Source organism: Brevundimonas sp. P2_A6 (genome assembly GCF_056404975.1).
In genome coordinates this window covers 887,354-1,060,347 of the sequence record NZ_JBFUCZ010000001.1, presented here as the reverse complement: position 1 = coordinate 1,060,347, position 172,994 = coordinate 887,354, and the positions used below count along the sequence as shown (strand labels likewise).

The 172,994-nt window shown below is 66.7% G+C and carries 175 protein-coding genes, 2 tRNA genes, 1 other RNA gene and 1 pseudogene (1 of these 179 cut by a window edge); 111 read left to right on the top strand and 68 right to left on the bottom strand.

Annotated features, from left to right (window positions below; translation table 11 throughout):
- From kdsA to AC1DW4_RS05375, 4 genes are all read left to right on the top strand, one after another.
- Positions 1 to 670: 3-deoxy-8-phosphooctulonate synthase (gene kdsA, locus AC1DW4_RS05390; protein WP_477016189.1), on the top strand; the 670-nt coding region annotated here is incomplete at its 5' end.
- 18 nt (positions 671 to 688) lie between these two features.
- The gene (rfaE2, locus tag AC1DW4_RS05385; protein WP_477016188.1) at positions 689 to 2,176 is read left to right on the top strand and encodes a D-glycero-beta-D-manno-heptose 1-phosphate adenylyltransferase; all 1,488 of its coding nucleotides are present in this window, start codon (positions 689 to 691) and stop codon (positions 2,174 to 2,176) included.
- Positions 2,177 to 2,184: 8 nt separating this feature from the next.
- Positions 2,185 to 3,174 (top strand): ADP-glyceromanno-heptose 6-epimerase, encoded by a 990-nt coding sequence (gene rfaD / locus AC1DW4_RS05380; protein WP_477016227.1) that lies wholly within the window; start codon positions 2,185 to 2,187, stop codon positions 3,172 to 3,174.
- A gap of 2 nt (positions 3,175 to 3,176) precedes the next feature.
- A complete protein-coding gene (locus AC1DW4_RS05375; protein ID WP_477016226.1) occupies positions 3,177 to 4,277 on the top strand; it encodes a DUF3089 domain-containing protein in 1,101 nt (366 codons plus the stop codon).
- On the opposite strand, the gene recG is transcribed toward AC1DW4_RS05375, so the two are convergent.
- The gene (gene recG, locus AC1DW4_RS05370; RefSeq protein ID WP_477016225.1) at positions 4,274 to 6,364 is read right to left on the bottom strand and encodes an ATP-dependent DNA helicase RecG; all 2,091 of its coding nucleotides are present in this window, start codon (positions 6,362 to 6,364) and stop codon (positions 4,274 to 4,276) included. The genes AC1DW4_RS05375 and recG overlap by 4 nt on opposite strands.
- Positions 6,365 to 6,461: 97 nt before the next feature.
- Here recG and AC1DW4_RS05365 point away from each other — a divergent pair, with 97 nt between their 5' ends.
- Positions 6,462 to 6,782 (top strand): FAD assembly factor SdhE, encoded by a 321-nt coding sequence (locus AC1DW4_RS05365; RefSeq protein ID WP_477016187.1) that lies wholly within the window; start codon positions 6,462 to 6,464, stop codon positions 6,780 to 6,782.
- Positions 6,782 to 10,234, top strand: coding sequence for a transcription-repair coupling factor (gene mfd / locus AC1DW4_RS05360; RefSeq protein ID WP_477016186.1), 3,453 nt, complete (start codon positions 6,782 to 6,784; stop codon positions 10,232 to 10,234). The genes AC1DW4_RS05365 and mfd overlap by 1 nt, the downstream gene beginning before the upstream one ends.
- A 6-nt stretch (positions 10,235 to 10,240) precedes the next feature.
- Here mfd and AC1DW4_RS05355 read toward each other — a convergent pair whose 3' ends face one another.
- Entirely contained in the window at positions 10,241 to 11,392 is a 1,152-nt protein-coding gene (locus AC1DW4_RS05355) for a Coenzyme F420 hydrogenase/dehydrogenase, beta subunit C-terminal domain (RefSeq protein ID WP_477016185.1), read from the bottom strand.
- A gap of 279 nt (positions 11,393 to 11,671) precedes the next feature.
- Positions 11,672 to 11,748: transfer RNA gene (locus AC1DW4_RS05350), tRNA-Asp, on the bottom strand.
- Between the two features lie 247 nt (positions 11,749 to 11,995).
- On the opposite strand from AC1DW4_RS05350, the gene AC1DW4_RS05345 reads away from it, so the two are divergent.
- The 34 genes from AC1DW4_RS05345 (at position 11,996) to AC1DW4_RS05180 (ending at position 42,813) form a co-directional block, all read left to right on the top strand.
- Positions 11,996 to 12,373: an NADH-quinone oxidoreductase subunit A gene (locus tag AC1DW4_RS05345; protein WP_477016184.1), complete on the top strand. Its 378-nt coding sequence runs from the start codon at positions 11,996 to 11,998 to the stop codon at positions 12,371 to 12,373.
- Positions 12,343 to 12,945 (top strand): NuoB/complex I 20 kDa subunit family protein, encoded by a 603-nt coding sequence (locus AC1DW4_RS05340; protein ID WP_477016183.1) that lies wholly within the window; start codon positions 12,343 to 12,345, stop codon positions 12,943 to 12,945. Before AC1DW4_RS05345 ends, AC1DW4_RS05340 begins: the two co-directional genes overlap by 31 nt.
- An 86-nt stretch (positions 12,946 to 13,031) precedes the next feature.
- Complete coding sequence (locus AC1DW4_RS05335; RefSeq protein WP_477016224.1) at positions 13,032 to 13,637, top strand: NADH-quinone oxidoreductase subunit C; 606 nt, start codon at positions 13,032 to 13,034, stop codon at positions 13,635 to 13,637.
- Positions 13,638 to 13,753: 116 nt separating this feature from the next.
- Positions 13,754 to 14,932, top strand: a complete 1,179-nt coding sequence (locus AC1DW4_RS05330; RefSeq protein WP_477016223.1) for an NADH-quinone oxidoreductase subunit D — start codon at positions 13,754 to 13,756, stop codon at positions 14,930 to 14,932.
- Entirely contained in the window at positions 14,929 to 15,327 is a 399-nt protein-coding gene (locus tag AC1DW4_RS05325; protein ID WP_477016182.1) for a hypothetical protein, read from the top strand. Before AC1DW4_RS05330 ends, AC1DW4_RS05325 begins: the two co-directional genes overlap by 4 nt.
- The gene (gene nuoE, locus AC1DW4_RS05320) at positions 15,324 to 15,986 is read left to right on the top strand and encodes an NADH-quinone oxidoreductase subunit NuoE (protein ID WP_477016181.1); all 663 of its coding nucleotides are present in this window, start codon (positions 15,324 to 15,326) and stop codon (positions 15,984 to 15,986) included. Before AC1DW4_RS05325 ends, nuoE begins: the two co-directional genes overlap by 4 nt.
- A complete protein-coding gene (locus AC1DW4_RS05315; RefSeq protein WP_477016180.1) occupies positions 15,986 to 16,264 on the top strand; it encodes a hypothetical protein in 279 nt (92 codons plus the stop codon). Before nuoE ends, AC1DW4_RS05315 begins: the two co-directional genes overlap by 1 nt.
- On the top strand, positions 16,264 to 17,577 hold the full coding sequence (gene nuoF / locus AC1DW4_RS05310; RefSeq protein WP_477016179.1) for an NADH-quinone oxidoreductase subunit NuoF: 1,314 nt from the start codon (positions 16,264 to 16,266) through the stop codon (positions 17,575 to 17,577). The genes AC1DW4_RS05315 and nuoF overlap by 1 nt, the downstream gene beginning before the upstream one ends.
- A 3-nt stretch (positions 17,578 to 17,580) precedes the next feature.
- Positions 17,581 to 18,075 (top strand): hypothetical protein, encoded by a 495-nt coding sequence (locus AC1DW4_RS05305; protein ID WP_477016178.1) that lies wholly within the window; start codon positions 17,581 to 17,583, stop codon positions 18,073 to 18,075.
- Positions 18,075 to 20,120 carry an NADH-quinone oxidoreductase subunit NuoG gene (gene nuoG, locus AC1DW4_RS05300; protein ID WP_477016177.1) on the top strand — a complete coding sequence of 682 codons (2,046 nt, stop codon included), beginning with the start codon at positions 18,075 to 18,077 and terminating at the stop codon, positions 20,118 to 20,120. Before AC1DW4_RS05305 ends, nuoG begins: the two co-directional genes overlap by 1 nt.
- Positions 20,121 to 20,460: 340 nt before the next feature.
- Entirely contained in the window at positions 20,461 to 21,534 is a 1,074-nt protein-coding gene (nuoH, locus tag AC1DW4_RS05295) for an NADH-quinone oxidoreductase subunit NuoH (RefSeq protein ID WP_477016176.1), read from the top strand.
- Complete coding sequence (locus AC1DW4_RS05290; RefSeq protein WP_477016175.1) at positions 21,531 to 21,749, top strand: hypothetical protein; 219 nt, start codon at positions 21,531 to 21,533, stop codon at positions 21,747 to 21,749. Before nuoH ends, AC1DW4_RS05290 begins: the two co-directional genes overlap by 4 nt.
- Entirely contained in the window at positions 21,746 to 22,237 is a 492-nt protein-coding gene (gene nuoI, locus AC1DW4_RS05285; protein ID WP_013269359.1) for an NADH-quinone oxidoreductase subunit NuoI, read from the top strand. The genes AC1DW4_RS05290 and nuoI overlap by 4 nt, the downstream gene beginning before the upstream one ends.
- Before the next feature lie 123 nt (positions 22,238 to 22,360).
- Positions 22,361 to 22,987 carry an NADH-quinone oxidoreductase subunit J gene (locus AC1DW4_RS05280; protein ID WP_013269360.1) on the top strand — a complete coding sequence of 209 codons (627 nt, stop codon included), beginning with the start codon at positions 22,361 to 22,363 and terminating at the stop codon, positions 22,985 to 22,987.
- The gene (nuoK, locus tag AC1DW4_RS05275; RefSeq protein WP_477016174.1) at positions 22,987 to 23,295 is read left to right on the top strand and encodes an NADH-quinone oxidoreductase subunit NuoK; all 309 of its coding nucleotides are present in this window, start codon (positions 22,987 to 22,989) and stop codon (positions 23,293 to 23,295) included. The genes AC1DW4_RS05280 and nuoK overlap by 1 nt, the downstream gene beginning before the upstream one ends.
- Positions 23,296 to 23,300: 5 nt before the next feature.
- Complete coding sequence (gene nuoL / locus AC1DW4_RS05270; RefSeq protein WP_477016173.1) at positions 23,301 to 25,400, top strand: NADH-quinone oxidoreductase subunit L; 2,100 nt, start codon at positions 23,301 to 23,303, stop codon at positions 25,398 to 25,400.
- A gap of 3 nt (positions 25,401 to 25,403) precedes the next feature.
- Positions 25,404 to 26,891 carry an NADH-quinone oxidoreductase subunit M gene (locus AC1DW4_RS05265; RefSeq protein ID WP_477016172.1) on the top strand — a complete coding sequence of 496 codons (1,488 nt, stop codon included), beginning with the start codon at positions 25,404 to 25,406 and terminating at the stop codon, positions 26,889 to 26,891.
- Between the two features lie 7 nt (positions 26,892 to 26,898).
- Positions 26,899 to 28,344, top strand: a complete 1,446-nt coding sequence (gene nuoN, locus AC1DW4_RS05260) for an NADH-quinone oxidoreductase subunit NuoN (protein WP_477016171.1) — start codon at positions 26,899 to 26,901, stop codon at positions 28,342 to 28,344.
- A 4-nt stretch (positions 28,345 to 28,348) separates the two neighbouring features.
- Positions 28,349 to 29,110 (top strand): biotin--[acetyl-CoA-carboxylase] ligase, encoded by a 762-nt coding sequence (locus AC1DW4_RS05255; RefSeq protein WP_477016170.1) that lies wholly within the window; start codon positions 28,349 to 28,351, stop codon positions 29,108 to 29,110.
- A complete protein-coding gene (locus AC1DW4_RS05250; RefSeq protein ID WP_477016169.1) occupies positions 29,107 to 29,889 on the top strand; it encodes a type III pantothenate kinase in 783 nt (260 codons plus the stop codon). The genes AC1DW4_RS05255 and AC1DW4_RS05250 overlap by 4 nt, the downstream gene beginning before the upstream one ends.
- A complete protein-coding gene (locus AC1DW4_RS05245) occupies positions 29,886 to 31,562 on the top strand; it encodes a ribonuclease J (protein ID WP_477016168.1) in 1,677 nt (558 codons plus the stop codon). The genes AC1DW4_RS05250 and AC1DW4_RS05245 overlap by 4 nt, the downstream gene beginning before the upstream one ends.
- A gap of 4 nt (positions 31,563 to 31,566) precedes the next feature.
- Positions 31,567 to 32,496, top strand: a complete 930-nt coding sequence (locus AC1DW4_RS05240; protein WP_477016167.1) for a hypothetical protein — start codon at positions 31,567 to 31,569, stop codon at positions 32,494 to 32,496.
- 23 nt (positions 32,497 to 32,519) lie between these two features.
- Entirely contained in the window at positions 32,520 to 32,942 is a 423-nt protein-coding gene (gene mce / locus AC1DW4_RS05235; RefSeq protein ID WP_477016166.1) for a methylmalonyl-CoA epimerase, read from the top strand.
- A 1-nt stretch (position 32,943) separates the two neighbouring features.
- On the top strand, positions 32,944 to 33,207 hold the full coding sequence (locus AC1DW4_RS05230) for a DUF1467 family protein (RefSeq protein ID WP_477016165.1): 264 nt from the start codon (positions 32,944 to 32,946) through the stop codon (positions 33,205 to 33,207).
- A gap of 73 nt (positions 33,208 to 33,280) precedes the next feature.
- Positions 33,281 to 34,594 (top strand): proline--tRNA ligase, encoded by a 1,314-nt coding sequence (gene proS / locus AC1DW4_RS05225; protein ID WP_477016164.1) that lies wholly within the window; start codon positions 33,281 to 33,283, stop codon positions 34,592 to 34,594.
- On the top strand, positions 34,591 to 35,892 hold the full coding sequence (locus AC1DW4_RS05220; RefSeq protein ID WP_477016163.1) for a lipoprotein-releasing ABC transporter permease subunit: 1,302 nt from the start codon (positions 34,591 to 34,593) through the stop codon (positions 35,890 to 35,892). Before proS ends, AC1DW4_RS05220 begins: the two co-directional genes overlap by 4 nt.
- On the top strand, positions 35,885 to 36,586 hold the full coding sequence (locus AC1DW4_RS05215) for an ABC transporter ATP-binding protein (protein WP_477016162.1): 702 nt from the start codon (positions 35,885 to 35,887) through the stop codon (positions 36,584 to 36,586). Before AC1DW4_RS05220 ends, AC1DW4_RS05215 begins: the two co-directional genes overlap by 8 nt.
- 255 nt (positions 36,587 to 36,841) lie before the next feature.
- Positions 36,842 to 37,426, top strand: coding sequence for an orotate phosphoribosyltransferase (gene pyrE / locus AC1DW4_RS05210; protein ID WP_477016161.1), 585 nt, complete (start codon positions 36,842 to 36,844; stop codon positions 37,424 to 37,426).
- On the top strand, positions 37,423 to 38,181 hold the full coding sequence (locus AC1DW4_RS05205) for a pyridoxine 5'-phosphate synthase (protein WP_477016160.1): 759 nt from the start codon (positions 37,423 to 37,425) through the stop codon (positions 38,179 to 38,181). The genes pyrE and AC1DW4_RS05205 overlap by 4 nt, the downstream gene beginning before the upstream one ends.
- On the top strand, positions 38,178 to 38,579 hold the full coding sequence (gene acpS, locus AC1DW4_RS05200) for a holo-ACP synthase (RefSeq protein ID WP_477016159.1): 402 nt from the start codon (positions 38,178 to 38,180) through the stop codon (positions 38,577 to 38,579). The genes AC1DW4_RS05205 and acpS overlap by 4 nt, the downstream gene beginning before the upstream one ends.
- A 466-nt stretch (positions 38,580 to 39,045) precedes the next feature.
- Positions 39,046 to 39,840: a signal peptidase I gene (gene lepB, locus AC1DW4_RS05195; RefSeq protein WP_477016222.1), complete on the top strand. Its 795-nt coding sequence runs from the start codon at positions 39,046 to 39,048 to the stop codon at positions 39,838 to 39,840.
- The gene (gene rnc / locus AC1DW4_RS05190; protein WP_477016158.1) at positions 39,840 to 40,553 is read left to right on the top strand and encodes a ribonuclease III; all 714 of its coding nucleotides are present in this window, start codon (positions 39,840 to 39,842) and stop codon (positions 40,551 to 40,553) included. The genes lepB and rnc overlap by 1 nt, the downstream gene beginning before the upstream one ends.
- Complete coding sequence (gene era, locus AC1DW4_RS05185) at positions 40,550 to 41,497, top strand: GTPase Era (protein WP_477016157.1); 948 nt, start codon at positions 40,550 to 40,552, stop codon at positions 41,495 to 41,497. The genes rnc and era overlap by 4 nt, the downstream gene beginning before the upstream one ends.
- A 77-nt stretch (positions 41,498 to 41,574) precedes the next feature.
- A complete protein-coding gene (locus tag AC1DW4_RS05180; RefSeq protein ID WP_477016156.1) occupies positions 41,575 to 42,813 on the top strand; it encodes a serine hydrolase domain-containing protein in 1,239 nt (412 codons plus the stop codon).
- Here the strand turns inward: AC1DW4_RS05180 and AC1DW4_RS05175 are convergent.
- From AC1DW4_RS05175 to AC1DW4_RS05150, 6 genes are read right to left on the bottom strand one after another with little or no spacing between them, the layout of a single operon-like run.
- Positions 42,810 to 43,280 (bottom strand): SRPBCC family protein, encoded by a 471-nt coding sequence (locus tag AC1DW4_RS05175; RefSeq protein ID WP_477016155.1) that lies wholly within the window; start codon positions 43,278 to 43,280, stop codon positions 42,810 to 42,812. The genes AC1DW4_RS05180 and AC1DW4_RS05175 overlap by 4 nt on opposite strands.
- Positions 43,277 to 43,669 carry a DoxX family protein gene (locus AC1DW4_RS05170; protein WP_477016154.1) on the bottom strand — a complete coding sequence of 131 codons (393 nt, stop codon included), beginning with the start codon at positions 43,667 to 43,669 and terminating at the stop codon, positions 43,277 to 43,279. Before AC1DW4_RS05170 ends, AC1DW4_RS05175 begins: the two co-directional genes overlap by 4 nt.
- A complete protein-coding gene (locus AC1DW4_RS05165) occupies positions 43,666 to 44,112 on the bottom strand; it encodes a VOC family protein (protein WP_477016153.1) in 447 nt (148 codons plus the stop codon). The genes AC1DW4_RS05170 and AC1DW4_RS05165 overlap by 4 nt, the downstream gene beginning before the upstream one ends.
- An 11-nt stretch (positions 44,113 to 44,123) precedes the next feature.
- Positions 44,124 to 44,618: an SRPBCC family protein gene (locus tag AC1DW4_RS05160; protein ID WP_477016152.1), complete on the bottom strand. Its 495-nt coding sequence runs from the start codon at positions 44,616 to 44,618 to the stop codon at positions 44,124 to 44,126.
- 7 nt (positions 44,619 to 44,625) lie between these two features.
- The gene (locus AC1DW4_RS05155) at positions 44,626 to 45,138 is read right to left on the bottom strand and encodes an SRPBCC family protein (RefSeq protein ID WP_477016151.1); all 513 of its coding nucleotides are present in this window, start codon (positions 45,136 to 45,138) and stop codon (positions 44,626 to 44,628) included.
- Positions 45,122 to 45,469 (bottom strand): ArsR/SmtB family transcription factor, encoded by a 348-nt coding sequence (locus tag AC1DW4_RS05150; protein WP_477016150.1) that lies wholly within the window; start codon positions 45,467 to 45,469, stop codon positions 45,122 to 45,124. Before AC1DW4_RS05150 ends, AC1DW4_RS05155 begins: the two co-directional genes overlap by 17 nt.
- 130 nt (positions 45,470 to 45,599) lie before the next feature.
- Between AC1DW4_RS05150 and AC1DW4_RS05145 the strand changes: the two genes are divergently transcribed.
- The 15 genes from AC1DW4_RS05145 (at position 45,600) to AC1DW4_RS05075 (ending at position 60,228) form a co-directional block, all read left to right on the top strand.
- Positions 45,600 to 46,211 carry a flavodoxin family protein gene (locus AC1DW4_RS05145; protein WP_477016149.1) on the top strand — a complete coding sequence of 204 codons (612 nt, stop codon included), beginning with the start codon at positions 45,600 to 45,602 and terminating at the stop codon, positions 46,209 to 46,211.
- 36 nt (positions 46,212 to 46,247) lie between these two features.
- Positions 46,248 to 46,733 carry a nuclear transport factor 2 family protein gene (locus AC1DW4_RS05140; RefSeq protein ID WP_477016148.1) on the top strand — a complete coding sequence of 162 codons (486 nt, stop codon included), beginning with the start codon at positions 46,248 to 46,250 and terminating at the stop codon, positions 46,731 to 46,733.
- Positions 46,733 to 47,464, top strand: a complete 732-nt coding sequence (recO, locus tag AC1DW4_RS05135; RefSeq protein ID WP_477016147.1) for a DNA repair protein RecO — start codon at positions 46,733 to 46,735, stop codon at positions 47,462 to 47,464. Before AC1DW4_RS05140 ends, recO begins: the two co-directional genes overlap by 1 nt.
- 94 nt (positions 47,465 to 47,558) lie before the next feature.
- Positions 47,559 to 49,130, top strand: coding sequence for an ATP-binding protein (locus AC1DW4_RS05130; RefSeq protein WP_477016146.1), 1,572 nt, complete (start codon positions 47,559 to 47,561; stop codon positions 49,128 to 49,130).
- A gap of 39 nt (positions 49,131 to 49,169) precedes the next feature.
- Positions 49,170 to 51,371: a DNA topoisomerase IV subunit A gene (gene parC, locus AC1DW4_RS05125; RefSeq protein WP_477016145.1), complete on the top strand. Its 2,202-nt coding sequence runs from the start codon at positions 49,170 to 49,172 to the stop codon at positions 51,369 to 51,371.
- A gap of 77 nt (positions 51,372 to 51,448) precedes the next feature.
- Positions 51,449 to 52,018, top strand: a complete 570-nt coding sequence (locus AC1DW4_RS05120) for a LemA family protein (RefSeq protein WP_477016144.1) — start codon at positions 51,449 to 51,451, stop codon at positions 52,016 to 52,018.
- Positions 52,019 to 52,025: 7 nt separating this feature from the next.
- A complete protein-coding gene (locus AC1DW4_RS05115; RefSeq protein ID WP_477016143.1) occupies positions 52,026 to 53,042 on the top strand; it encodes a M48 family metallopeptidase in 1,017 nt (338 codons plus the stop codon).
- 108 nt (positions 53,043 to 53,150) lie between these two features.
- On the top strand, positions 53,151 to 53,480 hold the full coding sequence (locus AC1DW4_RS05110) for an FtsB family cell division protein (protein WP_477016142.1): 330 nt from the start codon (positions 53,151 to 53,153) through the stop codon (positions 53,478 to 53,480).
- 127 nt (positions 53,481 to 53,607) lie between these two features.
- Entirely contained in the window at positions 53,608 to 54,642 is a 1,035-nt protein-coding gene (gene pdhA, locus AC1DW4_RS05105) for a pyruvate dehydrogenase (acetyl-transferring) E1 component subunit alpha (protein WP_477016141.1), read from the top strand.
- Positions 54,639 to 54,896, top strand: coding sequence for a hypothetical protein (locus AC1DW4_RS05100; RefSeq protein WP_477016140.1), 258 nt, complete (start codon positions 54,639 to 54,641; stop codon positions 54,894 to 54,896). Before pdhA ends, AC1DW4_RS05100 begins: the two co-directional genes overlap by 4 nt.
- Positions 54,896 to 56,278: a pyruvate dehydrogenase complex E1 component subunit beta gene (locus tag AC1DW4_RS05095; RefSeq protein WP_477016139.1), complete on the top strand. Its 1,383-nt coding sequence runs from the start codon at positions 54,896 to 54,898 to the stop codon at positions 56,276 to 56,278. Before AC1DW4_RS05100 ends, AC1DW4_RS05095 begins: the two co-directional genes overlap by 1 nt.
- Positions 56,275 to 57,594, top strand: coding sequence for a pyruvate dehydrogenase complex dihydrolipoamide acetyltransferase (locus tag AC1DW4_RS05090; protein ID WP_477016138.1), 1,320 nt, complete (start codon positions 56,275 to 56,277; stop codon positions 57,592 to 57,594). The genes AC1DW4_RS05095 and AC1DW4_RS05090 overlap by 4 nt, the downstream gene beginning before the upstream one ends.
- Before the next feature lie 5 nt (positions 57,595 to 57,599).
- Positions 57,600 to 58,088: a glutathione peroxidase gene (locus tag AC1DW4_RS05085; RefSeq protein WP_477016137.1), complete on the top strand. Its 489-nt coding sequence runs from the start codon at positions 57,600 to 57,602 to the stop codon at positions 58,086 to 58,088.
- A complete protein-coding gene (lpdA, locus tag AC1DW4_RS05080) occupies positions 58,081 to 59,487 on the top strand; it encodes a dihydrolipoyl dehydrogenase (RefSeq protein WP_477016136.1) in 1,407 nt (468 codons plus the stop codon). The genes AC1DW4_RS05085 and lpdA overlap by 8 nt, the downstream gene beginning before the upstream one ends.
- A gap of 45 nt (positions 59,488 to 59,532) precedes the next feature.
- Positions 59,533 to 60,228: a VIT1/CCC1 transporter family protein gene (locus AC1DW4_RS05075; protein ID WP_477016135.1), complete on the top strand. Its 696-nt coding sequence runs from the start codon at positions 59,533 to 59,535 to the stop codon at positions 60,226 to 60,228.
- Between the two features lies 1 nt (position 60,229).
- On the opposite strand, the gene AC1DW4_RS05070 is transcribed toward AC1DW4_RS05075, so the two are convergent.
- The 6 genes from AC1DW4_RS05070 to AC1DW4_RS05045 are packed head-to-tail and all read right to left on the bottom strand — an operon-like array spanning position 60,230 to position 64,461.
- Complete coding sequence (locus AC1DW4_RS05070) at positions 60,230 to 60,412, bottom strand: DUF3606 domain-containing protein (RefSeq protein ID WP_013269402.1); 183 nt, start codon at positions 60,410 to 60,412, stop codon at positions 60,230 to 60,232.
- Positions 60,413 to 60,463: 51 nt separating this feature from the next.
- Positions 60,464 to 61,264: an MBL fold metallo-hydrolase gene (locus AC1DW4_RS05065; protein ID WP_477016134.1), complete on the bottom strand. Its 801-nt coding sequence runs from the start codon at positions 61,262 to 61,264 to the stop codon at positions 60,464 to 60,466.
- A complete protein-coding gene (locus tag AC1DW4_RS05060; RefSeq protein ID WP_477016133.1) occupies positions 61,261 to 62,043 on the bottom strand; it encodes a TatD family hydrolase in 783 nt (260 codons plus the stop codon). Before AC1DW4_RS05060 ends, AC1DW4_RS05065 begins: the two co-directional genes overlap by 4 nt.
- Before the next feature lie 7 nt (positions 62,044 to 62,050).
- Positions 62,051 to 63,034 (bottom strand): DNA polymerase III subunit delta', encoded by a 984-nt coding sequence (locus AC1DW4_RS05055; protein WP_477016132.1) that lies wholly within the window; start codon positions 63,032 to 63,034, stop codon positions 62,051 to 62,053.
- Complete coding sequence (tmk, locus tag AC1DW4_RS05050) at positions 63,031 to 63,654, bottom strand: dTMP kinase (RefSeq protein ID WP_477016131.1); 624 nt, start codon at positions 63,652 to 63,654, stop codon at positions 63,031 to 63,033. The genes AC1DW4_RS05055 and tmk overlap by 4 nt, the downstream gene beginning before the upstream one ends.
- Before the next feature lie 48 nt (positions 63,655 to 63,702).
- Entirely contained in the window at positions 63,703 to 64,461 is a 759-nt protein-coding gene (locus AC1DW4_RS05045; RefSeq protein WP_477016130.1) for a septal ring lytic transglycosylase RlpA family protein, read from the bottom strand.
- Positions 64,462 to 64,595: 134 nt separating this feature from the next.
- Between AC1DW4_RS05045 and AC1DW4_RS05040 the strand changes: the two genes are divergently transcribed.
- Positions 64,596 to 64,685: transfer RNA gene (locus tag AC1DW4_RS05040), tRNA-Ser, on the top strand.
- A gap of 20 nt (positions 64,686 to 64,705) precedes the next feature.
- On the opposite strand, the gene pobA is transcribed toward AC1DW4_RS05040, so the two are convergent.
- Entirely contained in the window at positions 64,706 to 65,884 is a 1,179-nt protein-coding gene (gene pobA / locus AC1DW4_RS05035) for a 4-hydroxybenzoate 3-monooxygenase (RefSeq protein WP_477016129.1), read from the bottom strand.
- A gap of 179 nt (positions 65,885 to 66,063) precedes the next feature.
- Here pobA and AC1DW4_RS05030 point away from each other — a divergent pair, with 179 nt between their 5' ends.
- Entirely contained in the window at positions 66,064 to 67,440 is a 1,377-nt protein-coding gene (locus tag AC1DW4_RS05030) for a spinster family MFS transporter (protein WP_477016128.1), read from the top strand.
- Here AC1DW4_RS05030 and AC1DW4_RS05025 read toward each other — a convergent pair.
- Positions 67,437 to 67,928: a MarR family winged helix-turn-helix transcriptional regulator gene (locus AC1DW4_RS05025; protein WP_477016127.1), complete on the bottom strand. Its 492-nt coding sequence runs from the start codon at positions 67,926 to 67,928 to the stop codon at positions 67,437 to 67,439. The genes AC1DW4_RS05030 and AC1DW4_RS05025 overlap by 4 nt on opposite strands.
- Positions 67,929 to 68,116: 188 nt before the next feature.
- On the opposite strand from AC1DW4_RS05025, the gene AC1DW4_RS05020 reads away from it, so the two are divergent.
- From AC1DW4_RS05020 to AC1DW4_RS05000, 5 genes are all read left to right on the top strand, one after another.
- Positions 68,117 to 69,370 carry a CaiB/BaiF CoA transferase family protein gene (locus AC1DW4_RS05020; RefSeq protein WP_477016126.1) on the top strand — a complete coding sequence of 418 codons (1,254 nt, stop codon included), beginning with the start codon at positions 68,117 to 68,119 and terminating at the stop codon, positions 69,368 to 69,370.
- Positions 69,370 to 71,805, top strand: coding sequence for a 2-hydroxyacyl-CoA dehydratase (locus AC1DW4_RS05015; protein ID WP_477016125.1), 2,436 nt, complete (start codon positions 69,370 to 69,372; stop codon positions 71,803 to 71,805). The genes AC1DW4_RS05020 and AC1DW4_RS05015 overlap by 1 nt, the downstream gene beginning before the upstream one ends.
- 108 nt (positions 71,806 to 71,913) lie before the next feature.
- Entirely contained in the window at positions 71,914 to 74,634 is a 2,721-nt protein-coding gene (locus AC1DW4_RS05010; RefSeq protein WP_477016124.1) for a TonB-dependent receptor plug domain-containing protein, read from the top strand.
- 82 nt (positions 74,635 to 74,716) lie between these two features.
- Positions 74,717 to 76,462 (top strand): CocE/NonD family hydrolase, encoded by a 1,746-nt coding sequence (locus tag AC1DW4_RS05005; RefSeq protein ID WP_477016123.1) that lies wholly within the window; start codon positions 74,717 to 74,719, stop codon positions 76,460 to 76,462.
- Positions 76,463 to 76,470: 8 nt separating this feature from the next.
- The gene (locus AC1DW4_RS05000) at positions 76,471 to 77,601 is read left to right on the top strand and encodes a CapA family protein (protein ID WP_477016122.1); all 1,131 of its coding nucleotides are present in this window, start codon (positions 76,471 to 76,473) and stop codon (positions 77,599 to 77,601) included.
- Between the two features lie 13 nt (positions 77,602 to 77,614).
- On the opposite strand, the gene AC1DW4_RS04995 is transcribed toward AC1DW4_RS05000, so the two are convergent.
- The 5 genes from AC1DW4_RS04995 to AC1DW4_RS04975 form a co-directional block, all read right to left on the bottom strand.
- On the bottom strand, positions 77,615 to 78,559 hold the full coding sequence (locus AC1DW4_RS04995) for an alpha/beta hydrolase (RefSeq protein WP_477016121.1): 945 nt from the start codon (positions 78,557 to 78,559) through the stop codon (positions 77,615 to 77,617).
- A 93-nt stretch (positions 78,560 to 78,652) separates the two neighbouring features.
- Positions 78,653 to 79,867 (bottom strand): multidrug effflux MFS transporter, encoded by a 1,215-nt coding sequence (locus AC1DW4_RS04990; RefSeq protein WP_477016120.1) that lies wholly within the window; start codon positions 79,865 to 79,867, stop codon positions 78,653 to 78,655.
- On the bottom strand, positions 79,860 to 81,344 hold the full coding sequence (locus tag AC1DW4_RS04985; protein WP_477016119.1) for an AMP-binding protein: 1,485 nt from the start codon (positions 81,342 to 81,344) through the stop codon (positions 79,860 to 79,862). Before AC1DW4_RS04985 ends, AC1DW4_RS04990 begins: the two co-directional genes overlap by 8 nt.
- A 7-nt stretch (positions 81,345 to 81,351) precedes the next feature.
- The gene (locus AC1DW4_RS04980) at positions 81,352 to 82,176 is read right to left on the bottom strand and encodes a p-hydroxycinnamoyl CoA hydratase/lyase (protein ID WP_477016118.1); all 825 of its coding nucleotides are present in this window, start codon (positions 82,174 to 82,176) and stop codon (positions 81,352 to 81,354) included.
- 67 nt (positions 82,177 to 82,243) lie between these two features.
- Positions 82,244 to 83,680: an aldehyde dehydrogenase gene (locus AC1DW4_RS04975; protein WP_477016117.1), complete on the bottom strand. Its 1,437-nt coding sequence runs from the start codon at positions 83,678 to 83,680 to the stop codon at positions 82,244 to 82,246.
- Between the two features lie 88 nt (positions 83,681 to 83,768).
- On the opposite strand from AC1DW4_RS04975, the gene AC1DW4_RS04970 reads away from it, so the two are divergent.
- Both AC1DW4_RS04970 and AC1DW4_RS04965 read left to right on the top strand, forming a co-directional pair.
- The gene (locus tag AC1DW4_RS04970) at positions 83,769 to 84,257 is read left to right on the top strand and encodes a MarR family winged helix-turn-helix transcriptional regulator (protein WP_477016116.1); all 489 of its coding nucleotides are present in this window, start codon (positions 83,769 to 83,771) and stop codon (positions 84,255 to 84,257) included.
- 63 nt (positions 84,258 to 84,320) lie between these two features.
- The gene (locus tag AC1DW4_RS04965) at positions 84,321 to 84,797 is read left to right on the top strand and encodes a MarR family winged helix-turn-helix transcriptional regulator (protein ID WP_477016115.1); all 477 of its coding nucleotides are present in this window, start codon (positions 84,321 to 84,323) and stop codon (positions 84,795 to 84,797) included.
- Between the two features lie 18 nt (positions 84,798 to 84,815).
- On the opposite strand, the gene AC1DW4_RS04960 is transcribed toward AC1DW4_RS04965, so the two are convergent.
- From AC1DW4_RS04960 to tpiA, 3 genes are all read right to left on the bottom strand, one after another.
- A complete protein-coding gene (locus tag AC1DW4_RS04960; RefSeq protein WP_477016114.1) occupies positions 84,816 to 86,465 on the bottom strand; it encodes a CTP synthase in 1,650 nt (549 codons plus the stop codon).
- A gap of 176 nt (positions 86,466 to 86,641) precedes the next feature.
- Positions 86,642 to 87,061, bottom strand: a complete 420-nt coding sequence (gene secG, locus AC1DW4_RS04955) for a preprotein translocase subunit SecG (RefSeq protein WP_477016113.1) — start codon at positions 87,059 to 87,061, stop codon at positions 86,642 to 86,644.
- A gap of 51 nt (positions 87,062 to 87,112) precedes the next feature.
- On the bottom strand, positions 87,113 to 87,895 hold the full coding sequence (gene tpiA / locus AC1DW4_RS04950) for a triose-phosphate isomerase (RefSeq protein ID WP_477016112.1): 783 nt from the start codon (positions 87,893 to 87,895) through the stop codon (positions 87,113 to 87,115).
- A 116-nt stretch (positions 87,896 to 88,011) separates the two neighbouring features.
- Between tpiA and AC1DW4_RS04945 the strand changes: the two genes are divergently transcribed.
- Both AC1DW4_RS04945 and trpE read left to right on the top strand, forming a co-directional pair.
- Complete coding sequence (locus tag AC1DW4_RS04945) at positions 88,012 to 89,919, top strand: peptidylprolyl isomerase (protein ID WP_477016111.1); 1,908 nt, start codon at positions 88,012 to 88,014, stop codon at positions 89,917 to 89,919.
- Positions 89,916 to 91,436, top strand: a complete 1,521-nt coding sequence (trpE, locus tag AC1DW4_RS04940) for an anthranilate synthase component I (RefSeq protein ID WP_477016110.1) — start codon at positions 89,916 to 89,918, stop codon at positions 91,434 to 91,436. Before AC1DW4_RS04945 ends, trpE begins: the two co-directional genes overlap by 4 nt.
- Here trpE and AC1DW4_RS04935 read toward each other — a convergent pair.
- On the bottom strand, positions 91,433 to 91,624 hold the full coding sequence (locus AC1DW4_RS04935; RefSeq protein ID WP_477016109.1) for a peptidoglycan-binding protein: 192 nt from the start codon (positions 91,622 to 91,624) through the stop codon (positions 91,433 to 91,435). The genes trpE and AC1DW4_RS04935 overlap by 4 nt on opposite strands.
- A gap of 107 nt (positions 91,625 to 91,731) precedes the next feature.
- Here AC1DW4_RS04935 and AC1DW4_RS04930 point away from each other — a divergent pair, with 107 nt between their 5' ends.
- The 4 genes from AC1DW4_RS04930 (at position 91,732) to lexA (ending at position 94,941) form a co-directional block, all read left to right on the top strand.
- Complete coding sequence (locus AC1DW4_RS04930; protein WP_477016108.1) at positions 91,732 to 92,322, top strand: anthranilate synthase component II; 591 nt, start codon at positions 91,732 to 91,734, stop codon at positions 92,320 to 92,322.
- A gap of 4 nt (positions 92,323 to 92,326) precedes the next feature.
- Positions 92,327 to 93,379 carry an anthranilate phosphoribosyltransferase gene (gene trpD / locus AC1DW4_RS04925; RefSeq protein ID WP_477016107.1) on the top strand — a complete coding sequence of 351 codons (1,053 nt, stop codon included), beginning with the start codon at positions 92,327 to 92,329 and terminating at the stop codon, positions 93,377 to 93,379.
- Complete coding sequence (gene trpC, locus AC1DW4_RS04920; RefSeq protein ID WP_477016106.1) at positions 93,376 to 94,176, top strand: indole-3-glycerol phosphate synthase TrpC; 801 nt, start codon at positions 93,376 to 93,378, stop codon at positions 94,174 to 94,176. The genes trpD and trpC overlap by 4 nt, the downstream gene beginning before the upstream one ends.
- A gap of 72 nt (positions 94,177 to 94,248) precedes the next feature.
- Positions 94,249 to 94,941, top strand: coding sequence for a transcriptional repressor LexA (lexA, locus tag AC1DW4_RS04915; RefSeq protein WP_477016105.1), 693 nt, complete (start codon positions 94,249 to 94,251; stop codon positions 94,939 to 94,941).
- Here the strand turns inward: lexA and AC1DW4_RS04910 are convergent.
- Complete coding sequence (locus tag AC1DW4_RS04910) at positions 94,938 to 97,121, bottom strand: ComEC/Rec2 family competence protein (RefSeq protein WP_477016104.1); 2,184 nt, start codon at positions 97,119 to 97,121, stop codon at positions 94,938 to 94,940. The genes lexA and AC1DW4_RS04910 overlap by 4 nt on opposite strands.
- On the opposite strand from AC1DW4_RS04910, the gene gltX reads away from it, so the two are divergent.
- Together gltX and gltA are read left to right on the top strand one after the other, a co-directional pair.
- Entirely contained in the window at positions 97,120 to 98,538 is a 1,419-nt protein-coding gene (gltX, locus tag AC1DW4_RS04905) for a glutamate--tRNA ligase (protein WP_477016103.1), read from the top strand. The two genes, AC1DW4_RS04910 and gltX, sit on opposite strands and share 2 nt — an antisense overlap.
- 64 nt (positions 98,539 to 98,602) lie before the next feature.
- The gene (gene gltA, locus AC1DW4_RS04900; RefSeq protein ID WP_477016102.1) at positions 98,603 to 99,904 is read left to right on the top strand and encodes a citrate synthase; all 1,302 of its coding nucleotides are present in this window, start codon (positions 98,603 to 98,605) and stop codon (positions 99,902 to 99,904) included.
- 39 nt (positions 99,905 to 99,943) lie between these two features.
- Here the strand turns inward: gltA and AC1DW4_RS04895 are convergent, their stop codons facing one another.
- Entirely contained in the window at positions 99,944 to 101,638 is a 1,695-nt protein-coding gene (locus tag AC1DW4_RS04895) for a bifunctional protein-serine/threonine kinase/phosphatase (RefSeq protein WP_477016101.1), read from the bottom strand.
- Between the two features lie 36 nt (positions 101,639 to 101,674).
- Between AC1DW4_RS04895 and ssrA the strand changes: the two genes are divergently transcribed.
- The 3 genes from ssrA to AC1DW4_RS04880 all read left to right on the top strand — a co-directional run bounded on the left by ssrA (position 101,675) and on the right by AC1DW4_RS04880 (position 103,398).
- Positions 101,675 to 102,041: a transfer-messenger RNA gene (ssrA, locus tag AC1DW4_RS04890) on the top strand.
- Between the two features lie 70 nt (positions 102,042 to 102,111).
- Entirely contained in the window at positions 102,112 to 102,597 is a 486-nt protein-coding gene (locus AC1DW4_RS04885; protein ID WP_477016100.1) for an SspB family protein, read from the top strand.
- Positions 102,598 to 102,654: 57 nt separating this feature from the next.
- Positions 102,655 to 103,398 (top strand): C13 family peptidase, encoded by a 744-nt coding sequence (locus AC1DW4_RS04880; RefSeq protein ID WP_477016099.1) that lies wholly within the window; start codon positions 102,655 to 102,657, stop codon positions 103,396 to 103,398.
- Here the strand turns inward: AC1DW4_RS04880 and AC1DW4_RS04875 are convergent.
- Entirely contained in the window at positions 103,395 to 103,688 is a 294-nt protein-coding gene (locus AC1DW4_RS04875; RefSeq protein ID WP_477016221.1) for a RusA family crossover junction endodeoxyribonuclease, read from the bottom strand. The two genes, AC1DW4_RS04880 and AC1DW4_RS04875, sit on opposite strands and share 4 nt — an antisense overlap.
- 62 nt (positions 103,689 to 103,750) lie before the next feature.
- Complete coding sequence (locus AC1DW4_RS04870; RefSeq protein ID WP_477016098.1) at positions 103,751 to 104,368, bottom strand: peptidylprolyl isomerase; 618 nt, start codon at positions 104,366 to 104,368, stop codon at positions 103,751 to 103,753.
- A 92-nt stretch (positions 104,369 to 104,460) separates the two neighbouring features.
- Here AC1DW4_RS04870 and fumC point away from each other — a divergent pair, with 92 nt between their 5' ends.
- The 3 genes from fumC to AC1DW4_RS04855 are packed head-to-tail and all read left to right on the top strand — an operon-like array spanning position 104,461 to position 106,459.
- A complete protein-coding gene (fumC, locus tag AC1DW4_RS04865; RefSeq protein WP_477016097.1) occupies positions 104,461 to 105,855 on the top strand; it encodes a class II fumarate hydratase in 1,395 nt (464 codons plus the stop codon).
- 35 nt (positions 105,856 to 105,890) lie between these two features.
- Positions 105,891 to 106,148, top strand: coding sequence for a type II toxin-antitoxin system CcdA family antitoxin (locus tag AC1DW4_RS04860; protein WP_477016096.1), 258 nt, complete (start codon positions 105,891 to 105,893; stop codon positions 106,146 to 106,148).
- Positions 106,148 to 106,459, top strand: coding sequence for a CcdB family protein (locus AC1DW4_RS04855; RefSeq protein ID WP_477016095.1), 312 nt, complete (start codon positions 106,148 to 106,150; stop codon positions 106,457 to 106,459). Before AC1DW4_RS04860 ends, AC1DW4_RS04855 begins: the two co-directional genes overlap by 1 nt.
- Position 106,460: 1 nt before the next feature.
- On the opposite strand, the gene AC1DW4_RS04850 is transcribed toward AC1DW4_RS04855, so the two are convergent.
- Together AC1DW4_RS04850 and AC1DW4_RS04845 are read right to left on the bottom strand one after the other, a co-directional pair.
- Complete coding sequence (locus AC1DW4_RS04850; RefSeq protein WP_477016094.1) at positions 106,461 to 106,853, bottom strand: YccF domain-containing protein; 393 nt, start codon at positions 106,851 to 106,853, stop codon at positions 106,461 to 106,463.
- Positions 106,854 to 106,953: 100 nt separating this feature from the next.
- Complete coding sequence (locus AC1DW4_RS04845; protein WP_477016093.1) at positions 106,954 to 107,202, bottom strand: DUF2171 domain-containing protein; 249 nt, start codon at positions 107,200 to 107,202, stop codon at positions 106,954 to 106,956.
- A 78-nt stretch (positions 107,203 to 107,280) separates the two neighbouring features.
- Here AC1DW4_RS04845 and AC1DW4_RS04840 point away from each other — a divergent pair, with 78 nt between their 5' ends.
- Entirely contained in the window at positions 107,281 to 107,457 is a 177-nt protein-coding gene (locus tag AC1DW4_RS04840) for a DUF4169 family protein (protein ID WP_477016092.1), read from the top strand.
- Here the strand turns inward: AC1DW4_RS04840 and AC1DW4_RS04835 are convergent.
- Together AC1DW4_RS04835 and AC1DW4_RS04830 are read right to left on the bottom strand one after the other, a co-directional pair.
- Positions 107,454 to 108,374, bottom strand: coding sequence for a DMT family transporter (locus tag AC1DW4_RS04835; RefSeq protein WP_477016091.1), 921 nt, complete (start codon positions 108,372 to 108,374; stop codon positions 107,454 to 107,456). The two genes, AC1DW4_RS04840 and AC1DW4_RS04835, sit on opposite strands and share 4 nt — an antisense overlap.
- Before the next feature lie 95 nt (positions 108,375 to 108,469).
- Positions 108,470 to 109,231: a Coq4 family protein gene (locus tag AC1DW4_RS04830; RefSeq protein ID WP_477016090.1), complete on the bottom strand. Its 762-nt coding sequence runs from the start codon at positions 109,229 to 109,231 to the stop codon at positions 108,470 to 108,472.
- A gap of 113 nt (positions 109,232 to 109,344) precedes the next feature.
- On the opposite strand from AC1DW4_RS04830, the gene AC1DW4_RS04825 reads away from it, so the two are divergent.
- The 4 genes from AC1DW4_RS04825 to AC1DW4_RS04810 are packed head-to-tail and all read left to right on the top strand — an operon-like array spanning position 109,345 to position 111,934.
- Positions 109,345 to 110,457 carry a type III polyketide synthase gene (locus AC1DW4_RS04825; RefSeq protein ID WP_477016089.1) on the top strand — a complete coding sequence of 371 codons (1,113 nt, stop codon included), beginning with the start codon at positions 109,345 to 109,347 and terminating at the stop codon, positions 110,455 to 110,457.
- Positions 110,454 to 110,951, top strand: a complete 498-nt coding sequence (locus tag AC1DW4_RS04820; RefSeq protein ID WP_477016088.1) for an isoprenylcysteine carboxyl methyltransferase family protein — start codon at positions 110,454 to 110,456, stop codon at positions 110,949 to 110,951. The genes AC1DW4_RS04825 and AC1DW4_RS04820 overlap by 4 nt, the downstream gene beginning before the upstream one ends.
- Entirely contained in the window at positions 110,951 to 111,175 is a 225-nt protein-coding gene (locus AC1DW4_RS04815) for a ribbon-helix-helix domain-containing protein (protein ID WP_477016087.1), read from the top strand. The genes AC1DW4_RS04820 and AC1DW4_RS04815 overlap by 1 nt, the downstream gene beginning before the upstream one ends.
- A 42-nt stretch (positions 111,176 to 111,217) precedes the next feature.
- The gene (locus tag AC1DW4_RS04810) at positions 111,218 to 111,934 is read left to right on the top strand and encodes an SIMPL domain-containing protein (protein ID WP_477016086.1); all 717 of its coding nucleotides are present in this window, start codon (positions 111,218 to 111,220) and stop codon (positions 111,932 to 111,934) included.
- 39 nt (positions 111,935 to 111,973) lie between these two features.
- Here the strand turns inward: AC1DW4_RS04810 and AC1DW4_RS04805 are convergent, their stop codons facing one another.
- Both AC1DW4_RS04805 and AC1DW4_RS04800 read right to left on the bottom strand, forming a co-directional pair.
- Complete coding sequence (locus AC1DW4_RS04805) at positions 111,974 to 112,276, bottom strand: hypothetical protein (RefSeq protein ID WP_477016085.1); 303 nt, start codon at positions 112,274 to 112,276, stop codon at positions 111,974 to 111,976.
- Positions 112,277 to 112,468, bottom strand: coding sequence for a hypothetical protein (locus tag AC1DW4_RS04800; RefSeq protein WP_477016084.1), 192 nt, complete (start codon positions 112,466 to 112,468; stop codon positions 112,277 to 112,279). It lies immediately after the preceding gene.
- Between the two features lie 105 nt (positions 112,469 to 112,573).
- Between AC1DW4_RS04800 and AC1DW4_RS04795 the strand changes: the two genes are divergently transcribed.
- The 6 genes from AC1DW4_RS04795 to parE are packed head-to-tail and all read left to right on the top strand — an operon-like array spanning position 112,574 to position 119,577.
- Positions 112,574 to 114,946 (top strand): UvrD-helicase domain-containing protein, encoded by a 2,373-nt coding sequence (locus tag AC1DW4_RS04795; RefSeq protein WP_477016083.1) that lies wholly within the window; start codon positions 112,574 to 112,576, stop codon positions 114,944 to 114,946.
- Positions 114,943 to 115,599 (top strand): hypothetical protein, encoded by a 657-nt coding sequence (locus tag AC1DW4_RS04790; protein WP_477016082.1) that lies wholly within the window; start codon positions 114,943 to 114,945, stop codon positions 115,597 to 115,599. Before AC1DW4_RS04795 ends, AC1DW4_RS04790 begins: the two co-directional genes overlap by 4 nt.
- A gap of 15 nt (positions 115,600 to 115,614) precedes the next feature.
- Positions 115,615 to 115,881, top strand: coding sequence for a hypothetical protein (locus AC1DW4_RS04785; protein WP_477016081.1), 267 nt, complete (start codon positions 115,615 to 115,617; stop codon positions 115,879 to 115,881).
- On the top strand, positions 115,878 to 116,162 hold the full coding sequence (locus AC1DW4_RS04780) for a type II toxin-antitoxin system RelE/ParE family toxin (RefSeq protein WP_477016080.1): 285 nt from the start codon (positions 115,878 to 115,880) through the stop codon (positions 116,160 to 116,162). The genes AC1DW4_RS04785 and AC1DW4_RS04780 overlap by 4 nt, the downstream gene beginning before the upstream one ends.
- 42 nt (positions 116,163 to 116,204) lie before the next feature.
- Complete coding sequence (locus AC1DW4_RS04775; RefSeq protein WP_477016079.1) at positions 116,205 to 117,551, top strand: O-antigen ligase family protein; 1,347 nt, start codon at positions 116,205 to 116,207, stop codon at positions 117,549 to 117,551.
- Positions 117,520 to 119,577 carry a DNA topoisomerase IV subunit B gene (parE, locus tag AC1DW4_RS04770; RefSeq protein WP_477016078.1) on the top strand — a complete coding sequence of 686 codons (2,058 nt, stop codon included), beginning with the start codon at positions 117,520 to 117,522 and terminating at the stop codon, positions 119,575 to 119,577. Before AC1DW4_RS04775 ends, parE begins: the two co-directional genes overlap by 32 nt.
- On the opposite strand, the gene AC1DW4_RS04765 is transcribed toward parE, so the two are convergent.
- On the bottom strand, positions 119,574 to 119,933 hold the full coding sequence (locus AC1DW4_RS04765) for a hypothetical protein (RefSeq protein ID WP_477016077.1): 360 nt from the start codon (positions 119,931 to 119,933) through the stop codon (positions 119,574 to 119,576). The genes parE and AC1DW4_RS04765 overlap by 4 nt on opposite strands.
- A 287-nt stretch (positions 119,934 to 120,220) precedes the next feature.
- Here AC1DW4_RS04765 and AC1DW4_RS04760 point away from each other — a divergent pair, with 287 nt between their 5' ends.
- The 3 genes from AC1DW4_RS04760 (at position 120,221) to AC1DW4_RS04750 (ending at position 123,784) form a co-directional block, all read left to right on the top strand.
- Positions 120,221 to 121,789, top strand: coding sequence for a DEAD/DEAH box helicase (locus AC1DW4_RS04760; RefSeq protein ID WP_477016076.1), 1,569 nt, complete (start codon positions 120,221 to 120,223; stop codon positions 121,787 to 121,789).
- A gap of 115 nt (positions 121,790 to 121,904) precedes the next feature.
- Complete coding sequence (locus AC1DW4_RS04755; RefSeq protein WP_477016075.1) at positions 121,905 to 122,960, top strand: GGDEF domain-containing protein; 1,056 nt, start codon at positions 121,905 to 121,907, stop codon at positions 122,958 to 122,960.
- A gap of 38 nt (positions 122,961 to 122,998) precedes the next feature.
- Complete coding sequence (locus AC1DW4_RS04750) at positions 122,999 to 123,784, top strand: lysophospholipid acyltransferase family protein (protein WP_477016074.1); 786 nt, start codon at positions 122,999 to 123,001, stop codon at positions 123,782 to 123,784.
- Here AC1DW4_RS04750 and AC1DW4_RS04745 read toward each other — a convergent pair.
- From AC1DW4_RS04745 to AC1DW4_RS04670, 16 genes and pseudogenes are all read right to left on the bottom strand, one after another.
- Entirely contained in the window at positions 123,781 to 124,143 is a 363-nt protein-coding gene (locus AC1DW4_RS04745) for a TfoX/Sxy family protein (RefSeq protein ID WP_477016073.1), read from the bottom strand. The two genes, AC1DW4_RS04750 and AC1DW4_RS04745, sit on opposite strands and share 4 nt — an antisense overlap.
- Entirely contained in the window at positions 124,143 to 124,946 is an 804-nt protein-coding gene (locus AC1DW4_RS04740) for a MetQ/NlpA family ABC transporter substrate-binding protein (RefSeq protein ID WP_477016072.1), read from the bottom strand. The genes AC1DW4_RS04745 and AC1DW4_RS04740 overlap by 1 nt, the downstream gene beginning before the upstream one ends.
- Positions 124,947 to 124,960: 14 nt before the next feature.
- Entirely contained in the window at positions 124,961 to 125,623 is a 663-nt protein-coding gene (locus AC1DW4_RS04735; RefSeq protein WP_477016071.1) for a methionine ABC transporter permease, read from the bottom strand.
- Entirely contained in the window at positions 125,624 to 126,619 is a 996-nt protein-coding gene (locus AC1DW4_RS04730) for a methionine ABC transporter ATP-binding protein (protein WP_477016070.1), read from the bottom strand.
- Positions 126,620 to 127,018 (bottom strand): HesB/IscA family protein, encoded by a 399-nt coding sequence (locus AC1DW4_RS04725; RefSeq protein WP_477016069.1) that lies wholly within the window; start codon positions 127,016 to 127,018, stop codon positions 126,620 to 126,622.
- On the bottom strand, positions 127,018 to 127,407 hold the full coding sequence (locus AC1DW4_RS04720) for an SUF system Fe-S cluster assembly protein (RefSeq protein ID WP_477016220.1): 390 nt from the start codon (positions 127,405 to 127,407) through the stop codon (positions 127,018 to 127,020). Before AC1DW4_RS04720 ends, AC1DW4_RS04725 begins: the two co-directional genes overlap by 1 nt.
- Before the next feature lie 5 nt (positions 127,408 to 127,412).
- Complete coding sequence (locus AC1DW4_RS04715) at positions 127,413 to 128,651, bottom strand: aminotransferase class V-fold PLP-dependent enzyme (protein ID WP_477016068.1); 1,239 nt, start codon at positions 128,649 to 128,651, stop codon at positions 127,413 to 127,415.
- The gene (gene sufD, locus AC1DW4_RS04710) at positions 128,630 to 129,643 is read right to left on the bottom strand and encodes a Fe-S cluster assembly protein SufD (protein WP_477016067.1); all 1,014 of its coding nucleotides are present in this window, start codon (positions 129,641 to 129,643) and stop codon (positions 128,630 to 128,632) included. The genes AC1DW4_RS04715 and sufD overlap by 22 nt, the downstream gene beginning before the upstream one ends.
- Entirely contained in the window at positions 129,640 to 130,404 is a 765-nt protein-coding gene (gene sufC, locus AC1DW4_RS04705; protein ID WP_477016066.1) for a Fe-S cluster assembly ATPase SufC, read from the bottom strand. Before sufC (AC1DW4_RS04705) ends, sufD begins: the two co-directional genes overlap by 4 nt.
- A 5-nt stretch (positions 130,405 to 130,409) precedes the next feature.
- Complete coding sequence (locus AC1DW4_RS04700; RefSeq protein ID WP_477016065.1) at positions 130,410 to 130,712, bottom strand: type II toxin-antitoxin system RelE/ParE family toxin; 303 nt, start codon at positions 130,710 to 130,712, stop codon at positions 130,410 to 130,412.
- Entirely contained in the window at positions 130,709 to 130,969 is a 261-nt protein-coding gene (locus AC1DW4_RS04695) for a hypothetical protein (protein WP_477016064.1), read from the bottom strand. The genes AC1DW4_RS04700 and AC1DW4_RS04695 overlap by 4 nt, the downstream gene beginning before the upstream one ends.
- A 56-nt stretch (positions 130,970 to 131,025) precedes the next feature.
- A pseudogene (gene sufC, locus AC1DW4_RS04690) lies at positions 131,026 to 131,127 on the bottom strand (Fe-S cluster assembly ATPase SufC); the annotation flags it as partial.
- Positions 131,127 to 131,516 carry a hypothetical protein gene (locus tag AC1DW4_RS04685; RefSeq protein WP_477016063.1) on the bottom strand — a complete coding sequence of 130 codons (390 nt, stop codon included), beginning with the start codon at positions 131,514 to 131,516 and terminating at the stop codon, positions 131,127 to 131,129. The gene AC1DW4_RS04685 and the pseudogene sufC (AC1DW4_RS04690), both read right to left, overlap by 1 nt.
- A complete protein-coding gene (sufB, locus tag AC1DW4_RS04680) occupies positions 131,513 to 132,979 on the bottom strand; it encodes a Fe-S cluster assembly protein SufB (protein ID WP_477016062.1) in 1,467 nt (488 codons plus the stop codon). The genes AC1DW4_RS04685 and sufB overlap by 4 nt, the downstream gene beginning before the upstream one ends.
- A gap of 4 nt (positions 132,980 to 132,983) precedes the next feature.
- On the bottom strand, positions 132,984 to 134,123 hold the full coding sequence (locus AC1DW4_RS04675) for a cysteine desulfurase family protein (protein WP_477016061.1): 1,140 nt from the start codon (positions 134,121 to 134,123) through the stop codon (positions 132,984 to 132,986).
- Positions 134,120 to 134,599, bottom strand: a complete 480-nt coding sequence (locus tag AC1DW4_RS04670) for an Rrf2 family transcriptional regulator (protein ID WP_477016060.1) — start codon at positions 134,597 to 134,599, stop codon at positions 134,120 to 134,122. The genes AC1DW4_RS04675 and AC1DW4_RS04670 overlap by 4 nt, the downstream gene beginning before the upstream one ends.
- 168 nt (positions 134,600 to 134,767) lie before the next feature.
- Between AC1DW4_RS04670 and AC1DW4_RS04665 the strand changes: the two genes are divergently transcribed.
- Entirely contained in the window at positions 134,768 to 135,418 is a 651-nt protein-coding gene (locus AC1DW4_RS04665; RefSeq protein WP_477016059.1) for an alpha/beta hydrolase, read from the top strand.
- On the opposite strand, the gene AC1DW4_RS04660 is transcribed toward AC1DW4_RS04665, so the two are convergent.
- From AC1DW4_RS04660 to AC1DW4_RS04645, 4 genes are all read right to left on the bottom strand, one after another.
- Positions 135,419 to 135,907 carry a MarR family winged helix-turn-helix transcriptional regulator gene (locus tag AC1DW4_RS04660; RefSeq protein ID WP_477016058.1) on the bottom strand — a complete coding sequence of 163 codons (489 nt, stop codon included), beginning with the start codon at positions 135,905 to 135,907 and terminating at the stop codon, positions 135,419 to 135,421.
- The gene (locus AC1DW4_RS04655; RefSeq protein WP_477016057.1) at positions 135,900 to 136,757 is read right to left on the bottom strand and encodes a substrate-binding domain-containing protein; all 858 of its coding nucleotides are present in this window, start codon (positions 136,755 to 136,757) and stop codon (positions 135,900 to 135,902) included. The genes AC1DW4_RS04660 and AC1DW4_RS04655 overlap by 8 nt, the downstream gene beginning before the upstream one ends.
- Before the next feature lie 69 nt (positions 136,758 to 136,826).
- The gene (locus AC1DW4_RS04650; protein ID WP_477016056.1) at positions 136,827 to 138,035 is read right to left on the bottom strand and encodes an exo-beta-N-acetylmuramidase NamZ family protein; all 1,209 of its coding nucleotides are present in this window, start codon (positions 138,033 to 138,035) and stop codon (positions 136,827 to 136,829) included.
- Complete coding sequence (locus AC1DW4_RS04645) at positions 138,032 to 138,568, bottom strand: DOMON-like domain-containing protein (protein ID WP_477016055.1); 537 nt, start codon at positions 138,566 to 138,568, stop codon at positions 138,032 to 138,034. Before AC1DW4_RS04645 ends, AC1DW4_RS04650 begins: the two co-directional genes overlap by 4 nt.
- Before the next feature lie 227 nt (positions 138,569 to 138,795).
- On the opposite strand from AC1DW4_RS04645, the gene tyrS reads away from it, so the two are divergent.
- The 4 genes from tyrS to AC1DW4_RS04625 all read left to right on the top strand — a co-directional run bounded on the left by tyrS (position 138,796) and on the right by AC1DW4_RS04625 (position 142,414).
- The gene (gene tyrS, locus AC1DW4_RS04640; protein ID WP_477016054.1) at positions 138,796 to 140,052 is read left to right on the top strand and encodes a tyrosine--tRNA ligase; all 1,257 of its coding nucleotides are present in this window, start codon (positions 138,796 to 138,798) and stop codon (positions 140,050 to 140,052) included.
- Between the two features lie 13 nt (positions 140,053 to 140,065).
- Positions 140,066 to 140,521 (top strand): peroxiredoxin, encoded by a 456-nt coding sequence (locus tag AC1DW4_RS04635; protein ID WP_477016053.1) that lies wholly within the window; start codon positions 140,066 to 140,068, stop codon positions 140,519 to 140,521.
- Positions 140,522 to 140,706: 185 nt separating this feature from the next.
- Positions 140,707 to 141,852: a M23 family metallopeptidase gene (locus AC1DW4_RS04630; protein WP_477016052.1), complete on the top strand. Its 1,146-nt coding sequence runs from the start codon at positions 140,707 to 140,709 to the stop codon at positions 141,850 to 141,852.
- Entirely contained in the window at positions 141,842 to 142,414 is a 573-nt protein-coding gene (locus AC1DW4_RS04625; RefSeq protein ID WP_477016051.1) for a bactofilin family protein, read from the top strand. The genes AC1DW4_RS04630 and AC1DW4_RS04625 overlap by 11 nt, the downstream gene beginning before the upstream one ends.
- 42 nt (positions 142,415 to 142,456) lie before the next feature.
- Here AC1DW4_RS04625 and prfB read toward each other — a convergent pair.
- The 3 genes from prfB to AC1DW4_RS04610 form a co-directional block, all read right to left on the bottom strand.
- Positions 142,457 to 143,579 (bottom strand): peptide chain release factor 2 gene (prfB, locus tag AC1DW4_RS04620; protein WP_477016050.1). Its coding sequence is split into 2 segments (ribosomal slippage): positions 142,457 to 143,509 and positions 143,511 to 143,579, totalling 1,122 coding nucleotides; the frame shifts between segments, so codons are not numbered across the junction.
- 74 nt (positions 143,580 to 143,653) lie between these two features.
- Positions 143,654 to 146,113, bottom strand: coding sequence for a penicillin-binding protein 1A (locus AC1DW4_RS04615; protein WP_477016049.1), 2,460 nt, complete (start codon positions 146,111 to 146,113; stop codon positions 143,654 to 143,656).
- A 76-nt stretch (positions 146,114 to 146,189) separates the two neighbouring features.
- On the bottom strand, positions 146,190 to 147,404 hold the full coding sequence (locus AC1DW4_RS04610) for an N-acetylmuramoyl-L-alanine amidase family protein (protein ID WP_477016048.1): 1,215 nt from the start codon (positions 147,402 to 147,404) through the stop codon (positions 146,190 to 146,192).
- 510 nt (positions 147,405 to 147,914) lie between these two features.
- Between AC1DW4_RS04610 and AC1DW4_RS04605 the strand changes: the two genes are divergently transcribed.
- From AC1DW4_RS04605 to AC1DW4_RS04595, 3 genes are read left to right on the top strand one after another with little or no spacing between them, the layout of a single operon-like run.
- The gene (locus AC1DW4_RS04605; protein ID WP_477016047.1) at positions 147,915 to 150,605 is read left to right on the top strand and encodes an Rne/Rng family ribonuclease; all 2,691 of its coding nucleotides are present in this window, start codon (positions 147,915 to 147,917) and stop codon (positions 150,603 to 150,605) included.
- Positions 150,606 to 150,659: 54 nt separating this feature from the next.
- Positions 150,660 to 152,090 (top strand): M48 family metalloprotease, encoded by a 1,431-nt coding sequence (locus AC1DW4_RS04600; RefSeq protein WP_477016046.1) that lies wholly within the window; start codon positions 150,660 to 150,662, stop codon positions 152,088 to 152,090.
- A gap of 22 nt (positions 152,091 to 152,112) precedes the next feature.
- The gene (locus AC1DW4_RS04595) at positions 152,113 to 152,910 is read left to right on the top strand and encodes a DsbA family protein (RefSeq protein ID WP_477016045.1); all 798 of its coding nucleotides are present in this window, start codon (positions 152,113 to 152,115) and stop codon (positions 152,908 to 152,910) included.
- Here the strand turns inward: AC1DW4_RS04595 and AC1DW4_RS04590 are convergent.
- The gene (locus tag AC1DW4_RS04590; RefSeq protein ID WP_477016044.1) at positions 152,907 to 154,580 is read right to left on the bottom strand and encodes a hypothetical protein; all 1,674 of its coding nucleotides are present in this window, start codon (positions 154,578 to 154,580) and stop codon (positions 152,907 to 152,909) included. The genes AC1DW4_RS04595 and AC1DW4_RS04590 overlap by 4 nt on opposite strands.
- A gap of 103 nt (positions 154,581 to 154,683) precedes the next feature.
- On the opposite strand from AC1DW4_RS04590, the gene AC1DW4_RS04585 reads away from it, so the two are divergent.
- On the top strand, positions 154,684 to 155,247 hold the full coding sequence (locus AC1DW4_RS04585) for a CDP-alcohol phosphatidyltransferase family protein (RefSeq protein WP_477016043.1): 564 nt from the start codon (positions 154,684 to 154,686) through the stop codon (positions 155,245 to 155,247).
- 31 nt (positions 155,248 to 155,278) lie between these two features.
- On the opposite strand, the gene AC1DW4_RS04580 is transcribed toward AC1DW4_RS04585, so the two are convergent.
- The 3 genes from AC1DW4_RS04580 to thiS form a co-directional block, all read right to left on the bottom strand.
- Entirely contained in the window at positions 155,279 to 155,779 is a 501-nt protein-coding gene (locus tag AC1DW4_RS04580) for a DUF3224 domain-containing protein (RefSeq protein ID WP_477016042.1), read from the bottom strand.
- 72 nt (positions 155,780 to 155,851) lie between these two features.
- On the bottom strand, positions 155,852 to 156,661 hold the full coding sequence (locus AC1DW4_RS04575) for a thiazole synthase (RefSeq protein WP_477016041.1): 810 nt from the start codon (positions 156,659 to 156,661) through the stop codon (positions 155,852 to 155,854).
- A 40-nt stretch (positions 156,662 to 156,701) separates the two neighbouring features.
- The gene (thiS, locus tag AC1DW4_RS04570; protein WP_477016040.1) at positions 156,702 to 156,899 is read right to left on the bottom strand and encodes a sulfur carrier protein ThiS; all 198 of its coding nucleotides are present in this window, start codon (positions 156,897 to 156,899) and stop codon (positions 156,702 to 156,704) included.
- Between the two features lie 116 nt (positions 156,900 to 157,015).
- On the opposite strand from thiS, the gene AC1DW4_RS04565 reads away from it, so the two are divergent.
- The 4 genes from AC1DW4_RS04565 to aat are packed head-to-tail and all read left to right on the top strand — an operon-like array spanning position 157,016 to position 160,084.
- A complete protein-coding gene (locus AC1DW4_RS04565; protein ID WP_477016039.1) occupies positions 157,016 to 157,495 on the top strand; it encodes a type II 3-dehydroquinate dehydratase in 480 nt (159 codons plus the stop codon).
- 5 nt (positions 157,496 to 157,500) lie between these two features.
- Entirely contained in the window at positions 157,501 to 158,010 is a 510-nt protein-coding gene (accB, locus tag AC1DW4_RS04560; RefSeq protein WP_477016038.1) for an acetyl-CoA carboxylase biotin carboxyl carrier protein, read from the top strand.
- Positions 158,011 to 158,013: 3 nt separating this feature from the next.
- The gene (accC, locus tag AC1DW4_RS04555; RefSeq protein WP_477016037.1) at positions 158,014 to 159,366 is read left to right on the top strand and encodes an acetyl-CoA carboxylase biotin carboxylase subunit; all 1,353 of its coding nucleotides are present in this window, start codon (positions 158,014 to 158,016) and stop codon (positions 159,364 to 159,366) included.
- 52 nt (positions 159,367 to 159,418) lie between these two features.
- On the top strand, positions 159,419 to 160,084 hold the full coding sequence (aat, locus tag AC1DW4_RS04550) for a leucyl/phenylalanyl-tRNA--protein transferase (protein ID WP_477016219.1): 666 nt from the start codon (positions 159,419 to 159,421) through the stop codon (positions 160,082 to 160,084).
- Here the strand turns inward: aat and AC1DW4_RS04545 are convergent.
- Both AC1DW4_RS04545 and AC1DW4_RS04540 read right to left on the bottom strand, forming a co-directional pair.
- Entirely contained in the window at positions 160,051 to 160,728 is a 678-nt protein-coding gene (locus AC1DW4_RS04545) for a DUF2155 domain-containing protein (RefSeq protein WP_477016036.1), read from the bottom strand. The genes aat and AC1DW4_RS04545 overlap by 34 nt on opposite strands.
- Positions 160,725 to 161,117 (bottom strand): NADH:ubiquinone oxidoreductase subunit NDUFA12, encoded by a 393-nt coding sequence (locus AC1DW4_RS04540; protein ID WP_477016035.1) that lies wholly within the window; start codon positions 161,115 to 161,117, stop codon positions 160,725 to 160,727. Before AC1DW4_RS04540 ends, AC1DW4_RS04545 begins: the two co-directional genes overlap by 4 nt.
- Before the next feature lie 205 nt (positions 161,118 to 161,322).
- Here AC1DW4_RS04540 and AC1DW4_RS04535 point away from each other — a divergent pair, with 205 nt between their 5' ends.
- The 3 genes from AC1DW4_RS04535 (at position 161,323) to AC1DW4_RS04525 (ending at position 165,611) form a co-directional block, all read left to right on the top strand.
- Positions 161,323 to 164,088: a TSCPD domain-containing protein gene (locus tag AC1DW4_RS04535; RefSeq protein ID WP_477016034.1), complete on the top strand. Its 2,766-nt coding sequence runs from the start codon at positions 161,323 to 161,325 to the stop codon at positions 164,086 to 164,088.
- A 66-nt stretch (positions 164,089 to 164,154) separates the two neighbouring features.
- Positions 164,155 to 164,637, top strand: a complete 483-nt coding sequence (locus AC1DW4_RS04530; protein ID WP_477016033.1) for a pentapeptide repeat-containing protein — start codon at positions 164,155 to 164,157, stop codon at positions 164,635 to 164,637.
- Positions 164,638 to 164,711: 74 nt separating this feature from the next.
- On the top strand, positions 164,712 to 165,611 hold the full coding sequence (locus AC1DW4_RS04525) for a pentapeptide repeat-containing protein (RefSeq protein WP_477016032.1): 900 nt from the start codon (positions 164,712 to 164,714) through the stop codon (positions 165,609 to 165,611).
- A 19-nt stretch (positions 165,612 to 165,630) separates the two neighbouring features.
- Here the strand turns inward: AC1DW4_RS04525 and aspS are convergent, their stop codons facing one another.
- Complete coding sequence (gene aspS / locus AC1DW4_RS04520; RefSeq protein ID WP_477016031.1) at positions 165,631 to 167,421, bottom strand: aspartate--tRNA ligase; 1,791 nt, start codon at positions 167,419 to 167,421, stop codon at positions 165,631 to 165,633.
- Between the two features lie 198 nt (positions 167,422 to 167,619).
- Between aspS and AC1DW4_RS04515 the strand changes: the two genes are divergently transcribed.
- The 3 genes from AC1DW4_RS04515 to AC1DW4_RS04505 are packed head-to-tail and all read left to right on the top strand — an operon-like array spanning position 167,620 to position 172,042.
- A complete protein-coding gene (locus AC1DW4_RS04515; RefSeq protein WP_477016030.1) occupies positions 167,620 to 168,318 on the top strand; it encodes a P-loop NTPase family protein in 699 nt (232 codons plus the stop codon).
- 23 nt (positions 168,319 to 168,341) lie between these two features.
- Entirely contained in the window at positions 168,342 to 170,558 is a 2,217-nt protein-coding gene (locus AC1DW4_RS04510) for an RNA degradosome polyphosphate kinase (protein WP_477016029.1), read from the top strand.
- Positions 170,555 to 172,042 carry a Ppx/GppA phosphatase family protein gene (locus tag AC1DW4_RS04505; RefSeq protein WP_477016028.1) on the top strand — a complete coding sequence of 496 codons (1,488 nt, stop codon included), beginning with the start codon at positions 170,555 to 170,557 and terminating at the stop codon, positions 172,040 to 172,042. Before AC1DW4_RS04510 ends, AC1DW4_RS04505 begins: the two co-directional genes overlap by 4 nt.
- Before the next feature lie 15 nt (positions 172,043 to 172,057).
- On the opposite strand, the gene rnd is transcribed toward AC1DW4_RS04505, so the two are convergent.
- Positions 172,058 to 172,994 carry the 3' portion of a ribonuclease D gene (rnd, locus tag AC1DW4_RS04500; RefSeq protein WP_477016027.1) on the bottom strand. Its footprint extends 212 nt past the window's final position, so only the last 937 of its 1,149 coding nucleotides appear in the window; its start codon lies off the right edge, out of view — the gene reads right to left on this strand; the stop codon is at positions 172,058 to 172,060.

Genomic DNA, 172,994 nt, shown 5'->3' with positions numbered 1-172,994 from the left:
CGACAAGGCGAACCGCACCAGCGCCAACGCCGCGCGCGGCCTGGGACTGGAACAGTCGCTGCCGATCTTCGACGAAATCCGCCAGGTCACGGGTCTGCCGGTCCTGACCGACGTCCATTCCGAAGAGCAGGCCCGTGTGGCCGCGCAGGCCGTCGACGTGCTGCAGATTCCCGCCTTCCTCAGCCGCCAGACCGACCTGCTGCTGGCCGCCGCCGCGACCGGCAAGGCGATCAATATCAAGAAGGGTCAGTTCCTGGCCCCGTGGGACATGAAGAACGTCATCGCCAAGGTCGTCGGCGCCGGCAATCCGAACGTCATGGCCTGCGAGCGGGGGGCCAGCTTCGGCTACAACACCCTGGTCAGCGACATGCGCGCCCTGCCGGTCCTGCGCGACATCGGCTGCCCGGTCGTGTTCGACGCCACCCACAGCGTGCAGCAGCCGGGCGGCCAGGGGACTTCGTCGGGCGGCCAGCGCGAGTTCGTGCCCGTCCTGGCCCGCGCGGCGGTGGCCGTCGGCGTCGACGCGGTCTTCATGGAAACCCACCAGGATCCGGACCACGCCCCGTCCGACGGGCCCAACATGGTGCCTCTGGATCAGTTCGAGGCCCTGGCCGCCGAGCTGCTGGCCTATGACGACCTGTCCAAGGCGCGGATGGCGAAAGCGGCCTGAATCCGTTAGGCCAAGGCGATGGTTGATCGCACCCTGGATCTCGGCGTCCTGCAGACCCTGCTCGACCGCGTGCGCGACCAGACGGTCGCGTGCGTCGGCGACCTGATGCTGGACCGCTATGTCTATGGGGAGGTCAGCCGGATTTCGCCCGAGGCGCCGATCCCTGTCCTGCGCTCGCGTCGCGTCGTGTCCATGCCGGGCGGGGTCGGAAACGTGGCCAGAAATGTTGCGGCGCTTGGCGGCCTCGCGCACCTCGGCGGTGTGACCGGCGCCGATGCGGCCGGAGAAGAGCTGGCCCGGCTCGTCTCCATCGAGGATCGGATCGTCGATTTCATCGATCGCAGCGGCGAGGCAGGCACCATCGTCAAGACCCGCTACGTCTCGGGAGGTCAGCAATTGATGCGTCTCGACGAGGAGGAGATTGCTGTCGGTTCCTTCGCCCGCGAGGACGTGTTTTCAAACGCTTCCGCTATTCTGTTATCGGACTATGCCAAGGGTGTGGTGACCGAACGCCTGATCCGCGCGGCCCTGTGGCAGGCGCAGCAGACGGGTGCCGTGGTCATCGTCGATCCCAAGGGCCGCGACTTCGCCCGCTATGGCGCGGTTGATCTGATCAAGCCCAATGCCTCCGAACTGGCGGGGGCCACCGGCCTTCCTGTCGAATCCGACGCAGAGATCGAGGCCGCGCTGGAGGCCCTGCTGGCCGCCACGACCGCCAAGGCCATCGTCGTCACCCGCGCCGGCAAGGGCATGAGCCTGATGCGGCGCGGCGAAGCCGCCCAGCACTTCCCGGGCCGCGCGCGCGAGGTGTTCGACGTCTCCGGGGCCGGGGACACGGGCCTGGCCGCCCTTGGATTGGCGTTGGGATCCGGCGCGTCGCTGGAACAGGCGGTGCAGCTGGCGATCCTGGCGTCCGGCGTGGTGGTCGGAAAGAGCGGCACGGCCGTGGTCACGCCCTCCGAACTGATCGAAGCGGAGATGAGCCAGCACGCCGGCGCGACTTTGGCCAAGGTCACGGCGTTGGATGATCTGGCGGCCGAGGTCGAGGCGTGGCGGCGTCAGGGAATGAAGGTCGGTTTCACCAACGGCTGTTTCGACATCCTGCACCGCGGCCACGTCGCCTATCTGGCGCAGGCCCGGTCGTGGTGCGACCGTCTGGTGGTGGCTCTGAACACCGACGCCTCGGTTCGACGGCTCAAGGGCGACGGCCGTCCCGTGAACGATCTCGATAGCCGCGCCGTGGTCATCGGCGGCCTGGCCAGCGTGGACCGCGTCACCTCCTTCGACGATCCAACGCCCCTGGCCCTGATCGAACGCCTGCGCCCCGACGTCCTGATCAAGGGCGCCGACTACACCCGCGAAGGCGTGGTCGGCGGCGATCTGGTCGAGAGCTGGGGCGGGGAGGTCAGGCTGGCCGAGTTCGCCGACGGCTATTCTACCACCCGGACCATCGCGAAGATGACGGAGAGCGCCCCCTCGCCAGGCGTTTTGGGAGAGGCCGGCTGATGCGCAAGATGATCGTCGTCACCGGCGGCGCCGGCTTCATCGGCTCAAACATCGTCTCGCGCCTATGCGCCGAGGATCGCTGGGACGTCGTCGTCTGCGACCGGCTGGAGGACGCCAATCTCGGCAAGTGGCGCAACATCGCCAAGTCCGCCATCGCCGACTTCTGGCATCCAGAGGAGCTGTTCGTTCAGCTCGAGCGCCACGCCGAACGGGTCGGTGCGGTCGTCCATATGGGTGCCATCTCCTCGACGACGGAGCAGGACGCCGACCTGATCCTGCGCACCAATTTCAGCCTGTCCCGCGACATCTGGGACTGGTGCGCCCTGAACGACGCCCGGATGATCTACGCCTCCTCGGCGGCCACCTACGGCGACGGCGAGGCCGGATTCGAAGACGCCGACGATCTTGTCGCGATCTCGAAGCTTCAGCCGCTAAACGCCTATGGCTATTCCAAGAAGCTGTTCGACCAGTATGCGGTGCGTGAGGCCTCGCGCGACCACGCCCCCCACCAGTGGGCCGGCCTGAAATTCTTCAACGTCTATGGCCCGAACGAGGGCCACAAGGGCGGGATGAAGTCGGTCATCGCCCAGATCTGGCCCAAAGTGACGGCCGGCGAGACCGTCAGCCTGTTCCGCTCGCACCATCCAGACTACGCCGATGGCGGCCAGCTGCGCGACTTCGTCTTCGTCGACGACGTGGTCGACATCATCGACTGGCTGCTGTGCACGCCCGAGGTCAGCGGCATCTTCAACGCCGGTTCGGGCCAGGCGCGGTCATTCCTCGATCTTGCCCACGCCACCTTCGCGGCGGCCGGCAAGGACCCGGCCGTCGCCTATATCGACATGCCCGAAGTCATCCGGGACCGGTATCAATATTTCACCGAGGCGAAGATGGACCGCGTCCGGGCCCTGGGCTTCGGCGGCCAGTCGACGCCGCTGGAGGAGGGTGTGCGCCGCTACGTTCAGCATTATCTCTCGCAGCCGGACCCTTACAGGTGAAGGTGCGGGGTCTGACGCTGCGCCAGACCGTGGGCTGGCTGGGGATCGGGCTGTTCCTGCTTGTCGCGGCCGCTGTCGGAATATGGCGCGGCGATATCCTGCAGGCCGGGCTGGATCCCCAGATTCCGTTCCAGACCTATCGTCCACCGCCCGCGCCCGACTACCGGTCCCCCAGCGCCTGGGCCATGCGGAACGTGAGTAGGCCCGGGGCTGGTGACGCCGCCGTGTTCTTCCTTCACTCGACGACGTTCGACGGGGGCGAGGACTGGAACGGCCCGATCGGCGACGCCAGGGCCGATGCCTATCTCAAGCGGGTCGTCATCCCAAACTACGCGGGTCCCTTCGCGCGTTCGGGATCGATCAGCGTCCCGCGCTATCGGCAGGCCTCGCTCTATACCCGCCTGACGCTCCGGGACGATGCGCGCGACGCCAGGGCTTTCGCCTACCGGGATGCGCTCGCCGCCTTCGAGGCCTGGCTGTCCGATCACCCGACAGGTCCCATCGTGCTGGCCGGCGTGGAGCAGGGGGGCGACCTGATCGACCGCCTGCTGCAAGACCGTGTCGCGTCGGACGAGGCGCTGCGCCGGCGCCTCGTGGCGGTCTATCTGATCGATGTCATCGTCGCCGCCGATGGTCTGCCCCATGTCACCCCTCCCTGTGCGACCGCGACACAGATCGGGTGTGTCATCGGCTGGTCGCAGGTAGACGAAAACAACGACGGTGCCGCCTGGCGTCGGTTGCGCAGAGCGCTGGTGTGGGATGCGAACGGTCGGCTTGTGGATCTGGATGGACGCGCCGGGCTGTGCGTGAACCCGGTGAGCGGTTCGAACGACACCACCCCCGTACCCGCCCGTCGGCATCGCGGCGCGGCCAATGCCACAGGGCTGGAATGGGGCGTGCGACCCGCGTTCATCGACCGGGCGGTGGCGACCCAGTGTCGAGACGGGCTGCTGCGTCACACGGAGTTGACGACGGAGTCGTTCCGGGAGGTGGGAGACTGGGCCGACCGAAGAAAAGCCCGTCAATATAACCTTTTCTACGCCGATATTGAGGCTGATGTTGAGCGCCGGCTGGCGGTCTGGAATGCCGTCAACGCGCCTTAGTCCAAGGCGGACCGATCCGTTCTCCAGTCAAACAGCGCTTCCAGCACCTGGATCGCCTGTCCGCGTCGCGATGTCAGATCAGGATCGCGGCCGAGCACCAGCCGTGCGTCGTCGGAGGCGGCCAGCATCAGTGATCGATGTCGGATCGGATCGGCAAATCGATAGGCGGGAAATCCGCTCTGCCGCAGGCCCAGAGGATCGCCGCCGCCGCGTAGACGGAAATCCTCTTCCGCGATCTCGAACCCGTCTTCTGTCCGCCGCAGCGTCTCCAGGCGTTCGCGTGCGGTGTCGCCCAGTGCTCCATCCTGTCCGCCATACAGAAGGATGCAGGCACTGGTTTTGGCCCCGCGCCCTACGCGCCCGCGTAGCTGGTGAAGCTGGGCCAGACCGAAACGATCGGCGTGTTCGATCACCATGATGGTGGCGTTTGGAACGTCCACCCCGACCTCGACGACCGTGGTTGCGACCAGAACGGCCAGGCGACCGTCGGCGAAATCCGCCATGACAGCCTCGCGTTCCCCACCGGGCATCTGTCCATGGGCCAGGCCGACCTCGATGTTCAGCAACCGCCGCAGATCACGGGCACGCTCTTCAGCCGCCGCCAGATCGGAAACTTCCGATTCGGCGACCAACGGACAGATCCAGTAGGCCTGGGCGCCGCTTTCGACGGCCGCCTTGAGGCGCTGGGCCACTTCGGCGATACGCGTCAATGGCAGGACGGCCGTGGCCACCGGCGTTCGGCCGGGCGGCTTCTCCATGAGGCGGCTGACTTCCAGTTCGCCGTACTGGGTCAGCTCCAGAGTGCGCGGAATCGGAGTGGCCGACATGGTCAGCAAATGAACGCCACCGACCCGTGGATCGCCCTTGGCCTGAAGCCGGGCACGCTCGTTGACGCCGAACCGATGCTGCTCGTCGATAACCGCCAGCGCGAGCTGGTCAAACCGGACCGCGTCCTGAAACAGGGCATGAGTGCCGATCGCGATCTTAGCCTCGCCCGAAGCGAGCGCCGCCAGCCGATGGCGGCGTTCGGCGGTCGTGTCGCGGCCGGTCAGCAGAACGGTTGCCAGACCGGCGGCTTGCAGCATTGGGGCGAGGCGCTGGAAATGCTGGCGGGCCAGGATTTCGGTCGGGGCCATCAGGGCGGCCTGAAAGCCGGCCCCGGCCGCATCCGCCATGGCCAGTGCGGCGACGGCGGTCTTGCCCGACCCCACGTCACCCTGCAACAGTCGACCCATCTGCTCGCCGGATGCCAGATCGCGCCGGATCTCGGAAATAGCCTGAGCCTGGGCACTTGTCAGGGAGAAGGGCAGGGACGTCAGGAGTGAAGCGGACGCCTTGCCCGGCACGATCACGGGTGCCCGGGTGATCTGACGCGCCCGTCGCCGCCGAGCCAGGGCCAGCTGATGCGCGAACAGTTCGTCGTAGGCCAGTCGCTCGCGGACCGCGCTGTCGGGCGACAGGTCCGCTTCGCTCATGGGCGCATGAAGCGTGTCCACAGCGGCTCTCCACACCGGCCAGCGCCGATTGGCCAGCCATGCGGCGTCCTGCCACTCGTCCAGCTCCGGCGTAATGGCCAGAGCACCCAAGGCCAGCTTACGGACGTTGCGCGACGTCAACCCCGCCGTGGCCGGATAGACGGGCTCGACCGTCGGGATTTCCTCGCCCTTGTCCAGCGGCACGATCCAGTCCGGATGGACGATCTGCACCTCGCCATTGAATCGCTCGACCTTGCCAGACACCAGCCGCCGCTCGCCGCGTGGCAGTTGGCGGTCGATATGCTGGGGGCTGCCACCGAACCAGATCAGATGGATAAAGCCCGTGTCGTCGCTCGCGCGAACCTTGAGCGGGACGCCCGGTCGGCCGGGCGCAATCATGCGATCGACCACGACATCGAACACCCCCACCTCACCCTCGATGGCATCGGCGGCGTTGGTGCGACGACGGGTGATCACACCCACGGGTGCCAGGAACAGGACGTCGCGGACCAGGGGGCCCGCCAGCTTCTGGACCAACGGCAGGGTGCGCGGCCCCACGCCCTTCAGGCTGGAAACCTCGGCGAACAGGGGAAAGAGAATCTGGGGCCGCATCGACCGCGACATTAGACGCCAAGGCTCCGCTGGCGAAACGGGCCTGAGACCTCTATCTGCTGGACCAAACCGACGAATGGACCGGGCAAGGATTCTTGTGGCCGATAACGATGCGCGTGCCGAAACCGAAATCCGCCAGCAGAGACTGGGCCGGATCACCTTCCGCGCATGGCGCCGGGGCTTCCGCGAGGCCGACCTGGTGCTGGGTCCGTTCATGGAGCGCGAGGGCGCAGGCCTGAGCGACTCGGACCTGGAGAGCCTGGAGGCCCTGCTGGCCGAGGACAACGATCACGACCTGTACGCCTGGATCATCGAGACCAAGCCGACGCCGGCCGAACACCAGACGCTGCTGATGACAAAGCTGCGCGCCTTCATGCGCGCCCATGTCGCCGCTGCCGTCGCAGAAGGAGCTGGCTGATGGACGGCGCGAGCATCGACAAACGCGTTGATCACGAACTGGGCGGCGCGCCGGAGGGGCTGGATGCGCTGATCGTGGCCGAACGGCTGAAGGCCAACGGCGGCGTGGGTGTCTTCGTGGCGCGGGACCATTCGCGATCGACTTCCTTCGTTCAGGCGTTCCAGTTCTTCGCCAAGGAGATCGAGGTCGTCGAATTCCCGGCGTGGGACTGCCTGCCCTATGACCGGCTGAGCCCGACCTCGGGCGTATCGGCCGAGCGGATGGCGGCCTTGACGGCGCTGGCGCGGCGCGATGTCGATGAGCGCAAGCCCCTGCTGCTGGTGACCACGGTGGCCGCCGCCATGCAGCGCACACCCCCGCGCGAAGTCACGACCTCAGCGGGCTTCGACGCCGTGGTCGGTCGCGAGCTCGATACCGCGGCGCTGGAGACCTATTTCACCACCAACGGCTACATGCGGGCATCGACCGTCAACGAGCGGGGGGAATACGCCGTTCGGGGCGGGGTGATCGACGTGTTTCCGCCGGGCTTCGACGAGCCGGTCCGGCTGGACATGTTCGGGTCAGAGCTGGAATCGATCCGGACCTTCGATCCCGAGACCCAGCGATCGACGGGCCAGCGCCGCGAGGTCGCTCTATCGCCCGTGTCCGAGGCGCTGCTGAACGCGGAGACCATCAGCCGCTTCCGCACCGGCTACCTGAACCTGTTCGGCGCACCGGGTGACGATCCGTTGTATGCCGCCGTCAGCGAGGGCGCGCGTCGGCAGGGCATGGAGCACTGGCTGCCGCTGCTCTATCCGCACCTTGAGACGCTGTTCGACTATCTGCCGGACCGGGCCGCCATCTTCCTGGATCATCAGGCGGAGGCCGCACGGGCCGAACGCTGGGCCTTGACCCGCGATGCCTACGAAGCGCGGCGCGAGGCCTCGAAAGCCAAGGGCGGGGCGGCGAACCGGGCGCTGGCCCCGGAGCAACTTTATCTGCCGGACGCGGACTGGAATTCGGCCCTGGCCGGCCGTCAGGTGCGTCGCCTGTCGCCGTTCGATGCAGCGGCCGAAGACGCCGGTGGTCGTCTGGGCCGGACCTTCGCGGCCGAGCGGGCGCAGGACAGCGTCAACCTGTTCGAGGCCGTCGCCGACCACGCGGCGCAGCTGAAGACCGACGGGAAGCGGGTCCTGTTCGCCTCGTGGAGCGAAGGCTCGTCCGACCGGCTGGGCGTCATGCTGGCCGATCATGGCCTGGATCACGTCGTCGCCGTGCGCGACTGGGCCGACGTGCAGGCCGCATCGAAGGACCTCTATCTGCGCGCGGTCCTGCCGGTCGAGCACGGCTTCGTCACGTCCGACATCGCGGTCATCTCCGAGACCGACATCCTCGGCGACCGGCTGGTGCGGCCCAAGCGCAAACGTCGGGCAGCGAACTTCCTGGCCGAGGCGTCAGCCCTGACGACGGGCGATCTTGTCGTGCACCTCGATCACGGCATCGGCCGCTACGAGGGTCTGAAGACACTGGAGATCCAGGAGGCGCCCCACGATTGTCTGGAGCTGCTCTACGCGGGTGACAGCAAGCTGTATCTGCCCGTAGAGAACATCGATCTTCTGACCCGGTATGGTTCTGAGTCCGACGGCGTTCAGCTGGACCGTCTGGGCGGCGCGGCCTGGCAGGGGCGCAAGGCCAAGGCCAAGGCCCGCCTGCGCGATATGGCAGAGGGCCTGATCGCCCTGGCCGCCAAGCGCGCGCTGCGGGTCGGCGAGGCGATCACCCCGCCGCATGGCCTGTTCGACGAGTTCTGCGCCCGCTTCCCTTATGAGGAGACGGACGACCAGTTGAACGCGATCGGCGACGTGCTGGAGGACCTGGGCAAGGGCGTGCCGATGGACCGGCTGATCTGCGGCGATGTGGGTTTCGGCAAGACCGAGGTGGCGATCCGCGCGGCCTTCGTGGTGGCCATGACGGGACAACAGGTCGCGATCGTCTGCCCGACGACGCTGCTGGCGCGTCAGCATTTCAAGACTTTCTCCGAGCGGTTTGCCGGTTGGCCGATCAAGGTCCGACACCTGTCGCGCATGGTCACGGCCAAGGACGCGGCGGAGACGCGCAGCGGTCTGAAGGACGGTTCGTTCGAGATCGTCGTCGGCACCCACGCCGTCCTGTCCGACCAGGTCGGGTTCAAGGACCTGGGCCTCGTCATCGTCGACGAGGAGCAGCACTTTGGGGTCAAGCACAAGGAGAAGCTCAAGAGCCTGCGCGCCGACGTGCATCTCCTGACCCTGACCGCGACGCCGATCCCGCGTACGCTGCAGATGGCCCTGTCCGGCATCCGCGAGATGTCGATCATTGCCACGCCTCCGGTCGATCGCCTGGCGGTGCGGACCTATGTCGCGCCGTGGGACCCGGTTATGGTCCGCGAGGCGCTGCTGCGCGAGAAATACCGGGGCGGTCAGGCCTTCTACGTCTGTCCGCGCCTGTCCGACTTGCCAGACATAGAGGAATTCCTTCGCGTCCAGGTCCCCGAGATCAAGTTCGTCGTCGGCCACGGCCAGATGAGCCCGACCCAACTGGAAGACGTAATGAGCGCCTTCTACGACGGCTCCTATGACGTTCTGGTCTCGACGACGATCGTCGAAAGCGGCATCGACATTCCGACCGCCAACACATTGATCGTGCACAGGGCCGACATGTTCGGCCTGGCGCAACTGCACCAGATCCGTGGCCGCATCGGTCGGTCCAAGGCCCGCGCCTTCGCCTATCTGACGGTCGATCCGAAGCGGCCGCTGACCCTGTCGGCCGAGCGGCGGCTGCAGGTGCTGCAGTCGCTCGACAACCTTGGGGCCGGTTTCCAGCTGGCCAGCCACGATCTGGACCAGCGCGGCGGCGGCAATCTCTTGGGCGACGAGCAGTCGGGTCACATCCGCGAGGTCGGCGTCGAACTGTATCAGCAGATGCTGGAGGACGCGGTCGCCGAGCTGCGTCAGAACGGCAGTGAGGGCGTGGTCGATCGCGGCTGGTCGCCGGCCATCAACGTGGGCGCGGCCGTGCTGATTCCCGAGGACTATGTGTCGGACTTGAACGTCCGCCTGAGCCTGTATCGCCGCCTATCCGACGCCGAGAACAACGAGACGCGCGAGGCCCTGGCCGCCGAACTGATCGACCGGTTCGGGCCGCTGCCGGACGAGGCCAAGCAACTGCTGCGGATCGTCGGTATCAAGGCAAACTGCAAGACGGCCTGCATCGAGCGCATCGACATCGGGCCGAAGGGCTGCGTGCTGACGCTGCGCGACAACCGCTTCCCCAATCCGGGCGGGCTGGTCGGGCTGATCCAGAAGAACCACGCGACCTGGAAGATCCGGCCGGATCAGAAGATCGTCGTCAAGGGCGACTGGCCGACGCCGGAGGATCGTCTGAAGGTCGCCGAGCGGATCACCGCCGACCTGGCGCGCGTCGCCGGGGCCTGATCGCGGTCAGGCGGGCGGGGGATCGCCTTGCTCGCCCTCGGCGGGCTTCAGGCCATAGGGCGCGACCAGTTTCCAGACGTGGTCGGGGATCATCGACTTCATCCGGCGCGGCTCCTCGCGGCGCAGATGGATGACGGTCTCGGCCGCTTTCATCTCCACGCGGGTGCGGGCGAACTCCAGGCCACGCGGGCCGGTGCGCGGCTGCAGCCAGCTGACGATCGGACGAACCCAGTCGGGCATGCGGCGCAGAGGCAGGCCGCCCGCCGCGCGTTCCACATTGGTGATGAAGCCGGCCACCGCGACCTTGCGCTTGCCCTTGTCGCCCGGCTCCGACAGCGCGACCTCTTCGCCGAGCAGGTTCAGCAGTTCCTCGCCGCGATCGTTCCGGACCAGCAGCCACTGCTCGCCCTGACCGGCCATGTATCCCACGGTGATATCGGCGAGGGCATTGGTGTAGTCGACGCAGGTCCGGCAGGTGAGGGGGAAGAAGTCCGGGGCCAGCTGCGAGATCGGCAGGGCCAGGAACGGAATGGTCTTCACTCTGCCGTCCGTGAACCGCAGCTCGACATGGTAGTCGGCGCGGAATTCCAGATAGGTGATGGTGTCGGGGTGTTCCGACACCAGGGCCAGGAACTCGTGGAACCGCTCGGTCGTGGTGTTGTCCGAGCAGGGCGTGCCAACGACGTAGAGTTTCTCGAACCCCAGCTCGGCCTCCAGAGCACGCAGGGCATAGACCTGGCAGGGAATGCCGATGACGGCGAGGCGGCGATATCCCTGCGCGCGCGCATTCTCCAGCAGGGCCAGCAACGGCGCATAGCCCATCCTCATGCCGCGCACCTGGGCCATCGCCGACGCCTGGGTCACCAGCACGGGCATGGGCCGCCATTTATCCTTGGGGTCGGGGGCCATGGTCAGGACCGCATCGACCGCGCCGGTCTCAAGCAGGCGTTCGCCGATCCGGGTGGTGATGCCGGTCCACTGGGCACCCGGCGCGGGCTTCCTCAGCGAAGCGCGAACCATGCGTTTGACCGGCCCGAAGAACAGCTCGTCTGGGCTGGTCGCGGCATCGCGCGCCCGGCCATGCACACGCGTCTCCATCGCCGGATAGTCCGGCTTGATGAACTGGCAGGCCTTTCCGCACAGGGCAGGATCCTCCATGCGTGACACGCCGCAGTCGGTGCAGAGATTACGTGGGACGGGTGGTCGGACGGGCGGTGCCCAGACCGGGGCAGTGGGGTCGGCGGAAGCAGGCAAACGGGCGGTCCCCAGACTCGGCGCGTCTTGGCCGGGTCATGAGAAACCCATGCTGCGACCAACGCGTCAAGCGTGGCCCATTCGACCGCGAAGAAATCGCGCTCAAGCAGCGGGCGACCGCGTTGCGAGCGTTAGCGCACTAAAAATGGGGGGAGCGCGCCATCCCTTCTGCTTCAGAAGAGATGGCGCGAGTGACGGGACTCGAACCCGCGACCTCCGGCGTGACAGGCCGGCACTCTAACCAACTGAGCTACACCCGCGTTTCTCGCTGCGTCGTTTCCGGCGCGGCGAGGGGCGTCGTTTAGGCGGGGGGGCGGCCGGGTGTCAAGCGAACTTCCGGGGTTTCATGACAGATTTCGGCGAGGTTGTAAGGTTCAGCGAACGCGCCTGTTTCTGCGAACCATTATCAATCAAAAGGCTTTCATCGCATGGGTTTGAACCGCCGCGATCTTGGGTCTAGAAAGCGCCGAATCCGCCGCCTCCCCCGTCGGCAGGGACCCATTTTCGATGAACGCTTTCCTTCTTCAGTATCTGCCGATCGTGATCTTCCTGGCGATCGCGACCGTGCTCGGTCTCGGCTTCATGATCGCCGCCTGGGTGCTGGCTCCGTCGAACCCCGACAGCGAGAAGCTTTCGGCCTATGAGTGCGGGTTCAACGCCTTCGACGACGCGCGAATGAAGTTCGACGTTCGGTTCTACCTGGTATCGATCCTGTTCATCATCTTCGATCTCGAAGTGGCCTTCCTGTTCCCGTGGGCCGTGTCGATCTTCGATCTGGCGCATGGGTCGATGGTGTTCGCCTTCTGGTCGATGATGGCTTTCCTTGGCGTGCTGACCGTCGGCTTCATCTACGAATGGAAGAAGGGCGCGCTGGAATGGCAATAATCGCACCATCGTCGCCGCTGCCCACGGCCTATGGCCAGGGCGGACGCTCGACCGTCGAGGGTTACGATCCCAAGATCCACGACAAGTTCTTCGAGGCCGTCAACACCGAGATCGCCGAGCAGGGCTTCCTGACAGCGTCGCTGGACGATGTCATCAACTGGGCCCGCACAGGGTCGCTGATGTGGATGACGTTCGGTCTGGCCTGCTGCGCCGTGGAGATGATCCAGGCGTCCATGCCGCGCTATGACCTGGAACGCTTCGGGATGGCACCGCGCGCCAGCCCGCGTCAGTCGGACCTGATGATCGTCGCCGGCACACTGACCAACAAGATGGCTCCGGCGCTGCGCAAGGTCTACGACCAGATGCCGGACCCGCGCTACGTCCTGTCCATGGGCAGCTGCGCCAATGGTGGTGGCTATTACCACTACAGCTACAGCGTCGTTCGCGGCTGCGACCGGATCGTGCCGGTCGATGCCTATGTGCCGGGCTGCCCGCCGACGGCGGAGGCGCTGATCTATGGGCTTCTGCAGCTGCAGAAGAAGATCCGGCGCACCGGGACGATCGAGCGATGAGCGAGTTCGAGCAGCCGAAATATGCGACGGGCCATCTGGCGACCGTCGCGGCCAACACCGCCGTCCTGACGCCCTTGGGCCAGGAGATGGTGGCCGAGCTGCAGGTCGACGCGACCGTGGCCTATGGCGAGCTGACCCTGACCTGCCACCGCGACCGGATCGTGAGCGTGTTGACCGATCTGCGGGACAGGTTTGGGTTCCAGCAGCTGCTCGACGTCTGCGGCGTGGACTATCCCGATCGGGCTGAGCGGTTCGACGTCGTCTATCACCTGCTCAGCCTGACGCGGAACGCGCGCGTGCGGGTCAAGGTCACGACCGACGAGGTCCAGCCCGTGCCAAGCGTCATCAGGGTCTATCCGTCAGCCGAATGGTTCGAGCGCGAGGCGTTCGACATGTACGGGATGCTGTTCTCCGACCACCCGGACCTGCGCCGGCTGCTGACCGACTACGGCTTCCAGGGGCATCCGCTGCGCAAGGACTTCCCCATGACCGGCTATGTCGAGGTCCGTTACGACGAGGAGCAGAAGCGGGTGGTCTATGAGCCCGTCAAGCTGACGCAGGAGTTCCGCAACTTCGACTTCCTGTCACCTTGGGAAGGCGCGGAGTATCCGGCCGACGTCCTGCCGGGCGACGAGAAGGCGGCGCAGGCCCGCGCGGTCGGCGCGACGGCCCCTTCGGGAGGGAAAGCCTGATGGCCGACGGACACCCCATCGCCAACGCCTCGCCCACGCGCGCCGATCTGGACGTCGTGACCGACGACCTGGGTCATATCGCGTTCGGGGACCCTCGCACCGCGCATGCGCGCGAGATGGACGACCGCAAGTTCACCATCAACTTCGGCCCGCAACACCCGGCCGCGCACGGCGTGCTGCGCCTGGTGCTGGAGCTGGACGGGGAGGTGGTCGAGCGCGTCGATCCGCACATCGGCCTGCTGCATCGCGGCACCGAGAAGCTGATGGAGGCGCGCACCTATCTGCAGAACGTGCCCTACCTGGACCGGCTCGATTACGTCGCGCCGATGAACCAGGAGCACGCCTTCTGCCTGGCCATCGAGCGGCTGATGGGGATCGAGGTGCCATATCGTGCCCAGCTGATCCGCGTCCTGTATTCCGAAATCGGCCGCATCCTGTCGCACATGCTGAACGTCACGACCCAGGCGCTGGACGTCGGGGCCCTGACGCCGCCGCTGTGGGGCTTCGAGCAGCGCGAAAAGCTGATGGTGTTCTACGAGCGGGCCTGCGGCGCGCGACTGCACGCCAACTATTTCCGGCCCGGCGGCGTGCATCAGGACCTGCCGATGGCCCTGATCGACGACATCGGCCGCTGGTGCGCCGAGTTTCCGACGGCCCTGGCCGACATCGAGAGCCTTGTCACCGAGAACCGCATCTTCAAGCAGCGCAACGTCGACATCGGCGTGGTGTCGAAGGAGCAGGCCCTGGAGTGGGGCTTCTCCGGCGTGATGCTGCGCGGTTCGGATATCGCCTGGGACCTGCGCAAGTCGCAGCCCTATGAGTGCTATGCCGAGCTCGATTTCGACGTGGTCGTCGGCAAGAACGGTGACTGCTGGGACCGCTATCTGGTCCGCGTCGAGGAGATGAAGCAGTCGGTGCACATCATGGAGCAGTGCATACACAAGCTGCGCAACTGCCCCGGCGAGCCGGTGATGGTCGAGAACAACAAGGTCGTTCCCCCGACGCGCGGCGAGATGAAGCGGTCGATGGAAGCCCTGATCCATCACTTCAAGCTCTACACCGAAGGCTTCCACACCCCGGCCGGCGAGGTCTATGCCGCCGTCGAGGCCCCCAAGGGCGAGTTCGGCATCTATCTGGTCAGCGACGGCACCAACAAGCCGTACCGGGTGAAGATCAGCGCCCCGGGCTTCCGTCACCTGCAGGCCATGGACTGGATGAACCGCGGCCACATGCTGGCCGATGTCTCGGCCATCCTGGGCTCGCTCGACATCGTTTTCGGCGAGGTCGACCGGTGAGCGCCTTCGTCGTCGATCCCGTCTTCACCCAGCTGCAGGTCATCGCCTTCTTGGCCCTGCTGGCCTTCGGCGTGGCGATCCAATTCGCCTTTTCGCCCAAGCGTCGGGCCGTCATGGGCAGCGTGAAGTTCGTGCTGGCTGATGCGCTGCAGTCCGCGCCGTCGGTCGCCGGCGTGACGCTGGTTCGAGGAGCCTACCGCGCCGGATACCTGGCCGAGGGGCGGGGGTTCTGGGAGGCCAATCTGCGCTCGGTCGTGTGGATGAGCGGCTTCATTTTCATCAGCCAGCTGGCGGTGCGCTACCTGCCGCCGCTGTCGTGGCTTTCGCGCGATCTGCGCCAGGCCGGTCGCGCCGTCTGGAGCGCACGCCTGAACCGCTGGATGGGTAAAGCATGAGCGTTCGTCGTCTCGCCAAGGATCAGCCCGCCTCGTTCGCCTTCTCGAAAGAGACGATGAAGAAGGTCGACTGGTGGATCGCCAAATACCCGGCGGACCGCGCGCGTTCGGCCGTGATTCCGATGCTGTGGCTGGTCCAGAAGCAGGAAGGCTGGGTGTCCGAGCCCGCCATCCGCGCGATCGCCGACAAGCTGGACATGGCCTACATCCGGGTGCTGGAGGTCGCGACCTTCTACACCATGTTCATGCTTGAGCCGGTCGGTTCGGCCGCCCTGATCCAGGTCTGCGGCACCACGCCCTGCATGCTGCGCGGGTCGGGCGAGCTGATGAAGGTCTGCAAGAGCCGGATCGGTCCGAAGCAGACGTTGTCGGCCGACGGCAAATTCTACTGGGAAGAGGTCGAGTGCCTGGGGGCGTGCGTGAACGCGCCCATGGCCATGATCAACGACTACTATTTCGAAGACCTGACCGCCGCCGACATGAACCAGATCATCGACGACTTCGCCGCCGGCAAGTCGCCGAAGGCGGGGCCGCGCGTCGATCGCGTCAACTCGGCACCCGAGGGTGGCCCGCTGACGCTGACCGACGCCACGATCTACGACGGCTCGGCCGCCAAGCCGATCAAGACCCTGCCGAACAGCCAGCCGGTGCCCGCGTGATGGCCCCCGATCTGGATACCGAAGAAGGCCGTGCTGCCTATCGCAAGGAACTGCGCCAGGTGGCCTTGCCGCTGCGTTGGGGCGGGCTGGGCCTGATCATTCTGGCGGCTCTGTTCTGCGTCGCGGCGTCGCGCGAGCTGCTGGGTCTGCCGGCCGGGTCGATCGTCGTCGGCTATGGCATGCTGGCCGCCGGCTGGGCGCTGGTGATCGCCACGACATTCCTGCGTACGCGCCACCATCGCCGTCGCATGGCCGAGCTTGAAGGGTTGGCACGCTGATGGTCGGCATTCTGCAAGACAAGGATCGCATCTTTACCAACCTGTACGGGCTCCAGGACTGGGGCCTTGAGGGCGCGAAGAATCGCGGCTGCTGGAACGCGACCAAGGACATGCTGGACATGGGCCGCGACTGGCTCATCACTAACGTCAAGAACTCCGGTCTGCGCGGACGCGGGGGGGCGGGCTTCTCGACCGGCCTGAAGTGGTCCTTCATGCCCAAGGAGGTGAAGGACCGGCCGCACTATCTGGTCGTCAACGCCGACGAGTCCGAGCCGGGCACCTGCAAGGACCGGGAGATCATGCGCCACGATCCCCACCTGCTGATCGAAGGCTGTTTAATCGCGTCCTTCGCGATGCAGGCGCATGCCTGCTACATCTATCTGCGCGGCGAATATGTGCTGGAACGCGAGCGCATGGAGGCGGCGGTCAAGCAGGCGTACGAAGCCAAGCTGATCGGCAAGAACAACGTCCACGGCTGGGACTTCGACGTCTACATCCACCACGGCGCGGGCGCCTACATCTGCGGCGAAGAGACCGCCCTGTTGGAATCGCTTGAAGGCAAGAAGGGCCAGCCGCGCCTGAAGCCCCCGTTCCCGGCGGGTGCGGGCCTGTATGGCTGCCCGACCACGGTGAACAACGTCGAGTCGATCGCCGTCGTCGGCACGATCCTGCGTCGCGGCGCCGAATGGTTCGCGGGCTTTGGCCGTCCGAACAACACCGGCACCAAGCTGATGTCGATCAGCGGACATGTGAACCGTCCGTGCAACGTCGAAGAGGCCATGTCGATCCCGCTGCGCCAGCTGATCGAGGATCACTGCGGCGGCGTGCGTGGCGGCTGGGACAATCTGAAGGCCATTATCCCGGGCGGGGTTTCGGTGCCGCTGATCACGCGCGAGATGTCCGAAGTCGCGCTGATGGACTTCGACAGTCTGCGCGACATGAAGTCGGGTCTGGGCACGGCGGCCGTGGTCGTGATGGACAACTCCACCGACCTGGTGAAGGCGATCGCCCGCATCAGCTATTTCTACAAGCACGAGAGCTGCGGCCAGTGCACGCCGTGCCGCGAGGGCACCGGCTGGATGTGGCGCGTGCTGGAGCGGATGGCCGTGGGCGAGGCCGATCCGTCGGAAATCGACATGCTTCTGGAGGTCTCGACTCAGATCGAGGGCCACACCATCTGCGCGCTCGGTGACGCGGCCGCCTGGCCGGTCCAGGGCCTGATCCGCCACTTCCGCCACGAGATCGAAGACCGCATCTCCCAATACCGCACGCGCCGCGCGAACTTCGCCGGCCATGCCATCGCGGCGGAGTAGGGGATGCGGCGCGCCCTGATCCTGACTGCCGCTGCAATGGCCCTGTCGGCGTGCGGCAGGCCCGCCGAGACGGCTGCGACCCCGGCTGAGAAGGTCGCGGCTACCGCGCCTGTGTCCGATGCGGTGGCGCAGTCGCCGGCCGTGCTGACCGCCGTCGATCTGCGCCGCGTCTGCCGCGCGGGTCTGGCCGCGATCCATGGCCAGCAGGTGGAGGCGATCGAACTGACCGGGCTGGAAGGCCAGGTCGTCAACGCCCAGTGGGCCGCGCCGGTCGATGGCGGGATCATGAAGGCCCAGTGCCGCGCCGGCGACGGCCTGGTGGTCTGGAAGCCGCTGGATCTGCCGGATCCCGAGGCCGTCCGCTGGATAGATCAGGCCACCGACCCCGTCGTGCGCTATGCCATCCGTGGCGAAGAGATCGAGATCACCCAGACCCTGCCGGACGGCACGACCGAGCAGGCCATGATGCCTGTTCGCGCTGAAGAAGAGGTAAGCTGATGCCCGTCGCCAAGGTCAACGGCGTCGAAGTCGAGTTCGAGCCCGGCATGACCGTGCTGCAGGTCGCCGAGCGCGCCGGGCACGAGATCCCGCGTTTCTGCTATCACGAGCGGCTGTCGATCGCCGGCAACTGCCGCATGTGTCTGGTCGAGGTGAAGCCCGGACCGCCGAAACCGCAGGCTTCGTGCGCTCTGCCGGCCGCCGAGAATCAGGAAATCTTCACCGACACGCCGATGGTGAAGAAGGCCCGCGAAGGGGTGATGGAGTTCCTGCTCATCAACCACCCGCTGGACTGCCCGATCTGTGACCAGGGTGGCGAGTGCGACCTGCAGGACCAGGCCATGGGCTATGGCCGCGACGGTTCCCGCTATGCCGAGAACAAGCGCGCGGTCGAAGAAAAATACATGGGTCCGACCATCAAGACCTTCATGACGCGGTGCATCCAGTGCACCCGCTGCGTGCGGTTCGTGTCGGAAGTGGCGGGCGTTCCGGACATCGGCATGATCAGTCGCGGCGAGGACGCCGAGATCACCACCTATCTGGAACAGGCCGTCGGGTCCGAACTGTCGGGCAACGTCAACGACCTGTGCCCCGTCGGTGCCCTGACGCACCGGCCGTGGCAGTTCCACTATCGGCCGTGGGAACTGAAGAAGACCGAGACCATCGACGTCATGGACGCCCTGGGCTCCAACATCTCGGCCCAGTCCAAGGGTGCCGAGATCATGCGCATCCTGCCGCGCGTGCACGAGGGCATCAACGAGGAGTGGCTGTCGGACAAGAGCCGCTATGTCGTCGACGGCCTGCAGGCCCGCCGTCTGGATCGCCCCTATGTGCGCGAGAACGGCAAGCTGCGCGTCGCCTCCTGGGACGAGGCGCTCAACGCTGTCGCGACGAAGATGAAGGCCTCACCGGCCGACCGCATCGGCGTCATCGCTGGCGATCTGCAGGACGCGGAATCGATGAAGGCGGCGCTGGATCTGTTCCGCGCGCTGGGATCGGCGAACACCGACTGCCGCCAGGACGGATCGGCCCTGGGATACGGTCCGCGCGAGGGCTGGCTGTTCAACACCGGCCTGCAAGGGCTGGAAGAGGCGGACTCCATCCTGCTGGTGGGCGTCAATCCGCGCACCGAGGGACCGCTGCTGAACCAGCGAATCCGCAAGGCCTGGCTGGCCGGCAAGACTCGCGTCGGCGTGGTCGGCGATGCGTCGGACCTTACCTATGACTTCGACGTCGTGGGTGCCGGGGCGAAGACCCTGGCAAAGATGCCGAAGGCCGCCATCGAAGCCCTGTCAAATGCGGAACGGCCTGCCGTCGTGATCGGGTCCGGCGCGCTGTCGGGTGCCACCGGTCCTGCCGTTCTGAATGCGCTGGGTGCGCTCGTCAAGAAGGTCGGGATCGTCAAGGACGGCTGGAACGGCTTCAACATTCTGCACCATGCGGCCGCCCGCGTTGGCGGTCTGGACATGGGCTTCGTGCCCGCGTCCGGCGGTCTGACGGCGCACCAGATGGCTCAGCCGGGCGCGCTGGACGTCCTGTTCCTGCTCGGTGCCGACGAGATCGAGACCGCGCCGTCGAAGGCGTTCAAGGTCTATCTGGGCAGTCACGGCGACCGGGGGGCGCACACCGCCGACGTCATCCTTCCGGGCGCCGCCTGGACCGAGAAGTCTGGCCTCTACGTCAACACCGAGGGCCGGGTTCAGATGGCCGAACGCGCGGTGTTCCCGAAGGGCGAGGCGAAAGAAGACTGGGCCATCCTGCGTGCCCTGTCCGAGCGCGTCGGCCACACCCTGCCGTATGACACGCTCGACCAACTGCGCTCCAGGCTAATGGCCGACCACCCGACCTTCGGCCGCATCGACTATCTGGCCCCCGCCGCTTCGTTCGACGTGGCGAGCCTGGGGACCAAGGGCGACCTGGGCGATGTCGCCTTCAGCTCGATCGTCACTGACCCCTATCTGAACAATCCCATCGCGCGCGCCAGCGCGACCATGGCCGAGCTCAGCGCGCAGCGCATGGCTCCGGCCCTGCTGGCGGCGGAGTAGGGGTGATGGCTGCATTCTTTGAACACCCCGTCCTGAAATACCTTCCCTTTGGCGGGCTCCTGCTCGTCGTAGGCGTTGGTCTCTTCTTTCTTGCTAGATTTGATCCAGCGGTGAACAGCCAACCCGGAAATCCCCGCAGTGAGGCACTCACGTCTCGCGAACTAGCCGAGCGGAGACTGCCCTTTCAACAAGATGAGGCGCGTCGCGCTCAATATGCCGAGCAGGTTGTGGCCGGCGAAATGAGTTTCGAGCAAGCAGGTTGCGAATATCGTGGTGGTGAATGGGTGTCTGACACTCAGAGCTGCGCGCGGATCGACCCATCGACGGGCAGGACACTTTAATGGAGTCGAACACCTTCTGGAACGGCCCTGTCGGCTGGACCCTGATCACCACGGGCGGGATCCTGATCGTCACGGTCGGTATCCTGTTGTCGCTTGCCTTCCTGCTGCTGGCGGATCGCAAGATCTGGGCGGCGGTGATGATGCGCAAAGGGCCCAACGTCGTGGGTCCGTTCGGCCTGCTGCAGTCGTTCGCAGACTTCCTGAAGTTCGTGCTGAAGGAGATCGTCGTGCCGGCCGGTGCCGACAAGGCGGTCTTCCTGCTGGCGCCGCTGATCAGCTTCGTCCTGGCCTTCGTGGCCTGGGCCGCCATTCCATTCGCGCCGGGCTGGGTCGTCTCCGACCTGAACGTCGGCATCCTGTACATCTTCGCGATCAGCTCGCTGGGCGTCTACGGCATCATCATGGGCGGCTGGGCTTCGAACTCGAAGTATCCGTTCCTGGGGTCGCTGCGGTCCGCCGCGCAGATGGTGTCGTACGAGGTGTCCATCGGCCTGATCATCATCAACGTCATCCTGCTGGCCGGGACCATGAACCTGTCTTCGATCGTGACGGCGCAGGAAGGCTGGATCTGGAACTGGTTCGCCTTCGGTGGAGGTCTCGATACGTGGCCGCTGATCGTCGTGATGATCCCGGTGACCATGATGTTCTTCATCTCGGCCCTGGCCGAGACCAACCGCCCGCCGTTCGACCTGCCCGAGGCCGAGTCCGAACTGGTGGCCGGGTATCAGGTCGAATATTCCTCGACGCCCTATCTGCTGTTCATGATCGGCGAATACGCCAATATCGTCTTCATGTGCGCCATGATCAGCCTGCTGTTCTTCGGCGGCTGGAACCCGGGCTTCCCGATCGATTTCGCCGCCGACTGGCCGCCGTTCCTCGTGAACCTGCTGCTGTTCCTGGTGCTGGCGACCAAGGTCGTCTTCTGGTTCTTCATGTTCGCCATGGTGAAGACCTTCGTGCCCCGCTACCGCTACGATCAGCTGATGCGTCTGGGTTGGAAGATCTTCCTGCCGACCTCGCTGGTGGCCGTCGTCATCGTTTCGGCCTGGCGCGTTTTCGCGGTGGGGTCATGATCCGGATGCTGGCCCTGTCCGCCATCGCCGCCGGCCTGACCGGCTGCCTACCGCCCGCCTACGAGGCCGACCCGGCGTCCGTCTATCAGTGGCAGCGGCGTCAGGAAGGCATCGAGCGGCAGGAGGCCGAGCGCGTCCGCCTGTGCGCCATCATGAACACCGACACGGATCGCTATCGCCGCGACTGCCGCCGTCCCGGAGACCCCATCCGATGATTACCCGTATCGCCCAGGCCGCGAAGGGCGCGATGCTGATCGACATGGTCGGGGCCTTCGGCCTGACCATGCGCGAGTTCTTCCGCCCCAAGCACACGATCAACTATCCGTTCGAGCGCAATCCGCAGTCGCCGCGGTTCCGGGGCGAGCATGCCCTGCGCCGCTACGCCAACGGTGAGGAACGCTGCATCGCCTGCAAGCTGTGCGAGGCCATCTGCCCGGCCCAGGCCATCACGATCGAGTCGGAGCCTCGCAGTGACGGCAGCCGACGCACGACCCGCTACGACATCGACATGGTCAAATGCATCTACTGCGGCCTGTGCCAGGAGGCGTGCCCGGTGGACGCGATCGTCGAGGGCCCGAACAGCGAGTTCGCGACCGAGACGCGCGAAGAGCTTCTCTATGACAAGGCCCGGCTGCTGGACAACGGCGACCGCTGGGAACGCCAGATCGCCAGGAACCTGGAGCTGGACGCCCCGTATCGGTGACGATTGTCCCTCTCCGTCCGCGAGGGGGCCGGATTTCGAATTGCTCGCTTCATTTTGGGGCGAACGCTGTCTAAGAGGTGCGGCGATTGCGCCGCACCATTTCGGAAAGGGCGAAAGCCTCCCATGCTGCAAGGCATAGCCTTCTATCTGCTCTCGGCGGTAGCCGTGGTGTCCGGCCTTCTGGTCGTGACCGCGCGCAACCCCGTGCACAGCGTTCTATGGCTGATCCTGGCCTTCTTCTCGTCGGCCGGGCTGTTCGTCCTGCTGGGAGCCGAGTTCCTGGCGATGCTTCTGGTCGTCGTGTACGTCGGGGCGGTCGCGGTGCTGTTCCTTTTCGTCGTCATGATGCTGGACGTGGACTTCGTACGGTTGCGTGAGGGCTACGCGACGTATTTGCCGCTGGCGGCGATCGTAGCGGGCGTGCTGCTGGCCGAGATGGTCATGATCTCGATCGTGGTGGTGCAGGGCGGGGCGGCTTCGGATGCGGTCGCGCCTGCTGTCGCCACCGCTGACGCGTCGAACGTCGAGACGATCGGGCGGGTGCTCTACACGGACTACATCTACTTCTTCCAGGCGGCCGGGATCGTCCTGCTGATCGCCATGATCGGGGCCATCGTCCTGACCCTGCGCAAGAAGCCGTCGGTCCGGCGTCAGGATCCGGGTGCCCAGACCAACCGCGACCGCAAGACCTCGGTCGAGATCAAGGGCGTCGTCACCGGCGCGGGCGTAACGGGCGAGGAGCTGCGCTGATGGACGTCGGTCTGCAACACTATCTGGCGGTCGCCGCCATGCTGTTCACCATCGGTGTCTTCGGCATCTTCGTGAACCGGAAGAACGTCATCATCATCCTGATGTCGGTCGAGCTGATCCTACTGGCCGTCAACATCAACTTCGTCGCCTTCTCGGCCTATCTGAACGACGTCCAGGGGCAGATCATGGCCATGTTCGTCCTGACCGTGGCGGCGGCCGAAGCCGCCGTGGGCCTGGCCATCCTGGTGACGTTCTTCCGCAACCGCGGCGATATCGCCGTGGATGATGCAAGCGTGATGAAGGGCTGACCGGAGTGCCTCTCGAACTGCTCGTCACGCTCGGTGTCTTCGCGCCTCTGCTCGGGGCCGCGATCGCCGGATTCTTCGGTCGCCGCATCGGCGATATCCCGTCCCAGGCTGTCACGACCGGCCTGTTGTTCTTCAGTTGTGCCGTGGCCTGGACCGTGTTCAGCCAGTGGACCTGGGGTGGGCTGGAGCCATTCACGGTCCGCGTCGCACCCTTCATCAACGTCGGCGATTTTCAGTCCGCCTGGTCGATCCGCATCGACGCCCTGTCGGCGGTGATGCTGGTCGTGGTCACCAGCGTCTCCTCGCTCGTGCACCTGTATAGCTGGGGCTATATGGCCGAGGACGACAGTCGCCCGCGCTTCTTCGCCTATCTGTCGCTGTTCACCTTCGCCATGCTGGCGCTGGTGACGGCCGCCGACTTCATGCAGCTGTTCTTCGGCTGGGAAGGGGTCGGGCTGGCGTCCTATCTGCTGATCGGCTTCTGGTACAAGAAACCGACCGCGTCCGCCGCCGCCATCAAGGCTTTCGTCGTCAACCGCGTCGGCGACTTCGGCTTCGCCCTGGGCATCATCACCGTGTTCTGGATGTTCGGCACGATCCAGTTCGCCGAGCTGTTCCCGATGATCGCCGCCAAGCAGGGGCAGGGCTGGGAGTTCCTGGGTCACACCTGGTCGGCGCTGGATCTGGCGGGGGTGCTGCTGTTCATCGGCGCGATGGGCAAGTCGGCCCAGTTCTTCCTGCACACTTGGCTGCCCGACGCGATGGAGGGCCCGACGCCGGTGTCGGCCCTGATCCACGCGGCGACCATGGTCACGGCCGGCGTCTACATGGTGTGCCTGCTTTCGCCCATCTACGAATACGCGCCGACGGCCTCGCTGCTCATCGCCATCACCGGCGCGGTCACGGCTCTTTTCGCGGCGACGGTCGGTCTGATGCAGAACGACATCAAGCGGGTCATCGCCTATTCGACCTGTTCGCAGCTGGGCTACATGTTCTTCGCGGCGGGTGTCGGCGTGTACGAATCCGCCATGTTCCACCTGTTCACCCACGCCTTCTTCAAGGCTCTGCTGTTCCTGGGGGCCGGCTCGGTGATCCACGGGATGCACCACGAGCAGGACATGCGGAAAATGGGCGGGCTGTGGCGCCTGCTACCTGTTACGTACACCGTGATGATGATTGGCACGATCGCCATCACCGGCCTGGGAATCCCCGAGATCGGCGGCTTCGCGGGTTTCTACTCCAAGGATTCGATCATCGAGAGCGCCTATGCGGCGGCCTCCAGCGGCCATTCGGCGGCGGGCTATTTCGCCTTCTTCGTCGGCATCTTCGCGGCCGGTCTGACCAGCTACTATTCGTGGCGTCTGATCTTCATGACCTTCCACAACAAGCCGCAGTGGACCGAAGAGGCGATGGCCGCACACGCACACGATCATGACGACCATGCTTCGCATGCTCAGCTCGAGACGCACTCGGAGCCGATCGAAGATGGAGACCATGGCGTGCATGCGCACGACGATCATGGCCATCATGGACCGTTGAAGCCGCACGAGAGCCCATGGGTCATGCTGGTGCCGCTGATCCTGCTGTCGGTCGGCGCGGTCGCGGCGGGCTTTGTCTTCGCCCCCGACTTCATCGGCCATCACGAGACCGAGTTCTGGCGCGGAGCCATCTTCAACGGCCCGGACAACCACGTCCTGCACGAGAGCCACGAGGTCCCGCTGTGGGTGAAGTGGTCGCCTCTGGTCGTCACCCTGCTGGGGGCCGGCATCGCCGCCTTCTACTATGTCCTCAACGAGGGGATGGCGAAGCGGATGGCCGCGAAGGAGGGGCCGCTGTGGACCTTCCTCTACAACAAGTGGTTCTTCGACGAGCTGTACGACCTGGTCTTCGTCAAGGGCGCCAAGGCGCTGGGCGACTTCTTCTGGAAGGTCTGCGATGTGCGGATCATCGACGGGCTGGGGCCGAACGGTGCCGCCTGGGCTTCGCTGAAGTCCGCCGCGCGGCTGGCCCGAATCCAGTCCGGCTATGTCTATCACTATGCGTTCGTGATGCTGCTCGGCGTGGCCGGTCTGCTCGCCTTCGCCATCTACACCTGGGGTGCCTGAGTTATGGGTGCGATCCCCAATATCCTGAGCGTGGTGACGTTCCTGCCGCTGGTCGGGGCGCTGCTGATCCTGATTGGCCGCTTCGCTGCGCCGACGAACCGTGACGGCATCGCCCGTTGGGTGGCGCTGGGCACGACGCTCGTCACCCTGGCGGTGTCGGCGGTGCTAGTGCTGTCGTTCGACAGCGCGAACCCGGCCTATCAGTTCGTCGAGAACTACGCCTGGTTCGCGGGGGCCAGCTATCATCTGGGCGTCGATGGGGTGTCGATCCTGTTCGTTCTGCTGACGGCCTTCCTGCTGCCGATCTGTATCGCGGCCAGCTGGAAGTCGATCGAGACGCGCGTCGTCGATTACATGATCGCTTTCCTGGTGCTGGAGACCCTGGTCATCGGGGTCTTCACCTCGCTGGACCTGTTCCTGTTCTACATCTTCTTCGAAGGCACCCTGGTGCCGATGTTCATCATCATCGGGGTGTGGGGCGGCCAGAACAAAATCTACGCGGCCTACAAGTTCTTTCTCTACACCCTGCTCGGCTCCGTCCTGATGCTGCTGGCCATGCTGTGGATGGCCAACGAGGCGGGAACCACCAGCATCCCGGCGCTGAAGCAGTACGCCTTCGGCCCGCAGGCCCAGGCGATCCTGTGGCTGGCCTTCTTCGCGTCCTTCGCGGTCAAGATGCCGATGTGGCCGGTGCACACCTGGCTGCCCGACGCCCACGTTCAGGCGCCGACGGCGGGCTCTGTCATCCTGGCCGGCATCCTGCTGAAGCTCGGCGGTTACGGCTTCATCCTGTTCAACGTGCCGATGTTCCCGGACGCGTCGGTGATGTACCGGCCGCTGGTCTTCACCCTGTCGGTGATCGCCATCGCCTACACCTCGCTGGTGGCCTTCCGTCAGACGGACATCAAGAAGCTGATCGCCTATTCGTCGGTGGCGCACATGGGCTTCGTGACCATGGGCATCTTCGCCGGCAACGCGCAGGGGATGCAGGGCGCGATCTTCCAGATGCTGAGCCATGGCCTTATCTCGGGCGCGCTCTTCCTGTGCGTCGGCGTCGTCTACGACCGGATGCACACGCGCGAGATCGCCTTCTACGGCGGGCTGACGAACCGGATGCCCTGGTATGCGGCCATCTTCCTGATGTTCACCATGGCCAACGTCGGCCTGCCGGGCACCAGTGGCTTCATCGGCGAGATCCTGACCATGACCGGCGTCTATCAAGCCTCGACCTGGGCCGCGTTCGTGGCCGCGACGGGTGTCATCCTGTCGGCCGTCTATGCCCTGACCCTGTATCGCAACGTCATGTTCGGCGAGATCACCAACCCGGCTCTGGCGGCGATCAAGGACATCGATCTGCGCGAGCTGGCCATCTTCGTCCCTCTGATCGTCGGCACGATCTGGCTGGGCGTGCAGCCGGACCTGGTCCTGAACTATACCGCCGCTTCCGTCGACGCCGTCGTCAACGGCTGGCAGCTCGCGATCGGCGGGTGAGAGAATAATGCCTGATCTGTCCCAAGCCATCCATCTCGCCGCCTCGGAACTGACACTCGCCATCGGCGCGCTCGTCCTGCTGATGGTCGGTGCCTTCATCGGCGAGAAGTCGGCGCGTCTGGTGTCCATCCTGTCGGTGGCGCTGCTGATCGCGGCCGCTGCCGTCGCCGCGACCGGCCCGCTGGGCACCGCCTTCAACGGGGCCTATGTCGCCGATCCGCTGGCCGTCTATGCCAAGGTCGCCATCTATCTGGCCTCGGCTGTGGCCGTCGTGCTGGGTGGAGGCTGGATGCATCGCACCGGCATCGCCCGGTTCGAGTTCCCGATCCTGATCGTCCTGGCCGCCGTCGGCATGGGCATGATGGTGTCGTCGGGCGACCTGATCAGCCTCTACGTCGGGGTCGAGCTGCACTCCCTGGCCCTGTACATCCTGGCCGCCTATCACCGCGACGACCTGAAGGCATCCGAAGCGGGCCTGAAGTATTTCGTGCTCGGGGCCTTGTCGTCGGGCCTGCTGCTCTACGGCTCCAGCCTGATCTACGGTTTCTCGGGCACGATGCATTTCGACGGCATCGCAGCCTACGCGACCGCCAACCCCGGCCCCGGCCTGATCTTCGGCCTGGTGTTCCTGATCTGCGGCCTGGCGTTCAAGGTGTCCGCCGCGCCGTTCCACATGTGGACGCCCGACGTCTATGAGGGGGCACCGACGCCGGTCGTGGCCTTCTTCACGACCGCGCCCAAGATGGCCGCCATGGTCCTGTTCGCCCGCGCGCTCAGCGAAGGCTTCCTGCAGGCGCACGACCAGTGGGCGCAGGTGCTGATCCTGATCGCGCTGGCCAGCTTCGTCGTGGGGGCGTGGGGTGGTCTGGCGCAGAAGGATATCCAGCGTCTGCTGGCCTATTCGTCGATCGCCAACATCGGCTACGCCATCCTGGGCATCGCCGCGGGCACGCAGCAGGGCCTGCAGGCCATGGTCATGTTCATGACGCTGTACATGATCGACACCATGGGCTTCTTCGCCATCCTGCTTTCGCTGAGCCGGAACGGCCGCCCGATCCGCAAGATCGCCGATCTGGCGGGGCTCAAGACCGACCGGCCGGTCACGGCCATCGCCATCACCGTGCTGTCGCTGTCCGTGCTAGGCATGCCGCCGTTTTCCGGCTTCTGGGGCAAGTACTACGTGTTCGGCGCTGCGGCCTCTGCCGGCTACTGGATGGTGGCGGCGGCGGGTCTGGTGGCCTCGGTCGTGGCGGCCTTCTACTACCTGCGGATCATCAAGCTGATGTGGTTCGACGCGGCCCCCGAAGGCACGATCGCCACCGACAAGGCCCCGGTCGAAGCGCAGTGGATCGGCTGGGCCTGCGCGGCCTTTTCGTTCCCGCTGGTGATCATCGGCCTGACCTGGCTGGAGCCCCTGACCCGCATCGCCGCCACCGGGTTCGGAGCGAAGTAGGGCGGTGACGCCGCCCATCCACCTGCTCGACGAGATCGATTCCACCAACGCCGAGGCGCGACGTCGCGCCGAGGCCGGCGAGACGACCAGACAGTGGATCGTCGCTCGCCGTCAGTCCGCCGGGCGCGGGCGTCGCGGGCGCGAGTGGAACAGCGACAGCGGCAACCTGTTCGCCACCCTGCTGACCCTTACGACCAAGGCCCCGGCCGAGGCGGCCCAGGTGACCTTCGTCGCCGCACTCGCGGTCGCCGACCTGCTGGACGCCTTCGCCGTTCCGGGCGTGGTCAGCATCAAATGGCCCAACGATGTGATGCTGGCGGGCGAGAAGGCGGCAGGGATTCTGATCGAGTCGGGCACCCATGCGTCGGGCACCCTGTGGCTGGCCGTCGGCATCGGCGTGAACCTGGCCCATGCGCCGGAGGGAACCGAGCGTCCAGCGACCAGCCTGGCCGCTCACCTGAGATCCGATGTCGCCTATCCACCCTCCATCGACGCCGCCGCGACCGTGCTGGCCGAGGCCTTCGCCGTCTGGCACGCGCGCTGGGAGAGCCTGGGCTTCCAACCCATTCTCGACGCCTGGACCAGGCGCACCAACGGCCTTGATGGCCCCTGCGTCGCTCGGCTCGGTCACGAGACGGTCGAGGGCATCGCCGATGGGGTGGAACCGGACGGCGCGCTCCGGCTTCGGACGGCCAGTGGCGACCTTCGCCTGATCTCGGCCGGTGACGTCTTCTTCGGCACCGACGCGCATGAGAGAGCCGCATGATGCTGCTCGCCATCGAACAGGGCAACACCAATACGCTGTTCGCGGTCCATGACGGCGAGAGCTGGATCGCCCAATGGCGCACCGCGACCGAGGCCAGCCGCACCGCCGACGAATACGCCGTCTGGCTGACGCAGCTGCTGGCGATGCGCCGGATCGAACTGGCCAGCCTGACCGGCTGCATTATCTCCAGCGTCGTCCCGCAGTCGATCTTCAACTTGCGAAATCTGGCCCGGCGCTATCTGTCGGTGGAACCGCTGGTCATCGGCGACAACGTCGAGTTGGGCATCCCCGTGCGCATCAAGAAGCCGAGCGAGGCCGGCGCCGACCGGCTGGTCAACGCCATCGGCGCGCACCTGGTCTATCCCGGCGACCTGATCGTCATCGACAGCGGCACGGCCACGACGTTCGACGTCATTGCGGCGGACGGCGCATTCGAGGGCGGGGCCATCGCGCCCGGCATCAACCTGAGCCTTCAGGCCCTCCATGAGGCCGCCGCCATGCTGCCGCGCATCGCGATCCAGAAGCCCGACACCGTGATCGGCAAGGACACCGTGTCCAATATGCAGTCCGGGGTCTTCTGGGGTTATGTCAGCCTGATCGAGGGCATGGTCGCCCGCATCAAGGCCGAGTGGGGGGCACCCATGACCGTCGTCGGGACCGGGGGCGTGGCCAGCCTGTTCGAAGGCGCAACACAATCCATCGACCGGTTCGATCCGGACCTGACCATCCGCGGCCTGCTCGAAATCTGGCGCCGCAATACCCATCTGACGGACACATGACAAAAATCAAAGCGAACGACGAACTCGTCTACTTGCCGCTCGGCGGCTCGGGCGAGGTCGGTATGAACCTCAACTGCTACGGCTATGGCTCCGAAGAGGACCGCCAGTGGATCATCGTCGATGTGGGCGTGACCTTCGGCGACCAGTCCACGCCCGGCGTCGACATCATCGTGCCCGACCCCGCCTTCCTGGAAGGCGAGACGATAAAGGGCATCCTGCTGACCCATGCGCACGAGGACCACATCGGGGCCCTGCCGTGGCTGTGGGAGCGGATGAAGGCACCGCTGTACGCCACGCCCTTCACCGCCTTCCTGATCCGCGAGAAGCTGCGCGACCGGGGCCTGCGGGACGTCAAGATCATCGAGGTGCCGATGGGCGGCCACGTCGATCTGGGGCCGTTCAGCGTCGACTTCGTGACGATGACCCACTCGATCGCGGAGCCCAGCGGGCTGAAGATCACGACGCCGCTGGGGACCGTGTTCCACACCGGCGACTGGAAGCTGGATCCCAACCCCATCATCGGCAAGCCGACCGACATCGCCACCATCCAGAAGATGGGCGACGAGGGCCTGCTGGCCATGGTCTGCGATTCGACCAACGTCTTCGTCGAGGGCGAGGCCGGGTCGGAGCTGGAGGCACAGGAGGGTCTGATCGAACTGATCGGCAGCCTGAAGAAGGGCCGCATCGCGGTCGGCTGTTTCGCCTCCAACGTCGCGCGGATGGTCAGCGTGATCAAGGCGGCGGACAAGGCCGGCCGTCGCGTTGCCCTCGCCGGGCGGTCGATGCACCGGATCACGGCGGCTGCGAAACACGTCGGCCTGTTCAATGACTCCAAGGCCATCCTGTCCGAGGACGAGGCCCGTCACTGGCCCGCCGACGAGATCCTGTATCTGTGCACCGGCAGCCAGGGCGAGGACCGCGCCGCCCTGTCGCGCGTCGCCGACGGATCGCATCCCTTCATCAAGCTGGGGCTGGGCGACCACTGCATCTTCTCGTCGCGGGTCATCCCGGGCAACGAACTGCCGATCGCCGAGCTGCAGGACCGGCTCGCCGACCGGGGCGTGCGCCTCTACACCGAGAAGGACCATCCCGGTATCCACGTCTCCGGCCACCCGTGCCGGGACGAGATGCGCCAGATGTACGCCTGGGCCCGCCCGCGCATCTCGGTCCCGACCCACGGCATGCGCCGCCACCTGATGGAGCACGCGGCGCTGGCCCGCGATCTGGGCGTGCCGGAGACGGTGACACCCCGCAACGGCGACCTGGTCCGCCTGGCCCCCGGCGTCGCCGCCATCATCGACGAGGTGCCGAACGGCCGCCTCTATGTCGACGGCGGCATGGTGGTGACCGAGAAGGGCGAGGCCCTGCGCGAGCGTCGTCACGCCTCGACCAACGGCGTGCTGGTCGTCAGCTTCGCCATGGACAAGCGCGGCAAGATCGTCAGCGACATCGACGTGCGCGGCATCGGCCTGCCGGGCGACGAGGTGACCACGCTGGGCGACTCGCTGGACGATCTGGCGGAACGCGTCGAACAGGCCGTCAACAGCCTGAAGGGCGAGGCGCGCGACGACGACATGGTGGTCGAACAGGCCGTGGCGCGGGTGCTTAAGAAGGCGTCGCAGCAGATCTGGGACCGCCGCCCCATCGTCGAGACGGTGATCCTGAGGCTTTAGGATCGTGGCACGCCCGGTCTTCGAAAGGGTTCGGGACCGGGCGCGCCGCCTTCGCCGACGCATCGCCAAGGCCCGCTATCCGCTCAACGGCTGGCGCAAGTGGGCGGTGATCGCGGGGCAGGGTCTGGCGGGGTTCGTCGTGCTGTTCGCCGTCGTCAACCTGGGCCTCAGCCTGTCCACCTTCAGGGGGGAGAACCCGGCTTCGCGCACCGCGCATGAGCTGGGCGTGCTGTGGTTCAGCACGACAGGCGAGCGACCGACGTCGGATGAGGCCTTCCGCGTCGTGCACGGCGGCGAGGTCGGCGACAAGCCGAGCGCCGCCGACATCCGCGCCCATTTCGAGCGGGCATCGGAGGGCGGCACCTTCCTGCTGGATCAGGTGATCATCGACCGGATGCAGGCGCTGAACGGGCGGATCGACAGCCGGGTCATGCCGCCGGGCATCTATGTCGGGGCGCATGCGCTGGGGCCGGACGACGCGCCGATGGTCTGGGTCACCAAATGGATGGCGCAGTATCTGCTGTTCCCGCGCCATGCTTACATTCTGGTCGTGCCGGAGCAGGGCGAAGCGCTGGTGTTCTCGGCCAGCCAGGAGGCGAAGTTTCCGATCCACACCGGCGATCCGCAGCGCCTGTCGGCCCGGATCGCGCCCTATGACGACGACGCCTACGACTTCCCCAGTTCGGGCGAGGCCCTGCACGAGATGACCATCGTCAGCCGCGACCCGGCCGTGGTGGCCGCCGCCCCCGCCGCGCTGGAGGCGGCGCGTAAGCGGCTGAACGCGCTGGACCGACCTTATGGGTTACTGGCACCCAACTCCAACACCGTGGTCGGCTGCATCCTGGAGAACGCGGGCCTGATGTCGGCGCAGGTGCGACGATCCACCTTGCTGGCTTTGCGGGCTCCCGGCATGGGCGCGGCTTGCCCGGCGTGAGGCGAGGGGCCATAGCGTCGGCCATGATCGGCAGACTGAACCATATCGGCGTTGCGACCCCCTCCATCGAGGCCAGCGTCGCCCTGTATCGCGACATGCTGGGGGCCACGCAGGCGGACGAACCGTTCGACCTGCCGGCGCAGGGCGTGCGCGTCTGTTTCATCGACCTGCCCAACAGCCAGATCGAGCTGATCGAGCCGCTGGGCGACGACAGCCCGATCCACGGCTTCCTGGCCAAGAACCCCAAGGGCGGTCAGCACCACGTCTGTTTCGAGGTCGAGGACATCATCGCCGCCCGCGATACCCTGCGCGCCAAGGGGGCCTCGATCCTGGGCACGGGCGAGCCGCGGATCGGGGCGCACGGCACGCCCATCCTGTTTCTGCACCCCAAGGACATGGGCGGCGTCCTGATCGAGCTCATGGAAGCGCCGAAGGAGGCGCACTGACATGCCCATCGGCCCCGTGACCATGTTCGCCATCTACGTCGTCGTCTGGTGGGTGGTCCTGTTCGGCATCCTGCCGCTGGGCACCTCGGCCGAGACGCACGAGCCGCCGACCGACGGCAGTCAGTGGGGCGCGCCCAAGACGCCGAACCTGAAGCGCAAGTTCATCACCACGACCTGGGTCGCCCTGATCGTCTGGGCTCTGGTGATGTTCCTGGTGTTTATCGGCTGGATGCCTCTGCCGGACCTGGCCCCGCCCGCGGTCTAGACCGCCTAGCTTTTGCCCCGCTCTAACGGCTAAAGCAGGGGCTTTCCCTGACGCCTTCGCATTCGAGACGCCCATGCGCCTGTCGCGCTATTTCCTGCCCACGCTGAAAGAGGCGCCCAGCGACGCCCAGATCGTCTCGCATCAGCTGATGCTGCGGGCCGGGATGATCAAGCAGGAAGCCGCCGGCATCTATGCCTGGCTGCCGCTGGGCCTGCGGGTTCTGAACCGCATCGAGCAGATCGTGCGCAAGGAACAGGAGCGAGCAGGGGCCGTCGAAGTTCTGATGCCCACCCTGCAACTGGCCGACCTGTGGCGCGAGAGCGGCCGCTACGACGCCTATGGCCCCGAGATGCTGCGCATCACCGACCGGCACGAGCGCGAGCTGCTGTACGGGCCGACCAACGAGGAGATGATCACCGACATCTTCCGCAGCTTCGTGAAGAGCTACAAGGCCCTGCCGCTGAACCTGTTTCACATCCAGTGGAAGTTCCGGGACGAGCGTCGGCCACGCTTTGGCGTCATGCGCGGGCGCGAGTTCCTGATGAAGGACGCCTATTCGTTCGATCTGGACGAGGCGTCGGCGCGCACAGCCTACAACCGCATGTTCGTGGCCTATCTGAACACCTTCGCCCGCATGGGTCTGAAGGCTGTGCCGATGCGTGCCGACACCGGCCCGATCGGCGGTGACCTTAGCCACGAGTTCATCGTCCTGGCCGAGACCGGCGAGAGCGAAGTCTTCTGCGATCGCAAGCTGGTCGAGATGGCCCCTCCTGGATATGACTTCGACGCCGCGAGCGTCCAGGCCGTGTTCGACGAGCGCACCGCCCTCTACGCCGCCACCGAAGAGATGCACGACGCGGCCCAGTTCGAGGCCCAGACCGCCGAGGGCGACCGCCTTTCGGCGCGCGGCATCGAGGTTGGCCACATCTTCTATTTCGGCACCAAATACTCGGCCCCGATGAAGGCCAGGGTCGCCGGGCCGGACGGCGTGGATACCGAGGTCCACATGGGCTCCTACGGCGTGGGGGTCTCTCGCCTGCTGGGCGCGATTATCGAGGCCAGCCATGACGACGCGGGTATCATCTGGCCCGACGCCGTGGCCCCGTTCGACGTGGTGGTCATCAACCTGCGCGCCAACGACCCTTCGGTCTGCGAGGCCTGCGAGGCGGCTGTCGATGCGCTCGAAGCGGCCGGCAAGTCGGTCCTCTATGACGACACCGACGAACGGCCGGGTGGCAAGTTCGCGACCGCCGACCTGATCGGGATCCCGTGGCAGCTGGTCATCGGTCCCAAGGGCGTGGCCGAGGGCGTGGTCGAGCTGAAGCGCCGCGCGACGGGCGAGAAATCGATCCTGCCGCTGGATCAGGCGATGGAGCGGATCGGTTGACCGCGACGCCGCTGGGCGCGCCGCCCAAACCCGCCGGGGCTTTTTCCGCCTGGGAGATCGGCCTGGCGCTTCGCTATCTGCGCGCCAAGCGCAAGGAGGGCGGGGTGGCGACCATCGCCATTATCAGCTTCATCGGCATCATGCTGGCCGTCGCGGTCCTGATCAGCGTCATGAGCATCATGGCCGGGTTCCGCACCGAGCTGCTGGGTCGGATGCTGAGCTTCAACGGGCACATGTATGTGCAGGGTCAGGTGCTGAACGCGCCCAACCGTGACGCCATCGTCGATCGTCTGCGGGGTGTCGAGGGCGTCGTCAGCGTCAGCCCGCTGACAGAATCGCAGGCCCTGATCATCGCGGGCGGCCAGACGACGGGTGGGGTCGTTCGAGGCCTGCGTCCAGAAGACCTCGACACGATGCAGTATGTGTCCTCCAGCCTGTCGCCCCAGGCCAAGGCCAGCTTCGGCCAGGGGGCCTATGGCGGCGACAACGTCCTGATCGGACAGGCGCTGGCGGATCAGCTGGGCGTTCGGGTCGGCGATCCGATCCAGATCTATTCGCCGACCGGGGCGGACTCGGCCTTCGGCAACCTGGGCGGGCTGTCCAAGACCTATCGCGTCGGCGGCATGTATTCGTCGGGCACGGCCGATTACGACCGCATCTTCATTTTCATGCCGCTGGAGCAGGCCCAGCTGTTCTTCGGCAAGGAGGGCGTCTGGGACGTGATCGAGATGAAGGTCGCCCAGCCGGATCGGGTCGGTGACTATATCGCGCCGGTCCGCGCCGCCGCCGGGCCGGGGGCCTTCGTTCAGGACTGGCGCGATCGCCTCGCCGCCTTCTGGGGCGCGCTGAAGGTCGAGCGGGTGGCCATGTCGATCATCCTGGGTCTGGTCGTCGCCATCGCCGCCATGAACATCATCTCCGGCATCGTCATGCTGGTGAAGAACAAGGGGCGCGACATCGCCATCCTGCGCACCATCGGGGCCAGCCCTTCGTCGATCCTGCGCATCTTCTTCATGGCGGGCGCGACCATCGGCGTGGCGGGGACACTGGCGGGCCTGACCCTGGGCCTGCTGTTCTGCCTGAACATCGGGCCGATCCAGCATTTCCTGGAGGCGATCACAGGCGTCCAGTTGTTCAACGCCGACGTCTATATGCTGGACGCCATCCCGGCCGAGGTCGATCCGGTCGACGTGTTCTGGGTGGCCCTGTGGTCGTTGATCATGAGCTGCGTGGCCAGCCTGCCGCCGTCGTGGAACGCGTCGCGCATCGATCCGGTCGAGGCCCTGCGTTATGAGTAGTCCTGTGCTGAGCCTGCGCGGGATCACCCGCACCTATGCGACCGGGCAGGGCGGTCTGACCGTGCTGAAGGGCGTCGACCTCGATATCTTCCCCGGCGAACTGGTCGGGCTGATCGGTCCATCAGGATCGGGCAAGTCGTCATTGTTGCATGCCGCCGGCCTGCTGGAACGACCTACCTCGGGCGAGGTGCGGATCGACGGTGAGGATGTGGGCAGCCTCGACGAGCGGGCGCGGACGCGGTTGCGCCTGTCGCGGATCGGCTTCGTCTATCAGTTTCACCATCTGCTGCCGGAGTTCGACGCGAGGGACAACGTGGCCCTGCCCATGCGTATCGCCGGCTATTCCGAGACGGACGCCCGCGCCCGCGCCGCGACGGCGCTGGGGTCCCTGGGTCTGGCCGAGCGGACCCTGCACCAGCCGGCCCAGATGTCGGGCGGGGAGCAGCAGCGCGTGGCGCTGGCGCGCGCTTTGGCGAACAGCCCGCGCCTGCTGCTGGCCGACGAGCCGACCGGCAACCTGGATCCCGCCACCAGCCAAACGGTGTTCGAGGCCCTGCAGAAGCTGGTCAAGGAAACCGGCGTCGCGGCCCTGATCGCCACCCACAACATGGAGCTGGCCGGTCACATGGACCGGGTCTTCGCCCTGAAGGAGGGACTGCTGGAAGAGCGTCAGGCCGAGAGCCGCGAATACTAGCCTGTGCAAGGCTTTCGCCAAGGGCTCGGGTGGACTCGATCGACACCGAGTCCAACGAGTCCAAAACTTGATGTCGCGTTTCAGGATATCAGCATAAACCACTGTTTTATTATTCTAGATTTCGTAGTTCCCGGTTTTGGATCGCCGCCATCGCGTCCGCTGGCGGCGACGGGGGGCGGGATGCGACCGAATGCGCCCTCGTCCGAGCCGATGGAGAGGGTTCACGAGCTTTCGGGGAGGCACTAAGACCGCACCATGACCTCCGAAGACGTCCTGAACGAATTCCGCTCTGCCGGTGCCCTGCGCGAGGGGCATTTCGTGCTGTCCTCGGGCCTGCACAGCCCGGTGTTCCTGCAGAAGAACCTGGTCTTCATGGACGCCCGCCGCTGCGAGCGGCTGTGCAGGGCGCTGGCGGAGAAGGTCGTCGCTGCGGTCGGGTCGGTCGATGTCGCCATATCGCCGGCCGTCGGCGGCATCATCCCCGGCTACGAGACCGCGCGGCACCTGGGCGTCCCGTCGATGTATGTCGAGCGCGAAGGCGGGGCCTTCAAACTTCGCCGGGGCTTTCACGTCGAGCCGGGCCAGAAGGTGGTGATGGTCGAGGACATCGTGACCACAGGCCTGTCGAGCCGTGAGTGCATCGCCGCGATCCGGGAGGCGGGCGGCGATGTCGTGGCCGCCGCCTGCATCGTCGATCGTTCGGGCGGCCGGGCCGATGTCGGCGTGCCCCTGATCGCCCTGGCCACGTTGGATGTGCCCGCCTATCCCGCCGATGCCCTGCCAGCCGAGCTGGCGGCCCTGCCGATCGAGGATCCGGGCAGTCGCAGGCTGGCGAAATGACCCTTCGCCTCGGCGTGAACATCGACCACGTCGCCACGGTGCGGAATGCGCGCGGCGGACTGTATCCCGATCCGGTCCGGGCGGCTCGAGAGGCTTTGGAGGCCGGGGCCGATGGCATCACGGCGCACCTGCGCGAGGACCGTCGCCACATCTCGGACGCCGATATCGACCACCTCTCGGCCGTGCTGCGCGATCAGGACCGGCCGTTGAACCTGGAGATGGCGGTGACGCAGGAGATGCTGGCCATCGCCCTGCATCACCGGCCCCGCGCCGTCTGTCTGGTGCCTGAAAAGCGCGAGGAGCGGACGACCGAGGGCGGACTCGACGTCGTCGGTGGTCACAACTGGATCACGCCCGTCGTGGGGCGGCTGAACGAGGCTGGTTCGCGAGTCTCCCTGTTCATCGGGGCCGATCCCGCCCAGATCGAGGCCGCGCACCGGACGGGCGCAGCCGTCGTTGAGCTTCATACCGGAGCCTATTGCGACGCCGTGCGCGACGGGCGGCTGGACGATGCGGAGCGCGAAATGACCGCCTTGAGGACTGCAGCCGGCCTTGCGCACAGCCTGGGGCTGGAGGTCCATGCGGGCCACGGCATCGACTATGAGACCGTCACCGCCGTCGCCGCGATCCCCGAGATCATGGAACTGAACATCGGCCATTTCCTGATCGGAGAGGCGATCTTCGTCGGTCTGGGTCCCGCGATCGCCCGGATGCGGACCTTGATGGATCAGGCGCGCGAGCCCGTCGTGTCGTGATTATCGGGGTCGGCGCGGACCTGTCGGACATTCGGCGCATCCAGTCGTCGATCGACCGCTTCGGCGATCGCTTCAAGAACAGGTGCTTCACCGAGATCGAGCGGACCCGCTCGGAGCGCAAGCCCGATGCGGCCTGGAGCTATGCCAAGCGCTTCGCGGCCAAGGAGGCCTGTGCCAAAGCCCTGGGCACCGGCATGCGCCGCGACGTCTACTGGAAGGACATGGGAGTGGTGAACCTGCGGTCCGGCCAGCCCACCCTGGCCCTGACCGGTCCGGCGGCCGACCATCTGGCGCGACTGACGCCGCCGGGACACACCGCGCGCATTCATCTGACGCTGTCTGACGAACACCCGTATGCACTCGCCTTCGTGGTGATCGAAGCCTTGCCGATGGCGTAATCGGTATATAGGCGTGCGTTGACGAGGCCGCATCGCGCGGCCGGGGACAGGCTGTCAGACGATGAGCGAAGAGATCAAGCGCGGCCCGCACGCGGACGAAACCCACGACAGCCCCGCGCCGCCGCCGGAACCGTCCGGGCATGGGGCCGCCGCGCACGATCATCACGCCCCGGAACCCGATGCCCCGGCGCACGACGCCGAAGATCACCACGCGCCGGAGACGACCGAAGAGGCCTTCGCAGCCTCTGAAAGCGATGCGCCGGAGGCGCTACTGACGCCTCAGGAACACGTCGAGGACAGCGCGCCGCATGCCGCGTCCGAAACCCACGACCAGCCTGACGTCTCGCCGACGCCCGAGCCGGTGGCCGCCCCGGCGCCGGTCGCGGCACCCGTGACGTCCGCATCCGCGCCCCGCCCGATCTGGAGCGATCAGGGCGACGCGCCCTTCGACGATCGCAAGGAAAAGATCCCCGCCGGCGCTCGCGTCGCGGCGCGCGACGACGACCACGACGGGGGCGGATCGGCCGCGTCCGAGACCTTCGAGATCGTCAAGACCATCGTCGTGGCCCTGGCCATCGCCTTTGTCCTGCGGGTCCTGCTGTTCCAGCCCTTCACCATCCCGTCGGCCTCGATGGAGCCGAACCTGTATGAGGGCGACTACATCGTCGTGTCGAAGTGGGCCTATGGCTATTCGAAGTTCTCGTCGGGACTGCCGGTCAATCTGCCGCTGGGTGATGACCGGGTCTTCGGCCGGGCCCCGAACCGGGGCGACATCGTGGTGTTCAAGCTGCCGCGCGACGACAAGACTGATTACATCAAGCGCGTGATCGGCTTGCCGGGCGACAAGATCCAGATGATCGCCAACAAGCTCTACATCAACGGCACACCGGTTCAGGACGTGACCGTGGGCGCGTCCGAGGTCGCCGACGTGTTCGGGCCTCGTCCGGTGACCGAGGTCCGCGAGACCCTGCCCAACGGCAAGACCTTCATGACGCAGGACTTTGGTCCCGGCGGCGATCTGGACGACACCGGGGTCTATGAAGTGCCGATCGGCCACTACTTCATGATGGGCGACAACCGCGACAACTCGATCGACAGCCGTGTTCAGGAATCGGCCGGTGTCGGCCTGGTGCCGGACGAGAATCTGGTCGGCAAGGCCGAGATCATCATGTTCTCCTGGTCGCCGGGGGCCTCGCTGTGGAACCCGGTCAGCTGGTTCCGGAACATCCGGTTGAGCCGCTTCTTCAAGATCCTCGACTGATGACGAATGCCCGGGCCGAAGCGGTGGCCGCGCTGGTCGACCGCATCGGCCATGTCTTCCGCGACCCCGCCCTGCTGGAGCGGGCCCTGACCCATTCCAGCGTGGGGGAGGGGGCCGACAAGGCCGCCGGCAAGCCCGCGCGCCACAATGAGCGGCTGGAGTTCCTGGGCGACCGGGTGCTCGGCCTGCTGGTCGCCCAGCGGCTGCATCAGGATTTTCCAGCGGCGGACGAGGGCGAACTGTCCTCGCGCCTGCACGCCCTGGTCGACAAGCACGCCTGCGGGCGGGTGGGCGAGGCGCTGAAGATCGGTGCGGCGCTACGCCTTTCGCCTGGCGAGACCAAGACGGGCGGTCGTCGCAAAGAAGGTGTCGTGGCCGATGCGGTCGAGGCCTTGCTGGCAGCGGTGTTCCTGGACGGCGGGCTGGATGCGGCCCGCGCCGTCTTCGACCGCGCCTGGGCTCATGAACTGTCGTCGCCCGCGCCACGCGCGCTCAACAATCCGAAATCCGCGCTACAGGAATGGGCGCAAGGCCAGGGGCGGCCTCTGCCCGCCTATCGCGTCATGGGCCAGACTGGCTCCGACCACGCTCCGACCTTCACGGTCGAGGTGACCATCGAGGGCGTCGAACCCTTGACCGCGACCGGGCGTTCGCGTCAGGACGCGGAAAAGGCGGCCGCGACCGCCATGTTGCAACGAGAAGGCGTGATTTGACCGAGACCTCGAATACCCGCGCGGGCTTCGCCGCCATCATCGGCGCGCCCAACGCCGGCAAATCCACGCTGGTGAACCGCCTGACGGGATCAAAGGTCTCCATCGTCACCCAGAAGGTCCAGACGACGCGGTTTCCCGTGCGGGGCATCGCCATGGAGGGCAGCGCCCAGATCGTCCTGGTCGACACGCCCGGCATCTTCACCCCGCGCCGCCGTCTGGACCGCGCCATGGTCGCCTCGGCCTGGGGCGGGGCGCAGGATGCGGATGTGGTCGTTCACCTGATCGACGCGGCCTCTCACATCGCCTCGGACGGCAAGGAGGGCACGCCCGCCGATCGCAAGTCCGCCGAGGACACCGAGACCATTATCGCCAATCTGAAGGCGACCGACACCCGGGTCATCCTGGCGCTGAACAAGATCGACGGCATGCGCCGCGACACCCTGCTGGCCCTGTCACACGCCCTGTTCGAAACCGGCGTCTATTCCGAGGTCTATATGATCTCGGCCCTGTCAGGCGACGGGGTCGACGACCTGAAGCAGCGTCTGGCGATGTCGATGCCCGAGGGTCCCTGGCTGTATCCAGAGGATCAGTCCGCCGACGTGCCGATCCGCGTGCTGGCGGCCGAGATCACGCGCGAGAAGGTCTATTTGCGCGTCCACGAAGAGCTGCCCTATTCGGCGGCGGTGGAGACCACGGCCTTCGACGAAAAGGCCGACGGCTCGGCCCGGATCGAACAGACCATCTATGTCGAGCGGGAGAGCCAGCGTCCGATCGTGTTGGGCAAGGGCGGCCAGACCCTGAAGTGGATCGGCCAGAAGTCGCGCGAGGAGCTGACCGAGTTGCTGGACCGGCCGGTGCATCTGTTCCTGACCGTCAAGGTCGATCCCAAATGGCAGGACAGCCGGGCCCTCTATGCCCAGTTCGGCCTGGACTTCGACGTCTAGGACATCCGCTCGCGCAGAGTTGAGCGCGGGAACGCCGGTCGGGCGTGACGAATCGCGCGGAGCCGTTACCAAGCCCCATGTTCCACGTTCCGCGTACCTCCGGGGCCCATCCCCGGCTTGTCCTCAGCCTGATCGCCATCGCGGCCCTGATCGGCGGGGCCGGTCTTGCCGCCGCCCTGACGGCGCGGCCCGTGCCGACGGCCCCGTCATATCGCGCGGCCCTGCCGGAACGGCCGCCGGTCGAAGTGGTGCAGGACCTGCCCCAACTCGGCGCGCGCCTTCAGCGCGAGGCGGACGTGGGCCGGTTCATGGGGGCTGTGCTGGTCGCGCGCGGCGACCAGATTCTGTTCCGCCAGGCCTATGGAACAGCGGACGTCGCCACGGGCGCGCCCAACCGGATCAACTCGCGTTTCCGACTCGCCTCGGTGTCAAAGCAGTTCACGGCCGCCGCCATTCTGAAGCTGCAGGATCAGGGGAGGCTGTCGGTCGACGACCCCGTTTGCAAGTGGATCCAGCCGTGTCCGGCCGCATGGGCACCGATCCGGCTCAGCCATCTGCTGTCGCACACCTCGGGCATCCCGGACCTGATGGCGCGGCCAGGATGGGGCAATCGGCGCGTGACGCCCGCAACGTTGAACGAACTCACAGAAGACTCAAAGGCATTCAGCCTGTCCTTCATGCCAGGTTCGAAGCTGACCTATGACAATGCGGGGTTCAACCTCGCAGCGGCCGTGGTGGAAAAAGCCAGCGGGATGGCCTTTCCCGACTATCTGCGGACCACCTTCTTCGAGCCGCTGGGCATGACGGACACCGGCTTCGACGACGATAGTGATCTCGGCATCGTCACCGGACACGCGACATTCCCGGCTGGCCTGACCGCCCAGCGCCAACCCAATGTCTCCATCGTGTCGGGGGCGGGCGCGCTCTATTCGACGCTGGACGACATGCTGGTCTGGGAACGGGCGCTGCACGGCGGCCACGTGCTGGCGCCGTCCACCTATGCCCAGATGATCGCCGATCACGCCCCGGCCGATCAGCCCAAGGAGCGGAACGGTCTTCGTCGTCGCGACTGGGGCTATGGTCTGATGGCCAACCGTCTGGGCGAGCGCGTGACGCCGGCGTTCGAGGATTGGGAAATCTACCATACCGGCAGCTGGTCGGGCTTCCGCAACCTGGTCACATGGCAGCCCGATGCGCGGATCGCCGTGATCGTGCTGTCGAACAACTATCACCAGCAGCCTCAGGTCCTGTTGATCTCGCAGCAGGGGATGGCCGAGGCCCTAGGCCATCCCTTTCCGCAGGCTCTGGCGCACTAGGCGACCACAACCTCGGCCAGCTGATCCAGGCACATCGTCCAGCCCTGGGCCATGCCCGACAGATACGGCGCGGCCCCCGCCTCGGCCGACAGCAGCGTAACCTGCAGCGTCAACAGTGTCCCGTCGCCATCGTCGGCGAAGGTCACCACATGGTGGTTTTCGAACAGGATGGCTCCATCCTGACGGATCCGGGTGCGGAACTCCAGGCGGGCCGGTTCGTCCACAGCGATGTATTCGCCGTCGAAACCGTGCTCCTGACCCTCGGGCGAACGCATCACCGCCTCGATTTTCCCGCCGGGCCTAATATCCAGGGTGAGTTGTGGCATGGTGAAGGGACGCGGTGCCCACCACGCTGCCAGCCTCGCCGGGTCGGTCCAGCATTTGAAGACTAGGGATGGCGGTGCGTCGAAGGTGCGGGTCAGACGCAGCGAGCGCTGCTCGGCCGGAATGCCGGGGTCGATGATCATGTCGTCCTCACGATCGGAAAGAGCGCCCGCAACCGGTCGTTGCGAAGCCACAGGCCGCCCCACATGAACAGGCCGAGATAGACGCTGAAAAGCGTGTGGCTGAACAGAGGATTGTCGACGCGAAGATTGGTCGCCAGCGCCCCGCCCAGATAGGCCATCATCAGTACCGCCCCGAGGACAGCGGTGCGGGGGATCAGATAGAGCACCAGGCATCCCAGCTCGATCAAGCCCAGCAGCAAGGTCTTGTCCGGCGTCCAGCCGCTGGGACCCATGTTCGCGGCCACGACGTCCGGCATGAAAAACTTGGGATAGATGGACGCGCCCAGCATGAACAGGGCGAACAGGCCGGTCAGTACGCGGCCGATCCAGATCGTGGGGGAGGCCTTCATGACGCACCGCCAGGCTTCCAGCCCTCCACAGGTTGGACGTTGATCATCCATGGTATGCCGAACTTGTCGGTCAGGCTGCCGAACCCCGGCGACCAGAAGGTCTCGGCGAAGGCCATCACGATCTTCCCTCCCTCGGCCAGGGCGTCGAACGCCTGCTGCGCCTCTGCGAAGCCGTCGAAATGCAAGGTGACGTCAAAGCCGTTCTTGGGCTCGTTGATATGGGTCGCCCAGTCGGAATGCATGTCCGATCCCATCAGCGCCTGGTCGCCGACCTGCAACCAGCAGTGCATCAGCCAGTCCTTCATCTGGGCCGGCAGTCCCATTTCGGGCGGGGCGTCACCGTACGTCATGGCGGCGGTGATCTCGCCACCCAGGACCCTGGCGTAGAAATCAAAGGCTTCGCGGCAATTTCCCGCAAAGCTTAGGCTTGTCACGATCTTCATGGTCGTCTCCTTCAGGTTTGTTTTTGCGACAGCCAGACGTCCAGCCGACCGAACGTGGAGGTCCAGCCATGGGTGTGCCCTTCCAGGCTGCGTTCCGACTTCAGGCCCTCGTGGACGAAGACCATGCGGGTCCGGCCATCCGGCAGCTCGTGCAGGACGACGGTCACCAGAGTGTCTGCGGGCGGTCCGTCCTCATGGCTCTCGTCCCACTTGAAGGTGAAGACCAGGCGCTCCGGCTCGACCACCTCACGATACATACCGCCTTGCCACAGGACCTCGTCCGTCGTGGCCGAACCCAGGCAGGCGCGCCACAGACCGCCGACCCGCAGGTCGTTGGTCCCCGACAGCATCGGCCATTCGATCGGACCCAGCCAGTGAACCCGCATCTCCGGCCGGGTCCACGCCATCCAGACCAGGGCACGGGGCGCATCGAAGATCCGCTCCAGCTCCAACCGATGTGGAGCCAGCGTCGGCAGATCGGGCAGGGTGGTCGCGACCGTGCTCACGACCGCCTCACAGCGTCTTGAGCAAGGCGTTCAGCTGATCGGCGCACGCGCCCCAGCCTTCCTGGAAACCCATCTGCTCGTGCTGCTGCCTGGTCGCCTCGTTCCAGTGACGGGCGGTGGCGACATAGCGGGTCTTGCCGTCGGGCTGTGCGGTCAGAGCCACCTCGGCCGACATGAAGGGAAGACCGGCCGGCAACCAGCCCTTCACGAAAGCGTCCGTGGTGATCCAGCGCGTCGGCTCGATCAAAAGGAAGACGCCGTCATTCGGCATGACCTCGCCATTCGGTCCGTGCATGGTGAAGGCGAAACGCCCGCCGACCTCTGGCTCGATCACCGCGTCGGTGATCGACCAGGGCTTTGGACAGAACCACTGCGACAGAAGGGCCGGGTCCATCCAGCAGCGGCGGATCTGTTCGGGCGTGCCGTCCAGAAAGCGCTCCAGGACCAGTTCGTGGCGATGCTCGCCGGTTGCGACGCAAGGGTCGATCTGCGCTTCGGCGGTCTCAGTTTCGTGGGCCATTGGGGTCACCTTTCTGGATTTTAGTGAGGTAGGTTTCGAGGCGATCGAAGCTGGAATCCCAGTATCGTCTGTAGTGTTCGAGCCATTCCGCGACACCTTTCAGCGCCATCGGTTCCAGCCGGGCGGGACGCCACTGCGCTTGCCTGCCGCGAGAAATTAGTCCTGCCTTTTCCAGCACTTTCAGATGTTTGGAAACTGCGGGCAAGCTCATGTCGAATGGGGCCGCCAGATCGTTGACGCTGGCGTCACCTTCCGCCAGCCGCGCAAGGATGGCTCGACGGGTCGGGTCGGCCAGGGCGGCGAACTTTGCAGACAGAGCATCGGCTTGCATGGCGGCATTTCTTGTTCAACTGATCGGTTAAATGCACGTCCCTGATCGCGTAGGCAACCGGGGAGTTAAATAAATGTCGGGAACGCCCTCGGCGCGCCGCCGTTGGAAGCGGGACCCAATGGAGATACCCATGCGAGCCGTCATCCTCAGTTGCACTTTGAAGGCATCGCCCGAACCGTCGAACACCGAAGCCCTGGCCAAGGTGGTGTCGGCCGAGCTGGAAAAGGGCGGGGCCGAGGTCGAAATGATCCGCCTCGTTGATCACGACATCCGTCCCGGCGTCACGGCCGACGAGGGCAAGGGGGACGGCTGGCCCGCGATCGACGCCAGGTTGAAGGCCGCCGACATCGTCGTGTTCGCGACACCCACCTGGCTGGGCCAGATGTCGAGCGTCTGTCTGCGCGCGCTGGAACGGATGGATGCCTGGTTTGGCGAGACCGACGATAGTGGACGTCCCGTCGCCTTCGGCAAGGTCGCGGGCGTCGTCGTCACCGGCAACGAGGACGGAGCCCACAACATCGTCGCCACCGTCTGCCAGGGTCTGATCGACATGGGCTTTACCATTCCGGGTCAAAGCTGGACCTACTGGCACCTGGGCCCAGGACCGGGACCCGACTACACCGAGACGGATCAGGGCCACGACTACTCCGACCGTGTCGGCCGCAACGCCGCGCGGAACCTGATCGCGATCGCCAAGGCGATCTCGTCCGAGACCTATCCGGTTCCCGAAAGCGGCGAGTAGCGCTACGACGGGGGCTTTCCCGTGCCGGAGGCCCTCGTGTCCTTGATATTCGCCGCCCTCGCGGCCCTGAGCATCCAGGCCACCACGCCGGAGACCGAAGTCGCCGCCGTTCTGGATCGACTGAACGCGGCATCGACCGCGGCCGATGCGGATGCCTATTTCGCGCTCTACACGCCCGACGCGCGCTTCATCGGCACAGATGCAGGCGAACACTGGACGGTCGAACAGTTCCGGGCCTATGCCACGCCCTATTTCGAACAAGGCAAGGGCTGGTCTTATCCAGCCACCGCGCGGGTCATCACCATCGCCCCGATCGAGTGTCGCTGCGTGGCCTGGTTCGAGGAACAGCTGACCAATGACAACTATGGCCGGACGCGCGGCTCGGGCGTCATGCGTCTCACGGACGGTGGCTGGAAGATCGAGCAATACGTCCTCAGCCTGGCTGTCCCCAACGATCTGGCCAGCCCCATCGCGCGCATCATCAAGGCGTATGAAACGGCCAGGGAGGCCCCGGCTCCCTGATGGAGTTTCATGAGGAAGCTTTCGTCCTGTCGGCGCGGTCCCACGGGGATACGGGCGTCGTGGTGGATCTGCTGACCGAGACTCACGGCCGGCAGGCGGCCTATGTGGCGGGCGGGGCCTCGCGCCGGATGAAGCCCTTTCTGCAGGCCGGGGCCCGGGTCATCGCAGACTACCGCGCCCGCACGGCCGACCACCTCGGGTCTGCGCGCCTTGAGCCCGTGGGGGAGGGGCCAAGCGCATTGTTCGACGACGGGTTGGCATTGGCCGGCCTGGCCGCTGCGGCCGCCGTGGCGCAAGGAGCGCTGCCGGAGCGTGAGCCGCATCCGGGTGCCTTTCTGGCGTTCGAAGCCTTGATGTCGGCGTTCGCCGTCCCGGCGGTCTGGCCAGCGATCTTCGTGCGGTTCGAAGCGGGTCTGTTGGAAGATCTGGGGTTCGGATTGGACCTGTCCCGCTGTGCCGTCACGGGTTCGATGGACGATCTGATCTGGGTCAGCCCCCGAACGGGTCGGTCTGTCAGCTCAGGCGCGGGCGCCCCGTACGCCGACAAGCTCTTGAAACTCCCGCCCTTCATGCTGGGTGCCCAGGCCGGGTTGCGTGACGGCGACGTGCGCGACGGTCTGGATCTGACTGGCCATTTCCTGGAGCAGTTCGTGTTCCATCCCCAAAACCGCCCGCTTCCGCAGGCGCGCGTCTGGATGGTCGCGAAGCTGGCGGAACAACACCGCCTTTGACCGAAAATCCACGCCGCAGGGCGCAGGGTCAATCGCGGCTTAACCCCATTTGTGTACGCTGCCGGTCAATGTCAGGGCCGGGGTATTTTAGACGATGTTGCCACTCATCGACGATTTCGACATCTTCGTGCCTGACGCAAACGGCGGAGACATCGCCACGTTCTTCGACGTTTCCGTCGATCTTCTGGTCATTCGAGACCTGCAAGGCATCGTGATCAAGGTCAGCCCGTCCTGGACCACGACCCTGGGATACCAGCCGTCCGAAATCGAAGGGCTGCCGCTGCTTTCGCTGGTCCATCCCGACGACCTGCCCGTCACCCTGGAAAGCGTGCGGGAGGTCGAGAGTCGACGCCCGGGCGATCCCACTCGGGGCCAGATCAACCGGTACCGACACAAGGACGGCCATTACCTGACCATGGAATGGCGCGCGCAACGACGGGGTCGATACATCTATGGAGTGGCGCGCGACGTCACGGCGCGTGTCGCCGCCGAGGCGGACCTGCATACCGCACGGATCGCCGCCGAGGCCGCGAACCGGGCCAAAACCGATTTCCTGGCCAATATGAGCCACGAAATTCGCACGCCACTGAACGGCGTGATCGGTATTCTGGATGCACTGTCGCGGACCGCGCTCAGCTCGGATCAGATGGAGATGGTGGAGCTGATCAGCGATTCGAGCGCGACGCTGGAACGGCTCGTGTCGGACATTCTCGACATGTCCAAGGTCGAGGCCGGCAAGCTGGATCTGGAACTGCACGCTTTCGACCTTGAGCTGGCCATTCGCGGGCCGATCGACGTCAGTCGCGCCAAGGCGGTCGCCAAGGGCCTCGATTTCGTGGTCGATATCGCCCCGGAGGCGCGCGGCACCTTCCTGGGTGACAGCACCCGCCTGCGTCAGGTTGTCGGCAACCTTCTGTCCAATGCGGTCAAGTTCACGGCCGTCGGGCGGATCGTCCTGACCGCATGGATGACGGAAGACGCGGACGATCAGACCTATCTGGTCCTGACCATTCAGGATACCGGCGTCGGCTTTGATGAAGATCAGGCGGCGCTGCTGTTCGGTCGCTTCAACCAGGCCGACAGCACGATCACGCGCCGCTTCGGCGGCACGGGGCTGGGTCTGTCGATCTGCCGATCCCTGGTTCAGCTGATGGGTGGCGACATCGACGCCCGGTCCGAACCCGGTGCCGGCAGTTGCTTTTCGATCCGGCTTCCCTTGCCCCGGGTCAGCCCGATTCAGAAGACCGATCTCTCGCGTCGCCCGGGACCGGTCGAGAGGATGGACACCGACCGACCGCTCCGCGTTCTGCTCGCCGAGGATCATCCGACGAACCAGCGGGTCGTCGAGCTGATCCTGAACGGGATCGGCGCCGACCTGATCATCGTCGAGGACGGGGCCGAGGCCCTGACGGCCGCGACCACGGACAGGTTCGACGTGATCCTGATGGACATGCAGATGCCTGGCATGGACGGATTGGCCGCCACCCGCGCGATCCGCGCCCATCAGGCCGGCACGGACATCCGCACGCCCATCGTCATGCTCAGCGCCAATGCCATGGCCGAGCATCGCGAGAGAGCCTACGCCGCCGGAGCGGACCTTCATGTGCCCAAGCCCATCACCGCCGCCAGTCTGCTGGCCGGAATCGAGACGGCCCTGGGCGTCTGAGGCTAGACTCAGGCCTTCGCCTGAGTGATTCGAGCCTGCATGACCATCCACACTCCCCCGCCTGAGAGCGGCCGCATCGTCGACGAGCCGATGGGCGAGGCGCTGAGCCGCCGCTACCTGGCCTATGCCCTGTCGACGATCACCAACCGGGCGCTGCCGGACGTGCGCGACGGGTTCAAGCCGGTGCACCGCCGTATCCTGTACGCCATGCACCAGATGCGGCTGAACCCGCAGGCGGCGGCGCGAAAGTGCGCCAAGGTCGTGGGTGAAGTCATGGGCGGCTATCACCCGCATGGCGACGCCTCGATCTATGACGCGCTGGTTCGTCTGGCCCAGGATTTCGCGCAACGGTATCCGCTGGTCGACGGGCAGGGCAACTTCGGCAACATCGACGGCGATAACGCCGCGGCCATGCGCTACACCGAGTGCAAGCTGACCCAGGCCGCCATGCTGCTGATGGACGGAATCGATCAGGATTCCGTGGACTTCCGTCCCACCTATGATGACCAGGACGAAGAACCCACCGTGCTGCCAGCGGGGTTTCCCAACCTGTTGGCCAACGGATCGTCCGGCATCGCCGTGGGCATGGCGACCTCGATTCCGCCCCATAATGTCGGCGAACTGATCGACGCCTGTCTGCTCCTGCTCGAGCGGCCGGACGCGACGACGGCGGAGCTGGCCGAGATCGTGCCGGGACCGGACTTTCCGACCGGCGGGGTGGCGGTCGAGGGTCATGCTTCGATCCTCGATGCCTATGAGACCGGGCGAGGCGGGGTCCGTCTGCGCGCGCGCTGGGAGCGCGAGCCGCTGGAACGGGGCGGCTATCAGATCGTCATCACCGAGGTGCCCTATCAGGTCCAGAAGTCCAAGCTGATCGAGGCCCTGGCCGAGCTGATCGAGCAGAAGAAGGCTCCGCTGCTGGGCGACGTCCGCGATGAGTCGGCGGAGGACATCCGCATCGTCCTGGACCCCAAGAGCCGCAATATCGACGCCGACAGCCTGATGGAGAGCCTGTTCCGGCTGTCGGACCTGGAGGTGCGGTTTCCGGTCAACATGAACGTGCTGGACGCCACCGGCACGCCGAGGGTCATGGGGCTGAAGGCCTGTCTTCAGGCCTTCCTGGATCACCGTCGCGAGGTGCTGAACCGCCGCTCGGCCTGGCGGATCGAGCGGGTCGAAAAGCGGCTGCATCTGCTGGAAGGCCTGCGGATCGTCTTCCTGAACCTGGACGAGGTCATCCGGATCGTGCGCGAGGAGGATCAGCCAAAGGCCGTGCTGATCGCCCGCTTCGGACTGTCGGAGACCCAGGCCGACTTCATCCTCGATACCCGTCTGCGCCAGCTGGCGCGGATCGAGGAGATGACGATCGAGAATGAATTCAAAGCACTGTCGGAGGAACTTGCCTCGCTGCAGTCGCTGACGTCATCGCCCGCCAAACAGTGGAAGAAGATCGGGCAGGAGCTGGCTGCGACGCGAAAGGTCATGATCTCGCCGCGCCGGACGACCATCGCCGAGGCCGTCGATACCTCGGCCTTCGTGCCCGCCGAGGCCTTCATCCCGCGCGAGGCCATCACCGTCATCCTGTCCGAGCGCGGCTGGATCCGTGCGGTGAAGGGAAAGGTCGAGGATCCGTCGGAACTCAAGTTCAAGGAAGGCGACGCGCTGGGCTTCCTGGTGCCCGCCTTCACGACCGACAAGCTGCTGGTGGCGGCATCCGACGGGCGTGTCTTCACCGTGGGAGCCGACAAGCTGGCGTCCGGGCGCGGCCACGGGGAGCCGCTGCGCCTGATGGTGGAGCTGGAAGAGAGCGCGGGCATCGTTGCCGTTCTGGCTCACCAGCCGGGCGCGAAACTGCTGATCGCATCGAAGGCCGGCTATGGCTTCATCGCGCCGGAAGACGAGTTGCTGGCCCAGAAGCGCGGCGGCAAGCAGGTGCTGAATGGCGATCTGCTGGCGGCGCTTCGGGTCACCGGCGACCACGTTGTCACCATCGGCGAGAACCTGAAGACGCTGATCTTCAAGGCTGACGAATTGCCCGAAATGGGCAGGGGCAAGGGCGTCAAGGTTCAGTCGTTCAAGCAAGGAGGCCTGACCGACATCGCCGTCTTCGACGGCGCGCACGGGCCCGAATGGGTCGACGGCGGAGGGCGCCGTCGCAACTGGCCCGACTGGAAGGACTGGCTGGGCAAGCGCGCCGGGGCAGGGCGGATGGGACCGCGGGGACTGCGCAAATTCCGCTGACCCAGACTTTCCGCGATTTCACTATTCGTCGCAGTCAGGTCGAGCGATAATCGCCTTCACATCGGGGGAGAACCGTCATGATCGCACTGATCGTCATCGTCGCCATCATCGCCGTGGTCGGCTTCATGATCATGGGATCGTACAACAGGCTGGTCGCGCTGGATCAGAAGGCCGACCAGTCGTTCGCCGACATCGACGTCCAGCTGAAGCAGCGCAACGACCTGATTCCCAACCTGGTCGAGACGGTGAAGGGCTACGCCGCCCACGAGCAGGGCACGCTGAACGCGGTGACCCAGGCCCGCGCCGCCGCCGCCGGGGCCACGACCGTCGATCAGAAGGTCAATGCCGACAACATGCTGACCGGGGCGCTGGGCAAGCTGTTCGCGGTGGCCGAGGCCTATCCGGACCTGAAGGCCAACACCAACTTCCTTGAACTGCAGCGCGAACTGACCGACATCGAGAACAAGCTGGCCGCCGCACGCCGGTTCTTCAACAACGCGGTCGCCGAGTTCAACGCGGTGCGGGCCCAGTTCCCGACCGTGCTGTTCGCCGGGATGTTCGGCTTTGGCAGCGAAAAGCCGTTCTTCGCCGTCGACGCCGCCGACCGTGCCGCCATGACCGCCGCGCCGCCGTCGGTGAAGTTCTAGGCCCAGCATGGCCGCCGTCGGGCTGCAGACGCATATCTGGGCGAACAATACGCGTTCGACCCTGCTGCTGATCGGGTTTCCGATCATGCTGACACTTGTCCTGTTCGGGCTCGAGCTGGTCTTGATGGGGTTCGGCTTCCTGCCCAATTCCGGCGGCACGCTGGGTCAGGATATAGGGCTGGCCACGTCGATGCTGGCAGGGACCATACCCCTGGCCGTCGTCGCCGCCCTGATCTGGTTCGTCATCGCCTGGTTCGGCAATCAGGCGATGATCGACGCCATGACGGGCGCGCGGAAGGTGGAGCGTCAGGACGAACCCGCGCTGTACAATCTGCTGGAGAACCTCGCCATCTCTCGGGGCCTGCGGACGCCGACGCTCCGTGTCATCGACAGCGACAGCCTGAACGCCTTCGCCTCCGGCATCCGCGAGGGACACTACAGCGTCACCGTGACGCGCGGCCTGATCGATGCCCTTGACCGCGACGAGATGGAGGCGGTTCTGGCCCACGAACTGACCCACGTCATCAACAAGGACGTGCGCACCATGATCATCGCCTCGATCTTTGCCGGCATCATCAGCGTGCTGTGTCAGCTGGTCTTTCGCGGCATGTTCTACGTCCGGGGCGGGCGCAGCCGGGACAACAAGAACGGGGGGGCCCTGATCCTGGTCGGGCTGGCCATCGCGGCCGTCGGCTATGTCTTCGCCATCGTCATCCGCATGATGCTTTCACGCACGCGCGAATACGTCGCCGACGCCGGGTCGGTGGAGTTGACCAAGAACCCCGACGCCATGATCTCGGCCCTGCGCAAGGTCTCGGGCCGCTCCAAGCTCCAGGCCCCCGACGACGTCCAGGGGATGTTCCTGGACAATGAGCGTGAGGGGTTCACCGACGCCCTGTTCGCCACCCATCCGTCGATCGACAAGCGGATCGCCGCCCTGATCAAGTTCGCGGGCGGGCGAGATCCCGGCCCGTGGGACGGCTCGACGCTAGAGACATCGACCACGGCGGTCCCCGTATCCTGATCCAGCGGGGGCGGAATTCGCGGCAACGCTTGCGGTCAAGCTAGGGTTTGTTAGGCATTTTCGGTCACACACGATCAACTGTATCCACGCTCAGAAGGAGCGTCCGTAATGATCGAACGGATGAAGCCCTACTTCCTCTCCGCCTTCCTGTTGCTTCTGATCGGCTACCTCGGTGTCCAGGCCCTGACCGGGGAAAGGGGGCTGCTGAGCGGAGCCGCGCGGGACGCTCGTCTGACCCAGCGCGAGGTGCAGCTGGCGGCCCTCACCGAGCAGCGTGCCGACCTCGAAGTGCGTGTCCGTTACCTTCGCACCGGCAGTCTGTCGCGCGACCTGCTGGAAGAACGCGCCAGCGCCGTGCTCGGCTTCTCTGATCCGCGTGACTATGTGATCCACGTCGTCGCGCCACCCGCGGCCCCCAAGGCGACCACGACCTCCTGAACTCTTGTTACAGCGGAGCCTGCGCGCTTTGCCTTTGGGGAACGAAGGCTGCTACAGCCGCTTTCCGTAACGAGAAGAGGCTCCGGCGGCGCGTATCGCCCAGGGGCTCATACCCGGGAGATGCCGGATGGCGAGAGCCGCCCAGAAGACCACGGAATCAAAGGCCTCGGCCAAGATCCCCAACGCCCCCACCGCGACCAAGGACGAGCTGCTCGCCTACTATCGCGAGATGGTACTGATCCGCCGCTTCGAGGAGCGGGCAGGGCAGCTGTACGGCATGGGTCTGATCGGCGGGTTCTGCCATCTGTACATCGGCCAGGAAGCCGTGGCCGTGGGCGTTCAAGCCAACGTCAAACAGGGCCACGACAAGATCATCACCGGCTACCGCGACCACGGCCACATGCTGGCGGCGGGCATGGACCCCAAGGAGGTCATGGCCGAGCTGACCGGGCGCTCCGGCGGATCGTCCAAGGGCAAGGGCGGGTCGATGCACATGTTCGACGTGCCGACCGGCTTCTATGGCGGTCACGGCATCGTCGGGGCGCAGGTCGCGCTGGGGACCGGTCTGGCGTTCGCGGGCAAATACCGCGGCGATGATTCGGTCGCCTTCATCTATTTCGGCGACGGCGCGGCCAACCAGGGCCAGGTCTACGAAAGCTTCAACATGGCCCAGCTGTGGAAGCTGCCGGCCATCTACATCATCGAGAACAACCAGTACGCCATGGGGACCAGCATCGAACGCTCGTCCTCGACGACCGATCTGGCGCATCGCGGGGCCAGCTTCGGCATCCCGGGCGAACTGGTCGACGGCATGGACGTGCTGGCGGTCAAGGACGCGGTCGAGCGGGCGGTCATGCGCGCGCGGGCCGGCGAGGGGCCGTTCATCCTGGAGGTGAAGACCTATCGCTATCGCGGGCACTCGATGTCCGACCCGGCCAAATACCGCACCAAGGAAGAGGTCGACGAGGTCAAGAAGACACGCGACCCCATCGACCACGTCAAGATGCTGCTGGAGCAGGCCAAGGCCACCGAGGACGAGCTGAAAGCCATCGACGCCGAGGTGAAGGCCATCGTCGCCGAGGCCGTCCAGTTCGCCCAGGAAAGCCCGGAACCGGATCCGTCCGAGCTCTATACCGACGTGTATGTGGAGACCGCAGCGTGACAGCCGTCTCTCGTCACCATCTGAAGGATTGGGTGGTCGAAGCCCTCCGAAACATCGGCAAGCCTGCAAGAATCATCGATATCGCCAAGGAAATTTGGCGGCTCCACGGCAAAGAACTCGAAGGCACTCCGCTGTTTTACACTTGGCAATACGATATGCGCTGGGCTGCTTTATCGCTCAGCAAAGAAGGCAAGGTCGCGCTCTCTAACACTGTCGGCAAAGGGCAGTGGGCGCTTGTGGGGGGCAATTCTTAATGACCGACATCCTGATGCCGGCGCTGTCGCCCACGATGGAAGAGGGCACCCTGACCAAGTGGCACGTGAAGGCGGGCGACACCGTCAAGGCGGGCGACGTGATCGCCGAGATCGAGACCGACAAGGCGACCATGGAGGTCGAGGCGGTGGATGAAGGCGAGATCGCCGAAATCCTTGTGGCCGAGGGCTCAGCGGGGGTGAAGGTCAACACCCCGATCGCGCGCATGGCGGGCGAGGACGGCGCGGCCGCTCCCGCATCCAGGGCGGCCTCGGTCGACGCGCCGGTCGCTAAGCCCGAAGCCTCCGAGGCCAAGTCGGGCGAATCGGAAAAGGTGCCGGCCCAGACCGGCACGCCGACGCCGAAGCCTGCCCTGCGCGACCCCGAAATCCCCGCCGACGCCAAGCTGGTCAAGACGACCGTGCGCGACGCCCTGCGCGACGCCATGGCCGAGGAGATGCGCCGCGACGAGGCCGTCTTCCTGATCGGCGAGGAAGTCGCCCAGTACCAGGGGGCCTACAAGGTCAGCCGCGAGCTGCTGCAGGAGTTTGGTGACAAGCGCGTCGTCGACACCCCGATCACCGAGCACGGCTTCGCAGGCCTCGGCGTCGGCGCGGCGATGGCGGGCCTGAAGCCCATCGTCGAGTTCATGACCTTCAACTTCGCCATGCAGGCGATCGACCACATCATCAACTCGGCCGCCAAGACGCTGTATATGTCCGGCGGTCAGATCCGGGCCCCCATCGTGTTCCGGGGTCCGAACGGCGCGGCGTCGCGCGTCGGTGCCCAGCACAGCCAGGACTATTCCGCCTGGTATGCCCAGGTGCCAGGCCTCAAGGTTGTGGCCCCCTATGACGCCGCTGATGCCAAGGGCCTGCTGAAGTCCGCCATTCGCGATCCGAACCCCGTCGTCTTCCTCGAGCACGAGATGATGTACGGCATCGAGTTCGATGTGCCCGACGTCGAGGACTATCTGGTCCCAATCGGCAAGGCCAAGGTCCGCCGCGAAGGCACGGACGTCACCATCACGGCCCATGCCCGCATGGTCGGCTTCGCCCTGCAGGCCGCCGAACAGCTTGAAGCCGAGGGCATCAGCGTCGAGGTCATCGATCTGCGGACCCTACGCCCGCTGGATCACGAGACCATCGTCGAGAGCGTCAAGAAAACCAGCCGCCTGGTCTCGGCCGAGGAAGGCTGGGGTCCCATGGGCGTCGGCGCCGAGGTCGTGGCCCGGGTGATCGAACACGCCTTCGACTACCTGGATGCGCCGCCGCTGCGGGTGCACCAGGAAGACGTGCCGCTGCCCTATGCCGCCAACCTGGAAATCCTGTCATTGCCCGGCGTCGACAAGATCGTGAAGGCCGTCAAGGCGGTGATGGCATGACCGATATCCTGATGCCCGCCCTGTCGCCCACGATGGAAGAGGGGGTCCTGGCCAAATGGCACGTCAAGGCCGGAGACGTGGTCAAGGCCGGCGACGTCATCGCCGAGATCGAGACCGACAAGGCGACCATGGAGGTCGAGGCCGTCGACGAGGGCACGATCACCGACATCCTTGTGGCCGAAGGGTCCGAGGGCGTGAAGGTCAACACGCCGATCGCGCGTCTGGCGGAGGAGGGGGGCAGCGCCGCTCCGGCCCCCAAGGCTGCGGCGCCCAAGGCGGACGCCAAGCCGGCCCCAGCGGGACACGAAAGCGGCGATGCCGTCGCGACCCCTCAGGGCATCAAATCCGCTGAAGCCACTCTGCCGCCCGCAAGCGCCAAGCCCGCATCGAACCCTGCTTCCGGTCAGCGCGTCTTCGCCTCGCCCCTGGCGCGCCGGCTGGCGCAGCAGGCTGGCCTGGACTTGTCCTCGCTGAAGGGCACCGGTCCACACGGCCGTATCGTTCGCGCCGACGTCGAGGCCGCCGGCAAGGGCGGCGCGCGTCCGGCCGCGGCTCCTGCGACGGCGGCCGCCTCCGGCATAGAGGCGCGCAAGGTCCAGTCGCTGTCCGACATGGGCATCCCCGACGGCAGCTACGACCTGATCCCGCTGGACGGCATGCGAAAGGCGATCGCGCGCCGCATGGTCGGCTCGATCCAGAACGTGCCGCATTTCCCGCTGTTCATCGACTGCGAGATCGACGCCCTGCTGGCCGCCCGCGCCAAGGTCAACGCCGCGCTGGAGCCCAAGGGCATCAAGGTCTCGGTCAACGACTTCGTCATCAAGGCCGCCGCCCTGGCGCTGAAGCTCGTGCCCGAGGCCAACGCGAGCTACAGCCCCGAGGGCATCGCCATGCATCATCATGCCGATGTTGCCATGGCGGTCGCGATCGACGGCGGCCTGATCACCCCGATCATCTTCAAGGCCGAGACCAAGTCCCTGTCGCAGATCGCTGTCGAATCGAAGGATCTCGCCAAGCGCGCCCGCGACAAGAAGCTGAAGCCCGAGGAGTTCCAGGGCGGCACCTTCAGCGTCTCGAACCTGGGCATGTTCGGCATCAAATCGTTCAGCTCGATCATCAACGAGCCCCAGGGCGCGATCATGAGCGTCGGGGCGGGCGAACAGCGGCCGGTCGTCAGGAACGGCCAGCTGGCCGTCGCCACCGTCATGACCGTCACCCTGACCTGCGATCACCGCGTGGTGGACGGCGCGACCGGCGCGCGCTTCCTTCAGGCGTTCAAGCCGCTGATCGAAGACCCCGTCACCATGCTGGCCTGACGCGCATGAGCACCGTCTATGATTTCGCCGCCACCGGCATCGACGGTAGCGAAGTACCGCTGGAGCGGTTTCGCGGCAAGGCGTTGCTGATCGTCAACACGGCGTCGAAGTGCGGCTTCACCGGCCAGTATGCCGGGCTGGAAGCTTTGCACCGGCAATACGCCGACCAGCCGTTCGAGGTGCTGGGTTTCCCCTGCAACCAGTTCGGCGGGCAGGAGCCCGGCAAGGCGGCCGAGATCGCGTCGTTCTGCAGCACGACCTACGACGTCGATTTCCCGCTGTTCGACAAGGTCGAGGTCAACGGCCCCCATCGCCACCCGCTCTATGCCTGGCTGACCGAGCAGAAGAAGGGTTTCCTGGGCAGTCGCGACATCAAGTGGAACTTCACCAAATTCCTGACCGACCGGGAGGGCAGGGCGGTCGCCCGCTACGCCCCCCAGGTCGAACCCGCGGCCATCGTGCCGGATATCGAGAAGCTGATCCAGAATGGCTGACCCAATCGATCTTATCGTCATCGGCTCGGGCCCAGGCGGCTATGTCGCCGCGATCCGCGCCAGCCAGCTGGGCCTCAAGGTCGCCATCGTCGAGCGCGAGAATCTGGGCGGTATCTGTCTGAACTGGGGCTGTATCCCCACCAAGGCCCTGCTGAAGTCGGGCGAGAAGTACGAGAGCCTGAGCCACCTGAAGGACTACGGCCTGTCGGCCGAAAAGGTCGGCTTCGACTTCGACGCCATCATCGCCCGCTCGCGCGGCGTCGCCAAACAGCTCAATCAGGGCGTCGGCTTCCTGATGAAGAAGAACAAGATCGAGGTCATCGAGGGCACGGCGAAGCTGGAGAAGGGCACCGCGGTGCCCAAGGTCGTCATCGCCCTGAAGGCCGGGGGATCGCGCACGGTCGAGGCCAGTGCGGTCATGCTGGCCGTCGGAGCCCGCGCCAAGGCCATTCCGCAGATCGGCCTGGAGGCCGACGGCGACCGCATCTGGGCCTACCGCGAGGCCATGGCGCCCAAGTCGATGCCGAAGTCGATCGTGGTCATCGGTTCGGGTGCCATCGGTATTGAATTCGGCAGCTTCTACAGAGCCTTGGGCGCGGATGTTACGGTCGTGGAAGCGGTCGATCGCATCATGCCTGTCGAGGACGAAGAGGTCTCCAAGGCCGCGCAGAAGGCCTTCGAGAAGCGCGGCATGAAGTTCCGCACCGGCTGCAAGGTCACCAAGGTGTCCAAGAGCGGGAAGGGCGTCCAGGTCGCCATCGAGGCCGGTGGCAAGGCCGAAACGCTCGAGGCCGAGGTCTGCATCTCGGCTGTCGGCATCACCGCCAACACGGACGGCATCGGGCTGGAGGCGCTGGGGGTCAAGATGGACCGGGGCCACATCGACATCGACGGCCATTGCGCCACCAACGTGATGGGCCTGTACGCCATCGGCGACTGCGCCGGCGCGCCCTGGCTTGCGCACAAGGCGTCACACGAGGGCATCCACGCCGCGGAATACATCGCCGGCTTCAAGTCGCCGAACGTCGTCTCGCCCATCGCCGGCTGCACCTATGCCCAGCCGCAGGTCGCCTCGGTCGGGGTGACGGAGCAGGCGGCCCGGGAAGCCAAGCGCGAGGTCAGGATCGGCCGCTTCCCCTTCAAGGTGAACGGCAAGGCCATCGCGTCGGGCGACACCGAGGGCTTCGTCAAGACGGTGTTCGACGCCAAGACCGGAGCCCTGATCGGGGCCCACATGATCGGGGCCGAGGTCACCGAGATGATCCAGGGCTATGTCACCGCCATCACGATGGAAGCCACCGAGGAAGACATCCACGGCATCGTCTATCCGCATCCGACCATGTCCGAGGCCATGCATGAGGCCGCGCTGGACGCCTACGGGCGCGTGATCCACATCTGACGGAGGGGCCTTGCGCGCGACGGCAGCAGGGCGCTCAGTACCGAGATGAACCGGTCGCATCTCGAAGGTCATGTCATCTCGCGTGTCGGCTGGTTGCGGGCGGCCGTGCTGGGTGCGAATGACGGCATCGTCTCGACCGCAAGCCTCATCATGGGCGTGGCCGCCGCCGGCTCGTCGAAATCCGCGATCCTGGTGGCCGGGGTCGCCGGCCTGGTCGCCGGGGCGCTGTCGATGGCGGCTGGCGAGTATGTCTCCGTCAGCTCGCAATCCGATACCGAAAAGGCGGACCTGGCCAAGGAGCGCGCCGAGCTGGCGGCCTCGCCGGAGGCGGAACGACGCGAACTCAGCCAGATCTATGTGGACCGGGGCCTGACGCCGGACTTGGCCGACAGGGTCGCTGAACAACTGATGCAGCACGATGCCCTGGCGGCGCATGCCAGGGACGAGCTCGGAATTTCCTCGTTCACGACGGCTCGTCCGATCCAGGCGGCCGTCACGTCTGCCGCGACGTTCACGGCGGGGGCTGCGGCGCCGTTGCTGGCCGTTGTAGTGACGCCGACCGCCTGGCTCATGGCGGTCGTCGCGGGCTCGTCGCTGATCTTTCTGGCGGTCCTCGGTGGCCTCGGCGCGGCGGCTGGCGGCGCGGGCTTGGTCCGGCCGGTGGCGCGGGTCGTCTTCTGGGGTGGTATCGCGCTGGCCGTGACGGCAGGGATCGGCCATCTGTTCGGCGTGGTCGCCTAGCTCAGCGCTTCTTGCCCAGCTCGGCGGCGATGTCCTTGACCATGCGGCCGGCCTTCCTGTGCGCGGCGGTGATCTGGTCGCGGGTGACTCCCCAGCGCTTCATCCAGTATTCGACGGCCTGTCGTTCGGACAGGTCCAGCCGGTCCTTGTCGATGAAGCCGCGTTTGTCCTTGAGACCGGCCATGAGGGCGTTTCCTTTTATCGCCTAAGATATATTATGCGAAATCGTGCCATGTCAGAGGGAAACCGGTCGTGACCAGCCGTCGTGAGCGATCTCTACGCCTGGCGGAACCAGCGCGGACAATGCCTTGTAATCAAGGTCTATATGCAAGTTGGTCAGGACGGCCGTTCCGACATCGGCCGCCGCTATCCATTCCAAGGCCTGGTCCACATGGGCGTGCGTTGGATGACGGTTCCAGCGCAGCGCATCGATGATCCATAGCTCCGATCCCGCAACGGCCCGCAAGGCCTCGTCGCTCAGTGCATCCACGTCGCTCGAATAGCTGACGCCACCCAGCCGGTAGCCCACCGAGCGGATGGGGCCATGGCCCTGATCGAAGGTCACGACCGGCACCGACCCTCCCGGCCCGTCGATCCGCCACGGCGTGCCATGAATGGGAAGGTCACGCGCTTCCAGAATGGCCGGATATCCCTGCTTGGTCTCGAAGATGTAGTCGAACCGGTGAGTGAGCGCCTCCCGCGTCGCCGCGTCCATCCAGCATGGGATCCGCTGGCGACGCCGCAAGGCGAAGACGCGCAAGTCGTCTATCCCGTGGGTCTGATCCGCATGGTCGTGAGTGATCAAGACGGCATCGACGCGGCTGGCCCGCGCGGCCAGCATCTGTTGACGCAGGTCCGGCGAGGTATCGATCAGGACAGCGGTTTCCCCATCGGGCCCCGTGCGGCGCGCCAGCATCGAACAACGCGAGCGCAGGTTCCTGGGGTCGGTCGGGTCGCAACTGCCCCAGTCGCCGTCCCCCCGCGGCACCCCGCCGGATGACCCGCATCCCAGAATGGTGACATCCAGCGCGCTCATGCCGGCCTCGGGATACGGTCGAACAGGGTGAAGAACGCATCGGTGGTGCGTGTGTCCGCCTCCTCCACCGTCCAGCCCCGGATGTCCGCCAGGGCCTGAAGCACGTGGCCGACGTAGGCCGGCTCGTTGCGGCGGCCACGATGGGGCACCGGGGCCAGATAGGGACAGTCCGTCTCGACGATGATCCGGTCCGCCGGCATGGACCGGATGACCTCGCGGACATCCTCCGCAGCCTTGAAAGTGGCGATACCCGAAACCGAGAACCAGGCCCCCATTTCAACAGCCTTTTGGGCTAATTCGGCTCCGCTTGTATAGCAGTGCATCAAGAACCGGAACGGGCCCTGCCCTTGTTCTTCGGCCAGGATCGCCCCCATTCGCTCGTCGGCCTCTCGCGTATGAACGACCAGCGGCAGACCGGTCCGGCGCGCCGCCGCGATATGTTGGCGGAACACGGCCTCCTGCTGATCGCGCGGGCTGAGGTCGTAGTGAAAATCCAGTCCGCACTCTCCGATCCCGACCACCCTCGGCCGCGCCGCCAGGGTGACCAGATCGTCGGCCGTCATCTCCAGATGATGGCGTGCCTCGTGCGGATGCGCCCCGACCGTACACCAGATGTCCGGATGCGCCCTGGCCAGACCGTGGGTCGCCTCGAACGTCGCCAGCGAATCCGATATCTCGACCATCATGCCCACGCCCGACGCCCGGGCACGCTCGATGACGGCGTCGCGATCCGCGTCGAATTGAGGCGCGTGAAGGTTCACATGGCTGTCGATCAGCATGACGCGCTCATCGATGGACCATCGCCTTGACCCGAGCCAGGTCGGCCAGCGCCCCGGTCAGAACGTCTGCCCGGTCCAGGTTCACGGCGGCGGCACGCTCCGGCAGGTCGCTCAGCCGTGTCCACAGGTCGGCCCAGGCGGCCCCGCCCGCCGTCTCCAGCGATCGGGCCCTCACCGCCGCCGTCAGCCGGTCCATCAAGGCCTCGAACCTGCCCTGCCCGACCGCCCCGCGAAAGGTGTCGGACATGGCCATTTGTTCGGCACGGTCCAGAGTGGGTTCATCCACCCAGCGTCGGGCCAGGCGATCGAGCGCCAGATTGGCCTCGGTCGCCAGCGACAGGGCCGCGCCCGGTGACCCGCGCGCCATGACCGCAATCCTGGCCGCTTCGTCGCCTTCCAGATCGGTTTGGCGCGAGACCAGCGTCGCAACGGCTTCGTCGGTCCAGGGCGCGAAGGACAGGCGCCGACAGCGCGACCGGATGGTGGCCAGCAACCGGCCCGGCGCGTGGCTGACCAGAAACAGCACACCGCGTTCCGGCGGCTCTTCCAGAGTCTTCAACAAGGCATTGGCGGCATTGGGATTAAGGTCGTCGGCCGCATCGACGATGGCCACGCGATAGGCAGCCTGGGACGGGCTTTTCGAAAAGAACTCCGGCAGGTCGCGCGCCTGGTCGACGGAGATCGATTTCTTCGTCTTGCCCCCCTCCGACAGCCGCTCAAGCACCATCAAGTCCGGGTGGGACTGGGCCGACACCAGTTGGCTGACGGGATCGCCGGGCGACGCCCCAAACGCCCCACGCGCCGGGTCCGCCCGCGCGCCCAGCAGACGGCGCGCGGCCCGATAGGCGAACGTGGCCTTTCCCAGACCTTCGGGGCCGCACAGCAGCCAGGCGTGGTGCAGCCGTCCCCGATCCAGGGCGTCTAGAAAGGCGCGCTCCGCCTCCGGCGATGGCACCAGGTCAAACCGGTCCCGGGGCTCGACCGCGGTCACAGGAACGGTTCCACGGCGGCCCAGACCCGGGCTTGCACCGCATCGATCGTGCCGGTCGCGTCGATCAGGCGACACCGTTCCGGATGCTCGGCCGCGATCTGCATGAAGCCCGCCCTCAGCTTCTGATGGAACGCCAGACCCTTGGATTCGAAGCGGGTATCGCCCTGCGGGCGGGCCAGGGCACGCTCCAGGCCGACCTCGACCGGCAGGTCGAAGATAAGCGTCAGATCCGGCTGATCGCGCCCGACGACATGGCGATCCAGGATGTCTACAAAAGACGCTTCCGCGCCGCCCGCCAGACCCTGATAGGCCCGACTGGAATCAGCGAAACGGTCGCACACCACCCATTGCCCGGCCTCCAGAGCCGGCTGGATCGTCCGTTCCAGATGATCAGAGCGCGCCGCGAACATCAGCAGCAACTCGGTGCGCGCGGACCAGCGATCGGCGCTGCCGGACACCACCAGGTCGCGAATCGCCTCTCCTCCGGGCGAACCGCCCGGCTCGCGGGTACGAATCACCTTCCGCCCGCTCGCACGCAGATGATCGACCAGACGGGCGACCTGGGTGGACTTGCCGGTCCCCTCCCCGCCCTCGAATGTGATGAACAGACCTCGTGACATCGGCGCACAATGGCGACGCGCGCCGCCCGGGCCAAGGGCGCTTCGGCTCTATCGTGCCGATATCAACAGGGCGTCGCGAAATCCGCGCGCCACAACCGACTGCCGTGCCTGTTCGGCGACATTGGCGTCGGGCCAGGGCCCCAGCAGAACACGGAACATGGAGTTGTCGGTCGCGGCCTGTACCCGGGCGTTTTGGCCCAGACGTCCCGCCGTGTTCCGCGCGTCCGGCTGGGCCGGATAGGCAGCGACCTGGATCCAGAAGGCGGCCATCGGCGGCGCAGGGGCGAGCGCGGGTGCCACCGGCTCCTCGCGCGGCGGAGCGGCCTGGGCGTATTGCAGGACCGCGCCTCCGCCCACCCGGGGCGCGCGCCCCAGATACCGTACCCTCACCTCGCCCACGCCCCGTTGCAGCAAGTCCAGCGCTTCGGCCGCTCCGCGCGACAGGTCGATGATGCGGTCGTCGACGAAGGGTCCACGATCATTGACCCTAAGCACGACGGTCCGTCCGTTGGCCAGGTTGGTAACCTCCACCAGTCCGGGCAGCGGCAAGGTCTTGTGCGCCGCCGTCAGGGCATGCATGTCGAATCGCTCGCCCGTCGAGGTCGGACGCCCGTTGAACTGATCTCCGTACCACGACGCCATGCCGACCTCGTCGTAGCCTGGCTGTTCGGAAGGGCGATACCAGCGCCCCCTCACCTGGTAGGGCCGCATCGTGCCCGACACGATAGGGGCGGGGTCGGTGACCACGGGCACGACCCCCTGGCGAGGCCCGTCGGGCGCGCCCGTGCTGGCGCAGGCCGCGAGCATCGAAACCGTCGCGCCGAGCGTCGCGAAGCTGACGATTCTGCGAGGGGTCGCCGACGGGATCATGTGCACATGATCGACCAGACGATTTCCGTTTTGGTTAACGGGGTCGGCGCTGCTATGGCCTCTCTCCAGACGGACAGGTGGCCGAGTGGTTTAAGGCAGCGGTCTTGAAAACCGCCGTAGGTGGAAGCCTACCGTGGGTTCGAATCCCACCCTGTCCGCCATCCCATCCCCGCGTCGGTCGCTAGAGCGGCAGGCCGACGTAGTTTTCCGCGATGCTTCGTCGGGCCGACTCGGATCCGGCGATGTAGTCGAGCTCGGCCTGCTGCATGCGGCGATCAAACGCGTCGGAACTGGGGAACCGGTGCATCAGTGTGGTCAACTGCCAGCTGAACCGTTCAGACTTCCAGACCCGGGCCAGGGCGCGGGCCGAGTATCCTGCGACGCCGTCGGTGTCGTTGCGCCTGAAGTATCCGGCCAGCGCTTCCGACAGGTAGGCGACATCCGACGCCGCCAGGTTCAGACCCTTGGCGCCCGTCGGCGGGACGATGTGGGCTGCGTCGCCGGCCAGGAACAGCGATCCATAGGACATGGGTTCGAAAACAAAGGATCGCAGCGGCGCGATCGATTTCTCGATCGATGGTCCGCGGGTGATCCGAGACCCGGTCTCGGGTCCCAGGCGCACGGTCAGCTCGTCCCACAATCGCTCGTCGGACCATTCGGTCACGTCTTCGCTGGACGGGACCTGAATGTAATAGCGGCTGCGGGTTTGGGATCGCATCGAGGCCAGGGCGAAACCGCGCGGGTGGTTGGCATAGATCAACTCGTCGTCGCACGGCGGCACATCGGCGAGGATGCCCAGCCAGCCGAAGGGATAGACCTTTTCGAACGTGCGGCCCGCCTGCGGCGGTATCGACCTGCGAGAGGGTCCGTGAAACCCGTCGCAACCGCAAATGAAGCGGGCATCGAGCCGGTGCGCGGTGCCACCCTGGTGATAGGTCAGATAGGGCGTATCGGTCTCGATCGCGTTCAGCGTCAGGTCCTCGGCCTGATAGACGACCTCCAGCCCGCGCTCGGGGGCGGCCGCCATCAGGTCGCGGGTGACCTCGGTCTGGCCGTAGACGGTGACCCGTTTGCCGGTCAGTTCGCCGACCGCAATGCGGATCAGCTTCTCGCCATCCGACAGGTAGAAGCCGTCGTGCGGCAGGCCCTCGGCGTTCAGGCGGGTGTCGATCCCCAACCGGTGCAGCAAGTCGGTCAGCGTGGCCTCGAGAACGCCCGCCCGGATGCGCCCCAGGACATAGGCGGACGAGGCCCGCTCGACGATGACGACCTCTATGCCCTCCGCGCGGAGAAGATGACCCAGCAGAAGACCCGCAGGGCCGGCGCCAATGATCGCGACCTGGGTCCGGGAGGTATTCATGGGATGTCGGGCCTCTCGAGCAATTCCATTCCATCGCCCTGCTTCGCTCCGCCGATCCGGGCGGTACCATCAGACGAGACGACCGATATAGGCATAGACACAAACGATTTTATCAATCAACCTTCCGGTGCAGCCGACGCAGAGCGGCGCAGGGCCCAGGTGCCGGAGGAACCCATATCGTGATCGACATTCCCGCATCCGCAGCGCCGGCAAAAGGCTGGCGGCCTTATCAGATCTACGTCATCGTTCTGCTGCTGGCGGTCACGGTATGCAACTATCTGGACCGTATCGTGCTCGGCGTGCTGCAGGAGCCGATCAAGATCGAGCTCGGCCTGTCGGATGCGCAGTTGGGCCTGCTGACCGGTCCTGCCTTCGCCCTGTTCTATTCGCTGTCGGGCATTCCGGCGGCGAGGTTCGCCGAACGCTTCAATCGCGCCGGGCTTCTGGCCATCGCCATCGGCGTCTGGTCAGCCATGACGGCCCTGTGCGGTGTGGCCCAGAGCTTCGGCCAGCTGCTGCTGTATCGGATCGGCGTGGGTGCCGGCGAGGGCGGCTGCATCCCGATCAGCCATTCGGTCCTGGCCGACTATTTCACGCCCAGGCAGCGCGGTCTGGTGATGTCCGTGGTCAGCGCCGCCCCGCCGCTGGCGACCATCCTGGCCCCCCTGATCGGCGGCTTTGTCGCCGAAGCCTGGGGCTGGCGCTCGGCCTTCCTGCTGCTCGGCCTGCCGGGCGTCGTGCTGAGCCTGCTGGTATGGTTCACGCTGAAGGATCCCCGCAAGGCGACGCCGCAAACCGCCGAACGCCGCCCGGCGACCTTCTGGGCCGACTTCAGATGGCTGATGAAGACCCCGGCGTTCGTCTTCGTGTTCATCGGCGGAGCCTTTGTCGGCATCGCCAACGCGGGCATCGCGGGGTTCACCGTGTCCTTCCTGTTGCGGACCCACGACTTCACCCTGTCCCAGGCCGGCGGCATCGTGGGCATGACCGGGATCGCAGGTCTGGTCGGGGCGATGCTGGGCGGCGTGCTGGCCGACAGGTTTTCCGACAGCCGGGGCCGATCCTATGTGCTGGTGCCCGCCCTGGGCAGCGGTCTGGCCGCCGCCGCCTACCTGGTCGCCTTCGGCGCGCCGGACCCGCGTCTGGCCATGCCGTTCCTGCTGGCGGCGGCCGTGGCCTACAACATGAAGAACGGACCGCTGTATGCCGCCATCCAGAACATCGTCCCCTCCACGATGCGGGCGACCGGCGCCGCAGTCTTCATGGTCGCGGCGACCGTGGTCGGCAGCACGGTCGGGCCATTGCTGACGGGTGTCATCAGCGACACGGTGGCGGGCCAGCGTTTCACCGGCACCGGAGCCTTCACGGCCAGCTGTCCCGGCGGTCGGGCTCCCGAAGGTGCCCTGGACAGCGTCGCGGCCGCCTGCAGCCAGGCCTCCGCCTCCGGCCTGCAGGTGGCGTTGCTGGTCATGTCGGCCATCTTCCTGATCTCGATGGTCTTCCTGGCCCTCGCCAGCCGCACCATCCGCATCAACGAGCCGACGAGCGCCGTCTAGGGTTCGGTCGGAAAGGCCCCGCGATAGACCTTGTCGAGCAGGGTCAGCAGGGTGTGCGCCTCGTCGTCGGTCAAGGCCGCCACCACGCCGCGCTCGTTGGCGATGGCCTCTCTGGCCATCCAGGACAGGGCTTTTTCACCGTCGGGCGTGATGAACAGATGATGCCGACGACGATCGGCCACGTCGCGACGGCGCTCGGCCCAGCCCCGCCGTTCCAGCTCGTCTAACAGCGCGACGACGGTCGCCTTGTCCTGCCCCAGCTCGTCGGACAGCATTTTCTGCGACATGCCGGGGTTGGCCGCCATCAGACCGAGCGCCGAAAAGCCGCCGGGCCGCAGCGCCTGATCGCCCAGACGCTCGCTGAACGACCGGGTCAGGTGGTTGTGGATGCGCCGCATCCGGAAACCCAGCAACGGCGTCAGGATGCCCAGATACCGAGCGGCCGAAGTCGGCGTGTGATCCATCTCGGCCAGCATCGGTTCGGACATGAGCCACTCCTTTGGGCCTCAGCATGGCCCACGAACCGTCTAGCAGATTCTCGACGGTCCTATCGGGCGATATATAAACCGTATGGAATAGAAACTAATATTGACACAAGGCGGTGTGCACGGCTCAATCGCCTCAGATCGACCGGCCCTCCGCTGAGGGTTCGAGAAGCGATCACCGAGGAATGACCGTGATCCAATCTTCCGCTTCCGCGCCCCGCCCGCTCGAGGGTCTCCGCGTCATCGATCTGACGCGCGCACTGGCCGGGCCCTATGCGACCCTGCTGCTGGCAGGACTGGGCGCAGAGATCATCAAGGTCGAGGATCCCAAGGGCGGCGACCTCGCGCGCGAGAACAGTCCCTATGTCGGCCGCGACGGGGTGACGGTCATGCGGATGCATGACGACGATCTGTCGGTCTCGCACTTGACCAGGGCCCGCGGCAAAAAGGGTGTCAGCCTGAACCTGAAGGCCCCCGGGGCGCGCGAGGTCTTCGCCGATCTGGTGCGAACCGCCGACGTGGTCATCGAGAACTTCACCAGCGGGACGGCGGACCGGCTGGGCGTCGGCTATGACGCGGCCAGGGCGGCCAATCCCGGCGTCATCTATTGCGCCCTCAGCGGTTTCGGAGCCGGGGGCTCCGACGGATCCAAGGCCATGGATGTGCTGGTCCAGGCCCTGAGCGGCGCCATGTACACCAGCGGCGAGGAAGGCACGCCGCCCGTGCGGATCGGCATCCCTATGGCCGACATGCTGGCACCGGTGTTCGGTGTCATCGGAATCCTCGCCGCGCTTCAGCACCGCCAGAAGACCGGCCATGGCCAGTTCGTCGACGTGTCGATGCTGGGGGCCCTGACATCCTTCGTTGCCATCGAGAATTGGCGCGCGATGGAGATGGCGGGAATGTCGGGGCGCACCGGCCTGACCGTCCACCGGCTGTCGCCCTTCGGTGTCTTCCGCTGCGCCGACGGCTATGTCGCGATCGTGGCGGTGCACGAGGGCCTCGCCCGCGCCCTGTTCCGGGTCATGAACGCGCCGGGCTTCGCCGAGGATCCCCGCTACAACAGCCGCGATGGCCGGGTCGCCAACGCAGTCGAACTGGAGGCCCGGATCGAGGCCTGGACCAGCAGCCTGCCGACCGCCGAGGTGGTCCGCCTGCTGGAGGCGGAAGGCGTCCCGGTGGCCCCCGTGCGTAATCCATCCGAAGGCATGATGGACCCCCGCGTCGTCGCCCGCGGTGAGACCGTGGCCGTCAAGCATCCCCGCTACCAGACCGATGAATCCCTGCGCACTGTCGGGGTGCCGATCCAGTTCTCCGAATGCCGCACGGGATTCGACGAGGTCCTGCCGGTCGAGATCGGCCAGCACAACGACAGCGTCTATGGCGAGGGCCTGGGCTATTCGGCGGAGCGGCTGGCGCAACTCCGGGCGGCGGGCACCATCTGATGTCGGTATCCGAGATCGTCGCCGGGGCGTTGGCCGCGTGCGCCGCTCCGCCGATCCATGCCATCGCCTGTCTGGGCCCGGATGCGCCGCGCGAGGTGATCGCCGCCGCCGGTCTGGTCCCCTGGGCGCTCGTGCCGTGGGATGCGGGTGCCGGCCAGCCCCATCCCGGGCTCAGCCCACGGTCACAAGGTCTCCTGGCCGCCATCGAGTCCGCCGACTTTACGCCGCGCGGATTGCTGTTGACCCATGCGGCCGCTGAAGATGCACAGGTATTCGCGGTCCTGCGAGAGCTTCACCTGACCGGCCGCGGACCGTCGGTGCCTTTCGCATTCGCCGACCTGCTGCACGGTCGGGATCAGGCGGTCCGAACCTATAATCTGGCTCGCACTTCGGCCGTCCGAACCTGGCTCGAAACATCCATCGGCCACCCGATCGACGGGCACGCCCTGAATGCCGCTCGCCTGCAACAGAACGCCCTCAAGGCCCGCCTGGCCGACCTGTTCTCCAGGGTCCGCAGCGGGTCGGAGCCGCGCCTGTCCGGAGCCGATGCGCTCGACCTCATCCGGGCCGTCAGCCGATCGTCCGCCCTGGAGGCCGACCGCCTTGTGGACGCCATCGAAGCCGCGGTGAAGGGCGCCCCCGTGCTGACCGGCCGCCGTGTCCTTCTGACCGGCTCGATGCACGAGACAGCGCACCTCTATCGGCAGATGGAGGCACTGGGGGCGATCATCGTGTCGGAGGACCACGCCTGGGGCGATCCCTGGATCGCTTCCTCCCTGGCTGAAGACGTCTCCGTGGAAGAAGCGGTGGCGCTCCGCAGCCAGGCCCCGGACTGGCCCAGTCCCATGCAGTCCGCCGGCTGGCGCGCCTCGGCGCTGACACGACGCGCCCTCGCCCTTGGCGTCGATGCCGTGATTCACTGCAGCCTGGCGGGTGAAGAGGCCGCGCCCTGGGACATCAAGCCGTCCCGCATCGCGCTGGGACAGGCGGGCATCGCGTTCCTGACGATCGCCGACCTGAAGCCGACCGCACCCATCGACGCGGAAACCGCCGATCGCATGTCTCGCTTCCTCGCGACCGGAAAAACTGTCGAACCGACAATCCGGTCCGCCCCCCCGCGCCCCGCCTTGAAGGCGAAGCCTGCCGAGCGCGATCATAAGCGCAGCCGCAAATCCCTGGACTGCACCGCTGACTTCGGAGCCTGGCAGCGCGACTGGTTCGCCAGCATCCGCGAGCGCGCCGCCGAGGGGCCATTCGCCGTGGTCAACGCAGATGCGCCCCAGGAAATCCTGCGCGCGCTCGACATTCCCTATGTGGTGAACCAGTGGTGGGCCTCCATCGTCGCGGCCAAACAGAAGGCGGGCCAGTACGGACGTCTGCTCAAGGCGGCCGACTACCCGGCCCACGTCGAGACCTACAGCGCCCAGGGTCTGGCGGCGGCGCTCGACGACGCCCTCGAGGATGCCCCGTGGGGCGGACTGCCGACGCCGTCGATCCTTTCGCTGATCGCCGGGTCCGACCCGGGCAGCAAGATCTTCGAGGCCTGGGCGAGCGAGACGGGGGCCGACCTGTTCGTCTTCGATCGCTCGATCGAAAGCCGCATCGACCTTCCCATCGACTGGTGGGACGACATGCCCGAGCGCTGGGAACAGACGCTGGAACCCGAACGGCTGGCGCTGATGGCCGCCCAGATCGAACAGCAGATCGTCCGGTTGGAAGCGTTGACCGGTCGCACGCTGGATCGCGCCAGGCTGGTGGAGATCATGAACCTGGTCAATGAGCAGGAGGACTTCTACCGCAAGACGCGCGACCTCATCGCCCGGACCCATCCCGCGCCCGTCGGTGTCGTCGATACCATGCCCGCGACCATGGTCCCGCAATGGCATCGGGGCACGGTCTGGGCCCGCGATGCGGCCAGGCGATTCTACGACGAGGTGGCTCAGCGCGTCGCTGACGGCGAGGCCGCCTGCCCCGGCGAGCGACTGCGTCTGATGTGGGTCGGGCGAGGACTGTGGAGCGACACGGGATTCTATCAGCGATGGGAAGAGAGCCACGGCGCGGTCTTCGTGTGGTCCATGTATCTGGGTCTTGCCGCCGATGGCTATCTGCGGTCGTTCGAGGGTGAGCACGACGTCATCCGCGCCCTGGCCGCCAGGTTCGTGACCATGGGCGACGAACTGCGGATGCCGACCTGGTCGGGGGCCTGGCACGTCAAGGAGGCTCGGGCCCACGGGTGCCATGGGGCCGTCGCGATCGACGACGCAGATCCCTTCGTGCTCGAGGCCCTGGAGCGCGCGGGCGTGCCGGTCCTCCGCATCGCGCTCAACAATATGGGCAGCGGGAACGATGCCGTGGACGCAGAAATCGCCGCGTTCCTCGACACGCTGGAGGGTCACGACATCGGCGGAGGCAGGACGGCCCCGGTCAAACAGTGACCTCTGGACTGTTTGGGAATCATACTATTTGCGTTTAAGCGAAAACACGCCATAGTCGGCGTCAACGGGTCACGGGCATCAAGTCCGGATCATCAAGGGGAGGATGCCATGTTCAGTTCGCGTCACAGGTCCGTCTATGCCGGTGCGTCCGCACTGGCGCTGTTCGCCGCACTTGCCGTGCCGTCTCTGGCCTCGGCCCAGACGGCTCCCGCGCGAACACCTGCTCCCGCTGCACAGGACGACGCCGCCACCGTCGACGACATCGTCGTCACGGGGACCAGCATCCGCGGCGTCGCCGCCGCCGGCTCGCCGGTCATCGGCGTCGATCGCGGTGACATCGTCGCCAGTGGGTCCAGCAACGTCAGCGACGCCACGCGCCTGCTGCCCCAGGTTCTGAACCTGGGTGCGGACGAAAGCCGCAACAGCTTCAGCGGCGGAGCGCAGGACGCCGCCGCCAACTCCACCGCCGTGCGCAGCGCCAACCTTCGGGGCATCGGGCCAGAAGCGACGCTGCTGTTGCTGAACGGCCGCCGCCTGGCCCCCAACGGGGTCATCAAGGCGCTGGGCGACCTTGACCAGATCCCATCCGCAGCCCTGCAGCGCATCGAGGTCGTGACCGACGGTGCCTCCGCCATCTACGGCTCCGATGCGGTGGCCGGGGTGGTCAACCTGATCACGCGCCGCAACTGGGACGGGGCCGAGACCACGGCCCGCTACGGCTTTGCCGACGCGCTGTCGCAGTTCCAGTTCAGCCAGACCTATGGCCGGACCTGGGACGGCGGCGGCCTGTTCCTTGCCTATGAGCATAACGAGCGCAGCAACCTGTCGGGTGCCGACCGCGACTTCGCCAGCCAGAACCGTACAAACCGGGGCGGAACGGACGCACGACCCTTCACCGCCGCGCCCGGCAACGTCGTCTTCGGCGGCATTCGCTACGGATTGCCCAACACCAACGGCGTCGGCGTGACCTCGGCCCAGCTGTCGACCACGCCCAACCGATATGACGAGGCGGCGGCCAACGACCTGCTGCCCGAACAGAACCGCGACACAGTCCTGTTCAACATCAACCAGCAGGTCACCGACCGGCTGGAGCTCTGGTACGAAGGCTTCTACACCAAGCGCGACTACGATCTGGCGGCCCCGCCCGCCCTGTTCAGCCTGACGGTCCGCAACACCAATCCCTATTTCGTCGGTCCCGTCGGCGCCACGCAGGAGACGGTGGAATATCGCCTGCTGGACGACAACGATCCCAACTCGACCGGCTTCGAGAACGCCCAGCAGAATGCCGCCGGCTTCAACGTCGACCTGGGTCATGACTGGCGCCTGGCCGCCTATGCCGCCCACAGCATCAGCCGTGGCTTCCAGGACCGGAAGAACGTCATCAACAACGCCGCCCTGACCGCGGCGCTGGCCTCGACCAACCCGGCGACCGCGTTCAATCCCTTCGGCAACGGGACGTTCAACCGCACCAACAACCCGGCGCTGCTGGACATCATCGACGCCAATCGCGCGACGTTCGGCAAGAACATCACCCAGGATCTGTCGGCCAAGGTGGACGGTCCTCTGTTCGACCTGCCGGGCGGCACGGTCCGCATGGCCCTGGGCGGCGAGTTCCACGACAACGCCTTCCGCCAGACCCTGTTCGCCACCAACGTGCTGGCCACCGGCGCCACGACGACGAAGAGCGTCTTCAACCAACGCACCATCAGCTCGGTGTACGGCGAAATCTTCGTGCCTCTGGTCAGCGACCTGAACGCCATGCCGCTGGTCGAACGGCTGGAACTATCGGTGGCGGGACGCTTCGAGGACTATTCCGACTTCGGCACCACGACCAACCCGAAATACGGCATCATCTATTCGCCCGGCTACGACCTGAACTTCCGCGCCACCTATGGCACCTCATTCCGGGCGCCCTCACTGGTCGACAGCGCCGCGCAGATCCTGAACATCTTCGTCCAGAACATCACCGATCCGACGTCGATGACGGGCACCACGCGCGGCATCTTCTTCAACGGCGGCAACAACGACCTGGGGCCGGAAACGGCCAAGACCTGGTCGGGCGGCTTCGACTGGACACCCTCGTTCCTCGACGGGTTCAACCTGTCGGTGAACTACTACAAGATCGAGTACGAGAACCGGATCGACGTGGCTCCGGGCAACGCCCTGGCCCAGGGCACGGTGTATTCCGCGCTGATCCGCCGCCGCCCCGCAGCCACCGACGTCGCGGGCAACGCCGCCTTCGATGCTCTGGTCGCCTCCTACTTCGCCAGCCCCGATCTGCAGAACCCGATCGAGCCGGTGTCCAACATCAACGTGGTTCTTGATGGTCGCCGCCAGAACCTGGGCTCGCTGAAGCAGGACGGTTACGACGTGTCGGCCGGTTATGCCTTCGACACCGGCTTCGGTAACTGGAGGGTTGGCGTCGATGTCGCCAAGATCCTGACGGTCGAGCGCCAGGGTGCCGCCGGCCTGCCGGTCGTGGACGTGCTGGACACCATCGGCAACCCGGTCGATCTGCGCGTACGCGGCTCGCTGAGCTGGAACATGGGTGGCTGGTCGGCGAACGCCTTCGCCAACTACACCGACAGCTATCTGAACACCGCGATCACGCCCAACGTCATGGTGGACAGCCTGACGACCTATGACCTGACCGCGTCTTACCGGTTCGAGGGCGAGGGGCTGGCCAATGGCGTCCGCATCTCGGTCAACGCTCTGAACGTGTTCGACGAAGACCCGCCCATCGCCCTGAACGGCACCGTCTCCTGGGATAGCCAGGCGGCTTCGGCCATCGGGCGTTTCATCTCCTTTGAAATCTCCAAGAGCTGGTGACCTCACACCGATCCTTCCTGGAGTAACTTGACGGCGAGCCGGGTGTGTCCTGGCTCGCCGCTTTCTTTCGAGAGCCTTGCCCATGACCCGCGTCATCGTCGCCCTGTTCGCCCTGATCGCCCTGACCCTGTCGCCGATGTCCGCGCGAGCCCAGTCGGGCTTCAACGCGGGACCCGCCACGCCCCAGTATTCGGAACAGGTCGCCACCTCCTTCCACCTGACGATGCGCGACGGGCTGAAGATCGCGGTGTCGCTGCATCGTCCGTCCGTGAACGGCGTGCCGGTCGAAGGTCCGCTGCCCGTCATCTGGCATCATGCGCTGGATATCGAGGCGGCCGGGACGCGCGCGACGGGTCAGGGCACGGACGCTCGCCGCCCACTCTCGGATTTGACGCGCTTTGGCTACGTCGTCGCCATCGTCGCGCGTCGAGGCAACGGCGCCTCCTTCGGCACGCGGCGGGGCTACGAGGACTTCACCGAGGGCTTCGACGCCTACGAAATCACCGAATGGCTGGCGGCCCAGCCCTGGTCCACCGGCAACGTCGGCATGTACGGCTGCTCCAACACCGGCGAGGCGGCGATGCACGCCGTCGTCGCCCGCCCGCCCCACCTGAAGGCGGTCTTCGCCGGCTGCTTCGCCTGGGACCGGTATGACGGCCACACGCGCGGCGGCATCATCTCGCAATACGGCACCGGCCCCACCCGTACCGTCGAGGACGACCTGCGCGCCATGCCGGTCCAGGGCGACGAGGACCGCACCCTGCTGCGTCAGGCGGCTGAAGAACATGTCGCCTCGACCAACCTGCTGGCCCTGATGCAGTCCATGCCCTACCGCGACAGCTGGTCGCCGCTGGTCATGGCGCGGTTCTGGGGCGAGGTCAGCATCGGGGCCTATCTCAGCCAGGTCCGCGACGGCGGTGTGCCCATCTATATCCAGGGCGGCTGGTACGACGACTTCCGCACAGAGGGGTTGATCGCCCTGGCCAACCTGCCGGGTCAGGCGCGCATGATCATCGGGCCGTGGCGGCACTGCCTGAACCCTGGTTTCGACCTGCAGGCCGAACAGGTCCGGTTCTTCAACCACTATCTGAAGGGCGAGGACACGGGCATCCAGAACGACGACCCGATCCACTATTTCACCATCAATGCGCCCGAGGGTCAGCAGTGGCGCAGCGCCAGGGCCTGGCCCCTGCCCGACACCGACAACCGCCGCCTGTTCCTGGCCGGAGATGCCCTGGCCGCACAACAGCCGCGCGCCGCAGGAGAGCGGATCGTCACCGTCGATTACGCGCCTGTCTGCCCGCCCGATCCGGTGGAGCCCAACTTCGGCCCGTTCGCCCAGCCTTGCCGGTCGTCAGCGACCAGCGTGACCGTCGCGGCGCGCACCTTCACCGCCGATACCGAGGTCACCGGCAATCCGATCGCCGACCTGTGGATTTCATCCAACTCGCCCGAGCAGCCCGTCTTCGCCTATCTGGAAGACCTCGCCCCAGACGGCACGGTCACCGTCGTCAGCGAGGGGCGTCAGCGCGCGTCCCTGCGTCATGTCGTCGAGGCCCCCTGGAACACCATGGGCACACCGTGGCGCCGGTCGTGGGCCGAAGATCACCAGCCCCTGGTGGCGGGTCAGCCGGTCAAGGTCTCGTTCGACCTGCTGGCAGTCTCTTACGTGTTCAAGGCGGGCCACACGCTGCGGGTCAGCGTCACTGGTTCGGATGCCCGCGAACGCGCCCGGGTCGAGGTCGCCCCTGCCCCGACCCTGAGCGTCCACTTCGGCGGCGAGACTCCGTCCAGCGTCGTCATTCCGTTCCGGCCCACGGCGGGCTAGTCCGGATCATGGCCGAAGTCTTCAAGCTGTACATGACCGGCGACCTCGTCCTGGACGAACCGCAGGCCGACACCTTCTTCGATCCGGCACGCGCCATGCTGGCCGAGGCCGACCTGCTGATCGGTCACGTGGAGGTGCCGCACACGACGCGGGGCGTGGAATCGATCGGTGACATTCCTGCCCCTGCCAGTGATCCCGAGAACCTGCGGGCCATGGGGCGGGCCGGCTTTCACATGGCCAGTCTGGCCGGGAACCACATTCACGACCGGGGTGCCGACGGCATCGCCGATACCATCGCCAACCTGACCGAGCAGGGCATCGTCTCGGCCGGGGCCGGCTTGACCCTGGCCGATGCCCGCCGTCCGGCACTGGCGTCGCGCACGGACAAGCGTGTGGGCTTGCTCAGCTACAATTGCGTCGGCCCGCGCGAGGGCTGGGCAGGACCCAGAAACGCCGGCTGCGCCTATCTGAAGATCATCAGCCACTATGAGCCGGAGGGGGCCAATCCCGGCGGGCCGCCCAAGGTCTATACCTTCGCCGATCCGGATACGGTCGAGGCCATGCAACGTGACATCGCCGCCCTGCGTGACCAGGTCGACGTCCTCGTCGTCGCCCTGCACAAGGGGGTGGTCCACACCCCGGCCCACATCGCCATGTACGAGACGGCCGTGGCCCGCGCCGCGATCGATGCCGGCGCCGACATCGTCATCGGCCACCACGCCCACATCACGCGCGGGGTCGAAGTCTATAAGGGCAAGCCGATCTTCCACGGGCTGGGCAACTTCGTCACCGTGACGCGCGCCCTGTCGGTGGAGGGCAACGCCAGCCCCGAACGCCGCGCCTGGGCCGAACGCCGCAAGGTCCTGTTCGGGTTCGAACCCCTGCCCGACTATCCGCTGTATCCCTTCCATCCGGAGTCGCGAAACGGCATGGTGGCGGCCTGCCACATCAGCCCCGACGGCACGATCAGCGCGGGCTTCAAGCCTTTCTGGATACTGCCCGGCGGACAGCCCCGGCCCCTCGGCAACGACGTCAAGGGCCGCGAGGTCGCCGACTACATCATCGGCATCACGCGGAAGGCCGGCTTCAAGACCGCATTCGAATGGGACGGCGACCGCGTCGTGTTCGACACGGCATGACCCCACCCCGACGTCAGTCGATGTTCTTGCGCTCGACCGTCCAGCGGGCGTCGGTGCACAGGCGACAGTCGGCCCCTGTAAAGGTGCGGCCGGCCGCCGCGTCTCCCAGCAGTTGCCAGTTAAGCCAGTCCTTCATGACCCCGGCGTATTGGCCCCCGCGCGGCTCGCGATAGGTGCCGCCGTGTCCCGTGCCGATGTCGGCATGGAAGATCGGCACGCCCTGGATCGCCTGAAAGTCCAGGATGGCGTTGGGCTGAGCCTGATCCGTCGGTCCGCCCGACACATACAGGATCGGTGTGTGGATTCGCTTCAGGTCATCGACCCCGGCCGGGCGATAGCTGCGGCCCGTACGGGTCTCGTCGGCCGGCGGCGTGCGGATGATGCCGCTGTTGCCGATGATGGCGGTCGTCACACGCGGATCGTCGGCGGCGGCGATCGCCTGAAGTCCGCCGCAGGAATGGCCGATGACCGCGATCTTGTCGGCGGCGATGTACCCCTCGAACCGGCCACCCGTGACGTCGTTCTGGGCGATGGCCCAGTCGATGGTTTCCAGCAGCTGGGCCGTCCGGTTCTGCGCGAAGCGATCCAGCCCGCCCGGCGTGCCCGGCGTCATCGGTGCGTCCGCCCCCTCGATGATCGGACCGCCCGTCACGACCAGGTAGCCGTAGGACGCCAGCTCCCCCAGGAATTGCGGCGTCATGTTGCCGACGTTCAGACAGGCCCCGGCCGCATGGGCCACCAGCGGAAGCGGATGGCCAACAGCGGCCATGTCGGCCGGGCGATAAATGGTGTGGTCCGCCAGCGTCGGGTCCATCTCCATCACGACGGGATAGGGGCCACCCAGCCCCTCGACCGCGACGGGCGGCGCGCTCAGCGGCGGATTGGCGATCTGGGCGTGGGCCGCCCCCATGCTCGACAGGGTCAGCAGGGCGACGGTCAGCAGCAGTCTGGCCTTCATGGGACGTCCTCCGGTCGTCGCTCGTCCTGCGCAGATCGCGGCGAGCGTTCAACTTCATACTGTATGCAAGACTGATGATCGGCAAGGCCTGGATCAGGCCAGGGCGCGAGACTTTCCAGCAAACAGCAGGCACCCGACCGCGCAGGCGCTGGTCACGCACAGCATGGCCGCGATCTCGAAGGCGGTGCCGTCCAGCACCCTGACGGCGATGGTGGCCAGCAGCGCGCCCATGCCGAACTGGGCGAACCCCATGACCGCCGCGACCGCCCCTGCCCTCCAGCCCGCCGCGCCCATCGCCTCGGCCGCGGCGTTGGGGCTGGACAGGCCGTTCATCGAAAAGGCCAGACACAGCGGGATCAGGAAGGCCGGGATCAGGCCTGGCCACCGCGACACACTGGCCAGCATCACCAGGCAGGCGGCCAGGTTCAGACGCGTCGACCAGACCAGAAGCCGATGGCTGCTGAAGCGGTTCAGCAGAACGCGATTAACCTGCGACCCGATCAGGACCGCCAGCGAACCGGCTCCATACAGCCACCCGAACGCGGTCGGGGGCACGCCGTATCCGTCGATCAGCAGATGCGCCGACATGGTCATGTAGATGAAGGTCCCCGCCGCCACGAAGCCTCCGCACACCACGAAGGCCGCGACCTGACGATCGGCCAGAATGGCCAGATAGCTGCGAAACGGATGTTCCGATCGTGCCTGCAGACGCGAGGCGGCCGAACTGCTTTCGCGCAGCCGCAACCACACCACCGCGCCCAGCAAAACGCCGAACGCCAGCAGCACCCAGAATACGGCGCGCCAGCCGAATCCGGCGATGATCCATCCCCCCGCCAGCGGCGACAGGATCGGCGCGACGCCCAGGATCAGCATCAATGTGGAATACACGCCGGCCGATTCCTGAGGCGTGAACCGGTCCCGGACGATGGCGCGCGAGATCACGACGCCCGCACACCCGCCCAGCCCCTGCACGAACCGGAAGGCGACCAGTGTCGGAAGGTTCGACGCCAGGATGCAGGCCAGCGTCGCCACCAGATACAGGCCGATGCCGAACAGCAGCGGCGCCCGCCGGCCCCATCGGTCCGAGATCGGGCCATAGATCAGCTGCCCGACACACAGACCCAGCGAGAAGGCGGCGACCGTGTCCTGAACGCCCGTGGTGGAGCCGTGGAACTCCCGCGCCATCGCGGGCAGACCCGGCAGATACATGGCGATGGACAGCGAGCCGAACGCGGCCAGCGCACCCAGCGTCAGCAGCAGTTCCAGCCGACCAGTCTCGGGGCGGGTCGGCGACGCCGGATCAGCCAACCGACGACGCCGCGTCCCTGGCCTCCAGCATCGCCAGGCAGAGGATGCGCAGATCGCCCTTCCTGACCTTGCCCGAGCCGGTGCGTGGCAGGGCCTCCACGACCACGACGTGGCGCGGCAGCTTGTAGCCGGCCAGCCGACCCGACAGATGCGCCCGAACCCGGTCGGCCAGATCATCGGCAGGTTCAGGATGTGCCATGGCGCACACGCCGATCTCGCCCCACCGGGCATCGGGCACGCCGACGATGGCCGTCTCGATCAGGCCGGGGAAGTCCGCCAGAGCCGCCTCGACTTCGGCCGGATAGACGTTCTCGCCGCCGGAAATATACATGTCCTTCCTGCGGTCGACGATGGTCAGATAGCCGTCAGAGTCACAGACCGCGATGTCTCCGGTCCGGAACCAGCCATCCTCGGCGAAGGCCCTGACCATCTCGTCCGGCCGCCGCCAATAGCCGCTGAACAGATTGGGTCCGCGAAGCAGCAGCTCGCCTGGCTGGCCCGGAGCGACATCGTTCTCGGACGCATCCACCAGCCGCAGTTCGATACCAGGAGCCGGAATGCCCGCCGCGCCCGCCTTGGCCGCGATGATCGTCGGGTCCAGCGCCATGCCCAGCACGGTCCCCGCCTCGCTCATGCCGAACCCATCGACGACCGGCACGCCGGCATCGAGCCAGGCGTTGATCGCCGCCGCCGGGTGTGGCGCACCCCCTGTGAACAGCGCGGTCAGGTGGCTCAGCTTTTTGCCGTCAAATCCAGGCTGAGATCGGATGCGGTCCGCCATCTGAGGCACACAGAAATAGTGGGTCACGGCCAGATCCGGGTCGGACAGCCGGGCCAGCGTCCGACCCGGCTCGAACCCGTCCGACACCAGCATGACCGCGCCCTGCATCAGAAGCGGTCGCACGCTCGTGATCAGGCCGATAATGTGGAACATCGGCGTGTCGATCAGGATGCGGCTGCGGGCATCGACCTGACCCAGGAGGCCGAAGTTGATCGCCGTCTGACGCTGCGCGCGCTCGCTCAGCATCACGCCCTTGGGCGTGCCCGATGTGCCCGAGGTGAACAGGATCAGAGACACCCGTTCCGGGTCGGCGGGCTCGGCGAACGTCGCGTCATGCGCATCGATCTGCAAGGCGAGATCACCCAGCTCCGCGTCGCCGAAGACCAGCTTCGGTTCGGAATCCGCGATCAGCGCCGCGATCTCCGGCGGGCTGAGCCGCCAGTTCAGCGGCACATAGATCAGCCCCGCCCGGGCACAGGCGAGATGCAGGATGACGAGCTCGACCCGGTTCTTGGCCAACGACGCGACACGGTCCCCCAGGACACAGCCATGGCGATGCCTGAGCAGATCTGCGCATTGCCCCACCGCGCGGTCCAGCTGCGCATAGGTCCAGCGTCGCCCTGAGGCCAGGTCCACCGCCGCCAGCGCATCGGGCTGGCGGCGCGCCTGAAAGGCCGTGTCGTCGATCGGCCCCATGGCGCGTTCAGGCCGACTTCAGCTCATAGGCCCCAAGCCCGGGCTTGTAGCTCTTGTCGTCGATGAACTGTTTGATGCCCTCCTTGCGACCTTCGTTGTCGTAGGAGTTGGCGGCTTCCTGCGCCCGGATCAGATAGTCCTCGGCGTTGTCATAGGTCATCTCCTTGACCCGGCGAACCGCGTCCTTGGTGGCCTTCAGGGCGACGGGGTTCTTCTTCAACAGGATCCCGGCGAGCTCCCGCACGCGAGCCTCCAGCCCCGCCAGGGGCACACTCTCGTTGACCAGACGCCATTCCGAGGCCTTCTTGCCGTCGATCAGTTCGCCCGTCATGGCGTGATACATGGCGTCGCGCATCGGCATCAGGTCGACGACCACCTTGGTCGCGCCACCCCCCGGCAGGATGCCCCAGTTGATCTCGGACAGGGCGAACTGCGCCTCGTCCGCCGAGATGGCCAGGTCGCAGGAATACAGCGGGCCATAGCCGCCGCCGAAGCACCAGCCGTTGACCATGGCGATCGTGGGCTTGTTGTACCAGCGCAGCCGCCGCCACCAGCCATAGGCTTCACGCTGGGCCTGACGCGTCGCGCCGATTCCCTTGGCCTCGGTCTCGCGGAAGTATTCCTTCAGGTCCATGCCCGCCGACCATGCCGTGCCCTCGCCCTTCAGAACCAGCACCCCGAAGTCGGTGCGGTATTCCAGCTCGTCCAGGATCTCTCCCATGCGACGGTTCAGGTTCGGCGACATGCAGTTGCGCTTGTCGGGCCGGTTGAAGCTGACCCAGGCGATCCCGTCCTCGATCTTGTAGGTGGCAACGTTCGGATCGTCGGTCATGGTCTTGTCCCCGTGGCGTCCTGGCGACGCATATGTCTTGTTTGCGAAAGCGAGAGAGAGTGGCCGCTCAGATCGGATAATGGCCGGGCTGGGTCTCTATGGTGATCCAGCGCAGTTCGGTGAAGGCATCGATGCCGGCCTTGCCGCCGAACCGGCCGTAGCCCGAGCCCTTGACCCCGCCGAACGGCATCTGCGCTTCGTCGTGCACGGTCGGGCCATTGACGTGACAGATGCCGGACTTGATCTGTTTGGCGACCTTCAGGCCCCGCGCGATGTCGCGCGTGAAGACCGAGGCCGACAGGCCGTATTCGGTGTCGTTGGCCAGTTCGACGGCATGGGCCTCGTCCCGGGCGCGGGTCACGGCGACGACGGGGCCGAAGCTCTCTTCGCTGAACAGCCGCATGGACGGCGTCACCCGATCGACGACCGTGGCGGGCATCAGGACGCCGGTCGAGGCTCCCCCCGTCACGCTGACCGCACCGGCCGCCAGGGCGTCGGCGACCAGGCCCTCGACATGCTGAACCGTCTTCAGATCGACCACGGCACCCAGTGGCGTCTTGCCCTCACGCGGATCGCCCACCGCCATGGTCGCGACCTTCGCCCCGAACTTCTCGATGAAGGCATCGGCCACGGCATCGACCACGATGATCCGCTCGGTCGACATGCAGATCTGGCCCTGGTTCATGAAGGCCCCGAAGGCCGCGGCCTTGACCGCCTCGTCCAGGTCCGCGTCGTCCAGGATCACGAACGGCGCCTTGCCGCCCAGCTCCAGCAGCACGGGCTTCAGGTGTTCGGCGGCCCGCTTGGCCACGATCCGCCCGACGGCTGTCGAACCCGTAAAGTTGATGCGACGCACGGCCGGATGGTCGATCAGCGCCCCCACCACATCGCCCGCGTCGGCCGGGGCATTGGTCACCACATTGACCACGCCGTCCGGGAAGCCCGCATCGGCGAAGGCCTCGACGATCAGGGAGTGGGTGCGTGGGCAGGTCTCGGACGCCTTTAGCACCACGGTGTTGCCGCACGCCAACGGCACCGCGATCGCGCGCACCCCCAGGATGATGGGCGCGTTCCAGGGCGCGATCCCCAGGACGACACCCGCCGGTTCGCGCAGGGCCATGGCGATGCAGCCGGGCTTGTCCGAAGGGATCACCTCTCCACCGATCTGGGTGGTCAGGGCGGCGGCTTCGCGCACCATTCCGGCGGCCAGCATCAGGTTGAACCGCGCCCAACCCTCGGTGGCGCCGATCTCGTTCTGCATCGCCTCGACGAAGGCGTCGGCCTTGGACTCCAGCGCGACCGCCGCCTTGTTCAGCATCGCGCGACGCGCGTTGGGACCCAGGTTGCTCCATCCTGACAGAGCGGTCTGCGCGGCATCGCATGCAGCCGAAGCATCGGAAACCGAAGCGGCATGTGCCTCGCTGGCCACGCCGCCGGTCATGGGATTCATTCGCTGGAAGGTCGCGGCCGACGGGCGCGCGAGGGTCTGATCGGACAGAGACATGGGGCCACCCTAATGGTTTGTGTTCTTATAGTTATGATTCATAGCAATATCGATTGTGCGGCTCAAGCACTCTGTTCATGATGCCGACGTGAAAAGTGTGCACGCCCCCGACACCACGCTCAACGATCCGTTTTCGGATCTGCTGACGTTTCACCTGCGCCGGGCGTCGCTGATCGTCGCAGGCGATCTGGGCGAGCGTCTGGTCGATCTCTCGCTGACGGTGACCAGCCTGTCGGTGCTGCTGATGGTGGAGGCGAACCCCGGCGTGACCCAGACCGAGCTTGGCCGTGCGCTCGGGATCAAGCGCGCCAACCTGGCCCCGCTGACCGCGACCCTGGCCGCGCGCGATCTGATCCAGAGAGATCCGACCGATGGGCGTTCACATGGCCTTCGACTGACGGAGGTCGGGGCACGAATGGCCGACCTGGCGCGGCGACGCGTTCAAGAGACCGAGACCCTGCTGGCCGACCGTCTGGCCGACAGGGACCGCGATACCCTGGCTGGGTTGCTGGTTTCGTTGCGCCGTTCGATGCGCGCGGACCGGCGAACCTCCTCCGAACCCTCGCCTATGCGATAGTATGTGACTAACACAGTCACCCACGCCTGTTTATCGAAGACCTGAAGCCGGACCTGCCCACAGATGAAAAGCGAAACCCTGACACCGACGCCCGGGGACATCGGTGCCGCCGGCGCGATCCTCGACTTCGACCATCTGGACAGGTTCCTGGGGTTCCACATCCGCCAGGCCCAGGGGACGATGCATCGTCGCATCATCGAGACCCTCGCGTCGGTCGACCTGACCCAGAAACAGGCTGCGTCCCTGTGGCTGGTCGGGGCCAATCCGGGCGCCTCTCAGATCGGCATAGGCGGCGCGTTGCGCATGGACCGGGCCACGACCATGGCCATCATCGACCGGCTCGAGGGCCGCGACCTGGTCGTGCGCAAGCGCTCCATGGTCGATCGCCGTCGGCATGAACTGTATCTGACCCCCGAGGGTCAGCAGATGCTTGTCCAGGTCAAGAAACTGGTCAAAGCCCACGAGACTCGGTTTTCCGAGCGGTTCACCCCCGAGGAGCTGAACACCCTGATCACCCTGCTGGCCCGCATCTACGCCTGACGCGAGACCTGGCCGCCCTCAGACCAGGCGGCTTTGCACCAGGGCCGCCTCGATAAAGCTGGCGAACAGCGGATGCGGCTTGAACGGCCGGCTTTTCAGTTCCGGGTGGTACTGGACGCCGATGAACCACGGGTGGTCGATGCGCTCGACCGTTTCAGGCAGGACCCCGTCGGGCGACAGACCGGCGAAGCGCAAGCCTTCGGCCTCGATCGCATCGCGATAGTTGATGTTGACCTCGTAGCGGTGGCGGTGCCGCTCGCTGATGGCTGTGGTCCCATAGATTTCGGCGATCCTGGAACCCGGCGACAGGGTCGAATCGTAAGCTCCCAGCCTCATGGTGCCGCCCAGATCGCCGCCCTGCTGGCGCAGCACGCGCTGGTTGCCCTGCGTCCATTCCGTCATCAGGCCCACGACCGGTTCGTCCGTAGGGCCGAATTCGGTTGAAGAGGCTTTGACCAGCCCCGCCTGGTTCCGCGCCGCCTCGATCACGGCCATCTGCATGCCGAAACAGATGCCGAAATAGGGGATGTTGCGCTCGCGGGCGAACCTGGCGGCCTCGATCTTGCCCTCCGCGCCCCGCTCGCCGAACCCGCCGGGCACCAGGACCGCGTGAGCGGATTGCAGGCGGTCCTCGCACAGCTCGCGGTCGCCTTCGAATGTGTCGGCCTCGACCCAGTCGATGTTGACCTTGACGTTGTTGGCCACCCCGCCGTGCTGCAGCGCCTCGATCAGGGATTTGTAGGCGTCCTTCAGGACCGTGTATTTGCCCACGACCGCCACGGTGACCTCGCCGTCGGGCTGAAGCCTGCGCCGGGCGATCTCCTGCCACATGGTCAGGTCCGGCTCGGGAGCGTCCTTGATGCCGAAATGGGCCAGAACCTCGGCGTCCAGCCCCTGGGCGTGATAGTCCAGCGGCACGGCATAGATGTCGGCCGAATCCATCGCCTGGATCACGCCGCTCTCACGCACATTGCAGAACAGGCCGATCTTGCGCTTTTCCTCGGGCGGGATCGGAAACTCGCACCGGCACAGCAGGATGTCAGGCTGGATGCCGATGGATCGCAGCTCCTTGACCGAGTGCTGCGTCGGCTTGGTCTTCATCTCGCCGGCGGTCTTGATGAAGGGCAGCAGGGTCAGGTGAACGAAGCAGGACTGGCCGCGCGGCAGGTCCTGGCCCAGCTGGCGAATGGCCTCGAAGAACGGCAGGCCCTCGATGTCGCCGACCGTGCCGCCGATCTCGACCAGCACGAAGTCCACGTCCTCCCCGTCGTCGGTCAGGGCCGGCGTCAGGCAGAAGGATTTGATCTGGTCGGTGACGTGCGGGATCACCTGAACGGTCGCGCCCAGGTAGTCGCCGCGCCGTTCCTTCTCGATGATGGTCGAATAGATGCGGCCGGTGGTGATGTTGTCGGACTTGGCCGCCGACACGCCCGTGAACCGCTCGTAGTGACCCAGGTCCAGGTCCGTCTCGGCCCCGTCGTCGGTCACGAAGACCTCGCCGTGCTGATAGGGGCTCATCGTGCCCGGATCGACGTTCAGATAGGGGTCGAGCTTGCGCAGACGGACCTTGTATCCGCGCGCCTGAAGCAGGGCGCCGAGAGCCGCAGACGCCAGCCCCTTGCCCAGCGAGGAAACCACGCCACCCGTGATGAAGACATATCTAGCCACGGGGAGACACCTTACCGCCGATTCGAGCCAAAGGATCGCCTGCGATCCGTCTTGCCGAAATGCGCTTGCGGGACCGCCTTCGATCCATCTGTTGAAAACACGCCTCCGCTCCCACCGTCGGCGGGTGCGGGAGGCGGGGGTGGTGAGAAGTCGGCGGAGGGGCCTCCGCCGTCACCTCAGTTCGCCGGGGTCTGGTTCGGAGCCGGTGCCGCGCCCGCCGTAGGCAGGCTGGCTTCCAGATCGTCCAGCGACGGCGCGGCCGGCTGGGCCGGGGTCGTCGGATTGGCGGCCGGGGCCGTCGTCGTGGTCGGGGCTGTGTCGAGCGCGATCGAGCCCACGGCGTCCGCGTCCACGACCGACCGGCTCGAGCGCTCGACGTTACCCAGGATCGTCAGGCTGATGGCGCAGATCACAAAGCCCGCCCCCAGCCACCAGGTCGTGGTGGTCAGAAGGTTGCCCGCACCGCGCGCGGTCATGAAGCCCGACGGGCCGCCTCCCATGCCCAGAGCGCCCCCTTCGGAGCGCTGCAACAGGATCACGCCGGTCAGGGCCAGCGAGATCAGGATCATGACGACGAGGAGAATGGTCTGGAGCATGGTCGCTTACATGTGTGGCGGGACGGTCCGCCGATCAAGCGGCGGCGTCTATCATCCCTGCGCGTCTGCGGCAACGCGCGCCGGTTCGGCGGCCCGGATGATCGCCAGGAAGCTGTCGGCTTTCAGCGACGCGCCGCCCACCAGGGCCCCGCCGACTTCGGCCACCGTCAGGATGCCGGCGGCGTTATCGGGATTGACGGATCCGCCGTAGAGGATCGGCACCCGCGCGCCGGCCTCGCCCAGCCGCTCGATCAAGGCGGCGCGAATCGCCTCGTGGACTTCGGCGATCTGTTCCAGGCTCGGCGTCAGGCCGGTTCCAATGGCCCAGACGGGTTCATAGGCGACGGCGAAGACGTTGGTTACGGCGGTGTTTGGCAGGGATGCCCGCACCTGCGCGGTCACCAGGGGCACCGCCCGCCCGGTTTCGCGCTCGGCCAGTGTCTCCCCGACACAGACGATGGGTTCCAGACCGGCGGCGACCGCAGCGTCGAACTTGGCGGCGACGTCGACGTCGGCCTCACCCAGCCCCTGGCGTCGTTCCGAATGGCCGATAATGACCAGTCGCGCCCCCGCGTCGGCCAGCATCGCCGCCGAGATGGAGCCGGTGAAGGCGCCGGACGGAGCCGAATGGCAGTCCTGCCCGCCTATCTCGACGCACTTGCCCTTGAGGGCCCAGGCCGCCTGCGCGATCAGGGTCGCCGCCGGGCACAGGGCCACACGGGCCGAGGCGGCGTCTTCGGTGAGGCGGTCGGCCAGGGTCTTTGCTTCGGCCAGATCGGACGTCAGCCCGTTCATCTTCCAATTGCCGACGATCATCTTCACGGATTGTTTCATGCGGCCCTGTCTAGGCAGGGTCTCGCGGCCTGCCAAGCCCGACGCTTGCGGGAGACCGTCTGCCTCCCCTATACGCCCTCTGGCGCTTCTCGCCGTCCGACCGTCAGGCCCACTCGATGATTTCCCTGTTCCGTGACTTCGCCAAATCCAAGTGGGCGGCGGGTCTGTTCGTTCTTCTGATTCTCAGCTTCCTGATCGTCGGCGGCAGCCAGACGGACGTTCTGCGCAATCTGGGTCCGAAGCACATCATCACGGCCGGTGACCGCTCGGTCGACGTGGCCCAGTTCCGCTCCGAGTTCGAACGCGTCCGCACCGGCATGCAGGAGCAGGCCGGACGCCCCGTCAGCAACGAGGACCTGGTCAAGGAAAACGTGCATGTCCGCTATCTGGAAGGCCAGACCAATCGGCTGGGCTTCCTGAACTGGGCGCACAAGGCCGGCATCCGCATCAGCGAAGAGCTGGTCCTCAAGCGCATCCGCGAAATCCCCGCCTTCTTCAACCAGGTGACGGGACAGTTCGACCAGGCCCAGTACGAACAGGCCCTGGCCGCCCAGAACGTTACGCCGGTCATGCTGGAAGACGAGTTCCGCGACACCGCGGTCAGCCAGCATTTCGGCACGGCGATCCAGGCCGGCCTTCGCACGCCGCGCATCTACGGTGCCCTTCTGGCCGGTCAGGCCTTCCAGCGCCGCGACGGCCGCTGGTTTGTCGTCACCCAGGCCATGGCCGCATCGGCGCCCGCCCCGACCGACGCCCAGCTGACGGCCTTCCTGAGCGAGAACGCGGCGCAGTTGCGCCGTCCGGAGTTCCGCATCGCCACAGTCCTGCTGTTCAACGACGCGCCCGGCTTCACGCCCCCCGCCATTCCCGAGGCCCGTATCGTCGAGCGGTTCAACTTCCGCAAGGACGCCCTGTCCACCCCGGAACGTCGCACCTTCACGACCCTGACCGTTCCCACCAAGGCCGCCGCCGACCGGATCGCCGCGGCCCTGCGTGCGGGTCAGACGCCCCAGGCCGTCGCAGAGGCCAACAACATCCAGCCGGCCGTCTATGAAGCGCAGCCCCAGAGCGCCCTGCCCGACCCGGCCGTCGCGACCGCCGTGTTCGGCCTGGCTGCCAATGCCGTGTCCGCCCCGGTCCAGGGCCGCGTCGGCTTCACCGTCGCCAAGCTGACCCTGATCCTGCCCGGCACCCCCGCGACGCTGGACGGCGCGCGGGACGCCGTCGTCGCGGAGCTGCAGGAGGAGGACATGAAGGCGCGCGTCTATGCCCGTGTGGAGGCCTACGAAAAGGCCCGCACCGAGGGCAAGCCCCTCGCCGCCGCCGCCGAGCAGGTCGGTGCACGCTTCGTTCAGTTGCCCCCCTTCACCCAGGACGGTCGCCTGCCGGATGGTCAGCCCATGAACGCCCCGCCGCAAATCCTGCAAAGCGCCTATGCCCTGACCAAGGGTGGCGAAAGCGATGTGATCGATGCGGGCCAGGGCCAGTATTTCGTGCTGCGCCTCGACGACGTCCGCCCCGCTGCCCTGCCGACGCTTGCCGAGGTCCGCGCCCCGCTGGCCCAGCAGTGGACCCTGCGTGAAAACGCTCGCCGCCTGTCGACCAAGGCCGAAGAACTGGCAGCCCGCGTGCGCGGCGGACAGGACATCGCCGCCGTCGCCGCCTCGGCCGGAGCGACCCTGATCAACCGCACCGGCGTGCAGCAGAACGCCGAGACACAGACCGCCCTGGGTCAGGGCGTGCTGGAGGGTCTGTTCGGCCAGGCCCGCGGCCAGATCTTCACGGGCCCGGGCGTCGAGAACACCTTCGTCGTCGGCCGCGTCGACGCGATCCGCTCCGCCGATCCGGCCACGGCCTCTCGACTGGCCGATCAGATCCGCAGCCGGATTGGCAGCGACATCGTCAACGCGGGCGTCGAACAGCTGGTCACCGCCGGAGCCGCCCGATCGAAGGCGACCAACGATCCGGCGGCGGCCATCGCGGCTCTGGGTGTCACAGCACCGACGACCGCTCCCGCTCAATGAGCCAGGCGACCGACCGGCAGGCTCTGGTCGCAGGACTGACGGCCGGACGACCGCAGATCGCGGTGCGTCGAATAATCGACGACCTGGAGACGCCGGTCTCGGCCTATCTCAAGGTCGGTTGGGGCCGGCCGCACGCCTTTCTGCTGGAATCGGTCGAAGGCGGGGCGCTTAACGGCCGTTACTCGATCATCACACTTGATCCCGACGTGGTCTGGCGCTGCCGTGACGGGCTCGCATCGATCGCGCAAGGGCCGGACATCGCCGCGAAACGCTATGTCGATCAAGCCGGCGGCGCGCTCGACAGCCTGCGCGCCCTGATCGCCCGGACGCGCTTCAACCTGCCCGAGGGCCTGCCCCCCATGGCGGCCGGCCTGTTCGGCGTGTTCGGCTACGACATGGTCCGGCTGCTGGAACCGCTGGGCGCGCCGAACCCCGACCCGCTGGATTTGCCCGACGCCGTCCTGACCCGTCCATCGGTGATTGCCGTCTTCGATTCGGTGAAGCACGAGATCGTCGTCATGGCGCCGGTCTGGCCCGGCCAGGATGCCGAGGCGGCCATCGATGCGGCCGAGGCCCGTCTGGATGACTTCGAGGCCCGTCTTCGTCGCCCGCTGCTCGGCCGCGCCCAGGCCGAACCCACACCCGCGATCGACTTCGCCTCGCCCGTCGACGCGGCCGCCTATGCCGGTCTGGTCGCCGCCGCGAAGGACTACATCGGCGCGGGCGATATCTTCCAGGTCGTGCTCAGCCACCGCTTCCGCGCGCCGTGGGGGGGCGATCCTTTCGCCTTCTATCGTTCGCTGCGACGTCAGAACCCCTCGCCCTATCTCTACTTCCTGAACTTCGACGACTTCCAGCTGGCCGGGTCCAGCCCCGAGATCCTGGTCAGGCTGAAGGACGGCGGCGTCACCATCCGCCCGCTGGCCGGCACCCGCCCCCGCGGCTCGACACCAGAGGCCGACCGCGCTTTGGAATCCGAGTTGCTGGCTGATCCGAAGGAACTGGCCGAGCATCTGATGCTGCTGGATCTGGGCCGCAACGACGTCGGCCGCGTCGCCGCACCCGGTAGTGTCCGCGTGACCGAGAGTTTCGTCGTCGAACGCTACAGCCAGGTCATGCACATCGTCTCGAATGTCGAGGGTCGCGCCCACCCCGACCTCGACGCCGTCGACACGCTACTGGCCGCCCTGCCCGCCGGCACCCTGTCGGGCGCACCCAAGGTTCGCGCCATGGAGATCATCGACGAACTGGAGACCGAAAAGCGCGGCGTCGGCTACGGCGGTGGCGTCGGTTACATCTCTGCGGGCGGAGAAGCCGACATCTGCATCGTTCTACGCACCGCCCTGTTCGCCGACGGCCAGGTCTTCGTCCAGGCCGGAGCCGGGGTCGTCGCCGACAGCGATCCGGCGGCCGAATATGCGGAAACCGAGGCCAAGGCCCGCGCCCCCATGCGGGCCGCCGAAGAGGCCTGGCGGTTCGAGCTGGGCGCGCCGCTGAACGACGCGGGCGGGGTCTAGAAGTCGGCCGAAAGCGGCGCGGGATCCTCGATCGCCACCCCGGGACCCAGGACCATCACCCCCGCCAGCAGCACGGCGGCAGTGGCCGTCAGCGCGGCGGCTGCGAGCGTCGGCCAGACAGGCGGCCGGACGTCTACGGGCGTAAGCGCGTCCCGGGCGGCCTGAATCTGATCCGTGGCGGCAGTCATCGACACTCACTCCGAAGCGAGCCTTGATTTCGCGCCGAGTTGGTTAACGATCCGTTGCGCGCACGCGTCCGCTTGGCGGGAACGGAACCACCCTCTAGAAGCGCCGGATGATCCTGGTCGTCGATAACTACGACAGCTTTACCTACAACCTCGTCCACTACCTCGCGGAGCTGGGCGCGGAGACTCATGTCGTCAGGAACGACGACATGACGGTCGACGAGGCCTGGGCGCTGAAGCCCGAGGCGGTGCTCTTGTCACCCGGCCCTTGCGCCCCGGATCAGGCGGGAATCTGCCTGCCGCTGATCACCACGGCTCCCGACGACATGCCGATCCTGGGCGTCTGCCTGGGCCATCAGGCGATCGGCCAGGCCTTCGGTGGCGACGTCGTCCGGGCCAAGGCCCTGATGCACGGGAAGACCTCGCCGATCACCCACGATGGTCGTGGCCTGTTCGCCGGGCTGCCGTCGCCCTTCACCGCAACCCGCTATCACAGCCTGGCGGTCGCCCGCGCCACCCTGCCCAACAGCCTGGACGTCACCGCCTGGACCGAGGACGGCGAGATCATGGGCGTTCAGCACCACGCCCGCCCCATCCACGGGGTCCAGTTCCACCCCGAATCCATCGCCACCGAACACGGCCACGCCCTGCTGGCCAACTTCCTCGATCTGGCGGGCGTCAAGCGCCTGGCCATGGTCTGAGGCCGTGTCCGCCCCTCTTGCTGAAAACAGCATCAAGCCGCTGCTGGCCCGTCTGGTGGATGGCCAGACGCTGAGCGAGGCCGAGGCTGGCGATTTCTTCGCCGCCTGCCTGCGCGGCGAACCGACCCCGGCCCAGGTCGCCGCCGCCGTCACCGCCCTGCGCATCCGGGGCGAGACGGTGGACGAGATCACCGCCTTCGCCCGCGCCATGCGCGCTGCCGCGACCCCATTCGACCAGCCCTATGAGGTCATCGACACCTGCGGGACCGGCGGCGATGGCCAGCACACCTGGAACATATCGACCGCCGCCGCCCTGGTGCTGGCCGGGGCGGGCCTGAAGGTGGCCAAGCACGGCAACCGTGCGCTCAGCTCGCGTTCCGGCTCGTCCGACGTGCTCTCGGTCCTGGGCGTCGACCTGACCGCTGGGCCGGAGCGTCAGAGGCGGGCGCTGGATCAGGCCGGAATCTGCTTCCTGTTCGCGCCCCACTATCACGGGGCCATGCGCCACGTCGGGCCGATCCGGGCCGAGATCGGGTTCCGCACCGTGTTCAACCTGCTGGGTCCGCTGTCCAACCCGGCCCTGGCGCGGCGTCAGGTCATGGGCGTCTATGACCCCCTCCTGCTGGAGCCCCTGGCCAAGGTGCTCGGCAATCTGGGGGCCGTCCGCGCCTGGACCGTCCACGGCCAGGGTCTGGACGAACTGACCACGACCGGTCCGACCGAGGTCGCCGAATGGAAGAACGGCACCGTGCGCCGCTTCACTGTCAGCCCCGAGGACGCCGGCCTGCCCCGTGCCGACATCGAGGATCTGCGGGGAGGCGACGCGGAGACCAACGCTGCTGCCCTGACCGCCCTGCTGGACGGGACCGCCGGACCCTATCGCGACATCGTCCTGTTGAACGCCTCGGCTGCCCTGGTCGTCGCCGATCGGGCGACGGACCTGAAGGACGGTGTCGCCCTCGCCGCTCGCGCCATCGACGACGGTTCGGCCCGCACGGCGCTGACACGGCTGGCCGCGATCACCTCCGCCCCCGATCCGGTCGAGACCGACGCATGACCGACATCCTGGAACAGATTGCAGCCTACAAGCGCGAGGACGTCGCCGCCCGAAAGGCCGCCCGCCCGCTGGCCGAGGTCGAATCGCTGGCCATGGTCGCCGGCATGCCGCGCGGATTCCTGGCGGCGCTTCGCAAGCGCTCGCACGGCGGACGCCCCGCCCTGATCGCGGAGATCAAGAAGGCCAGTCCGTCCAAGGGCCTGATCCGCGCAGACTTCGACCCGCCCGCCCTGGCCCGCGCCTATGAGGCGGGCGGCGCGACCTGCCTGTCCGTCCTGACCGACGAACCCAGCTTCCAGGGCCACGACGACTATCTGGGGGCCGCCCGCGCCGCCACCGCCCTGCCCTGTCTGAGGAAGGACTTCCTGGTCGATCCCTGGCAGGTGGCCGAGAGCCGGGCCCTGGGCGCCGACGCCATCCTCATCATCCTGTCGATGGTGGACGACGCGCTCGCCGCCGACCTGCTGGCCGAGGCCCGCCGCTTCGGCATGGACGCCCTGATCGAGACCCACGACGAGGCCGAGATGGCCCGCGCGGTGGCCCTGGGCGGCGACCTGATCGGCATCAACAACCGATCCCTGCGCACCTTCGAGGTCGATCTGTCCGCCACCGCCCGCTACGCCGCCATGGCCCCGGCGGGTGCCCTGCTGGTGGCCGAAAGCGGGATCTTCACGGCGTCGGACGTGGCCGAAGTGTCGGCGGCAGGGGCGCGGGCCATCCTGGTCGGCGAAAGCCTGATGCGTCAGAGCGAAGTCGAGGCGGCGACGCGCATCTTGCTGGAGCCCGTTTCCCGTTAAGTTGACATTAGGCAAGAACACTTACAGAACATCGGCAACGGTTCACGACTTGTTCTGAGGGCGATTCTCACCATGCTGACCAAGAAGCAGCACGAACTCCTGATGTTCATCCACGAGCGGATCAAGGAGACAGGCGTCTCCCCCTCGTTCGACGAGATGAAGGAGGCGCTGGATCTGGCGTCCAAGTCGGGCATCCACCGGCTGATCACGGCCTTGGAGGAGCGCGGCTTCATCCGTCGCCTCGCCCACCGCGCTCGTGCTCTCGAGGTCATGAAGCTGCCGGAGCAGGCCACGACCGGGCCGGTGCGGGGCCGCGCGGGCTTCAAGCCTGCCGTGATCGAGGGTGGCGGACGCAGCGCCGCCCTCGAACCCGCCAACGATACCCGCGAGCTGACCCTGGTCGGCAAGATCGCGGCGGGGGTTCCCATCGCCGCCCTGCAACAGGATCACGGCCGCTATGCCGTGCCCGAATCCATGCTGGGCGCGGGCGAGCACTACATGCTGGAGATCGAGGGCGATTCGATGATCGAGGCGGGCATCCTCAACGGCGATCTGGTCGTCATCAAGCGCGTCGACACCGCCTCGTCCGGCGAGATCGTTGTCGCCCTGGTCGAAGGCGAGGAGGCGACGCTGAAACGACTGCGCAAGAAGGGCAATTCCATCGCCCTGGAGCCCGCCAACCGCGCCTACGAGACCCGTATCTTCGGCCCCGATCAGGTCGAGGTTCAGGGCAAGCTGGTCGGCCTTATCCGCCAATACCACTAGAGGGCATCAACAGGGGCCGCGTCTCCGGAGTCCGGATCACCGATCCGGCTCCACGGCCGGTCGCCGCGCGCATCCGACGACCAGACGGCCCGCCAACCGTCAGGCGTCCGCCACAGCTCGACCGCTCCGCCGCGTGCGTAGTCGACGCCGTCCAGCACCAGTCGCCCCTCGCAGGCGGCCGGCAGGGCTGACACCGTCGCCCGCACGCTGACCAGCGGAGCGGATGCGCACAGAGATGACAGCGCCTCGGCGTCCGGTGCCGTCTTGCCCCACCACAGCGCGATCGTTGCATCCACCTTTTCAGGCGCGCAGGAATAACGCGCGCAGACCCAACCCTCTTCGGGGCGATCCACGGCGGAGAGCCCCCGTCGGCGTGACCACAGGTCGGTGGCGAACGCGCGCACCCCCGGCCGCACCACGACCGCCTGCCCGTCGACGCTGTACGCTGCATTCGTGCCGCCATCGCCGATCCAGACGGTCGGTGTCGGATCGCGTGGCCACAGCAGCACGGCGCACACGAACGGCAGCCCGACCCACCGCAGCCGCCCTTGCCACAGACAGACGAACAGCACCCCCAGGAACGAGATCGGCAGAACATAGTCCGGCGCGCTGGCGATGGTCCGGACCGCGCCGGGCAGCTCGGCGACCCAGTGGCCGACGAACAGCATGGCATCGACGCCCTTGCCCGCCACCCACAGGAACGGCCCACCCAGCCCGACCGGCTCCAGAACCGCCCCCAGGGCCAGCGCCGGCATCATGACGAAATCCGCGATTGGCGATGTCGCCAGGTTGGCGATCAGGCCGAACACGGCCGTCCGGTTGAAATGCTGGATGGCGAACGGCCCCGTCGCCGCCCCCGCGACGAAGCTGGCGCTGACCGCGATCACCAGCCAGTGCCGCGCCGACTGGAACAGGGCGATGGGCCAGGGCACCGACAGCTCTCGCGTTCGCGGTGGCCAGGCCTCGGCCAGCGCCACCAGCGCCGCCGTCGCCGCGAACGACATCTGGAACCCCGGCGTCACGATCGCTTCGGGCTGCAGGATCAGCACCACCATGGCCGCCACCGCCAGCCCGTGCATGCTGATCGCCTGCCGATCCAGCAGGATGGCCAGAAAGGCGATCGACGCCGTGATCGCCGATCGCTCAGCCGGGGCTGGCGCGCCGGACAGCACCAGATAGCTCCACACCGCGATCAACCCGGAGCCGGCCGCGACCTTCTTGCCCGACACCCTCAGCGCCGCCCAAGGCCACGCCGCGACGCCGAACCGCACCAGGAAGAACGCGAACCCACCGACGATCGCCATGTGCAGACCACTGATCGACAGGATGTGCGCCAGCCCGGAATCGCGCATCGCGTCCAGATCCTCGCGCTGGATCCAGGTCTCGTGCCCCGTCGTCATGGCCGCCGCGATGCCGCCGGTCCGCTCGCCCAGCCGATCAACGATCCGCTGGGCCAGAGAAAACCGCATCGCATTGACGCGCATCGCCATCCGCAGGCTCCACGGCGGAGGCGACAGGTTCGCCGGCCGGGTCTCACCCAGCCCGAACGCCGTCCCGCCCATCCGTTCGAACCAGGCCCCCCGGCCGAAATCATAGGCCCCAGGGCTGGCCGGCGGTGGCGGCGGGTTCAGGATGGCGAACAGCCGGATCGCCGATCCCGGCACCGGCGGCTCGCCTTTCACCGTGGCCCGCAGCCGGATCGGCGTCGCCTCCGGGGCCAGCCCCTTGATGCGGACCGGCGCGATTACCACCCGATGCCCCCGGTCGCCCGGGCTGTCCACATCGACGACCCAGCCCTCGATCACGGTCGGCTCGGCCATGGCGGGCGCGATGGGCGCCGCGACCCGGTCGCTGCGCACCTTGGCCCCCGCCAGCCCGCCGGCCAGACACGCCATCAGCATCAGCGGGATCGTCACCCGCCGCCCCAGTCCGCGCCATCGTGCAGCCAGCCATACCCCCAGAATTAGTACCGCCACACCGACCAGCGGCCACAGCGGCGGCTCGCCCTTCAGCGCGAAATAGATCGCCGCCCCGCCACCAAAGGCGACCGGGGCCAGCAGCCGCCAGCGCAGCGACTGCGCCCGCACCTGATCGGCGAACCAGGCCGCGATCCGCTCTCTCGGGCTGGGCTTTGCGGCGTCGGGGGGTATAAGGGCGGCCCGCTCGGACACGCCCCCCATGACCTCTTCCTCCGCTCCCCAAGTCGTCACCCGCTTCGCCCCCTCGCCCACCGGCTACCTCCATATAGGCGGCGCAAGAACGGCATTATTCAACTACCTTTACGCGAAGGGCCGCGGCGGCAAGTTCCTGGTTCGCATCGAGGACACCGATCGCGAACGCTCGACCGACGATGCGGTCAAGGCGATCTTCGACGGCCTCAGCTGGCTGGAACTGTTCGCGGACGAGGAACCGGTCTTCCAGCACGCCCGCGCCGACCGCCACCGCGAGATCGTCGACGACCTGCTGGAGCGTGGGGCCGCCTATCGGGACTTCACCTCCGCCGAGGAAACCGGCCGACTGCGTGACGTGGCGAAGGCTGAGAAGCGGACATTCGAATCGCCCTGGCGCGATCGCGCACCGACCGTGGACGACCTGTCCCAGCCGCACGTCGTCCGCTTTCGCCGGCCCCTGCCCGGTCGTGTCGTGGTGAACGACGCCGTTCAGGGCGAGGTCAGCTGGGGCAATGAGGATCTGGACGACCTCGTGCTGCTGCGATCCGACGGCGCGCCGACCTACAACCTCGCCGTCGTCGTCGATGACCATGACATGGGGGTGACCCACGTCATCCGCGGCGACGACCATCTCAATAACGCCGCTCGTCAATCGTTGATTTACGATGCTCTGGACTGGCCCCGCCCGACCTTCGCCCACATCCCCCTGATCCACGGCTCCGATGGCGCGAAACTGTCGAAGCGGCACGGTGCGCAGGCCGTCCATGAATATGCGCAGATGGGTTATCTGCCCGAGGCCATGCGCAACTACCTGGCCCGGCTCGGTTGGGCGCACGGCGACGACGAACTGTTCGCCGACGACCAGGCGCTGGAATGGTTCGATCTGGATGGTGTCGGCAAGGCGCCGGCGCGGCTGGACTTCGACAAGCTGGCCCACGTCAATGCCCACTGGATGCGTCTGGCCGACGACGAGCGGCTGGCCAAGTCCGTGCTGGACACCCACCTCTCTCGCGGTCACGCCCTGGCCGAGGACGACGAGACGCGGCTTCTGCGGGCCATGCCCTTCGTCAAGGACCGCGCCAAGACCTTGCTAGAACTGGCCGACCAGACGGGCTTCATCCTGCGCCAACGGCCCCTACAGATCTTCGAGAAGGCCATGCCCCTGCTGTCCGGCGAGTCGGGCGAGCGCATCGCCCGACTGCGCGACCGGCTCCGCCTGTTCGCCAGCTGGGACGTGTTCGCCCTGGAGGCCGAGCTCAAGGTCTTCGCCGAAGAGGAGGCGGTCGGATTCGGCAAGATCGGCCCCGCCGTCCGCGCCGCCCTGACCGGCGACGGCGTCTCGCCTGATATCGCCAAGACGCTCGCCGCGCTCGGCCGCGAAGAATCGCTCGGCCGCTTGGATGATGCGCTGCAACAGACTAGATGAGCGTGGATAACCGTCGCGGACCGGGCTCTCCCCTCCGGTCCGAACACCGTCGAAAGGGTGCCTGATGACCGAAGCCTCCAAATCCGCCGGATCGGCGACCCTGACCTATGGCGACAAGACCGTCGAACTGCCGGTGCTGTCGGGCTCGACCGGCCCCGACGTCATCGACATCCGCAAACTGTACGGTGCCACCGACGCTTTCACCTTCGACCCAGGCTTCACCTCGACGGCGGCCTGCGAAAGCGCGATCACCTATATCGACGGCGACGCGGGTATTCTGCTGCACCGTGGCTATCCGATCGGGCAGTTGGCGTCTCAGTCCAACTTCATCGAGGTGTGCCACCTGCTGCTGAAGGGCGAACTCCCCACGGCGTCTCAATACGAGGCGTTCGAGAACGTGGTGACGCGCCACACCATGCTGCACGCCCAGTTCGATCGCTTCTTCGAGGGCTTCCGTCGCGACGCGCACCCGATGGCGATCATGGTCGGGGCGGTCGGGGCCTTGTCGGCCTTCTATCACGACAGCCTGGACATCCATGATCCGGTCCAGCGCGACATTTCCGCGATCCGCCTGATCGCCAAGATGCCGACGATCGCGGCCCGCGCCTACAAATACCACATCGGCCAGCCGTTCGTTTCGCCGCGCAACGACCTCAGCTACGCCGAGAACTTCCTGCGCATGTGCTTCGCCGTCCCGGCCGAGGACTATGTCGTCGATCCCAAGATGGCCAAGGCCATGGACCGGATCTTCACCCTGCACGCCGATCACGAACAGAACGCCTCGACCTCGACCGTGCGTCTGGCGGGTTCGTCGGGTGCCAACCCGTTCGCCTGTATCGCCGCCGGGATCGCCTGCCTGTGGGGGCCCTCTCACGGCGGGGCCAACGAGGAGGCGCTTATGATGCTCAAGGAAATCGGCACGCCCGACAAGATTCCGGAATTCATCGAGGGCGTGAAAGCCAAGAAATACAAGCTGATGGGCTTCGGCCATCGAGTTTACAAGAACTACGATCCCCGCGCGACGGTCATGAAGGAATCGGCCGACGAGATCCTCGACCTCGTCGGAGCCGAGAACGATCCCCTGTTCCAGGTGGCCAAGGAACTGGAACGCGTCGCCCTTTCGGACGAGTATTTCATCGAGCGCAAACTGTTCCCGAACGTCGACTTCTATTCGGGCATCACCCTGTCGGCCATGGGCTTCCCGACCTCGATGTTCACCGTGCTGTTCGCGCTCGCCCGCACCGTCGGCTGGATCGCCCAGTGGGAAGAAATGCTGGCCGATCCGGCGCAGAAGATCGGCCGCCCGCGCCAGCTCTACACCGGACCGACCCAGCGCGATTACGTTCCGATCCAGTCGCGCGGCTGATGGAATCCTGCTGAGGGCGACGCCCAAGCGTCGTCGTCCTCAGCGGATCATCCACGACAGCAACAGAAGAACCAGCAGCAGGGCGCTGACCCCCTGCCAGAACCGCACCGGCTCACGCTCCATGATCGACAGATCGCGGCGCATCGGCACGGCCGCCGCGCTGCCGCTCTCCAGGACATGAATCAGCTCCTCGACATCGGCGAACCGGTCGGGCGGCTCCACAGCCAGTGTCCGCATGATCGCCGCTTCAAGCCAGGCCGGCATGTCGGGACGATGCACGGTCGGCCGGGTCGGTTTCTCGAACCGCATCCGGTTGAAGTCCTCTTCCTGACCGCTGGGGTAAACACCCGTGAACATCCGGTACAGCGTGACTCCCAACGCATACTGATCGCTCAACGCGTCGCCCGGATAGTCGGCGAACAGTTCGGGGGCCTTGTAGCCGACGGTGCCCGGCGCTTCGGCTTCCGCGAACTCCTCTATGCGGGGCAGGCGCGCGACCCCCAGGTCGATCAGCTTCAGCCCGCCGTTGGTCTCCAGGATCACATTGTCCGGCTTGATGTCCCGATGCGCGATGCCCTGGCGGTGCAATGCCGCGACCGCCTTGGCCAGCCGGATGCCGACATCGATCCCGCCCGGAATATCGAACGGTTCATCGGCGATCTTGGCGTGCAGCGTCCGCCCGACATATAGCGGCTGGGCGATATACAGCCGGCTCTGGCGGCCGGCATCGAGTGTCAGGGTCTTGCCTACAAACGGACTGTCGATGCGGCGTCCGATGAAGCTCTCGCGCAGGAACGCCCCTCGCGCCCCGCTTTCCGACAACAGCGTCGGCTTGGGAAATTTCAGCACCACCGGCGTCGCCGCCTCGCCATCCCTCGCCACGAAAAGCCGGGTGTATTTGCCGTCCGAGATCAGCCGCTCCAGCCGGAACCCATCGACATTGTCGCCGACGTTCGGCGGCGGCAGGATCGGCAGGCCCGCCACCTCGGCCCCGATCGCATCCTGATCCACCGCTCCGATGCGGATGACGTCGATGACGATAGCCGTGGCGTTGTCGCGCGTCTCGGCCGCGCCCGCCGCATCGACGATCGCCTGAGCATCGGCCTCGGGCGAGGCCCGGCGCGACAACAGCCGAAGCAGTTCCTCATCCGGCACAACCCCGTGCACGCCGTCCGTGGTCAGTAGCAGCCGGTCGTGCGCCTTAAGCCCCACCGCGCGTGTATCCAGCCTCATGTCCGCCTCGATCCCAACCGCGCGATACAGCACATGGCTCAGACCCGGCTGGCTCAGCACATGGTCTTCCGTCAGCCGCGTCAGCACGCCGCCCCTGAAATGCCAGGCCCGGCTGTCGCCCACATGCAGCGCCGTCGCCTCCCGCCCCCGCATCACCAGAGCGGTGAAGGTCGTGGCCGCCCCCGCCATCTCCGGATCGGACCGACCCTTGGCATGGAGCCAGCGATTATAGCCCGCCAGTGCGCTCACCCCCGCCGCCGCCACGCCCTTCAGCGGGTTCTGATCGACATAGGCGTCGATGAACGTCCGCCCCGCCAGCTCGGACGCCACCCGCCCGGCCTTGGATCCCGACACACCGTCCGCGACCAAGGCGACCATGCCATGCAGCGCCTGTTCGGACGGCGGGCCGATATGCACCGCGCCGAAATCCTGATTGTCCTTGCGCGGTCCCAGCGCGGAGGCAAACCCCGCCGCGATCTCCAGCCTGCCGTCCTCCACCATGCGCGATCCCCCTGCTTCGCAGCAGACTTCACTTCGTAACTTGGATGCAAGGCCATCTGGCCCTATATTGTCTTCTGCCGGGGCTTGCTCCGGATATGGCGATAAACGCGCTTGTAATAAGCGGACCGGACCCGGGTGCGATTCCCGGCGGCTCCACCATTCTTCTCTCCGCGTTATCGGCGGAAGCGTATGGGGCCGACTAGCATCGACGGACGTGTAAAGAAGATTGCTTTCGCTCGTCCTGGCCCACCGTATCGGGCCATTTTCTAACTGCGAACGATAACTTCGCTGGAGAAGTCCGCCTCGCCGCGTAATGCGGTTCGGTTGATTTCGAATCTTAAGTCCTAGGGGTTCAGATCCCTGGGCTGGGCCGCCGGGAGCCTGCAAACAGAATCCCGGCACTTTCCTTTGCATTGCCATCTTCCTTGCGTCGCCCGCCCCCGCTATCTGTCTGCCGACACCAAGGGGTAGCCATGGCCGACGACGCGCCGCCGATCGACGAGATGCAGTACGAGAAGCTGGCGCAGGATGCCCTGCGTGGCGTGATCCGTGCCGCCCTCGAGCGTGCCGCCAGCCCGGGCGGTATCCCTGGTGCTCACCACTTCTACGTCACATTCAAGACCCGAGCGCCCGGCGTGTCCGTGCCCCCCGACGTCGTCGCCAAATATCCGGACGAGATGACCGTGGTCCTTCAGCACCAGTATTGGGACCTGGCGGTCGAGCACGACCTGTTCTCGGTCATGCTGAAGTTCGGCGGCATGCCCAAGGTTCTTACGGTGCCCTACACCGCCGTGACGCGCTTCTACGATCCCAGCGTCCAGTTCCTGCTGCAGTTCGAGGCCCCCGAACCGGTGGCCGAGCCGATCGCGGAACTGCCCGCCGCCAAACGGCCCGATACCACCCCGTCGGGCGACGATGGTCCCAAGGTCGTCTCGCTGGACCAGTTCCGCAAGAAATAGGCTTTGCGCCGCTTCCGCGATTGATAGGCTGGCTCCCAACCCATCGGGAAGCACACCTTGGTTCGCACAGCCGTCATCGTCCTTCTGCTCTGGCTCGGCGCATCGCCGGCGCTCGCCCAGAGCCGGTTCGACGGCTGGGCCGCCGCCATCATCGCCGCCGACTGGCGCACCAGCGCCGGTCAGCCCATCCAGGCCTTCGACAACGCGCGCCGTGACCTGACGACCGGGTTTCTGGCCGCCGGCTTCGCTCGCGCCGACATGGTCGATTACAGTCTGCGGCCGGACGCCGATCCGATCACGTCTTCAGAGGCCGCCGTGATCGGCATCGCGGAAACCGCCGCCCGCGCGACCCGCGGCTGCTTCCTGTATTTCAGCTCCCACGGCTCGCCCCAGGGGATCAACTTCGGTCCCTCGTCCCGGATCAATCCGACCGCCATGGCGCGGCTGGTCAATGAGGTCTGCGGCGACCGGCCGACCGTCGTGGTCATCTCCGCCTGTTTCTCCGGCGTGTTCCTCGACGGCCTGTCGGGACCGAACCGCATGGTCATGACCGCTGCGCGCCGCGACCGCGCCTCGTTCGGCTGCAGCGAGGACGCGACCTATCCCTATTTCGACGGCTGCGTGATCCAGAGCCTGCCGACCGCCACCGACTTCATCGCCCTGGCCAATGCCGCCCGCGTCTGCATCAAGCAGCGCGAGGAGGCCGAAGGTCTGACCCCCGGCTCGGAGCCCCAGGTCTTCATCGGCCCGAACATGCAGCTGCTGTTGCCGACCCTGCGGTTCGACCACCCGCCGGGTTAGGCCTTGCGCGGATAGGCCCGGATCGTGATCCGCTCGCGGTCTCCTTCGTGCCGCTCGACCAGCAGGCGCGCGACCTGGGCGTCGTCGTGGAACAGATATCCCTTGATGGCGTCCAGCAGCGCCTTGGCCAGATTGTCCAGGTCCATCCAGGGCGGATCCCCGACATGCTCCATCACGATCTCGACGACATAGTCGCCATACGACGGCCGCGACCCGCGCCATTCCTTGCGGAAGAACTCATAGACCAGCGGCTTGTAGTATTTGGCCTGAGTGGTCAGGCCATCGATCATGATGACGACCGCCTCCCCCTCCTCGCGCGCCCGGACCTTGCCGGAGACGATCCAGTCGCCGTTCAAGCGCGGCACCGCGCCGGCAGATCGCCGATCAGACGGGCGGAGCGGATCATGACCGGCGGGGTCAGCTGCTCGGCACCGTCGGCAGGCATCGCCTGGATGGCTCGGGCGATATCCAGCCCCTCGCTCAGATGCCCGAACGCCGCGAACCCCTGACCATCCGGATTGCGCCCGCCGCCGAAGTCGAGGCTGGGCGTATCCTGCGTCACGATGAAGAAGCTGGATGTCGCTGTGTCCGGCCCGCCCCTGGCCAGCGAGATCGTGCCGGCCACATGGCGCAGGCCCGTGTCGCGCGTGCGCTCCAGCGGGATGGGCGGTCTGGACGCATCGTCGGACCCGCGCGGCGTCGCGGCCTGGATCACGTCGATGGGATTGGGATTGTCGTTCGTCGCCGCAACCACGGTTCGGAAGAAGCTGCCGCCGTCATAGTCACCCGTCGTCACATAGCCGATGAAGTTACACGCCGAGATGGGTGCATGCTCGACATCCAGGTCGACCACCATCCGCCCGACATCGGTGGCGATCGCGACCTGAACCGGCCGAGTGGACGGCAGCGTCGCGCATGCGGCCGACGCCATCGCCAGCGTCGCCGCCGACAGAGTTCCCAAACGCCGCATCGCTCGCTCCGATCGCTGCTCGCCGCCTTGTCCGGCCGCCACCCCGTGCTACACCCCGCCGCGATCCGTCGCCAAGCCGAAGACAGCATTCCATGACCCAGACCGTCCGCACCGAAACCGACACCTTCGGCCCCATCGAGGTCGTCGCCGATCGTTATTGGGGGGCCCAGGCGCAGCGGTCGCTGGGCAACTTCAAGATCGGCTGGGAGAAACAGCCCCTGCCGATCGTGCGCGCCCTGGGGATCGTCAAGCGCGCCGCCGCCGAGACCAACATGGCGCTGGGCCGACTGGACCCGACCATCGGCAACGCCATCATCCGCGCGGCCGACGAGGTGATCGAGGGAAAGCTGAACGATCACTTCCCCCTGGTCGTCTGGCAGACCGGCTCGGGCACCCAGTCCAATATGAATGCCAACGAGGTGATCAGTAACCGCGCCATCGAAATGCTGGGCGGCGAGATGGGATCGAAGAAGCCGGTCCACCCGAACGACCACGTCAACATGAGCCAGTCGTCCAACGACACCTATCCCACGGCCATGCACGTCGCCTGCGCCGAGGAGGTCACCCACCGCCTGCTCCCTGCCCTGGCCCAGCTTCGCAATGCCCTGAACGACAAGGCCGAGGCCTGGAAGGGCATCATCAAGATCGGCCGCACCCACACCCAGGACGCCACCCCCCTGACGCTCGGCCAGGAGTTCAGCGGCTATGTCCAGCAAGTCACCAAGGGCATCGAGCGGATCGAGGCCACCCTGCCCGACCTGATGCAGCTGGCCCAGGGCGGCACCGCCGTCGGCACGGGCCTGAACGCGCCCATCGGTTTCGCCGAGGGCGTCGCCGAAAAGATCGCCCAGATCACCGGGCTGAAGTTCACGACTGCCCCCAACAAGTTCGAGGCCCTGGCCGCCCACGACGCCATGGTCATGAGCCACGGCGCGATCAACACGGTCGCGGCCAGCCTGTTCAAGATCGCCAACGACATCCGCTTCCTGGGCTCCGGCCCTCGATCGGGCCTGGGCGAATTGGCCCTTCCCGAGAACGAGCCCGGCTCGTCGATCATGCCGGGCAAGGTCAATCCGACCCAGTGCGAGGCCCTGACCCAGGTCTGCGTCCAGATCTTCGGCAATAACGCCGCGATCACCTTCGCGGGGTCACAGGGTCATTTCGAGCTGAACGTCTTCAACCCGGTCATGGCCTACAACTTCCTTCAGTCCGTGCGCCTTATGGCAGACGCGGCCGTCAGCTTCACAGAGAACTGCGTCGTCGGCATCGAGCCGCGCATCGACAACATCGAGCGCGGCCTGAACAACTCGCTGATGCTGGTCACCGCCCTGAACGGCAAGCTCGGCTATGACGCCTGCGCCAAGATCGCCAAGACCGCCCACAAGAACGGCACGACCCTGCGCCAGGAAGCCGTCGGCGGCGGCTACCTTACCGACGCCGAGTTCGATGAGGCGGTGCGGCCCGAGAAGATGATCTCGCCGGCGTGATTGGCTCCAAGCGGCCGTTCGGTTAGGCTCCCCCAATGGGCCGGCATGAAATCAAGATCGAAGTTGACCCCGATCTGCTCGCGGAAGCGGAAAGGCTTGGTGTCGATCTGTCGGCCGCTGGCATGGCCGGCGTCGAGCGCGCTTTGGCGATCCAGAGGGATCGACATAAGTCGGACGCCGAGCGATCCAGCGAGGCAAAGGTGTGGGCCGAAGAAAATGCCGAGGCGCTAAAGGCCTACCGCGAGCGCATCGAAAAATACGGTGTATTCGGTGAGGACTTCCGCACCTGGTGATGCGTCAGTTCGACGTTTTCGAGAACCCTTCGACACGTTCGCGGACGATCGCGCCATTTGTCGTTCTCATGCAGTCTCACTTCATGGATGAGATGCCGACGGCCCTGATCGCTCCACTCATTCGCGATCCAAGAAGCGGCGACTTCACTCGGGTATCTGTTGTCGTAGAATACGCGGGCGAGGCGCTTCATTTGGCGCTGGCGGAAATGGCACCCATCCTCCGGGCCGACCTCGGTCGACCAGTCGCCAACCTGCTCGCCTACGAAGACGACATCCGCCGCGCCCTCGATCGGCTGTTCACCGGCTTCTAGACTACGCCTTGTTCCGGATCGTCGCCCCGACCGGGGCCAGCGCCAGCTTGGCCAGTTCCAGGTCCTTGATGGCGAAGGGGATGCCGATGATGGTGATGGCCTCGGCGAAGGCGATCAGCAGGTGCGACAGGGCGATGTACCATCCGGCGAAGATGAACCAGATCACGTTCAGCCCGACGCCGAAACAGCCCGCGCCGCTGTGCCCGTCCTCGCCCGCCCAGACGACTTCCCGTCCGAACGGCCAGAAGGAATAGCTGGCGATCCGCCAGGCCGAGAAGGCCCACGGCAGGCCTACGACCGTGATCGCCAGGATCGCGCCGCCCAGCAGCCACAGAAGGCCGCTGATCCAGCCGCCGAAGACGAACCACAGGATGTTCAGGACCAGTCGGATCACGCACGTCTCCCGTCAGCGCCATGCCGACCCTCATTACATAAGTAAAGGGCCCCGCCAGATCAGCGGGGCCCCTCGTGAATTCGTCGTAACCCATAGGGATCTAGTGCTTGTCGTGCGGCTTTTCAGTCCACTGGGCCTTGGCCTGGTCTTCCGTCAGCGACAGGCGAACCTTGTCGTCATCGACATAGTCGACCCAGCTGACCGGGATCATGTGGTGCTTGAAGCCACCGGCCAGATCCAGCTTGGCCAGTTCGATCTGGTCGCCGAGCACGTGATCGACACGACCGACGTGGCCGCCGTCCGAACCGACGACTTCGAGGTGTTCCTTGATGAGCGTGACGTCTACCATGGGGAGGTCTCCTGTCTGGGTTGAGACATTCAAACGCGGCGCCTTGAGTCGGGTTGCCGACTGTGCCGAAAGGACGCCGTGGCCGAGATCATCAACCTGAATCGCGCCCGGAAGACGCGCTCGAAAGCCGATGCGAAATCGCGGGCCGAGGCCAACCGCGTGCTCCACGGCCTGACCAAGGCCGAACGTGAGGCGGCCCGCATGGAACGCGAGCGCCTGTCCCGACAGCTCGACCAGACCCGCCTCGACGACTAGTCGGTCGCCTTCGGCGCGCGGGTCAGCAGGGCCTGCCCGCCGAGCACCAGCGCCAGCCCGACCGCCGCCGACCACCCGAACCGCGCGTCCTCGAACAGCACGGACACCAGCATGGCGATCGGCGGCGTCAGGGCCGAGATATAGCTGGCCAGGGCATACCCCCGCGCCCGCGCCACCGCGAAATAGGTCACGAAAGCCACCACCGAGCCCATCACGGCCAGATAAACCAGCGAGATCAGATAGCCGGGGCTTGGGTCGATGGTGAACCGCGCGCCGGTCGCCAGGCCGAAGATCACCAGCATCCCGGTGCCATAGGCCATGGCCCAGCCGGTCTGCGGCAGGATCGCCGTGCCCATCTGCTGCCCGCGCCAGGAGAAATAGTTGCCCACAGCCGAGCTCGTGACCGCCAGCAGGGCCAGGCCGATGCCCACCAGGGCTCGATGATCGAAGCTTGCGCCCAATGCCTCGCCCCCCGACAGGACCGCGACGCCGACTATGCCCAGACCGGCACCCATCCACGCCGCGCGGGACGCCTTCTGGCCCACGACAATACGAAACAGAACGAGGTTCAGGAACGCCAGCCCGGCGAACACCACCGCGACGATGGCGGAGGTCACATGCCCCTCGGCCGCGTAGGTGAACGAGTAGCTGACGGCGAACACGAAAGCCCCCTGCCCCACCGCCGCCAGATGCTGGCCGCGGGTCAGCTTCAGCGACCGCCCCGTCACAGCGCAGCCGGTGATCAGGACCAGTGCCGCCAGCCCGAACCGCCAGACCAGCGACGCGACGGGATCGACCGTCCCCAGTTGCCAGGTAATCGCGTACCAGGTCGTGCCCCAGATCACGGCGCACAGCACCACGCCGGCGATCGCCAGGGCGTCGGCCGATGGGCGGCGCAGATTGTCGAACAGGCTCACGGCGAACTCGCAGTCAGGGGTTTGACCGCTCCATGCCGCCCGTCGCCTTCGGAGGCAACCGCGATCGGCATCCGACAGCCCAAGGCCGCCCTATGTCATGCCCGCAGCTTGACCACGTTGCGCACGCCTTCAGGCACTGCGGCATAGACGGTCGCGGGTCTGATCCCCAGGCGTGCCCGCGCCGTTTCGAGCGGCTCGCGGAACAGGGCCTCATAGTCCAGCCCCGGCAGCCACCGTGCCGCGCGCCCGTTACGCCAGGCCTGCAGCACCGCCCGCCGTGCCGGGATCGTCCGGTTCTCGCGCTGGATCTCACGCGCCGCGCCATAGCCGATGAAGGCGAAGCCCAGGTTCTTCGTCTGGCCATAAGAGAAGGACACGACACAGGCCTCGCCCAGCGCATCGGTGCCGTAGCCCGTCAGGACATGCCAGATGTCGTGGATGTCCCTGAGGCGGCGCGAATACCAGACGATCGGATGCGGCGCGTCGATGAAGGGGACCACCTCGCGCTCGACCTCGGCCAGCCCATCGGCGGTGAACCCCCGCGCCTCCCGGAACGCGCGGTACCTGGCCCCGACAGACCCGGGCCCGAACTGCGACAGCCAGACCGGGTCGTCCAGCTTGTGCGCCAGTTCGTCGCGCAGAAAGGCCTGGCGTCCGCCTTCCATGGTTCGCAGCATCCGGCCATAGCCGCGGGCCTGCGACCGGCCGGACAGAGCTTTCATGATCTCAAAGACTTGCGCGGTGTCTTCCTTGTCGCGGATCAGCTTTCGAAAGGCCCTCAGCGCAGCGATCGGCTGGATGCGCTGCGGCTTCAGCGTCCGGAACTCTTCAGGGTAGGCAACCGTATTCATGGTCATCGAGGCATCCCGCTGTAAGGATGCCGAATGTAGCGCACCCTGCGACCGTCGCGAACCCTGGCCCGTATCTGAACGGACCCGCCGCTGCTCCTGCGGCCGAAACCGAGAACGCCTTGTCCGTCCCTGCCTCCCCGACGCCCCGCCTTGCCGCCCTGTCCACCGCCTGGCCCCCGTTCACGCTCAGACAGGAGGACGTCGCCGCCAACGGGGCGGAACTGTTCGCCACCACCCATGGCGGCTTCAAGCGGTTGGAACCGATCTACAGGAACTCGCTGATCGAGACGCGGCATTCCTGTGTGCCGATCGAATGGTATCTGCAGCCCCACAGCTTCGCGGAGCGGAACCAGCTGTTCCTCGACAATGCCGTCGCCCTGATGGCCGAGAGCGCAGGCAGGGCGCTGGATCAGGCAGGCCTGACCGCCGACCAGATCGATTGCATCATCACGGTCTGCTCCACGGGGATCGCCACGCCCTCGCTTGAGGCGCACCTGATGCAGGTCATGCCCTTTCGACCCGACGTTCGACGCGTGCCGTTGTTCGGCCTCGGCTGCGCCGGTGGAGTCCTGGGTCTGGCCCGCGCGGCCGAGGCGGCCAGGGCCTATCCCGACAGCCGGGTGCTGCTTCTGGTCGTCGAGCTGTGCGCCCTGACGTTCCGCTATCAGGACCGGTCGAAGTCCAACCTGGTCGCCACCGCCCTGTTCGGAGATGGCGCCGCCGCCGCCATCGTCTCCTGCCGCGACGACGTCACCGGCCCGATACTGGGGGCCAGCCACGAGCATACCTGGCCTCAAAGCCTCGACGTCATGGGCTGGGACGTGGCCGACGACGGGCTGAAGGTCGTCTTCAGCCGCGACATCCCCACCCTGGTCCAGAACGACTTCCGGCCGATCGCCGAGGGGTTCCTGACGAGGAACGGCCTCACCGCGACGGACGTCGGCGGCTTCGTCTGCCATCCAGGCGGGGCCAAGGTCATCGAGGCGCTGGAAGGCGTTTTCGCCCTGTCGCCCGGAGAAATGCGCCACACCCGCGACGTGCTTCGCGACCACGGCAACATGAGCTCGGCCACCGTTCTGTTCGTGCTGAAGGCGACGCTGGAGGCCCACGCGCTCAGGGAGCGAGGTTCCGCGAACCGAGCGGTAGCGCCTCAAGATCAGCCGGGGCCGCTGCTACTCACCACGCTCGGGCCCGGCTTCACCACAGCGCTGATGCTGGTCCACCCGCAATGATGTGGTTCCTGATCGTTCTGGGTCTGGTCGTCGCACAGCGCCTCGGCGAGCTCTGGCTGGCCAATCGCAACACCAAGCGTCTGGTAGCGGATGGCGCGGTCGAGATCGGCGCCGGCCACTATCCGCTGTTCGTCATTCTGCACACGGCCTGGCTGTCGGCCCTGGCGATCTTCACGCCGTGGACGGCCGTGCCGAACCCCTGGCTGCTGGCGATCTATGTGATTCTCCAGTTCGGCCGCGTCTGGGTGATCGCTACCCTGGGTCGCTTCTGGACCACGCGGATCATCACCCTGCCCGGCGCGCCCCTCGTCCGGTCCGGCCCATTCCGTTTCGTGCGTCATCCCAACTACTGGGTCGCCTCGCTGGAAATCGCCATCCTGCCCCTCGTCTTCGGACAGGTCTGGATCGCGGTCGTGTTCAGCCTGTTGAACGCGGCGCTCGTGACCTATCGTATCCGTGTGGAAGAGGCGGCCCTGGCTGAACGCGCGGTCTGATGCTGAAGAAACGATCCGTCACCCTGGCCGGCCACGCGACGTCGGTGGCACTGGAGCCGGAGTTCTGGGCCATCCTGGACCGTATCGCCGTCGAGCGAAATCTCAGCCACGCAGGCCTTCTGGTCTGGGTCGATCAGACCCGCGGCCGACGTTCGCTGGCCTCGGCCTGTCGCCTGCTGGCGCTGGCGCACGCGGGGTCAGAATCCATCACTCGCCAGGCGTGACCTCAGCGCGCACGGTCGCCTCCTCAACCAGGGGAAACCACCGTGCAGATCGACCGCAGCCTACTTCCGCCCGCCATCTTCGGCGGCCTCATCGCTATCGGCCTGATCGGGTCCGGCATCGCCATCGGTGGCGGGGTCATCAACGCCCAGGTCGGCAATCGCCAGGTCACCGTGCGCGGCGTGGCCGAGCGCAATGTGGTGGCCGATCTGGCCGTCCTGACCATCAACTTCAGCTTCTCGGGCGACGACCTGGATGCCGTGACCGGCAAGATCGACAGCGATCTGCTCAAGGTCCAGCAGTTCCTGAAGGCTCAGGGCTACCCCGATGACGCCCTGACCAACGGACGCCTGTCGGTGACGGATAACAAGGCCAATGCCTATCAGCCGGCCGTCGACGTTCTGCACTACACAGCGACCAACTCGGTCACGATCCGCACGCGCGACGTGGCCCGCGTGGCGCAGACCCAACGGTCGCTGGACGATCTGGTGCGTCAGGACGTGCTGATCGGTTTCGCGGATCCGCTGTACGTCTACACCAAGCTGAACGAGGTCCGCCCGTCCATGATCGCGGAGGCCACGGCCTCGGCCCGTTCGGGGGCCGAGCAGTTCGCCAAGGATTCCGGTGCGCCTCTGGGGCCGATCCGTCAGGCCACGCAGGGCTCGTTCGAAATCCTGGCCCGCGAGGATATCGACAACGAATCCACCTCGCTGGACAAACGTGTCCGCGTGGTCGCGACCGTCACCTATCAACTGCGCTAAACAAAGAACGCCCGCCGGGTCCTCCGGCGGGCGCTGATCTCAATTCGTCGGGGCCGGCCCGGGCTGCGGCAGGGTCGGCGGCTCGATTTCGGGAAGCTTGGGCGCTTCCATCTTCGGCAGGTTCACATCGACATCGACATTGGTGTCCGCCACGTCCTTGACCGGGTTGTTCCCGCTCAGCAGCACGAAGGCGATGATGGCCACGACGATCACAAGACCGCCGATCAGGAAGGCGATGAAGCCGCCTCCGCCGCTGCTGCGCTCCGGCTGTACATTGACATTGGTCTGCGGCTGCCGATCGACGACCACGACTCGCTCGGGTGGTGTATTGGGATCGGTCATCTAGTTGGTCCCCGGAACCGAGGGCGCTTCGACCTTCGGCAGGTTGACGTCCACGTTCACGTCCTGCGTCTTGGGCGTCATGCTGCCACCGGCAAACACGAAATAGGCCACGATCGCCAGAACGACGACCACGCCGCCGACGATGAAGGCCAGGCCGGCGTTGCCGCCACCGCTGCTTGAATTCTCAGCCATTTTTTAGTCCCTCTCCATTCCACCCTGGACCGCTGAAACGACGGTGACGCTTGGCGGTTCCAGCCAAGCTGAAGTCGGGACCTGACTTTAAGCTCTGTGCTCATTATGTTCCGGGTCACGCCGAATCCCGAGACACCCGCATTGACCGACGCCCTGCCCGCGCCCCGCATCTCCGATCTCGCCCGCTCGCGTGGTCCAGGCGGCGTGACGCATCATGCGCCCGACTATCTGTCGGGCCTGAATCCGGAACAGCGCGAGGCCGTGGCGGCGACCGAAGGCCCGGTCCTGGTCCTGGCCGGTGCCGGCACCGGCAAGACGCGCGTTCTGACTACACGGCTTGCGCACATCCTGGCGACCGGCCGCGCCAAACCGTGGGAGCTGTTGGTCGTCACCTTCACCAACAAGGCCGCGCGAGAGATGCGCGAGCGGATCACCCACCTGATCGGTCCGTCCGCCGAAGGGCTGCGCTGGCTCGGCACCTTCCACAGCGTGGCGGCCCAGATCCTGCGCCGGCACGCCGAACTGGTCGGGCTGAAGTCGACCTTCACCATCCTGGACACCGACGATCAGGAGCGGCTGCTGAAACAGCTGCTGGAGGCCGCGAACATCGACACCAAACGCTGGACGCCCAAATCGCTGGCCGGCCTGATCGACCACTGGAAGAACCGCGGCTGGACGCCCGAGAAACTGCCGCCCGGCGAGGATTTCGCCAACGGCAAGGGCCAGAGCCTGTACGCCGCCTACCAGTCACGGCTGGCGACGCTGAACGCCTGCGACTTCGGCGACCTGCTGCTGCACAATCTTACGATCCTGTCCAAACACGCGGACATCGCTGAGGAATATCGTCGTCGGTTCCGCTACATTCTGGTCGACGAGTACCAGGACACGAACGTCGCGCAGTATCTGTGGCTGCGTCTGCTGACTTCATCGACCGGCAACGTCTGCTGCGTCGGCGATGACGATCAGTCGATCTACGGCTGGCGGGGTGCCGAGGTGGACAACATCCTGCGCTTCGAAAAGGACTTCCCCGGGGCCAAGATCGTCAAGCTGGAGCGCAACTATCGTTCGACCAGCCACATCCTGGGGGCCGCGTCGGGCCTGATCGCCGCCAATCGCGACCGCCTGGGCAAGACCCTGTGGACCGAGGACCAGACCGGCGACAAGGTCCGCGTGCGCGGCGTCTGGGACGGCGAGGCCGAAAGCCGCCTGATCGCCGACGAGATCGAGACGGCGAAACGAGACGGCATGAAATACAAAGACATGGCCGTTCTTGTTCGCGCCTCATTTCAGATGCGCGCCTTCGAAGAGCGGTTCGTCCTGCTGGCCATCCCCTACACGGTCATCGGCGGGCCCCGGTTTTTCGAACGCGCCGAGATCCGCGACGCCCACGCCTATCTGCGCCTGATCCAGTCGGAGGACGACGACCTGGCCTTCGAGCGGATCGTCAACGTGCCCAAGCGCGGCATCGGCGACACCTCGGTCCAGAAGATCCTGCAGATCGCCCGCCACAACGGGGTCTCGGCCATGACCGCCGTGCGCGACCTGATCACCTCTGATGAACTTCAGGCCCGCACCCGCACGGCCCTGTCGACCTTCGTGCGCGACCTCGACCGCTGGCGTGCCCTGGCCGCCGACACCCGCCACTGGCTGCTGACCGAAACCGTCTTGGAGGAGAGCGGCTACACCGACATGCAGAAGGCCGACCGCGTCACCGGCGCGACCCGCCTCGACAACCTCAAGGAACTGACCCAGGCGATGCAGTCGTTCGAGACGCTGGGTGCCTACCTTGAACACGTCTCCCTGGTCATGGATCTTGATCGCGGCCCGTCGTCGGACGCGGTGCAGATCATGACCTTGCACGGGGCCAAGGGGCTGGAGTTCCCGCTCGTCTTCCTGCCCGGCTGGGAGGAAGGTGTCTTCCCCTCACAGCGCAGCATCGACGAGAAGGGTGAAAAGGGCCTGGAGGAAGAACGCCGCCTCGCCTACGTCGGCGTCACCCGCGCCAAGCAGGACGCGCGCATCTCCTTCGCCGCCAACCGCCTCGTCTATGGTCGCTGGACGAGCCAGCTGCCCAGCCGCTTCGTCGACGAACTGCCCATCGCCCACGTCGAGGCCGAAAGCGACACCGGCTACTATGGCGCCTCCGCCGGCATGAAGGAGGCCAAGTCCCGCTGGGACGAAACGCCGGTGTTCGGCGCCGGCTACACCTCCCCCGGCTGGCAACGTGCCAAGGCCTTCACCGCCGGCCAAACCCCCGGCACCCGCCCCGCCCGCAACGCCGTCATCGAAGGCGAAGGCCGCCTGATCGCTACCGCCGACCCCAAATCCGGCGGCGGCTTCCTCAAGGGCGACCGCGTCTTCCACCAGAAGTTCGGCTATGGCAGCGTGCGCGTCATCGAGGGCAACAAGCTGACGGTCGAGTTCGAGAAGGCCGGCGAGAAGAAGGTGATCGATACTTTCGTGGAGAAGGCGGAGTGAACCGGCCGCTCATCGCGCTGCTGGCAGCCGGGTCGGTTTGCTTAGCTTCCGTGGTCCATGCCCAGACCATCCGGTCCGACAGCGCACTCTGGACCTACGACAACGCATCTTCGTCCCTGTACCCACAAGGTTTCGTGGACGACCAGAGCTTCGGCTGTGTGCACGCCATCAATGTCGGCGTCTGGCGCTATATCGAGACGGATAAACAAGACTGGCCTGAGTACTGGCGGCTCAGCAACTACGGGGTCTTCCACTGCGCCCTCCTTTATGGACGAGCAGATGACGAGGCGGCGGCGGGCGAGGCGTTCGAGAGTTACGCCTGGCTTGCTCGATTGACGGAGCCGCATTCCGCACCGGATGAGATAGAACTGTGGGCACTCCAGATCGGCGTGGCAGGAGGAAGCCGCTACATCCTGCTTCGCCGCATTGGCGACGATTCCGCCGCGCCGTTCGACGTCCTTGACGCCGCTTGCCCGAGAGATGCTGAGCGCAGAAGGGCGAACATCGACATCTGGGTTCAAGACGATTGCATCGTGGATGCCAAAGCTGACATCGTGCGGATCGCCCAATCGGCTGCCAATCGACCGCCTAGAGGGCGGCTAGAGTTCGTTCCCCAAGCGGAGGGCACGCAACTTCCCAGTCAGTCTGAATAGCGATATCTTCAGCAAATGGCCGACGGCGCTCTAAAGCTCACGCTCGACGACTACGCCTCGGCCAAGCTGGCCGAGAAGGCAAAGGCGCTAGGCGTTTCGCCTGAGGACCTGGCAATCACCCTGCTCAGCGATCAGCTCTTCGACTACGACGACTTCACCTGGACCAACGGCGATCCGAGGACAGACCGGGCATCGCCATCGGACCTCGAAGGGGCCCGCGACTGGGAAGACGTCCGGCCTGAATTTCTGGCCCTAATCGAAAAGACGTTCGGTCCCGAATGAGGGTCAAGCTGACGCCACTGGCGCAGCGTGACTTTGCCGCCCAGATCGACTGGCTCAATGCGCGCTCTCCGGCGGCCGGTCGGCGGGCCGCAAAAGCCATCATAGAGGCCCTCGATCTGCTGAGCGAATTTCCCGACTCCAGTCCGTCGGTCGGCATCGCGTATCGGGAGAAAGCCGTTCGGTTCGGCCTTTACGGTTACGTCATCGAATACGAACGCCATCCAACAGTCATCTTCGTCACCCGCATCTATCACGGTGCTCAGGACCGCTCGGACGACTGAGAGGTTCCGCTTCGTTAACGACTGCGAAGCCATTCTCGCGTCGTGCAACCCGCCCTCGCCACCGCCGCGCTCCCCGACCCCGCCCCGCCCCTGTGGGAGCGGGCGGCGGCGATGTTCGTGGTGGTCATGCTGACGGGAGCCTTCGTCGGGCCAGTGTTCGCGCCGACCCAGGCGGAGACGCCGATCCTGCGGCTGATCTGGCTGCCGGTCTATGCGGTCATCATCGGGCTGGTGGCGATGCGCGCGGACAAGGTGATCCGCGCCTGGCCCGCCCTCTTGATGGTTCTGGGCCTGGTGCTCCACGCCTATGCCTCGAAATACTGGTCGATCGATGCGGAGACGACGTCGCGGCGGGTCCTGGCCATGGGCATGGCCTCCGTCTTCGCCGTCTATCTGGGCGTCGTGTTCCGGGGCGTGCACCTGCCGCGCCTCCTGATGTGGATGGGGCTGATCCTGGGCATCGGCAGTCTGGTCTTCGTCTTCGCCTTCCCGGCCATCGGCGTGCACCACGGCGACAACGACGGCCTGTGGCGCGGCCTGTGGTACGAGAAAAACCAGATGGGCGGCATCATGGTCGCGGGCGCGGCCGCCAGCGCCGCCTGCCTGGCGTCGGAACAGACCCGCCACCGGCTGATGCCCTTCATCGCCCTGATGGTGACCACCCTGCTGGTCCTGGCCACCCAGTCCAAGACCTCCCTGCTGTGCCTGCTGCTGGCCGTCGGCCTGATCGCGGGGCTGTGGGCCATGCGGCGCGGCGGCGCGGCCTTCTCGGTTGTGGCCATCTGGGTCGGCGTCGTCCTGATCGCCACAGGCACCTATGTCTTCATCACCGAGCCCGCCGTGGTGCTGAAGGCGCTGGGCAAGGATCCATCCCTGACCGGCCGCACCGACATCTGGGTCAGCCTGATGCACAAGGTCTCGGTCCATCCCTGGACCGGCTATGGGTACCAGGCCTTCTGGGGCCGCGAATCCGTGCCCGCGATGTATGTGCGCGAGGAGACCGGCTGGCCCGTGCCGTCGGCCCACAACGGTTGGATCGACCTGCTGGTCCAGTTGGGCTGGCCCGGCGCGATCACCGTTGGCATCGTCGTCGCCATCGGCTTCGTCGGTTCCGTCTTCCGCGTCATGACCGATGGACCGAAGGAGGGCTGGTGGGCGCTGGGCTACTTCCTGGCCTTTCTGCTGCTCAGCCTGTCGGAAAGCGTGCTGCTCAGCCACGCCAACCTGCCCTGGGTGCTGATGCTGGCCATCGTCGCCCGCGCCACCTGTTTCGCTCCCGACACGGCCCGCGTCCCGCTTGCCCGCGCCCCGCGCGAGGCCTACCAGACGGCTCCCCGAATCGCCGCACACTCCAGCCATGCCCGCCAACGCGCCGTCCCTGTTCGATGACATCCCCGAGGCCCCCAAGCCCGCACCCGCGCCCGAACCGGCCCTGAAGCCGCAGGCCGCCGCGCCCGCCGCTGCGCCTTCGGCCCCACCCGCCCCCGGCTCCTACTCCGCCTCGTCCATCGAGGTGCTCGAGGGCCTTGAGCCCGTCCGAAAACGCCCGGGCATGTATATCGGCGGCACCGACGAACGCGCCCTGCACCACCTGTTCGCCGAAGTCCTCGACAACGCCATGGACGAGGCGGTGGCCCGCCATGCGAAACTGATCACCGTCGACCTCGACGCGGACGGCTTCCTGTCGGTCAAGGACGACGGGCGCGGCATCCCCGTCGATCCCCACCCCAAGCATCCGGGCAAGTCGGCGCTGGAGGTGGTCATGACCGTCCTCCATTCCGGCGGCAAGTTTTCGGGCAAAGCCTATGAAACCTCTGGCGGTTTGCATGGCGTGGGCGTCAGCGTCGTCAATGCGCTCAGCGACCGTCTGGACGTCACGGTGTGGCGCGACGGTTTCGAATGGAAGCAGTCCTTCAGCCGGGGCCTGCCCCTCGGGCCCATCGAACAGGTCCAGCCGTCGAAGAAGAAGGGCACCCTGATCCGCTTCCATCCGGATGAGGAGATCTTCGGCGTCGGCGCGGCCTTCAAGCCCGCCCGCCTGTTCCGAATGGCCCGGTCCAAGGCGTATCTGTTCCGTGGCGTCGAGATCAAATGGACCTGCGCGCCCGACCGCATCACCGACGCGACGCCGGATGCCGCCACCTTCCATTTCCCCAACGGCCTGGCCGACGCGCTCGCCGAGCGCATCGGCGAGCTCGAGACCGTCACCCCGACTTTCAGCGGCCGCGTCGAACGCAAGGGCGAGGCCGGGGCGGTCGAGTGGGCCGTGGCCTGGTCTCCGATCGGGTTCGGAGAGGCAGACGGCTTCGTCCAGTCCTACTGCAACACCGTCTCGACGCCCGACGGCGGCACGCACGAGGCCGGCTTCCGCGCCGCCCTGGTCAAGGGGCTGAAGGCCTACGGCGAACTGACCAATGAGAAACGCGCGGGCCAGATCACGGCCGAGGACGTCATCGCCAACGCCGGAGCGATGATCTCGGTCTTCATCCGTAATCCCGAATTCCAGGGCCAGACCAAGGACCGCCTGTCCTCCAGCGAGGGTCAGCGCCTGGTCGAGGCCCTGCTGCGCGACCCTCTCGACCACTGGCTGACCGAAAATCCCAAACAGGCCAATGTCCTCTTGGGCTTCATCATCGAACGGGCCGAGGACCGCCTGCGTCGCAGGAAGGACAAGGAGGTGCAGCGCGCCCAGGCCACGCGCAAGCTGCGTCTGCCCGGGAAACTCTCAGACTGCAGCCGCCAGTCCGCCAATGGCACCGAGCTGTTCATCGTCGAAGGAGATTCCGCCGGTGGCTCGGCCAAACAGGCGCGTGACCGCACGACCCAGGCCATCCTGCCCCTGCGCGGCAAGATCCTGAACGTCGCCAATGCCACGGCCGACAAATTGCGTGCGAATATAGAGCTTTCAGACCTGACCCTCGCCTTGGGTGTCACGACGGGACCGCGCTTCGACATCGACCAGCTGCGCTATGAGCGCGTCGTCATCATGACCGACGCCGACGTCGACGGGGCCCATATCGCGGCTCTGCTGATCACCTTCTTCTATCGCTCCATGCCGGAGGTCATCAGACAGGGCCGCCTGTTCATGGCCCTGCCCCCGCTCTATCGCCTGTCCGCCGGTCCCCTGTCCGAATACGCCCGCGACGAGGCGCACCGCGAGGAGCTGATGGCCACCGTCTTCAAGGGCAAGAAGGTCGAACTGGGCCGGTTCAAAGGCCTGGGCGAAATGATGGCCTCCCAGCTCAAGGAGACCACCATGGACCCGAAGAAGCGCACCCTGGCCCGGGTCACCCTGCCTGAATCAGAGGACGACATCGAAGACCTGGTCGAGCGCCTGATGGGCAAGAAGGCCGACGCCCGCTTCCGCTTCATCCAGGACAACGCCCAGTTCGCGGTCGCGGACCTGGACGTCTAGCGCCCCGGCGACAACTCGTTCTGGACGCGCCGGCCAAGCGGATCGCGGGCGACCCAGGTCTGTCCCACGCGGGCCTCGACGACCGGCGAACAATAGCGCGAGATCATCATGAAGGCCGGTCGAATGCCGTTCAGGCAGACCCGCTGGCCCTCGATCCGCCAGGACGCAGACAAACGGCGACCGTCGGAGAACTGCGCCGAATAGGTCCCGTCGCGATTGAACCAGTGCCGCACCCAGCCACCGTCCGGATATCGCGACACCAGGGTATTCTCGAACATGTCGGCGATCTCGGCCGAGGCCGTCACCGGTGTCGCCACGGCGCAGGCGGCCGCCAGCGCGATGATGGTCTTCCTCATGCCTGAACCCCTTCCGGCATCCTGTCCCCGGCCGAAATCTTAACTAAAGTTTATCCAAATCCAAGGCCCTCGCAGCATGGACCGAGCGCGACCGCCGATCGGCGAATACTTGACTCTGGCGTGGGGGCTTCTATATGCGGCCCACGTTCGGGACAGGATTTGGCGAATCGCGCCGCCCGCTCGCCCAGAGACAGGGCGGTTCCGCGACATTCCCCGCCGCCCCATCGATCGGGTGGCTCCTGCTTTCCCACCGGCGCGCGATCGCGCCGGGCTCCGTCCAAGGATACATGACAGAATTCTCCGCCCTGGGCCTTTCGCCCACGACCCTGCAAGCGGTTATCGATACCGGCTACACGACCGCCACCCCCATTCAGGCCCAGGCCATTCCCGTGGCCCTCGCCGGCCGTGACGTGCTCGGCATCGCCCAGACCGGCACCGGCAAGACCGCCGCCTTCACCCTCCCCCTGATCGAACGCCTGTCCAAGGGCCGCGCCCGGGCCCGCATGCCCCGCGCCCTCGTCCTGGCCCCGACCCGCGAACTGGCCGACCAGGTCGCCATGTCGTTCGAGAAATACGCCAAGGGCACCAAGCTCAGTTGGGTGCTTCTGATCGGCGGCGTCTCCATGGGCGACCAGGTCGCGGCCCTGAACAAGGGCGTCGATGTCCTGATCGCCACGCCCGGCCGTCTGCTGGACCTGTTCGAGCGTGGCAAGATGCTGCTGACGGGCGTGGAGCTGATGGTCGTCGACGAGGCCGACCGGATGCTCGACATGGGGTTCATCCCCGACATCGAGCGCATCTTCAAACTGACCCCGCCCAAGCGCCAGACCCTGTTCTTCTCGGCCACCATGCCGCCGGAGATCACCCGTCTGACCCAGGCCTTCCTGAAGGATCCCACCCGGATCGAGGCCTCGCGTCCGGCCATGACGGCGGAAACCATCACCCAGTATCTGGTCCGCATCCCCTCCAGCGATCCCAAGGCCAAGCGCGCCGCCTTGCGCGAGCTGATGGCCCGCGCGGACGTCCGCAACGGCATCGTCTTCTGCAACCGGAAATCCGAAGTCGATGTCGTCGCCAAGTCGCTGAAGCAGCACGGTTTCGACGCCGCGCCGATCCACGGCGACCTGGATCAGTCGCTGCGCACCAAGACGCTCGCCGACTTCCGCTCGGGCGCGCTGAAGATTCTGGTGGCGTCCGATGTCGCCGCGCGCGGTCTGGACATTCCCGACGTCAGCCACGTCTTCAACTACGACGTTTCCCATCACGCCGATGATTACGTCCACCGCATCGGCCGCACCGGACGCGCGGGCAAGCTGGGTCAGGCCTTCATGATCGTGACGCCGGCCGACGACAAGTCGCTGGACAAGGTGATGAAGCTCATCAAGATGAGCCCCGAGGAACTGGTGCTCGACCTCGATTGGTCGAACCTGGGTGGCGGCTCGTCCCGTCGCGGCGAGCCAAAATCCGATGCCCGCCCGGCGCGCGGCAAGGCCCGCTCCGACAACTCGGCCAAGAGCGTCGAAGCCCCGATCGAACAGGCGGTCGCCCCCTTGGTCGCCGTCGAAAAGCCCGTGGCCTCGGACGAGGCCCCGGTCCGCCGCAGCCGCAGTCGCCGCTCCAGCAAGGCCACGGCACCCACTCCGGTGATCGAGCCGGTCGAGGTCGTCGCGCCCGTGGTGGTCGTCTCCGAATCCCCGCCAGAAGTCCGCCAGCCGACCTCGGAACCGCGCCTGCGTCAGGCCGATCGTCGCCCCGGCGGCCGCGCCGACCACGACCCGGCACCGGCCCGCGAGGGTGCCGGCTTCGGGGGCGACGTGCCCGCATTCCTGCGCCGGCCCGTCACCCTCAAGGGTTGAACTCTCGTCCCGACTACGTGTTTTTGCGCCCGGTTTAACCCGCCGTTACGGATCGACGACTAGGCTCTCGGACATAGACGCGTCAGTCCTAAGGGCGCGGTGCGGGAAGCCTCGAATGTCGACACAGGTCCAGACCACGTTGCGCGGTCCCGAAGCTTTCGCTTTGGCTCGCCGTGCCGTGGACGAGATGGAACGTGTCGGCGTCTGGCCCACCCCGCTGAACTTCGAGCTGTGGATCCACTGGATCGGCGACCCCGACGGGGCGCTGGGTCAAGAGATGACCCGCCTGCTCGGCGACGGCACCGCCTTCACTGAGGGCACAGCCGAGATGCTGGCGGCCGAATACCTGCCGCGCGGCCGTCTGTCGGAGGAAATCCGCGACGCCGGTGCCGTGCTGAACCGCGAACTGTCGACCGTCTCCGAGGCCATCGCCAAGGCCCAGAAATCCCAGGCCGCCTACGGCCAGACCCTGGCCGGTGCCTCCGCCCATCTTGAAAGTTCGGCCGAGCCGACCGCTCTCCTCGGCGTCGTTTCCAAACTGACCAAGGCCACCACACAGGTCCAGGCCGAGAACGCCACGCTCGAGAAACGCCTCGAAACCTCGACCAAGGAAGTCGCCCGGCTGCGCGAACACCTGGAACAGGTCCGCCGCGACGCCATGACCGACGCCCTGACCAATCTGGCGAACCGCAAGGCCTTCGACGAAGAGCTTCTGCGGGCCTGCGACGAGGCTGACAAAAAGCGTCAGCCGATGACGCTGGCCGTCCTCGACATTGACCATTTCAAGCGGTTCAACGACACTTGGGGCCACCAGACCGGCGATCAGGTCCTGCGCTACGTCGCCAGCGTGATCGGCCGCATCTCCAAGTCGCCCCGCGTCGCGGCCCGCTATGGCGGCGAAGAGTTCGCCATCATCTTCCCGTCCGAGAGCGCGCCGATCGTCGAGGTGGCCCTGAACCAGATCCGCGAGGAGATCGGCACCCGCGCCCTGCGCCGCCGCTCCACCAACGATGAACTGGGCGCCGTGACCATCTCCGCCGGCCTGGCCCAGCGCCGCCCCGGAGAGACCGGTACCGCTCTGCTCGACCGCGCCGACGAAGCTCTCTACGCCTCCAAGCGGACCGGCCGGAACAAGGTCACCAACGGCGAACGCCTGGACGAAGCGGCCTGACGACCGATTTGTCGTCGAAAATGGGCTAGGCTCATCTCATGCGCAGTCTCGCCTTCAACATCGCCTATTGGCTCCTGTCGATCGTCTACGGCCTGAGCGCGGCCTTCGCCGCCCTGACCCCGGGCCGAGAGGCGACCGCCTTCGTCATCCGCCGATATGTCCGCCGGATGGTCCAGGCCATGCGCGTATTGGCCGGCATCCATATCGAGGTCCGGGGCAAGGAACGCCTGCCGACCGGAGCCTTCATCATCGCCTCCAAGCACCAGAGTTGGGGCGACGGCTTCGCCACCTATGACCAGTTCGACGACCTGGCCTTCGTCACCGGTGACCACCTCGAGAAGTTCCCCCTGCTCGGCACGATGCTGAAGAAGCTGGGGGCCATCGTCGTCAACAACTGCGGCGGCCGAGAAGCCCGTGATTCGCTGAAGCAGAGCGGAGCCACGGCCCACGCCGAGGGTCGCAAGATCCTGATCTATCCGGAGGGCAATCTGGCCAGAACGGGCGAGAAGTTCCGCTATCGCTCCGGCGTCTGGCACATGTACCGTGACTTCGACATGCCGGTCGTCCCGCTGGCGTCAAACCTGGGCCTGTTCTGGCCGCAGGAGGCGTACGAAAAGCACCCCGGCACCGCCACGCTGGAGTTCCTGGATCCGATCCCGACCGGCCTGGGCAAGGCGGAATTCCTCGAGCGTCTGGAAGCCGCTGTCGAAACACGCACCGCCGAACTCATCGCACGGGCGCGCGGCGGGCCGGTCATCCCGAATGTGCGGGTTCTGACGCCCGACGAGGTCGCCAAACAGGCCCGGGCCTTGGCAGAAACCTAGGCTTTCGGTTTGCGCGGGCGCTTGGATGCCGCCTTGCGCTCGGCCGTGTCGATCGACTGTCGGGCCCAGGTCACCGCCTCGTCGGCGTCGTCCATCGCCCTGTCCGGAAGGGACCAGTAGCCCATGGTCATCGTCTGCCCGTCCTTGGTCGGATAGGTGAACTGACGCGAGCCCGCCTCGACCAGAGCCTGCGCCCCGGTCTCATCCGCCTTCAGCCAGATGACGCCGTCGTCCAGCAAGGCGAACATCAGCCCGTTGGCATAGACACCCGCTCCACCGAACATCCGCTTGATCTCGATCGGGCCCAGCGCCGCGAAATGCTCGCGCACCCAGTCGCCGAAGTCCGGATCATAGGCCATCAGGCGGCCGGGACGACGGCGCCGTCATACTTCTGGGCGATGAAGTCCTTCACCGCCTGGCTGCGCAGCGCCCGCGCCAGGGCCTGGATGCGCGGATCGTTCTGGTTGTCGGGGCGCGCGACGAGGTAGTTCACATAGGGGCTGTCCCCGCCCTCCAGCGCCAGGGCATCCGTCTTCGGCTTCAGCCCGGCGTCCAGCGCATAGTTGGTGTTGATCACCGCCAGATCGACCTGATCCAGCACGCGCGGCAGGATCGCCGCCTCGATCTCACGGAACGTCAGGTTCCTCGGGTTGCCGACGATGTCACGAACGGTCTGCAGCGGGTTCGTTCGGTCCCGCAACGTGATCAGACCGGCCGACTGCAGCAGCAACAACGACCGCCCTGTGTTCGACGCATCGTTCGGCAGCGCCACGTCCGCGCCGTTGGGCAGGTCCGCCAGCGTCTCGTGCTTCCTCGAATAGGCCCCCAGCGGCTCGACGTGCACCCCCGCTATCGTGATCAGGTTCGCGCCACGCGCCGCGTTGAACTCGTCCAGATAGGGCTTGGTCTGGAAATAGTTGGCGTCGATCCGCTTCTCGGCCAGTTGGGTGTTGGGCTGAACGTAGTCGTTGAACACCTTGATCTCGATCGGGAAGCCCTCGGCGGCCAGCGTCGGCTCCAGGAACTCCAGGATCTCTGCGTGCGGCACGGCGGTCGCGCCGACGATCAGCGGCGCGGACCCGTCTGCCGCCTTCTCGGCGCCCGGCCCACAGGCGGCAAGCGCCAGCGCAGCGGCGGCCAGGATCAAGGTGCGTCGAAGCATGGAATGTCTCTCAATCAGCGGTGAGACACCCTAGCGACCAGACGATCGCCGAGCATCTGAAGAATCTGCACCAGCACCAGCAGAAGGACTACGGTCACCACCATGACGTCGGTCTGGAACCGTTGATAGCCGAACCGGATCGCCAGGTCACCCAGCCCCCCGGCCCCGACCACGCCCGCCATGGCCGTATAGCTGACCAGAGCGATCGCCGTGACCGTGGCCCCGGCGATGATCCCCGGCATGGCCTCGGGCAACAGGGCGCGGGTGACGATCTGATATGTCGAGCCGCCCATGGCCTGGGTCGCCTCGACCACGCCCTTGTCCACCTCGCGCAGCGCCGTCTCGACCAGACGCGCATAGAAAGGCGCGGCCCCGACGACCAGCGGCGGGATGGCCCCCGCGACGCCCAGCGACGTCCCGACCAGCAGCACCGTCACCGGCAGCATGACGATCAGCAGGATGATGAAGGGCACCGACCGCAGGATGTTCACCACCAGCGACAGCACGCCGTTCAGCACCGGATTGGCCGCCAGCCGCCCTCTGTCGGACAGATAGAGCAGCACCCCCAGGGGGATGCCGAACACGACCGTCAGCGCCATCGACCCGCCCAGCATCAGCAGGGTGTCGCGGGTCGCCCGCAGGATCTCGGGCCAGTCGACGTTGGCGAAGAAATCCATCTAGAGCGCCTCCACGACGACGCCGCGCGCCGCCAGCTGGCCGACGGCCGCATCGGCGTCTCCGCCGGTGAAGGCCACGACCATCTGGCCATAGGGCTCGCCCCGGATGCGGCTGATGCGGCCGGACAGGATGGAATAGTCCACGCCGGCCGACCGGGCCACGCGGCTCAGTTCCGGCTCATAGGTCGACCCGCCCCGGAAGGTCAGCTTCGCCAGCCGCCCGCCCGCCGGCACGATCGAGGCGTCGAAGGTCTCGCCGCCCTCGCCTTCGGCCAGCATGGCGCGGGTCACCGGCGATTTGGGGTGCAGGAAGACATCGGCCGTGGCCCCCTCCTCCACCAGACGGCCGTCCTTCAGCACGGCCACCCGGTCGCAGACGCGACGGACCACCTCCATCTGGTGGGTGATCAGCACGATCGTCAGACCCAGGTCGCGGTTCAGCCCGTCCAGCAGGCCAAGAATCTCGTCCGTCGTCTCGGGGTCCAGGGCGCTGGTCGCCTCGTCGCACAGCAGGACCTCGGGACTGCAGGCCAGGGCCCGGGCGATGCCGACCCTCTGCTTCTGCCCGCCCGACAGCTGGGCCGGATGCTTGCTGGCGTGCTCCGACAGGCCGAGCTGCTCCAGCAGCTGCGCCACGCGCCGTTCGATCTCCGCCTCCGGCCGGCCCTCGAGCCGCAGCGGAAAGGCGACGTTCTGGGCGATCGTCTTGGCGTTCAGCAGGTTGAAGTGCTGGAAGATCATGCTGATGCGCCGCCGCGCCGCGCGCAGGGCCTCCGGCTTCAGCGCCGTGATCTCCTGATCGCCGACGAAGACCTTGCCCGCGTCGGGCGTCTCCAGCCGGTTGATGGTGCGGATCAGGGTCGACTTGCCCGCGCCCGAGCGTCCGACCACGCCGAACACCTGACCCCGCTCGACCGTCAGGTCGACGGCGTCCAGCGCCACGCGTTCGCCCGCCGCGCTGCGATAGCGCTTGGTGACCCCTTCCAGCCGGATCATTCAGTCGGTCTCGAACGCCTTTGCGGGGATGATGGTGACGCTCTCGCCACAGCCGCAGGCGTCGGTCTGGTTCGGATTGCGGAACACGAACTTGGACGACAGTTTCGATGTCTCGTAGTCCACCTCGGACCCGATCAGGAACAGGATGGCCTTGGGGTCGATCAGGATGGTGACGCCCTTGTCCTCCACCACCTCGTCCAGCGCGCCGATCTCCTCGGCGTAGGCGAAGGTGTATTCCTGCCCCGCGCAGCCGCCGTTCTTCACCCCGACGCGCAGGGCGACGTAGGCCTTTTCCGCGTTGGCCATGATCTCGCGCACGCGCTCTGCGGCGGCATCGGTCAGGGTCACGGCCTTGGGACGCGGGCGCCGGGGACGGGCTGTGGTCTGCAAGTCGGTCATCAGAACATGTTCAAGGCGAGCTTCGCCTCGTCGCTCATCTTGGAGGGATCCCACGGCGGTTCGAAGACCAGGTTGGCGCGCGCCGATTTGATGCCCTCGACCTTCATCACAGCATCCTCGATCCAGCCGGGCATCTCACCGGCCACCGGACAGCCGGGTGCCGTCAGGGTCATGTCGATCAGCACATCCTTGTCGTCCGAGAGATCGACCTTGTAGATCAGGCCCAGCTCATAGACGTCGACCGGGATCTCCGGGTCGAACACGGTCTTCAGCGCCGCGATCAGATCCTCGGTCAGCTTGTCCAGTTCGGCCTGCGGGATCGCAGCCTTCTGCGGCTCGCCCCACGTCTCCGCGAAGGTCTCGCTCTTGCTGATCGCCGTGTCTTCCATCTCGCTCACACAAAGAACTCCCGCGCCTTGATCAGCGCGTCCACGAAGGCATCCGCATCTTCCACGGTGTTATATAGGGCGAAGCTGGCTCGCGCGCTCGATGTGATCCCAAATCGTTTCGACAGGGGCTCGGCGCAATGCAGGCCCGCCCGCACGGCGACGCCATACCGGTCCAGAATCTGCGCCACGTCATGGGCATGCGCGCCCTCGACCGTGAAGGTCAGGATCGCGCCCTTGCCCGGTGCCTCGCCGATGACCCGCAGCCAGTTCAGCCCCGACAAACGCGCCACGACGTGGTCGTAAAGCGCCCGCTCATGCGCCGCGACGGCCTGACGGTCGAAGGCCATGAACCAGTCCAGCGCGGTGCCCAGGCCGATCGCCTCCAGGATCGGCGGCGTCCCCGCCTCGAACCGGTGAGGGATGCCGGCATAGGTCACGGCTTCCTGCGTGACCGTCGCGATCATCTCGCCCCCGCCCTGATACGGCGGCAGGGCCTCCAGCGCGGCGCGCTTGCCGTACAGCCCGCCGATCCCGGTCGGGCCGTACAGCTTGTGGCCCGTGAAGACGTAGAAATCGCAGTTCAGCGCCTGGACGTCGGGTGCGCAATGCACCGCCCCCTGACACCCGTCGACCAGCACCAAGGCGCCCGCCGCATGCGCCAGATCGGCGACGCCTCGGACGTCATTCACCGTGCCCAGCACGTTCGACATATGGGTCACCGCGACCAGCCTGGTCCTCGGCCCGATCAGGTCGGCGAGGCCCGCCATGTCCAGCGACCCGTCGTCCAGCACCGGTGCCCATTTGAGCACGACGCCCTGACGGTCCCTCAGCATCGACCACGGCACGATGTTGGCGTGGTGCTCCATCTGGGTCGTGACGATCTCGTCGCCGGGCTTCAGGCTCTGCGCCAGTCCGGCCGCGATCAGGTTGAAGGCCTCGGTGCCGCCCTTGGTCCAGACGATCTGGTCGGGGCTTTCTGAGTTCAAAAACCGGGCGACGGTCTCGCGCGCCTGTTCGAACGCCTCGGTCGTCTCGTTGGCCAGGGTGTGCAGGCCGCGGTGGACGTTGGAATAGCTGCCCTCCATCGCCGCCGTCATCGCGTCGATCACCGCGCGCGGCTTCTGCGCCGAGGCGGCCGAGTCCAGATAGACCAGCGGCTTTCCGTTCACCGTCCGCGACAGGATCGGGAACTGCGCCCGCGCGGCATAGGGATCGAAGCGGGTCAGAGTCGAGCCGTCAGCCATGCCCTCACCACCTCTCTCGCGCCCTCGTGAGCGATGCGGTCGACGACCTCGAACAGGAAGGCCTGGGTCAGCAGGGCCCGCGCCTCGTCCGCCGGAATGCCGCGCTGTTGCATATAGAACAGGGCGCTTTCGTCCAGATTGCCGACCGTGTTGCCGTGCGCGCACTGCACGTCGTCGGCATAGATTTCCAGCTCCGGCTTGGCGTCCACCTCGGCCCGCTCACCCAGGATCAGGGCGTGATGTCCCATCCGCGCATCGGTGCCGTCCGCGCCGCGCTCAACGACGATCTTGCCCTGGAACACGCCCCGCGCCGTGTCGCGCACCACGCCCTTGGTCAGCTGGGATGTGACGCCGTTCAGGCCGCCGTGACGCACGACGCTGGTCAGGTCTGCGTGGCGCTCGCCGGAAAGAGCATACAGACCGTCGATCCAGACCGCCGCCCCCTCCCCGCCATGGACCAGTCGCGTCTCCTGACGCTGCAGCTTGGCACCGCCGGTGATGGTCGTCTGGCGATAGACGCCGCCGGGGGCGACGCGTACATCGATCTCGGTCAGGGAGATGGCGTCCTGCGGCTCGTCGATCAGGACGACGCGCGTGACCTCGGCCGCGCCCGCCACATCGATGTCCAGACGGTTTTGCGCTACATAGGCCGAGCCCGACCCCTCGTGCGTCTCCAGCAGCAGCAGCTTCGCGCCGGGCCTGGCGACGATACGGGCCGAGGCCTCATGCCCCGTCCCCGTCGCGTTCGAGATAAACCGCAGCCGCAGCGTCTGCTCGCCGAAGGCGATGAAGTCCGTGACCCCCACCGGCCGACCGTTGGCGAACACGATCGCGTCGCCCTCCAGTCCATAAAACGGCCCGGGGGGACCGACCGCCGTCGTGGGCGACGGCGGTGGCGCCTCGCGCAGGACGCGGGCCAGGTCGGTGTATTTCCACGCCTCGACCCGCCGCGACGGGAAGGTCGAGGGATCGCGCAGATCGACGGCGGTCACGCCGCCCTCTCTGGTGCAAGGGGCGGCAGGTATTTGTCGTACCCTTCCGCCTCCAGCTGCAGCGCCAGCTCTGGCCCGCCCGAGACCACGATCCGTCCGGCGGCCAGCACATGGACCCGGTCGGGTTTGATGTAGTCCAACAGCCGCTGATAGTGAGTGATGACCAGCATGGCGCGGTCGGAACGACGCAGCGCGTTCACCCCCTCGGACACGATCCGCAGGGCGTCGATGTCGAGGCCGGAATCCGTCTCGTCCAGGATCAGCAGCGAGGGCTCCAGCAGGGCCATCTGCAGGATCTCCATCCGCTTCTTCTCGCCGCCGGAGAAGCCGACGTTCAGCGGCCGCTTCAGCATCTCGAAGTCCATCTTCAGCGCCGCCGACGCAGCCTTGACCTGTTTCAGGAAGGCCGGCGCCGAGACCTCCTCCTCCCCCCGCGCCCGCTTCTGGGCGTTCAGCGCCGTGCGCACGAACGTCAGGGCCGGCACGCCGGGGATCTCGATCGGATACTGGAACGACAGGAACACGCCCCTGGCCGCCCGCGCCGCCGGGTCGAGGTCGAGCAGGCTCTCGCCTCGCCAGTCGACCGACCCCTCCACGGCCTCATACCCGGGCCGTCCCGACAGGGCATAGCCGAGCGTCGATTTCCCCGCCCCGTTCGGCCCCATGATGGCGTGCACCTCGCCCGCCGGAACGTCGAGTGTCAGCCCCTTGAGGATCGGCTTGTCGCCGATGGAGACATGGAGGTTGGTGATGGAGAGCATTGGGTTCAGTCGTTCGGTGTTGGGTGGACGACGCTCAAATCCTGCCGAGCGTCATAAAAGGCGATGATGCGAATGCCGCCCGGGCGTTCGCGATAGACGATGATCTTTTTCCAGTCGGCTGCGCTCCATTCGAGAAGCCCAGGCCAGCGGGACAGATGACCTTGGTGAGGATGCTCGGCCAGTCGCCAAAGCGTGGCCTTGATCTCCGCCTCCGCCCGATCCGCAGCCGCCAGGCTGTGTTCGTCCAGATGGTCCAGAAAATCAGAGAAGGCCGTCAGCGCGGGCTCCGACCATTCGAAATCCTTCACGGCGCGCGACGCGCCGCAAGTCGGGCGTTCGCTTCCTCGTTCGATACGATCCGCCCCTCGCGCTCCGCCGCCAAGCCCGCCTCGATCTGAGCGACCTGATCCGCCGACAACGGCGCGCCACGGTGAACTTCATTGTCCATGATGAACCCTTCGGCGGCCGAGGCGATGAATTCGCCGACCGGCATCCCGATCTCGGCCGCCGCACGCTTCAGGCGGTCAGCGGTGTCTTCCCGAAAAGGAACGGAAATCGTTTCCATCAAAATGTCCTCGACACTGAGATCAGACCAGAGTTCTCGATGATACCACGCTCCAGCCCGATGACGGCGTGCACCTCGAAAGCCGGAACGTCGAGCGTCAGCCCCTTCAGGATCGGCTTGTCGCCGACGGAGACTTGGAGGTTGGAGATGGCGAGCATCAAGCGGTCTTCTGAGTTAGCCAGCCGCGCATCCGGGCCAGCATTGATTTGGGCTTATCGTCGGGAATGATGTTCCCGACTTCGTCGATTGTTACGGTCCTCTCGAACCAGAATTCATGCATCGCATCTAGAAATGCAGGCTCGCTTACGGGAAATCCCGACGCGTCGCCGATGACAGAGTCGATCGCGCACTTCGGGCAAAACGCGGTCCAGCTATCTGGCTGGTTAGCGAAATCACCCGTCGCCTCCTCTAGCCAGTCTTCGATTTGCTCAGGTCCATAGACCTGCAGGCAGTAGAAGCATCCGCAATCCGTGCTCGCTTCCAGCTGGAAGCGATGGTTCGCACAGTGCGTATGAGCGTCGCGAAGGTATGCCTCGGTGAAGCTCACCCCACGCTCCCCTCGAGTGAGATCGCCACCAGCTTCTGTGCCTCGACGGCGAACTCCATCGGCAGCTTCTGCATGACGTCGCGGACGAAGCCGTTGACCAGCAGGGCCACGGCCTCTTCCTGCGACAGGCCGCGCTGCTGGGCATAGAACAGCTGGTCGTCGGACAGGCGGGTCGTCGTCGCCTCGTGCTCCAGCTGGGCCGAGCCGTTGCGCGCTTCGATATAGGGCACGGTGTGGCTACCGCAGTCGCCGCCGATCAGAAGGCTGTCGCACTGGGTGAAGTTGCGCACGCCCGTCGCCTTCGGGTGTACCGAGACCAGGCCGCGATAGGTCGAGTCCGACTTCCCGGCCGAGACCGCCTTGGCGATGATCCGCGACTTCGAATTCTTGCCCAGGTGGATCATCTTGGTGCCGGTGTCGGCCTGCTGATGTCCGTTGGTGATGGCGATCGAATAGAACTCGCCCGAGCTCTCCTCGCCCTTCAGCACACACGATGGATATTTCCAGGTCACCGCCGATCCGGTCTCGACCTGGGTCCATGACACCTTGGACCGATCACCCCGACAGTCGGCGCGCTTGGTGACGAAGTTGTAGATTCCGCCCTTGCCCTCCGCGTCGCCCGGATACCAGTTCTGGACCGTCGAATATTTGATCTCGGCGTCGTCCAGGGCGACCAGCTCGACCACCGCCGCATGAAGCTGGTTTTCGTCGCGCATCGGCGCCGTGCAACCCTCCAGGTAGGAACAGTAGCTGCCCTTGTCGGCTATGATCAGCGTCCGTTCGAACTGGCCCGTCTGGGACGCATTGATGCGGAAATAGGTCGACAGCTCCATCGGGCAGCGCACGCCCGGCGGGATGTAGACGAAGGATCCGTCCGAGAAGACCGCGCTGTTCAGCGCCGCGAAATAGTTGTCCGAGACCGGCACGACCGATCCCAGATACTGCCGGACCAGATCAGGATATTCGCGCAAGGCCTCGGAAATCGGCATGAAAATCACGCCCACCTTGGCCAGCTCGGCCTTGAAGGTCGTGACCACGCTGACGCTGTCGAACACCGCATCCACAGCGTATCGCGGCGCGCCCTCGACGCCCGCCAGCACCGCCTGTTCGCCCAGCGGGATGCCCAGCTTCTTGTAGATCTCCAGGATTTCCGGATCGACCTCGTCCAGCGACTTGGGCCCGTCCTTCTTCTTGGGCGCGGCGTAGTAGAACAGCTCCTGGTAATCGACGGGCGTGTATTTCACCGAGGCCCAGGTCGGCTCCTCCATCGCCAGCCAGCGTTCATAGGCGGCCAGGCGCCATTCCAGCATCCACTCCGGCTCGCCCTTCTTCTCGGAGATGAAGCGGACGATGTCGGCGTTTAGCCCGCGCGGCGCATACTCGGTCTCGATGTCCGAGGTGAAGCCGTGCTCGTACTTCTCCAGCGCGGCGACGGCGTCGATGGTTTCCTGAACGGCGGCCATGGTCTTACGCGGTTTCCTTCACGCGGGCGGACTGGCGCGCGCGGTGTGTCTGGTATGCCTTGGTCCAGGCGTCGGCGAAGCGTGACCAATCGTCTTCCGTGGAGCCCCAGCCCCCCGAGACGCGCACGCCCCCGGTCGCTAGGTCCATACGGCCCATGGCCACGATCGTCCGGCTGGGCTTGGTCTTGCCCGACGAACAGGCGCTGCCGGCCGAGACCATGACACCGCCCAGGTCCAGCACGATCAGGGCCTGCGGGCTGTCCCAGTCGGCGACCGACAGGAACAGGGTGTTGGGCAGCCTCGGTGCACCCTTGCCCATGATCGTCGCCCCCGCCGCTTCGACCGCCGCTTCCGCCGCGTCGCGCCAGGCCTTGTGCGCCTCGGCCAGCGGCAGGTCACGCGCAGCACAATCGGCCGCGACGCCGAATCCGTGGATGCCCGGCACGTTCTCGGTCCCGGCGCGCAGGCCCCGTTCCTGTCCCGCCCCGCGCACGATCTGCACCGCAGCCCGGCCTTCGCCCAGCACCAGCGCCCCGACACCCTGCGGCCCGCCCAGCTTGTGCGCCGACAGCGTCAGGCTGTCGGCTTTCAGCGCCGCCATCGTCACCGGGATCTTGCCCGCCGACTGGATCGCATCGACGTGCAGCCAGCCGCCCGCCTCGCGCACCAGGGTCGCGGCCTCGCGGATCGGCTGGATCACGCCGCTTTCGTTGTTCGCATGATGGATCGCCACCACCGCCTTGCCGGGCCCGCGCAACAGTTCCGACAGCCGACCCAGATCGACCACGCCCCGGCTGTCCAGCGGCAGGACCTTGACCGGCTTGCCCGACGCCATCGCCGCCTCGGCCACGCACGGGTGCTCCGACGCACAGACTATCAGCCGTTCATATCCGGCCGCCAGGGCGCTGGCGATCGCCTGGGCATTCGACTCCGTCCCGCCGGACGAGAAGATCACGCTCTGCGCATCCGCTCCGACCAGTTCGGCGACCCTGGCCCGCGCCGTCTCGACCCTCGCCCGCGCGCGCCGTCCGGCCGCATGTACCGCCGACGGATTGCCGTTGTCGGCCAGGGCCTCGGCCATCGCCGTCTGCACCTCGGGCCGCACCAGAGCCGAGGCGTTGTAGTCGAGATAGACGCCGCTCATGCCGCCACGCCCATGCCGGTCCCGGCGGCCGTCGCCGCGCGACGCCCCGTCCGGTTCATGATGACGTCTTCCAGCGACACGCTGGCCAGATAGCGATGGATCTCGTCGCCCAGGTCTTCCCACAGATTGTGGGTGATGCAGCGCTCGCCCGCCATCATGCAGCCCTTGGGCGAGGAATGGGCCGCGCACCGCGTCGCCCGGATCGGCTCGTCGACCGCCAGCACGATTTCCGACACCACGGTCTCGCCCGCCGTCTTGGCCAGACGATAGCCACCACCCGGCCCGCGCACGCTGAGCACCAGCCCGCTTTTGCGCAGACGGGCGAAAAGCTGTTCCAGGTAACTCAATGAAATCTCTTGCCGCGTCGCGATCTCGGCCAGAGACACGGCGCGACCGACCGCGCCCTCGCCCCGGCCGTTCCGGGCCAGATCGGCCATCGCCATCACGGCGTATCGTCCCTTGGTCGACAGTCGCATCGCCGTCCTCAAAAATCGCGCGCTTTTCCGGGGTCTTGTGCTATGACCCGCCGCTTCGCGAGGCGGCCGAACGCAGGGATGGACTTAGAAAGTCCTACCCCCGTGGTCAAGTATTCCGGCGGCCCGAAACGACAGTTGAATGGATTCCGGAGCCCCCAAGGAGCCCCAATGCCTGAAGTCATCCTGCCCGGCGCCTCCGGCCGCATCGAGGGCCGCTATTCCCCCGGCAAGCGGGCCAACGCCCCGATCGCCCTGATCCTGCACCCCCACCCCAAGGCGGGCGGGCATATGAACAATCCGGTCACCGTGACCCTGCACCAGCTGTTCCAGCAGCGCGGTTTCGCCACCCTGCGCTATAACTCGCGCGGCGTCGGCAAGTCGCAGGGCGAGTTCGACAGCGGCATCGGAGAGCTGGCCGACGCGGCGACTGCGCTCGACTGGCTGCAGTCCAACAATCCGGCCGCCACCCAGACCTGGGTCGCCGGCTATCAGTTCGGGGCCTATATCGGCATGCAGCTGCTGATGCGCCGGCCCGAAACGGACGGCTTCATCTCGGTGTCGCCGCCCTCGAACATGTACGACTTCAGCTTCCTGGCCCCCTGCCCGGCGTCGGGTCTGTTCCTGCACGGCACGGCCGACACCATCGTGCCGCCGGTGGAGGTCGAGCGCGTGGTCAACAAGCTGCGCACCCAGAAGGGCATCGTCATCGACTACGAGCTGGAAGACGGTGCCAGCCACTTCTGGCAGGACCACATCGACGCCGTCGAGCGCCGCGTCGGGGCCTATCTGGACAAGCGTCTGGAAGCCGAACCGGCCTGATCAGGTCTGGTTGGGTTCGATACCGACCAGACGCGACAGCAGCTTCAGCAGCGCGGCCCGCTCGGCCTCATCGAGCGGGGCCAGGGTCTTCGACGTGCCCTGCGTCAGGCAGGCATCCAGGCGGTCGGCCACGTCCTGCCCCGATGACGTCAGGCCCACGATCACCCCCCGCTTGCTGGCCGGGTCAGGACGCAGCTCGACCACGCCCGCCGCGACCAGCCGCCGGACGATCGAATGGGTGTTGGCCGGCTCCATGTCGATCCGGCGACCCAGCTCGGCCTGGCTCATGGGTCCGGCCGCCAGGGTGCTGATCACCGCCGCCTGAACGGGTGATACGTCCCCGAGCACCGACAACGCCTCGGCCGAGTTTCGCCGCGCGATCGCGTAGGCGCGGCGCAGCAGATGCCCGACTTGACGAACAACGAAGGCGGGCGGCGGCGTGGGCTCGGCCGCCGCCATCACCGACCTGGATGGATCGTCGTCACGCAAGCGTCAGGGCCGCCTCTGCATAGTCGGCGCGGCCGATCTTGTCGGTCTCGAAGATGCCGCGCTCTTCGACCCAGTCGTGGGTCTTGTCGTACATCTCGGCGGAGTAGGGTTCGAACACGATGCGCTCCCCCGGCCCGAACGCATCGACGTTGACCCGTTCGCGATAGGCCTCCGCGATCTCGTTCAGATAGAAGTGCGCATAGCGCTGATGGTGAAGGTCGATGTCGTGCTGAGCCCGCCGCAGTGCCGCATAGTATTTGGCGACATCATCGGCCGGAACGCCGTCCGGTATCAGACCGACGATCATGAAGGTGCAGTCGGCGACCTTCCGCATCCCGATCTGTTCGGCGATGTAGGCCTGGATGCCGAATAGAGTTCCCGCCGCCGCCTCGCCCCTGTCCAGACGGCCCAGACGCGTATCGGGATTGCCGGCGAACTCCAGCTTGATCCGGTCGGCGGGCATGGCCGTCTCCAGCGCCTGGATCGTCGCGTAGTGGCTGCCCGACTGATAGCCGACATCGACCGGCACATCGGCCAGGTCCGCCAGTCGCTTGATCGCGGAACCGGCCGGAACATAGATCCCGCAGGGCGAGACCGAATAGGCGTCGCCATACAGCCGTCCATGCTTGTTGGATGCCGCCATGTTCACGGTCCAGTGGCAGGCGCACGAGATGCTGGCCTCACGGCCTTCCTCGTAGGTCTGATAGGCACCCGACGGCACGCCCGCAGCGTTGAAGTTCAAGTCGTGCTGAACCATCGCATAGTCGGTCAGCCCCTCATCCTTGAAGTACCCGTGGGCGTCGGCCACCCATTCCTGAAGCCGACCGTGGGTGTGGATCAGAAATGTCATGACGCAATCCTCCGGGATGAGCAGAACATATTATGATCATAACAAAACGGGTCGCGCAAGCGACATGCTCTAAGGCGCCCAGTAAAGCAGGTGCGGTCTTCGCGCCTCTATCCAGGCCGCCTCGTCCGGCCCGGCGATCGCGTCCAGATCGCCCGCCTGTGCGCCCGCATCGTCGACCCATTCGCGCAAGGCCGGGCCGCCGTTGATCACGTCGATGGGCAGCTTGCCGAACGCATACTCGTACGGAAAATCCCGCCACAGGTCGTAGTCGGGATACAGCCGCCGGATCGCCTTGAACCCCAGCGCCTGGACCCGCCACGGCCGGAACGCGCCGTGGTCATAGGTCGGCCCCTCGACGTGGATCTGCACCCCCGAGCACAGCTGGCCGACGTGTTTGTGGAAGGTCGGCTCGAACCACATGTCGCGCAGCACGCAGCCGCCCAGCCATTGCGGAGCCAGCGCTCGCATCTCGGCGATCACAGCGCGGGCGTCGATGTCGGGCGCTCCGAACAGCTCCAGCGGCCGGGTCGTGCCCCGGCCCTCCGACAGGGTCGCGCCCTCGACCATCACCGTGCCGGGATAGGCCCGCGCCATCGACAGGTTCGGCGCATTGGGGCTGGGGTTGATCCACGCCCGCTCCCCCAGCGGCCAGCCGAAGCCCGGCCCCGCGTCGGGGTCATAGCCCTGCATCGCGATGACGCGGTATTCGACGTCCAGCCTGAAGTGATCGATGAACCAATGGCCCAGTTCGCCCAGCGTCATGCCGTGCCGCATCGGCATGGGCCCAGCCCCGACGAAACTCTCCCACTCCGGTACCAGGGTCGTGCCCTCGACCGGCCGCCCGGCGGGGTTGGGCCGGTCCAGAACCCAGACCTCTTTCCCATGCTCGGCCGCCGCCTCCAGCACATAGAGCAGCGTCGTGATAAAGGTATAGATCCGGCACCCCAGGTCTTGCAGATCGACCAGGATGACGTCGAACGTCCCCATCGACTGCCCGCTAGGCCGACGCACCTCGCCATACAGACTGAAGACCGGAATGCCGTGGACCGGATCGGTCTCGTCCGGGCTCTCCATCATATTGTCCTGCAAGTCGCCCTTCATCCCGTGCTGGGGGCCAAAGGCGGCCGTCAGATTGACCCCCGCCGCCACCAGCGCATCGACCGAATGGGTCAGGTCCGCCGTCACCGACGCCGGATGCGCGACCAGCGCCACGCGCCGTCCCTTCAGCGCGGCCAGCAGCTCCGGCTCGGACAGGACGCGGTCGATTCCGAATTTCATGGCAGGTCCAGGACGAAGGAGTCGGGGTGATGGAAGTCCGGCTTATCGGACGGATGGCAGAGTGCCCAGTAGGTCCGGGTGCCGTCACAGCCCTCGATCACAGCCGACACGCCCAGTCTGCCGACTGAAGACGGCAGATCGATGTGTGCCTCCAGCGCCAGCATGTCCGACGCCAGATCAAGCGGCGAAACGGTCACGACATCGGTCGCCTCCACCATGCCCTGCCGGTAGCCATCGAAGCGATAGGACGCCCACTGCCCCGACGGCGACAGATTGAACTCGAGGTAGCCGTCAGCATTCTGGATGAAGACCTCGAAACAAGTGCGCTCCCACAGGCGATCGGCCCGTCCCGTCTCTTGAGGGTCAGGCCACGTCACAGCCTGAACGTCACCCTCGACCACGAAGCGGACCCACAGAACATCGCCCTGCCGCTCGAGCATCACCTCCACCACGACGGCCGGTCCCGACATCCCTGAAGGGTGACGCAGCAGGGTCAACGTGGTCGGTTGGTCGGTTTCGTCCGGCTCGAACATGACGCCTTGCTACACGCCCCTTTTCGACCAGGCTAATCCCGCATGCGTCCTATTGTGACGTAGCGGCATGCTAGGCCTCGTCCTCCTCCCTCCGATCCCTACCATCAGCACGGAGTTGGAGAAGTTGGAGTCACTTTTCTCGACTCTCACTCCAGCCGCGACTGCCCTTCGACCCGGCGACGGACCGTGCTACTGCCGCCGCTCCCTTCCCTGCCAAGCCTGATGCCATGACCGATCCCGTCTTCCAGTCCGACTTCCTCAAGACGCTCCAGGCACGGGGCTATATCCATCAGATCACTCATCCGGCCGAGCTGGACGCGGCGGCCACGGCGAGCGTCGTCACGGGCTATATCGGTTTCGACGCCACGGCCCCCAGCCTCCACATCGGGTCCCTGATACAGATCATGATGCTGCGCCGGCTGCAGCAGGCGGGGCACCGCCCCATCGTCATCATGGGCGGCGGCACGACCAAGGTCGGCGATCCGACGGGCAAGGACGCCTCGCGACCCCACCTGACCGACGAGACGATCGCCGCCAACATCGCCTCGATCCGCACGGTGTTCGAGAAATTCCTGACCTTCGGCGACGGGCCGACTGATGCGATCATGATCGACAATGACGACTGGCTGTCGGGCTATGGCTACATCCAGTTCCTGCGCGACTACGGCACGCATTTCACCGTCAACCGGATGCTGGCCTTCGACTCGGTCAAGCTGCGGCTGGAACGCGAGCAGCCGATGACCTTCCTAGAGTTCAACTACATGCTGATGCAGTCGGTGGACTTCCTGGAGCTGAACCGGCGCGTGAACTGCACCCTGCAGATGGGCGGATCGGACCAGTGGGGCAACATCGTCTCGGGCGTCGATCTGGTCCGCCGTGTGGACGGCAAGGCCGCGTTCGGCCTGACCACGCCGCTGCTGACCACGGCCTCGGGCGGCAAGATGGGCAAGACGGCGCAGGGCGCGGTCTGGCTGAACGCCGAACAGCTGAGCCCCTACGACTACTGGCAGTACTGGCGGAATACCGAGGACGGCGACGTCGGCCGCTTCATGCGCCTGTTCACCGATATGCCTCTGGAGGAGATCGCCCGGTTCGAGGCCCTGCAGGGGGCCGAGATCAACGACGCCAAGAAGGCCCTGGCCGACGCGGCGACAACGATGCTGCATGGCGCGGACGCGGCCGCCTCCGCTCGCGCCGCGGCCGAGGGCGCGTTCGAGCGCGGCACCCTGTCTGCCGACCTGCCGACCATCGACCTGCCGGGCGACGAAGTGATCGGGGCCATGCTGGCGGCCGTCGCGACACGCGCAGGCCTGACGGCCTCCAACGGGGAGGCGCGCCGCCTGGCCCAGGGCGGTGGCCTGCGACTGAATGACGAGGCGATTCAGGATGGAGCCCGCCTTATCGAGGCCTCCGACGTCAATGCCGACGGCGTCCTGAAACTGGCGGCGGGAAAGAAGAAGCTGCTGCTCGTCCGCCCCGTCTGAATGGAGAGAACCGATGACCGAGATCACCGAGGGCTCCAAGGCCCCCGCCTTCGACATGCCTGCCGATGGCGGTGCCCGTGCGACCCTGTCGGGCCCCACGGTCCTGTATTTCTACCCCAAGGCCGACACGCCGGGCTGCACGAACGAGGCCAAGGACTTTTCCGAGCACGCCGACGCCTTCGCCGCCGCTGGGGTCACGGTCATCGGTGTGTCCAAGGACCCGGTGAAGAAGCTCGACAAGTTCAAGACCAAATACGACCTGAAGGTCACACTTGCTTCCGACGAGGAGACCGGCGTCACCGAGACCTATGGCGTCTGGGTCGAGAAGAGCATGTACGGCCGGACCTACATGGGCATCGAGCGGGCCACCTTCCTGATCGACGGATCCGGGACCGTCCGTCAGGTTTGGCGCAAGGTTTCGGTCAAGGGACACGCCGAGGCCGTTCTCGCAGCTGCACAAGCCCTCTAACGACGTCGCCAAGTCTAGTCGGCCTCATCCGTAGTGTTACGAAAAACGCCTGACACGCGAATCTGACGAATAATAGATTCGTTCACGGATCGTCGGGATGCCAACGTGGTTAAGATTGCGTGAACGCTATTGCCGCAGCGCAACAGTTGCACGATAGTCCGCCCCGTACATGGGGGCGTGTCACGATGGTTGAAGAACAGGGAGCAGTCAGGCGCTCTTTGATCGGTCGCTGGTTTCCCGAACGTCACGTTTATCTGCGATCGAACGGCGATACTCGGGGTTATGTTCTGACCAGCGGTCGCCAGATGATGCTGGCGCTCGCGGGGGTCGCTGTCGCGGGTTGGACCCTTGTCGCCTCGGGCGGCTTCATCTTCGACATGGTGATCAGAAGCCGTGCGGATGATGAGGTCGTTCGCGCCCGCGCTGCCTCCGAACGCCTGAACGCCGACCTGCAGGCCCGGCTGGAAACCGCCGTCGTCCGCATGTCGGCGACGACCGGTGGCCTCGACGAAATGGCCACGATGGTTGAGCGACGTCACGCCGCCCTGACGCGGGTCATGACCATGTTCCATGGTGTCCAGGGTGCCGAGGCGGTTCTGACCCCGGCCGCTCCGCCGGCGCCCGGTCAGGCGAGACCGATCCAGCGCATCGTCGCCGTCCGCATGGATCAGGAGCGGCTGATCCAGCGGGCCGGAGACTTTGCCCAGACCCGGGCCGAACGTCTGCGTCTGGCCTTCCGTCTCGCCGGCCTGAACCCGGCCGTCTATGCCCCGGCGGGATCGGCATTGGGCGGTCCCCTGATCGAGGCGGGGGACCCCAAGGCCCTGGCCACCATTCTGGACGTGGACGAACCCTTTGCCCTCCGCATCCGCCATGCCGCCGACAATCTGACCGACATGCGCCATCTGGCGGACGCGGCCGAGGATCTGCCCTTCGCCCGCCCGACCCAGTCGCGCACCACATCGGGCTTCGGCGTCCGCTTTGATCCGTTCAACGGCCGCCCCGCCGTGCATCAGGGACAGGATTTCGCCGCCCCCCTGAACACCCCGATCTATGCGACCGCTCCCGGCACCGTGTCTTTCGCCGGTGTGCGTTCAGGGTATGGAAACACCATTGAGATAGACCACGGCCACGGCTTCAAGACCCGTTTCGCCCATCTGAATTCCATGGCGGTCCAGCCCGGCCAGCGCATCGCGCTGGGCCAGCGGATCGGCGCCATGGGCACGACGGGACGCTCCACCGGCGTCCATCTGCACTATGAGGTGTGGATGGACGGTCGCCCCCAGAACCCCGCACGCTTCATGAGAGCCGGAGATCAACTTGTTCAATAAGACCAAATCCCCCGCCCCGACCACGCCCGACCGCCCGTCGAGCGCCATGCCCATTCCCCCGCTGCCCGACCTGCCCTCGCCCGGCATGAATCGTTCGGCTGCCCCCTCGCCCGCCCCGTCGCCGATCGCGTCGTCGCGCGGCCTGTCGACCCTGTCGTCGGACCTCCAGTTCGAGGGAAATGTTTCCGGTGCCGGTGACCTGCAGGTGGACGGCTCGATCAAGGGCGACGTCCGCGTCGGCCGCCTGATCGTCGGCGAGACCGGTGCCATCGAAGGAAACGTCACCGCCGACTATCTGGAGGTGCGCGGCCGTATCGTGGGCGGCGTGGCCGGCAAACAGGTCAAGCTGGTCTCGACCGCCTATGTCGACGGCGACATCACAGCCGAACAGCTGTCGATCGACATCGGTGCCTATTTCCAGGGCCGCGTCCTGCAGAGCCGCCGCGATGCGCCGGCCCCGGCCGCCCCAGCACCGCGCCCCGTCGCGCCGACCTTCGAAGCGCCGCCCGCCTCCACCCCGGCCGAGCCCGCGCCACAAGTCATCGATCTGAAGCCGGTTTAAAGCGACGGCCTTCTCCCTCCCCCTCGGGGGAGGGAGACTCCGCTACTCCACCGTCGATCCGCGCGTCTCGCCGACCCGCGCCGCCAGGGCCGCGCCCATGAAGGCGTCCAGGTCGCCGTCCAGCACGCCCTGGGTGTCTGACGTCTCGACCTCGGTCCGCAGGTCCTTGACCATCTGATAGGGCTGCAGGACGTAGCTTCGGATCTGGTGGCCCCAGCCAATGTCGGTCTTGGCGTCGGCCAGGGCCTGCGCCGCCGCCTCGCGCTTCTGGAGTTCCAGTTCGTACAGACGCCCGCGCAGCATCTTCCAGGCCTGCTCGCGGTTCTGGTGCTGCGATCGCCCTGCCTGACAGGCCACCACGGTGTTGGTCGGAATGTGCGTCAGGCGCACCGCGGAATCCGTCTTGTTGATGTGCTGCCCGCCCGACCCGGACGCGCGATAAGTGTCGGTGCGCACGTCGGCCGGATTGATGTCGATCTCGATCGTGTCGTCCACCACGGGCGAGACCCCGACCGAAGCGAACGAGGTGTGCCGCTTGGCCGCCGCGTCATAGGGGCTGATGCGCACCAGCCGGTGCACGCCCGATTCCGACTTGAGCCAGCCATAGGCGTTCGGACCCGTCACCAGGATCGTCGCCGACTTGATGCCGGCCTGGTCGCCGTCTTCCGACGCCTCGATCTCGACCTCATAGCCATGCGCCTTGGCCCAGCGGGAATACATGCGCAGCAGCATGCCGGCCCAGTCGCAGCTCTCCGTGCCGCCGGCGCCCGAGTTCACTTCCAGATAGGCGTCGTTGCCGTCCGCCTCGCCGGACAGCAGCGCCTCTAGCTCGGCCCGGGCGGCGCGATCCTTGATGGCCTTCAGGCTAGTGCGCGCCTCTTCCAGGGTCGCCCCGTCGCCCTCTTCGTCGGCCATGTCGGCCAGCATGATGCCGTCCTCCAGGTCGCGCTCCATGCCTTTCACGGTATTGATCTGGGCTTCCAGCTTCGACCGCTCGCGGCTGACCGCCTGGGCCTCGTCGGGCTTGTCCCACAGCGTCGGGTCCTCGACCCGCGCGTTCAGCTCATCCAGCTTGCGGTTGGCGACATCCCAGTCAAAGACGCCTCCTGAGCAGAGCGACGCTCTGCTCGATGTCGGCCTTCATGGCCTCGACATCCGGTCTCATCGCAAACTCCTGCGAATCCAAAAAAGAAGACGGCGCGCCGGATGGCGCGCCGTTCAGACGCCCTAACTAGGCCGTCAATACAGGCCGCTCAAGTCCTCGGCGGGTTGCTGTTTGGTGGGCGGGGGCGATGATGCGGGCTGATTGCTCGGGCCGGGGACCACACCCGCCGCGGCCTCAGCTTCCTGCCGGATCACATCGTTGTAGTTTTGCGGCCCCACCGGCGCCGCAGCCGCCTGTGCCTGACGCTCGTCTTCGCGACGGCGCTCGGTGCCCGGACGGAACGCTTCCTCGATCCCGTTCACATTGCGGAAGATCGCGCCGCGAGGCCGCACGAACGGGCGGGCGGGTCGTTCCTTCAGGGCATCTTCCATGAAGTCGATGAACACGGGAACGGCGGCCGAAGCCCCCGCTTCTCCTGACCCCAGGGAGCGGTTGTCGTCGAAGCCGATGAACACGCCCACCACTATATCGGTGGTGAAACCCACGAACCAGGCCGAGCGGTATTCGTTGGTGGTGCCGGTCTTGCCCCCGATCCAGCGGCCCAGGCCGCGCGCGCTGGCGGCCGTGCCGCGCTGCACGACGCCCTCCAGCATCGAGCTGATCTGATAGGCGGTTATCGGGTCGATGACCTGTGTTCCGCGCGGCTCCAGGAAGGGCGATGCCTGGCCTGCGAAAGCCCGACCACAGTCGCGGCATCGACGCTGATCGGCGCGATAGATGGTCTCCCCATCGCGGTCCTGGACGTACTCGATCAGGTAGGGGTTCACGCGCCGGCCGCCGTTTACAAACGCAGAGTAGGCCGCAGTCAGATTATAGGGCGTCACTTCGCCCGCCCCCAGAGAGACAGAAAGGTTTGGCTGCAGATTGTTGGCGACCCCCATGCGCGCGGCGAGATCGACGACCTTTTCCATGCCGATGCTGTCGGCGAGGCGCACGGTCATGACGTTTCGCGACAGCTCCAGCCCGCGGCGCAAGGTCGAGGGGCCATAATAGCGACGGCTGTAATTTTCTGGCGTCCAGCGCCGACCGTTCGGCCCGCCCGCGAAGCTGATCGGTCCGTCCACGACGATCGACGCGGGCGTGAAATCGCCTTCCAGCGCGGCGGCATAGACGAAGGGTTTGAACGAAGAGCCCGGTTGGCGCTGGGCCTGGGTCGCCCGGTTGAAGCTGGACAGGGCATAGGAATAGCCCCCGACCATGGCCAGCACCCGCCCGGACTGCGGCTCGATCGCCACCAGGGCGCCGTTGACGGCCGGAACCTGCTTCAGAGCGAACTGGCCCGAACGCGGCTCCACGAAGACCAGGTCGCCACGCTTCAGCGGACGGTTGGCATTGGCCCAGGCCGCATCGGCCGCCAGCAGCGTGCCGGTTTCATCGTCGCGCGCGGTACGGACGCGCACGGTATTGCCCGACACACTCTCGACCGCGGCGGCCACCCAGGCACGCCGTTCCGGCGGCGCCTGCTGGCGCAGGGCGACCGCCTGCCAGCCGGGCGCGAAGTCGGTCGTGCCCCAGGCTCCGCGCCAGCCGTGACGACGGTCGTAGTTCTCGAGACCGCGCATCAGGGCGTCGCGCGCCGCGGTCTGCAGCGACGGGTCCAGCGTCGTGCGCATATAAAAGCCGCCGGCGTTCAGCTGCTTGCCGAAGTCGGGATTGGCCGCCGCCTGACGGCGCGCTTCCTCTACGAAGAAATCGGCATCCTGATATTCGGCGCGGCGCGGTGCCGACTGGGCATTCAGCGGGCGCGCCCGGCCCTCGACCAGTTGGGCCTGTGTAATGAACCCGTTCTGGGCCATCTCGCCCAGAACCCAGTCGCGGCGGCCCTTGGCGGCACCCGGATGGCGCTTTGGATGATAGTTGTTCGGACCCTTGGGCAGGGCCGCCAGGAACGCCGCCTCGTCCGGCGTCAGCTGCTCCAGCGACTTGCCGAAATAGTTGTAGGCGGCCGACGCGACGCCGTACGAGCGATAGCCCAGGAAGATCTCGTTCAGATACAGTTCGAGGATCTGCTCCTTGGACAGGGTCGTTTCCAGCCGGCTGGAAAGGATCGCCTCCTTCAGCTTGCGCCCGATGCTGGATTCATTGGTCAGCAGGACGTTCTTGGCCACCTGCTGGGTGATGGTCGATCCGCCCTCCAGCCGGCGGCCGGTCGCGGCGTTCAGCACGTTCTTCAGCATCGCCCGACCCAGACCGGAGACGTCGATGCCGCCGTGCTGGAAAAAGTTCCGGTCCTCGGCCGCCAGGAACGCCTTCACCACCAGCGGCGGGATCTGCTCGTACGGCACATATATGCGGCGCTCGTCCGAAAACTCGCCAATCAGGGTGCCGTCACCGGCATAGACCCGTGTCGCGGTAGCGGGCCGATAGTCGGCCAGCTCCGAGGCATCGGGCAGGTCATGGAACAGCCAGGCCGCATAGACGGCGACGATCAGCCCGGCCAGGGCGATCGCCCCCAGCAGGGCCACGCCCGCCATCACGAACCAACGTTCGGCAACCTTCACCGCAGACTCCAACGACCCGACCGCGGGTCGCATGATCCGACGGTCGATGACGGGTTTAGCCGGGGTCGCGGTGCTTCGCTAGGGCGAGGGCGTTCAAGCCGCCCGTTTCCTACGGAACGCCGCCGGCACTGTTCAAAGCCGCCATCTGCAATGGCTCGGACGGCTGGCTGAAATAGCGGTCGATGCCCTCGGCCACGGCGCGAACCAGTTGACGGCGTTCGGTGGCATCGCCCAGGGCGCGCTCGTCGTCCGGATTGGTGATGAATCCCATTTCCAGCAGCACGGCAGGCACGTCGGGGGCCAGCAGGACGGCCAGACCCGCGTCGCGATGGCTGCGACGCAACAAGGGATGGTCCGCCGCCTCCAGATGGGTCAGCAGTACGCGGGCAAACTGCGCCGAACGGTTCTGGGTCGCGCGCTGCGTCATGTCGAGCAGGATGCGATCGACCGAAGGGTCGCGGCCCGGCAAGTGGAGATCCTGGTGCCAGTTGTCGCCACGCGTGACCTCGCGCACCGCCCGGCTCGCACCCTGCTCCGACAGGGTGTAGACGCTCGCACCCCGCGTGGCCGGGTCGGCCCCCGCATCGGCGTGCAGCGAGATGAACAGGTCGGCGTCCGCCTGTCGGGCAATGCGAACCCGCCGATAGAGATCGACATAGACATCCGATTCGCGGGTCAGCTGGACTCGATAGCGCCCGGTCCTCAGCAGTTCGTCTCGGAGCGCCAGGGCGGCGGCCAGGGTGACGCTGCTTTCAGAGCGATGGGCACCCAGGGCACCGGGATCGTGCCCCCCGTGACCGGCATCGATGACCACGAGCGGACGCTCGGCACGCGCGGGTGCGCGGCTTGCCGCAGGTCTCGTGGTTGCACCCGAGACGGGTCCGCCCGTCGCCGTGATGTCGATGACGTAGCGATAATGAGTGACCCCGTCGCCGGGCGGCAGCAGAAACCGCCGCTCGATACGCGCGGTCCGTCCGAGGGCCAGCTGAAGCCGGGATGCGGTGCCCGAAGGGCTGACACGCCAGTCGCGAACCAGACCGGACCCGGACCCATCCGCCCCTCGACCGGCGCCGACGCCTGCCAAGGTCAGGACGACCTGTCCTGCCGATCCGGACTCGATGACCTCGCCGCGTGCAGAGCGACCCAGATCGATGACCACGCGCGTGTGATCAGCGTCGCCGCCGAACCGTACGCCCAGCACGTCGCCCGCCGTCCCGGTCGCCATGGAGCGGCCGCCGACCATCAGCACAGCCGTCAGCACCACGAGCGCGAGCGCCGTCAGCGCCCAGTCGCGGACACTCCAGTCTGAGAGATTGAAACGCATCGACGCGCGCATTCTGACGGCGACCCACCTTGTTCGAGGCGAACAACCTGCCAGATCGCGGTGTGGATTGGGTTAAGCGCAGCCATGAAACTGGAAGGTCGAACCATCGTGGCTTTTCATTCACACCCGGCATGCCTATGCTTGTATCCGTTCGCGAACGATCGCGCCGCCGCATTGCCGGTCTGGCGCGGCCCCGGCGCGGCGCCCCACTCCCGCCTTCGCGGATCGCCAGGCCAGACCCTGAAACGGGTAGACCCCTTGCGATCGACGGAGCGGGCCTACCCCCCGACCTTGCGCCGCCCCTGGCGCGCGGGTCCAGGATCGACCAGACCCCCATGGGCCTTTCCGCCTGCCCCTCCCTCCGATCGACAGCCCTAAATGGGCCGGTCGCAGTCGTGTCCGGCGCCTGCCGCGACGACGGGATGATGCGCGCGCCGGCCCCTTACCCCGTTCGGCGAGCCGCCCCGGCCTTTTCAGGTCCCGGCAGAGCGCGCCAGAGAGATACCTTCAATGTCAAAGACCATGCTTATCGATGCGGCGCACGCGGAAGAAACCCGCGTCGCCATCGTGGACGGCCGCCAGGTTGAGGAATTCGACTTCGAGTCGAAGACCAAGCGCCAGCTTCGCGGCAATATCTATCTCGCCAAGGTCACTCGCGTAGAGCCCAGCCTTCAGGCCGCCTTCGTCGAATACGGCGGCAATCGCCACGGCTTCCTGGCCTTCAACGAGATCCACCCGGACTACTATCAGATCCCGGCCGCCGATCGCGAAGCCATCATGGCCGAGGCGCATTCGGCCGAGGACGATCACGACGACGAACACGCCCGCGACGACGACGAGTCCGAAGGCGGCATGGCCGAAGAGGAACGCCTGAAGCGTCGCCTCATGCGTCGCTACAAGATCCAGGACGTCATCAAGCGCCGCCAGATCCTGCTGGTCCAGGTCGTCAAGGACGAGCGTGGCGGCAAGGGCGCGGCCCTGACCACCTGGCTGTCGCTGGCCGGCCGCTACTGTGTCCTGATGCCCAACACCGGCAAGGGCGGCGGCATCTCGCGCAAGATCACCCAGGCCAGCGACCGCAAGCGCCTGAAGGCCGCCGCGGCCGCCCTGGACGTGCCACGCGGCATGGGCCTGATCATCCGCACGGCCGGCGCCAAGCGCACCAAGGCCGAGATCAAGCGCGACTACGAATACCTGCTGCGCCTGTGGGAAACGATCCGCGAGACCACCCTCGCCTCCCATGCTCCGTCCTTGATCTACGAGGAAGAGAATCTGGTCCGCCGCGCCGTGCGCGACATGTTCGACAAGGATTTCGACGGCATCCAGGTCGAGGGGCTGGAAGGCTTCAAGGAGGCGCGCGACTTCATGCGGGTGCTGATGCCCTCGCAGGCCAAGAAGGTGCATCTGTATCAGGGCTCCAAGCCCCTGTTCGCCGCCAACGGCATCGAGGAACTGCTGACGCAGATCCACCAGCCGGTCGTGCCGCTGAAGTCCGGCGGCTATCTGGTCATCAACCAGACCGAGGCCCTGGTCGCCATCGACGTCAACTCGGGCCGCGCCACCAAGGAACGCAACGTCGAGGCCACGGCCTTCAAGACCAACTGCGAAGCCGCCGTCGAGGCCGCCCGCCAGCTGCGCCTGCGCGACCTCGCGGGCCTGGTGGTCATCGACTTCATCGACATGGACGAGTCCAAGAACAACCGGACCGTCGAACGCATCCTGAAGGATGAACTTAGCCACGACCGCGCTCGCATCCAGATGGGCCGCATCTCGGGCTTCGGCCTGATGGAAATCAGCCGCCAGCGTCGCCGCCTGGGCGTGCTGGAGGGTGCCACCGAGGTCTGCCCGCACTGCCAGGGTGCCGGGCGTGTGCGCTCGGCCGAGTCCGCCGCCCTGATGGTGCTGCGCGCCGTCGACATCGAGGCCGGCAAGAATGGCGCGGGCTCGATCAATCTCAAGGTCTCCTCCGCCGTCGCCCTCTACATCTTGAATCACAAGCGAGACTACCTTCAGCGCCTGCTGGAACGTCGGGGCCTGGCCGTCATCATCCAGATCGACGACCGCCTGGGTCAGGGTGAAAGCAGCATCGAACGCACCGAGACCAACGAGGACTTCGTGGCCCCCGAGGCCGTCGTGTCCCTGGCCGATCTGGACGACGACTTCGACGACGCCGCCTATGCCGACGAAGACGACAATGATGAGGACGAAGACTTCATCGTCGACGACGACGACGCCTTGGATCGCGAAGACACCGACGACGACGAACCGCGCGAACGCGCTGAACGCCCGGAACGGATCGAGGGCGAGCGCGGCCGGGGTCGCGGCCGTCGGCGTCGCGGTGGCCGTCGTGACGAGGAAGCGGCACCGATCGCGGCCGACGCCGTGGTCGAGGGCGTCGCGTCCGATGACGATGACGACAGCGAGGCGGGACGTCGTCGCCGCCGTGGCCGCCGCGGCGGTCGTCGGGTCCGCGAGGACGGCGATGTGGCGTCTACCGGATCGAACGACTTCTATTGGGTCCGGGGCCGGACGCCGTCGCTGGACGACCCCTATGTCTGGTTCGACCCGCTGAACCCGCCTGCCCGCGCCGAGCGAGGCGAGCGTCCTGCGACGTCCTCGAGCCCGGTCGAGGCACCGCGAGATGTGGAGGAAAGGGTCGGCGAACGTCCAGGAAACGAGATCGCGAGTGATAGCGAAGGCGGACGTTCGCGTCGCCGCCGCCGCGGTCGCGGTCGGGGTGGCGAGCGCGCCACACCGCACGAGCTGAAGGTCGAAGGGCGCGCCACCAACGAAGGCATGCCTGCGGACGGCTCGCCCGACGCGCCGATGGCCGTGATCCTGCCCGACGACGCCTCCGAGGCCCCTGCCCCGATCGTGGCCGCCGAGCCGCAACGCCGCCGCGTGCGCCGCAAGACCTCGACCGCGATCGCCGACACCGGGTCCGAAGCCCTCGTCGCGGACGAGGACGCGTCGGCACCTCCCATGGAGCCGGAAATCGCCTTCGCGGCCGAAGCCGAAGTCGTCGAGGTCGAGCCGGAGCCGACAGCTCCACCTGTGGAACCGGAACCGGCCGTTCTGGTCGAGGCGGTGGAAACACCCAGGCCAGAGGCGGACCTGTCGGCCATCATCGCCAGCGACCCGGCGCAGATCACCGCGCCTCCGGTCAAGCCGAAGCGCGGGTGGTGGCGTCTGGGCTCGTGACGGCCTAGATTGATCGAGAAGACGAGGCGGGGGCGCCGGTCGAAGGAGTTGGCCATGATCCGGTCGAACCAATCAGCGTCCCGCCTCGTCGCGCGCCTGGCCTGTGCCGTGGCCACGGCCGCGCTCGTCGCGACCTTCGCGGGTCCCGCTTCGGCGCAGTCCACGATCCGGGACACCGAGGTCGAAGGCATCATCCGGGAGTGGACCGACCCGGTTTTCACCGCCATGGGGCTGGAACCGTCGGAAATCCAGGTTCTGCTGGTGAACGATCCCGAACTGAACGCCTTCGCGACGGGCAATCGGGTCATCGGTGTCAACACCGGCCTGATCCTTCGGACGACCAGTCCAAACCAGCTTTTGGGCGTGATCGCCCACGAGGCGGGCCACGTCAAAAACCGCCATGTTCTGCGCGAAGGCGCGCAAGGTGCCGCGATGCAGCCGATGCTGATGACCATGGCGCTGGGGGCGCTGGCCGTCATCGCCGGGCAGCCCGGCGCCGGCGCGGCCTTGCTGAGCTCGGGTCAGTTTTTCGGCACCGTCAATGCGCTGCGCTATCTCCAGGGGCAGGAGGGCGAGGCCGACATCACGGCGCAACGCGGTCTTGAGGCGGCTGGGGAATCCGGTCGCGGCCTGGTCGAGTTCTTCGAGAATTTCCGCAGCCAGGAAGTGTTCTCCGACGCGCGGCGCTATCCCTATTTCCGCAGCCACCCGCTGTCTGGCCAGCGTATCGAGGCGCTGCGGCGTCCGGTCGAGGCCGCCGCCCACTATGGCCATGTCGACAGCCCGCAACGCATGGCCGAACACGCGCTGATCCTGGCCAAGGTCCATGCCTTCATGGATGCTCCGAACCAGACCCTGCGCGCCTACGGATCCGGCGACACATCCTTCCCCGCCCGCTACGCCCGGGCGATCGCGTGGTATCGAGACGGGCAGACCCAGAAGGCACTCGACGCCACCGACGCCCTGATCGCCGAGCAGCCGGAGGATCCCTACCTGTGGGAGTTGAAGGGTCAGATCCTGTTCGAGGAAAGCCGTCCCCAGGAAGCGATCGCCGCCCACACCGAGTCCGTCCGGTTGAAGCCCGATGCCCCCTTGCTGCGCATCAACCTGGCGCATGCCCTGATCGAGACCAATGACCCCGCCAATCTGGATGCCGCCATCGATCAGTTGAAGCGGGCCGTCGCGCGTGAAGACGACAATACCCTGGCCTGGCGTCTGCTGTCACAAGCCTATGCCAGCCAGGGCAAGGAAGGAGAGGCGCGTCTGGCCTCCGCCGAATACTATTTCGCGGCCGGCGTCGAGCAGGAGGCGACCCAGTTCGCGCTGCGTGCCCGCGACATGCTCCCGGCCGGATCGAACGAATGGCGCCGCGCGATGGACATCGTGCTGGCCTCGGGCGCGACGATGGACGACATCAACGACCTGGACCGGCGCCAGGAACGACGCCGCGAACGCCCGACCGTCATCCCGCCCGCCGGCGCATGATTCCTCTCGATCGAGACCACCCATGACAGAATCGCCCCCGACCGACCCCAGGCCTGCGACGAAGCGCGACCCGCTGGACTGGTTCGGGTCGGGACGCGGTGGTGCGGCGGCCCTGGCCGTGGCGGTGGTGGCGCTCGGGTTCTCCGTGGCCCCCTATGCGACGGGTGGGGACTTCGGGTCCAGGGTGCGCGCCTATCTGATGGCCAATCCCGCCGTGCTCGACGAGGTGGTTCAGGCCCGCGAACAGGCCGAGGCGAACAATACGGTTCAGAAGATCAACGCCGCCGTCGCCGCCAATCCGGCCCTGATGACCGCCGACTCGCGCGACCCGTCGTTCGGCCCGGCCGACGCCAAGGTCACGGTGGTGGAGTTCTTCGATTTCCGCTGCCCGGGCTGCAAGGCGGTGGCCAAGGACTATGTCGCCCTGATGCAGGCGCATCCGGACGTTCGCTTCGTCTTCAAGGACTGGCCGATCCTGGATCGCGGCGACGACACCACCTCGAACTATGCCGCCCGCGCGGCCCTGGCCGCCCATCAGCAGGGCAAATATCTGCCGGTCTATCAGGCCCTGATGGCCGAGAACGGCCTGACGCGCGACGCCGTGAATCGGGTGCTGGCCGAGAACGGGGTGGCGATGCCCCAGGCCCAGGCGGCCATCGGCTCGCCCGAGATGAACCGGCACCTGGCCGATATCCACACCACGGGCGCGACCCTGGGTCTGGTCGGGACGCCGACGTTCCTGATCAACGGCAAGACGACCTCCAGCATCGCCCCGGCCGAGGTTCTGGCCGCCATCGAAGCGGCCAAGGCCGCCGCTTAAGCCAGCTTCAGGCTCATTTCGCCGCCGATCCATTCGACGCCGGCCTTGGCCCGCGCCACCTCGGCCGCCGCCGCATTCCCCAGGGCCGTTTCGGCTTCGGCCAGGACGAAATAGCTGTAGGGGTCCATCGGCCAGTCGGTCAGCAGTTGCTCGATCTTGGCCTTGGCCCCGACGGCGTCGCCGTTGGCCAGCATGGCGGCGGCCAGGCTACGGCGTGTCGGATACCAGATGACAGGTGGGTCGCCGCCCTCGTCGTCCTGGGCCTGGATTTCGGCGGCACGGGTGAAGGCGGCGATGGCGGCGGGCGCATTGCCTTCGATCATGGCGGCGCGGCCTTCCAAGACGCGCTGGGATACCTCCATGAAATCCTTCATCTTCTGGCCGTTCTCCCCGGGGACGTCGATGGCCTCGCGGATCGCCTTGACCGCATCCGCCTCGGCCCGCACCGATCGCGCATCGCCCGTCCGCGCGGCGGCCTCGCCCCGACCGTAGTGCCAGCTGGCGCGAAGCAAGGGTCGGTCCGCCGGGGGTTCGCCCAGCCCGGCGACCTGTTCCGGCGTGCCAAAACGACCGAAGATGGCATAGGCGTCATTGGCCATCAGCTGACGCCAGACCGCATCGCCCGCGATCTCGGGATAGGTGGTCAGGAAATCCCGCGCCAGCGCCAGACCGTCTGCGACACCGCCCGCCATCAACGCCCCGCCCATGCCGAAATGCAGGTTGTGACCGTGCAGGGGCATGCCGACGACCCCGCCCGGCGGTGTCGCCAGTTCGTTGTAGCGCTTGTCCAGACCGACGGCGTTCACATTGGCCCGCATCGCGTCCTTGTAGCGACCGACGCGATAGAAGGTGTGCGACGGCATGTGCACCAGATGGCTGGCGGAGGGGGCCAGAGCCGCCAGCCGCTCTCCATAGGGGATGGCCTTGTGCGGGTCGTCCGACCATTCGGTCAGATGGATATACAGGTGGATGGTCCCCGGATCGTCAGGCGCGCGGGCCAGCGAGTTCTCCAGGATCGACATGGCGCGGACGATGCCGTGGTCCTTGGGCTTGCCCTCGTCGTCCCACCATTCGTCGGCCTGCAGCATCCAGGCGTCGGCGGCGACCGCCGCGATCATGGGATCGTCCTGTGCGCGGCGCTGCACCCTGTCCATCGCGCGGGCGAACCGGACGCCACGCGTCGTCTTCGATCCCGAATAGCGCTGGATCATGGCGTCGATCATCTGGCGTTGCAGCGCGGTTGCGTCGCGGCCCCGCCGCCTTGCCAACTGGGCCAGTTCCCGGCCCGCGTTCATGGACTGGTCGTCCGTGCCCCCGCCGTTCAGGTTCGGCCCCAGCGCCCAGGCCTCACCCCAGGCACACATGCCGCAATCCGGATCGAGCGCCCGGGCCTTACGGAACGCGCGTACCGATTCCGTGTGCTCGAACGCCCAGCGCAGCCGTACGCCGTGGTCGAACCAGGCCTGCGCTTGCGGATTGTCGGTATCGACCTTCCAGGTCTCGGCCCCGAATCCCTCGACCATGACCATGTCGGTTTCCGATGGCGCATCAAGCGCCGACCCAAGCGGTCCGCAGCCGCGAGGAGTGCGGATCAGGGCGGCGGCGGCGGCGGCGTCAGCCCTGGCCGTGGTCGCGTCGGCGACCGTTACCGGCACGGCGAGGCCGAGCATGATCGCTGTAAATCCGAGCAACCGATTTCGCATGGGTGAGCCTCCGGCCCGATCTTGCCTTGAAAGCTGGCGAACTGTCACCTGTCTGCGTTATGGCGCGAAGATGAAGCCGGCCCTCATTCCCTGGACCCTTGTCGTCTTTCGGCTGTTGGCGGGTCCCGCCCTGGTCGGCGTGGCCTTGCTGCAGGTCGGCTTCGCCGCATGGGCCTGCGTCGCCCTGCTGTCGCTCGGCGTGCTGTCGGACATCTTCGACGGCATCGTCGCGCGGCGATTGAAGGTTTCGACCCCACGGTTGCGCCGCTACGACAGCCGGGCCGACGTCGTTTTCTGGGCCAGCGCGACGATCGCGGTTCACCTGATGCACCCGTCACTGCTCGCCTCGACCTGGCCAATCATCGCGGCACTGATCGTCATGGAAGCGATCAACCATGCTTTCAGCTTCGCGCGGTTCCGGCGCGAGGCCTCGCCCCATCACTATCTTTCGAAGGCGTTCGGACTGGCGCTGTGGGCGCTGTTCATCGCCCTCTTTATCACAGGCCGGGCGGGCTGGCCGCTCTACGCCGCCTTTGTTCTTGGTGCCCTTTCTCAGATCGAGGCCTTCGCCATCACCGCGAGGCTGACGACCTGGCGCTGCGATGTCCCGACCGTCTTCAGCCTTCGTCGCTAGACCACGGCCGCACGGCACAAGCGCGCCTGGCTCAGTGCTCGGGCAGTCGATACGCCAGGTCGTAATGATGCACCCCGTCGACGACCGTCAGGTCGAAGTCACCCGCCAGACCCGTCAGTTCGCCCGTTCCCGACCCCGGGACGACCGTGATCGAGAGGCTGTACCCGTCGGCGTTGATGTCGCCTCGATGCGCCAGCAGGAAGGCGCCCGATCGCCCGTCCAGCGTGCCTACGACGCGTTCCAGGGCCACGTAGGTGCCACTGGTTTCGACGCCGGGAGGGCCGCCCGCCAGCATCTGGCCCGCCGACGTCCCGACGATTCCCCCTTCGAATGTCTTGGACAGCACGTATCGAGACAGCCCGAGCCCGGCCTCCACCTGCTCTTCGTCGCCCGGCGTCATCGTCACCGCGAACGTGCCCGTCGCGTGTCTCATCTCGCCCTCCTGCGCGCGCGCCGAACCGACGGCGAACATCCCGGCCGTCATCAGAACCACCGTGGCGATCAGGGCGACATAGCCTCGAACCGTCAGCATCCGCATCGTCGCCCCCCGTGAACGTTTCGGGAACAAGGTGGTCGTTCCGCACGCCGCCGTCAATCGTCGAGTTCAGATCAACCCGCCCAGGGGCGACGACGGGTCTGCGTACATTTTCTTGGCCATTCGGCCTGCCAGATAGGCTTCACGCCCGGCGATGACCGCGTGCTTCATGGCGCGGCCCATGCGGATCGGGTCCCGCGCCCCTGCGATGGCGGTGTTGGCGATCACGGCGTCGCAGCCCAGTTCCATGGCGATGGTCGCGTCCGAGGCCGTGCCGACGCCCGCATCGACCAGCACGGGCACCGTGGCCTGCTCGACGATCAGCCGGATGTTGACCCGGTTCTGAATGCCCAGGCCCGATCCGATCGGCGATGCCGCCGGCATGATGGCGGCGGCCCCCGCCTCCTCCAGACGCTGGGCCATCACCACGTCGTCGGTGCAATAGACCATCACGTGGAAACCGTCCTTCACCAGCAGATCCAGCGCCCGGAGCGTTTCGATCATGTCGGGATACAGGTGCGCCGAGTTGGACAGAACCTCCAGCTTGACCAGGTCCCATCCCCCCGCCTCCCGCGCCAGCCTCAGCGTCCGCACCGCGTCCTCGCCCGTGAAGCAGCCGGCCGTGTTGGGCAGGAAGGTGAACCGGTCCGGCTTAAGATAATCGACCAGCATCGGCTGGGACGGATCGCTGAGGTTCACCCGACGCAGCGCCACCGTGACGATGTCGGCCCCCGCCGCCTCGGCCGCGGCAGCGTTCTGGGCGTAGTCGGCGTATTTGCCGGTCCCGACGATCAGGCGTGACGAGAAGGTGCGACCGGCGACGGTCCAGGTGTCGGATGCGGCGTCTGTGGCGACCGGCGTGCTGAAGGGAGCGTTCATGCCGCCTATCTAGGCCCGCTCCGTCAGATGCGAAACCCGCTCAGCCCCCGCCGACGAACTGAACCAACTCGATCCGGTCTCCATCGGAAATCGGCGTCTCGCCATACAGCGACCGGGGGACGATGGTCAGGTTTCGCTCCACCGCGACCTTGCGCACGTCGAAACCCAGTTCCTCGACCAGTTCCCGCACCGTCCGCGCGGCCACCTCGCGCGTATCTCCGTTGACTTGAATGCGCATGTCGTTACGTCAACCCGATCCGATCCGGCGCGTCCTCGGCTTTGACGAGACACGCCGTTCCGCTAAAAGGCCGCCCCACCGAAGCGGTCCAGCCGTCGCCAACCCGTCCGGAGCGAATGCCCGAAACCCCCGTCCTCTACGTCCTGAACGGCCCCAACCTCAACCTTCTGGGTGAGCGGGAGCCGCACATCTATGGACGCGAGACCCTGGCCGACGTGCAGGCGCTGTGTGAGGCGGCAGCGGAAGGTGCCACGGTCGTGTTCCGCCAGACGAATCGCGAGGGCGAACTGATCGACTGGGTGCAGGAGGCACGCACCGAGGCGCACGCCCTGATCCTGAACCCCGCCGGCTATGGTCATACCTCGATCGCCCTGCTGGATGCACTGAAGGCCCTGACCATCCCCGTGATCGAATGTCACCTGTCCAATCCGGCGGCGCGCGAGGAATTCCGGCGGGCGTCCTACGTCTCCCTCGCCGCGACGGGCATCGTCTCGGGCTTCGGTGCCCAATCCTATGAACTGGCCGTCAAGGCCGCGCTTCGGCTTGTGGGGGAACGCAAGTCCTCCACCGACCGTTTGAACTCAGACAAGGCATAGCTTCCATGGCGACCGAAAAACCGCTGAAGAACGAACCATCGACCGAGATCGACGCCGCCCTGGTCCGCCAGCTGGCCGATATCCTGAACGACACGTCCCTGACAGAAATCGAGGTGGAGCGTGGCGAACTGCGCATCCGCGTCGCCCGCGAGATCACCGCCGCGCCGGTGATGCAGTATGCCGCCGCCCCGATGGCCCAGGCAGCGCCAATCGCTCAGGCACCCGCCGCCGCTCCGTTCTCAATGCCGTCGGACCCCGCCACCATAGTCGCCAAGTCGGGCGAGCAGGTGAAGTCGCCGATGGTCGGCACCGTCTATCTGCAGGCCTCGCCGGAAGCGCCCGCCTTCGTCCAGCCGGGCGACAAGGTGAAGAAGGGCCAGACCCTGCTGATCATCGAAGCCATGAAGACCATGAACCCGATCCAGGCCCCGCGCGACGGCGTCGTGGCCGACATCCTGGTCGGAGACGCCCAACCCGTCGAGTTCGGCGAACCCCTCGTCCTGCTCGAGGCGTAAGCCATGTTTACCAAGGTTCTGATCGCCAACCGCGGCGAGATCGCGCTGCGCATCCACCGCGCGTGCAAGGAGATGGGCATCTCCACCGTCGCCGTGCACTCCGAGGCGGATCGCGGTGCCATGTGGGTGCGGCTGGCGGACGAGAGCGTCTGCATCGGCCCGGCGCCCGCCGCGAAATCCTATCTGAACATCCCGTCGATCATCGCGGCGGCCGAGATCACCGGCGCCCAGGCCATCCACCCCGGCTACGGCTTCCTGTCCGAGAACGCCCGCTTCGCCGAGATCGTCCAGGCCCACGGCATGACCTTCATCGGCCCGACGCCCGAGCATATCCGCGTCATGGGCGACAAGATCACGGCCAAGCAGACGGTGCTCGAGGCGGGCATTCCCTGCGTCCCCGGCTCGGCCGGCGAGGTCGAGACGATCGAGGACGCCATCGAGGCCTCCAGGACCATCGGCTTCCCGCTGATCGTCAAGGCGGCGGCGGGCGGTGGCGGGCGCGGCATGAAGGTCGCGCTCACGCCCGATGATCTCGTCGAGGCCGTCCAGACCGCCCAGACCGAGGCCAAGGCCGCCTTCGGCAACGGGGCCGTCTATATGGAGCGCTATCTCCAGAAGCCCCGTCACATCGAGATTCAGGTCGTTGCCGACAGCCACGGCAACGTCGTTCACCTGGGCGAGCGCGACTGCTCGCTGCAGCGCCGCCACCAGAAGGTGCTGGAAGAGGCCCCCTCGCCCGCCCTGTCGGCCGCCGAACGCGTCGCCATCGGCGAAACGGTCAATAAGGCCATCGGAGCGATCGGCTACCTCGGCGTCGGCACCATCGAGTTCCTGTGGGAAAATAACGAGTTCTTCTTCATCGAGATGAACACCCGCCTCCAGGTCGAACACCCCGTCACCGAGGCGGTGACCGGCGTTGACCTGGTGCGCGAGCAAATCCGCATCGCCGCCGGGCTGCCGCTGAGTTTCACTCAGGACGACATCCATTTCGAGGGCCATGCCATCGAGGTCCGCATCAACGCCGAAAACTCTGAAACCTTCGCCCCCTCGCCCGGCACGGTCACCGACTTCCATGCCCCCGGTGGTCTGGGTGTCCGGCTGGATAGCGCGATCTACGCCGGCTATGCGATCCCGCCCTATTACGACAGCCTGATCGGCAAGTTGATCGTGCACGGTCGCGACCGCGCCGAGTGCATCGCGCGCCTGAAGCGCAGTCTGAACGAGATGGTCATCGGCGGCGTCGATACGACCATCCCGCTGTTCCAGCGGCTGCTTGCCGAACCGGACATCCTGTCAGGCGACTACGACATCCACTGGCTGGAAAACTGGGCGAAGCGGCAAAAGGGCGCGGCCTAGGCGCGGTTCGGGGAGGCGTGTGGTGACCGATCCTGCCGCCTCCGCCTTTCCGTTGCCGGGTTCCTTCAGCGCCGACGTCCTGCTTGGCTGCTACGCACAGGGCGTGTTCCCGATGGGCGAGGGTCGGGATGACCCACGGGTCTTTCTGGTGGAGCCCGAATTACGCGGCGTGATCCCGCTGGAAGCCGTCCATATTCCCGCCCGGCTTCGCAGAACGGTTCGCGCGGAGCCGTTCGTCGTCCGTGTCGACACCGCCTTCGCCGCCGTCCTGGACGCCTGCGCCGCCCCCTCGCCAGGACGCGAGGACACCTGGATCAACGGACCCATTCGCAGGCTCTACATTGAGCTCAATGCCCGAGGGCATGCACACAGTGTCGAATGCTGGCGTGAGGATGTGCTGGTCGGCGGGCTCTATGGCGTGACCCTTGGCGGGGCCTTCTTCGGCGAGAGCATGTTCAGTCGCGCCACGGACGCCTCCAAAGTTGCCTTGGTGCATCTGGTCGCGCGATTGCGCCAAGGCGGCTGGCGCTTGCTGGACGCCCAGTTCCGGACGCCGCACCTGGATCAGTTCGGCCTGATCGAGATGCCGCAGGCCGAATATCTGAACCGTCTCGCCGATGCCCTGCAGTTCAGCCCGGAAACGAGCCGTCTGGTCGACTGGCTGTCAGGGCAGGATGCCGTGTCCTATGCCTTGCAGCCCACGATCCAGGCATCATAGATCGGATGCTGCAGGCCGCTGATGGCCGGCGTCGATGCGAACATCCAGCCCCTGAAGATTTGTCGGGGAGCCGCGCCGGGCGTCGCGCGCGGCTGCAGGGTGATGTCCAGATAGGCGATGGAGTCGTTCACCAGCTCGTTGTCGGCCGAGACCTCGCAGGCCCGCGCCGTGAAGATCAGGTTGTTGTTGAAGCGCACGGGCGGTCCGCCCACCTCGACCTCGAACCGCATGCTCTCGGCCGTGATCTTGTCGATCGCCTCGACGATCGCGACACGGCGGCGCTGTCTCGGCGTAGGCGTGTCGGCGGCCAGGCGCTTGGCCTTGTCCTCGTCGCTTTCGCCGTCTTCCTTATCCTTGTCGGCCTCGTCGGTGGCCGTGTCTTCGTCGGCGGCAGCCGTGTCAGCCAGCTCGGTCGTCTGGACCGCCGGGGCTGGAGGCGTGATGGCGATGGGCACGGCGGGCGCGGGGTCGCCGGCCGGCGCGGCCTCTTGGCCGGGATCCTCACGCAAGGCATCGCCAATGGGGTCGGCGGCCGGGCGGGCATCCTGCGGGGGAGCTTCCTGACGTCCACCGGCCACGACGGCCCCGGAGGCCGCCAGAACCACGGCGGCCGTGCCCGTCACGATCCAGCGGAACGGTGTCATTCGGGCTTCCAGGCTTCGTAGTCGCCGGTCGCCGCGGGACGAACACCCTCGGCGGCCAGCGACCCTTGCGGATGCCACGCCAGCGGAGTCCCGGTCATGTTGGGACGATGATCCTTTTCCCACCGGCGGCGCGGCAGGGGCGCCTCGGTCGGCGGTTCGTCAAAAGTATAATGCAGCCAGCCGTGCCAGTCGGGCGTCACCTTCGACGCTTCGGCATAGCCGTTGTAGACGACCCAGCGGCGCTTGCGTCCGTCGTAGCTGACGGTATCGCGCGACTGGTAATAGCGGTTGCCGTTCTCGTCGGTACCGATCAGTTCGCCGCGCTTGGCGATGGTGAAGAAGGTGCCGATCGTCGCGCCGGACGTCCAACCGAAGATTCTGCCGAGCACGAGGCCTATCCAGTCCAGATCCGGATCGGCGGGAGGCCCGATCCACGTTTCCGATCATAGAAACCGGCCGCGCCCGCGTCCAGCACAGACCCAAAAACGCCGACGCCAACATCTTGGGGGTAACCTCGGCGTGACCCCCCACATCTATTGCGGATTGCCCGCGACGCGCCCTACGCTGGCGCAACGATCCTGTCCGGGCCCGCGAATGCGCTTTACCCCCTTCCTGTCCGAGATGACCGGCACCGTCGCCTGTGAGGCGCGCGAGATCGAGCGTGCCAACCGCATCGTTCGGGTCATGGCGCCCGCGAGTTGGAGCGACACGCGCGTCGAGGCCTGGCTGGACTGGCACGATCGTTCGCCTGACGACTGGCCCCGGCTGGAAAACGCGCCGGGCCGTCTGGGTTCCGGCGCGCCCGCCATCCTCGACGGTGCGCTCGACCGCTGGGCTGCGCGACTCGCCGCCTGGGGCCGGGCCTCCGGCATCTTCGCATCCACCGCCGACGCCGACGTCTTCGCAGCCGAGCTGGTCGCCAGCGTGCTGCTGGATCTGGCCGCCCCCTCGTCGGTGCTGATGGAAGGCGCCAGGACGCCGCCCGGTGCAGGGGACGCCGGTGCGCCGACCCGAAATGCGACCGTCTTAGACCTGGACGACCCACTCGTGCGTCACCGCTTCGAAGGCGATACGGCGCGACTGCGGACCGCGCGGGTCACGGCCCATGCCCTGTCCGGCGTCACACGAACGCTGAAGGCGGTCACCGATTGCGTCCGGCGCTGCGACGGCCCGGCATCTGTTTGCGGCGACCCGGTGGCGAATCCGGCTTTGGCCCGTGCGGCGCTCGCGGCGCGGCGCGCAGGGGCCGACGACACGGCCATTCTCGACGCCATCGCCGGGCGACTGTTCTCGGCACCCGAGCCCGAGCTGACGGGACAGCCGCGCATCGTCTCGGTCGGCCATCCCGGCGCGCCCGTTGACGCGCCACTGCGGGCCGCCGCCGACGGAGCCCTCGCTGACGAAGTCCTGGTGGCCTTTTCCCTGCGCGACGCAGAGGCCCTGGCCGATCTGTCGATCGCGCCAGGGTGCGCCGTGTCGCTTCCCGCCATCGCCGCGACCCTGCCCGATCTGGTCTCCGCTCTGGATACCCTGGCCCGGCTCTGGGCGACGGCGCTGGAGGTCGAGGTTACCTGTGGCTTCTCGGCGGACGGCCGGTTGGCCCGTCGACGGCATGCGGTTCGTCCGATCGTGATCACCCTGGTGGGGGGACTGGAATGGCTGGTAGGCCAGTCGGACAGGGCCAGTCCCGAAGGGGCCTTCACGGCTGCGGCCGGGCTTCTGGCCGCATCGGCGTCCCTGGCGTCCAGCGAACTGGCCAGAACCCTGCGGCCCGCGAGCGGCTGGCCCAGCGCCGCCGAAGAGGTCATCGCCGCGCTGGGAGCGAGAGAGGCTCATCTCGCCATCCTCGACACCGAGGTCGGCCGCGCGGCCGCCCTGCGAACCGCCCAGGCGCTCGCGGCGGCTCAGGCCGACGGTCGACGGCACAGCCTGATCGCCGCCGTCGCCGTCGACGCCGAGCGCGATCTGCGTCTGGGCGTATCGGCGCTCTGCGCGGTGGATCAGTTCCAGACCCGCGACGGAGACCTTGTCCGCAGGCTGCACCCTGCCCTGGCCCGTGCGATCGAGGCTCAGGACGGCGATGTCGAGAGCGCGGAGCGCTGGCTTCTGGGCCGCCGCACGCTGGTGGACGCACCGGGGCTCGCTCATGCCGACCTGCTCGCGCGTGGCTTCACCGACTCCGAACTGGACGCCGTCGAAACGGCCCTGGACCACGTGGAACGCCTGGAACAGGCCTTCATGCCGCCGATTCTCGAGGCCGGCTTCGTTCGGGATGTCCTGGGCGTGGACGAGGATACGTTCGCGCAAGGCCGGCTGCTCAGCCTCATTGCGACGCCCGAGGCGATCGCCGCCGTGGGTGCCTATGTGTTCGGCCATCACGATCTCGCGGGCTGGGCCGATGCGCCGCCCCGCCTGAGGACGCTTCTGGCCGATACAGGCTCAGCCGCCGCCGAGCTGACCCGCCTCGCCGAAGCCTTCAGCGACGTCGCTGACGTGACAGCCATCGAACTGCCCAGCCGAGCCGGCATCGGGGCGGCCATGGCCACCTTGAGCCAGGCCGCGTCCGAGGGACGCCGTGCCGTGCGCCTCTCTCGCCGTGAATCATCGGGCGAACCCCTGCTGCTCCTGCCGGAAGCGGAGGCGCCCCGACGCGCGCCGGAGATCCCTCTCCCGCCGCCCCCCATCAAGGAGCGTGTGGTGGAACGAGTGATCGAACGCGTCCGCACCCGTCGCAAGCTGCCGGACCGCCGCAAGGGCTATATCCAAAAGGCGGCCGTGGGCGGCCACAAGGTCTATATCCACACCGGGGAGTACGAGGACGGCGAACTCGGCGAGATCTTCATCGACATGCACAAGGAAGGGGCCGCCTTCCGCAGCCTGATGAACAACTTCGCCATCGCCATCTCGATCGGCCTGCAATACGGCGTGCCGCTGGACGAATTCGTCGACGCCTTCGTCTTCACGCGCTTCGAGCCTGCGGGGCGCGTCACGGGCAACGATCGCGTCGGGTCGGCGACCTCGATCCTCGACTATATTTTCCGAGAGCTCGGCGTCAGCTATCTGGACCGAACCGAGCTGGCCAATGCCGACGCGGAGCCGCTGGACGCCGATGGCCTGGGCTCCGGCAAGGCCGACGAACTGGTCCCCGCCGCCCGCTTCATCTCCAAGGGCTTCGCCCGGGGCACGACGCCGGACAACCTCGTCGTCCTGCCCTTCGGCCGCAAGGCCGAGCCCGAGGTCAGTCCCTATGACCTGCGCGAGGCCGAGGCCTGTCCGGCGTGCGGCGACTTCACCTTGCAGCAGCGGGGTGGGTCCTGGATCTGCGACACCTGCGGGATTGCCCCGTCGATGCGGGGCTGAGGCCAGGCGGCCTCAGCAGATTTTAAGGATATTCGGTCAGGCTGCGCGCCGTATCCGGAGTCCGCCATGAAACGTCTCGTCCTCGCCGCCGCCGTTCTCGCCATCGCCACGCCTGTGCTCGCCCAGAACGCCGGACAGATCGCGCGCGTGCGGGGCGGTGCAAGCTGCGCCGGCTGCAACCTGTTCCAGGGCGACTTCAGCGGGCTGGAGGCGCGGGGTCTGAACCTGTCGGGCTCGCGCCTGCGTCAGGCGGACCTCAGCCTGTCCGTCATGAACCGCACGCGCTTTTCCAACACCGACATGCGCGATGTGGAGGCCTATGGCGGCGTCTTCTCAAGTTCCAGCTTCAATGGCGCGAACCTGACCAATGCCTCCTTCGTCGGAGCCTATCTGGAAGGTGCCAGCTTCAACGGCGCGAGCCTGACGGGCACCAACTTCTCCGGCGCCCAGCTGGCCCGCGCGACAGGCCTGACCCAGAGTCAGCTGAACCGGGCCTGTGGCGACGGATCGACCGTCCTGCCCGGTTCGCTGCGCATTCCCGCCTGCTGAAAGACCCCATCCTTACCGCGATTTAAGTAGGGTTTCGCGACGCGAGCGGGCATCTAGAGGGCGTGAAACAGTCCGTGACCCACTCCAGTCGTCTGAACGCCGCCTTCGCCGTATTGGCCTTGTCGGCCGGCCTCGGCGGCCTTGCCTCTCCCGCCTCCGCCGGCGTGCAGTTCACACTCCAGGACCGCGAGGTCGCCCGCATGGTCTCGCTGGGCGGATCGTGCAATCGCTGCGAGCTGTCGGGTCGCAATCTGTCCGGCGCGACCTTCACCGGCGCCACCTTCATCTCCGCCACCCTGGTGGGAGCCAACCTTCGCGGTGCCGAACTGGTCGGCTCCAACTTTTCGGCCAGCGACTTCACCAGAGCCGATCTGCGGGGTGTGCAGATTCAGGGCTCGAACTTCTCGGGCTCGAACTTCACCGACGCCGTCCTGACCGGGGCGGAAGCCACGGGGGCGAATTTCAATCGCGCAAACCTGACCAACGCCAATCTGTCGGGGGCCGAACTCCAGGGCGCCAATATGAGCGGCGCCGCCCTGGCCCGCGCCAATCTGTCCGGGGCCGAACTTTTCGGCGCGACCCTGGCCAATCTTTCGGCACGCGGGGCATCGTTCGCCGGTGCCGAGCTGAATGCGGCCAACATGGCCGGCGGCGACTTCGGGTCGGTCAATTTCAACGGGGCTGAACTGGACGGTGCCCGTCTGGCCAACGCCACCTTCCGCGGCGCGAGCTTCACCGATGCGTCGATGAGCCGGACCGACATTCGCGGTGCCGACCTGTCCGGCGCGCGCGGCCTGACCCAGGCCCAGGTATCGGAGGCTTGTGGTGACGGTTCCACTCGGCTTCCGGCGCGGCTGACCGTCCATAGCTGCGCCAACCGGATCACGGTGCGCGCTCCGGCCCCACCGCGCCCACCCGCACCTCCGGCATCGCCCCGCCGGAACATCATCATCGCGGACGGCGGCGAGCCCTAGGCTCACCGCCTGACGATCCTCAGACCTTCAGCGGCATCGCCGTGCGGATGTGGACATCCTTCAGCTGACGCTCGCCCGCCTCGGTCGGGGCGTTCATCAGCAGATCCTCGCCCTGCTGGTTCAGCGGGAAGGCGATGACCTCGCGGATCGCGACCTGGTTGGCCAGCAGCATGACGATGCGGTCGATGCCGGGCGCCAGACCGCCGTGCGGCGGCGCGCCATAGCGGAAGGCGTTCAGCATGCCGCCGAACTGCTCCTCGACCACAGAGGCGTCATAGCCCGCGATCTCGAAGGCCTTCAGCATGATCTCGGCCTTGTGGTTCCGGATCGCGCCCGAGCACAGCTCATAGCCGTTGCAGACGATGTCGTACTGATAGGCCAGGATATCCAGCGGATCCCTGGTGTTCAGCGCCTCCAGCTCGCCCTGCGGCATCGAGAAGGGGTTGTGACTGAAGTCGACCTTCTTTTCCTCATCCGACCACTCGAACATGGGGAAGTCGACGATCCAGCAGAACTCGAACCGGCCCTCGTCGATCAGCTTCAGCTCGGTGCCCAGACGCGTGCGGGCCGAACCGGCGAACTTGTAGAAGACCTTCGGATCGCCCGCGACGAAGAAGGCCGCGTCGCCCTTGCCCATGCCGAGGCCTGACATCAGGGCGTCGGTGGCCTCGGGCCCCAGGTTCTTGGCGATCGGCCCGCCCCATGCGCCATTGTCGTCGGACCAGAAGATATAGCCCAGCCCCGGCTGGCCCTCGCCCTGCGCCCAGGAGTTCATCCGGTCACAGAAGGCGCGCGATCCGCCGCCCGGCGCAGGAATGGCCCAGACCGCATTCTTGGTGTCCGCGCCCAGGATCTTGGCGAACAGGCCGAACCCGCCGTCGCGGAACGGCTCGGACACATCCGCCATCTTGATCGGGTTGCGGGTGTCCGGCTTGTCGGTGCCGTACCAGGCGATGGAGTCGCGATAGGGGATGCGCGGGAAGGGATAGGGCGTCACCGACTTGCCGTCGGCGAACTCCTCGAACACGCCGTGCATGACGGGCTCGATCGCGGCGAAAACATCCTCTTGCGTGACGAAGCTCATCTCGACGTCGAGCTGATAGAACTCCAGCGACCGGTCGGCCCGCAGGTCCTCGTCGCGGAAACACGGCGCGATCTGGAAATAGCGGTCGAAGCCCGAAACCATCAGCAGCTGCTTGAACTGCTGCGGGGCCTGCGGCAGCGCATAGAACTTGCCGGGATGCAGGCGCGACGGCACCAGAAAGTCGCGGGCCCCCTCGGGCGAGGACGCCGTCAGGATCGGGGTCTGGTATTCCAGGAAGCCCTGGTCGACCATCCGACGACGGATCGAGGAGATCACGCGCGACCGCAGGACGATGTTCTTGTGCAGGGTCTCGCGGCGCAGATCGAGATAACGGTGCTTCAGCCTCAGTTCCTCGGGGTATTCCGGCTCGCCGAACACCGGCAGCGGCAACTCGGCGGCCTCGGACAGCACCTCGACGCCCGTGACGCGCAGCTCGACCTCGCCCGTCGGCAGGTTGGCGTTGACGACCGAGGCGTCGCGGACAACGACCTCGCCGTCCACCCGGATCACGCTCTCGGCCCGCAGCCGCTCGACGGCCTCGAAGCCTGGCGTCTCGGGGTGAAAGACCAGCTGGGTCAGGCCGTAGTGGTCGCGCAGGTCGATGAACAGCAGGCCGCCGTGGTCACGCTTCCGGTGCACCCAGCCCGACAGCCGCACATTCGATCCGGCGTCGGTGGACCGAAGGGCACCGCAGGTGTGGGAGCGATAGGCGTGCAGGTCTGACATCGAGGGCGATTTCGTCTGAGAACGGCCCGCCGAAAACGGCGGGCGCGGCTGGAAATGGAAGCGGCGTAGGGCGCATCAACGCCCCCGAAAGTCAAGGCGGCGCGGGCCATAGGACACATCCACAGGCCCCGATCGTCTGTCCACGGCACGAACCGATGCCGTATCGGGACAGTCGCACCGATCTGCTATGAAGTCCCCATGTCGGCGCGCCTGCCCCTTCGCGATCAGCTCAGACTGCCTCTGACCACCGATGTGGTCGGCGCGGCGGCCGCGTTCGTGCGCTCCCCGTCCAACGCCTATGCCATGGACGCGCTGGCGGCATGGCCCAATGAAGCCGGCCGGGTCATGGCCCTGTGCGGCCCGGCCGGCTGCGGCAAGAGCCATCTGGCGGCGCTGTGGGCCGAGCGGGTCGGGGCCATCCCGCTGAACGGCGCCGAGGCCGCCCTGACCGATCCGCTGGAGCTGGAGGGCCGCCCCGTCCTGCTGGACATCGCCCAGGACGCGGATGACGAGACCCTGTTTCACCTCATCAACCTGGCCCAGCATGACGGCGGCGCGCTGTTGATGGTCTCGCGCCCCTCCCCCCGCCGTTGGGCGGTCCAGGTCCCGGACCTGCGCTCGCGCCTGGATGCGGTCCGGGTTGTCGCCATGGAAGCCCCGGACGATGCGGTCATGTCCGCCATCCTCGCTGCGCGATTCGCCGAGCGCAGCATCACCCCGGCCGACGGGGTCATCGACTATCTGGTGCTGCGGATCGACCGCTCGGCCGAAGCCGCCACCGCCATCGTTGCGCGGCTGGACGAGGAGCACCGCCCGGTGACCCGCGCCCTGGCCCGCCAGGTGCTCGACGCCAGCGCCGATCTGTTCGAAGCTGGCGACGAAGGGTTGCAGCCGTAACAATCGGGCCTCACAACCGACCCATGTCCGACGCCGCCATCGCCGACCCGACACGGGGAGAGGAAGTCCCCTCCTCTCGCGCGCCCCAGTTGAACCTGGACGAGGCGCTGATGGCCTCGCCCGAGCGGTTCTTCAATCGCGAAATCAGCTGGCTGGCCTTCAACGCCCGTGTGCTGGAAGAGGCGGCGAATCCCAACCACCCCCTGCTGGAACGCCTGCGGTTCCTGTCCATCTCGGCCAACAATCTCGACGAGTTCTTCATGACCCGGGTGGCCGGGCTGAAGGGTCAAGTGCGCGAGCGGGTGCGGGTCCTTTCGGCCGACGGACTGACGCCCGCCGAGCAGTTGGAGAAGATCAACGTCGCCGCCGGCGAGCTCATGGCCGAGCAGCAGGAACGCTGGCGTCAGCTGCGGCGCGAACTGGTCGGGGCGGGCATAGAGGTGGTGCGCTCGACCAAGATCACCAAGACCGACAAGGACCGGCTGGAGCCGGAGTTCCTGAACCAGTTGTTCGCCGTCCTGACGCCGCTGGCCATCGACCCTGCGCACCCGTTTCCCTTCCTGCCGAACCTCGGCTTTTCGCTGGCGCTGAAGCTGCGGCGCAACCGGGATAACAAGACCCTGTATGCCCTGGTGCCCGTCCCCACCCAGGTGCGCCGCTTCTGGGAGCTGACCGGGGACGGACGCTCCGTGAAGGGACGCAGGCGCTTCGTCACGCTCGAAACGGTCCTGCTGATGTTCATCGAGCACCTGTTTCCCGGCCACGAAGTTCTGGAAAAAGGCGTGCTCCGCCTGATCCGCGACAGCGACATCGAGATCGAGGAAGAGGCCGAAGACCTCGTCATGGAGTTCGAGGAGGCGCTGAAGCAGCGACGCCTGGGCGACGTGGTGCGGGTCAAGATCGAGGCCTCCATGCCGGCCGACCTGCGCGACTTCATCATAGGCGAACTGGAGGCGGCTCCACAGGACGTCGTTCTGGTCGACGGGATGCTGGGTCTGGCCCAGTTGTCGGAGCTCATTCCGTCCGGCCACCCGGACCTGAAATTCCCCGGCTACGAACCCCGCTATCCCGAGCGGGTCCGCGATCAGGGCGGCGACGTGTTCGCGGCAGTGCGAGAGAAGGACATCCTGATCCACCATCCGTTCGAGAGCTTCGACGTGGTGGTCCAGTTCCTGCGCCAGGCCGCGCGCGACCCCAACGTCATCGCCATCAAGCAGACGCTGTATAGGACGTCCAAGGACAGCCCCATCGTCGCCGCCCTGATCGAGGCGGCCGAGAACGGCAAGAACGTCGTCGCCCTGGTCGAGATCAAGGCCCGCTTCGACGAAGAGGCCAACCTGCGCTGGGCGCGCGCCATGGAGCGCGCCGGCGTCCACGTCGTCTTCGGCTTCGTCGAATACAAGACCCACGCCAAACTCAGCGTCGTCGTTCGCCGCGAAGGCGACGGGCTGAAGACCTACTGCCATTTCGGGACGGGCAACTATCATCCGATCACGGCCAAGGTTTACACCGACCTGAGCCTGTTCAGCTCGGACCCCATCCTGGCCCGGGATGCGTCGCGCGTGTTCAACTACATCACCGGCTATGCCAGTCCTGAGGATCTGGAGGCGCTGGTCGTCTCTCCCCTCAACATGAAATCGACCCTGATCGAGCTGATCGGCAAGGAGATGTCGGCCGCCGCCAAGGGCAAGCCCGCCGCGATCTGGGTCAAGCTGAACGCCCTGGTCGATCCCGAGATCATCGACGCCCTTTACCGGGCCAGTCAGTGGGGCGTGCGGATCGAACTGGTGGTGCGCGGCATCTGCTGCCTGCGCCCCGGCGTGCCCGGCCTGTCAGAGAACATCCGGGTCAAGTCGATCGTCGGCCGCTTCCTGGAGCACAGCCGCATCATCTGCTTCGCCAACGGCCGCGACCTGCCGCACGACAAGGCAAAGGTCTTCATCAGTTCCGCCGACTGGATGACCCGCAACCTGGATCGCCGGGTCGAGATCATGACGCCGATCACCAACGTCACCGTCCACGATCAGGTGCTGGATCAGATCATGGTCGCCAACCTGAAGGACGACGCCCAGAGCTGGGTTCTGGGCGCGGACGGCCACTATACCCGCGTCCAGCCGATCGATCCGGAACGGCCCTTCTCGGCCCACAAATACTTCATGACCAACCCCAGCCTGTCCGGCCGGGGTCGCAAGGTGAAGAACAAGCCGCAGGAACTGCGCTACGACCGGCCCTCCCGATGACGGATGTGTTCACCGTCCCGCGCGAGGCGGCCGTTATCGACATCGGCTCGAACTCGGTCCGTATGGTCCTCTATCGTCTCGAGGGCCGGGCGATCTGGACGGTATTCAACGAAAAAGTCCTGGCCGGCCTAGGCCGCGACCTGTCCGAGACCGGTCGTCTGTCGGAGCCGGGTGTCGAAATGGCGATGACGGCGCTGCGCCGGTTCGCCGCCGTGCTGGAAGGCGTGCGCCCAGCCTACACCTTCGTCGCCGCCACCGCCGCGGTGCGCGAGGCCGAGGACGGTCCCGACTTCTGTGGCCGCGTGGCCGCCGAGACCGGGCTTCAGGTTCGCGTCCTGACCGGCGAGGAAGAGGCCCACTATTCGGCGCTGGGCGTCATGGCCGGCGACCCGCGCGCCGAGGGCCTGGCCGCCGACATGGGCGGGTCCAGCCTGGAACTGATCCGCATCGGAGACGGCAAGGTCGAGCCGGGCGTGACCCTGCCGCTCGGGCCCTTCGCCCTGGCGGACCCCAAGGGGTTCGATGCCAGTCGCCTGCGGGCCACCATCGCCGAGCGGCTGAAGCCCGTCAGCAAGCGGTTCAGCGCCGATGAGCTGCACGCCGTGGGCGGCGGCTGGCGCTCCCTGGCGCAGCTCCACATGGAAATGGGCGGCTATCCGCTGCGAATCGTTCACCAGTACGCCATGACTGCGGAGGATGCGCGCGGTGTCGCCCGCTTCGTGGCCCAGCAGTCAAAAGCCTCCCTGGACCGGCTGCCGGGCGTCTCGAAGCGCCGGGCCGAGACCCTGCCCTATGCGGCTCTGGTGCTGGAGGGGTTGATCGAGGCGCTGTCCCTGAAACGTGTCGTCTTTTCGGCCTGGGGCCTGCGCGAAGGCCTCCTCTACGAGACCCTGGATCGAGACGAGCCCCCGGTCGATCCGCTGATCGCCGGCTGCGCCGCGCTGGGTGCGCGTCAGGGCATAGCGCCCGCCCTGCCCGCCGCGCTGAATGCCTGGCTGTCCGACGTGATCGCCCAGTTGCCCGAGGCCTTTGGGCCAGACCGCGATCCGGTTCTGGCCGCCGCCGCCTGCCGCCTGGCGGACCTGGGGGCGCGCTTGCACCCCGATCACCGACTGGAGCTTGTGTTCGACCAGGTCCTGCGCGCACCGATTCCGGGTCAGACACATGCGGAACGCGTCTGGCTGGCTTGCGCGCTGAACGCCCGCTACGGCGGAAATGCCGCGACGCCCGCGCCCGAGGCGACCGATCGCCTGCTCAGTGAGGATGCCCGCGCCAGCGCCCGGGCTCTGGGTCTGGCCATGCGTCTGGGCTGCGACCTGTCCGGCCGTTCGCCGCAACTGCTGGCCAATGCCTCGATCACCGTCGCCAAGGGCCAGCTGAAGCTGACGGCCTCTGAAGGCTATGCCGACGTGCTTCTGGGTGAACAGACGCGCCGCCGCGCCAAGGCGCTGGCCGAGGCGATGGGCTTGAAGCTGGACATTTGAGCAGACAACGGCCCCCTACTCGATCTCAACGACCTCGACGCGCGGACCGTTCAGCACCAGCGCGATCTCGCCCCGCTTGAGCTTCAGTGCATCCTCGCCGAACAGCTGACGCCGCCAGCCCTTCAACGCGTCCACATCGGCAGCGTCCGAAATCGCGATCTTCTCCAGATCCGCGACGTTGGCGATCAGTTTGGACGCCACGCCCGCATTGTCACTCTTGGCCTTCAGCAAAACCTTCAACAGTTCGACCACCGACGGCGGCGCGGGCTGGTTGTGGGCCGGACGATCCATCTTGGGCGCATGAGCCTCTGGGTCCAGCATCACGCGCTTGAGCGTCTCGGCCAGTTCAAGCCCCAGACGCGAGCCGCCAAAACCCTTGGGCACCGAGCGCAGGCGGTTGAAGGCCTCGACATCCGTCGGGACCTGGGTCGCGATCTCGTCGATCGCTTCGTCCTTCAGGATACGGCCGCGCGGTTGATCGCGGTCCTGCGCCGCCTGCTCGCGCCACACGGCCGTCGCCTTGAAGGCTGCCAGGTATTTGGCGTTGTATTTCTTTGGCTTCAGCCGCTTCCATGCCTTGTCGGGCGTCGTGTCATAAAGGTCCGGATCGACCAGATCCTCCATCTCGGACGTCACCCAGTCCAGCCGGCCTTCCTTGGCCAGACGGTCCCGCAGCTTGGGATACAGCGCGGCCAGGTGCGTCACGTCGCCGATCGCATAGGTCAGCTGCGCCTCCGACAGGGGTCGCCGCGACCAGTCGGTGAACCGGCTGCCCTTGTCCAGATCGATGCGCAGCATCTGACGCACCAGCGAATCATAGGCGACCTGATCGCCGAAGCCCGCCGCCATTGCCGCCACCTGGGTATCGAACATCGGCTTGGGCATGGCCCCCAGCTTGACGAAGATCTCGGTGTCCTGTCGCGCGGCGTGGAAGACCTTCACGATCTTCGGA

Coding starts and splice junctions, on each gene's coding strand:
- rfaE2 (WP_477016188.1), top strand. CDS start 689: ATGGTTGATCGCACCCTGGATCTCGGCGTCCTGCAGACCCTGCTCGAC.
- rfaD (WP_477016227.1), top strand. CDS start 2,185: ATGATCGTCGTCACCGGCGGCGCCGGCTTCATCGGCTCAAACATCGTC.
- recG (WP_477016225.1), bottom strand. CDS start 6,364: ATGCGGCCCCAGATTCTCTTTCCCCTGTTCGCCGAGGTTTCCAGCCTG.
- mfd (WP_477016186.1), top strand. CDS start 6,782: ATGGACGGCGCGAGCATCGACAAACGCGTTGATCACGAACTGGGCGGC.
- AC1DW4_RS05355 (WP_477016185.1), bottom strand. CDS start 11,392: ATGGAGGATCCTGCCCTGTGCGGAAAGGCCTGCCAGTTCATCAAGCCG.
- AC1DW4_RS05345 (WP_477016184.1), top strand. CDS start 11,996: ATGAACGCTTTCCTTCTTCAGTATCTGCCGATCGTGATCTTCCTGGCG.
- AC1DW4_RS05340 (WP_477016183.1), top strand. CDS start 12,343: ATGGAAGAAGGGCGCGCTGGAATGGCAATAATCGCACCATCGTCGCCG.
- AC1DW4_RS05335 (WP_477016224.1), top strand. CDS start 13,032: ATGGTGGCCGAGCTGCAGGTCGACGCGACCGTGGCCTATGGCGAGCTG.
- AC1DW4_RS05330 (WP_477016223.1), top strand. CDS start 13,754: ATGGACGACCGCAAGTTCACCATCAACTTCGGCCCGCAACACCCGGCC.
- nuoE (WP_477016181.1), top strand. CDS start 15,324: ATGAGCGTTCGTCGTCTCGCCAAGGATCAGCCCGCCTCGTTCGCCTTC.
- AC1DW4_RS05315 (WP_477016180.1), top strand. CDS start 15,986: ATGGCCCCCGATCTGGATACCGAAGAAGGCCGTGCTGCCTATCGCAAG.
- nuoF (WP_477016179.1), top strand. CDS start 16,264: ATGGTCGGCATTCTGCAAGACAAGGATCGCATCTTTACCAACCTGTAC.
- AC1DW4_RS05305 (WP_477016178.1), top strand. CDS start 17,581: ATGCGGCGCGCCCTGATCCTGACTGCCGCTGCAATGGCCCTGTCGGCG.
- nuoG (WP_477016177.1), top strand. CDS start 18,075: ATGCCCGTCGCCAAGGTCAACGGCGTCGAAGTCGAGTTCGAGCCCGGC.
- nuoH (WP_477016176.1), top strand. CDS start 20,461: ATGGAGTCGAACACCTTCTGGAACGGCCCTGTCGGCTGGACCCTGATC.
- AC1DW4_RS05290 (WP_477016175.1), top strand. CDS start 21,531: ATGATCCGGATGCTGGCCCTGTCCGCCATCGCCGCCGGCCTGACCGGC.
- nuoI (WP_013269359.1), top strand. CDS start 21,746: ATGATTACCCGTATCGCCCAGGCCGCGAAGGGCGCGATGCTGATCGAC.
- AC1DW4_RS05280 (WP_013269360.1), top strand. CDS start 22,361: ATGCTGCAAGGCATAGCCTTCTATCTGCTCTCGGCGGTAGCCGTGGTG.
- nuoK (WP_477016174.1), top strand. CDS start 22,987: ATGGACGTCGGTCTGCAACACTATCTGGCGGTCGCCGCCATGCTGTTC.
- AC1DW4_RS05265 (WP_477016172.1), top strand. CDS start 25,404: ATGGGTGCGATCCCCAATATCCTGAGCGTGGTGACGTTCCTGCCGCTG.
- nuoN (WP_477016171.1), top strand. CDS start 26,899: ATGCCTGATCTGTCCCAAGCCATCCATCTCGCCGCCTCGGAACTGACA.
- AC1DW4_RS05250 (WP_477016169.1), top strand. CDS start 29,107: ATGATGCTGCTCGCCATCGAACAGGGCAACACCAATACGCTGTTCGCG.
- AC1DW4_RS05245 (WP_477016168.1), top strand. CDS start 29,886: ATGACAAAAATCAAAGCGAACGACGAACTCGTCTACTTGCCGCTCGGC.
- mce (WP_477016166.1), top strand. CDS start 32,520: ATGATCGGCAGACTGAACCATATCGGCGTTGCGACCCCCTCCATCGAG.
- AC1DW4_RS05230 (WP_477016165.1), top strand. CDS start 32,944: ATGCCCATCGGCCCCGTGACCATGTTCGCCATCTACGTCGTCGTCTGG.
- proS (WP_477016164.1), top strand. CDS start 33,281: ATGCGCCTGTCGCGCTATTTCCTGCCCACGCTGAAAGAGGCGCCCAGC.
- AC1DW4_RS05215 (WP_477016162.1), top strand. CDS start 35,885: ATGAGTAGTCCTGTGCTGAGCCTGCGCGGGATCACCCGCACCTATGCG.
- pyrE (WP_477016161.1), top strand. CDS start 36,842: ATGACCTCCGAAGACGTCCTGAACGAATTCCGCTCTGCCGGTGCCCTG.
- AC1DW4_RS05205 (WP_477016160.1), top strand. CDS start 37,423: ATGACCCTTCGCCTCGGCGTGAACATCGACCACGTCGCCACGGTGCGG.
- rnc (WP_477016158.1), top strand. CDS start 39,840: ATGACGAATGCCCGGGCCGAAGCGGTGGCCGCGCTGGTCGACCGCATC.
- AC1DW4_RS05180 (WP_477016156.1), top strand. CDS start 41,575: ATGTTCCACGTTCCGCGTACCTCCGGGGCCCATCCCCGGCTTGTCCTC.
- AC1DW4_RS05175 (WP_477016155.1), bottom strand. CDS start 43,280: ATGATCATCGACCCCGGCATTCCGGCCGAGCAGCGCTCGCTGCGTCTG.
- AC1DW4_RS05170 (WP_477016154.1), bottom strand. CDS start 43,669: ATGAAGGCCTCCCCCACGATCTGGATCGGCCGCGTACTGACCGGCCTG.
- AC1DW4_RS05165 (WP_477016153.1), bottom strand. CDS start 44,112: ATGAAGATCGTGACAAGCCTAAGCTTTGCGGGAAATTGCCGCGAAGCC.
- AC1DW4_RS05155 (WP_477016151.1), bottom strand. CDS start 45,138: ATGGCCCACGAAACTGAGACCGCCGAAGCGCAGATCGACCCTTGCGTC.
- AC1DW4_RS05150 (WP_477016150.1), bottom strand. CDS start 45,469: ATGCAAGCCGATGCTCTGTCTGCAAAGTTCGCCGCCCTGGCCGACCCG.
- AC1DW4_RS05145 (WP_477016149.1), top strand. CDS start 45,600: ATGCGAGCCGTCATCCTCAGTTGCACTTTGAAGGCATCGCCCGAACCG.
- recO (WP_477016147.1), top strand. CDS start 46,733: ATGGAGTTTCATGAGGAAGCTTTCGTCCTGTCGGCGCGGTCCCACGGG.
- AC1DW4_RS05130 (WP_477016146.1), top strand. CDS start 47,559: ATGTTGCCACTCATCGACGATTTCGACATCTTCGTGCCTGACGCAAAC.
- parC (WP_477016145.1), top strand. CDS start 49,170: ATGACCATCCACACTCCCCCGCCTGAGAGCGGCCGCATCGTCGACGAG.
- AC1DW4_RS05120 (WP_477016144.1), top strand. CDS start 51,449: ATGATCGCACTGATCGTCATCGTCGCCATCATCGCCGTGGTCGGCTTC.
- AC1DW4_RS05115 (WP_477016143.1), top strand. CDS start 52,026: ATGGCCGCCGTCGGGCTGCAGACGCATATCTGGGCGAACAATACGCGT.
- AC1DW4_RS05110 (WP_477016142.1), top strand. CDS start 53,151: ATGATCGAACGGATGAAGCCCTACTTCCTCTCCGCCTTCCTGTTGCTT.
- pdhA (WP_477016141.1), top strand. CDS start 53,608: ATGGCGAGAGCCGCCCAGAAGACCACGGAATCAAAGGCCTCGGCCAAG.
- AC1DW4_RS05095 (WP_477016139.1), top strand. CDS start 54,896: ATGACCGACATCCTGATGCCGGCGCTGTCGCCCACGATGGAAGAGGGC.
- AC1DW4_RS05090 (WP_477016138.1), top strand. CDS start 56,275: ATGACCGATATCCTGATGCCCGCCCTGTCGCCCACGATGGAAGAGGGG.
- AC1DW4_RS05085 (WP_477016137.1), top strand. CDS start 57,600: ATGAGCACCGTCTATGATTTCGCCGCCACCGGCATCGACGGTAGCGAA.
- lpdA (WP_477016136.1), top strand. CDS start 58,081: ATGGCTGACCCAATCGATCTTATCGTCATCGGCTCGGGCCCAGGCGGC.
- AC1DW4_RS05075 (WP_477016135.1), top strand. CDS start 59,533: ATGAACCGGTCGCATCTCGAAGGTCATGTCATCTCGCGTGTCGGCTGG.
- AC1DW4_RS05070 (WP_013269402.1), bottom strand. CDS start 60,412: ATGGCCGGTCTCAAGGACAAACGCGGCTTCATCGACAAGGACCGGCTG.
- AC1DW4_RS05065 (WP_477016134.1), bottom strand. CDS start 61,264: ATGAGCGCGCTGGATGTCACCATTCTGGGATGCGGGTCATCCGGCGGG.
- AC1DW4_RS05060 (WP_477016133.1), bottom strand. CDS start 62,043: ATGCTGATCGACAGCCATGTGAACCTTCACGCGCCTCAATTCGACGCG.
- tmk (WP_477016131.1), bottom strand. CDS start 63,654: ATGTCACGAGGTCTGTTCATCACATTCGAGGGCGGGGAGGGGACCGGC.
- AC1DW4_RS05045 (WP_477016130.1), bottom strand. CDS start 64,461: ATGCTCGCGGCCTGCGCCAGCACGGGCGCGCCCGACGGGCCTCGCCAG.
- pobA (WP_477016129.1), bottom strand. CDS start 65,884: ATGAATACCTCCCGGACCCAGGTCGCGATCATTGGCGCCGGCCCTGCG.
- AC1DW4_RS05025 (WP_477016127.1), bottom strand. CDS start 67,928: ATGTCCGAACCGATGCTGGCCGAGATGGATCACACGCCGACTTCGGCC.
- AC1DW4_RS05015 (WP_477016125.1), top strand. CDS start 69,370: ATGTCGGTATCCGAGATCGTCGCCGGGGCGTTGGCCGCGTGCGCCGCT.
- AC1DW4_RS05010 (WP_477016124.1), top strand. CDS start 71,914: ATGTTCAGTTCGCGTCACAGGTCCGTCTATGCCGGTGCGTCCGCACTG.
- AC1DW4_RS05005 (WP_477016123.1), top strand. CDS start 74,717: ATGACCCGCGTCATCGTCGCCCTGTTCGCCCTGATCGCCCTGACCCTG.
- AC1DW4_RS05000 (WP_477016122.1), top strand. CDS start 76,471: ATGGCCGAAGTCTTCAAGCTGTACATGACCGGCGACCTCGTCCTGGAC.
- AC1DW4_RS04995 (WP_477016121.1), bottom strand. CDS start 78,559: ATGAAGGCCAGACTGCTGCTGACCGTCGCCCTGCTGACCCTGTCGAGC.
- AC1DW4_RS04985 (WP_477016119.1), bottom strand. CDS start 81,344: ATGGGGCCGATCGACGACACGGCCTTTCAGGCGCGCCGCCAGCCCGAT.
- AC1DW4_RS04980 (WP_477016118.1), bottom strand. CDS start 82,176: ATGACCGACGATCCGAACGTTGCCACCTACAAGATCGAGGACGGGATC.
- AC1DW4_RS04975 (WP_477016117.1), bottom strand. CDS start 83,680: ATGTCTCTGTCCGATCAGACCCTCGCGCGCCCGTCGGCCGCGACCTTC.
- AC1DW4_RS04965 (WP_477016115.1), top strand. CDS start 84,321: ATGAAAAGCGAAACCCTGACACCGACGCCCGGGGACATCGGTGCCGCC.
- secG (WP_477016113.1), bottom strand. CDS start 87,061: ATGCTCCAGACCATTCTCCTCGTCGTCATGATCCTGATCTCGCTGGCC.
- tpiA (WP_477016112.1), bottom strand. CDS start 87,895: ATGAAACAATCCGTGAAGATGATCGTCGGCAATTGGAAGATGAACGGG.
- AC1DW4_RS04945 (WP_477016111.1), top strand. CDS start 88,012: ATGATTTCCCTGTTCCGTGACTTCGCCAAATCCAAGTGGGCGGCGGGT.
- trpE (WP_477016110.1), top strand. CDS start 89,916: ATGAGCCAGGCGACCGACCGGCAGGCTCTGGTCGCAGGACTGACGGCC.
- AC1DW4_RS04935 (WP_477016109.1), bottom strand. CDS start 91,624: ATGACTGCCGCCACGGATCAGATTCAGGCCGCCCGGGACGCGCTTACG.
- AC1DW4_RS04930 (WP_477016108.1), top strand. CDS start 91,732: ATGATCCTGGTCGTCGATAACTACGACAGCTTTACCTACAACCTCGTC.
- trpC (WP_477016106.1), top strand. CDS start 93,376: ATGACCGACATCCTGGAACAGATTGCAGCCTACAAGCGCGAGGACGTC.
- lexA (WP_477016105.1), top strand. CDS start 94,249: ATGCTGACCAAGAAGCAGCACGAACTCCTGATGTTCATCCACGAGCGG.
- gltX (WP_477016103.1), top strand. CDS start 97,120: ATGACCTCTTCCTCCGCTCCCCAAGTCGTCACCCGCTTCGCCCCCTCG.
- AC1DW4_RS04910 (WP_477016104.1), bottom strand. CDS start 97,121: ATGGGGGGCGTGTCCGAGCGGGCCGCCCTTATACCCCCCGACGCCGCA.
- gltA (WP_477016102.1), top strand. CDS start 98,603: ATGACCGAAGCCTCCAAATCCGCCGGATCGGCGACCCTGACCTATGGC.
- AC1DW4_RS04895 (WP_477016101.1), bottom strand. CDS start 101,638: ATGGTGGAGGACGGCAGGCTGGAGATCGCGGCGGGGTTTGCCTCCGCG.
- AC1DW4_RS04885 (WP_477016100.1), top strand. CDS start 102,112: ATGGCCGACGACGCGCCGCCGATCGACGAGATGCAGTACGAGAAGCTG.
- AC1DW4_RS04875 (WP_477016221.1), bottom strand. CDS start 103,688: ATGATCGATGGCCTGACCACTCAGGCCAAATACTACAAGCCGCTGGTC.
- AC1DW4_RS04870 (WP_477016098.1), bottom strand. CDS start 104,368: ATGCGGCGTTTGGGAACTCTGTCGGCGGCGACGCTGGCGATGGCGTCG.
- fumC (WP_477016097.1), top strand. CDS start 104,461: ATGACCCAGACCGTCCGCACCGAAACCGACACCTTCGGCCCCATCGAG.
- AC1DW4_RS04860 (WP_477016096.1), top strand. CDS start 105,891: ATGGGCCGGCATGAAATCAAGATCGAAGTTGACCCCGATCTGCTCGCG.
- AC1DW4_RS04855 (WP_477016095.1), top strand. CDS start 106,148: ATGCGTCAGTTCGACGTTTTCGAGAACCCTTCGACACGTTCGCGGACG.
- AC1DW4_RS04845 (WP_477016093.1), bottom strand. CDS start 107,202: ATGGTAGACGTCACGCTCATCAAGGAACACCTCGAAGTCGTCGGTTCG.
- AC1DW4_RS04830 (WP_477016090.1), bottom strand. CDS start 109,231: ATGACCATGAATACGGTTGCCTACCCTGAAGAGTTCCGGACGCTGAAG.
- AC1DW4_RS04820 (WP_477016088.1), top strand. CDS start 110,454: ATGATGTGGTTCCTGATCGTTCTGGGTCTGGTCGTCGCACAGCGCCTC.
- AC1DW4_RS04815 (WP_477016087.1), top strand. CDS start 110,951: ATGCTGAAGAAACGATCCGTCACCCTGGCCGGCCACGCGACGTCGGTG.
- AC1DW4_RS04805 (WP_477016085.1), bottom strand. CDS start 112,276: ATGACCGATCCCAATACACCACCCGAGCGAGTCGTGGTCGTCGATCGG.
- AC1DW4_RS04800 (WP_477016084.1), bottom strand. CDS start 112,468: ATGGCTGAGAATTCAAGCAGCGGTGGCGGCAACGCCGGCCTGGCCTTC.
- AC1DW4_RS04795 (WP_477016083.1), top strand. CDS start 112,574: ATGTTCCGGGTCACGCCGAATCCCGAGACACCCGCATTGACCGACGCC.
- AC1DW4_RS04785 (WP_477016081.1), top strand. CDS start 115,615: ATGGCCGACGGCGCTCTAAAGCTCACGCTCGACGACTACGCCTCGGCC.
- AC1DW4_RS04780 (WP_477016080.1), top strand. CDS start 115,878: ATGAGGGTCAAGCTGACGCCACTGGCGCAGCGTGACTTTGCCGCCCAG.
- parE (WP_477016078.1), top strand. CDS start 117,520: ATGCCCGCCAACGCGCCGTCCCTGTTCGATGACATCCCCGAGGCCCCC.
- AC1DW4_RS04765 (WP_477016077.1), bottom strand. CDS start 119,933: ATGAGGAAGACCATCATCGCGCTGGCGGCCGCCTGCGCCGTGGCGACA.
- AC1DW4_RS04760 (WP_477016076.1), top strand. CDS start 120,221: ATGACAGAATTCTCCGCCCTGGGCCTTTCGCCCACGACCCTGCAAGCG.
- AC1DW4_RS04755 (WP_477016075.1), top strand. CDS start 121,905: ATGTCGACACAGGTCCAGACCACGTTGCGCGGTCCCGAAGCTTTCGCT.
- AC1DW4_RS04750 (WP_477016074.1), top strand. CDS start 122,999: ATGCGCAGTCTCGCCTTCAACATCGCCTATTGGCTCCTGTCGATCGTC.
- AC1DW4_RS04745 (WP_477016073.1), bottom strand. CDS start 124,143: ATGGCCTATGATCCGGACTTCGGCGACTGGGTGCGCGAGCATTTCGCG.
- AC1DW4_RS04740 (WP_477016072.1), bottom strand. CDS start 124,946: ATGCTTCGACGCACCTTGATCCTGGCCGCCGCTGCGCTGGCGCTTGCC.
- AC1DW4_RS04735 (WP_477016071.1), bottom strand. CDS start 125,623: ATGGATTTCTTCGCCAACGTCGACTGGCCCGAGATCCTGCGGGCGACC.
- AC1DW4_RS04730 (WP_477016070.1), bottom strand. CDS start 126,619: ATGATCCGGCTGGAAGGGGTCACCAAGCGCTATCGCAGCGCGGCGGGC.
- AC1DW4_RS04725 (WP_477016069.1), bottom strand. CDS start 127,018: ATGACCGACTTGCAGACCACAGCCCGTCCCCGGCGCCCGCGTCCCAAG.
- AC1DW4_RS04720 (WP_477016220.1), bottom strand. CDS start 127,407: ATGGAAGACACGGCGATCAGCAAGAGCGAGACCTTCGCGGAGACGTGG.
- AC1DW4_RS04715 (WP_477016068.1), bottom strand. CDS start 128,651: ATGGCTGACGGCTCGACTCTGACCCGCTTCGATCCCTATGCCGCGCGG.
- sufC (WP_477016066.1), bottom strand. CDS start 130,404: ATGCTCTCCATCACCAACCTCCATGTCTCCATCGGCGACAAGCCGATC.
- AC1DW4_RS04695 (WP_477016064.1), bottom strand. CDS start 130,969: ATGGAAACGATTTCCGTTCCTTTTCGGGAAGACACCGCTGACCGCCTG.
- sufB (WP_477016062.1), bottom strand. CDS start 132,979: ATGGCCGCCGTTCAGGAAACCATCGACGCCGTCGCCGCGCTGGAGAAG.
- AC1DW4_RS04675 (WP_477016061.1), bottom strand. CDS start 134,123: ATGAGCGGCGTCTATCTCGACTACAACGCCTCGGCTCTGGTGCGGCCC.
- AC1DW4_RS04670 (WP_477016060.1), bottom strand. CDS start 134,599: ATGCGACTGTCGACCAAGGGACGATACGCCGTGATGGCGATGGCCGAT.
- AC1DW4_RS04665 (WP_477016059.1), top strand. CDS start 134,768: ATGCCTGAAGTCATCCTGCCCGGCGCCTCCGGCCGCATCGAGGGCCGC.
- AC1DW4_RS04655 (WP_477016057.1), bottom strand. CDS start 136,757: ATGACATTTCTGATCCACACCCACGGTCGGCTTCAGGAATGGGTGGCC.
- AC1DW4_RS04650 (WP_477016056.1), bottom strand. CDS start 138,035: ATGAAATTCGGAATCGACCGCGTCCTGTCCGAGCCGGAGCTGCTGGCC.
- AC1DW4_RS04645 (WP_477016055.1), bottom strand. CDS start 138,568: ATGTTCGAGCCGGACGAAACCGACCAACCGACCACGTTGACCCTGCTG.
- tyrS (WP_477016054.1), top strand. CDS start 138,796: ATGACCGATCCCGTCTTCCAGTCCGACTTCCTCAAGACGCTCCAGGCA.
- AC1DW4_RS04635 (WP_477016053.1), top strand. CDS start 140,066: ATGACCGAGATCACCGAGGGCTCCAAGGCCCCCGCCTTCGACATGCCT.
- AC1DW4_RS04630 (WP_477016052.1), top strand. CDS start 140,707: ATGGTTGAAGAACAGGGAGCAGTCAGGCGCTCTTTGATCGGTCGCTGG.
- AC1DW4_RS04615 (WP_477016049.1), bottom strand. CDS start 146,113: ATGCGACCCGCGGTCGGGTCGTTGGAGTCTGCGGTGAAGGTTGCCGAA.
- AC1DW4_RS04610 (WP_477016048.1), bottom strand. CDS start 147,404: ATGCGTTTCAATCTCTCAGACTGGAGTGTCCGCGACTGGGCGCTGACG.
- AC1DW4_RS04605 (WP_477016047.1), top strand. CDS start 147,915: ATGTCAAAGACCATGCTTATCGATGCGGCGCACGCGGAAGAAACCCGC.
- AC1DW4_RS04600 (WP_477016046.1), top strand. CDS start 150,660: ATGATCCGGTCGAACCAATCAGCGTCCCGCCTCGTCGCGCGCCTGGCC.
- AC1DW4_RS04595 (WP_477016045.1), top strand. CDS start 152,113: ATGACAGAATCGCCCCCGACCGACCCCAGGCCTGCGACGAAGCGCGAC.
- AC1DW4_RS04590 (WP_477016044.1), bottom strand. CDS start 154,580: ATGCTCGGCCTCGCCGTGCCGGTAACGGTCGCCGACGCGACCACGGCC.
- AC1DW4_RS04585 (WP_477016043.1), top strand. CDS start 154,684: ATGAAGCCGGCCCTCATTCCCTGGACCCTTGTCGTCTTTCGGCTGTTG.
- AC1DW4_RS04580 (WP_477016042.1), bottom strand. CDS start 155,779: ATGCTGACGGTTCGAGGCTATGTCGCCCTGATCGCCACGGTGGTTCTG.
- AC1DW4_RS04575 (WP_477016041.1), bottom strand. CDS start 156,661: ATGAACGCTCCCTTCAGCACGCCGGTCGCCACAGACGCCGCATCCGAC.
- thiS (WP_477016040.1), bottom strand. CDS start 156,899: ATGCGCATTCAAGTCAACGGAGATACGCGCGAGGTGGCCGCGCGGACG.
- AC1DW4_RS04565 (WP_477016039.1), top strand. CDS start 157,016: ATGCCCGAAACCCCCGTCCTCTACGTCCTGAACGGCCCCAACCTCAAC.
- accB (WP_477016038.1), top strand. CDS start 157,501: ATGGCGACCGAAAAACCGCTGAAGAACGAACCATCGACCGAGATCGAC.
- accC (WP_477016037.1), top strand. CDS start 158,014: ATGTTTACCAAGGTTCTGATCGCCAACCGCGGCGAGATCGCGCTGCGC.
- AC1DW4_RS04545 (WP_477016036.1), bottom strand. CDS start 160,728: ATGACACCGTTCCGCTGGATCGTGACGGGCACGGCCGCCGTGGTTCTG.
- AC1DW4_RS04535 (WP_477016034.1), top strand. CDS start 161,323: ATGCGCTTTACCCCCTTCCTGTCCGAGATGACCGGCACCGTCGCCTGT.
- AC1DW4_RS04530 (WP_477016033.1), top strand. CDS start 164,155: ATGAAACGTCTCGTCCTCGCCGCCGCCGTTCTCGCCATCGCCACGCCT.
- aspS (WP_477016031.1), bottom strand. CDS start 167,421: ATGTCAGACCTGCACGCCTATCGCTCCCACACCTGCGGTGCCCTTCGG.
- AC1DW4_RS04515 (WP_477016030.1), top strand. CDS start 167,620: ATGTCGGCGCGCCTGCCCCTTCGCGATCAGCTCAGACTGCCTCTGACC.
- AC1DW4_RS04510 (WP_477016029.1), top strand. CDS start 168,342: ATGTCCGACGCCGCCATCGCCGACCCGACACGGGGAGAGGAAGTCCCC.
- AC1DW4_RS04505 (WP_477016028.1), top strand. CDS start 170,555: ATGACGGATGTGTTCACCGTCCCGCGCGAGGCGGCCGTTATCGACATC.